This is a genomic window from Rhizobium sp. N731 (assembly GCF_001664145.1).
Classification (GTDB): domain Bacteria; phylum Pseudomonadota; class Alphaproteobacteria; order Rhizobiales; family Rhizobiaceae; genus Rhizobium; species Rhizobium esperanzae.
The window spans coordinates 2597611-2817683 of the sequence record NZ_CP013601.1 but is presented as its reverse complement, the minus strand read 5'-3'; the positions used below and the strand labels follow the sequence as shown (position 1 = coordinate 2817683).

Annotated in this window: 222 protein-coding genes, 1 tRNA gene, 10 pseudogenes and 1 riboswitch (2 of these 234 only partly in view); of the genes and pseudogenes, 116 read left to right on the top strand and 117 right to left on the bottom strand. The window is 61.8% G+C overall.

The genetic code is table 11. The features are described from left to right. Positions 1-110: the 3' portion of a Coenzyme F420 hydrogenase/dehydrogenase, beta subunit C-terminal domain gene (locus tag AMK02_RS13940; protein WP_064803641.1), read on the top strand. It extends 1192 nt beyond the left edge of the window; the window shows 110 of its 1302 coding nt (coding positions 1193-1302); its start codon lies beyond the left edge, outside the window; it ends in the stop codon at positions 108-110. On the opposite strand, the gene AMK02_RS13935 is transcribed toward AMK02_RS13940, so the two are convergent. Genes AMK02_RS13935 through AMK02_RS13925 form a run of 3 tightly spaced genes read right to left on the bottom strand, consistent with a single transcriptional unit; the run spans position 84 to position 2790 of the window. Continuing rightward, positions 84-1058, bottom strand: coding sequence for a hypothetical protein (locus tag AMK02_RS13935; RefSeq protein WP_064803639.1), 975 nt, complete (start codon positions 1056-1058; stop codon positions 84-86). The genes AMK02_RS13940 and AMK02_RS13935 overlap by 27 nt on opposite strands. Positions 1059-1090: 32 nt before the next feature. Further along, positions 1091-1690 carry a histidine phosphatase family protein gene (locus tag AMK02_RS13930; RefSeq protein WP_064803637.1) on the bottom strand — a complete coding sequence of 200 codons (600 nt, stop codon included), beginning with the start codon at positions 1688-1690 and terminating at the stop codon, positions 1091-1093. After that, on the bottom strand, positions 1687-2790 hold the full coding sequence (locus AMK02_RS13925) for an inositol-3-phosphate synthase (RefSeq protein WP_064803635.1): 1104 nt from the start codon (positions 2788-2790) through the stop codon (positions 1687-1689). The genes AMK02_RS13930 and AMK02_RS13925 overlap by 4 nt, the downstream gene beginning before the upstream one ends. 147 nt (positions 2791-2937) lie before the next feature. On the opposite strand from AMK02_RS13925, the gene AMK02_RS13920 reads away from it, so the two are divergent. Next, entirely contained in the window at positions 2938-4686 is a 1749-nt protein-coding gene (locus AMK02_RS13920; protein WP_064803633.1) for a hypothetical protein, read from the top strand. Positions 4687-4715: 29 nt separating this feature from the next. Here the strand turns inward: AMK02_RS13920 and AMK02_RS13915 are convergent, their stop codons facing one another. From AMK02_RS13915 to AMK02_RS13890, 7 genes and pseudogenes are all read right to left on the bottom strand, one after another. Next, positions 4716-5459 carry a TIGR04290 family methyltransferase gene (locus AMK02_RS13915; RefSeq protein WP_064803631.1) on the bottom strand — a complete coding sequence of 248 codons (744 nt, stop codon included), beginning with the start codon at positions 5457-5459 and terminating at the stop codon, positions 4716-4718. A gap of 426 nt (positions 5460-5885) precedes the next feature. After that, the gene (locus AMK02_RS13910; protein ID WP_064803629.1) at positions 5886-6209 is read right to left on the bottom strand and encodes a hypothetical protein; all 324 of its coding nucleotides are present in this window, start codon (positions 6207-6209) and stop codon (positions 5886-5888) included. Positions 6210-6282: 73 nt separating this feature from the next. Continuing rightward, the gene (locus AMK02_RS13905; protein ID WP_064803627.1) at positions 6283-7854 is read right to left on the bottom strand and encodes a PQQ-dependent sugar dehydrogenase; all 1572 of its coding nucleotides are present in this window, start codon (positions 7852-7854) and stop codon (positions 6283-6285) included. Beyond that, the gene (locus AMK02_RS13900; protein WP_064803625.1) at positions 7854-8291 is read right to left on the bottom strand and encodes a DUF2231 domain-containing protein; all 438 of its coding nucleotides are present in this window, start codon (positions 8289-8291) and stop codon (positions 7854-7856) included. The genes AMK02_RS13905 and AMK02_RS13900 overlap by 1 nt, the downstream gene beginning before the upstream one ends. Positions 8292-8567: 276 nt before the next feature. Beyond that, the gene (locus tag AMK02_RS13895) at positions 8568-9155 is read right to left on the bottom strand and encodes a class I SAM-dependent DNA methyltransferase (protein WP_064806230.1); all 588 of its coding nucleotides are present in this window, start codon (positions 9153-9155) and stop codon (positions 8568-8570) included. 120 nt (positions 9156-9275) lie between these two features. Further along, positions 9276-9482 (bottom strand): annotated as a pseudogene (locus tag AMK02_RS30150) (type II toxin-antitoxin system RelE/ParE family toxin); the annotation flags it as partial. Next, positions 9466-9717, bottom strand: a complete 252-nt coding sequence (locus tag AMK02_RS13890; RefSeq protein ID WP_064803623.1) for a ribbon-helix-helix domain-containing protein — start codon at positions 9715-9717, stop codon at positions 9466-9468. The gene AMK02_RS13890 and the pseudogene AMK02_RS30150, both read right to left, overlap by 17 nt. Before the next feature lie 111 nt (positions 9718-9828). Here AMK02_RS13890 and AMK02_RS31745 point away from each other — a divergent pair, with 111 nt between their 5' ends. After that, the gene (locus AMK02_RS31745) at positions 9829-10044 is read left to right on the top strand and encodes a hypothetical protein (protein WP_064816676.1); all 216 of its coding nucleotides are present in this window, start codon (positions 9829-9831) and stop codon (positions 10042-10044) included. A gap of 3 nt (positions 10045-10047) precedes the next feature. Here the strand turns inward: AMK02_RS31745 and AMK02_RS13880 are convergent, their stop codons facing one another. Further along, positions 10048-11148 (bottom strand): branched-chain amino acid aminotransferase, encoded by a 1101-nt coding sequence (locus tag AMK02_RS13880; RefSeq protein ID WP_064803619.1) that lies wholly within the window; start codon positions 11146-11148, stop codon positions 10048-10050. Between the two features lie 329 nt (positions 11149-11477). Between AMK02_RS13880 and AMK02_RS13875 the strand changes: the two genes are divergently transcribed. Further along, entirely contained in the window at positions 11478-12698 is a 1221-nt protein-coding gene (locus AMK02_RS13875) for an aminotransferase-like domain-containing protein (RefSeq protein WP_064803617.1), read from the top strand. A gap of 335 nt (positions 12699-13033) precedes the next feature. On the opposite strand, the gene AMK02_RS13870 is transcribed toward AMK02_RS13875, so the two are convergent. From AMK02_RS13870 to AMK02_RS13860, 3 genes are all read right to left on the bottom strand, one after another. Then, positions 13034-14077, bottom strand: a complete 1044-nt coding sequence (locus AMK02_RS13870; RefSeq protein ID WP_064803615.1) for a DUF2278 family protein — start codon at positions 14075-14077, stop codon at positions 13034-13036. Positions 14078-14169: 92 nt separating this feature from the next. Beyond that, positions 14170-15228: an aldo/keto reductase gene (locus AMK02_RS13865; RefSeq protein ID WP_064803614.1), complete on the bottom strand. Its 1059-nt coding sequence runs from the start codon at positions 15226-15228 to the stop codon at positions 14170-14172. Between the two features lie 370 nt (positions 15229-15598). Next, positions 15599-16069, bottom strand: a complete 471-nt coding sequence (locus AMK02_RS13860) for a MarR family winged helix-turn-helix transcriptional regulator (RefSeq protein ID WP_064803612.1) — start codon at positions 16067-16069, stop codon at positions 15599-15601. A 186-nt stretch (positions 16070-16255) separates the two neighbouring features. Between AMK02_RS13860 and AMK02_RS13855 the strand changes: the two genes are divergently transcribed. From AMK02_RS13855 to AMK02_RS13840, 4 genes and pseudogenes are all read left to right on the top strand, one after another. Beyond that, complete coding sequence (locus AMK02_RS13855) at positions 16256-17023, top strand: alpha/beta fold hydrolase (protein ID WP_064803611.1); 768 nt, start codon at positions 16256-16258, stop codon at positions 17021-17023. A 124-nt stretch (positions 17024-17147) separates the two neighbouring features. Beyond that, positions 17148-18125, top strand: a complete 978-nt coding sequence (locus AMK02_RS13850; RefSeq protein WP_064803609.1) for an ABC transporter substrate-binding protein — start codon at positions 17148-17150, stop codon at positions 18123-18125. 7 nt (positions 18126-18132) lie between these two features. After that, entirely contained in the window at positions 18133-19827 is a 1695-nt protein-coding gene (locus AMK02_RS13845; protein WP_064803607.1) for an ABC transporter permease, read from the top strand. Then, positions 19815-20827 (top strand): annotated as a pseudogene (locus tag AMK02_RS13840) (ABC transporter ATP-binding protein). Before AMK02_RS13845 ends, AMK02_RS13840 begins: the two are co-directional and overlap by 13 nt. An 850-nt stretch (positions 20828-21677) precedes the next feature. Here the strand turns inward: AMK02_RS13840 and AMK02_RS30140 are convergent. Continuing rightward, the gene (locus AMK02_RS30140) at positions 21678-21914 is read right to left on the bottom strand and encodes a DUF4189 domain-containing protein (RefSeq protein ID WP_237358354.1); all 237 of its coding nucleotides are present in this window, start codon (positions 21912-21914) and stop codon (positions 21678-21680) included. A 225-nt stretch (positions 21915-22139) separates the two neighbouring features. Between AMK02_RS30140 and AMK02_RS13835 the strand changes: the two genes are divergently transcribed. The 6 genes from AMK02_RS13835 (at position 22140) to AMK02_RS13810 (ending at position 26333) form a co-directional block, all read left to right on the top strand. Next, positions 22140-23249 carry an endonuclease/exonuclease/phosphatase family protein gene (locus AMK02_RS13835; protein WP_064803605.1) on the top strand — a complete coding sequence of 370 codons (1110 nt, stop codon included), beginning with the start codon at positions 22140-22142 and terminating at the stop codon, positions 23247-23249. A gap of 8 nt (positions 23250-23257) precedes the next feature. Beyond that, complete coding sequence (locus AMK02_RS13830; protein ID WP_064803603.1) at positions 23258-24028, top strand: hypothetical protein; 771 nt, start codon at positions 23258-23260, stop codon at positions 24026-24028. A 281-nt stretch (positions 24029-24309) separates the two neighbouring features. Then, positions 24310-25221, top strand: coding sequence for a PhzF family phenazine biosynthesis protein (locus AMK02_RS13825; RefSeq protein ID WP_064803601.1), 912 nt, complete (start codon positions 24310-24312; stop codon positions 25219-25221). 217 nt (positions 25222-25438) lie between these two features. Further along, positions 25439-25514, top strand: a tRNA-Lys gene (locus tag AMK02_RS13820). Positions 25515-25643: 129 nt separating this feature from the next. Then, the gene (locus AMK02_RS13815) at positions 25644-25940 is read left to right on the top strand and encodes a hypothetical protein (RefSeq protein ID WP_064803599.1); all 297 of its coding nucleotides are present in this window, start codon (positions 25644-25646) and stop codon (positions 25938-25940) included. 90 nt (positions 25941-26030) lie between these two features. Next, positions 26031-26333 carry a hypothetical protein gene (locus tag AMK02_RS13810; RefSeq protein ID WP_064803597.1) on the top strand — a complete coding sequence of 101 codons (303 nt, stop codon included), beginning with the start codon at positions 26031-26033 and terminating at the stop codon, positions 26331-26333. A 344-nt stretch (positions 26334-26677) separates the two neighbouring features. On the opposite strand, the gene AMK02_RS13805 is transcribed toward AMK02_RS13810, so the two are convergent. Next, entirely contained in the window at positions 26678-26992 is a 315-nt protein-coding gene (locus AMK02_RS13805; RefSeq protein ID WP_064803595.1) for a hypothetical protein, read from the bottom strand. A gap of 335 nt (positions 26993-27327) precedes the next feature. On the opposite strand from AMK02_RS13805, the gene AMK02_RS13800 reads away from it, so the two are divergent. Beyond that, positions 27328-28143, top strand: coding sequence for a chromate resistance protein ChrB domain-containing protein (locus AMK02_RS13800; RefSeq protein WP_064803593.1), 816 nt, complete (start codon positions 27328-27330; stop codon positions 28141-28143). Position 28144: 1 nt separating this feature from the next. Next, positions 28145-29566 (top strand): chromate efflux transporter, encoded by a 1422-nt coding sequence (gene chrA, locus AMK02_RS13795; RefSeq protein ID WP_064803592.1) that lies wholly within the window; start codon positions 28145-28147, stop codon positions 29564-29566. Here the strand turns inward: chrA and AMK02_RS13790 are convergent, their stop codons facing one another. Continuing rightward, on the bottom strand, positions 29567-30898 hold the full coding sequence (locus AMK02_RS13790; RefSeq protein WP_064803590.1) for a hemolysin family protein: 1332 nt from the start codon (positions 30896-30898) through the stop codon (positions 29567-29569). A 93-nt stretch (positions 30899-30991) separates the two neighbouring features. Beyond that, positions 30992-31375: a VOC family protein gene (locus tag AMK02_RS13785; RefSeq protein ID WP_064803589.1), complete on the bottom strand. Its 384-nt coding sequence runs from the start codon at positions 31373-31375 to the stop codon at positions 30992-30994. A gap of 323 nt (positions 31376-31698) precedes the next feature. On the opposite strand from AMK02_RS13785, the gene AMK02_RS13780 reads away from it, so the two are divergent. After that, complete coding sequence (locus AMK02_RS13780; protein ID WP_064803587.1) at positions 31699-32025, top strand: RcnB family protein; 327 nt, start codon at positions 31699-31701, stop codon at positions 32023-32025. Positions 32026-32212: 187 nt separating this feature from the next. On the opposite strand, the pseudogene AMK02_RS13775 reads toward AMK02_RS13780, so the two are convergent. Together AMK02_RS13775 and znuA are read right to left on the bottom strand one after the other, a co-directional pair. Further along, positions 32213-33417: pseudogene (locus AMK02_RS13775) on the bottom strand (GTP-binding protein). A gap of 113 nt (positions 33418-33530) precedes the next feature. Then, complete coding sequence (znuA, locus tag AMK02_RS13770) at positions 33531-34595, bottom strand: zinc ABC transporter substrate-binding protein ZnuA (protein ID WP_064803585.1); 1065 nt, start codon at positions 34593-34595, stop codon at positions 33531-33533. A 101-nt stretch (positions 34596-34696) separates the two neighbouring features. Between znuA and AMK02_RS13765 the strand changes: the two genes are divergently transcribed. From AMK02_RS13765 to AMK02_RS13755, 3 genes are read left to right on the top strand one after another with little or no spacing between them, the layout of a single operon-like run. Further along, on the top strand, positions 34697-35647 hold the full coding sequence (locus tag AMK02_RS13765; RefSeq protein WP_064803583.1) for an ATP-binding cassette domain-containing protein: 951 nt from the start codon (positions 34697-34699) through the stop codon (positions 35645-35647). Beyond that, the gene (znuB, locus tag AMK02_RS13760) at positions 35640-36452 is read left to right on the top strand and encodes a zinc ABC transporter permease subunit ZnuB (protein WP_020921701.1); all 813 of its coding nucleotides are present in this window, start codon (positions 35640-35642) and stop codon (positions 36450-36452) included. The genes AMK02_RS13765 and znuB overlap by 8 nt, the downstream gene beginning before the upstream one ends. Next, positions 36449-36847: a Fur family transcriptional regulator gene (locus AMK02_RS13755; RefSeq protein WP_064803581.1), complete on the top strand. Its 399-nt coding sequence runs from the start codon at positions 36449-36451 to the stop codon at positions 36845-36847. Before znuB ends, AMK02_RS13755 begins: the two co-directional genes overlap by 4 nt. 245 nt (positions 36848-37092) lie before the next feature. On the opposite strand, the gene AMK02_RS32150 is transcribed toward AMK02_RS13755, so the two are convergent. Beyond that, positions 37093-38352 carry a hypothetical protein gene (locus AMK02_RS32150; RefSeq protein ID WP_335726305.1) on the bottom strand — a complete coding sequence of 420 codons (1260 nt, stop codon included), beginning with the start codon at positions 38350-38352 and terminating at the stop codon, positions 37093-37095. A 323-nt stretch (positions 38353-38675) separates the two neighbouring features. On the opposite strand from AMK02_RS32150, the gene AMK02_RS13745 reads away from it, so the two are divergent. Continuing rightward, positions 38676-39251 carry a transglutaminase-like cysteine peptidase gene (locus AMK02_RS13745; protein WP_064803577.1) on the top strand — a complete coding sequence of 192 codons (576 nt, stop codon included), beginning with the start codon at positions 38676-38678 and terminating at the stop codon, positions 39249-39251. A 68-nt stretch (positions 39252-39319) separates the two neighbouring features. After that, on the top strand, positions 39320-39718 hold the full coding sequence (locus tag AMK02_RS13740; protein WP_064803575.1) for an ester cyclase: 399 nt from the start codon (positions 39320-39322) through the stop codon (positions 39716-39718). 20 nt (positions 39719-39738) lie between these two features. Here the strand turns inward: AMK02_RS13740 and AMK02_RS13735 are convergent, their stop codons facing one another. Continuing rightward, positions 39739-40107 (bottom strand): hypothetical protein, encoded by a 369-nt coding sequence (locus AMK02_RS13735; RefSeq protein ID WP_064803573.1) that lies wholly within the window; start codon positions 40105-40107, stop codon positions 39739-39741. A gap of 311 nt (positions 40108-40418) precedes the next feature. On the opposite strand from AMK02_RS13735, the gene AMK02_RS13730 reads away from it, so the two are divergent. Further along, on the top strand, positions 40419-40820 hold the full coding sequence (locus AMK02_RS13730) for a hypothetical protein (protein WP_064803571.1): 402 nt from the start codon (positions 40419-40421) through the stop codon (positions 40818-40820). 214 nt (positions 40821-41034) lie between these two features. Then, positions 41035-41742: a methyltransferase family protein gene (locus AMK02_RS13725; protein WP_064803569.1), complete on the top strand. Its 708-nt coding sequence runs from the start codon at positions 41035-41037 to the stop codon at positions 41740-41742. Positions 41743-41895: 153 nt separating this feature from the next. Here the strand turns inward: AMK02_RS13725 and AMK02_RS13720 are convergent, their stop codons facing one another. Further along, positions 41896-42426, bottom strand: coding sequence for a gamma carbonic anhydrase family protein (locus AMK02_RS13720; RefSeq protein WP_064803567.1), 531 nt, complete (start codon positions 42424-42426; stop codon positions 41896-41898). Between the two features lie 10 nt (positions 42427-42436). Beyond that, positions 42437-43132 (bottom strand): fumarylacetoacetate hydrolase family protein, encoded by a 696-nt coding sequence (locus tag AMK02_RS13715; RefSeq protein WP_064803565.1) that lies wholly within the window; start codon positions 43130-43132, stop codon positions 42437-42439. Positions 43133-43405: 273 nt separating this feature from the next. On the opposite strand from AMK02_RS13715, the gene AMK02_RS13710 reads away from it, so the two are divergent. After that, the gene (locus AMK02_RS13710) at positions 43406-44158 is read left to right on the top strand and encodes a nucleotidyltransferase domain-containing protein (RefSeq protein WP_064803563.1); all 753 of its coding nucleotides are present in this window, start codon (positions 43406-43408) and stop codon (positions 44156-44158) included. Between the two features lie 286 nt (positions 44159-44444). Here AMK02_RS13710 and AMK02_RS13705 read toward each other — a convergent pair whose 3' ends face one another. After that, positions 44445-45425 (bottom strand): SDR family oxidoreductase, encoded by a 981-nt coding sequence (locus AMK02_RS13705; RefSeq protein ID WP_064803561.1) that lies wholly within the window; start codon positions 45423-45425, stop codon positions 44445-44447. A gap of 161 nt (positions 45426-45586) precedes the next feature. Then, on the bottom strand, positions 45587-46144 hold the full coding sequence (locus AMK02_RS13700) for a DUF308 domain-containing protein (RefSeq protein WP_064803558.1): 558 nt from the start codon (positions 46142-46144) through the stop codon (positions 45587-45589). Positions 46145-46281: 137 nt separating this feature from the next. Between AMK02_RS13700 and AMK02_RS13695 the strand changes: the two genes are divergently transcribed. Beyond that, positions 46282-46866, top strand: a complete 585-nt coding sequence (locus AMK02_RS13695) for a TetR/AcrR family transcriptional regulator (RefSeq protein WP_064803556.1) — start codon at positions 46282-46284, stop codon at positions 46864-46866. A gap of 69 nt (positions 46867-46935) precedes the next feature. After that, positions 46936-47310: a SecDF P1 head subdomain-containing protein gene (locus AMK02_RS13690; protein ID WP_237358313.1), complete on the top strand. Its 375-nt coding sequence runs from the start codon at positions 46936-46938 to the stop codon at positions 47308-47310. A 135-nt stretch (positions 47311-47445) separates the two neighbouring features. On the opposite strand, the gene AMK02_RS13685 is transcribed toward AMK02_RS13690, so the two are convergent. Together AMK02_RS13685 and AMK02_RS13680 are read right to left on the bottom strand one after the other, a co-directional pair. Continuing rightward, a complete protein-coding gene (locus AMK02_RS13685; protein WP_064803552.1) occupies positions 47446-49416 on the bottom strand; it encodes an adenylate/guanylate cyclase domain-containing protein in 1971 nt (656 codons plus the stop codon). After that, positions 49416-53135 (bottom strand): FecR domain-containing protein, encoded by a 3720-nt coding sequence (locus AMK02_RS13680; RefSeq protein ID WP_064803550.1) that lies wholly within the window; start codon positions 53133-53135, stop codon positions 49416-49418. The genes AMK02_RS13685 and AMK02_RS13680 overlap by 1 nt, the downstream gene beginning before the upstream one ends. A gap of 130 nt (positions 53136-53265) precedes the next feature. On the opposite strand from AMK02_RS13680, the gene AMK02_RS13675 reads away from it, so the two are divergent. Beyond that, on the top strand, positions 53266-53805 hold the full coding sequence (locus AMK02_RS13675) for a Pycsar system effector family protein (protein ID WP_064803548.1): 540 nt from the start codon (positions 53266-53268) through the stop codon (positions 53803-53805). A 66-nt stretch (positions 53806-53871) separates the two neighbouring features. Here the strand turns inward: AMK02_RS13675 and AMK02_RS13670 are convergent, their stop codons facing one another. Both AMK02_RS13670 and AMK02_RS13665 read right to left on the bottom strand, forming a co-directional pair. After that, entirely contained in the window at positions 53872-54360 is a 489-nt protein-coding gene (locus tag AMK02_RS13670) for a RidA family protein (RefSeq protein WP_064803546.1), read from the bottom strand. Then, positions 54354-55079 (bottom strand): SDR family NAD(P)-dependent oxidoreductase, encoded by a 726-nt coding sequence (locus AMK02_RS13665; protein ID WP_064806228.1) that lies wholly within the window; start codon positions 55077-55079, stop codon positions 54354-54356. The genes AMK02_RS13670 and AMK02_RS13665 overlap by 7 nt, the downstream gene beginning before the upstream one ends. Positions 55080-55268: 189 nt before the next feature. Between AMK02_RS13665 and AMK02_RS13660 the strand changes: the two genes are divergently transcribed. Both AMK02_RS13660 and AMK02_RS13655 read left to right on the top strand, forming a co-directional pair. After that, complete coding sequence (locus tag AMK02_RS13660) at positions 55269-56171, top strand: LysR family transcriptional regulator (protein ID WP_064806226.1); 903 nt, start codon at positions 55269-55271, stop codon at positions 56169-56171. Between the two features lie 136 nt (positions 56172-56307). After that, positions 56308-57084 (top strand): DUF1194 domain-containing protein, encoded by a 777-nt coding sequence (locus AMK02_RS13655; protein ID WP_064803544.1) that lies wholly within the window; start codon positions 56308-56310, stop codon positions 57082-57084. Between the two features lie 302 nt (positions 57085-57386). Here the strand turns inward: AMK02_RS13655 and AMK02_RS13650 are convergent, their stop codons facing one another. Both AMK02_RS13650 and AMK02_RS13645 read right to left on the bottom strand, forming a co-directional pair. Continuing rightward, positions 57387-58076, bottom strand: a complete 690-nt coding sequence (locus AMK02_RS13650; protein WP_064803542.1) for a VOC family protein — start codon at positions 58074-58076, stop codon at positions 57387-57389. A gap of 249 nt (positions 58077-58325) precedes the next feature. After that, positions 58326-58760 (bottom strand): 6,7-dimethyl-8-ribityllumazine synthase, encoded by a 435-nt coding sequence (locus AMK02_RS13645; RefSeq protein WP_011425937.1) that lies wholly within the window; start codon positions 58758-58760, stop codon positions 58326-58328. Positions 58761-58839: 79 nt separating this feature from the next. Next, positions 58840-58982: riboswitch (FMN riboswitch) on the bottom strand. A 383-nt stretch (positions 58983-59365) separates the two neighbouring features. Between AMK02_RS13645 and AMK02_RS13640 the strand changes: the two genes are divergently transcribed. Then, on the top strand, positions 59366-59812 hold the full coding sequence (locus AMK02_RS13640; RefSeq protein WP_064803540.1) for an SRPBCC family protein: 447 nt from the start codon (positions 59366-59368) through the stop codon (positions 59810-59812). Positions 59813-59985: 173 nt separating this feature from the next. Beyond that, positions 59986-60294 carry a GCG_CRPN prefix-to-repeats domain-containing protein gene (locus AMK02_RS13635; RefSeq protein ID WP_011425935.1) on the top strand — a complete coding sequence of 103 codons (309 nt, stop codon included), beginning with the start codon at positions 59986-59988 and terminating at the stop codon, positions 60292-60294. Between the two features lie 79 nt (positions 60295-60373). Here AMK02_RS13635 and AMK02_RS13630 read toward each other — a convergent pair whose 3' ends face one another. Beyond that, a complete protein-coding gene (locus AMK02_RS13630; RefSeq protein WP_064803538.1) occupies positions 60374-60598 on the bottom strand; it encodes a hypothetical protein in 225 nt (74 codons plus the stop codon). A gap of 457 nt (positions 60599-61055) precedes the next feature. On the opposite strand from AMK02_RS13630, the gene AMK02_RS13625 reads away from it, so the two are divergent. The 3 genes from AMK02_RS13625 (at position 61056) to AMK02_RS13615 (ending at position 64230) form a co-directional block, all read left to right on the top strand. Next, positions 61056-62153, top strand: a complete 1098-nt coding sequence (locus AMK02_RS13625; RefSeq protein ID WP_064803537.1) for an adenylate/guanylate cyclase domain-containing protein — start codon at positions 61056-61058, stop codon at positions 62151-62153. A gap of 191 nt (positions 62154-62344) precedes the next feature. After that, entirely contained in the window at positions 62345-62995 is a 651-nt protein-coding gene (locus AMK02_RS13620; RefSeq protein WP_064803535.1) for an ArsR/SmtB family transcription factor, read from the top strand. Beyond that, complete coding sequence (locus tag AMK02_RS13615) at positions 62992-64230, top strand: MFS transporter (protein ID WP_064803533.1); 1239 nt, start codon at positions 62992-62994, stop codon at positions 64228-64230. The genes AMK02_RS13620 and AMK02_RS13615 overlap by 4 nt, the downstream gene beginning before the upstream one ends. A 22-nt stretch (positions 64231-64252) precedes the next feature. On the opposite strand, the gene AMK02_RS13610 is transcribed toward AMK02_RS13615, so the two are convergent. Both AMK02_RS13610 and AMK02_RS13605 read right to left on the bottom strand, forming a co-directional pair. Then, entirely contained in the window at positions 64253-65149 is an 897-nt protein-coding gene (locus tag AMK02_RS13610; RefSeq protein WP_064803531.1) for a LysR family transcriptional regulator, read from the bottom strand. 187 nt (positions 65150-65336) lie between these two features. Next, positions 65337-66359 (bottom strand): LLM class flavin-dependent oxidoreductase, encoded by a 1023-nt coding sequence (locus AMK02_RS13605; RefSeq protein WP_064803530.1) that lies wholly within the window; start codon positions 66357-66359, stop codon positions 65337-65339. A 148-nt stretch (positions 66360-66507) separates the two neighbouring features. Here AMK02_RS13605 and AMK02_RS13600 point away from each other — a divergent pair, with 148 nt between their 5' ends. Next, on the top strand, positions 66508-67095 hold the full coding sequence (locus tag AMK02_RS13600; protein ID WP_237358312.1) for an SDR family NAD(P)-dependent oxidoreductase: 588 nt from the start codon (positions 66508-66510) through the stop codon (positions 67093-67095). Between the two features lie 121 nt (positions 67096-67216). On the opposite strand, the pseudogene AMK02_RS32145 reads toward AMK02_RS13600, so the two are convergent. Together AMK02_RS32145 and AMK02_RS13590 are read right to left on the bottom strand one after the other, a co-directional pair. After that, a pseudogene (locus AMK02_RS32145) lies at positions 67217-67525 on the bottom strand (hypothetical protein); the annotation flags it as partial. A 5-nt stretch (positions 67526-67530) separates the two neighbouring features. After that, positions 67531-68328 carry a DUF899 domain-containing protein gene (locus tag AMK02_RS13590; RefSeq protein WP_064803526.1) on the bottom strand — a complete coding sequence of 266 codons (798 nt, stop codon included), beginning with the start codon at positions 68326-68328 and terminating at the stop codon, positions 67531-67533. Positions 68329-68443: 115 nt separating this feature from the next. On the opposite strand from AMK02_RS13590, the gene AMK02_RS13585 reads away from it, so the two are divergent. Together AMK02_RS13585 and AMK02_RS13580 are read left to right on the top strand one after the other, a co-directional pair. Continuing rightward, positions 68444-69664 (top strand): hypothetical protein, encoded by a 1221-nt coding sequence (locus tag AMK02_RS13585; protein WP_064803524.1) that lies wholly within the window; start codon positions 68444-68446, stop codon positions 69662-69664. Between the two features lie 27 nt (positions 69665-69691). After that, positions 69692-70321, top strand: coding sequence for a Vgb family protein (locus tag AMK02_RS13580; RefSeq protein WP_064803522.1), 630 nt, complete (start codon positions 69692-69694; stop codon positions 70319-70321). A gap of 226 nt (positions 70322-70547) precedes the next feature. On the opposite strand, the gene AMK02_RS13575 is transcribed toward AMK02_RS13580, so the two are convergent. Continuing rightward, complete coding sequence (locus tag AMK02_RS13575) at positions 70548-71084, bottom strand: GNAT family N-acetyltransferase (protein ID WP_064806224.1); 537 nt, start codon at positions 71082-71084, stop codon at positions 70548-70550. A 205-nt stretch (positions 71085-71289) separates the two neighbouring features. On the opposite strand from AMK02_RS13575, the pseudogene AMK02_RS13570 reads away from it, so the two are divergent. Next, positions 71290-71583: pseudogene (locus AMK02_RS13570) on the top strand (sensor histidine kinase); the annotation flags it as partial. An 11-nt stretch (positions 71584-71594) separates the two neighbouring features. Continuing rightward, positions 71595-71996, top strand: coding sequence for a response regulator (locus AMK02_RS13565; RefSeq protein ID WP_064803518.1), 402 nt, complete (start codon positions 71595-71597; stop codon positions 71994-71996). A 232-nt stretch (positions 71997-72228) separates the two neighbouring features. Here the strand turns inward: AMK02_RS13565 and AMK02_RS13560 are convergent, their stop codons facing one another. Continuing rightward, positions 72229-73641 (bottom strand): aminotransferase-like domain-containing protein, encoded by a 1413-nt coding sequence (locus AMK02_RS13560; protein WP_064803516.1) that lies wholly within the window; start codon positions 73639-73641, stop codon positions 72229-72231. Between the two features lie 178 nt (positions 73642-73819). Here AMK02_RS13560 and AMK02_RS13555 point away from each other — a divergent pair, with 178 nt between their 5' ends. Continuing rightward, positions 73820-74683 carry a DMT family transporter gene (locus AMK02_RS13555; RefSeq protein ID WP_064806222.1) on the top strand — a complete coding sequence of 288 codons (864 nt, stop codon included), beginning with the start codon at positions 73820-73822 and terminating at the stop codon, positions 74681-74683. Positions 74684-74856: 173 nt separating this feature from the next. Beyond that, positions 74857-75303 carry a DUF4168 domain-containing protein gene (locus tag AMK02_RS13550; protein WP_064806220.1) on the top strand — a complete coding sequence of 149 codons (447 nt, stop codon included), beginning with the start codon at positions 74857-74859 and terminating at the stop codon, positions 75301-75303. A gap of 101 nt (positions 75304-75404) precedes the next feature. Here AMK02_RS13550 and AMK02_RS13545 read toward each other — a convergent pair whose 3' ends face one another. From AMK02_RS13545 to AMK02_RS13535, 3 genes are all read right to left on the bottom strand, one after another. Then, positions 75405-75785: a cupin domain-containing protein gene (locus tag AMK02_RS13545; RefSeq protein WP_064806218.1), complete on the bottom strand. Its 381-nt coding sequence runs from the start codon at positions 75783-75785 to the stop codon at positions 75405-75407. Positions 75786-75929: 144 nt separating this feature from the next. Beyond that, positions 75930-76196, bottom strand: a complete 267-nt coding sequence (locus AMK02_RS13540; protein WP_064803514.1) for a DUF2277 domain-containing protein — start codon at positions 76194-76196, stop codon at positions 75930-75932. Between the two features lie 356 nt (positions 76197-76552). After that, on the bottom strand, positions 76553-77764 hold the full coding sequence (locus AMK02_RS13535; RefSeq protein WP_064803512.1) for an ROK family protein: 1212 nt from the start codon (positions 77762-77764) through the stop codon (positions 76553-76555). Between the two features lie 203 nt (positions 77765-77967). Here AMK02_RS13535 and AMK02_RS13530 point away from each other — a divergent pair, with 203 nt between their 5' ends. The 5 genes from AMK02_RS13530 (at position 77968) to AMK02_RS13510 (ending at position 84514) form a co-directional block, all read left to right on the top strand. Beyond that, the gene (locus AMK02_RS13530) at positions 77968-79242 is read left to right on the top strand and encodes an ABC transporter substrate-binding protein (RefSeq protein ID WP_064803510.1); all 1275 of its coding nucleotides are present in this window, start codon (positions 77968-77970) and stop codon (positions 79240-79242) included. Between the two features lie 203 nt (positions 79243-79445). After that, positions 79446-80330: a carbohydrate ABC transporter permease gene (locus tag AMK02_RS13525; protein WP_064803508.1), complete on the top strand. Its 885-nt coding sequence runs from the start codon at positions 79446-79448 to the stop codon at positions 80328-80330. Next, a complete protein-coding gene (locus tag AMK02_RS13520) occupies positions 80330-81181 on the top strand; it encodes a carbohydrate ABC transporter permease (protein ID WP_064803506.1) in 852 nt (283 codons plus the stop codon). Before AMK02_RS13525 ends, AMK02_RS13520 begins: the two co-directional genes overlap by 1 nt. A gap of 37 nt (positions 81182-81218) precedes the next feature. After that, the gene (locus AMK02_RS13515; protein ID WP_064803504.1) at positions 81219-82364 is read left to right on the top strand and encodes an ABC transporter ATP-binding protein; all 1146 of its coding nucleotides are present in this window, start codon (positions 81219-81221) and stop codon (positions 82362-82364) included. A gap of 17 nt (positions 82365-82381) precedes the next feature. Further along, positions 82382-84514, top strand: a complete 2133-nt coding sequence (locus AMK02_RS13510) for a beta-galactosidase (protein WP_064803502.1) — start codon at positions 82382-82384, stop codon at positions 84512-84514. Positions 84515-84848: 334 nt separating this feature from the next. Here AMK02_RS13510 and AMK02_RS13505 read toward each other — a convergent pair whose 3' ends face one another. From AMK02_RS13505 to AMK02_RS13495, 3 genes are all read right to left on the bottom strand, one after another. After that, a complete protein-coding gene (locus AMK02_RS13505; RefSeq protein ID WP_064803500.1) occupies positions 84849-85142 on the bottom strand; it encodes a 4Fe-4S binding protein in 294 nt (97 codons plus the stop codon). 42 nt (positions 85143-85184) lie between these two features. After that, positions 85185-86114: an NAD(P)-dependent alcohol dehydrogenase gene (locus tag AMK02_RS13500; RefSeq protein ID WP_064803498.1), complete on the bottom strand. Its 930-nt coding sequence runs from the start codon at positions 86112-86114 to the stop codon at positions 85185-85187. A 102-nt stretch (positions 86115-86216) separates the two neighbouring features. Continuing rightward, complete coding sequence (locus tag AMK02_RS13495) at positions 86217-86600, bottom strand: MBL fold metallo-hydrolase (RefSeq protein ID WP_064803496.1); 384 nt, start codon at positions 86598-86600, stop codon at positions 86217-86219. A gap of 44 nt (positions 86601-86644) precedes the next feature. Between AMK02_RS13495 and AMK02_RS13490 the strand changes: the two genes are divergently transcribed. Further along, positions 86645-87247 (top strand): TetR/AcrR family transcriptional regulator, encoded by a 603-nt coding sequence (locus tag AMK02_RS13490; RefSeq protein ID WP_064803494.1) that lies wholly within the window; start codon positions 86645-86647, stop codon positions 87245-87247. 141 nt (positions 87248-87388) lie between these two features. Here AMK02_RS13490 and AMK02_RS13485 read toward each other — a convergent pair whose 3' ends face one another. The 14 genes from AMK02_RS13485 to AMK02_RS13420 all read right to left on the bottom strand — a co-directional run bounded on the left by AMK02_RS13485 (position 87389) and on the right by AMK02_RS13420 (position 102170). Continuing rightward, positions 87389-88021, bottom strand: a complete 633-nt coding sequence (locus AMK02_RS13485) for a hypothetical protein (protein ID WP_064803492.1) — start codon at positions 88019-88021, stop codon at positions 87389-87391. Between the two features lie 201 nt (positions 88022-88222). Continuing rightward, positions 88223-89161, bottom strand: coding sequence for a sialate O-acetylesterase (locus AMK02_RS13480; RefSeq protein WP_064803490.1), 939 nt, complete (start codon positions 89159-89161; stop codon positions 88223-88225). A gap of 482 nt (positions 89162-89643) precedes the next feature. After that, positions 89644-89982 carry a slr1659 superfamily regulator gene (locus tag AMK02_RS13475; protein ID WP_064803488.1) on the bottom strand — a complete coding sequence of 113 codons (339 nt, stop codon included), beginning with the start codon at positions 89980-89982 and terminating at the stop codon, positions 89644-89646. A gap of 7 nt (positions 89983-89989) precedes the next feature. Beyond that, positions 89990-90550 carry a slr1658 superfamily regulator gene (locus tag AMK02_RS13470; protein ID WP_064803487.1) on the bottom strand — a complete coding sequence of 187 codons (561 nt, stop codon included), beginning with the start codon at positions 90548-90550 and terminating at the stop codon, positions 89990-89992. A 3-nt stretch (positions 90551-90553) separates the two neighbouring features. Next, positions 90554-92914 (bottom strand): SpoIIE family protein phosphatase, encoded by a 2361-nt coding sequence (locus AMK02_RS13465; RefSeq protein WP_064803485.1) that lies wholly within the window; start codon positions 92912-92914, stop codon positions 90554-90556. Continuing rightward, positions 92911-94083 (bottom strand): class I SAM-dependent methyltransferase, encoded by a 1173-nt coding sequence (locus AMK02_RS13460; protein ID WP_064803483.1) that lies wholly within the window; start codon positions 94081-94083, stop codon positions 92911-92913. The genes AMK02_RS13465 and AMK02_RS13460 overlap by 4 nt, the downstream gene beginning before the upstream one ends. Then, the gene (locus AMK02_RS13455; protein ID WP_064803481.1) at positions 94080-94586 is read right to left on the bottom strand and encodes a hypothetical protein; all 507 of its coding nucleotides are present in this window, start codon (positions 94584-94586) and stop codon (positions 94080-94082) included. The genes AMK02_RS13460 and AMK02_RS13455 overlap by 4 nt, the downstream gene beginning before the upstream one ends. Positions 94587-94659: 73 nt before the next feature. After that, positions 94660-96306, bottom strand: coding sequence for a putative bifunctional diguanylate cyclase/phosphodiesterase (locus AMK02_RS13450; RefSeq protein WP_064803479.1), 1647 nt, complete (start codon positions 96304-96306; stop codon positions 94660-94662). 240 nt (positions 96307-96546) lie between these two features. Continuing rightward, positions 96547-97380, bottom strand: a complete 834-nt coding sequence (locus AMK02_RS13445) for a sugar phosphate isomerase/epimerase family protein (protein ID WP_064803477.1) — start codon at positions 97378-97380, stop codon at positions 96547-96549. After that, the gene (locus tag AMK02_RS13440; protein WP_064803475.1) at positions 97377-98582 is read right to left on the bottom strand and encodes an NAD(P)/FAD-dependent oxidoreductase; all 1206 of its coding nucleotides are present in this window, start codon (positions 98580-98582) and stop codon (positions 97377-97379) included. The genes AMK02_RS13445 and AMK02_RS13440 overlap by 4 nt, the downstream gene beginning before the upstream one ends. A gap of 59 nt (positions 98583-98641) precedes the next feature. After that, positions 98642-99586, bottom strand: coding sequence for a substrate-binding domain-containing protein (locus AMK02_RS13435; protein WP_064803473.1), 945 nt, complete (start codon positions 99584-99586; stop codon positions 98642-98644). 72 nt (positions 99587-99658) lie between these two features. Beyond that, entirely contained in the window at positions 99659-99970 is a 312-nt protein-coding gene (locus tag AMK02_RS13430; protein WP_064803471.1) for a MocE family 2Fe-2S type ferredoxin, read from the bottom strand. Further along, complete coding sequence (locus AMK02_RS13425; RefSeq protein ID WP_064803469.1) at positions 99967-101001, bottom strand: sterol desaturase family protein; 1035 nt, start codon at positions 100999-101001, stop codon at positions 99967-99969. Before AMK02_RS13425 ends, AMK02_RS13430 begins: the two co-directional genes overlap by 4 nt. A gap of 167 nt (positions 101002-101168) precedes the next feature. Further along, entirely contained in the window at positions 101169-102170 is a 1002-nt protein-coding gene (locus tag AMK02_RS13420) for a LacI family DNA-binding transcriptional regulator (RefSeq protein WP_064803468.1), read from the bottom strand. Between the two features lie 252 nt (positions 102171-102422). On the opposite strand from AMK02_RS13420, the gene AMK02_RS13415 reads away from it, so the two are divergent. The 3 genes from AMK02_RS13415 to AMK02_RS13405 all read left to right on the top strand — a co-directional run bounded on the left by AMK02_RS13415 (position 102423) and on the right by AMK02_RS13405 (position 104137). Beyond that, positions 102423-103115, top strand: a complete 693-nt coding sequence (locus AMK02_RS13415; protein WP_064803466.1) for a type 1 glutamine amidotransferase domain-containing protein — start codon at positions 102423-102425, stop codon at positions 103113-103115. A 52-nt stretch (positions 103116-103167) separates the two neighbouring features. Further along, positions 103168-103581: a GFA family protein gene (locus AMK02_RS13410; RefSeq protein WP_064803464.1), complete on the top strand. Its 414-nt coding sequence runs from the start codon at positions 103168-103170 to the stop codon at positions 103579-103581. Between the two features lie 112 nt (positions 103582-103693). Then, positions 103694-104137: an SRPBCC family protein gene (locus AMK02_RS13405; RefSeq protein ID WP_064803462.1), complete on the top strand. Its 444-nt coding sequence runs from the start codon at positions 103694-103696 to the stop codon at positions 104135-104137. A gap of 145 nt (positions 104138-104282) precedes the next feature. On the opposite strand, the gene AMK02_RS13400 is transcribed toward AMK02_RS13405, so the two are convergent. Then, the gene (locus tag AMK02_RS13400; protein ID WP_064803460.1) at positions 104283-104606 is read right to left on the bottom strand and encodes a hypothetical protein; all 324 of its coding nucleotides are present in this window, start codon (positions 104604-104606) and stop codon (positions 104283-104285) included. 482 nt (positions 104607-105088) lie between these two features. Between AMK02_RS13400 and AMK02_RS32530 the strand changes: the two genes are divergently transcribed. Then, positions 105089-106837: a VCBS domain-containing protein gene (locus AMK02_RS32530; protein WP_064803458.1), complete on the top strand. Its 1749-nt coding sequence runs from the start codon at positions 105089-105091 to the stop codon at positions 106835-106837. A 123-nt stretch (positions 106838-106960) separates the two neighbouring features. Here AMK02_RS32530 and AMK02_RS13390 read toward each other — a convergent pair whose 3' ends face one another. The 3 genes from AMK02_RS13390 to AMK02_RS31740 form a co-directional block, all read right to left on the bottom strand. Beyond that, complete coding sequence (locus tag AMK02_RS13390) at positions 106961-107284, bottom strand: hypothetical protein (RefSeq protein WP_064803456.1); 324 nt, start codon at positions 107282-107284, stop codon at positions 106961-106963. 82 nt (positions 107285-107366) lie between these two features. Continuing rightward, on the bottom strand, positions 107367-108299 hold the full coding sequence (locus tag AMK02_RS13385) for a hypothetical protein (RefSeq protein ID WP_064803454.1): 933 nt from the start codon (positions 108297-108299) through the stop codon (positions 107367-107369). 260 nt (positions 108300-108559) lie between these two features. Beyond that, a complete protein-coding gene (locus AMK02_RS31740) occupies positions 108560-108733 on the bottom strand; it encodes a hypothetical protein (RefSeq protein ID WP_088395674.1) in 174 nt (57 codons plus the stop codon). A 105-nt stretch (positions 108734-108838) separates the two neighbouring features. Here AMK02_RS31740 and AMK02_RS13380 point away from each other — a divergent pair, with 105 nt between their 5' ends. The 3 genes from AMK02_RS13380 to AMK02_RS13370 are packed head-to-tail and all read left to right on the top strand — an operon-like array spanning position 108839 to position 109732. Beyond that, positions 108839-109264, top strand: coding sequence for a hypothetical protein (locus tag AMK02_RS13380; RefSeq protein ID WP_064803452.1), 426 nt, complete (start codon positions 108839-108841; stop codon positions 109262-109264). Positions 109265-109320: 56 nt separating this feature from the next. Beyond that, positions 109321-109521 (top strand): hypothetical protein, encoded by a 201-nt coding sequence (locus AMK02_RS13375; protein WP_064803441.1) that lies wholly within the window; start codon positions 109321-109323, stop codon positions 109519-109521. Between the two features lies 1 nt (position 109522). Next, positions 109523-109732 carry a hypothetical protein gene (locus tag AMK02_RS13370; RefSeq protein WP_064803439.1) on the top strand — a complete coding sequence of 70 codons (210 nt, stop codon included), beginning with the start codon at positions 109523-109525 and terminating at the stop codon, positions 109730-109732. 301 nt (positions 109733-110033) lie between these two features. Here the strand turns inward: AMK02_RS13370 and AMK02_RS13365 are convergent, their stop codons facing one another. Next, the gene (locus AMK02_RS13365; RefSeq protein WP_064803437.1) at positions 110034-110924 is read right to left on the bottom strand and encodes an SDR family oxidoreductase; all 891 of its coding nucleotides are present in this window, start codon (positions 110922-110924) and stop codon (positions 110034-110036) included. A gap of 90 nt (positions 110925-111014) precedes the next feature. On the opposite strand from AMK02_RS13365, the gene AMK02_RS13360 reads away from it, so the two are divergent. After that, positions 111015-111839 carry a helix-turn-helix transcriptional regulator gene (locus AMK02_RS13360; protein ID WP_064803435.1) on the top strand — a complete coding sequence of 275 codons (825 nt, stop codon included), beginning with the start codon at positions 111015-111017 and terminating at the stop codon, positions 111837-111839. 203 nt (positions 111840-112042) lie between these two features. Here AMK02_RS13360 and ftsZ read toward each other — a convergent pair whose 3' ends face one another. Then, the gene (ftsZ, locus tag AMK02_RS13355; RefSeq protein ID WP_011425876.1) at positions 112043-113065 is read right to left on the bottom strand and encodes a cell division protein FtsZ; all 1023 of its coding nucleotides are present in this window, start codon (positions 113063-113065) and stop codon (positions 112043-112045) included. Between the two features lie 305 nt (positions 113066-113370). Between ftsZ and AMK02_RS13350 the strand changes: the two genes are divergently transcribed. Continuing rightward, a complete protein-coding gene (locus AMK02_RS13350; protein WP_064803433.1) occupies positions 113371-113763 on the top strand; it encodes a hypothetical protein in 393 nt (130 codons plus the stop codon). Positions 113764-113861: 98 nt separating this feature from the next. Here the strand turns inward: AMK02_RS13350 and AMK02_RS13345 are convergent, their stop codons facing one another. Continuing rightward, positions 113862-114392: a 2'-5' RNA ligase family protein gene (locus tag AMK02_RS13345; protein ID WP_064803431.1), complete on the bottom strand. Its 531-nt coding sequence runs from the start codon at positions 114390-114392 to the stop codon at positions 113862-113864. A gap of 166 nt (positions 114393-114558) precedes the next feature. Between AMK02_RS13345 and AMK02_RS13340 the strand changes: the two genes are divergently transcribed. The 15 genes and pseudogenes from AMK02_RS13340 to AMK02_RS13275 all read left to right on the top strand — a co-directional run bounded on the left by AMK02_RS13340 (position 114559) and on the right by AMK02_RS13275 (position 127041). Continuing rightward, positions 114559-114933 carry a VOC family protein gene (locus AMK02_RS13340; protein WP_064803429.1) on the top strand — a complete coding sequence of 125 codons (375 nt, stop codon included), beginning with the start codon at positions 114559-114561 and terminating at the stop codon, positions 114931-114933. 40 nt (positions 114934-114973) lie between these two features. Continuing rightward, positions 114974-115118, top strand: a pseudogene (locus AMK02_RS32140) (cupin domain-containing protein); the annotation flags it as partial. Then, positions 115119-115217, top strand: a pseudogene (locus tag AMK02_RS30110) (DsrE family protein); the annotation flags it as partial. Positions 115218-115331: 114 nt separating this feature from the next. Continuing rightward, positions 115332-116612, top strand: coding sequence for a bifunctional sulfur transferase/dioxygenase Blh (gene blh / locus AMK02_RS13330; protein ID WP_064803425.1), 1281 nt, complete (start codon positions 115332-115334; stop codon positions 116610-116612). Positions 116613-116717: 105 nt separating this feature from the next. After that, positions 116718-117281 carry a hypothetical protein gene (locus AMK02_RS13325; RefSeq protein WP_064803423.1) on the top strand — a complete coding sequence of 188 codons (564 nt, stop codon included), beginning with the start codon at positions 116718-116720 and terminating at the stop codon, positions 117279-117281. Positions 117282-117437: 156 nt separating this feature from the next. After that, positions 117438-118361, top strand: a complete 924-nt coding sequence (locus AMK02_RS13320) for an MYG1 family protein (protein ID WP_064806216.1) — start codon at positions 117438-117440, stop codon at positions 118359-118361. 234 nt (positions 118362-118595) lie between these two features. Beyond that, positions 118596-118985: a c-type cytochrome gene (locus AMK02_RS13315; protein WP_189636968.1), complete on the top strand. Its 390-nt coding sequence runs from the start codon at positions 118596-118598 to the stop codon at positions 118983-118985. Between the two features lie 141 nt (positions 118986-119126). Then, positions 119127-119945 (top strand): cytochrome c oxidase subunit II, encoded by an 819-nt coding sequence (locus AMK02_RS13310; RefSeq protein ID WP_064803420.1) that lies wholly within the window; start codon positions 119127-119129, stop codon positions 119943-119945. A gap of 68 nt (positions 119946-120013) precedes the next feature. Then, complete coding sequence (gene ctaD, locus AMK02_RS13305) at positions 120014-121792, top strand: cytochrome c oxidase subunit I (protein ID WP_064803418.1); 1779 nt, start codon at positions 120014-120016, stop codon at positions 121790-121792. Beyond that, entirely contained in the window at positions 121789-122502 is a 714-nt protein-coding gene (locus AMK02_RS13300) for a cytochrome c oxidase subunit 3 (RefSeq protein ID WP_064803416.1), read from the top strand. The genes ctaD and AMK02_RS13300 overlap by 4 nt, the downstream gene beginning before the upstream one ends. A gap of 11 nt (positions 122503-122513) precedes the next feature. Next, the gene (locus AMK02_RS13295) at positions 122514-123233 is read left to right on the top strand and encodes a heme-copper oxidase subunit III family protein (protein ID WP_064803414.1); all 720 of its coding nucleotides are present in this window, start codon (positions 122514-122516) and stop codon (positions 123231-123233) included. A gap of 7 nt (positions 123234-123240) precedes the next feature. After that, on the top strand, positions 123241-123606 hold the full coding sequence (locus AMK02_RS13290; protein WP_064803412.1) for a cytochrome C oxidase subunit IV family protein: 366 nt from the start codon (positions 123241-123243) through the stop codon (positions 123604-123606). A gap of 112 nt (positions 123607-123718) precedes the next feature. Beyond that, on the top strand, positions 123719-124300 hold the full coding sequence (locus tag AMK02_RS13285; RefSeq protein ID WP_064803410.1) for a dienelactone hydrolase family protein: 582 nt from the start codon (positions 123719-123721) through the stop codon (positions 124298-124300). Between the two features lie 144 nt (positions 124301-124444). Next, positions 124445-125452, top strand: coding sequence for a helix-turn-helix domain-containing protein (locus tag AMK02_RS13280; protein WP_064803408.1), 1008 nt, complete (start codon positions 124445-124447; stop codon positions 125450-125452). A 413-nt stretch (positions 125453-125865) separates the two neighbouring features. Then, a complete protein-coding gene (locus AMK02_RS13275) occupies positions 125866-127041 on the top strand; it encodes an efflux RND transporter periplasmic adaptor subunit (protein WP_082929695.1) in 1176 nt (391 codons plus the stop codon). Between the two features lie 146 nt (positions 127042-127187). On the opposite strand, the gene AMK02_RS13270 is transcribed toward AMK02_RS13275, so the two are convergent. Then, positions 127188-128138, bottom strand: a complete 951-nt coding sequence (locus AMK02_RS13270; RefSeq protein WP_064800413.1) for an IS110 family transposase — start codon at positions 128136-128138, stop codon at positions 127188-127190. Positions 128139-128539: 401 nt separating this feature from the next. Between AMK02_RS13270 and AMK02_RS13265 the strand changes: the two genes are divergently transcribed. From AMK02_RS13265 to AMK02_RS13245, 5 genes are all read left to right on the top strand, one after another. After that, positions 128540-129244: an ABC transporter ATP-binding protein gene (locus AMK02_RS13265; protein ID WP_064803404.1), complete on the top strand. Its 705-nt coding sequence runs from the start codon at positions 128540-128542 to the stop codon at positions 129242-129244. Continuing rightward, positions 129241-130380, top strand: coding sequence for an ABC transporter permease (locus AMK02_RS13260; RefSeq protein ID WP_064803402.1), 1140 nt, complete (start codon positions 129241-129243; stop codon positions 130378-130380). The genes AMK02_RS13265 and AMK02_RS13260 overlap by 4 nt, the downstream gene beginning before the upstream one ends. A 4-nt stretch (positions 130381-130384) precedes the next feature. Beyond that, positions 130385-131605, top strand: coding sequence for an ABC transporter permease (locus tag AMK02_RS13255; protein ID WP_064803400.1), 1221 nt, complete (start codon positions 130385-130387; stop codon positions 131603-131605). A gap of 387 nt (positions 131606-131992) precedes the next feature. Further along, entirely contained in the window at positions 131993-133489 is a 1497-nt protein-coding gene (locus AMK02_RS13250; protein ID WP_064803398.1) for a right-handed parallel beta-helix repeat-containing protein, read from the top strand. A gap of 540 nt (positions 133490-134029) precedes the next feature. Then, entirely contained in the window at positions 134030-135502 is a 1473-nt protein-coding gene (locus AMK02_RS13245; RefSeq protein ID WP_064803396.1) for a right-handed parallel beta-helix repeat-containing protein, read from the top strand. Between the two features lie 104 nt (positions 135503-135606). Here AMK02_RS13245 and AMK02_RS13240 read toward each other — a convergent pair whose 3' ends face one another. Both AMK02_RS13240 and AMK02_RS13235 read right to left on the bottom strand, forming a co-directional pair. Further along, positions 135607-136383, bottom strand: a complete 777-nt coding sequence (locus AMK02_RS13240; protein WP_064803394.1) for a dioxygenase family protein — start codon at positions 136381-136383, stop codon at positions 135607-135609. Positions 136384-136505: 122 nt separating this feature from the next. Next, a complete protein-coding gene (locus AMK02_RS13235; protein WP_064803393.1) occupies positions 136506-138407 on the bottom strand; it encodes a potassium transporter Kup in 1902 nt (633 codons plus the stop codon). A gap of 213 nt (positions 138408-138620) precedes the next feature. On the opposite strand from AMK02_RS13235, the gene AMK02_RS13230 reads away from it, so the two are divergent. After that, complete coding sequence (locus tag AMK02_RS13230) at positions 138621-140204, top strand: Na+/H+ antiporter (RefSeq protein WP_064803391.1); 1584 nt, start codon at positions 138621-138623, stop codon at positions 140202-140204. 418 nt (positions 140205-140622) lie between these two features. Then, a complete protein-coding gene (locus AMK02_RS13225) occupies positions 140623-141045 on the top strand; it encodes a TIGR02594 family protein (RefSeq protein ID WP_064803389.1) in 423 nt (140 codons plus the stop codon). Between the two features lie 236 nt (positions 141046-141281). On the opposite strand, the gene AMK02_RS13220 is transcribed toward AMK02_RS13225, so the two are convergent. From AMK02_RS13220 to AMK02_RS13205, 4 genes and pseudogenes are all read right to left on the bottom strand, one after another. Then, on the bottom strand, positions 141282-141770 hold the full coding sequence (locus tag AMK02_RS13220; RefSeq protein WP_064803387.1) for a hypothetical protein: 489 nt from the start codon (positions 141768-141770) through the stop codon (positions 141282-141284). A 251-nt stretch (positions 141771-142021) separates the two neighbouring features. Continuing rightward, positions 142022-143434 (bottom strand): annotated as a pseudogene (locus AMK02_RS13215) (pyridoxal phosphate-dependent decarboxylase family protein). A gap of 138 nt (positions 143435-143572) precedes the next feature. Next, a complete protein-coding gene (locus tag AMK02_RS13210) occupies positions 143573-143890 on the bottom strand; it encodes a hypothetical protein (RefSeq protein ID WP_064803385.1) in 318 nt (105 codons plus the stop codon). Positions 143891-143926: 36 nt separating this feature from the next. Then, positions 143927-144897, bottom strand: a pseudogene (locus AMK02_RS13205) (phytanoyl-CoA dioxygenase family protein). A 94-nt stretch (positions 144898-144991) separates the two neighbouring features. Here AMK02_RS13205 and AMK02_RS13200 point away from each other — a divergent pair. The 4 genes and pseudogenes from AMK02_RS13200 (at position 144992) to AMK02_RS13185 (ending at position 148293) form a co-directional block, all read left to right on the top strand. Then, positions 144992-145809: pseudogene (locus tag AMK02_RS13200) on the top strand (AraC family transcriptional regulator). A gap of 140 nt (positions 145810-145949) precedes the next feature. Further along, positions 145950-146321: a hypothetical protein gene (locus AMK02_RS13195; protein WP_064803383.1), complete on the top strand. Its 372-nt coding sequence runs from the start codon at positions 145950-145952 to the stop codon at positions 146319-146321. A gap of 448 nt (positions 146322-146769) precedes the next feature. Then, entirely contained in the window at positions 146770-147276 is a 507-nt protein-coding gene (locus AMK02_RS13190) for a GNAT family N-acetyltransferase (protein WP_064803381.1), read from the top strand. An 84-nt stretch (positions 147277-147360) separates the two neighbouring features. Continuing rightward, entirely contained in the window at positions 147361-148293 is a 933-nt protein-coding gene (locus AMK02_RS13185; RefSeq protein WP_064806214.1) for an ornithine cyclodeaminase family protein, read from the top strand. A 33-nt stretch (positions 148294-148326) separates the two neighbouring features. Here AMK02_RS13185 and dapB read toward each other — a convergent pair whose 3' ends face one another. Then, entirely contained in the window at positions 148327-149118 is a 792-nt protein-coding gene (dapB, locus tag AMK02_RS13180; protein WP_064803379.1) for a 4-hydroxy-tetrahydrodipicolinate reductase, read from the bottom strand. Positions 149119-149262: 144 nt separating this feature from the next. Continuing rightward, positions 149263-149478 (bottom strand): hypothetical protein, encoded by a 216-nt coding sequence (locus AMK02_RS13175; protein WP_064803377.1) that lies wholly within the window; start codon positions 149476-149478, stop codon positions 149263-149265. 198 nt (positions 149479-149676) lie between these two features. Here AMK02_RS13175 and AMK02_RS13170 point away from each other — a divergent pair, with 198 nt between their 5' ends. Continuing rightward, positions 149677-150150 (top strand): VOC family protein, encoded by a 474-nt coding sequence (locus AMK02_RS13170; RefSeq protein WP_064803375.1) that lies wholly within the window; start codon positions 149677-149679, stop codon positions 150148-150150. Positions 150151-150188: 38 nt separating this feature from the next. Here the strand turns inward: AMK02_RS13170 and AMK02_RS13165 are convergent, their stop codons facing one another. From AMK02_RS13165 to AMK02_RS13155, 4 genes are all read right to left on the bottom strand, one after another. Next, positions 150189-150590: a GFA family protein gene (locus AMK02_RS13165; protein ID WP_064803373.1), complete on the bottom strand. Its 402-nt coding sequence runs from the start codon at positions 150588-150590 to the stop codon at positions 150189-150191. Positions 150591-150834: 244 nt separating this feature from the next. Beyond that, positions 150835-151611 (bottom strand): phosphodiester glycosidase family protein, encoded by a 777-nt coding sequence (locus AMK02_RS13160; protein WP_064806212.1) that lies wholly within the window; start codon positions 151609-151611, stop codon positions 150835-150837. Positions 151612-151931: 320 nt separating this feature from the next. Further along, the gene (locus AMK02_RS31735) at positions 151932-152105 is read right to left on the bottom strand and encodes a hypothetical protein (protein WP_189636967.1); all 174 of its coding nucleotides are present in this window, start codon (positions 152103-152105) and stop codon (positions 151932-151934) included. A gap of 293 nt (positions 152106-152398) precedes the next feature. Beyond that, the gene (locus tag AMK02_RS13155) at positions 152399-153613 is read right to left on the bottom strand and encodes an argininosuccinate synthase (RefSeq protein WP_082929665.1); all 1215 of its coding nucleotides are present in this window, start codon (positions 153611-153613) and stop codon (positions 152399-152401) included. A gap of 125 nt (positions 153614-153738) precedes the next feature. On the opposite strand from AMK02_RS13155, the gene AMK02_RS13150 reads away from it, so the two are divergent. Beyond that, the gene (locus tag AMK02_RS13150; protein WP_064806208.1) at positions 153739-154206 is read left to right on the top strand and encodes an Lrp/AsnC family transcriptional regulator; all 468 of its coding nucleotides are present in this window, start codon (positions 153739-153741) and stop codon (positions 154204-154206) included. 226 nt (positions 154207-154432) lie between these two features. Here AMK02_RS13150 and AMK02_RS13145 read toward each other — a convergent pair whose 3' ends face one another. Next, the gene (locus AMK02_RS13145) at positions 154433-155272 is read right to left on the bottom strand and encodes an SDR family oxidoreductase (protein ID WP_064803371.1); all 840 of its coding nucleotides are present in this window, start codon (positions 155270-155272) and stop codon (positions 154433-154435) included. 133 nt (positions 155273-155405) lie between these two features. On the opposite strand from AMK02_RS13145, the gene AMK02_RS13140 reads away from it, so the two are divergent. Further along, complete coding sequence (locus AMK02_RS13140) at positions 155406-155783, top strand: winged helix-turn-helix transcriptional regulator (protein WP_020921619.1); 378 nt, start codon at positions 155406-155408, stop codon at positions 155781-155783. 43 nt (positions 155784-155826) lie between these two features. On the opposite strand, the gene AMK02_RS13135 is transcribed toward AMK02_RS13140, so the two are convergent. The 3 genes from AMK02_RS13135 to AMK02_RS13125 all read right to left on the bottom strand — a co-directional run bounded on the left by AMK02_RS13135 (position 155827) and on the right by AMK02_RS13125 (position 158732). Beyond that, positions 155827-156825, bottom strand: a complete 999-nt coding sequence (locus AMK02_RS13135) for a DUF808 domain-containing protein (protein ID WP_064806206.1) — start codon at positions 156823-156825, stop codon at positions 155827-155829. A 117-nt stretch (positions 156826-156942) separates the two neighbouring features. Next, positions 156943-157755, bottom strand: coding sequence for a hypothetical protein (locus AMK02_RS13130; protein WP_064803369.1), 813 nt, complete (start codon positions 157753-157755; stop codon positions 156943-156945). A 323-nt stretch (positions 157756-158078) separates the two neighbouring features. Next, the gene (locus tag AMK02_RS13125) at positions 158079-158732 is read right to left on the bottom strand and encodes an O-methyltransferase (protein WP_064803367.1); all 654 of its coding nucleotides are present in this window, start codon (positions 158730-158732) and stop codon (positions 158079-158081) included. A 91-nt stretch (positions 158733-158823) separates the two neighbouring features. On the opposite strand from AMK02_RS13125, the gene AMK02_RS13120 reads away from it, so the two are divergent. Next, positions 158824-159474, top strand: a complete 651-nt coding sequence (locus tag AMK02_RS13120; RefSeq protein ID WP_064803365.1) for a TetR family transcriptional regulator — start codon at positions 158824-158826, stop codon at positions 159472-159474. A 107-nt stretch (positions 159475-159581) separates the two neighbouring features. On the opposite strand, the gene AMK02_RS13115 is transcribed toward AMK02_RS13120, so the two are convergent. After that, positions 159582-159785, bottom strand: coding sequence for a hypothetical protein (locus tag AMK02_RS13115; protein WP_064803363.1), 204 nt, complete (start codon positions 159783-159785; stop codon positions 159582-159584). Positions 159786-160165: 380 nt separating this feature from the next. On the opposite strand from AMK02_RS13115, the gene AMK02_RS13110 reads away from it, so the two are divergent. Beyond that, entirely contained in the window at positions 160166-161611 is a 1446-nt protein-coding gene (locus AMK02_RS13110) for an adenylate/guanylate cyclase domain-containing protein (RefSeq protein WP_064803361.1), read from the top strand. A gap of 110 nt (positions 161612-161721) precedes the next feature. Then, entirely contained in the window at positions 161722-161988 is a 267-nt protein-coding gene (locus AMK02_RS13105; protein WP_064803359.1) for a hypothetical protein, read from the top strand. Positions 161989-162100: 112 nt separating this feature from the next. On the opposite strand, the gene AMK02_RS13100 is transcribed toward AMK02_RS13105, so the two are convergent. After that, on the bottom strand, positions 162101-162742 hold the full coding sequence (locus tag AMK02_RS13100) for a dihydrofolate reductase family protein (RefSeq protein WP_064803357.1): 642 nt from the start codon (positions 162740-162742) through the stop codon (positions 162101-162103). Positions 162743-162831: 89 nt separating this feature from the next. Here AMK02_RS13100 and AMK02_RS13095 point away from each other — a divergent pair, with 89 nt between their 5' ends. From AMK02_RS13095 to AMK02_RS13075, 4 genes are all read left to right on the top strand, one after another. After that, a complete protein-coding gene (locus AMK02_RS13095; RefSeq protein ID WP_064803355.1) occupies positions 162832-163353 on the top strand; it encodes a winged helix-turn-helix transcriptional regulator in 522 nt (173 codons plus the stop codon). A gap of 498 nt (positions 163354-163851) precedes the next feature. Next, on the top strand, positions 163852-164523 hold the full coding sequence (locus tag AMK02_RS13085) for a response regulator transcription factor (protein WP_020921608.1): 672 nt from the start codon (positions 163852-163854) through the stop codon (positions 164521-164523). Then, entirely contained in the window at positions 164523-165869 is a 1347-nt protein-coding gene (locus AMK02_RS13080) for a sensor histidine kinase (RefSeq protein ID WP_064803353.1), read from the top strand. The genes AMK02_RS13085 and AMK02_RS13080 overlap by 1 nt, the downstream gene beginning before the upstream one ends. Positions 165870-165973: 104 nt before the next feature. Beyond that, on the top strand, positions 165974-166846 hold the full coding sequence (locus AMK02_RS13075; protein ID WP_064803352.1) for a DUF3313 domain-containing protein: 873 nt from the start codon (positions 165974-165976) through the stop codon (positions 166844-166846). Positions 166847-166939: 93 nt separating this feature from the next. On the opposite strand, the gene AMK02_RS13070 is transcribed toward AMK02_RS13075, so the two are convergent. After that, the gene (locus AMK02_RS13070; RefSeq protein ID WP_064803351.1) at positions 166940-167527 is read right to left on the bottom strand and encodes a GNAT family N-acetyltransferase; all 588 of its coding nucleotides are present in this window, start codon (positions 167525-167527) and stop codon (positions 166940-166942) included. A gap of 141 nt (positions 167528-167668) precedes the next feature. Beyond that, positions 167669-168181 carry a BA14K family protein gene (locus AMK02_RS13065; RefSeq protein ID WP_064803349.1) on the bottom strand — a complete coding sequence of 171 codons (513 nt, stop codon included), beginning with the start codon at positions 168179-168181 and terminating at the stop codon, positions 167669-167671. Positions 168182-168483: 302 nt separating this feature from the next. Here AMK02_RS13065 and AMK02_RS31730 point away from each other — a divergent pair, with 302 nt between their 5' ends. Beyond that, positions 168484-169437: a hypothetical protein gene (locus AMK02_RS31730; protein WP_064803347.1), complete on the top strand. Its 954-nt coding sequence runs from the start codon at positions 168484-168486 to the stop codon at positions 169435-169437. Between the two features lie 147 nt (positions 169438-169584). Here AMK02_RS31730 and AMK02_RS30105 read toward each other — a convergent pair whose 3' ends face one another. From AMK02_RS30105 to AMK02_RS13055, 3 genes are all read right to left on the bottom strand, one after another. After that, positions 169585-169800: a hypothetical protein gene (locus tag AMK02_RS30105; RefSeq protein ID WP_082240304.1), complete on the bottom strand. Its 216-nt coding sequence runs from the start codon at positions 169798-169800 to the stop codon at positions 169585-169587. A gap of 188 nt (positions 169801-169988) precedes the next feature. Then, entirely contained in the window at positions 169989-170219 is a 231-nt protein-coding gene (locus AMK02_RS30100; protein ID WP_082240303.1) for a hypothetical protein, read from the bottom strand. 50 nt (positions 170220-170269) lie between these two features. Further along, the gene (locus AMK02_RS13055; protein ID WP_064803345.1) at positions 170270-171106 is read right to left on the bottom strand and encodes an alpha/beta fold hydrolase; all 837 of its coding nucleotides are present in this window, start codon (positions 171104-171106) and stop codon (positions 170270-170272) included. A 546-nt stretch (positions 171107-171652) separates the two neighbouring features. Here AMK02_RS13055 and AMK02_RS13050 point away from each other — a divergent pair. Continuing rightward, positions 171653-172609 carry a S1C family serine protease gene (locus AMK02_RS13050; protein ID WP_064806204.1) on the top strand — a complete coding sequence of 319 codons (957 nt, stop codon included), beginning with the start codon at positions 171653-171655 and terminating at the stop codon, positions 172607-172609. 126 nt (positions 172610-172735) lie between these two features. On the opposite strand, the gene dusA is transcribed toward AMK02_RS13050, so the two are convergent. The 5 genes from dusA to AMK02_RS13025 form a co-directional block, all read right to left on the bottom strand. Further along, a complete protein-coding gene (dusA, locus tag AMK02_RS13045) occupies positions 172736-173737 on the bottom strand; it encodes a tRNA dihydrouridine(20/20a) synthase DusA (RefSeq protein ID WP_064803343.1) in 1002 nt (333 codons plus the stop codon). Between the two features lie 186 nt (positions 173738-173923). Continuing rightward, entirely contained in the window at positions 173924-174136 is a 213-nt protein-coding gene (locus AMK02_RS13040; RefSeq protein ID WP_064803342.1) for a cold-shock protein, read from the bottom strand. A gap of 680 nt (positions 174137-174816) precedes the next feature. Continuing rightward, complete coding sequence (locus AMK02_RS13035) at positions 174817-175284, bottom strand: DUF3828 domain-containing protein (protein WP_064803340.1); 468 nt, start codon at positions 175282-175284, stop codon at positions 174817-174819. 227 nt (positions 175285-175511) lie between these two features. After that, on the bottom strand, positions 175512-178310 hold the full coding sequence (locus AMK02_RS13030; protein WP_064803339.1) for a metal-binding protein: 2799 nt from the start codon (positions 178308-178310) through the stop codon (positions 175512-175514). A gap of 384 nt (positions 178311-178694) precedes the next feature. Beyond that, positions 178695-179081: a GNAT family N-acetyltransferase gene (locus AMK02_RS13025; RefSeq protein WP_064803337.1), complete on the bottom strand. Its 387-nt coding sequence runs from the start codon at positions 179079-179081 to the stop codon at positions 178695-178697. Between the two features lie 210 nt (positions 179082-179291). Between AMK02_RS13025 and AMK02_RS13020 the strand changes: the two genes are divergently transcribed. Continuing rightward, the gene (locus AMK02_RS13020; protein WP_064803335.1) at positions 179292-180014 is read left to right on the top strand and encodes an SOS response-associated peptidase; all 723 of its coding nucleotides are present in this window, start codon (positions 179292-179294) and stop codon (positions 180012-180014) included. A 118-nt stretch (positions 180015-180132) separates the two neighbouring features. Then, complete coding sequence (locus tag AMK02_RS13015) at positions 180133-180831, top strand: hypothetical protein (RefSeq protein ID WP_064803333.1); 699 nt, start codon at positions 180133-180135, stop codon at positions 180829-180831. Positions 180832-181231: 400 nt separating this feature from the next. Here AMK02_RS13015 and uvrB read toward each other — a convergent pair whose 3' ends face one another. Continuing rightward, positions 181232-184240 (bottom strand): excinuclease ABC subunit UvrB, encoded by a 3009-nt coding sequence (gene uvrB / locus AMK02_RS13010; RefSeq protein WP_064803331.1) that lies wholly within the window; start codon positions 184238-184240, stop codon positions 181232-181234. 314 nt (positions 184241-184554) lie between these two features. Here uvrB and AMK02_RS30095 point away from each other — a divergent pair, with 314 nt between their 5' ends. Next, positions 184555-184854 carry a DUF982 domain-containing protein gene (locus tag AMK02_RS30095; protein WP_335726448.1) on the top strand — a complete coding sequence of 100 codons (300 nt, stop codon included), beginning with the start codon at positions 184555-184557 and terminating at the stop codon, positions 184852-184854. 130 nt (positions 184855-184984) lie between these two features. Next, complete coding sequence (locus tag AMK02_RS13005) at positions 184985-185374, top strand: hypothetical protein (protein ID WP_064803329.1); 390 nt, start codon at positions 184985-184987, stop codon at positions 185372-185374. A gap of 261 nt (positions 185375-185635) precedes the next feature. On the opposite strand, the gene AMK02_RS13000 is transcribed toward AMK02_RS13005, so the two are convergent. Both AMK02_RS13000 and AMK02_RS12995 read right to left on the bottom strand, forming a co-directional pair. After that, positions 185636-186091 carry a DUF805 domain-containing protein gene (locus AMK02_RS13000; protein ID WP_064806202.1) on the bottom strand — a complete coding sequence of 152 codons (456 nt, stop codon included), beginning with the start codon at positions 186089-186091 and terminating at the stop codon, positions 185636-185638. Positions 186092-186237: 146 nt separating this feature from the next. After that, on the bottom strand, positions 186238-187008 hold the full coding sequence (locus AMK02_RS12995) for an adenylate/guanylate cyclase domain-containing protein (RefSeq protein WP_064803327.1): 771 nt from the start codon (positions 187006-187008) through the stop codon (positions 186238-186240). A gap of 261 nt (positions 187009-187269) precedes the next feature. Here AMK02_RS12995 and AMK02_RS12990 point away from each other — a divergent pair, with 261 nt between their 5' ends. The 5 genes from AMK02_RS12990 to AMK02_RS12970 all read left to right on the top strand — a co-directional run bounded on the left by AMK02_RS12990 (position 187270) and on the right by AMK02_RS12970 (position 190306). Continuing rightward, the gene (locus tag AMK02_RS12990) at positions 187270-188058 is read left to right on the top strand and encodes a DUF899 domain-containing protein (RefSeq protein ID WP_064803325.1); all 789 of its coding nucleotides are present in this window, start codon (positions 187270-187272) and stop codon (positions 188056-188058) included. A gap of 342 nt (positions 188059-188400) precedes the next feature. Further along, complete coding sequence (locus AMK02_RS12985) at positions 188401-188769, top strand: DUF4087 domain-containing protein (RefSeq protein ID WP_064803324.1); 369 nt, start codon at positions 188401-188403, stop codon at positions 188767-188769. A 140-nt stretch (positions 188770-188909) separates the two neighbouring features. Then, entirely contained in the window at positions 188910-189473 is a 564-nt protein-coding gene (locus AMK02_RS12980) for a NuoB/complex I 20 kDa subunit family protein (RefSeq protein ID WP_442966371.1), read from the top strand. A 139-nt stretch (positions 189474-189612) separates the two neighbouring features. Beyond that, positions 189613-189990 carry a response regulator gene (locus AMK02_RS12975; RefSeq protein ID WP_064803322.1) on the top strand — a complete coding sequence of 126 codons (378 nt, stop codon included), beginning with the start codon at positions 189613-189615 and terminating at the stop codon, positions 189988-189990. 61 nt (positions 189991-190051) lie between these two features. Next, on the top strand, positions 190052-190306 hold the full coding sequence (locus AMK02_RS12970) for a hypothetical protein (RefSeq protein WP_064803320.1): 255 nt from the start codon (positions 190052-190054) through the stop codon (positions 190304-190306). 16 nt (positions 190307-190322) lie between these two features. Here AMK02_RS12970 and AMK02_RS12965 read toward each other — a convergent pair whose 3' ends face one another. Continuing rightward, positions 190323-191246, bottom strand: coding sequence for a LysR family transcriptional regulator (locus AMK02_RS12965; RefSeq protein WP_064803318.1), 924 nt, complete (start codon positions 191244-191246; stop codon positions 190323-190325). Positions 191247-191347: 101 nt separating this feature from the next. On the opposite strand from AMK02_RS12965, the gene AMK02_RS12960 reads away from it, so the two are divergent. The 4 genes from AMK02_RS12960 to AMK02_RS12945 all read left to right on the top strand — a co-directional run bounded on the left by AMK02_RS12960 (position 191348) and on the right by AMK02_RS12945 (position 196019). Further along, positions 191348-192229, top strand: a complete 882-nt coding sequence (locus AMK02_RS12960; RefSeq protein WP_064803316.1) for an NmrA/HSCARG family protein — start codon at positions 191348-191350, stop codon at positions 192227-192229. A gap of 152 nt (positions 192230-192381) precedes the next feature. Further along, positions 192382-193209, top strand: a complete 828-nt coding sequence (locus tag AMK02_RS12955; protein WP_064806199.1) for a class I SAM-dependent methyltransferase — start codon at positions 192382-192384, stop codon at positions 193207-193209. Positions 193210-193324: 115 nt separating this feature from the next. Then, a complete protein-coding gene (locus AMK02_RS12950; protein WP_064803314.1) occupies positions 193325-194836 on the top strand; it encodes a DUF1800 domain-containing protein in 1512 nt (503 codons plus the stop codon). Between the two features lie 10 nt (positions 194837-194846). After that, complete coding sequence (locus AMK02_RS12945; protein ID WP_064803313.1) at positions 194847-196019, top strand: DUF1501 domain-containing protein; 1173 nt, start codon at positions 194847-194849, stop codon at positions 196017-196019. Between the two features lie 294 nt (positions 196020-196313). Here AMK02_RS12945 and AMK02_RS12940 read toward each other — a convergent pair whose 3' ends face one another. Next, positions 196314-196901 carry a hypothetical protein gene (locus AMK02_RS12940; RefSeq protein ID WP_064803311.1) on the bottom strand — a complete coding sequence of 196 codons (588 nt, stop codon included), beginning with the start codon at positions 196899-196901 and terminating at the stop codon, positions 196314-196316. A gap of 18 nt (positions 196902-196919) precedes the next feature. Continuing rightward, positions 196920-197306: an acyl-CoA thioesterase gene (locus tag AMK02_RS12935; protein ID WP_064803309.1), complete on the bottom strand. Its 387-nt coding sequence runs from the start codon at positions 197304-197306 to the stop codon at positions 196920-196922. Positions 197307-197577: 271 nt separating this feature from the next. Between AMK02_RS12935 and AMK02_RS12930 the strand changes: the two genes are divergently transcribed. The 5 genes from AMK02_RS12930 to AMK02_RS12910 all read left to right on the top strand — a co-directional run bounded on the left by AMK02_RS12930 (position 197578) and on the right by AMK02_RS12910 (position 203295). Continuing rightward, positions 197578-199398, top strand: a complete 1821-nt coding sequence (locus AMK02_RS12930) for a methyl-accepting chemotaxis protein (protein ID WP_064803307.1) — start codon at positions 197578-197580, stop codon at positions 199396-199398. Between the two features lie 152 nt (positions 199399-199550). Next, entirely contained in the window at positions 199551-200879 is a 1329-nt protein-coding gene (locus tag AMK02_RS12925) for an extensin-like domain-containing protein (RefSeq protein ID WP_064803305.1), read from the top strand. Between the two features lie 126 nt (positions 200880-201005). Beyond that, positions 201006-201353 (top strand): hypothetical protein, encoded by a 348-nt coding sequence (locus AMK02_RS12920; protein ID WP_039620463.1) that lies wholly within the window; start codon positions 201006-201008, stop codon positions 201351-201353. A 134-nt stretch (positions 201354-201487) separates the two neighbouring features. Beyond that, complete coding sequence (locus tag AMK02_RS12915) at positions 201488-202168, top strand: TetR/AcrR family transcriptional regulator (RefSeq protein ID WP_237358311.1); 681 nt, start codon at positions 201488-201490, stop codon at positions 202166-202168. Next, positions 202165-203295: an FAD-dependent oxidoreductase gene (locus AMK02_RS12910; RefSeq protein ID WP_064803303.1), complete on the top strand. Its 1131-nt coding sequence runs from the start codon at positions 202165-202167 to the stop codon at positions 203293-203295. Before AMK02_RS12915 ends, AMK02_RS12910 begins: the two co-directional genes overlap by 4 nt. Before the next feature lie 89 nt (positions 203296-203384). On the opposite strand, the gene AMK02_RS12905 is transcribed toward AMK02_RS12910, so the two are convergent. Then, positions 203385-204182 (bottom strand): class I SAM-dependent methyltransferase, encoded by a 798-nt coding sequence (locus tag AMK02_RS12905; RefSeq protein WP_064803301.1) that lies wholly within the window; start codon positions 204180-204182, stop codon positions 203385-203387. 246 nt (positions 204183-204428) lie between these two features. On the opposite strand from AMK02_RS12905, the gene AMK02_RS12900 reads away from it, so the two are divergent. Together AMK02_RS12900 and AMK02_RS12895 are read left to right on the top strand one after the other, a co-directional pair. Then, on the top strand, positions 204429-204824 hold the full coding sequence (locus AMK02_RS12900; protein ID WP_064803300.1) for an Ohr family peroxiredoxin: 396 nt from the start codon (positions 204429-204431) through the stop codon (positions 204822-204824). Positions 204825-204931: 107 nt separating this feature from the next. Next, complete coding sequence (locus AMK02_RS12895; RefSeq protein WP_064803298.1) at positions 204932-205969, top strand: DUF3095 family protein; 1038 nt, start codon at positions 204932-204934, stop codon at positions 205967-205969. 24 nt (positions 205970-205993) lie between these two features. On the opposite strand, the gene AMK02_RS12890 is transcribed toward AMK02_RS12895, so the two are convergent. From AMK02_RS12890 to AMK02_RS12820, 15 genes are all read right to left on the bottom strand, one after another. Continuing rightward, positions 205994-206410 carry an NUDIX hydrolase gene (locus AMK02_RS12890; RefSeq protein ID WP_064803296.1) on the bottom strand — a complete coding sequence of 139 codons (417 nt, stop codon included), beginning with the start codon at positions 206408-206410 and terminating at the stop codon, positions 205994-205996. 27 nt (positions 206411-206437) lie between these two features. Further along, positions 206438-206935: a MarR family winged helix-turn-helix transcriptional regulator gene (locus AMK02_RS12885; protein WP_064803294.1), complete on the bottom strand. Its 498-nt coding sequence runs from the start codon at positions 206933-206935 to the stop codon at positions 206438-206440. A 373-nt stretch (positions 206936-207308) separates the two neighbouring features. Then, positions 207309-208301, bottom strand: coding sequence for a dihydroxyacetone kinase subunit DhaK (locus AMK02_RS12880; protein ID WP_064803292.1), 993 nt, complete (start codon positions 208299-208301; stop codon positions 207309-207311). Positions 208302-208339: 38 nt separating this feature from the next. After that, complete coding sequence (locus AMK02_RS12875) at positions 208340-208753, bottom strand: hypothetical protein (protein WP_064803291.1); 414 nt, start codon at positions 208751-208753, stop codon at positions 208340-208342. A 1-nt stretch (position 208754) separates the two neighbouring features. Beyond that, positions 208755-210359, bottom strand: coding sequence for a putative PEP-binding protein (locus AMK02_RS12870; protein WP_064803289.1), 1605 nt, complete (start codon positions 210357-210359; stop codon positions 208755-208757). Beyond that, entirely contained in the window at positions 210343-210687 is a 345-nt protein-coding gene (locus AMK02_RS12865) for an HPr family phosphocarrier protein (RefSeq protein WP_064803287.1), read from the bottom strand. The genes AMK02_RS12870 and AMK02_RS12865 overlap by 17 nt, the downstream gene beginning before the upstream one ends. Continuing rightward, complete coding sequence (gene dhaM, locus AMK02_RS12860) at positions 210687-211085, bottom strand: dihydroxyacetone kinase phosphoryl donor subunit DhaM (RefSeq protein ID WP_064806193.1); 399 nt, start codon at positions 211083-211085, stop codon at positions 210687-210689. Before dhaM ends, AMK02_RS12865 begins: the two co-directional genes overlap by 1 nt. A 14-nt stretch (positions 211086-211099) precedes the next feature. Next, positions 211100-211699 carry a dihydroxyacetone kinase subunit DhaL gene (dhaL, locus tag AMK02_RS12855; protein ID WP_064806195.1) on the bottom strand — a complete coding sequence of 200 codons (600 nt, stop codon included), beginning with the start codon at positions 211697-211699 and terminating at the stop codon, positions 211100-211102. Between the two features lie 68 nt (positions 211700-211767). Further along, on the bottom strand, positions 211768-213408 hold the full coding sequence (locus AMK02_RS12850) for a dihydroxyacetone kinase subunit DhaK (RefSeq protein ID WP_064803286.1): 1641 nt from the start codon (positions 213406-213408) through the stop codon (positions 211768-211770). 53 nt (positions 213409-213461) lie between these two features. After that, a complete protein-coding gene (locus AMK02_RS12845) occupies positions 213462-214469 on the bottom strand; it encodes an ABC transporter ATP-binding protein (protein WP_064803284.1) in 1008 nt (335 codons plus the stop codon). After that, on the bottom strand, positions 214462-215559 hold the full coding sequence (locus AMK02_RS12840; protein ID WP_064803282.1) for an ABC transporter ATP-binding protein: 1098 nt from the start codon (positions 215557-215559) through the stop codon (positions 214462-214464). The genes AMK02_RS12845 and AMK02_RS12840 overlap by 8 nt, the downstream gene beginning before the upstream one ends. Positions 215560-215562: 3 nt before the next feature. Continuing rightward, positions 215563-215775: a hypothetical protein gene (locus tag AMK02_RS12835; protein ID WP_064803280.1), complete on the bottom strand. Its 213-nt coding sequence runs from the start codon at positions 215773-215775 to the stop codon at positions 215563-215565. Next, a complete protein-coding gene (locus AMK02_RS12830) occupies positions 215772-216725 on the bottom strand; it encodes a carbohydrate ABC transporter permease (RefSeq protein ID WP_064803278.1) in 954 nt (317 codons plus the stop codon). Before AMK02_RS12830 ends, AMK02_RS12835 begins: the two co-directional genes overlap by 4 nt. Next, positions 216722-217690, bottom strand: coding sequence for a carbohydrate ABC transporter permease (locus tag AMK02_RS12825; protein WP_064803276.1), 969 nt, complete (start codon positions 217688-217690; stop codon positions 216722-216724). Before AMK02_RS12825 ends, AMK02_RS12830 begins: the two co-directional genes overlap by 4 nt. Positions 217691-217809: 119 nt before the next feature. Further along, the gene (locus AMK02_RS12820) at positions 217810-219135 is read right to left on the bottom strand and encodes an ABC transporter substrate-binding protein (RefSeq protein WP_064803275.1); all 1326 of its coding nucleotides are present in this window, start codon (positions 219133-219135) and stop codon (positions 217810-217812) included. Positions 219136-219653: 518 nt separating this feature from the next. On the opposite strand from AMK02_RS12820, the gene AMK02_RS12815 reads away from it, so the two are divergent. Next, a protein-coding gene (locus tag AMK02_RS12815; RefSeq protein ID WP_064803273.1) for an MFS transporter crosses the window boundary here: on the top strand, positions 219654-220073 show its beginning. It continues 1026 nt past the right edge of the window; 420 of the gene's 1446 nt are visible here — the first part of the coding sequence; it begins with the start codon at positions 219654-219656; its stop codon lies off the right edge, out of view.

The window sequence follows — 220073 nt, the reverse complement described above, 5'->3', positions numbered from 1 at the left end:
TGTGGGCTCGTGCTGCCTTGGCATGCTATCAGGGAGTCGCTTATTCCCGGGGGCCGATCGGCAGGATAGCCCAGAGCCTGGGTTTAGCCGGCTCCGAGGGACGCACGTGATTCAAGCCCCAGCAATCGGGCAGCCGACTTGGCAACGCGTGACGCATATCCGCTATCCCCGCGCGGGGCGTAACGTTCGACCATCTCCTCGCAGAAGCCGGCGAATTCTTCAGGCACCAGGGGCGGACTGGTATGGTGGGGCGCAATACCTCTATGCTCCGGCGTGAAGCAGAATGTCACCGTTACGTCGAAATCTTCGAGGGCTTGCATCTGTCGGTCGAACCACTCGAGGGCATTGGGCCGGAATCGGTCCGCCCAGGAAAGTCCGGTGCGCACAGATTTCACGCCCAGCCGTCTCATCCAGGCAGCAGCCTCATCCAGCCGCGGGTCTTCGAAGTGGAACCATTGGACCAGTCCGAAATCCGGCGTGTGTTTGGCAAATTCCTCAAGCGCCGGTTTGGGCGTTCCGTCTTCGCGTAGAATGCCCATATAGTAGTGCCGATAGTAGGAGGAGCCTTCGGCTTCGCGATGACGCGTTGTTGCCTCCCATGATCGAGGGAGGTCGTAGAGGCTGTACCATTGGCAGCGCTCGACTTTGCCCTTGAGCAACTCGGCAGTTCTTTGCAGGCCCCACAACTGCACTTCCTCCGCGCCGAAGGTCGAGACGCCCACTTCGCTGACCCAGATCGGCAGATCAGTGACTGCGCGTATTTCGTTGATTTTCTCCGGCCAGTCATGAATCTGCCAGAGGTTCCAGTCGAGCGGGAAACCATGCAGCGCGACGGCATCGAGGTGATCGAGCACGCCGTAATTCTTCATGCGGCTGATGAAGAAAGGGTCGATTGGGGATATTCCGCCGAGCACCTTCGTCAGGTCCGGATTCTTGGCTGCGATGGCATCGGCCGCCAGGATTGCCATTTGCGCAAACAGGCTCCATTCGGGATCGATCTCAGGATCCCAGTGCGATTTGTTGTTCGGCTCGTTCCAGATCATTGCAGCTTCGATCATTTGACTTCCCCGGGCAGGATTTAACGAACGGGTTATAAGGTCACTTCGTTGAGCGTCATCACTTTTGCCCCCCAGTCGCCGATCACAACCGTCGTGACGGAGGCGGGCGCAATATCAAATCTCGGCCAAGCATCGATCGGCAGTCCCAAAACATGACTGACAGCCGCCTTGATGACATCGGCATGAGACACAAGAGCTATTCGCTTCTCATTCCCGCCGCTGGTCAGGCTCTCCATAAGGCCGAAAATTCGGGTCTGGACATCCAGCATGGTCTCGCCTCCTGGGGTGCGGGTGAGGCTGCGTGTGTTATTCCAGCGGCGCCACAGGGGATCGTCATTGAGAACGTCGAACGTCTTTCCGGACCAGTTGCCGAAATTCACCTCGTCCAAAGCTTCGTCGGTTCGCGGTAGAGACAGGCCACAGGCTGATGCGATACCTTCTGCCGTCTCCCGTGTTCGTTCGCGCGGGCTGGTGTAGATCTCATTGATGTCCTCGCGCCGCAGCCTCTGCCCGAGACGCTGAACTTGCGAGCGGCCGGCTTCGCCCAGCGAGATACCGGCTGTACGGCCCGCCAGGAAATTCCCGACATTGTCGTGCGCCGCGTGACGTACCAGGAAGAACGTTGCCGTCATTCCGCGGCTCCGCGCAGAACATCCTCCTGGTCATCAATGAAATTCTGCGTTCGGCGGCGGGCCTCGTAATCGGTGAATTGTTGCGGCGGCGATTTCATGAAATAGCTCGACGGCCCTGTCAGAGCTCCGCCCAGGCCCCGGTCGAGGGCCAGTTTCGCGCAGCGTATTGCGTCGATGACCACGCCGGCGGAATTGGGCGAGTCCCACACCTCAAGCTTGAGCTCTGCGTTGAGCGGCACGCCGCCGAAAGTGGTGCCCTCGAGCCTGATATAAGCCCATTTGCGATCGGTGAGCCACGGGACGTGGTCACTTGGTCCGACGTGTACATCGTCCGCTGGAAGCGGAATATCCAATTGGCTGGTGACCGACTGGGTCTTGGAAATCTTCTTCGATTCCAGCCGCTCGCGCTCCAGCATGTTAAGAAAATCGGTATTTCCGCCGAAATTGAGCTGGTAGGTCCGATCTACACGGACGCCCCGTTCGCGGAAGAGATTGACGAGCATTCGGTGGACGATCGTTGCCCCCACCTGGCTTTTGATATCGTCGCCGATGATCGGCAGCTTTCGGGCAGCGAACTTCTGCTGCCATTCCGGTTTGGAGGCTATGAATACCGGGATGCAGTTGATAAAGGCGCAACCCGCCGCCAGTGCCTGTTCGGCGTACCACTTCGTTGCTTCTTCCGAACCAACGGGAAGATAGGAAACTAGCACGTCCGTTCGGGTTCGCCTGAGGATTTCCACCACGTCCGCCGGCGGCTCCGTCGATTCCTCTATCCGATTCTTAAGATACCTCCCTATCCCGTCCATCGTCCTGCCGCGTTTCACCTCGACGCCAAGCGGAGCGACATCTGCGAAACGTTGCGTGTTGTTTGGATCGGCGTAGATCGCTTCCGCGACATCGCGCCCCACCTTTGAAGCCGCAACATCGAAGGCTGCGGATATCTCAATATCGTGCACGTGATATCCACCGAGATCAATGTGCATGAGGCCTGGAACCGGCTCGTTTTCCCGGGCGTTATCATAGTAGGTAAGTCCTTGAACCAATGACGAGGCGCAATTGCCAACTCCCACCAATCCAACGCGAATGGATTTCGAACGCATGGTTCCCTCCAAGGGCTGCTTGCTGAGGCATCTACAAAGCTAACAAGCGGGAGCCGCCACGGTTCCCAGCCCTCCCGATTATTTCAATCGCGTCTGACGATCATCTGACGAGTTCAGGCAGGCATTGCGGCAGAGAAGGAGGACCGGATGCTGGTCTATGGCGATGTCGAGCACATCGAGAACACGGCAGCAGTACGCGCATCGATTTCACGAATGATGATGGCGTGCTTCGAAATGCAGGCGAGCCGGCAGCGCCACGAAACTCTGGTTCGAGCGTTTATCCTGACTGGAGAACTGGTTCAGGGATTGGCCGATCAGGAATTCGGGAGAAAAAGCGCGGACGATATGTCCGAGCTTCAGGACGCAGGCGCGAAACTTCTGCGCATGCAGGCACGCGCGATCATGCAATCGTGGCGAAACGGATTTGCCGGCGTTTTGTCCTTTCCAGAGGATTGGAAAGCCAAACTCGAATCTCTCTCCAGTGCCGATCCGGTGCGGATGAAGCGCGCCGAGGGCTACGCCTTTTATGCTTTGTATCCCGAGAGCTATATCGAGGCGGCTTCGATCTCAAATTTGACGCCTAAAACAGTCGTCATCGGGATCCGAAGCATCGGGACCGGACTGGCGGCTCTGGTTTCCGCCGCCTTGGGTGCCGAGCCGGCCTATTCGCTGCGCCCGACTGGCCATCCCTTCGAGCGATGCTTGCGCGTCACACCGGCTCTTTCCAAGCGCATTCTCGCCGACCGTGACACCGATTTCGCCATCGTCGATGAGGGGCCGGGGCTGTCGGGGAGCTCGTTTGGCTGCGTTGCGGACTGGTTGCAGGCGAACGGCGTCGCGTCTGGTCGGCTTCATTTTTTCCCGAGCCACACGGGTGAACCGGGCCCGCATGCAAGCGGGCCGCATCGGACCCGTTGGCGAGGTCGGCCACGCCATGTCGTCAGCTTCGACGATCTGACCCTCAAAGCTCGAGATCCGAAACATCGTCTGCAGACATGGGCGGCCGATGCTGTCGGAGGCGTGCGTTCGTCGTGGCGGGACCTGTCGGGTGGCGCATGGCGCGCTGTTCGGTATCGCGATCCTTCATATTGGCCGCCGAGCTATATGCAGATGGAAAAACGCAAATTCCTGATGGAAGCCGCAGGAGGGGCATGGCTTGTCAAGTTTGCCGGGCTTTGCGGGAGCGACGTGGACAAGGCCCGAAGAGGCTCTTTGCTGAGCGAAGCCGGCTTTATTCCTAGGATTGTCGGCACCTGTTACGGATTTATTGTCGAGGAGTGGCTGGATGGAACGCCCCTCGACCATAGCCGTGTAAGCAGGCGCGACATCATCGATCACCTCGGACGTTATCTCGGTTTTCGTGCCCGTCACCTCCCGGCACGAAACGGCGGCGCGTCGATTCGGAAACTGTGTGAGATGGCTGTTTTCAATATTGCGGAAGCGGGGGGATCGGACATGGCGGAAAAATTGAGGTGCATGATAGGCACGCCCGAGCGGCTAGCCGGACGATTGCGACGGGTCGATACGGACAACCGGCTTCACCCATGGGAATGGCTGACGACCACCACCGGGCGCATCATGAAGACGGATGCGCTCGACCACAATGCGGCCCATGATCTGATCGGATGCCAGGACATTGCCTGGGACGTCGTGGGTGCCTGCGTGGAATTCGAATTCTCGAGCAAGGAGCGCGATCGTCTTGCCGATCTCATCGGTCGGGAAGCGGACTGCGATCTGCGCGACGATGTGCTCAAGTTTTTTGAGCCCTGCTATCTCGGTTTTCAGATAGGCCTGTGGTCGCAGGCGAGGGCCAGCGTCGATGGCGCCGAGGCGGAGCGCATTGAAAATACCATCAAACGTTACCTGGACCGCCTGCGGCAATTGATCGGACCCTGACTGCGAAGCAGTCTGGATCGGAAAATTTCTCAGCAAAGTGACGGAGGCGGTTCCGCCATTGGATGGCGGCCTCCATGTTCAACCAGATAAACTTCACGTTCCGGATTAGCACGAATGACAAACCCGGCGCTTCTCAGCATCGCTTCGACCGCCGCCTTGTTCGGAATGAACCAATTGGTCGGGTCGCCGGCATAACGTTCTTCCACGAAATACATTTTTGGAAAACCGCGCTGCTCAAATATCGTCGTGTTGAAGAAGTCGTAATTTTCGCTGAGTGCCGCGACTTCCTCTTCACCCCGCTGCATGCATTGAAACAGCATCTGGCCGCCGACGACATGCTCATGCAGAAGGTCGAGTGCCAGGAGCGGATGCCGCAGGTGATAAAGGACACCCATGAAAAGGACCAGGTCAAATCTCTCCTTCAGTTTTTCCACCTCATACACCGACATCAGCTTGAAATCGATATCCTCACCTATCTGTCTGGCTGCGAACTCGGCTTGCCTGAGATAATGCGGGTCGGAATCGATACCGACGACCCGTCCGGCATTTCTTCTCTTCATTTCAAGTGAATAGAATCCGGCGTTGCAGCCGATGTCGAGAACGCTGCATCCCTGGAGATCTTCAGGCACGACCTGCTGAAAGTGGGCCCATTTGAAGGATGGATAGTCACCCAGGAAATGATCCGGCGCGGTCTGAACGCCGTTAATTCGCAGATTGTGAAACCACGGCCTCAGGGCTGCGATGTCGCTTTCCAATCGAGCCTTCTCGTTCATTCCGTACTCCGATCCGCAGTGTCGATCATTGCTTCGACTGCGCCGCCGAGATGTGTGTTCGGTTACGTTTGAATTTTCTGATCGCCGACCGTATCTGCTCGACGGACCGAGGGCCGATCCCCGCGAGCTCGAGAAGTTCGGCGTTCTTCATATCTGCCAATTGGCTCATTCGGTGAACTCCACTTCTGGCCAGCGAACGGGCGATCCATCCAGGGAGACAGGTGGTCAATAAGGGATCTTCGGTATCTCCCCCTCCAATCTTCGTCCGCTTTTGAGATACCTGCGGCATGTTCAGCTTTAGCCGGCTTCGTCAGATTGTGGCCGAACCCTCTTGATGGTTTTCGGTTCCCGCTGAAGAAGAAAAACCCGCCAATTGTGTGCGAGATTGTCCTTCTCGGCCCACACAAAGATCTCTGGACGGTGAACTTAATCATGGGAATTGTTCGACGGATTGGTGTTGGGCGGCATATCTCCCGGACGGATGATGCGCGAATTACCGGTGTCGGGCGCCGGCTCCACCATCTCGGCGTCGCCGACGGGAGGGGGCCTGAGTTCGCCGTTGCATTCGTCCAGTTTCTTGGAGAGATCTTGATGGTCATCCGTTGAACCGCGGCCCTGGTTTGGCTGTGACGGGGCGACGCATTTGTCAGGCGGCGCCTGCGCGTTCGCTTGGAGCGGTAGGGGAAGGATCGCCACGGCGAGCGACAGCGCGCTGAGGAGTCGTTTGAACTTCCGGGATGTGGTCGGCATGCCTGAAATCTCCGTTTCGTGTTTATTCAGATGTCGTCTCGGTCCTTCTTCGAATTCGGCCTCCACCAAGTCTTTAGGGGCCGGTCGCAGGGGCAATCTGCATCTGCACAGGCTGAAACTTGTCCTGCACTCCGGAAAGTGGTTCCTGGCCGGTCAAGCGCTCGTCGGCCGAGGCCGGATGTTCCTGGGTTTGGGCGGTCGAATTCGTCGTTTCCGTTCCGACGCCGGGGTTCGAATCGAAAGTCCGCGCCGTTTTCGAATTCGTCGAGCCTTGCGGAGTCCCCGACAGCTGGTCCGTGCCAATTGGCTGCGGCGTGACTTTGCCGTCGGATGAAGCGACGCGCCAAACGGTATTGCCGGCATCATCGGCAACAAGCAGCGCTCCTGTCCCATCGATCCCCACTCCGACCGGCCGCCCTTTTGCCTGATCACCCTGAATAAAGCCTGTGACGACGTCCTGCGCCTTGCCTGATGGCCTGCCATTCTGGAACGGTACGAAGACAACTTTGTAGCCATTGAAGCTATTCCGGTTCCAGCTGCCGTGCTCGCCGATGAAGGCGCCGTTGGCGTATGCGGCTGGCAGCGCGGACTTCATCGAGAAGGTTAGTCCGAGCGCGGCAACATGGCTGGACAGGGCGTAGTCCGGCGGGATTGCCTTTTCGATCATATCGGTTCGGGGTGGATGAACGCGAGCGTCGACGTGATTGCCGTAGTAGCTCCACGGCCAGCCGTAGAAGCCGCCGTCCTCCACAGAGGTCATATAGTCGGGAACGAGGTTCGGGCCGAGTTCGTCACGCTCATTGACGACAGTCCAGAGCGCACCCGTTTCGGGGTTGAAGGCGAGACCGTTCGGATTGCGCAGACCGGAGGCGAAAACGCGGGCGGCGCCGGTCTTCCGGTCGACCTGCCAGACCGCTGCACGGCCTTTTTCTGCTTCGAGCCCGTTCTCGACGATGTTGGAATTCGATCCGACCGAGACATAGAGCGTCTGGCCGTCGGGGCTGAGGGCCAGATCCTTTGTCCAATGATGATTGATCGGGCCGCCGGGAAGCGGCGTCAGGATTTTCGGCTGCGCGGTAATCTCGTTCCGGCCAAGTTCGTAAGGGTAGGCAAGGATGGCGCTCGTCGTGGCGACGTAAAGCGTGTTGTCTATCCAGGCAAGGCCAAAGGGGGAATCGAGCTTCTTCAGCAGGTCATGGCGTTCGTCGACGGTGCCGTCGCGATTGGTGTCACGCAGCAGGGTAATGATATTGCTCTCTTTCTGTTCACCGCTGCCGCCGTGGGCGATCGACATGATCCAGCCGCGGATGAGATCCTTCGGCCGCGAGGTCGGTTCGCCGGTCGGGCCGCGGGACTGGACGACGAGGACGTCGCCGTTTGGCAGGGTATGGACCGTGCGTGGATTGGCGAGGCCATTCGCATAGGCACTGATCTTCAAGCCATCGGGAACGGCAGGCGTCTCTCTTTCCTTCCAGCCGACCACTTCCGCGACCTTGAGATCAGATATCAGGGAGGAAGATGGCTCAGGCAGAACCGGATTCGGGCCGATCTGCTGCGACAGATCGAATTCGGTCTCCTGCGCCGACGCGCCGAATCCGAGGAAGAGCGATAGAACCGAGGTGCCGAGAATGAGGGACCTCATCATCATATCCTCCAGGCCAATCTGGCATATTTGCGGGCGGAAACAGCGGCTGCCACCAGGCAAAGCGCTGATGTAACGGCCGAGAGCGTCAGTCCATAAGGAACCACGGCAGTCCATCCGTCGCCGGCATGGACAAGGCTGTTCAGGAAGGCAAGGGCGAGGATGATCAGGTAGAGAAGCACAGACGGGAAAGCCGCCCGCAGCGGACGGGTGCGGGGCCGCGCAAGGTCAATCAAACCAGCCAGGATCGCAATCACGCCGAACACCAGGCCGGCACATAACAGCCAGGCGGAGAAGTTCTGCCACATGAGGTTGTTGCTCTGCCAGAAGGCGATATCGGTCGCGAGCGCAAGCGTGAAGCAGACGAAAGGGAACGGGACGAAGAGCGACTGTATCGGATAGGCGGTCGCGTCTCGATCGGTGGGGGAAAGTACAGCCATGGCATGCTCCGAGCGGCAAGAGCGCAGATATGCGATTCAACCATGGAGGCAGCGGATGGTTCCGTTACAGCGGCACCGGTCTGTCGATCGCCTCTTCGGCGGAAGCGTGGAATTGCGGCCGCCTTTCGCCTTGCACAACCGGAATGACAATGTGGGGGCACTACCCTCTGTCGGTCATTCCTGCGACAGACAGAGGAATGACGAAGGGGGTGGCGTTTCACCTGAAAGTGCGACGGTGCCAGATCGCCGGCGAACACGGGGGCGAAGCGCCGACCTTTATCGTTGCGCACTCACGATGAGCCAGCGGGTCGGCTTGCCGTCATATCCGCCACCATCGCTTTCCTCGACGGCGAGATTGCGCCAGCCGCCTGCCGTCAGAAGGGCCGACAGCCAATCGGCGGATGGATAGTTGTAATAGCGCCCGAAGCCATCATGCCCTTCGGCTTCTCCCGACTTGAAGCTTGCGTGGAGGATGCCGCCGGTTCTGAGCGCGCGGTGGATACGGGCGAAGATGTCGGGCAGGGTCGATCTCGGGACATGAAGGAGGCTCGCTTCGGCCCAGACGCCGTCGAACGCGGCCTCAGCGTTGAGATCCTCAAACAGCATGACACTGACCTTCCTGCCGATTCGCGCCTCGGCCTGTGCCGCGAGTTCGGGTGAGCCGTCGGTTGGCGTCACGTCGAAACCTTGAGAGAGCATGTAGGCGCTGTCCTGGCCGCCGCCGCAGCCAAGTTCGAGGATCGCGGCCCCCGGCGCAAGTCGGGCAAGGAAAGTGTCGAGCTTCTGTTTCGGCAGGCTGCGTGCGCGGTTGGCGTATATCTCTGCGTTATTGTCGTAGAAGGCGGAGGTGCTGTCATGGGGCATGGGGGGTGCTGCCGGTCCGGGTCGTCGGTTGGATTGGAGATGTCTTTCGGCAAGCCGGTCGGCGCCGATGATGTCGATGACGAGGATGCCGTCGGGTATTTCCCGGTAGAAGGCGACATGGCGCATATGGAGGAGGAGGCGCAGGCCGGTGCCGAGCGCGTCGCACTCGTCGCCCATGGAGGGCACGCGCGAAAGAAGTATGAAAATCCTGTCCCAGTCGAGAAGGTAGGCATCCGCTTGCGCCTCGCCGAAATGCAGATTGGCATATTCGTCGATGCCTGACAGTACGGCGTCGGCCGTTCGGGTCAGCCTATAGGTTGATGTCACGCAGCTTCACCTTCGTTTCCAGCAGGATATCGGGAATGCGCCGGTCGCTGATACCGCTCTCCTCGGCCTGCCTCAGGACCTCGAGCAGTTCGTCGTCGTCGAGCTTACGATGGTCCTGGTCCTTCACGGTCAGCTCCGCCATGAATGCGTCGGCGCTGTCGCATCTGCCGCTTGCGATACGGCGCGCGATGTAATCCGCCAGATTATCCGGAAGCGAGATCGTCATTTTCGCCATTGAATTCGCTGCCGTCCGTGCGTGCCGGTTCAGCTGTCCCTGATGCCCGTTACCATTCCCCACCCTGTGATAGAAGCGTTGCCCCCCGCAGTCGAGCGCTTGGGTCACACGATGGTCGGTCTTCTTATCGATGTGGACGGCACGTTCGAGATTCTTGAAACGTGTCGCAAGTCAGGATGTCGGCGTCGTGGCGCTCGCGATCGCGTAAATGATCGCATCGGCGGCGGCGAGTTTGAGAACTGCGGCCAGCCCGATGGCTTTGCGGGCGAGACCGAGAGCGGCGCCACCATGTCGGTGTTGGCGCCGCCGTTCGCGTGGAAGGTCTGAAGTTCAGGCCGGGATGAGGCGCGTCCAGCCGTGCTCATCGTTCGTTACGCCCTTCTGTAGACTGACGAGCTGCTGGCGCAGTTCGCTGGTCAGCTTGCCGGTCTGTCCGTCTCCGACCAGAAACTCGCCGCCGGCATGTCGAACCAGGCCGATCCCCGCCAGGACTGCGGCAGTGCCGCAAGCGAAGGCTTCGACGAGCCTGCCGCTGGCGGCATCCTCTTGCCATTCCGCGAAGGAGTAGGGACGCTGCTCCACGCGCAAGCCCCTTTCTTCTGCGAGCACGATGACGGAAGCCCGGGTGATGCCCGGCAGGATCGTACCGCCAAGGGGCGGGGTCACCATCGATCCATCGTTCATCACAAAGAAGACGTTCATGCCGCCGAGTTCTTCGACCCAGCGATGCTCCGCGGCGTCGAGGAAGACGACCTGATCGCAACCCCTCTTCGACGCCTCGGCTTGCGCCACGAGACTGGCTGCGTAGTTTCCGCCGCATTTTGCAGCGCCGGTGCCGCCGTTGGCTGCACGGGTGTATTCGGTTTCGACCCAAAGAGAGACGGCCTTCGCGCCGCCCTTGAAGTAGGCGCCGACCGGTGAGGCGATGATGCAGAAGACATATTCCTGAGCCGGACGAACGCCGAGAAACGCCTCGTTGGCGAACATGAAGGGGCGAAGGTAGAGGCTGGCGTCGCCGGACGGAATCCAGGCCTTGTCGACGCGGACCAGTGCTTCGACCGCCTTCAGGAAGAGTTCTTCGGGCACAGGAGGCATGGCCATGCGGGTCGCCGACTGCGCGAAACGGCGTGCGTTCTCTTCAGGCCGAAAGAGCAGAATCCGGCCATCGTCTGCCTTGTAGGCTTTCATGCCCTCGAAGATTTCCTGAGCGTAGTGCAGCACGGCGCTTGCAGGATCGAGCTCCAAGGGCCGCCTGGGCGTAACCTTCGCATCGTGCCAGCCCTTGTCGGCCGTCCATCGTGCCAGGATCATGTGATCCGTGAAAATCTTGCCGAAGCCGGGTGCCTCCAGTGCCTGGATGCGGTCGGCGTCAGAGACGGGGGACTTGTGGAATTCGATTTTGATTTCAGGAGAGGCCGACGTTACGGTCATTGCTGGCACCTTGATAGTACATTGAATAGTGGGGCGACACTACCGCCGCCGAGCCGGTCTTGGAAAGGTCTGAAGCAGCCGGTTTCGGCTTGATCAGAGGAATAATCGCTCGATGTGGCCGACGTCGAGCAGCAAATTCGGAATCGAGCGCCGTCGATCGTCTATAGCGTTACCATCAAGTGAATCCGCGACATCAGCGCGAATTTTGCACCAAGGCCTTGGAAATAAGATCTCCGACTTGTCACCATCACAAGAAAATAGGTCAGCATTGTTGACATAATTTCCGCCGCATGGTTTGTCGGCGATATAGAAAATACGAGGAAACTTCCATGCTGAACTGGGACACCATGTTTGCGTCGCGCTCGTCGCGCATGCGCGCATCCGAAATCCGCGAGCTCCTGAAGCTTCTCGACCAGCCCGACATCATTTCCTTTGCCGGCGGCATTCCGGATCCGGCGCTGTTTCCAGCCGAGGAATTCCAGCGGGCCTATGCCGATATTTTCTCGGGTGCGGCCGTCAACTCGGCGCTGCAATATTCGGTCAGCGAAGGCTATAAGCCGCTGCGCGAATGGCTGGTCGAGCAGATGGATGCGCTCGGTGTTCCCTGCGGACTCGACAACGTCTTCATTGTCTCGGGCTCGCAGCAGGGGCTCGATTATCTCGGCAAGCTCTTCCTGTCGCCGAATGATACGGCGCTGGTGACATGGCCGACCTATCTCGGCGCGCTGCAGGCCTTCAACGCCTATGAACCGGCCTATGACCAGCTGACGCCGAGCGGCAACCGGACGCCCGAGTCCTATCGCGTTGCCGCGGCCGCTGCCGGCGGCAAGGTGAAATTCGCCTATCTCTCCGCAGATTTCTCCAATCCGACCGGCGAAACCGTCGATCTCGATGGCCGCAAGAAAGTGCTGGCGCTTGCCGAAGAACTCGATATCGCCGTCATCGAGGATGCGGCCTACCAGTCGCTGCGTTATGACGGCGAGCCGATCCCGCCGATCCTGGCGCTGGAGATCGCCGACAAGGGCCATATCAACGATACGCGCACGATCTATTGCGGCAGCTTCTCCAAGACGCTCGCGCCCGGCCTTCGCGTCGGCTTCATCGTTGCCAATGCGCCCGTCATTCGCAAGCTGGTGCTGATGAAGCAGGCGGCCGACCTGCATTCCTCGACGATCAACCAGATGGCGATATCGGATGTCGCCGTGCGCGGTTTCGACAAACAGGTCGCCAAGATCAAAGCGGTCTACAGCCATCGCCGCGACTGCATGCTGGCGGCGCTCGAGAAATACATGCCCAAGGGCACCAGCTGGACGAAGCCGGAAGGCGGCATGTTCATCTGGATCACGCTGCCGGAGGGCATGGACGGCGCCAAGCTGCTGGCGAAATCGCTCGAAACCGGCAAGGTCGCCTTCGTGCCCGGCAAAGCCTTCTTCGCCGACGGCTCCGGCGCCAACACATTCCGCGTCAGCTTCTCCTGCGCCAATGAGCAGATGATCGAGGATGGAATCGGCCGGTTGGGCAAGCTGATCTCGGATGAGATTGGCGGGTGACTGCTTGAGAGGCGCTCTGCCGTGCAGCCCCCTCATCCGACCCTTCAGGCCACCTTCTCCCCGCTGGGGAGAAGGGAGGGAGCAAGCCGCTCGCTCCTCTTTTCCATAGCGGGGATGAGCGCGAGACGGTGCCACAACCCCTTCTCCCCGGCGGGGAGAAGGTGGCGGCAGCCGGATGAGGGGGCTGCACGGCACGTCCTCTCATCCTCATTCCTGTGACGAGCACAGGAATGAGGGAGGCGAGAGAAGTACTTCCGCCATCCTCTCTCAGAGAGAGGGTAAGCGTTATCCTTCCATCACCACCGTCTTGGGAAATCAACCAAGCAGAACGCCAATCAAAAAATCGTGGTCCACCCCTCGTTCGCGGTCTCGCTCTTGCCGTAGCCGACGCGGTCGGCGACTGCTCCGTCGGTGTTGCGCAGGATGATGTCACCGCCGCGGTTGGCGAGCTGCGGGCCGCCGGCGGCAGCGTTGAGTGCTATGGTGCGCAGTTCGCCTGCGGCAAGCGTTCCCGACAGGGTCTGCATCCGGCCGTTTTCGTCCTCCAGCTTCCAGCCATCGAGCGAGACGGATATGTCGGAGCGGTTGATGATCGTCACCGTCTCATTCTCGATGCCGCCTTCGCCGTTCACCGGGTTGATCAGCGCCGCGATGATGCGCAGCGACGAGGCGACGACCGGCTGCGGCCGGCGGGTGCCTTGGCCACGGCCCTGGCCGCCGCGATCCTCGGCCACCGGATAGCCGGTCGCCGCATCAGTGTTCCAGTTCTGTGACTGGAAGCAAAGGAAGATCGCCGCCCATTCGTCGGTGTCGGTGAAATGGACGAGCAGCGCGCCGTCCTGGTTCGGCCCGTTGGTGGCCTTGAAGCCGCCATTGTCGCCCTGGTTCATGTGGATGTCATGGATGCCGTTGCCCGGCTCGAAGTGGAAATATTCGTCAGGCTTGTTGTTCTCAGGCCCCCAGGCCTCGCCGAAGGCATAGAAGTGGATATCGGGATCGGCAATGCCTTCCTCGACGATCGGCTCGATGAACTCGCGCAGATCGTTCTTCGGGCCGGAGAGCTGGAAGGGCGCGACATCCATATCCTCTCGCTCGACCAGCCCGCCGCGGACGTAATCGATCGCAAGCTCCGGGCGGTTCTTGCGAATGTCGGTCAGGCCCATCGGCAGGGCTTCGAGCGCCTCCGTCAGCGCCTGGTGCTTGAAATCGACGATATTGGCGTAGAGCAGGTCGTGCGGCGACGTCTTCGAGCGGACATTGAGCGCGATGCGGTAGCTGACGCCTGCCGCCTCGATGCGGATTTCGATATGGGGATCGTTGTCGTCATCGAGGGCAAGCGCGCTCGCCGTACCCTTCAGGACCTTGTAATTCTTCAGCATGAGAACCTCCCTGGCGGTGGCGGGATCTCATGCTAGCACTGATAAAGTGCATCTTTTGTGACGTGTATCCTCCGCCGTGCAATGCCTCGGGGCTATGGCTGGAGATGCGGGCCGAAAAGCTCGAGGTCGGCTTCGCCGAGCCTGTCGCTCGCCGTGTTCAACTGGTGCCAATAAGGGTAGAGCATCGCCGGCAGGCTGACGGCGTCGAGGCGCTTGCGTTCCTCCTCCGTCAGCTTCAGCTCGGCGGCGGCGATGTTGTCGCGGAACTGGGCTTCGGTGCGCCCACCGATGATGACCGAAGTGACCGCCTTGCGGCCGATCAGCCAGGCGAGGGCAATTTGCGCGGCTGAGACGCCCCGTTCCTCACCGATCGCGACCAGCGTCTCGACGATATTCCAGAGGCGGTTTTCATCGCGGATCGGCGGTTCGGTCCAGCCGGCGAACTGGCGTGTGCCCTCGGGCGCTGCCTGGTTGCGGCGATGCTTGCCGGAAAGCAGGCCGCCGGCAAGCGGGCTCCAGACCAGCACGCCGAGGCCCTGGTCGATTGCGATCGGCATCAGCTCGTATTCGGCGTCGCGCGCCTCCAGCGTATAGTGGATCTGCTGGCTGACGAAGCGCTGGTAGCGGTGCTCTTTGGCGATGCCCAGCGCCTTCATGATGTGCCAGCCAGAATAGTTCGAGCAGCCGACATAACGCACCTTGCCCTGCCGGATCAGCGTGTCGAGTGCTTCCATCGTCTCTTCGAGCGGTGTCTGGCCGTCCCATTCATGCACCTGGTAGAGATCGATGACATCGGTCTTCAGGCGCTTCAGGCTCGCCTCGCATTCGCGGATCAGGTGGTAGCGCGACAGGCCGCGGTCGTTCGGGCCGTCGCCCATGCCGAAGCGGGCCTTGGTGGCGAGCAGCACGCCCTGTGGCCGCTTGCCGGCGAGCGCCTCGCCGATGATGTTTTCGCATTCGCCTGAGGAATAGACGTTGGCGGTGTCGATCAGATTGATGCCGGCATCGATGCAGATGTCGATCATCTTCTTCGCCTCGGAGACGCCGAGATCGCCGACCATCTTCGCCCAGCCGACGCCGCCGAAGGTCATCGTGCCCATGGTCAAAGTCGAAATCTTCAGGCCGGAACGGCCGAGCAGACGATATTCCATTGAAACTCCTCCTCGTCATCGAAATGCGATTGACGTAACGCATAGCGGGGGAATGGCAAGAGCAGGTTTATGCTTGGGTGAAAACCGCTCATGCCTGATGCTGTCCGGTTAAAGACCCCGCCCCACCCACCCACAAGGGGGAGGGGCTTAAACTGCCGCACCCGCAAAATCTTTGGTCTTTCGGGAGGAGCGAGAGGGTGCCCCCAAGTTAGTCCCTCCCCCTTGTGGGGAGGGTCGCCGGACGCAGGGCCTCACGATGAAAGCCTTACGTTCCGTTGCTGCCGCGCGAGAATAATCAACCGGTTGGCTTCGACGAACGCCAGGAGATCCGATGTAGCAGGATTGACGACGCGGTGAGGGACGCCTCGCGTCAGCTCGCTTCCTTGTCCTTCTTGTGAATATTATCGCGGAGCGAAGCGATCGTATCGCGAATCCTGCCGACGGTCTCGACGTCGAGACCGACAGCTTTGCCGATGCAATCGAACACGTGGGTGGCGCGACTCTTGAGGGCCTGCCCCTTCTGCGTCAGGCGCAGAAGCACCTGGCGCTCGTCGGCGGGATTGCGGTTGCGGGTGACGAGACCGACATTTTCCAGCCGCTTCAAGAGCGGGGTGAGGGTGCTGGAATCAAGGAAAAGCGTCTCGCCGAGATCCTTCACCGTGCGGTCGTCACGCGCCCATAAGGCTGTCATGACGAGGAATTGCGGGTAGGTCAGATCCAATTCGTCGAGCAGTGGGCGGTAAAGTTGGTTGAAGGCGTGGCCTGCCGAATAGATTGAAAAGCAAAGCATTTCATCGACTTTCGGCACGTCGGCGAGATCATTCGTTGGGGTGTCTTTCATCACACTCTCCTCTCACCTCAATATAATTTGTGCGCGATCTATTTGCAAGCTATTGACGCTCGGCGTCTCGTCCTCTATTTAGATCTCGCACAAAGAAATCGCTTGCAAACAACATGTCGAAGGGAATGCAGCTTGTGGCTCCCGGTTCGGCTCCCATTGAAACTCAACGACGAAAGGAAATGCCCCATGTTCAAGTTTGCTGCTGTGGCCGCCCTGGCGGGCGCTCTTCTTTCCGGTGCTGCCGTCGCTCAGCCGGCCAAACCGACCGTCGTCCTCGTTCACGGCGCCTTTGCCGATTCCTCCAGCTGGAACGGCATCGTCGAGATCCTGCGTAAGGACGGTTTCTCGGTCGTTGCTGCCGCCAATCCGCTGCGCAGCGTATCGGGCGACGCCGCCTATGTGTCCGATGTCGTCGGCAGCATTGCCGGCCCCGTCGTCTTGGTCGGCCATTCCTATGGAGGGCAGGTGATCTCGACCGCCGCGAACGGCCATGACAACGTCAAGTCCCTGGTCTATGTCGCCGCCTTCGCGCCGGATGCCGGGGAATCGGTTGCCGATCTCGCCGGCAAGTTTCCCGGCGGCACGCTGAGCGGAGCGCTTGCGGCTCCGGTGAAACTCAGCGCAGGCGGCGTCGATCTCTCTATCGATCAAGCCAAGTTCCATGACCAGTTCGCCAGCGACGTGCCGGCCGAACAGGCTGCCCTGATGGCGGCGGCCCAGCGACCGGTCACGGAAGCAGCCCTGACCGAAAAATCCGGTGAGCCCGCCTGGAAGAAGCTGCCGTCATGGTTTGTCTATGGCACCGGCGACAAGAACATTCCGGCCGCAGCCCTTGGCTTCATGGCCGAGAGAGCAGGGTCGAAGCGGACCGTCGTGGTCGAGGGCGCGTCCCACGTCGTGATGGTTTCACAGCCCCAGAAGGTGGCGGAGCTCATCGAAGAGGCCGCGAAGTAACGTCTCTCGGAAAGGCGACGGCAATGCAGTGGTTTCAAGGCGTAGCGCAGCCGCTGCGCCTTGTCACATCTCTGTCAACGACCCCTAATAAGGGAGGGTGACGCAATTCCCGAGGACCCCTCCCATGAAGACGATCGTTTCCGCCGCAGCTCTTCTCGCCGCGAGCTTCCTTGCCATTCCGGCTTCGGCCGCAAACCTCGTTCTCTACACCAGCCAGCCGAACGAAGACGCGCAGGCGACGGTCGATGGCTTCATGGCCGCAAATCCCGATATTAAGGTCGACTGGGTGCGCGACGGCACGCCGAAGATCATCGCCAAGCTGCAGGCCGAGATCCAGGCCGGCAATCCGGTCGCCGACATCCTCCTCATCGCGGACATGGTGACGCTGGAGCGGCTCAAGGAAGACGGCAAGCTGCTGGCCTATAAGTCGCCGGAAGCCGCAGGGTACGATGCCAGCCTCTATGACGCTGACGGCTACTATTATTCGACCAAGCTGATCACCACCGGCATCATGTACAACACCTCAGCCACGATGAAGCCGACGAGCTGGAAGGACCTGACCAAGCCGGAAGCCAAGGGCCTCGTCACCATGCCGAGCCCGCTCACTTCGGGCGCCGCGCTCATCCACGCACAGACGCTGGCCGCCGTTCCCGGCCTCGGTTGGGACTTCTACAAGGCGCTTGCCGAAAACGGCGCGATCGCGGCCGGTGGCAACGGCGCCGTCCTGAAGTCGGTTGCTTCGGGCGAGAAGGCTTACGGCATGGTCGTCGATTACCTGCCGATCCGCGAGAAGACCAAGGGCGCGCCCGTCGAGTTCGTCTTCCCGAGCGAAGGCGTTTCGGCCGTGACCGAGCCGGTCGGCATTCTCGCCAGCACCAAGAATGCCGAGGCCGCTAAGAAGTTCGTCGATTACGTGCTCTCGGAAAAGGGCCAGGAAGGCTTCCTGAAGCTCGGGTACATCCCGGCCCGCAACGGCATGAAGCTGCCGGAAGGTTTCCCGGCGCGTGATGCCATCAAGGTCCTGCCGATCAAGGCTGCCGAAGCGCTCAAGAATACCGACCAGGATCTGAAGTCCTTCTCGGGCATTTACGGCTCGAACTGATCCTTTCATGCAGGGACATGCAAGACCAGGAAACAGCCAGCCCACCTGGCTGTTTCCTTTTATCGTCAGCATCGTTCTTATCCTCAGCGTGCTGCCGCTCGCCCGTCTCGCCATGGTCGGGATAACGGCCTTCGCCAGCGGCGGTGTCGTCGATGTGCTGAGCGAGCCGTCGCTCTGGCAGGCCACCTGTTACACCCTCGTCACCGCGGTTTTGGGCACGATCATCTCGCTTGCCATCGGCTGCCTCTTCGCCTTCCTGCTGACGCTGACCGATCTTCCCGGCAAGGGGCCGCTCAGCTTTTTCTTCGTGCTGCCGATGATGATCCCGCCGCAGGTGACCGCGCTCGCCTGGGTGCAGATGTCGGGACCGTCGAGCCCGCTGTTGAAGGCGCTCTCGCTTGCGCCGCCGCTGGGCTCGCCGCAGCCGCTTTATTCCGTGGGCGGCATCGTCCTGCTCTATGGCGTGCAGCATGCGCCGCTGGTCTATCTCGCGCTCAGGGCAGGGCTGATGACGCTGCCGCGTGACGGCGTGGAGGCAGCACGGCTTTCCGGCGCCTCAAGTCTCAGGGTATTCCGCGATATCATCCTGCCGCTTTCTCTGCCCGGCATTACCGCCGGGGCGGCGATCTCCTTCGTTTCCTGCACCGGCAATTTCGGCATCCCCGCCATTCTCGGCATCCCCGCCTCGATCTACACGCTGCCGACGCTCATCTTCACCAAATTCTCAGCTTTCACCAGCCGCACCTTCGGAGATGTCGCCGTGCTCTCGGGCGTCATTGCGATGATCTCGGTCGCAGGGCTGATGATCCAGGACCGCGCGCTCAGAGGCCGGGACTATCGTGTCATCGGCCTCTCAGGGGCAAGTGCCGCTTTCCAGCTCGGCGCCTGGCGCTTCCTTGCTACGCCGCTTCTCTGGGCCATCCTGTTCTTCATGCTCGCAGCACCCTTCTTCGCGCTCGTCGCCGGCGCGCTGGTGCCGGCCTATGGCGTGCCGCTCACCTTCAAGACCATGTCGCTGCATGCTTTTCAGGAGATCCTGTTCCGGCAGGCGGTGACGCGCACGGCCTTTATCAATTCACTGTCGCTTGCCGGCGCTACGGCGCTTGGTCTCCTTGTCGTGACGGTGCTTGCGGCCTATGCGCTGACGCGACGGAGAGATACCGTTTCCCGCATCGTCGCTAGCCTGATCGAGATACCCTATTCGCTGCCAGGCATCATCATGGCGGTGGCCTTCATCCTGGTTTTCGCCGCACCGATCCCGGTCCTCAACGTCTCGCTCTACGGCACGATCTGGATCATCCTGATCGCCTATTTCTCCTCCTTCTTCGCCGTTAGCCTGAAACCCCTCGTCAGCGCCTTCCACCAGCTCGATCCGACGCTGGAGGAGGCGGCACGGCTTTCCGGCGCCGGCTTCTTCCGCAGGCTTTGCGATATCGTCGTGCCGCTGATCTCGCCCGCCGCCGGCGCATCGGTCATCCTCGTCTTCCTCATCGCCTGTAACGAGCTGACGATCTCCGCACTGCTCTGGTCGGCCGGCACCCAGACGCTCGGGGTCGCCATCTACAATCTCGACGACAGCGGCAGTTCCGACCTTGCCTCGGCGCTCTCGGTGCTCGTCGTCCTCATGGTCGTCGTCCTGATGCTGCTCTTGGAATTCCTGGCGAAACGCCTGCCGAAAGGGGTGGTCCCATGGCGAAACTGATCCTCAATCGTGTCGCCAAGGATTTCGGCACCGGGCGCGCCGCTGTCAGCGGCTTTTCGCTCGATGTGCGCGAAGGCGGTTTCCTCGCCCTGCTCGGGCCTTCCGGCTGCGGCAAAACGACGGTGCTGCGGATGATCGCCGGTTTCGAGACGCCCTCGGACGGCTCGATCCACCTCGGCGAGCGGCTGCTGGCCGATGCCGCCCAGTCGCTGCCGCCCGAGAAGCGCAACATGGCGATGGTCTTCCAGTCCTATGCGCTCTGGCCGCATATGAGCGTTGCCGATAATGTCGGTTATCCCCTCAAGGTTCGCGGCATCTCGGGCGCGGCCTACCGGGCAAAGGTCAGCGAGGCGCTTTCCACCGTCCGGCTCGCCGACTATGCCGGGCGGCGGCCGGCCGATCTCTCCGGCGGCCAGCGCCAGCGCGTGGCGCTCGCCCGCTGCCTGGTGACTTCGCCCGACGTCGTGCTGCTCGACGAGCCGCTTGCCAATCTCGACCGGCACCTGAAGCAGGAGATGGAGGAAACCTTCCGCGAGTTCCATCAGCGCTCGGGTGCAACGATGATCTACGTCACCCACGACCAGAGCGAGGCGATGGCGCTCGCAACCGACGTCGCCGTCATGTCGGAAGGCCGCCTGCTGCAGGTGGCGCCGCCCGCCGAGATCTATGCCTGGCCGGAAGGGCGCATCGTCGGCGGGCTGATCGGGCGTGGGGCGATCCTGACGCTGCCTGTGATGGGCGGCGAACGCCATCTGGAGTGGGACGAGCTGCAGGATGCGCTGCAGGCGGCCAATACCGATGGCGCCTGGTGCGGCCGGAGGATGTGATCATCGGCGGCGAGGGCGCTCACGCGATCGTCAAAACCGTGCTTTTCGAGGGCGAGCGCTACGCCGTCAAACTCACGCTCGGCAACGGCCAGACGCTGCGCGCCTATAGCCGCGTCGCCGTCGAGACCGGCGAGACGGTGCGCATCGTCATCCGCGCCGGCTGGCGGCTGTGATGAAGGAAGGCTTTGCTTCTGCGGTGATACGGTCGAAGCTCGACAATATAGGGTTGAAAGTTCCTAGGATTTTCTTTCGAATCGCCAACTGGTTGAATATTTTCCAGCTTCGAACTAGAGCAGATCCTGCGATCGATGAATCGATTGCGAAGTAACGGCGCAGGTCGAAGCTGATTCAAGATCCACTTTGGAGCTGCGGATGATGGCACGGTCTTGAGCGATGGCCTTCGATGGCGGGTGTTGAAACATAGGCTCCAGTGGCAGCGAGGCAACGCTGAGATTCAATTTCAATGTGAGCGGGGGATAAGATTGCGATATACGGGCATTATTCTGAGTATTGTAACGGCTCTAGCGTCGTGTGCTACTTCACCCTATGACACCCCGGAGATACGTCGCGTCGGGTCAGCCGCGGGGGCATTGGGCAAGTGCTTGGAGCGGTCCACAAAATCGTATCTTGTTTCAAACAAAGATCCGGAAAAAGTCGCTTCAATGCTCGATAACTCATGCATGGCGGAACGAAAGGCCGAGGCGGATGCTAAGCTCGCGGCTGGTCTACCGGTGGATTATTTCGATTACGGAAAAGGGCGACACGAAGTCTCATTATGGTGGGTGCGATTTACAGTAGAGTCAGAACAAGCGGTTAAGAGCCCCCCGAAGCATGGGCCATATTAAAGACTGCTGCACATGACATTGCTGCTACCCGCCACGGTGCGCGGACCGATGGGGGTCGTTTTCAGGCCACGTCGGCTTATTCTCCGCCCGAGCACTGCCAGCGGATGATGCGGCAGCCGCCGGTCTGCCTGCTGCAGCTGCCGATCGCTTGGCGCTCGGCTTCGCGGCGGTCGTAACCCTAGCCGGAGCCCCAGCCGCCGCGATAGCCGACGGCGGCCACACCGCAGCCGTTGCGGAACCAGATGGTGATGCGGCAGTCATTTGCGCTGTCGTCGCAATTGCGCCTCGCGACGGTTTCGGCGGCGCCTCTGTTGCCATAGGCATGGGGCCAGCCGGTGGTGCCTGATGACGGCGAATAGGCGACGGCGCCATAGGTGTCGGCGAGCGCCGGGCCGGCGTCGGCAAGGAGCGCCAGAACTGCAAGCGATGCAGAATTCGTTTCATGAAATGCCCCGCGTGCGAATTGGCAATAGCCGTCCGCGGCAAACGATCAGAGGCCAGTGGGAGAATGTCAGCCATCCAAGTTGCAGTTGGCCGCTTTCGGCTCCAAAAGCCTCGGCTGTCCGCACTTTTCTTGGCCTCGCCATCTTTTCCTGCCGCTTCTGCTGGTTAAGGTAGCGCCTTCAACCGGACTCATTCCATGCCGCTTCGCCTCGCCACCTTCAACGTCGAAAACCTGCTGACCCGTTTCGATTTCACCGGCTTCCGCAACCAGCTGCGCCAGGACCGCGTCATCAAGCTTTTCGAGGTGAACAGCGAGGGCGTTTATCAGCAGCTCGAGCAGGCGCGGGTGATCGCCGCCACCGATGATACGAGGCAGATGACGGCGCTGGCGATCGCGGATGCCGACGCCGATATTCTCTGCCTGCAGGAAATCGACAACATGGCCGCTCTTCAGGCGTTCGAATACGGCTATCTCTTCCGCATGGTCGGAAACGGCTATCGGCAGAAATTCCTGGTTGAGGGCAATGACAGCCGCGGCATCGATGTCGCCGTCTTGATGCGCGAGGAAACGCGCGACGGCCAGAAGATTGAGCTCAAGGATATCAGAAGCCATGCGATGACGACCTATCGAGATTTCGATCTCTTCGACGAGGAACTGGCGCTTACCAACCGTATCGACGACAAGATCTTCAAGCGCGACTGCCTGGAGCTCGACCTCCTGATCGGCGGCAGGCCTTTCTCGCTCTATGTCGTGCATTTCAAGTCAATGGGCAATCCGCGCGATGGGCTGGACGGGCGGCAATCGACACTGCCGCTCCGTCGCGCCGAGGCGCGCGCCGTGCGTCGCATCATCGAGGACCGCTTCGGCGCCGGCCATACAGCTTCGAAGAGCTTTGCCATCAGCGGCGACATGAACGACTATCAGGAGCGCGTCGACGTCGTTGGGCGGCGTGGCGCCGGTTATCATTTCGAGCATCAGGTGGAGACCGAAAGCGCGCTCGACGTCTTCAGCCATGACAGCTTTGCTGAAAATGTCGTACGCCGTCGTCAGCCCCTCGACCGCTGGACGCTCTATCATGCGCGCGGGCCGCAGGAGCAGCACCTTTGCCAGCTCGATTATATCTGGCTTTCGCCCGCACTTGCCGCCCATAATGCCGGCCGCGTGCCTGAGATCATCCGCAGCGGCCAACCCTACCGCACCATCTTTCCGCCGGGGCAGGAGGTGGAGCGTTATCCCCGTACCGGCTGGGACCGGCCGAAGGCCTCCGACCATTGCCCCGTCGTCATGACACTGGATCTCCCCTGAAAGCGACCATGAAAACGAATTTGAGCAGAAGTTTTCCGAACACTGATTTTCCCGGTGATTTCGCCGGCTGGCCGCCGGAGAGCACGGTCTTCCCCATCGCCGGCGTTGATCTCCGCATCCTGCCCGGCACGCATCCTTTCGTCGCCGCAGAGGAAACGGCGATCCGCGAGAACTGGGTGAGGGAGATCGCCGCCAATCCGGCGCTCTTCGACGGGCGCCTGATCTTCCAGCAGCGGCTGTCGCTTGGCGAGGAGGGAATTTCAGGTGAGGGCTACGTCACGCCTTTTTCCGCCTTCATGTACTGGCGCCGTCAGCCGCAGCGCCAAGGCGGGCTGCACATCTTCGCCTATCCCGTGCTCGAAAGCTCCGACGGCGCGCTGGTGGCGATCCGCATGGGTGCGCACACCGCCAATCCCGGCCAGGTCTATTTCGCCGCCGGCTCGCTGGAACCGGAGGATATCTTCGACGGGCGCTGTGACATCGAGGCCAACATGCGCCGCGAGGTCCACGAGGAAACCGGCCTCGATCTTTCCGATTCGGTGGCGGGGCAGGGTCTCTTCGCCAGCCACGCCAGGCGTACGGTGACGTTGCTTAGGCTGTTCCGCTTCGACCTGACGGCCGACGAGATGGTCGAGCGGATCGAGGCCCACATGCTGGTTGCCGAAGACAAGGAGATCGCGGGTGCGGTGGCGATCCGTTCGGCTGACCGGAACGCGTATCCGTATAATATCGCCATGCTGCCGGTGATTGACTGGTATTTCGGGAAGAGGGGCGCATAGGGCGCGGCAATCGGGGGCCGACCTCGTCCTATTGTTTGGGGAAACCAGTGCGCCCAGCCAATCTCCCCACCTGTGGGGGAGATGCCCGGCAGGGCAGAGGGGGTACCACACCCGTCAAGCGCTTCCGAGAAAAAATCGATTTTCATTAACGATCCCGTGCAAATTGCCGAGTGCCGACGTCTCGTGCCTGAGACGGGTTGTTCTTACCCGAGTTAGCGCCTTGCACTCGGTCGCATGGTCGGGCAGGTTGGCGGCGGGACGATCGATTCAAGGAGGCCGATGTGGCGCGAAGCTACAGCGTCTATGACGTGTTCACCGATCGAAAGCTTGCGGGTAATCCGCTGGCGGTGGTTTTCGACGGCGACAATCTCAGCGACGAGGCGATGCAGGCGATCACCCGGGAGATCAATCTCTCCGAAACGGTTTTCGTGCAGCCTTCGACCAATCCTGCCTACGCGGCGAAGCTCAGAATCTTTACGCCGGGCCGCGAATTGCCCTTTGCCGGTCATCCCACTGTCGGCACGGCGGTGGCGCTGGCCGAGCGGGCTCACGGCGCAGCGGCGCTCGATCTCGTTACGGTGCTCGAGGAAAATGTCGGGCCGGTGCGGTGCGCGGTGCGGCTGCGAGAAGGTGAGGCGAGTTTTGCCGAATTTGACCTGCCGCGAAAATCGCAGCAGGCGGTCATGCCGCTCGACAAGCTCGGTATTGCCGATGCGCTGTCGTTGAAGGTCACCGAAATCGGCTTCGAAAATCACGTCCCCTCGGTCTGGAGCGCCGGTGTCCCGTTTCTGCTCATTCCGGTGCACGATGTCGGCACGGCGCAACGGGTGGAATTCGATCCGCAGCTTTGGGAAAAGATCGTGCCCTTCGCCGATGGCGCGCTTGCCTCGGCCTATGTCTATTGCCGCGGCGGCGTGAACCACGTGGCAAAGTTCCATGCGCGCATGTTTGCCAGCGGTATGGGCATAGTCGAGGATCCGGCCACCGGCGCGGCGGCGGCCGCGCTCTCCGGCGCAATCCGCCATTTTGACCGGCTGACGGACGGGCACCACCCGATCATGATCGAGCAGGGCGTCGAGATGGGCCGTCCATCCTTCATCCACCTGCATATCGATGTCGAAGGCGGAACGATTTCCAACGCACGGATCGGCGGCCAAGCGGTGCGGCTGGCGAGTGGCACACTCGATCTTTGAGTTACGCGAGCGCCGCGCTCCGGCAGGTGGGACGCTCTATCATCTTGAATTGGCGCGTCATCCCTCTCGAAGATCGATTCCGATTTCCAGGATTTGCGCCGCATTTCGGCGCTGCGGAAAAATCTTTGAGATTAATCAAAGAATTTTCGTTGATGCGCTAGACAAGCCTGCCGATCCTGTTTATACGCCCCGTCACACCGCGCAGCCAAGCGCGAACGGGTGATTAGCTCAGTTGGTAGAGCAGCTGACTCTTAATCAGCGGGTCGTAGGTTCGAGCCCTACATCACCCACCAAATCTCTTGATAAGATTGATTGAATTGCGTCAGCGCATGGTCTCGTTTCGAGGCCAGCGGGCAAGTCTCGGCATGACTGGCTGCGTCGACCTGCGCATCATATCTCACCCTCGTTAACGGGAGTGGTCCATGAGAACCGTCATATTCGTCGTGGCTTTATCCTTGCCGCTGCCGGCCTTTGCCGCCAGCGCAATCGAGGTCAGAGCGGGGGACCACAGCTGCAGCGAGCTTGCGCAGATCATCCGACAGAACGAGAAGGTCTTTGTCCGTGTCGGCCTCGGCGGCCGCAGCTTCCGCTACCTGCCGGCGCAATGCGGCATGGGCGACAAGCGCAGTACCGCAAGCGTTCGCGATGCCGAAGGGAGGGCTTGCGTTCTGGACTATGCCTGCGTGTTCGACCCGGCGTCGCCCTATAATTTTCCCTGAAATCAGAATTCGTTTTCAGTTGCGTAGGATATCATCCGAAACCGCTCTCGTTATTTTGCCGCCATCACGCTCTCGCATCCAGGAGTTCCCATGAAAAGCGTCCTTTTGGTCTTCGCCCTGTTGTTTCCGTCCGCAGCCCTTGCCGTCGAGGCGGTAGAGGTCAATGCCAGGGATCACAGCTGCAAGGAGCTTGCGCAAATCATCCGTAAGGACAAAGCCGTTTTCGTGCGTATGGGCATCGGCGGTCGCAGCTTCCGTTATCCGCCGGCCCGATGCAATCTGGGTGACAAGTACGACACTGCAACGGTGAGGGATGGGGACGGGAAGATGTGCGTTCTCGACTATGAGTGCGTGTACGATCCGCAGTCCTTCTACAACAGGATTCCCAATTAATATCGGGCTGCAGGTTACGCTTCACGCGGGGACCGTGAAATCGCTCGGTCTTCCCCAAGAAAAAAGGCCGGGCGAAACTCGCACCGACCTTCCTCGATCTGTCTCAATGACGGCTGCCAGTACATCCGTGGTCAGCCGTCAGAGACAAATTTCATAATCTCTAAATAAGTGCCGATTGCGGTTATTCAAGGGCTGGCCGTAGAAAAGAAGCTGGTGCCGGCCGCGTGACCCTGAGGTTGGGGTCGCCCCAGGATCATACGCTATTCGATGCATAGATCCTCCTTGGCGTGTCCTGCCGGATACGCCAAGGAGGCATCTAGCGCGGCTTCTTACGACCGGAGCGGTTACTGCTGGGCAGGAGCGGCCGGCGGGGTGGCCGGTGCAGGTGCGGGAGCAGGCGTTGCGCTGTTGTCGGTCGGAGCGATCGGTTTAGCCGGGGCCGGCTCGGACTGCGTCGTGGAGGCTGTCGTATCCGGCGAAGTGCCGGGAGATGTGCTGCTCCACTGCGAATAGGCGAATGCAGCAACAGCGATCACGGCCAATGCAGCAACCCAAACAACCCACGTATTGCTGCTGCGCGCCCTCGGCGTCGTGCGCAGGTCCAGGTTCGGGTTCAGCGGGCGGTTCGGATCGTTGGCATTATTGGGGTCGTACGTCATGGTACTTTCTCCTCTTTCGGTGAGGAAGAAATGGATGAGTGGGACTTTTGTTCCATTCTGGGGCCGAAGCGTTTGTATTGGCGGGGTTTTTGGGCTGGAGCGGCTTCTTGAGCGGCAGGCGAAAGGCAATTGCGGGGGGTGAAGCCTGAGGAGATCGCTGGCTGTCATACGCACGGCACAGCCGCCGTATAGACGGACATAACCGCAGCGTAAGTCTCGTCCTTGACAGGACGGGGTGTCTTTGCCAATGCTTTCGGTCTGGGGTTGCGATCACCCCACGAGGCGACATGCCGAAGAATCGCGTCCGGTAAAACCGATCAACGGAGGGACGCGTCATGCCGTCATTTCTCGAAATATCTCCCGATAAGCTCAGCCGCCTCATCGGAACTCCCGGGGCGCCCTGCATCATCGACGTCCGCACGGACGAGGATTTCGCGCTCGATCCACGCCTGGTGCCGGGCTCGATCCGGCGCGATCACGCCGAGGTTGCGTCCTGGGCCGATAGCATCGATGCCGATGCCGTCGTCGTGGTCTGCCACAGGGGAGCCAAGCTCAGCCATGGTGTCGCCGCCTATCTCAGGCATGCGGGAATTGAGGCGGAAAGCCTCCAAGGCGGCTTCGAAGCCTGGGCCGCGGCCGGACCAGCGGTGCCCGAGGCGAAGCTGCCGCGCCGTGACGCGCAGGGGCGCACCGTCTGGGTGACCAGGGCGCGGCCGAAAATCGACCGCATCGCCTGTCCCTGGCTGATCCGGCGCTTCATCGATCCGAATGCCGTCTTCCTGTTCGTGCCGGCCCCTGAGGTTGTTGCTGTCGGCGAGCGCTTCGGGGCTGCGCCCTTCGACATCGAGGACGTGTTCTGGAGCCATCGCGGCGAGCTCTGCACCTTCGACGTGATGGTCGAGGAGTTCGGGTTGGCATCCGAACCGCTCTTGCGCCTGGCGCAGATCGTCAGGGCGGCGGATACGGCCAGGCTCGATCTCGCGCCCGAGGCGTCCGGTCTGCTTGCCGTCTCGCTCGGCCTCTCCAGAATGTATTCCGACGATCTGGAGCAGCTCGAGGCCGGAATGCTTCTCTACGATGCCTTCTTCCGCTGGTGCCGCGATGCGACCGAAGAGACCCACAACTGGCCCGCACCGAAAAAGAGGGCATGAGATGGTCGACATGACGGAAAATGCGCCCGCCGGACAGGCGGGCAACAAGGACGCGGGCGAGGGGCATCATCACGGCGTTTCTTTTGGGGAGGCGTTCCGGGTGTGGCTGCGCGTCGCCGCCTTGAGCTTCGGCGGCCCGGCCGGCCAGATCGCGGTCATGCACCGGATTATCGTCGACGAGAAGCGATGGATCGGCGAGCACCGCTTTCTGCATGCCTTGAATTATTGCATGCTGCTCCCCGGGCCCGAGGCGCAGCAGCTCGCCGTCTATATCGGCTGGCTGATGCACCGCACATTCGGCGGTCTCGTCGCCGGCGTGCTCTTCGTGCTGCCGGGCTTCCTGTCGATCCTCGGCCTCAGCTATATCTACGCTGCTTACGGCAGCATCGGCATCGTCGCCGGCCTGTTTTTCGGCCTGAAGGCGGCCGTCCTTGCCGTCGTCGTGCAGGCCGTCATCCGCATCGGCAGCCGGGCGCTGAGAAACCGCGTCATGCTTGCCGTCGCGGCCGCCGCCTTTGTCGCCATCTTCTTCTTCCACGTTCCGTTCCCGCTGATTGTGCTGGCCGCGGGAATCATCGGCTTCTTCGGCGGCCGGCTCGGCCTCGACGCCTTCAAGGCGGGCGGCGGCCACAAGGCCGCAAGCGGCGCGGTGCTGTCGGATGCCGAATCCGCGCTGGGCGAGGGTATTCCGGCGCATGCGCGCGCCAACCTCGCCTGGTCGCTGCGCATATCGGCTATACTGCTTGCCCTTTGGTTGGTGCCGGTCGCCGTCCTTTACACGTTCTTCGGACCAGGTGACGTCTTCAGCCAGATCGGCCTCTTCTTCAGCAAGATGGCGGTCGTCACCTTCGGCGGCGCCTATGCCGCGCTCGCCTACGTCGCGCAGCAGGCCGTGCAGCATTTCGGCTGGCTGAAACCCGGCGAGATGCTGGACGGTCTCGGAATGGCCGAGACCACGCCGGGGCCGCTGATCATGGTGCTCCAGTTCGTCGGCTTCATGGCCGCCTTTCGCAATCCCGGCTCGCTCGATCCGATGCTTGCCGCCACCTTTGCCGCGATCCTGACGACATGGGTAACCTTCGTGCCCTGTTTCCTCTGGATATTCCTCGGTGCGCCCTTCATCGAAAAGCTGCGCGGCAATGTGGCGCTTGCCGGGGCAATGTCGGCGATCACGGCGGCGGTGGTCGGGGTCATTCTCAACCTCGCCATCTGGTTCGGGCTGCACACGCTGTTTGCCGAAGTCGCGCAGGTCAGTTTCGGAAACCTGCGGCTCGATATTCCCGAGCTGCAATCTGCCGTACCGGCGGCAATCGTGCTCTCCGCCACCGCCGCGATCGCACTCTTCCGCTTCAAGACCTCAGTTATCACGACGCTCTTCGGCTGTGCGATCGCAGGCATGCTCTGGACGCTGGCGATGAATTGATCAAGCCTCTGCTCCTCCGGCGGGAATGCGGGTCGCGAGCATCTTGTCGATGCGCATGCCGTCCATGTCGAGCACCTCGAAGCGCCAGTCTTCGAAGAGGAAGGTTTCGCCGGCTTCCGGGATATGCTGAAGCTGATGCAGTGCGAAGCCCGCCAGCGTATGGAAATCAGCGTCGGGGCGATCCTTGAGGCCCAGCCGTTCGAAGGCGTCGAAGGCCGGCATCATTGCGTCGATCAGCAGCGAACCGTCTTCCCGCACGACGATGTCGGGCTCCTCGTCGGCGCCCGGCAGATCGCCGGCGATGGCTTCGAGCAGGTCTGTCTGGGTGACGATGCCCTCGAGACTGCCATATTCGTCGACGACAATGGCAAGGCGCACGGGCGACGCCTTGAAGCTGTCGATCACGCGCACGACCTTGCTACCCTCGTGCAGCACCAGGGGCTGCTTGATCACCTCCAAGGGCCTGATCTTGCCGCCGTCGAGGACCTGATCGAGAAGATCCTTCTTCAGCACCATGCCGATCGGTTCGTCGATTGAGCCGCGGGCGACCAGCAACTGCTCATGGCTGCACTCTCGGATCGTTTTCAGAATCTCCGCCTCGCTGTCGTCGGCATCGAACCATTCGATGTCGAGACGCGGGGTCATGATGTCGGAGATCGGCCGGTCGCCGATGTTGAATACCCGCTCGACGAGCTGCTGCTGCACCTGGTTCAGAAGACCTGCCTCCTGGCTCTCGGCGACCAGCAACTTCAACTCCTGCGGCGAGTGGAACGAGGATTCTCCGGTTCCGGCGCGAAGGCCGACCGCCCGCAGCACGAGGTTGCCCATACCGTTCAAGGTGAAGATCGCCGGCTTGAACAATAGCAGGAAGAGGCCGAGGGGACGCACGACCGCAAGCGAGGTGGCCTCGCTGCGCTGCAGCGCCAGGCTTTTAGGCGCGAGCTCGCCGAGAACGATGTGCAGCGCCGTGATGATGACGAAAGCGATGACGATGGCGACGGTATGGGCGCCGGTCGTTACCCATGGCTCAGGCAGCCAGGAGAGCAGCGGTTCGATCAGATGGGCGAGTGCCGGCTCGCCAACCCAGCCCAGAGCCAGCGACGAGATGGTGATGCCGAGCTGGGTGGCGGCGAGATTGGCGTCGAGATTGTCGATGGCGCGCTGGAGAGCGGAGGCATTCATGTGACCGGTCGCGACAAGCTCGGCAACACGGCTGCGCCTCATCGAAACCAGTGCGAATTCGGCGGCGACGAAGAAGCCATTGGCAGCGACGAGAAAGAACACGGCTAGTATCCCGACAAAGTCGAAGAGCCCGCCCGCGGATTCGGACATATTTTGCTTACCCCTGAATTGATGCGAGTCCGAAACTACACGCTCGCACAGAGCTGGCAAGGCGCGGCCGCCATTCTTGCGATGCCGCGGCGCTTATCGCTTCGGCGCTTCGAAAAGCTCGACTGGGTTTCCGGCCGGGTCTTCCAGCAGGATCTGCTTGCCGCCGATGCCCTGGACTATGTCGTTGCGAAAATGCGCGCCCGCTTGGCGCAGCTTGGTGACTTCGGCTTCGAGGTCGGCGACTTCGATCTGGATGCGGTTCCATCCGCCGGGCTCCGGCTTTCGTCCGTCGGGCATTGCCTGGGAGGCGCCGCCCGGTCCGGTCGTGCCGCTGACGAGCAGACGAAAACCGTCCCTTGTCAGAATGGCGAAGCTCGGGGCCGGGTGAAGCGCGACCGAAAAGCCGAGATGCCGCGTGTAGAATTCCAATGCGGCGTCGACGTCGTCAACGATATAACGCATGCTGATGCCGGGCATGATTTCCTCCATCATCTCTTAAGTGGAGCGATCCCGTGCGGCGGTCCAACGGCGCCAGGCGCTCGATCGAAGGCGCGAAGCAACGCTCCGTTATTTGAATCTGCGCCCAATTCCGCAGAAAATCGAATCTGATCTTCCAGACTATGCGTCGATTGCGTCCTGTCGGGAACAACGGCTGTTCGCTGGGATATATAAGATTAAACTAAAATATTAGTTTCACCCCGCAGGCATCGGATTCCATTACTAAATTTTAATTTAAGTTTCAGTTTCGGTTCATCTTTTCGGGCCTAGTTTGCTCCTGTGCCCAACATGAGGAACCCCACATGAAAAAGCTCTTCGCAGCCCTTCTTTCCGCTTCCTTCCTTCTCTCGCCGATCATCGCCTCCCAAGCCAGCGCGGATGATTTGCGTCGCCCGCCTGTCGTCGTCCAGAAGAAGGTGATCGTCAAGAAGACCGTCGTGCGGCCGCATTGGAAGAAGGGGTATCGTGTCAACGCCCGCGAACGTCGCCAGTTTCGCGACGTCAACGACTACCGCCGCTACCGCCTGGCGCCCCCGCCCCGCGGCTATCGCTGGGTCCGCGCCGACAACGATTTCCTGCTGATCGGCGTTACCAGCGGGGTGATCTCCAGTATTGTCGTCGGGCGCTGATTGGCGCGGCTTCGGCCGCCTTTTCGGCGCAACGGCACTATCTGTTCCGCGATGACCCTGAGCAATCCCCTGGCTTTTCGCGGCGTCTCATCGACAACGTCATGCGTCAAAGGATGCAGCCCCTCGATCGGCGGCAATGGATCGCATTCCTCGCAGACGCAGCGATAGCGTTTGATCGCTGTCGCCTTCATGCCGCCTGCCGGCTCCAGCTGGTGAAGGGGTCGGGCAGGTTGCGCCAGTGTTCGGGTGTGAAGGCATCGCCTTGCACCAGACAGGCGTCGAGTTCGCTCCTGATCCAAGCCTCGTCATCGGGTCGGCGCCGATGAAGGCGATTTCCTGGCGGCGGTCGCCCCAGACGGGGTCGAGATAGGGGCCGATGGCACGGAGGAAGCCGGGTTCCTCGGGCCATTGTTCGCGCGGCACGGAAGCCCACCACAGGCCCATCATGGAGGTGCGGACGATCGCGCCCGCCTGGCTGACCTCGCCGACATGGTGCGGCCGCGTGGCCAGCCAGAAGAAACCCTTGGCGCGCACCACGCCCGGCCATGTCCTGTCGAGAAAGGCCTGCAATTTTGCCGGATGGAAGGGCCGCTTCTCGCGATAGACGAAGGAGCGAATGCCGTATTCTTCGGTCTCCGGCAGGTGACCCCTGAAGCCGTGCAGTTCCTTGTACCAGAGCGGATGGGTCTCGGCCCTCCCGATGTCGAAACGGCCGGTGCCGAGCACCTCATTCAGCGCAACCTTGCCGAAATCCGCCTCGATCAGTTTGGCATCCGGATTGAGGCCGACGATGATCTTGCGCGCGGCGTCGCGGGCTTCTTCGCTTGCCGTGCCGATCTTGTTCAGCACCACGACATCGGCAAATTCGATCTGTTCGACCAGCAGGTCGACTATGGTTCTGTTGTCGCCGTCGCCTGCGGATTCGCCGCGGTCGGCGAGAAAATCGGCCGAGGCGTAATTGGCGAGCAGATTGGCGGCGTCGACCACGGTCACCATCGTGTCCAGTCTTGCGACGTCGGAAAGGCTCCGACCATTCTCGTCGCGGAATTCGAAGGTGGTGGCGACGGGCAGGGGCTCGGCGATGCCTGTGGATTCGATCAGCAGGTAATCGAAGCGGCCCTGATCGGCGAGATCGCGCACCGCCTTCAACAGGTCGTCGCGCAGCGTGCAGCAGATGCAGCCATTGGTCATCTCGACCAACTCTTCCTCGGTGCGCGAGAGATTGGCGCCGCCATCGCGCACCAGTGCGGCGTCGATGTTGACCTCGCTCATGTCGTTGACGATGACGGCGACGCACAGGCCCTCGCGATTGGCGAGCACATGGTTGAGCAGCATCGTCTTGCCGGCGCCGAGAAAGCCGGAGAGCACCGTGACCGGAAGTCTGTTGTCCATGGGAATCTCACTAATATTAATGTTATATCATTACATAGTTGATGCCGAAAAAAGGCGGAACGGGGTCATCCGCCTCTTTCCGCCTCAGCTCTTTCCAGGGCGTCGCATGAAGATCATGCGCTGGAAAGGCAGCCCTTCATGCTATCGGCAATGCCGCGCATGAGGGTGAAGTAGAGATCGGGGCCGGCCTTGAGCGTCGCCGCTTCCGGGTCGAGCACGCCTGATTTGGCGCTCGTGCCCTCGATGACGACCTTGACGAGGCGCGGCTCGAATTGCGGCTCGGCAAAGACGCAGGTTGCGCCGAGTTCGCCGACCTTGCGGTGGATTTCCGAGACGCGCTCGGCGCCGGGAATGGTTTCCGGGCTGACGGTGATCGAACCGGCGACGCGGATGCCGTAGCGGTGCTCGAAATACTGGTAGGCGTCGTGGAAGACGACGAAGGGCTTGTCCTTGATGGGCGCGACGGTGTTAGCGATCTCCTTGTCCAGCGCCGTCAGCTTGTCATCAAGCGCCTTAGAATTGGCCTGATAGGTCAGCGCATTGGCGGGATCGGCGGCGACCAGCGTGGTGGTGATGACAGTGGCCATCGCCTTCGCATTCATGGGATCGAGCCAGAGATGCGTATCGAAGGCGCCATGGCTGTGCTCATGTTCTTCGTGATCCTCATCATGCGCGTGGCCATCGTCATGTCCGGGCTCAGCCCCATGATCGTGACCATGGTCATCTCCGGAGGCATTTTCATGGTCCCCGTCGTCATGTGGCTCGAAGGCGCCGCCTTCGCGGAAGGGCAGCTTGGTCATGCCTGGCGCATTGTCGAGTTCGACGACGCTGGCGTTCGAGCCCAAAGCTTCGAGCGGCTTTTCGAGAAAAGCCTCCAGGTTCGGGCCGACCCAAAAGATGACCTTGGCCTCCTGTAGCGACCGCGCGTTCGAAGGCTTCATGCTGTAGGTGTGCGGAGAGGAGGCGCCATCGACGATTAGCTCCGGCTCGCCCACGCCCTCCATAATTGCCGCAACCAGCGAATGGATCGGCTTGATCGAGGTGACGACGACGGGCGCATCGGCTGCCTGCATCGTGCCGGCAAAGAGCAAGGCGGGCATCGCAAGGGCCGGGATGGCGAGCGTAGCCGTAATTCTGAGGGCCAGGCTGTGCAGGGTAGGCCCCAAGGCGCGTTTCATCATATGCTCCGCTTGAATTGTAAGTGTTATGTTATTACATCAATTGCGTTATGCTATAACGTGTGCAATAGCAGGATGCAACAGCGCTTTCGGAAATTTTGATGCTCTCTCCCGCAAATACCAAGGGCGAACGGCTGGTTTCGCTCGAAGATGTCGGCGTTCTGCGCGGCGGCCGCTGGCTGGTGCGCGGCGTCGAATTTTCCGTTTCGCGCGGCGAGATCGTCACGCTGATCGGTCCGAACGGCTCGGGCAAATCGACGAGCGCCAAGGCGGCGATCGGCGTGCTGAAGCCCGACGAGGGAAGGGTCGAGCGTCTTTCCGGCCTCAAGGTCGGCTATGTCCCGCAGAAGCTTTCGATCGACTGGACACTGCCGCTGACGGTGCGCCGGCTGATGACGCTGACCGGGCCGCTGCCGGAGCGCGATATGCAGGCGGCGCTCGAAGCCGCCGGCATTGCCCATATGATCGGCGCCGAGGTGCAGCATCTTTCCGGCGGAGAGTTCCAGCGGGCGCTGATGGCGCGGGCGATCGCCCGCAAGCCTGACCTGCTGGTGCTTGACGAGCCGGTGCAGGGAGTGGATTTCTCGGGCGAGATCGCGCTTTACGATCTGATCAAATCGATCCGCAATGCCAGCGGTTGTGGCATCCTGCTCATCTCGCACGATCTCCATGTCGTCATGGCCGAGACCGATACGGTGATCTGCCTCAACGGCCATGTCTGCTGCCGCGGCACGCCCGAGGCCGTCAGCCGCAGCCCGGAATATGTACGCCTGTTCGGCAGCCGGGCGGCCCAGACGCTCGCCGTCTACAGTCACCACCACGATCATACGCACCTGCCGGATGGGCGCGTGCTGCATGCGGACGGCTCAGTGACGGATCATTGCCATCCCGAAGATGGACATCACCCGCATGAGCACGCTCATGATTCCCATGAGCATGCACATGGCCAAGATCATGGGCATGCGCATGCGCACGCTCATGACGATCATCATGGGCACGATCATGCTCATGAACACGCCCATTCCCGCAGCGGGGAGGGCCGCCATGCTTGACGATTTCTTCGTGCGCGCCATCCTTGCCGGCGTCGGGCTGGCGCTGACGACCGGGCCGCTCGGCTGCTTCATCATCTGGCGGCGCATGGCCTATTTCGGCGATACGATCGCCCATTCGGCGCTGCTCGGCGTCGCATTGTCGCTGCTGTTCGAACTCAACCTGACGCTGGCGGTCTTCGCCGTCGCCGCGCTCGTCTCGGTGCTGCTGCTCTTCCTGCAGAAGCGCCAGGCGCTGTCGGCCGATGCGCTGCTCGGCATCCTCTCGCATGCGACGCTCGCGATCGGCCTCGTCATGGTCGCCTTCATGAGCTGGGTCAGGATTGATCTCATCGCATTCCTGTTCGGCGATATCCTGGCCGTGTCCACCACCGATATTGCGCTGATCTGGGGCGGCGGGCTGTTCGTGCTGGCGGCGATCGCCTGGCTGTGGCGCCCGCTCTTGGCTGCCACCGTCAATGCCGAGCTTGCCGAGGCCGAGGGGCTGAGACCCGAGCGGGCGCGGCTGTTCTTCATGCTGCTGATGGCCGTCGTCATTGCCATTGCCATGAAGATCGTCGGCATCATGCTGATCACTTCGCTGCTGATCATTCCGGCGGCGGCCGCACGGCGCTTCTCGGTCACGCCGGAAATCATGGCTGTGCTCGCCTCGCTGATCGGAGCGGCCGCCGTCGTCGGCGGGCTGTTCGGCTCGCTGACCTACGACACGCCGTCCGGCCCCTCAATCGTCGTCGCGGCGCTGATCCTCTTCATTCTCAGCCTGCTTCCCGTCAGGCGCCGCGCGCTTGCGCAAGGACAAGGCTCATGACAACACCGCAACTCACCAAGAACCAGTCGCTGGTCTTCGAGGTGCTTGAGAAGGCCGAGGGGCCGCTCAGCGCCTATACCATCCTCGACAAGCTGCGCGACCATGGTTTTCGCGCGCCGCTGCAGGTCTACCGGGCGCTGGAGAAACTGCTCGAATATGGCGTCGTGCACCGGCTCGAAAGCATCAATTCCTTCGTCGCCTGCGCCCATCCGGGCGACAATTGCCACAGCCACGGCATCGTCGCCTTTGCCATCTGCGAAAGCTGCGGCCAGGTGATGGAATTCCATGACCACGAGGTCGACCACCGGCTGATGAGCTGGGTGCGTGGGCAGAAGTTCAAGCCGGAGAAGACCACGATCGAGATCCGCGGATTGTGCGAGGCCTGCGCGGCGTAAGACGGGAAACCGTTCCGTTGCCAACGATAGGGCGATCAAAAAGATAAGGCCGGCAAACCGGCCCTCCACTTGTTGACCACCTTTTTCCGTCCGAGTCATCCTCGCGCTAGCTTTCGCTAGCTTCGAGGATCTGCCCCGTGTCGACCGTACGGAGATGCTCGCGACAAGCGCGAGCATCAGGAAAAAAGGGTTCGCCCGCTCTGCCGGCCAGCCGAGTGGCGGGCAAACCGCCTTAATCGTTCCGATCAGTTTTTGCCGGAACCGCCCTTGCCGGCGCCGTCATTGCCGCTGCTGCCCGCGCCGTCGTTGCTGCCCTTGCCGGCACCATCATTGCCGCTGCTGCCCGCACCGTCGTTGCCGCCCTTGCCGGCGCCGTCATGGCCGCTGCTGCCCGCGCCGTCGTTGCTGCCCTTGCCGGCACCGTCATGGCCGCTGCTGCCCGCGCCGTCGTTGCTGCCCTTACCGGCACCATCATTGCCGCTGCTGCCCGCGCCGTCGTTGCCGCTCTTGCCGACACTGTCATTGCCGCTGCTGCCCGCGCCGTCGTTGCCGCTCTTGCCGGCATCGCCATTGCCGCTGCTGCTCGCGCCGTCGTTGCCGCTCTTGCCGGCATCGCCGTTGCCGCCGCTGCTCGCGCTGTCGTTGCCGCCCTTGCCGGCATCGCCATTGCCGCTGCTGCCCGTGCCGTCGTTGCCGCCCTTGCCATGGCCGTGATCTTCCTCGCCCTTGTCGCCCTTGTCGCCCTTGCCGCCCTTGTCGCCCTTGTCGCCCTTGTCGCCCTTGTCGCCCTTGTCGCCCTTGTCGCCCTTGTCGCCCTTGTCGCCCTTGTCGCCCTTGTCGCCCTTGTCGCCCTTGCCGCCCTTGTCGCCCTTGCCGCCCTTGTCGCCCTTGTCGCCCTTGTCGCCCTTGCCGCCCTTGCCGCCCTTGTCGCCCTTGTCGCCCTTGCCGCCCTTGTCGCCCTTGTCGCCCTTGCCGCCCTTGCCGCCCTTGTCGCCCTTGTCGCCCTTGTCGCCCTTGTCGTCCTTGCCGCCCTTGTCGCCCTTGTCGCCCTTGTCACCCTTGCCGCCGCTGCCGCCCTGGTCACCGCTGCCGCCCTGGTCACCGCTGCCGCCCTGGTCACCGCTGCCGCCCTGGTCACCGCTGCCGCCCTGGTCACCGCTGCCGCCTTGATCGCCGCTGCCGCCCTGGTCACCGCTGCCGCCTTGATCGCCGCTGCCGCCCTGGTCGCCGCTGCCGCCCTGGTCGCCGCTGCCGCCCTGGTCGCCGCTGCCGCCTTGATCGCCGCTGCCGCCCTGGTCACCGCTGCCGCCCTGGTCGCCGCTGCCGCCCTGATCACCGCTGCCGCCATTTTGGCCGACGTCTTTGCTGTCCCCGTCATCGCCACCGTTGCCATTGCTGGCGTGCGAGCTGGCGCTGGATGTCTTCTTGCCACCCGCGTCGTGACTGCTGCGATCCTTATCGTTCGGACCGAACTTGCTGTCGGTCTGTATTGCCCGCGTGGGCATGCACAGCCTGTATTCGAGGGTGCCGCGGACTGCGGCCTTGCAATTAACAACTGTGGGGGCTGCCGTTGCCAAGCTGCTGCTTGCCAGAAGGGACGCCACAGCGAGGCTGAATTTTGCTGCTCTGCCGATCATTTCACTCGTCTCCCAAGGTTAATTAACCGTTAATTGGAAGAACGTTTATACTAATAAGGGATTAATATGAAGAATAAACAATGGTTAATCTGTTCCAATCATCAAATACAGTTAAATTCACAAGTATAAAATTTTAATAAATTTTTATACTGGCTGTGTTATTCTCCCGTGACGAACAGAGGGAATCGGCCATGAAGCGTCTCCTTTCTCTTGCGGTATTTTTGGTGATTGTTCCGCATTTTCAGGCAGTTGCGGGATCGTCGCTGCCCGTGACGCGAAGCATCGGCGCACCGGTGGGATTCGCTGCGGCCTGCGCCAAGTACAAGTGGCTGTGCGGCAGGACGGTGGCGCAACAGTTGGACGAGCAGGCGGGAATAGCGCTTCTTCAAAAGGTCAATCGTGCCGTAAACGGACGTATCGTTTCGGCGGAAGATCGCTCGTCATCCGGAAATGGGGATGTCTGGTCACTGCCGGTTGCCGGCCGTGGCGACTGCGAGGATTATGCGCTGCAGAAGATGAAGGACTTGATCGAGGCGGGTTTTCCATCGAACAGGCTGGCGCTTTCCGTGGTGATCGGACCGCATGATCAGAACCACGTCGTTCTGATTGCCCGCACGGCCGGCGGCGATTATGTGCTCGACAATCTGACCAGCGCCGTGAAGCCCTGGCGCACGACGGGTTACACGTTTCTGGCCACCCAGGATTTCCAGTCGCGCACCGGCTGGCGCGTGACGCTTGCCGGTCCCCGCGCCGGCGAGTTCTCCTGAGCTGAAAGCCGCAGCGCGGCGCGCTCGCTGCCGCTGCCGAATGCTTCAGCCGCGCAAGGAATTCGTCTGTGGCCAAAACCGAACTTGCCGATCTCTACCGAGGCTACATCGCCTGCCTGAATCGGCAGGACTGGCCCGATCTCGGCCAGTTCGTCGACGAGGATGCGGTCCATAATGGCCGGCGGCTTGGGCTTGCGGGCTACGTCGCCATGCTGGTGCGGGATTTCGATCTGATTCCCGATCTTTCTTTCAATGTGCGGATGCTTCTTATCGATCCGCCTTACGTTGCCTGCCGGCTTGGCTTCGACTGTTCGCCGAAAGGAAAATTTCTCGGGCTCGATGTGAACGGCAGGCGCCTTTCCTTCACCGAAAACGTGATCTACGAATTTCGCGGCGGAAAAATCATCGAGGTCTGGTCGGTCATCGACAAGGCGGCGATCGAGGCTCAGCTTGTGGACGGGCTGTGACACGGCGGAGCGGGACTTCGTCAGAGGATGGCGACGCGCTCGCCGAAAGGCGTATCCTTGTCGAAATTGCGGGTGCCGATCCGCTCGCTTTCACCGGACAGGAGCGGCTGTTCCGCTGCTTCCCCGGCCTCTTCTCCTTCGCCCGATCGCGCATGCCCATGCCGCTTTCCATGCTGCTCCTCGTCGACGAGCAGATCCGGATGCGGAATGAGAGTGCCCGCACCATTCGTCTCCGCAGCTCCCTTCGATGCCTGCTGATCGGCCAAGATCTGCGACTGGCGGGCGGCAACCCAGGCATTGTCTGGTTCCGAGCCGATCGAGGTGCTGATGCCGACCTTGGTGGGCTCGGACGCAGCTGTGGAGGAGATGCTGTTGACGGCTTCGACCATGGGGCACTCCTGCTGGTGTGAACCGGCGGACCAGTTGAGCCGTCATCCGACGGCTGATTGCCGATCCAGGATTTCAAATATTGGGCGTCAGCGGGAAAACGCAAGGCGGCATGGCTGCCCTCTGGAAAAGGCGGAATCAGGTGCAAAGGCGGGAAATTCGACGATGGATTGCATGGCCGGCAAGCTGCCTGGCGCATGCAAGATGTAAGAATCAGAAACACTTTGTGACTAAGCTACTACAAAAGCTGCACTTTTCGACTTGCGAGGCAAGTAGAGATGACGGATATTGCTCTCATGTTGAGGACGCTCTCATGATCCGAATGATAGAAGACCCTGCCGAACTGGCTGGCGAAGACATCACTGGCAAATATATTCTCCGGAAGCTGAACTATCATTGGTTCGCTTACGGCAAGGCGGCCATCGTGACCGCCTGTAAAGGCACGATCCTCCATCTCGATCGGGAGGAAACGGTCTATTCCGAGCGCTGGGGCCGTCGCGCCTATACAGGGACCGGTAAGCGTTATCCCGGCGGCATCTGTCCCATTTCGGCGGTCGCCTGTGTTTGCGATACCCCCGATGACGTCAATGCCGTCATTCAGCTGGATGTCGAAGCGCAGGACGAGTTCTATCAGCTGATCGCCAAGACCGAAACCAGGGTTCGAGCGCTTGCCGCTTCGTCCGGAGAGAACCAGTTTCTGGAAGCGGCCGAATAGGCGTTTTTCAACAATATCCAACACTGCCGCAACGGCAGTCTCCGGCCACGCAACTGCGGAAACAATGACGTCTGTTATCGGAGGCGGTTTCATTTGCCGCCTTGCCACGGGTTGTCGCGCGCGTTTCACTTCCTAAATCAGGCGTAGGACTGTCGGATTTTTGCCGCCGCTGCAGACAGCAGAAGGCGCTTGCCCGGTGGAGCGGAAAACGGTCATGACGCAGGAACACAGCCAGCTGCGTCGCTCGTTTGCGGCGGCGCCGTCGCTCGGATCGCTCGCGATAACCGTCGCGGTGATGGTTGCCGCACTGTTCTGGCCCGCCGGCACGTTCGCCTGGCCGCGCGGCTGGATCTTTCTCGGCCTCTTCCTGGCGCTGACAGCAATCGCGCTCGTCTGGATCTCGCGGACGAATTCGGAGTTGTTCGCGGCGCGCAGCCGATATCAGAAGGGAACCAAGCGCTGGGATGCCGTGGTCGCGACGCTGACGATCATTCTCTTTGCTGCCATTCTTCCGGTCGGCGCGTTCGACGACGGCCGTTTCCACTGGGCGCCGCAACCCTGGTGGGTCGTTGTCCTCGGTTATCTCGTGATGGGCGCGGGCTATCTCGGCCTCACCTGGGCACAATCGGTCAACCGGCATTTCGAGCCGACGGTGCGCATCCAGACCGACCGCGACCACCAGGTGATCGACAGCGGGCCCTACGCCGTGATCCGCCACCCCGGCTATGCAACCGCCATTTTGCTTGCCGCCGGAACGGCGCTGTCACTCGGGTCGCTCTATGCGTTGATCCCCGTGGGGCTGCTCGTCGTCGTGCTCTTTGGCCGGACGCTCGGAGAGGAGGCGGAGTTGCGCAAAGGGCTTAAAGGATATGCGGAGTATATGGAACGGGTGCGCTGGCGCTGGATTCCGGGTGTTTGGTAAGCGATTGGAAGCGCCTGTCACCCGCCTCGGCCTTCGAAGCTCCGGCCCTTAGTCTGCGCATCCTAGGATGAGGGTTGATCAGTATGCCGTGTGGCTGGGCCGAGGTTGCCAGCCGGCCGCTTCGAAGGACGAGGGCGCCACGGCCACCGCCAATCACCCAATCGCCCTGAGATCTCGCGCAAACCGCTGCCAATTCGCTACATAATTTTCCGCCGAACGGCGGATACCCTCGACAGCCTTCTCATCCAACACCCGCACCACACGGGCCGGCGTGCCGACGATCAGGGAATTGTCGGGGAATTCCTTGCCCTCCGTCACCAGCGCACTGGCGCCGACGAGGCAGTTGTTGCCGATCCTGGCGCCGTTAAGAATGGTCGCGCCCATGCCGATCAGCACGTTATCGCCGAGCGTGCAGCCGTGAAGGATGGCGTGGTGGCCGATGGTGCAGCCCTTGCCCGTCGTCAGCGGAAAGCCCATGTCGGTATGGGCCATGACGCCTTCCTGGATGTTGGTGCCGGCGCCGATCGTGATCCTCTCATTGTCGCCGCGCAGCACCGATCCGAACCAGATGCCGACATTCTCGCCGAGCTCGACATCGCCGATCACATGCGCATCCGGCGCGATCCAGTGAAGGCCGGCGGGCGGCAGTTTCGGCGTCAGGCCGCCAAGCGCGTAGACGGGCATGGACCTCTCCTCAGACGATGTCGACCGACAGCTTTGCGACGCCGTCGATGCCGCAGGTGATCCGGTCCCCTCTGGCAACCGCGCCGACGCCGGCCGGCGTGCCGGTCATGATCACGTCTCCGGCCGCCAGCACGAAGAGCTTCGACAGTTCGGCGATGATCTCCGGCACCTTCCAGATCATCTGGTTGAGGTCGCCGTCCTGCACGCGCCTGCCGTTCTGCTCCAGCCAGATCCGGCCGTCGGCGGGATGGCCGAGACGGCTTGCCGGAACGATCGCCGAGACAGGGGCGGAATGTTCGAAGGCTTTGGCGAGCTCCCAGGGGCGGCCGAGCTTCTTGGCCTCGCCCTGCAGGTCGCGGCGGGTGAAATCGATGCCGACGGCATAGCCGTAGACGCAGTCAAGTGCATTCTCGGCCTGGATGTTCGCGCCGCCCGATTTCAGCGCCAGCACGCATTCCACCTCGTAATGCACGTCGTTCGACAGCGGCGGATAGGGAAAGGCATTGCCGGGCGGCAGCAGATTATCAGCGTTCTTCTGGAAGAAGAAGGGCGGTTCGCGGCTGGGATCATGACCCATCTCGATCGCATGGTCGGCATAATTGCGCCCGACGCAATAGACGCGGCGCACCGGGAAACGCTCGTCGCTGCCTTCGACCGGCAGCAAAACCGATGCGGGACGCGGAATGACGGTGGCGGGATGGGGCATGGCGGGCCTTCCTGTTCAACGAGTCTTTGGGCGCATCTTAGACGGAAAACAGTGCGGCGGGGAAGCGTGCTTGGCGGATTGACGCTGTTGCCGGCGGGCGATAACTTGCGTCCATGAGCAGGATTTTCGCAGTCTCCACGATGTCTACGACCACCGTTTGGCGGTGGGTGGCAGACGCGTGAACTGAATTCCGTTCATTGCAGAAGACACCAACCCGCCGGAAACGAGCGGGTTTTTTGTTGCCGCTCGTCTCCCGCATTCGAGGACGAGAACGTGGACGATATCCAGAAACAGATTCTTGCCGAGCGGGCGCGCGCCGCCGCCTGCCGCTCTCTCGCCAGCCGCTATGCCGGGGCCGCCTTCGCCTATGTTTCCGGATCCATCATGCGCGGCGAGGGGGCTGCCTTTTCGGACATTGATCTCGTCGTCGTGTTTTCGTCGCTCGGCAGAGCCTGGCGGGAATCCTTCACTGAAGACGGTTTTCCGGTCGAAGCCTTCGTCCATGATCCGCAGACGCTGGCGCATTATCTCCATCAAGACGCGGAGAGCGGCTGTCCTGTCATGGTCAATATGGTTGCGACAGGCAGCATTATCGGACCCGATGTCGAGCGTGGGCGCCTCATCCAGGCGAAGGCGGCGGGCGTTCTTGCCGCGGGGCCGAAGCCTCTCGATGGCCCGAGCTACGATATGCTGCGCTATCAAGTCACTGATCTCGCCGACGACCTGCGCGGCGACCGACCGCCTGAAGAAATCGCTGCCATCGCGGCGGCTCTCTACCAGAAGCTCGCCGATATGATGTTGCTTGGGCGCGGCGCATGGACCGGCCGCGGCAAGTGGGCGCCGCGGCTCATGATGAAGCTCGATGCGGAACTGGCCGCGGAATTCGATGCCGCGTTCAGGCTGGCGGTGCAGGGTGACGGCGCCTGGCTCCTGGCTCTCGCCGATCGGGAACTTGCCCTGCATGGCGGGCGCTTCTTCGACGGCTTCAAGCAGGAGGCTCCGGTGGAGGCGCGGCGGCTGGAATAGGTGCGAGTGGTCGATAGAGCCTCACCCTGATGTGCCCCGTGAGGGGCCTCGAAGGGCAAGGCGGGTGCGCCGGCATCGGATGTAGGCAAGGAGCAGCGGTGGAGCGCGTCCTTCGAGGCTCCGGCCTTTGGCCTGCGGGCCCAGGATGAGGGATGTTGGAGGATGCCGCGTTCCAACGAGAGGGGAGGAGCATGGGCGAGAACGTCGCTCCAAACTCCCTGTGCCTGTCACAGGAATCCAGCCGCGGGCGAGTGCGCTGTCGCCACCACTCGCTGCCTGCCGTATCCTAACCAAGCCCACCTTGCTCCGCGCAAATCCTGTCAATCAGCCCATCGAGTTCATCCCTCGGCGGCCGGCCCTTAGCAAGGCGCTGCCTGAGGTGCATGATCGAGTCTGCCAGGATTTCATCCAGGCTCTCGGCGCAGGCGAAATCGCCCGCCACGCGCTTGACCTTGGAATTATCGAAAATGGCCGTCCAGGCCTTGTCGCCGAGGAGCGGGCCGATCCATTCCGGATTGTACTTGATCAGCGTGTCCGTCGGCACGTGGACGATCTTGGCTTCCACGCCCAGCAATCTTGCGATGGTCTTCTGGATATCGTTCCAGAGGTGCGCACGATCGGAGGTGATGTGAAAAATCTCTTTTAGCGCCGCCTCTTTGCCGAAAAGGCCGACGAAAGGCACGGCGAAATCGACCGAGCGGGTGAGCGTCCAGGGCGTGTGGCCGTCGCCTGCCACGATGATGGGGTCGCCGTCCAGCATGCGTCTTGCCATGATATCGCTGTCGCCCATCATGATCGGCAGGCCGGTGCGGACGGTGTGGCTGGGGCGGACGATCGTCCAGGCGAGGTTATCGGACTTCTTGAGCAGTTCCTCGCAGGCGATCTTGGCCTGGCTGTATGGCCAGTAGGGATTGATCGCCGGCGTCTCCTCGGTGATCACGTAGTGGCGCGGCGGTTTTTCGTAGACCGAAGCCGAGGAGATGAAGATGTATTGGCTGCAATTGCCCGAGAAGACCTCGATATCGCGCGCCACCTGATCCGGCGTGAAGGCGATGAACTGGCAGACGACATCATAATTGGTCCTGGCGAGATCGGCGTAAGCGCTCGACCCCAATTCGTCGACGATCGAGGTGACACCGGCGGGCAGGGCGGCGTCTCTCAAGCCGCGATTGTAGACGCTGACATCGTGGCCTGCGGCAACGGCGCGTTCGACGCAAGGATAGGAAATCTGGCCGGTGCCGCCAATGAAGAGAACTTTCAAAGCCATGGGAGTGACCTCGGAGGCTGGGCGCGGGGACTGTGATTGCCCTTCATAGCGCGAAAGAATGTCATCGTCTTCCGCAAATCTCTTGCATCGCCGAGATCATGAGTGCGTCGTGCCCGGCTTCCAGCGGCGGCAAGCCTACCGCCGCAAGAGCCGGATAGTGCCTATGCGTGCGCCCTGCGATAGGCCGCGACGGCAAGCCAGATCGAGGAGAGCAGGAAGTAGAACGCGCCGAAACCCGCATAAGGCACGATATCGAGGATCGTTGGCGGGGCCGTGCCGAGCGATTGGCCGATCATGAAGCCGCCGGCAAGGGAGGATTGCGCGCCACTCAGGATCATCACCCATTGGGCGCCTTCAGTGTGCCAGCGCCTCACACCGGTATAGAGCTGCAATAGGCCTGAGAGGATCGCCCAGGCCCCGAAAACGGCGAGGACGACATGGGTGCTCTTACCAAGCGCAATACTGACGGCGAGCGCGGTGACCGTGCTGACCACGACATTCAGCGTCTGCGACGAATTGGTCCGCAGGCCGCCATTGACCCGGGCGTCGAGCAGATTGGCGAGCGCATCCCACAGTGGATAGATCACCAGCAGAAAGGCCGCCACGCCAGGCTGGCCGGCAAAGACAATGGCGGCGGCAATCCAGAGGACCGAGAATGCGGCGCGGAAGAAATAGTAGGATCGCAACCAGTCGGACTGGTTCGAAGATTCGGTTTGCATGAGCAGGCTCCGTTTTTGTCTACCTACTAGTAGGGAGGCTGCAAAGTGGAGTCAATGCGGTTTCCGTACACCTTGTTGTGAAGGGAAACGGAGCACTAGGTGCTTGACAATCTCCCTACCAGAAGGTAGGCGACCGCATGAAATCAATGGTTTCGACATCGGATAAGATCCTCGATATTGCCCAGTCGCTCATCGTGGCGGGCGGCTATAACGGCTTCAGCTATGCTGACATTGCGGATGCGATCGGCATTCGTAAGGCGAGCATCCACCATCATTTTCCGACAAAGGCCGAGCTGGTCTCTGTGCTGGTGGATCGTTACACCAGGCAGGCGGCGGCGGGCTTGCAGTCGCTGCGCGAGCAGGCGGCAAGCCCTGCCGATCAGCTGCAGTTCTACATCGACTATTGGCGTTCCTGCATCGAGAACGCCGCGCAGCCCTTCTGCGTCTGCGCCATGCTTGCCGGCGAAATGCAGATGCTGCCTGATGAGGTGGCATCACGCGTGCGCGCCCACTTCCGAAATCTGGCGGCATGGCTGACCTCGGTGCTGGAGGCCGGCGTCGAGCAGGGGCTGTTCCGGCTGGACAGGCCGGAACAGCAGGCCCAGATGCTGATGGCTTCCGTTCATGGGGCGATGCTATCGGCGCGGGCTCTCGGCGACCCCGGATTGTTCATCGCGGTGGTTGGACCTGAGGTCGCGAAGTTGCGGGTCGTTACTCCTTAAGGCACCGCCGTCAACGAGGCATGCGACTAGAACGAGGCCGGGGATCGGAGTGATCGAATGAGAACAAAAATGGCTGCGTTTGTCTTTTCTTGCTCAGTCTCATGGGCGGTTCCCGCAATAGCAGAAACTGTTCAATTGCAGGTCGCGAGCGGAGAAGTGATTGCGCGGTCAAGCCAAGAGAATCGAATCCGGCTGACCCTTACTTCCGACGGCTCCCGAAATTTGTCCGAATTTACCGCGCGTCATGTCAGCAAGAACATAGATGTGTTGATTGACCATAATGTTGTTTCATCGCCGCACCTAAATGACCCGCTTCTGTTTTCTGGACGGCAGCTTCAGATCGAAATCCCAGCAAAAACATCGGGTGCCGAAAACACGCTGGCCATCAAAAAGCTGGTTTCCGGAAAGGCGATCCTTGAGCTCCGGTCTGGCGGCTCCGAATAGATAGCCGTCCCCCGCGACCTGCCAATGCTAACGAGGACGGGATTTGAAGCGATTTGTAGGACGCCATCATTACCGTTAGATCGAATAAGTGCTGCTCATCCATCTAGCCGCCCGCCGGTAGAATTAGTCCCCGACTTACTCCCCGCCATCGCTAACCAGCGCATCCTGCACGATCGCGTAATAGGCGGCAAGCTCGGGGATATCGCCGGCCAGTTTTTCGAAGATGACATCCGATGGTGCAAGCGTCCCGGCATATTTTGCGTCGATGAAGGCCTGATGAGCCGCCAGCGCTTTGGCGTCCGCTTTGTGCACGACGGTGAAGATGGGCGAGGGGACCGTGCGGCCCTTGACGATGATGCGGTCGAGTTCCACGATGATGTAAGTATCGGCGACCAGCCTTGCGGTTTCCTCGCCGAGTAGCAGCGCCACGCCGTAATTCTTCGAGGCGCCTTCGAGGCGGGAGGCGAGGTTGACGCTGTCGCCGAGGCAGGAATAGTCGAAGCGGCGGGTCGAGCCCATGTTGCCGACGATGCATTCGCCGGTGTTGATGCCGACGCCCATCTTCAGGACGTGCGGCTTGTTGCCGAGTGCGGCCGCTTCCCGCTCCAGCTGGCCATTCAGCCTCGATATGGCCGCCTGCATGGCGAGCGAGGCCCGCACGGCGTGAAGCGCATGGTCGGGATCGTCGAGCGGCGCGTTCCAGAAGGCCATGATGCAGTCGCCCATATATTTGTCGATCGTGCCGCCGTGATCCATCACCACATCGGAGAGCGGTGTCAGCAGCCGGTTGATCAGGCCGGTCAGCTGTTCCGGATCGTCCTTCAGCGTCTCGGCGATGGTGGTGAAGCCGCGTACGTCTGAGAACAGCACCGAGAGCGTGCGCCGCTCGCCCCCCAGCTTCAGCTGCGTGGGATCGCTCGACAGGCGCTTGACCAGATCGGGCGAGATATATTGGGCGAAGGCGCGGGTGATCTGGCGCTTGTTGCGGCGCTCCTCGGCAAAATCGAAAGCGGCCTGGCCGAAGACGACGGAGATATAGGCGACCGTAGGCCCAAGCGGCGAGACGAAGACATGGGCCAGCCGGATACAGGCGGCACTGACGGCCGCGAAGGCGAGGAGGGCGGCCGCACTGTTCACGACCGTCAACCATCCCGTCCAGCGCCAGACGGTGGCGGCGGCAAGCAGCACCGATATCAGAATGCAGGCGGCAACCGTCGGCAGCCGGGCCTCGGCGATCGACAGGCCACGCCGGATATTGTCGTAGATCGTCGCCTGGATCTCGACGCCGGAGACGAGCTTGCCGGTGTGAACGGTATAGGGGGTCGCGAAGGCGTCGACGCCGCCCTTATCGATAGCAGGCGCATTCTGCAGGCTGAGGCCGACGAGCACGACCCGATCCTTGAAATAATCGGGAGGCAGCAGGTTCTTCGGGTCGAGCGCCTGATAATAGGAGACGGTGGGATAGCTGCGGGCCGGGCCGAAGGATTGGATAAGCCGACCAGCCGGCAGGGCTTCGGGCGCCACTCCCGAGGCCTTTGCAAGCATGGCGGCAAAGCCATCCTCGTAGCCCGGAATGCGGCGGAAGATGCCGTCGCCGCTGAGATCGATCGAGGCGATGCCGGTGACGGCGCCTGCGTCGGTCAGCTGCGGCAGGGGTGTGGCGCGGATCAGTTGCGAGGCCTGTGGCGTCTCGATCAGCGTCTCGTCGCCAGCCAGCACGACATCGGGTCCGACGGCCCTGGTGATCGCGGCGTCATTATCCGGGTTCGAGGGCTCGGCCATGATGATGTCGAGGCCGATGACGCGGGCGCCCGCGGCGCGCAACTGGCTGATGAGATCGGCATGCAGGCCGCGCGGCCAGGGCCATTGCGCATTGATATCGGCAAGCGAGGGTTCGTCGATCGCGACGATGACGGGTCCGCCAGGTGGCGGACGGGGATCGTCGACGGTCGAGAGATAATCGAAACTTCTGAGCTCCAGCAGCGACCAGGCGGGCAGGCGCGACAGCAGCGAGATGGCGATCAGCGTGGTGAGCGACAGCACCAGCAGCCTCAGATGACGGCCTCTGATCTGCCTGGCCTGCCGATGCTTGTCCCGCACCCGCATCAGAAGCGGACTTTGAGCGTGCCCTTGAAGGCGCGGCCCCAGCCGGGCACGCCGGGCGTGACCTCGAAATCCTCGTCGAGCAGGTTATAGGCGGCCGCTTCCAGCTCGATGCGCTTGTCGAACGGTTCCCAGACCAGGTGGGCGTCGAGGCTCCAGTAATCGTCGAGCTTGGTGCCGAACCGATCGCCGTCGCGCTCGCCGATATAGTTCGCGGCAACCGTCGCCTTGACCTTGGCCTCGTTCACCCAGGTCAGGGCAATCTGCCCGGAATTCTGCGGTATGAAGGGAAGAGGGCCGCCATAGATCGGTTCGAGCGGATCCCTGTTCTCCGAATCCATATAGGCATAGGTGGCTGAAAGACCGAAACCGTTGCCGAGCGCGACGTTGGCAGTGACGGAAGCGCGATCGATGCTGCCGCGCGAAATCGGCAGGCTGGTATCGGAGGGAAGCGAGATCAGCGGAAAATCGACCGAGAAATCGTGCAGTTCCTGATGCTGGTATTCGACCGACGTGAAGAAGCGGTCGGTCCATTCGGCATCCCATTGCAGGGCGACCGTATCCGTATAGCCCTGCGGATCGGCGGAAAACTGATTGGCCTGCAGGCCGAGGATGCCGATCGGGGCAAGCGTCGGAATTCCAGTATCAAAGCTTTGACGCATGAAGGCGGCCCGCAGCCAGTGGTTTTGAACCGGCGCCCAGGCGAGGCCGAAGCGCGGCTCCAGCCGGGTGATATCGGTGCCGTCGCCCTCGAGGTGCGTGGCGAACAAAGCGTATTCGCCCTTGAGATCCGGCGTGATCTCGTGCAGCACATCGACGTAGGCGCGGCCGATATCGATGGTGCTCTCGGTGTGATCGGGAGGCGCTGTCAAGCCCAGGAGCGTCTTATCGACCGTGCTGTTGATATCCATCCAGCCGCCCTCGATGCCGTAGCGGAATGTCAAAGGTCCGGCGCCTATGGAATGGCTCAGAGCGCCGATATAGGTTTTGGATTCGGTCTCCTGAGTGACATCGGTGAAGGGAATGATGAAGGGAACCCCTGCACGGATAAACAGCGGATCCAGGTCGACATCAAGCGCGTCGCTCGTCTTCGACTTGCTTCCGGAATAAAGCAGCGCTCCATTCACCACGTTTTCATATGCAAACGTGTGGCTCCAGCCGAGGCCGGCATATGTGCCTTCGCGTGCGGTTTCCTCTGTTGTGTAGAGAGGCAGCGGCAAAGGAACACCGAACAGGAGTTCCATGAACCCGGTATTTGAGGATAGTGCGCTCAGCGCTCCATCATTCTTGGCATGGTTGACGAAGGCTACCACGCGATCATCAGGCGTGACCGTCGCGGTTAGATAACCGTCGGCGCTCAGCAACTTGTTATCGGTTTGAACGTTGCCGAAATCCCGATAGTCGCGATCGAGCGCCAACTCTTGCCAAGTCATATCGGCGCGGAAGCTTATTGGAATGGTTTCGTTCGAATAGCCTTGGATCTCGGCTTCGCCGATGCGGCGGGTGTGGCCGTCGACACTGTTGATGCCGCCGCCGAGCGAGCCTTCGATGAAGGGCACATCGAAAAGCGTTACCGAACGCGAACGGCCGGACAGCATGTGCGGAGAGAGCAGCAGGCCCTGAATGAAGGATGAATAGGTCGACGTGTTGATGCTATATTGGCTGACGCTGTCGTCGCTGAAGCTCGTCGCGTTGACGAAAGGAAAGATGCTGCCCTTGATCGACTGGTCGATATAACCGGTGCCTTTGAAAGGATCGAAGACGGCATCGCCATAAAAGCGGCCCCAAGCATCCAGTCCCTGCAGGCGGAAGGCGTCGTTCAGGGTCGAGCCGGCGCTCGCATTGGCGCCGAGGGCACTATAATCGCCGCCGCGGGCGCGCGAGCGGCGCAGATATTCCTGCGCATTCCGGATCGCGCCATCGGCATCGTAGTCGTCGATATCGACGGCCGTGCGGAAGGCGGAGATATCGGGGTCGTTCTTGTCGATCCGGTCGGCATTGTCGACCGCTTGGTTGAAGGGAATGCGATCGCCCTTTTCCAGATGGGCGATGGCGAGTCCCAGCTGAGCGGATGAAAGGCCGGGATTTGCGGTCGCGGCGGCCAGCAGATCGTCGAGCGCTTTGTCGGTCTCGCCGTTCTGGATGTAGTAGCGGCCGCGCGCAAGCAGGGCGAGGTCGAAGGAGGGGTCGACGGCAAGGGCGGTGTCGATCTCGCGCTTGGCTTCCTTCATCCTGGATTGGTCGAGATAGAGGATGGCGAGATTGGCGTGTGCGACCGGATCCTCGGGATCGAGCTCGATCGCCTTCTTGTAGGCTGCCTCGGCTTCGCGATCGGCGCCGCGGTCAGACTGGAGCAAACCGAGATCGTTCCAATTCATCGACGAGCCCGGCATGTCGGCAAGCGATTGGTTGAGATCGGCAAGCGCCCCTTGGATGTCGCTTTCATAACCTTGGCGATAGCGCGCCCGCGCCTGCAGGCCGTCGGGATCATGAGGATCGATCGAAAGCGATCGATCGACCGCTTCCTTCATCTGAACGCGGTCGTCGATGAGCTGGGCCAACAGCGCGCGCCGCGCCGGCAATGTCGGATCATTGGGATATTGCTTCTCGGCCTGTTTCAGCACCTCGATGGCGGCGGGGATATCTTGCAGGAAACCGGCAGTATAGGCCTTGGCGATAGCGCCGTTCGGGCCGATGGCTGCATCGGTCGGCGGATTTTCCACCCGTTGCGGATCGGCGAGCGAGCGCGAATAATAGCCGCCATAGGCTGCAACGGCGCGGCGTTGCGGATCGAGATGCGGCAGCGCTTTCTCGAAAAGCTTGGCGGCCTCGGCATAACGCATCTGCTCACCCGCGATCAGGGCTTCGAGCAGCTCGCCGCGGGCGCGCTGGGCGGCCGAAAGCGGCAGGGCGCGGGCGCGGGCGAGGGAAGCCAGCGCATCCTTGGCGCTGTCGAACGTCAGCTGTACTTCGGCAAGCGTCAGCCAGTCTGCAGCGCTGCGGTTTTGCGCCGGCACGGCGGCGATGCGCCCACGCTCGCTGCGCATGGTCGCCGTCGGCAGCGGCGAGGCAGGCATCATGGTAAAGCCGCTGCGGAGGGTGAGATAGAAGAGCATCTGTTCGCGATCGTCGGGATTGACGCTGACGATCTTGCGCGGCGCCTGACCGATGGTGGCGACCGCCCCTTCGCCCTGGTTCACCTCGACGCTGCCCTGCGGGTTGGAGAGCGCCACCCGGCCTTCGAGCACGATCATCGAGGTCTGGTCGCCCTTGACGGTCATCGTCCAGTCGGTGCCGCGGATGGCGGCTGCGGCGGCCGGTGTTTCCACAGTCAGGGCCTGGCCGCCGCGCTGGGCGCGGGCCCAGATCGTGCCGGCCTGAAGCTCGAGCACGGTGTCGCCGCTCGCGGCCATCTTCTTGACCTGCAGCGACGAATTGCGGCCGAGGCGAACCTGGGTGTGATCGGAAAAGACGATGGCGAGCTGGCCGTTGGCGTTAGTGCGCAGTACGTCTCCAGTCAGGAGATCCTGGTTGATGTCGACGACGCGCCAGTCCGACACGTCGATGAATCGCACTTCCTCGCCGGTCTTTCGGGCAATGACCGAGCCGGCGACCGGCGTGGCGCGCGGCACGGGATCGGCCATCGCCGGCAGCCCGAAACCGGGTACGACAAACGCAAGCGCCAGCCCGATGCGACAGATGTTATTGGAGTAACCCCGCATGATCTCGACCCCATCCCCGCTTTCCCCTTTGTCGGTGTAGAGTGAAAAAGTCAAGCGTGTTGCACACGTGTTCTTGCTTTCGTTTCAAAGTGTAATATCAGGGGAACACTTTAGGGGATGGAGTATTCAGGTGAGCGAATTCGAGAGTGCTACGGAGGTTATGCTGAGCAGGCCGTCGAGCGGGGACGTCAGTGCCGAGTATTTCGACCACATCAAGAAAATCAACGACATATTCTATGATCAGGTCAAGATATCCGACCAAAAGGCTGCCTACATCTTTACTTTCATGCTCGCCTTTTTAGTGAGTTCCAGCGAGGTGAGGGCGGTTTTCAGCCTGGCACGTTATACGGGCGGTACGCCGGGAAGTATGCTTTTCTCCGGCCTGCTTGCCGCAGCCTCGGTCTTCTCCATTCTCTCAGCTATTCTGGTTGTGCTGCCGCGTCATTTAGGCACCTCGACCTCGCTCTTCTGGGGCGCCTGGCCGAAGCACCGCGACCTGTTTTTCGATGCCGCCGTGCGGCGAGACGAGCGCTATCTTTTCGACCAATATCTAGAAAATGCCAACACCCTCTCGACGATCGCGCGCAGCAAATATCGCTGTGTAACTTTCGCCTTTCGCGGGTTGATGGTCAGCGTCGTTGCCTATGTGCTGTTGTTGGCGGCAGGGTGAGGTTGCGCTGCCACTCTCCGACGTAGCCATGGGGACGGGGGCGCGCTGAGGCGCCCCCGTCCCTCGTCAATCCACAACCTCGAGAACGAGCTCGATCTCGATCGGCATGCCGAGTGGCAGGCTGGCAACGCCAAGGACCACCCGGCCGGACAGTTTGTCTACACCGAAGACCTGGAGCAGCAGTTCGGATGCGCCGTCGGCGACCTTGGGGTGGTCGCGGAAGTCGCCTTCCGTCGCGATGTAGACGCCGAGCTTGACGACCTTCGCCACCCTGTCCAACGAACCGAGATAGTCCCTGACGGCTGCAAGCCCGCTGAGGGTCGCCGTCTCGGCAGCCTTGCGGCCCTCATCCACCGTCAGCGCCCCGCCGACGCGGCCGATATAGCGGGGCTCATGGCCGACAACCGGCAACATCCCGCTGAAGAAGACGAGGTTGCCGGAATTCGTCGCCTCAACATAGGCGCCGAAGGGTGTGGGCGGCGGCGGCAGGACGATGCCGAGCTTCTGCAGCCGCTGTTCCGCGCCGGCTGCCGGCGCTTTCGTTCCGGTCACCATTTGCCCAGATGTGCGCCGCCGTCGACGTGCAGCACCTCCCCGGTGACACGCGGAGCCTCCGTCAGGAAGACCACCGCATCGACGATTTCGGCGACGTCGGAAATGCCTGACATCGGCGAGAGCGTCTTCAGGAACTCCTTCGGATTATCCTTATGCAAGGGCGTGTCGACGACGCCCGGAGCGACCGTGTTGACGCGGATTCCATCGCTCGCATATTCCATCGCCAGGTTCTTGGAGATCGCATCGATGCCGCCCTTGGTCATCATCGAAACCGAGGCGGAGAAGCCGGCGATCGGATGGTCGATCAGCGGTGTGGTAATGCTGACGATGCTGCCGCCTGTCTTCTGGGCCAGCATCTGCCTGATGACAAGCTGAGTGAGGTGGATGAAGCCTTCGAGATTGGTAGAGGAGAGCTTACGGAAATCCGTCATCGTGTAATCGATGAAGGGCTTGGTGAGGAAAATGCCGGCATTGTTGACGAGGGCGTCAATCGAGCCAAAGCGGTCAATCGCCGCTTTGGCCACACGCGCCGCGGTCTCGGGATCGCCGATGTCGCCGTCGACCACTGCCAGCCTGTCGGAAGCGTTGAGAGCATCCGAAGCGCTGACTTGGCGCGAGGTGGCGACAACGTTGTAGCCGCGCTCGACGAAGGCGTTGACGAGGCCTGCTCCGATACCTTGGGAGGCGCCCGTAACGATGACAGTTTTATGCGTAGTCATGTTGAACTCCATTGATCTGGTTCGGGCAACGCGGGCCTTGCGAAGGCGAGGTCGCTCGAGATGGGGCCGCCGCGATCGCGACGCCATCAGCTGTTGCTTGTTTTTCGCAGAGTGAATATGGCGAAAACCCGATTGCGCGATTAGATGGAAATATCTGGATTCTCTTTTGCATTGATGCAAAAGTGGGGCGTGGCGGACCTTAATGACATTGCAGTCTTCGTGAAGGTGGCGCAGTACGGCAGCTTCAGCCGTGCGGCCCATTCGCTCGGCATGCCTGTTTCAACCGTCAGCCGTAAAGTGACCTCGCTCGAGGAACAGCTCGGCGTTACGCTGATACAGCGTACGACCCGCAAACTCAGCCTTACCGCACAGGGGCGGGCTTATTACGACAGGTGCAGCGAGCCGCTGTCCCACCTCCTCGATGCTGAGCAGGCGGTGAGCGAAACGCAGAGAAAGCCGGCAGGCTTCTTGAAGATCTCGGTGCCAGTCATCTTCGGGCAGGAGGTCTTCTATGAGTTCATATCCGCCTTCCTGAAGACCTATCCCGATATCCAGGTTGATCTCTTCGTCACCAATCTATTCCTCGACCTGGTTGCGGAGAATATCGATGTCGGAATCCGTTTCGGCGACCTGAAGGATTCGTCCATGGTCGCGCAGCGGCTCGGCAAGAGCGTGCGCTATCTGGTCGCGGCCCCGGAATATCTGAAGGGCAGGGCGCTTCCCGCCAAACCGGAAGACCTGAAGGAGCATCGCTGCGTACTCCTGAACGGCCGCAACGGCGAAGCGGAATGGCATCTCGTCAGCGGCCGCAAATCGCTGGACCTGCGTGTGTCGGGGCCGGTCTCGAGCCGGGACTTCGATGCGGTCAGCGCCTTCACTTATCGCGGCCACGGTATCGGTCTCCTGCCTTCGACCTATTGCGACGAGCAGATTCGAAGAGGCGAACTCATCCGCCTTCTTCCGGAGTGGTCGTCCCCGGAAATTTTCGTGCATGCCGTCTATCCTACCCGCCGCTTCCTGCCCTTGCGCCTGCAGGTCTTCCTCGAAGCGCTTAAGGCATGGAACACCCCGCTGTGGCTGCCATTGCATTGAGAGTTTCGGAATCGGTGCCGTTGAGACGCGACGCATTTTCATCACCGAAAATTGAAGCCCAGCGCCTCACCGTGCATCCTGCCCCGGCCAAGCTGTGGTAAAGTCTGTCGGCTTGGGGTGGCGCGGGGATTTGCCGATGCTGACAACGCTTGCGGTGCTCATGGGTGTTTCAGGAGTCGTGCCGGCCGCTGAAACCATGCCAGCTGAGGTGGATGTGACGCTGGTGCTTGCCGTCGACACCTCGCGGTCAATGGATTTCGAAGAGATTGGCATTCAGCGCGATGGATACGTCGAGGCGCTCAAGCACAAGGAATTCATCGATGCGGTCAAGGGCGGGCTCACCGGCCGCATCGCCATCAGCTACTTCGAATGGGCGGGCTATGTCGTCCAGGACTCGATGATCGACTGGCAGGTCATCGAGACGGAGGCGGATGCGATCGCCTTTGCAGGCAAGCTCGACGCCCGGCCGATTGCCACGCAACGGCGCACCTCGATCTCCACCGCCATCGATCAGGGCGCCAGTATGATCGCCACCGGTCCCTTTCGCGGCAGGCGCGAGGTGATCGACGTTTCCGGCGACGGCCCTAACAATTCCGGCGATCCCGTCATACCCGCGCGCGACAAGGCGGTGGCGTCAGGCATGATCATCAACGGCCTGACCATCATGCTGCGTCCTTCCGATGCCCCCGGCGGGCTCGACAAATATTACGCCGATTGCGTGATCGGCGGCCCCGGCAGCTTCGTGCTGCCGGTCCACAAGATCGAGGATTTCGCCATCGCGGTGCGCCGCAAGCTGGTGCTCGAGATCAGCGGCATTTCTCCGTCGCCTGGGGTGGAGAGGATCGCTGCGGACGCGCCGACGACGGATTGTCTGATCGGCGAGAAGCAGTGGCGGGATATATTCGATCGGTGAGGCGTGGCTGCGGCGCGACTTGGGATGAGAGGACACCGTGTCGCACCCCCTCTGTCCTGCCGGACATCTCCCCCACAAGGAGGGAGATCGGCTGGGCGTAACGGCTTCCCCAAACAACTAAAGCATCGTGATTGTCGCTGCCGGCTGGGAGGGAGCGACGGTCAGGCCACTTGCCAATCTCCACCCTTGTGGGGGAGATGTCCGGCAGGACAGAGGGGGCACACGGCACGCTTAAAAGGAAAGAAGCCCGCCATGAGGGGTTTGAAGGCGAGCCGGGTGCTCCCAACGTCTGCCGCCGCCACCTACAACGGCAATTGCCTGCCGGCCTGCTCGCTGACCATGTATTCGGCGTACCAGTCCGGCCAGTTCTCATCATACTTGCCGCCGTTGCGTTTCTCGTGTTCGCCGTGGGCCTGGGCGGCGCGGCGGAGTGCCGCCGCAAGGTCGCTCGATGTCGAGAAGGCCGTCTCATCGGCGTCGATGCGGCCGGGGAGGCGGGTGGTGACTTCCTGGAACAGCCAGCCATTGCCGTCGGGATCCTTGAACGAGGCAAAGGAACGGTAGCTGCGGTGCTCGGGGTCGTGGCCTGCGATGCGCAGGCGCCCGAAGAGATAGGGCTCGTCCTTGCCGGCATAGACGCCCGATGCGTCGTGGAAGACCTCGCTCACCTCGACGCTGCGGGCGATGAGATCGCGCCGCGCGGCCTCGATGTCGGAGACGATGAGGTAGAGCCCTTGCGCGGAGCCGGGGGCGGCGGCCGTGACGTTCCTGCCGAAGATGATGGCGCAGCCGGAGCCCGGCGGGGTGAACTGGATCACCCGAAAATCGGCATCATTGGCAAAGTCGGCGTCGAGCCTCCAGCCCAGGCCGTCATAGAAACGTTTGGCGCGGTCGACGTCGGAAACGGGGATAACGACCACCTCGAGCTTGGTGTCGACCGGTCGTGTTCTCGCGGATTCGGTGGGGGGTTCACTGCGCACTGCATTGCTCATCTTCAGCTCCTCAGGGTTTGGACGCATTAAGAATGGCGATACATGTCGGGGTCGAGTGGACCACAGCGCGTTAGGGGCGTCGAATCAATTATTCTATCGGTGCAGAAGAGACGGCGGGCCGATCCCGCCGCCTGTCGCGCGGCTGCTAAAGCGCGTCGCGATCTTTCAGATTCGCTTTTTGCGCTTTAGGTTCTTGTTTTCACGCATGTCGTTGGCGCAAAACCGCTGCACACTTTTGCGCGACCTGCTTCACGCAGCAAGAGCGGCGCGTGTCTTGCCGATCATCAGGGCGGCGCGTGCCGCCTCGCGGCCCTTCTCGACGAAATGGGCGCGGTAGATCTGCGTATGATGCTCGGTTTCCTGATAGTGGTGCGGCGTCAGCGAAACGGATAGCACCGGCACGCCCGTATCCATGCCTGCACGCATCAGGCCATCGACGACGGCCTGGGCGACGAATTCGTGGCGGTAGATCCCGCCGTCGACGACGAAGGCGGCGGCGATGACGGCGGCATAACGTCCGGTCGCGGCAAGATCGCGCGACAGCAGCGGCATTTCGAAAGCGCCGGGGACGTCGAATACGTCGATCTGTTCGGCGGGAACAAGCTGTTGGAAGCCTTCAAGCGCACGGTCGACGATATCGGCGTGCCAGCCGGCTTTGACGAAGGCATAACGGGTGGGTGTCATGGTAATCTCCTTTGGCGTACAGACACGTCACCCAAGGCGATCACGAGCATCCGCCGCCAGCCTGGAGGGCAGCAGCAGCGCACGTTCTCTTTCATCCGGACTATGACCGTCGGCTCAGGCATCTCACCTGATCTGCTGACCCTTCCGAGGAAGGCGCTCGCGGGCTCGCAATTGAAACTGCATACCGCCGGTAGGGACTTTCACCCCGCCCTGAGAACGGCGCGGACAATAGGGGCAAGGCGGCGAGCTGGCAATAGGGAAGATATTTTCGGGTGGGTGCGGTTTTCAACCTCAAGAGAGCCTCATCCTGTGAGGTGCCCGTAGGGGCCTCGAAGGACGACGCGGGCGCGCTGACATTGGATGGAAGCAAGGAGCGGCGTTGGAGCGCGTCCTTTGAGGCTCCGCCCTGCGGGCTGCGCGCCTCAGGCTGAGGAGCTCGGAGGTTGCCGCGCCGAGGCCGGTGAGGGTCTCACCTAAGGGGGCTGCAGGATGCCCGCCCTTGCTCAGCGCACGCTTCCGCCTACATGCTCCCATTGAGGACACCCACGTCAATACAGCATGATACGTCGTTCCCCGAGACCGAGCGGCAACCATGGGAGAGAGACATGCCAGAATCTTTCGTCGTGCGCCGCGAGGCGCATCTTGCGGCGCCGCCGGCGGCGGTGTTTGCGCTGATGACCGATCCGGAGAAGATCCTGCGCTGGATGGGGACGGAGGCCGAGGTCGAGCCGGAGCCCGGTGGGCTCTATCTCGTCAACGTCACCGGCGCCCGCTTTGCGCGCGGCTCGTTTCGCGAGGTGGTGCCGGTGCATCGGCTTGCCTACAGCTTCGGCTGGGACGGCAGCGAGGTGGTGCCGCCGGGATCGAGCCTGGTCGAGATCGACCTGATCGAGCAGGGAGGCGGGACGCTTTTGCGGCTCACCCATAGCGGCCTGCCGAGTGCGGAGCAATGCGCTGGCCATGAGGAAGGCTGGGCGCATTACCTCGGACGGCTCACCGAGGTCGCCGCCGGGCGGAACCCTGGTCCAGATCCATTTTACGGCAGGAGATGAACGGTTTTCGGCAGGCGGCGGGATGTTCCTCAAGCGCTTGACGCTGCGGGAAGAACGATCCGCCGCGGTCAAAAAAGTGCTGCTTTTTCGTCGGTAAACATGAACGTGCAGTTCATCTCCAGTTCAATTTGGCGGTCCTAAGGTGATTGCGGCTGGATGAAATGGAGTTTTCGATGAAGGCACTTTCTATCGCGGCTGCCTTGCTCGCTGGCAGCCTCTCGATCGGCACAGCTCAGGCGATGCCGATCGGGGCAATCAAGGTTGAGAGCACTGTCACAAAGGTCGACTACGCCTGTGGTCGCGGCTGGCACCTGACCCGCTGGGGCGAATGCCGGCGCAACTGGCGCCGCCCGCCGCCTGTAGCTTTCTATGGCGGTCCGCCCCGCTGGGGCTGGGAGCGGCGTCATCGCGATTGGGATGGCCCGCGTTGGCGCTATGAGCGGCGCTGGGACCGCGAACGCCGCTGGCGGGATGACTACTAAAAGCCTTTGACAGAGGCAGACGAACGAGGGCCGGTGCGATGTTTCGCCCGGCCTTTATCTGTTGAAATAACGACCGCGCTCAGATGCGGCTGACGAGCCAGTGCTTTCCGTCGATCAGCTCTTCGAGCTCGGCCGGATCTTTGACGCCGAATTCGAACCATTCGACGAGTTCCTTCGCCTTCCGCTTGCTTTCCTCGGCCGTGAACTCGATCCCATAGCGCGCGCACCACCGCCGAAGGATCGACGTCAGCAGCGTCATGTCATTCCCGTCAAGCGGGTCTTTCGGCCAGTATGTCGTGCCCATCGCAACCCCTCAATCGCTGACGACAAGCTGGCACATAATCGAATCGATGTCGCGCAATTTAAAAGTGTTTATTCGGTTGTTTTCCACCGTGGTGAATGGTTTTCCACAGAGTTGTCGGGCGGTGGGGTTGACAGGGTTGCGGAGGGACTCGGCGGGAGCAAGTGCCGATAGGAAATCCTCCGGACACCAGAGGTGTCCTCAGTTTGCCGACAAAATCTCCTCCGTCATGCTCGGCCTTGTGCCGAGTATCTGACCAGGGCAATTGTTTGGACGACAACCGTTTATTTTCATACGCATAATTGGATCGTCTCAGATCCTCTGCACAAGGCCGAGGATGACCTCGGGGGTTTTGGTTGCCAACAGGCGGAGACCGGAGACCTCCTCAAAGGCCGCAGGAGTGTCCGTGGGCTGATGTCCCGGGGTTGCCCACGTCCTGTTGCAATGCCAATGTTAACCCATGGATCTGCCTTCCTCTCTTGCCTGGCTGATTGATGAGGCTGCGGCTTCGCCCGGTCCCGAACGGTTTCTGGCCGAGCTCGGGCGCCGGCTGCTGGCCGATGGTCTGGCGCTTTCCGGCGGCGCGCTGACACTTTCGGTGCCGCATCCGATCATCGCGCGGCGTACCTGGCTGTGGCGGGCCGAAACCGGAGCCGTCATCGAGGCGCTGGGTTTTGCCGCCGCACCTCAAAGCGATGCCGGGCGCGAATGGCTGGCCGGGCTCGGGCCGGTTTGGGAGGAGAGGATTGGAGCTTCACGGGACGGCGCCATGCTCGGCTGGGCGGGTGTCGGCAGGGGGACGGGGGCGGACGAATTTCCTCCTGATGAAGCCGCGCGGCTGCAGGAGGTCGCGCGTTTTGCCGCCGCGCCGCTCGCAGCCCTTGCGGCGCGGGAGGCGCTGGCAGCACTGCTGGAAGCCTATCTCGGTCGGCGCAGTGCGGCCCGGGTTCAGTCGGGTGCGCTTGCCCGTGGCACCGGTGAGACCATTCGCGCCGCTCTTCTCTGCGCCGATTTGCGGGATTTCACCGCACTTTCCCAGGTGACGGAGCCGCAGGCGATGATATCAGCGCTCGATGCTTATTTCGACCGCGTTGCCGGCGCCGTGCACGCCTTCGGTGGCGAGGTGCTGAAATTCATCGGCGACGGCGTGTTGGCGATTTTTCCCGTCACCGCCGCTTCCGGTGACGAGGCCCGGGCTGATCGAGAGGCTTGCGAGGCGGCGCTTCGGGCTGTCGCTGCCAGCCGCGCCGGCATGGTCCATCTCGATGGGATGCGTGTGGCTGAGGGGCTGGCGCCGCTGCCCTTCGGTGCGGCGCTGCATTTCGGCGAAATCCTCTGGGGCAATATTGGTGCCGCCGACCGGCTTGACTTCACCGCCATTGGTCCGGCGGTCAATCTGGTCAGCCGGCTGGAAGGGCTCTGCAAGCCGCTCGGCCACAGCGTGCTGATCTCAGGCGCGGTGGCTGCGAATACCGAGGCCGCGCTGACGCGGCTCGGCGAGCACACCCTGCGCGGCATCGCCGAGCCCTGTGCCGTCTTCACTTTGGCCGAGGATTGAGCCCCGAGATGGCGCTGCCCGAATGCGCCCGCCATGCCATGTTTGGCGCTCACAAGAATCATGATTGTTAATCACTCGTATGGCGCGTGATCATTCCAGCCACTGCCGGAGATCGTTTTCAAATATTCCTTAGGAAGAGAGTTTGCAAAGAAACTTTTGCAAAGATATGTTTGCGATTATATGATGGGACCATGAAAGAGCATAACTCCGAACCTGCCGCAGATGCTGTTGCCTCGCGCATAGTCAGCCGTGTCGTGCCCGAACCGACCGCACTGAAGGCGCTGGCCCACCCCGTCCGGCTGCGCATGCTCGGCATGCTGAGGATCGACGGCCCCGCCACGGCGACGCAGCTCGCCGTCCGGCTCGGCCTGAACAGCGGCGCGACGAGCTATCATCTGCGCCAGCTCGCCCAATATGGTTTCATCGAGGAAGCGCCGCATGCCTCGCGACGCGACCGCTGGTGGCGCGCCAGCCACGAGCTGACCTCGGTCCCCCCGAGCGAAGCCGAAGGCGAGGCGCTCGATCTCGACATGGCCTTCAACCAGGCGGCCCTCTCGCTGCAGGTCGGCCAGATGCAGCAGGCGCTGGAGGAATATGCCGAGCTGCCGGCGGAATGGCGCAAGGCGACGGCGGCCGACGACATCATCATCCCGCTGACGGCGGACCAGGCCGAGGCCCTCACGAAACGGCTGAGCGATATCATCCTGGAAGCCATGCGGGCCGCCCCACCACTGGGGGAGGCGGCGTCCCGGAATCCTGACATGGTTCCTTTCTATGTCATGCTGCACGCTTTCCCCTATCCGGGCCGCCTGCCGCACCGCGAGCGGGAGGACGAGCCGTGAGAAAAGGCAAGCCTTTCCTAGCACTTGCCGCCGCAGAGACGCTTTCGCTTTCCGGCAGCCGGCTATCGACCATCGCCATTCCCTGGCTGGTGCTGAGCGCTACAGGCAGCCCCGTGCTGACCGGTCTGACGGCGATGATGGAGATGCTGCCTTATGTGCTCGCCAAGGCGCTCGGCGGGCCGCTGATCGACCGCATCGGCGCCAAGCGCATCGCCATCATCTGCGACACTGCTTCCGTTATTGTGGTCGGGCTGGTGCCGATTGTCGATCTCTTCGGCATGCTGACCGTGCCGGTGCTGCTGCCCGTTGTTTTTGTCATGGGGGTGCTGCGAGGCCCCTCCGATGCCGCCAAGCAAGCGATGGTTCCCGATATCGCTGCGCTGGCGGCCGTGCCGCTCGAACGGGTGACCGGCGTCTCCAGCGCCATCGAACGGCTAGCCTCGACGGTGGGCGCTGCCGGCGCCGGCGCATTGATCGGGCTGATAGGCCCGGGGCAGGCGCTCCTCGTCAACGCCGCCACCTTCGCCGCCGCAGCGCTGGTCGTCGCGACCGGCATACCCGGCAGGCGGCGCGCTCCGGAGTTGCCCGCCGCGCTGGACGCTCGGCGGGGCAGGGTGCCTTCCTATGTCGACGATCTCCGGGAAGGCTGGCGCTTTCTGCGCAGCGACGCCGTGCTCGTCAGCATTGTCACCATGGTGGCGATCACCAATCTGCTCGATCAGGCCTATCACGCCGTGCTGCTGCCCGTCTGGACGAAGAACGCCGGTCATGGGCCGGAGCTGCTCGGAGCGATGTTCGCCGCCTTCTCCGGCTCGTCCATCGCGGGCGCGGCGATCGCCGCTGTCATCGGCGAGCGCATGCCGCGTCTGATCGTCTATACCGTGGCCTTCCTCCTGACCGGATTTCCGCGCTTTCTGGTGCTCGCGGTCGATGCGGCGCTCGGCTCCGTCTTTGCGACGCTCGCAATCGCGGGCTTTGCCTCGGGTTTCCTCAACCCCATTTTGTCGGCGGTGATCTTCGAGCGTATCCCCAAGCCGCTAACCGGGCGCGTCACCGCGATGAATACCGCCCTCTGTTTTGCCCTCATCCCCTTCGGGGGCCTCGTCGGCGGCGCGCTGATCAGCACGATCGGGCTTGGTTCAACGGTGCTCCTCTGCGGGCTCGCTTATCTCGCCGCGACTCTCGCTCCGCTGGCGCTCAAGAGCTTCCGTGGTTTTGACAAGGCCATGGCATGAGTCCCCCGCGCAGGCTCTAGCCTTATCCGATTTCCTCGATCATCAGATCGATAAAGCAGCGCACCCGCGGCTCCAATACGCCTTTGTCGGGATAGAGCGCCACGATCTTCGTGTCGTCGGTTTCGAGGTCGGGCAGGACCTGCCGGAGACGGCCGGCGGTCAAATCGGCGGCGGCAACGAAGTCCGGAAGAAGGGCGATTCCGAGGCCGGCCAGGGCGGCGTCGCGAACGGCTTCACCGCTGTCGAGCCTCAGGCGGCTGCGCCCCTGGGCCTTGATCCAGCCGCCGCCGCTGCGAAAGCGCCAACCCTGCCTTTGGCCGCGGCTGGTGAAGAACAGGCAGTCATGGGCGGCGAGATCCGCTATATCGCGGGGCATGCCGCGTTCGGTGAGGTAGGAGGGCGAGGCGCAGAGTAGCGCCTTGTCACTGGCGATCACGCGCGTGATCAACCGGCTGTCGGCCGCCGACGGCGTCGCGCCAATCGCGATCGCCAGATCGAAGCCATCCTCGAGGTTGTCGGCCGGGCGATCGGTCAAGCTCACTTCGACCTGCACGTCAGGCCAGGTGCGAAGATATTTTTCGAGCAAAGGGAGCACGACAAGCGATCCGAAGACATCGGGAGCGGCGAGCCTGAGCACGCCTCGCGGCACACCGCTTTGCCCCCCAATGCTCGCTTCCGCCTCGTCGACCGATGCCAGGATCTGCAGCCCGTGGTCATAGAACACTCGTCCTTCATCGGTCAGGCTCAGTGTCCTCGTGGTCCGGTTGAGCAGGCGCGCGCCGAGCCGCTCTTCCAGACGGGTGACGGCCTTTCCCGCTGCCGAACGGGAGAGGCCCATCGCCTGGCCGCCGGCGATAAAGCTTCCGGCATCGACGACGGCCATGAAGATCAGGATCTCGTTCAGGTTCGTGCGCGTCATGAAGGCAACTCGAGCGATTCAACTGCAGCCTTAACTCGGTCGCGATTTGACCGATTCAAGGCTCGCACCATCAACGTCGGCCGCGCCAGTTAGGTCCCGGGCGCATCGAAATGATGGTCGTCGGCGACAGCTGCCGTTTCGCGTCACCACTGCCCAAATCGAAGGCTCGCGCCAACAAGCCTCGCCGTCAGCGCCAGCCGAGCGCCGGAGCGACGTGAGTGAGGATCGCTTCGATGACGTGGGCGTTGTAGGCGACGCCGAGCTGGTTGGGCACGGTGAGCAGCAGCGTGTCGGCCTCGGCAATCGCCTCGTCTTCCGCAAGCTGCTTGATGAGCACGTCAGGTTCGGCGGCGTAGCTGCGGCCGAAGATCGCCCGGGTCTTCTCGTCGATGAAGCCGATCTTGTCGCCCTCGTCGTTGCCGTAGCCGAAATAGGCGCGGTCACGTTCGTCGACCAGCGCGAAGATGCTGCGGCTGACCGAGACGCGCGGCTGACGCGTGTGGCCGGCTTCCTTCCAGGCGTCGCGATAGGCGCGGATCTGGTCGGCCTGCTGGACGTGGAACGCCTCGCCGGTCTCGTCGTCCTTAAGCGTCGAGCTCTGCAGGTTCATGCCGAGCTTGGCTGCCCAGACGGCGGTGGCGTTGGAGCTCGCCCCCCACCAGATGCGCTCGCGCAGGCCCTCCGAATGCGGCTCGAGACGCAGCAGACCGGGCGGATTCGGAAACATCGGCCGCGGGTTCGGTTTGGCGAAGCCTTCGCCGCGCAGCACTTCGAGGAAAACTTCGGCATGATGCCTCGCCATTTCGGCCTCGCTCTGACCTTCCGGCGGCGCATAGCCGAAATGACGCCAGCCGTCGATCACCTGTTCAGGCGAGCCGCGGCTGATGCCGAGTTGCAGCCGCCCTCCGGCGATGAGATCGGCAGCACCGGCATCCTCGGCCATATAGAGCGGGTTCTCGTAACGCATGTCGATGACCGCGGTGCCGATCTCGATCCGGCTGGTCTTGGCGCCGACGGCGGCAAGCAGTGGAAAGGGCGCGGCGAGCTGCCGGGCGAAATGGTGCACGCGGAAATAAGCGCCATCGGCGCCGAGCTCCTCGGCCGCCACGGCAAGGTCGATCGACTGCAGCAGCGCATCGCCCGCCGAACGCGTCTGCGATTGAGGCGAGGGCGTCCAGTGCCCGAACGAGAGAAAACCGATCTTCTTCATGCCGCGCCTTCATCCATTGCATCTCATGATGGATCGGTCATCGCATAGTTTTGGTGCGCAAGACAATCACAACCGGAATGGAATGGCGCGCTTGGCAGGCGACGCTTGCTGAAGCGGCACGCGAGGCAACGCTCGTAAATGGCGGGAAATGAGTCGCCTTTCCCGGGCCGGCGCGCCGATACGCAAGGAGCGATCGTCATTCGGGAACTCCGCTTTCACGGAAGCGGCGGCCTATAGCGCCAGCAAGTTCGGCCTGCGCGGCTTCTCCGAAGCACTGCGGGCGGAGGTGGCCGACAAGCCGCGCATTCACGTATGCGACGTCTATCCCGCCTTTGTCGATACGCCGGGCCTCAGGCATGGCGCCAATTATGTCGGCCGCCAGGTCACCGCGCCGCCGCCGGTTCTCGATGCGTGCCGCGTCGCCGAGGCGATCGTCGGCGTCGCCAGGTCGCCGCGCGCCACCACCACGGTCGGCGTGGTCACCACTGCGACGCGGCTTGCCCATCTGCTGGCGCCCCATCTTGCCGCGCCGCGCGCCGCCGAAAGCGACGGCAATCTCTACTGGCCCTCCACCGACGCCGCCCGGATCGATGGCGGGCTCCGATCGCGGCACAGGTATTCGGCGCCGCTCCTCCTCGGTCTCATCGCGGTTGCTGTGCTGGCGATCGGCGCCGCTGCGCCGAGGACGTACCCGCGCCGGCGGCTGGCGCTGGGCAGCCGGCACCGGTTTTGGTAGGCGGGTTGGATGGTGCAGATGCTGGAGGTTTGTATGGCATGCCGTGTGGCACGCCCTCTCCTCCGTTCGTGTGACGAGCACAGGCGAGCGGGTGAACTATCACCATCGCTTCATGCCCCCTACTAACAAGGCGCAGCCACGGAGCCAGGTGGAAGCCGGTCATCAGCAGGTACATCGGCACCATTCCGGTCAGCGGGAAGTTATCGGGCGTGGTGGTGCAGATCACGTCGGCGCTGCCGGTTGCGGCCGTCAGCAGCGCCATGATCGCGAAGGTCGGGGCGGCGGCGAGAGACAGAAAATCAGCGGCGAGAGCGGGTTTGGCCGGCTCGCCGGCGGGTTCGTCAGCGGCGGCGGCGAGCGACAGCCAGTTGTCTGTGTCGAGAGAGGGGTTGGCGTCAGCCCGTTTCGGGACGTGAGCGAAGAGTGCCATGACGGTCACTCCTTGCCGTAGCGGTCGTGGTGGCGCCACCAGATGCCGGTTTCGTTGCGGCCCTTCGGCGCGCGGTCGAGCCATTGATACATGCCCCAGAGCCCGTCGAGCCCGCGCGCATAGCTGGAATAGCTGTGGGAGACGTCGCCATCGATGAGTTCGAAGGCGCTGACGCCGGGGCGGTCGCGGGTGTAGGTGGGAACGTCGGTGCCGGTCATCGAAGCGATCTGGACGATGGGTTCGTCGCTGCCGCGCGACTGCCATTCCGGCACGGCCTTGCCCGCCGGCGGTTCCGAGGCGGGCGGTTCGCGACGGTAGTTGTATTCGATCTCGCCGAGACGCTGCTGCTCCGGGCTGAACCAGACGCTGAAATCGGCGTTGAAATCGCTGCCGGCTGAGGAAGCCCAGGGAAAGCTCCAGTCCATGCGCCGCTTGAAGGCCTCAAGCTTTGCGAGCGGCGCGCGCGAGACGGCCCAGAAGGCGACGTCGTGATTTTCCAGGTGGACGAAGAAGCCGTTGAAGCCGTCGGCGATCGAGGAGCAGGAGGGGCATCCGGCGCTGTAATCCGGCCCGAACATGAAATGATAGATCAGGAGCTGCGAACGCCCGCCGAACAGATCCTTCAACGAAGCACCGCCGCCTTCGGTATCGAAGCGGTAGTCCTTGTCGATCCTCACACGCGGCAACTGCTGGCGTTTGGCCGCCAGCGCATCGCTTTGCCGCGTCAGTTCCTTTTCCTCCTCGAGCAGATCGAGTCTCGCCGCCAGCCATTGCTCGCGGGTTGCGTTCAGCATTGCCGTCATGGGTCTTCTCCTTTGCCTGTCTCTCGTCGTAGCATCCGGCTCGGTTGCCTGCCGTTGAGCGAAGATTACGGCCGGAGGGACAAATGCCGGGAGTGACAAGTGTGACGGGATTTGAATGGACTCGCTGATTACGGCTGCTGCGCAGGCGCTGGCATCGGGCGACACGCTCGGCGCGCTGAAACGGGTGGCGTTGCGCGACGATGCGCCGGCGTTGGCGCTGCGCGGCATCGCCATGGCACAGCTCGGTGACCTCATTCGCGCCAAGGCGCTGCTGAAGAGTGCCGTGCGTGCTTTCGGACTGCGGGAGGCGGTGGCTCGCGCCCGCTGTGTCGTCGCCGAGGCAGAGATCGCGCTCGTCTCGCGCGATCTCACCTGGCCGCCGAAGACGCTGGAGGCGGCGCGCAAGGTTCTGGAAGCGCATGGCGACCGGGTCAACGCCGCCCATGCCGGCAATATCGCCATTCGTCGGCTGGTGCTGATCGGCCGCCTTGACGAAGCCGAGCAGGCGCTGGCCGCGCTCGACCCGACGCCGCTGCCGCCGGCCTTGCGGGCCGCCCATGAGCTTGTTGCGGCCGGCATCGCCGTTCGGCGCCTGCGCACGCATGCGGCCCGCGCAGCACTCGAACGGGCACAGCTTGCGGCCGAGCGGGCGAATATGCCCGTGTTGACGGCGGAGGTCGAAGCCGCTGGACATGTGCTCGATCTGCCGGCGGCGCGGTTGGTTTCTCGTGGGCATGACCAGCCGCTGCTGCTTGCCGAGGTGGAGGCGCTCTTTTCCGGCGGCACGCTCGTCGTCGACGCCTGCCGCCATGTCGTGCGCGCCGCCGGCGCGATGGTGCCGCTCGCGAGCCGGCCGGTGCTTTTCGCGCTCGCTCGTGCGCTTGCCGAAGCCTGGCCGGCGGATGTGTCGCGGGGCGCGCTGATCGTACGCGCCTTCCGCGGCAAGCATGCCGATGAATCGCATCGCGCCCGGCTGCGCGTCGAGATCGGCCGGCTGCGCGCGGAATTAGCCGGGCTGGCGGAAGTCTCGGCTACCAAGCGCGGTTTCGCCCTTTTCCCTGCCGGCGCTGCTGAGGTTGCAGTGCTTGCCCCGCTCGTCGAAGGGCCGCATGCGGCGGTGCTCGCCTTCCTCGCCGATGGCGAAGCGTGGTCGAGTTCGGCGCTGGCGATCGCGCTCGGCACCAGTCCGCGCACCGTGCAGCGGGCGCTGGATGCGCTCGCCGGCGAGCAGAGGGTGCAAGCGATCGGACGCGGCCGGGCGCGCCGCTGGATGAGCCCGCCGCTCTCCTCTTTCCCGACGATCTTGTTACTCCCGGGACCGCTGCCGAGCGACTAGTATGGGTCAACCGACAAGGAGGAAGACATGAAGACATCGGCTGCGACCATTCTGCGTGAATATGGACCCTTTCCCGGCGCGGAGCGCGTTCATGGCGTCACCTTCGACGGCCGGCATGTCTGGTTCGCCTCAGGCGACAGGCTGAATGCGCTCGACCCCGACAGCGGCGAGGTGGTGCGGTCGATCGAGGTCGCCTCCCACGCCGGGACGGCTTTCGACGGCGAATTCCTCTATCAGATCGCCGAGGACGTCATTCACAAGATCGACCCGAAGACCGGCCAGATTCTTTCCACCATCCCGGCCCCAGGCAATGGCGGCGATTCCGGCCTTGCCTGGGCCGAGGGCACGCTCTGGGTCGGCCAGCATCGCGGCCGCAGGATCCATCAGATCGATCCCGAAACCGGCAAGATCCTGCGCACCATCGAATCCAACCGCGTCGTGACAGGCGTCACCTGGGTCGACGGCCAGCTCTGGCACGGCACCTGGGAGGGCGACGACAGCGACGTCAGACGCATCGATCCGAAGACGGGCGAGGTGCTTGAACGGCTCGACATGCCGGACGGCGCCGGCGTCTCCGGGCTCGAATCCGACGGCGCCGGCTGCTTCTTCTGTGGCGGAGGCAACAGCGGCAAGATCCGCGCGGTGCGCCGGCCGTGAGCGCTGCGCCGCCGGGGCGGGGCTGCTCCGTACAAGAAGCCGGCGTCAGCGCACCCGCCTCGCCCTTCGCGGAGCCTCGAAGCACGCGCCCCAACGCTGCTCCTTGCCGCCCCAACCGCCGGCACGTCCACCTCGCCGTTGCGGCCCCCGAGGGATGAGGCCCTCTTAAGTGCCGGCGCCGATCCAATCGATGGCGCGGGAACAAAATCGCGGACAATACGCCAAATTATGCCGACCCATCCTCGTCGAATAAAAGAGACATGCCGATCGCATCGATGAACCGACCATCGATGCGCGCGGCGCGCCGGATTATGCCTTCGCGCACGAAGCCCAGTTTTTCATAGAGTGCGATCGCACGGCTATTGTCCTCATACACATCGAGTTCGATCCTCATAAAACCAGCTTCCCGCGCGGCTCTCAATGTCGTTTCGATGAGCTTCCGCCCGAGACCCTGGCCGCGATAGGCGGGAAGAATCCCCATACCGAGGTTTCCGCGATGAGCGTGGGACGGGAAGAAATGCCGGCTGATATCACACCAGCCGACGACCTCTTCGCCAATCACGGCAACGAATTGTGGATTGCCCTTTGCGATCATGCCCATCACGAATTTACGCGTCTGAGGCAGGGGTGTGGCTTCGAGCATGGACAGGTATTTTTTCTCCCGCGCGACCACGTCGAGGGCGCGATGAAAACTGTCGATATGCGCTGCGGCGATGGGTTCGACGTTGATACCTGACGTTTTGGGTGTTGTTGCGGTGGCCACAAGGTCTCCTTCGCAGACAGCGAGATATCCAAGGCAGACATGTCGCAGACCCGCAACGAAGCGCATAATTCACCGTCCGTCAACTTTTGCGTGTCAATTTCGAGGGAGGGGGCGCCATCAAAAGGTTGCGAATATTGAAGGTCAGGCTCACATCGCATATCACGCTGGTCCTGGTGGAGCCAGGGCACGCACGATCATGATCGGCAACAGACCGGCGATAACTCGCGCCAAGGTTTGTGGGAAATTGGTGGAAATCGCCATTGCCGATAGCGGCATCGGCATGGATACGGATGATCTGCCGAAACTGTTTCAACCTTATTATCGCGCCCGCAGCGCGACGGGGATTGCCGGAACCGGCCTTGGCCTGAACGTCGTCAAGCAGGTCGTCGAACTGCACGGCGGCACCGTCGAGGTGACGAGTGAGCTTGGCAAGGGCACAACATTTACCATCTTTCTGCCAATAGAGTTTCTATTGTCGGATCAACAAGTCGCAGCTTAAGGAAAGAGCGTATGGTTACAGTCCTGTGCGTAGAAGACGAAGTCGATATCCGAAATCTCCTCGTCGAAGAGTTGAACGAAGCCGGCTACAGGACGCTCGAGGCCTCGAACGGCGCAGAGGGCCTGGAAATGATCCTGTCGAAATGGCCTGATATCGTCATCAGCGATATTTCCATGCCTGTTATGGATGGGCACCAGCTTCTGGCGGAAATCCAGATCAATCACCCGGAGCTCTCCAACATTCCCTTCATCATGCTGACGGCGCTGACAGACCGGGAAAACACGCTCGCCGGTCTGCGGGCCGGTGCTGCGGATTATCTCACGAAACCGCTCGACTTCGACCTGCTGCTCGCCAAGCTGGAGGGCTGCGTGACGCGGCTGGAGAACGATAAGGCGCTTAATCGGTCGTTTTGATTGGGGTGGTAGAAGACCCCGCCCCAAACTCCTCCCCACAAGGGCGAGGGGCTTAACTTGCCGCACCGGCGCTTCCCACTTCGTCGTTCATCCGCGAAAAGGCTGATATTTGCTGCGCGGGCGCCGCAAATTATTCCCTCCCTCTGGTGGGGAGGGGTTGGGGAGGGTCTTCCGGCTTCGGAGCGTAAGCGACGTGCATGATTGGGTGTGCGATGAGGCCTTCGATCTAATCCTACCTCCCCAACACATCCCCCAACACCGCAAACACTCTCGCATCCAACGTCTGCGACACATTGAACCGCATGAAATTCGTCGCCGATTGCGACAGGCTGAACGCATTGCCCGGCGCCAGCACGATCCGCTTTTCCAACGCCGCCCGCGCCACATCAGCCGCGTCGATACCATCAGGCAGGCGGCACCAGAGGAACATGCCGGCCTGGGGCTCCAGCCATGGTTTTATCCCGAAGCCCTTCAGGCGGGCCGAGACCTCGGTCATGGCGCGCGCCAGCCGCTGCCTGAGTATTTCCATGTGTTTGCGATAGCCGCCGTCGCTCAAGACGTTGAGCACCAGCTCGGCCGTCATCCGGCCGCCGCCGAAGGAGGTGGCGATCTTGAGGTCGGTGAGGCCCTCGATCCATTCGGGCCTGGCGGCGACGAAGCCACAGCGGGCGGAGGCCGAAAGCGTCTTGGAAAAACTGCCGATATGGATGACGCGCTCGAGCCCGTCGAAGGCGGCAAGGCGAGGTGCGGCCGTATATTCGAAATCAGCGAAGATATCGTCCTCGATGATGGTAAGATCGAATTGGTCGGCGAGCTTCAGCACCCGGTGGGCCGTCACGGGAGAAAGCGTCGCGCCCGTCGGATTATGGATGGCGGAGTTGGTGATGTAGAGCCGCGGCCGATGTTCGGCGAGCGTCTGCGCGAAGAGTTCGAGATCGGGGCCGGAGTATGTGTAGGGCACGCTGACGATCTTCGCCCGGTGGGCGCGCAACAATGCATGAAAGTTGAAGTAGCAGGGGTCATCGACCAACACCCTATCGCCGGGTTCGAGCAGGAAACGGCAGAGCAGGTCGATCGCCTGCGTGCCGGACTCGGCGAGCAGGACCTGATCCGGCGAGGCCTCGATGCCGCGCTCGCCCATGCGTCGCGAAATCAGCTGGCGCAGCGGCGCCAGGCCAAGCGGCGAGCCATAATCGGCAAGGGCCGGCCCCTCGGCGCGGGCAAGCGTTCGGAGCGCCCGGCGCATGCCCTCGCCGGGCAGCCAGGAGGGTGGCAGCCAGCCGCAACCGGGCTTCAGATCGGCTTCATCCGCCTCCAGCGATTGCCGCGAAATCCAGAAAGGATCGACGGCGCGGTCGAGCTTCGGCCCGGCCTCGGCCAGTGCGAAGGGGGCCGCTTGGTTGGCGACATAGAAGCCGGAGCCCGGCCGTGAAAGGATCGCACCCTCGGCGACCAGGCGCTCATAGGCGTCGACGACGGTCGAGGTCGAGAGCTTCATGCTGGCCGCGAGCCCGCGCACCGAGGGCAGCCTTGCCCCCGGTGTCAGGCTGCGCCCGGCGATGCGCTGCCGGATCGTCGCCATCACCATCTCGACGCGGGTGCGCCCCGCTATCCCATCGTTCATCCGTACTGCCTTTTGAACCATAACAGTTTTGCGAAACCGTATCAGACCGTCACTGTCCTGGCCATTGGTATTGGCGGATAAGGCTGGACGGCTCGTTCCTGCGAATTCGATTCAGCTAACGCGCCTCAGGTATTGTTATGCATGCCGTTTTCTCAAGGCCGCAGCGCTTCGACGGCATACATCTCGGAAGGAATGCATGATGGAGCGAATGACGACAGCGTGGGTCAATGGTTTGATCGGTGTGGTGATCTTCAGCGGTTCGCTGCCGGCGACGCGCGTGGCGGTGGCGCAGTTCGATCCGGTCTTCCTGACCGTTGCGCGGGCGGCGATCGCCGGGCTGCTGGCTCTCGGCCTGCTGATCGTCTTTCGTGAAAAGCGGCCGGCCGGGCGCGATATCCTCTCGCTCGCCGTTGTCGCGCTCGGCGTCGTGGTCGGCTTTCCGCTGCTCACCGCGCTGGCGCTGCAGCATGTCACATCAGCCCATTCGATCGTCTTCGTCGGTTTGCTGCCGCTTGCAACGGCCACCTTCGGCGTCATCCGCGGCGGCGAGCGGCCGAAGCCGGCCTTCTGGTTGTTCTCGGTTCTCGGCAGTACGCTGGTGGCGGGCTTTGCCTTGATGCAAGGCCTGACGGCCTCGCCGGTCGGCGACCTGCTGATGCTTGGGGCAATCCTCGCCTGCGGTCTCGGTTATGCCGAGGGCGGCCGATTGTCGCGCACGCTCGGCGGCTGGCAGGTGATATCCTGGGCGCTGGTCTTGTCGCTGCCGATCATGATCGCGGTCGCGTACGTTTACCGGCCGGCGAGTTTCGCCGGCATCGAAACGCCGGCGCTCATCGGCCTTGCCTATGTCTCGCTGTTCTCGATGCTGATCGGCTTTATCTTCTGGTATCGCGGTCTCTCGCAGGGCGGGATCGCCGCCGTCGGCCAGTTGCAGTTGCTGCAGCCATTCTTCGGCCTGGCGCTCGCCGCCACGCTGCTGCACGAACCGGTCACCTGGGCGATGCTCGGCGTGACGGTTGCGATCATTCTCTGCGTGATGGGCGCTCGGAAGTTTGCGAGGTAGTGGCTGGCTTCAGGCCACAAAGCTGCCCCTCAATCGTCAGCAAATGGCCCTGTTATCGCCGCACCGAGCCCTTTTCAGCCTTCATCGTTGCGACCTCGCCAGCCTTTCGAGCGGCTGAGCGATCGACCGAGGCGGTCTTGCTGCCGTCCAAAATCACCGGAAAAGGAATGAAAATGATCACTCGTTACACATCCCTCGCAACGATGACCGCCGCGGTGTTCAGCCTGCTTGCTCTCAGCCCGGCATCCGCGACCGAGCTTGCCCAGGCGCAACAGCAGCCGCCGGCACAGGGCCAGGCGCCGATGCAAGGACAGGGTGGTACCGGTGCGGCTGCCCCTGTCAGTGATCAGAAACTCGAGGCCTTTGCCGTCGCCTATGTGCAGGTCGATAAGGTCAGGCAGGAATATTCGGCCAAGATCGACGCGACCAAGGACGAAGCCGCCAAGCAAAAGTTGCAGGAGGAGGCCAAGAAGCAGATGGTCGATACCGTCAAAGCCTCCAACGCTATCTCTGTCGAGGAGTACTCGTCTATCCTGACGGCGGCGCAGAGCGACCCGGCTCTGGCCAAGAAGGTCCTGGACAAGATCGGCACACCGCCGCCGGCGCAGTCGCAGCAATAGACAGCGCACTCCTGCATCATCCTCAAGTCGGACGAGGGGCGGGCGGGCTAGAAATCCCCGCGGCGAGCGCTGCCTGCGCCCGCCCCAATCCTGACGCGGCCTCATTTGGCGGGCACGACCAGTGCCTCGCCCTTGCGCACGATATAGGTCGCCAACTCCGAAGCCTTGCCGCTGCCGACGTTCTTTGCCGAGTGCACCACGCCGGAGGGGATGAATAGGGACTGGCCGGCCTTGAGCGTCACCGGCTCCCTGCCGTCGAGCCGATATTCAAGAGTCCCCTCGAGAACGTAAGCGATCTCTTCGCCCGGATGCGCGTGTCTCGACGCAAGAACGCCAGGGGCGAAATCGACCCGCACCTGGACGGCCTCGTGGCCGGGTACGTCGATATCGCTCCTGACGAGATCGGTGCGCTGCAGCGGTTGCTCCGCATGCGCTGCAGTGCCGAGAGCAAGGGCGAGCGCCATGGCCTGGATCATTTTCATCGTGTCATCCTTCCTGAATTGGCGGCCAATTAGCCGCATCGCCATTTCAGTCGATGATTGAACCAGGTATGTGTCGGGAAACCCTCATTTTTGTAAGCGCGTGTATCTGCCCGCCTGAGATTGCCTGCGAGAACGAGGCTTGGCTTACGCGAACCGCATCGCTGATCTCGCACGCGCCTTCGCTGCGACCTCCTCGCGATCGCGAGGCGGTTGAGACGTCTCCAGTGAGTCGAGCAGTTCGCGGGCGCAAGCAGCAATCGAACTGACCGCGCGTTCGAAGGCGGCCTCATTGCGCTTCGACGGCTTGGTCGTTCCGCTGAGCTTGCGCACGAACTGGAGCGCGGCATCATGAATCTCTTCGTCCGTTGCAGGCGGATCGAAGTTGAACAGTGGTTTTATGTTTCGGCACATGGCTTGCTCGCGTGATGTTCTCTTTGGGAAAGTGGCCTCGCATGAAAGGTAGTCGCGTGAGCGCGAATTGCAACGAGGCCTGGGAGATGGCCGGGAGAGAGGTGGTCAGGGGCTAGTCTTTTTCGTCGTGCCGTGTGCCCCCCCTCTGCCCTGCCGGGCATCTCCCCCACAGGTGGGGAGATCGGCTGGGCGCAATGGCTTCCCAAGCAAAGACCGTATAGCTGCTGCGCTGCGGCGGTGAGGGAACGATGGTCCAACCTCTTGCCGGTCTTCCTCCTTGTGGGGGAGATGCCCGGCAGGGCAGAGGGGGTATGCCGCACCGCTCCCCGGCAAGAGAGATCCCGTCGCTCTCGCCCTCAAGCCGCCGACGTCGAACCTCTCACGCCGAGTGTCGCAATATCCGTCACCCCGCCCGACGATTCAAAGTCGAAGATCTTCTGGGTCACCAGCGCCGCCGCGCCGCGGGCCCAGGAATTGTCCTCCCAATCGGGCAGCAGCGGCGGGGCGGTGCGGAAGGTGCGGGCGGAGAGTGCTTCGCGCAGCGGCGTGAGGAAGGGGTCGCCGAGGGAGACTGCTTCGCCGCCAGCGACAATGACTTCGGGGTCGGTGATGTTGACGAGATTGGCGAGTGCGGTGCCGATGCCGCGGCCGGACCCGGCGACGAGGGAGAGGGCAGTGGCATCGCCGCAGGCGAGGGCTTTGCGGAGTTCGGGGAGGCCGAGTTCGTCACCGCGGCCGGTCGCCTCACGCCAGCGGCGTAGCATCGAGAGTTCGGAGTGATAGGCCATCAGGCAGCCGCGCTTGCCGCATTCGCAGAGGCGGCCGTTCTCTTCGAACAGCGTGTGGCCGAATTTGCCGGCGGCACCGTTTGCGCCGCGATAGAGCTTGCCGTCGATGACCAGCGCACAGCTGATGCCGACGCCGACGGCGAGTACGGCCATGTTACGGTGCTGGCGGCCGAGGCCGAAGAGCTGCTGGGCGATGGCATAGGCGTTGGTATCGTCCTCCAGCCAGACCGGCACGTGGACGCGGCTTGCCACCAGCGCGGCCAGCGGAACGTTGTCCCATTGGAAGCGATGGCTGCGTACGCAGGCGGTCTGTTCGTGGTTGATGACGCCGGGCATGGAGATGCCGATGCCGGCGAGTTTCGCTTTCGGCCGACCGGAGAGCTTTACCAGTTCGGGGAGCGTGTCCGCCAAAAGGTCTGCAACATAATCCGGATCATGGCCCTCGAGGCCCACACGCATGGCGGCGACGGGATTGGTGGCGAGATCGGTCGCCACGCATTCCACCGAATCCACCATCAGCTTGAAGCCGAGGGCGAGCGAATGCTCGTAATTGATCTCGACTGGGATCGGCCGGCGGCCGGCGGGGCCGGGCACTGCCTTGCCCTCGATGACGATGCCTTCTTCCAAGAGATCCGCGACGACGAAGGTAACCGCGGCGGGGCTCAGGCCGATCACGGTCGCGATATCGGCGCGGCTCCTCGGTCCTTCGCGGCGGAGAAGGTTGAGGATGAGGCGTCGGTTCATGGCTCTCGCCGTGGTCTGGTCGCCTTTCAGCTTCACGATGCATTCCTTAATTTTGTAAATTAATTATTGCGGGGTCGCACAATCTATGCATAAGTTCGGCCGCCGATCAACAGAGCCAGCGGGATTGTACGTTGGAGGTCAGGACACCGGATCGGCGCGTTGAATGCCTGATCGAGCGCGTTCCAGGGAGGAGGCGGCTCGGGCCAGGCGGTGTTGATCGATCAACCGGGAGGAATTCAATGGTACTCTTAAAGCATTTTCCCTCAACCACCCGCAGAAGCTTCCTGAAAGGGGCGGGGGTGGTTTCGGCGGCGGCGGTCACGGGCAACTTTCCGATGCCTGCGATCGCGCAGGCGCAGGAAGTCACCGTCATCTCGTCCGAGAATAACGGCGCCGCACTCGATGCGCTGAAGTCGATCGCGGCGGGCTTCGGCAAGGAAGCCGGCGTCAATGTCGTCATCAACAATATGGACCACGAGGCGCACAAGACGGCGATCCGCAATTATCTCGTCGCCGGCGCGCCCGACATCTGCTTCTGGTTTTCGGGAAACCGCATGCGCGCCTTCGTCAAGCGCGGCCTGTTCGACGATATTTCCGATCTCTTCGAGAAGGAGAAATACAAGGACGTGCTGGGCGCGACCGCCGGCGCCGTCACCGATGACGGCAAACAATATGGGCTGCCCACGGGCGGCACGCTCTGGGGCATGTTCTATCGCAAGGATGTGTTCGATCAATACGGCCTGACGGTGCCGAAGACCGCCGAGGACTTCATGGCCTATGGCGACAAGTGCAGGGCGGCCGGCATCACCCCGGTTGCGATCGGCACCAAGGAATTGTGGCCGGCGGCCGGCTGGTTCGATCAGATGAATCTGCGCATCAACGGGCTGGACAGGCACATGGCGCTGATGAACGGCGAGATGAGCTATCTCGATCCGGCGCTGACGCCGGTCTTCGACCAGTGGGAAGCGATGATATCGAAAGGCTTTTTCACGCCGAACCATACCTCTTTCGGCTGGCAGGAGGCCGCAGCACTTCTGGCCCAGAAGAAGGCCGGCATGATGAACCTCGGCGCCTTCCTGCGCTCTGCCTTCACCGAGGCGGATCTGCCGCAGCTCGCCTACGCGACCTTTCCCGTGCTCGATCCCAAGATCGGCCATTTCGAGGAGTTCTCGGTCAATTCGGTTCATATCCCCGCCAAGGCGAAGAACAAGCAGGGCGCGCGCGATTTCCTCGCCTATTTCTACAAGCCGGAGAACCTGGCGGCCTATCTAGAACCGGGCGGCAATGTGCCGCCGCGCCACGACCTGCCGCCGAGTAAGGATCCGCTTGTCAATATCGCTGTCGAGACGATGAAGACGGTGCAGGGCACCTCGCAATATTACGACCGCGATAGCGACCCGGACATGGCCCAGGCCGGCCTGGTCGGCTTCCAGGAGTTCATGGCTAAACCCGACCGGCGTAAGGCCATCCTTACGCGGCTCGAGGGGACGCGGAAGCGGATTTATAAGATCTGAAAGGTGGCGGATCGCTCCCGGTATGTTGCAAGCCGCGCTCTTCACTCGGCGTCATCCTCGGCCTTGTGCCGAGGATCTGCTGCCCCATCGAACGGGGGCAGATGCTCGGGACATGCCCGAGCATGACGGCAGGAGAGCGGGAACGGCTTTATCAACAGCTTTGGGGCATCAGCCCGCTCCCAAGGTAATTTGAGGCTCCAGAGATGCAGACATTATGGCGCCGCCAGCGTTGGTGGCTTACCCCGACTTTGCTCATCGCGCCTGCGATCGCGCTGTTCTTCACTGTCATCCTGTTGTCGGCGGTGCGCAGCGTCTGGATCAGCTTTCACGAGTGGGATGGTTTCGGGCCGATGGTGTGGATCGGGCTCGGCAATTACATCGAGCTCTATAACGATCCGCAATTCTACGTGTCGTTGAAGAACAATCTGATCTGGCTCGTCATGTTCATGGCGGCACCGCCGATCGGGCTCGCCATCGCGCTCTTGGTCAACCAGAAAATCGCAGGCATGCGCATCCTGAAATCACTGTTCTTCATTCCGCTGGTGCTGGCCTCGGTGACGGTGGGCGTCGTCTTCACCTGGGTCTATACGCCGGAGTTCGGCCTCCTGGCGCTAATCTTCAGGGCCTTCGGGGCAGTGGCGCCGGCCGTGTTATCCGACGAGCATTTCGTCACCTTCGCGATCGTTATCGCAGCGCTCTGGCCGCAGATCACCTTCTGCATGGTGCTCTATCTCGCCGGCCTCAACAATTTGAGCGAAGAGCTGATCGGGGCCGGCCGCGTCGATGGGGCGAGGGGCTGGAACATGCTGCGCCATATCGTGCTGCCGCAGCTGACGCAAGTCACCTTCATCGCCATTGCGGTGACGGTCGTGGGCGCGCTGCGCTCCTTCGACATGATCTCCGTCATGACCGCGGGCGGGCCGTTCGGCTCCTCCTCGGTGCTCGCCTACCAGATGTACGAGCAGTCGATCTTTTCCTACCGCTTCGGCTACGGCGCGGCGATCGCCTCGGTGCTCTTCGTGATCATGGCCGTGTTCATCGCCTGGTATCTCACCCACATCATCCGCAGCGAAGAGAGGGGAGGCTGATGTATCCTCGTCCGATACCCGAAACCGCGACCTGGCAGCGCCGCTTCTATGTGTTCGCCGTCGTCGTCGTGCTCATCCTCTGGCTCTGCCCGCTCTTTGCGATCGTCCTCACCTCCTTCCGCTCGACGGCCGACGTGATGGGCGGCAATCTCTGGGGCTGGCCGACCGAGATCGGCGTCATCGACAATTACCGGGCCGTCTTCACCGACACGCCGATGGCGCGCTATTTCCTCAACAGCCTGATTATCACCATTCCCTCGGTCATCGGCGTGCTCGTCATGTCGACGCTCGCCGGCTTCGTGCTGTCGCGTTACCGCTTTCGCGGCAATATGCTGATCTTCGCGCTCTTCGTCGGCGGCAATTTCCTGCCGCACCAGATCATGATGATCCCGGTGCGCGACCTGATGGTGCAACTCGACCTGATCGATACCACGGTGGCGCTGATCATCTTCCACGTCGCCTTCCAGACGGGGTTCGCGACGCTCTTCATGCGCAATTTCATCGCCGCATTGCCGGACGAGCTTTTCCAGGCGGCCCGCGCCGAGGGCGCGTCGCCGTTCCAGACGCTCATCCATGTGGTGATCCCGCTGGTCAGGCCGGCGCTTGCAGCGCTGGCCATCCTGATCTTCACCTTCGTCTGGAACGATTATTTCTGGGCCGTGGTGCTGACCGTCAGCGACAGCGTCAAGCCTGTCACCGCGGGCCTTGCCAATCTGCGCGGCGAGTGGGTCTCGGCCTGGAACCTGGTTTCGGCCGGCACGATCGTGGTCGCCGTGCCGCCCGTCGTGATGTTCTTTCTGATGCAGCGGCATTTCATCGCCGGCCTCACCATGGGCGCGGTGAAGGGATGAGCCGGCGTCTTCCGTTTCAACAAGAGAGGGCCAGGGTATGACCAGTCTCGAACTTCGTCAGATCAACAAGAATTACGGCGCTTATCATGCGCTGCGCGGCATCGATCTTTCCGTGGCGCAGGGCGAGTTCATCGTCATGGTCGGGCCATCGGGCTGCGGCAAGTCCACGCTCTTGAAGAGCATCGCCGGGCTGGAGGCGATCTCGTCGGGCCAGATCCTGATCAATGGCCGTGATGTCACCCGGCAGGAGCCGGGCGACCGCGGCATCGCCATGGTCTTCCAGTCCTATGCGCTCTATCCGCATATGACGGTGGCGGAGAATATGGGTTTCGGCCTGCGGATGGCAAAGCGCCCGAAGGCCGAGATCGATGCGGGGGTGGCGCGCGCCGCCAAGATCCTCCGGATCAGCGATCAGCTCGACAAACGGCCGAAGCAGCTTTCCGGCGGCCAGCGGCAGCGCGTGGCAATCGGCCGGGCGATCACCCGCTCGCCCGAGGTCTTCCTGTTCGACGAGCCGCTGTCGAACCTCGATGCGGCGCTCAGAACCCAGATGCGCGTCGAACTCAGCAGCCTGCATGCCGAGCTCGGCGCCACCATGGTCTATGTCACGCACGACCAGGTGGAGGCGATGACTATGGCAAGCCGCATCGTCGTGTTGAACAAGGGCATCATCGAGCAGGTCGGCTCGCCACTGGAGCTTTATCGCAACCCCGACAATCTCTTCGTCGCCGGCTTTCTCGGCGCGCCCAGAATGAATTTCCTCGGCGTCACCATCGACGCCGTCTCCGGCCGCAGCGTGATGGTTTCCGCGCCCGGCCTTGCACCGCTGACGGTGGAGCTCTCGCAGCCGACGTCGCTTGTGCAGGGCTCCAGCCTGACGCTCGGCGTGCGGCCGGAGGCGATCTCGGTGGTGGCCGAGGGCAGCGAGGAAGGGGCCATCCATGGCGAGGTCCGCCTCGTCGAGCATCTCGGCCGCGAGACCATTCTCTATGTCGATGCCGGCAATCTCCGCACCATCGCATCGGAAAGCGGCACCGGCAACATCACCGCGCAGCTCTCTTACGTCGCGCCCTTCGCCGCCGGGCAGAAGGTGGCGCTGAAGCTCGATGCGAACGAGCTCTATCTCTTCTCCCCCGATGGCGGCCGCACGCTCAGCGCCCGCAAGCCCATCCTCGACAAATAATCAGGAAAGAACCGCCCGTGTCCGACAAGACCCTCTCCGCATGGAACACCGTCCAGACCGACCGCTTCCTCGTCGGTGTGCCGCATTATCCCGAGCATGTCGACGAAAGCTATTGGGAGCGAGATGCCGAGCGCATGGCGAAAGCCGGCTTCAATGTCGTGCGCATGGCCGAATTCGCCTGGCACATTCTGGAGCCGAAGCTCGGCACCTATGATTTCGATCTCTTCGACCGCGCCATATCAATCCTCGGGCGCCACGGCATCGATACGATCATGTGCACGCCGACGGCCACGCCGCCGCGCTGGCTGACGGCGGCACACCCTGAAATTTTAAGGGTCGACGGCAAGGGCCGGCCGATGAGCCACGGCTCGCGCCAGCACTGCGATACGGCAAGCCCCGTCTTCCGCGAGCACAGCAAGCGCATCACCCGGGCGATGGCCGAGCATTATCGCGGCAACCCTCATGTCGTGGGCTGGCAGACCGACAATGAGCTGAACACCAGCATGCCGGAAAGCTTTTCCCAGGCGACGCTCAGTGAGTTCCAGGCCTTCCTCGCCGATAAATACCGCGAGATATCAAAGCTCAACGCCGCCTGGGGCGGCGATTTCTGGGCGACGGCCTATGACAGTTTCGATCAGGTGGTGCTGCCGATCGAATTCGGGCCGACCTTCCCGAGCCCCGGCCATCTGCAGGATTACCACCGCTTCCTCGCCTTCTCGACGGCGCGCTTCCAGCACGACCAAGTGGAGATCCTCAGGGAGGTGAAATCCTCGTGGTTCGTCTTCCACAATCTCGGGGGCTTGAGGGATATCGATTTCCGCGGCCAGTTCAGCAAGGATCTCGATTTCGTCGGCTACGACATCTATCCCATGCTCTATGACGAGTTCATGCGGCTCGGCAACCACGCCAAGGTGCAGGCGCTGCACCTCGATATCTGCCGCGGCTTTTCCGGCAATTACATCGTGCCCGAGCAGCAATCGGGCTTCGGCAGCCAGCCGGGCTTCTGCACGCTGACGCCGGAGCCGGGCGAACTGCGCCGCATGGCGCTCTCCTCGGTCGCCCGCGGCGCCGACGGCCTGATGTTCTTCCGCTGGCGGCCCGCCCATTTCGGCGCCGAGATCTATTGGATGGGCATCATCGACCATGACGATATCGGCCGCCACCGCTATGAGGAGGCCACGCGCTTCGCGACCGAGATGACGGCGCTGCAGCCGAAGATCCTCGGCACCTATGTGCGCATGGATGTCGGCATCGCCGGCTCCGATTTCGACAATCAGGAAGCCCACAAGACCTATCCGATCGGCCTGCCGAGCCCGCAGGACGATGCGATCCTGCTGCATCAGCATTGCTACGATCGCGGTATTGCCTGCGGCTTCATCCACCCCGAGGACGATCTTTCCAAGCTGAAGCTCTTCTATGTGCCGCATTGGGTGATGTGGAAGGACGAATGGACGGCGAGGCTCGAAGCCTTCGCCGCATCAGGCGGCACTGTCGTCATCGGCGCGCGCACCGGCACCCGCACGCAAGACAACCACGTCATCCGCGAGACGGCTCCCGGCACCGCGCTTTCCAAGCTGACCGGCGTGCGTGTCGAAGATTTCGGCCGCCTCGCCGCCCCCGGCGCCAACGGCCTCTTCGACGTGATGGAGCGCTCCGGCGGCCTCGTCATCCCGCCGAACAAACCGGCCGAAAGCAATCGCCGCGTCCGCCGCTTCAAGATCGGCAACCGCGAAATGGCCGCTGGCCATTTCTATGAAAACCTCACCATCGCCCCCGACGTCGAAGTCATCGCCGCCTGGTCCAACCGCTACGCTGAAGGCCAGCCCATGGCGACCTCCCGCAAGGTCGGCAGGGGGCAGGTGGTCTATCTCGGCACCTATCTCACGCCGGAGCTGACCGAGGCGCTGACGGAACGGCTGTTTGCGCCAGCCGGCATCGAGCCGCTGGTCGGCGGGTTGCCGGAGGGTGTGGAGGTGACGACGCGGATGAACGAAGAGCGGCGGCTGCTGTTCATGCAGAATTATATGGATCAGGCTGTGACGGTGGGTGGTGTGCCGGCCGGGCGGGATTTGCTGGATGGGGAAAAGAGGGTGATGGGGAGGCTGGAGCTTGGGGGGTATGGATGTGCGATTGTTGAGTTGGAGGGGTGAGAGCCGGCACATAGAACGTTGACGATGTGGTAGCCCTTCCCGCCGTCGTTGCACCCGCCTCGTCCGTGAGGCACTGCGGGGCGTCACTTCTCCTCCCTTCTTCTGTCCTCAGGGCTGATGTGACAGGAATCCAGCCACCGCGCGTCTGCACCACTCACCTGGGGTGGAAGCGAGTCTCCCGCGCCCAAGGACTTGCGCGCTGGATCCCTGTGACGAGCACAGGGATGAGCGTCCTCGCCCGGGCCTGGCATCCTCCGACATCCCTCATGCTGAGGTGCGCAGCCCAGAGGGCGGAGCCTCGAAGGACGCGCCGCAGCGCTGCTGCTTGCGTCCATCAGCCAGCGCGCTGCAGGCGAATGGCGTGCTCGGGACAGGCCGAAACGCAGAGCCCGCAGCCCTCGCAGGCGGCGGCGTTAGGGGTGGCCGCCGTCTTCATGCCATGCGCCCAGATCTTGAATTTGGCAAGAAGGGGCAGGTCCCTATACGTCTCATCGGGGATGCGCACGATTTCGAACACGTCCACGGGGCAGACGGCGACACAGGCCGCCTTGCCCTCGCATCGGGCAGGATCGACCATCGGGCGGACGATGTCCGGAGCCCGGCGGCTGATGTTTGGTTGCTTTTCCATGGGAAATCCTTTGGATCCGATGACGTTGGCCCGACGCGCGTTTCAGAACGCGAGCACTGTCTTGCCGGAGCTGCGCCGACCGGTTTCCGCATCGGCGATGACCGCCAAGGCGTCGGTGAAGGGCGCTTCCAGGCCGATCGCCGGCCGCAGCGTGCCGCTGCCGGCGAGTGCGGCGATCTCGTGCAGATGCCTGATGCCCATGGTGGCGAAGGCGAGTTTGTAGCGGCGCGACAGCATTCCGCGCAGGAGCCTTGTCGGCGTCGGATTGATATCGACGAAGACGCCCCTCGGATTGAGCATCGAAAAGCCGTGGCCGACGTCGAGCGTGCCGAGCGTGTCGAAGACGGCGTCGTAGGTTCCTTGCCGTGTATAGGCCTGGGCGTCGGAATAGCCGAAGACCGGCGCGACGCCGGCGGTTCTGGCGCTCTCCCTCGATGCCGATCCGCAGGCGCCGGCGACTTGCGCGCCACGGGCAAGCGCGAGTTGCACGGCAAAAGCGCCGACGGCGCCGCAGCAGCCGTTGATGAAGATACGTGCGCCCGGGCGCGCCTGCGCCCTGTCGATGATCGCCACCCACGCCGTCATCGCGGCAATGGGGAGGGAGGCCGCTTCGGCGAAGGAAAGCTGCGGCGGCTTCTTCGCCGTGTGACTCGCCTCCACCACCACCGCTTCGCCAAAGGCGCCGGATTTCTTGAAGTCCACAGTGCCGAAGACTTCGTCGCCGATGCTGACGCTTCCGACATTGCTGCCGGTCGCCTCGACGATGCCGGCGAAATCCGTGCCCATGCCTTTCGGAAAGCGTCTCCCGGTAATGAGCTTCATGGCGCCGCGGCGCAGCTTCCAATCGAAGGGATTGATTGCCGCTGTCTTCACCGACACGCGCACCTCGTTGTCGCCCACCTCAGGCATGTCGCATTCGCCGAAATACATTTTTTCCGGCCCGCCATAGCGGTCATATTGCACCCTTTTCATATCCGTCCTCACTCTGATCTGGTGTTGGAGACAGATATTACACGCAGTGTAATTTTGCAAGTAATGCGATTTTCGGCGCGAGATCGAAAGGGAATGCGCTCCTCAAGGCGTGTTGACGAGCGCCGGCCCCGCTCCTGATTTCAGAGTGGCCTCCTCACTGCGTTCCATGTCATAAACACGGGTCTCTCCCTCCTGCAGGGTGACGAAACTGTCCTTATCTACCCCCTCTTTCTCCAGGGCTTCCCGCAGGCTCGCCCGAGGCTGCTCAAAGGGTTCGGCCGCGAGCTGAAAAGTACCGAAATGCATGCCGATGTTCAGTTTTGCGCCCAAGTCCTTGTGCGCGACGACTGCTTCGGCAGGGTCTATATGGACCGGTTTCATGAACCAGCGCGGCGCATAAGCGCCGATTCCGAGAAGCGCGATGTCCGGAGCGCCAAGGCGATTTCCGTCGGCAAAGTGCGTCGAATAGCCTCCATCGCTGCACAAAGTGCGATTTTACAAGGAATGCGATTCCTGATATCGCAGCCGACATGGAACAGGATCGACCGAAACAGGAAGGCTGGCGCGAAAAGAAGCGACGCGAGACGCTCCAGCGCATCACCGACTCAGCTCTCAGTCTGTTTGCCGCCAATGGCTACGAGGCGACCACGCTGGATGCGATCGCCGAGGCGGCCGGCATTTCGCGGCGTACCTTCTTCTATTATTTCGCCTCCAAAGAGGAGATCCTCGCCGCATGGCAAAAGGGCCTGCCGGAGGCCTTTCGCGCCGCTGTTCTGGCAGAACCGAAGGATCGGTTTCCGCTCGATGTCGTCTGCAGCGCCCATCTCAAATTGCTGGCGAATTTCGATACCGAACAGGCCGCCGTCATCGACAGGATCCTCCGCTCGAACGAACAGCTGCGCGCGAGCAACCAGACCAAATATCTGCAGATGGAGCAGGCGACATTCGAGGTGCTGTGCGAAATCTGGCCGCAGGCGGAGCGACGCCGGGCGCTGCGCGTGGTGGCGATGGTGTCTGTCGGCGCGTTGCGCCTTGCGATCGACCGCTGGGCGGAAGAGCAGGGACAAAAGTCCCTTTCTGACTATGTGAGAGAGGCCTTTGCCGATCTGAAAGCTGAGTTGGCCAATGCATAATGGCCGATAAGAAGGCTTGGACCGCTGGAAAATTGGCAAAAAAATAGAGCATTTCCGGACGCAGACAGAAACGGAAATGCTCTCAATTCGGTGCGAAGCTTACCAGAGTCGGCTTCGCACCTCTCACATCTCGCCATGTGGCTATTCGTCTGGCGCCGCCGACGCGGCGTTTTCCAGCGAGGTGCGGATCTGATCAATCTTGCCGTCGGCATCGCCAACCCCGAGAATGGTCTTGGCTTCATCCAGGACCGTCGGGCTGACCTGACCGGTTTTCGTTGCGGAAGCCAACGCGTCCTCCAGCGCCTGATCGCCCAGCAGGGGATCGTCGGCCGCAGGCTCGATACCGTTGTCGATTTCATACTGGGCATAAGCCACGGCGTAAGCCGAGATGGCAGTCATGCGTGGATCCGATGTATTCATCAGCGCCCGATAGTTCCGCTTCAAGGAATTCAGGCCCGCAAGCTGCGCCGACAGGTTCTTCTCCTTCGTGCTGGTGGCTGCGGTGTCTGACTTGCCCGATTTGGACTTGCCCGATGCCTCTGACGATTTGCCTCTCACGGCCGACGAGTTGGAGTTGCCATGGGTTGAACCACTGTTCTGGCCGCCACCATTTCCATGGCCGCCGCCGTTACCACCGCCGTTGCCGCCGCCATTGCCGCCACCGTTTCCACCGTCCTTTGCCAGGGCGTTCATGTCGAGCCCGGCAAGCGTTGCCGGGCTCGCTGCGAACGCCAGCGAAAGAACGGCCAGGGACGCTAAGGTTGAAATCCGCATCGTATTCCTCCGAATCAGAGCATCAGGTGCCGTGCAGTTGCACGACTGAGCAGATGTGAAGAATAGATTGCGATCGAGCGTTGCACATCGGACTGAGGTCCGGCGAAAGGCCCCGGCTATGGTCCTAAGGAGACATCCGAGGCGCGGCGTGCGGGCGGCCTTGGTCGAAGCTGGCGAAGGCGCGCAAACGGTTCGGGAAGACTATCGCGAGCTTTCCAGGTGGCTCTCACCACGCAAAAGGTTCAGCCAGGCCTGTGACACTTTCTCCGCGCCTGAGCCCCCGATATGGCAATCGTCGTAGCGGTCGTCTCCATCGAGTGCCGCGTCAGAATTGACGCCCTCTCGGATACCGTGGCCGCTTTTTGACAGTGCCAGCTGCGCCCGTACAATCGCATTGTCCGGAATATGCTCCTTGAAGCCGCCGTTGCTCGGTTCGAGGCATTTCGATGCGATCGAAATGTAAACGGGTGCTTCGACGCCGTGCTGACGCAATGTGTCAACCATCGACATGAAATGTTTCTGATAGGCCTCCGCAGTGGTGCCCATAACGAGGTCCGCCTCTCCCTGCACCCAGAGGACGCTCGTTATCCGATAACCGGAATCCTGAAGCTGTTTCACCGTATCGACCAGCACAGGATTGAGGTCACCGCCCGTCGCCCATCGTGCGACATCAGATCCGGAATATGCGAGAGGTGCGAGGACGACGCTGTCATTTTGTCCCGATGCGATCAATTTGTTCCCAAGAAGCGTCCAGTACTCTCCCTTGGTATCGGTCGATCCAAGAAGCGGCGATGCCGCGATGAAGCACCGTTTGTCAAAGGCGTTTACAACGCGAGCGCCATAATTCGACCGGTGCCGTTGTCCACCGTCGTTGGCCGCGTTCGATTGGCCAAGAACGAGTAAGACAGCAGTTCGCTCAGTTTGAGTTGGGCAGGTCACAGTGGTTTTTGTTTCGTCCCCGATGAGTCGTTCCTTGTCGTCGAAAGTATAACGGCTTGGAGCCGCCCCCTTCTCTCCGCCAATCATTTTCTTCAGCGCGGAAAGTTGTGGCCAGGGAAAGATCTCATGTCGCGCGCTCATGCCGCCGAGAAAGTATACGGCGATCAAGGCGGCCAGGCCGACTGCTATTGTTTTACGCATGTCGTTCCCTTTGAAACATCATCCGACCACATGGAGCCTGCGGACCGATCAAGGCTGCTCCAGCCACGAAGGTTTCTTTACACCTGCTACATCTGCTTGCTCGGGCATGCCCTTTGCAAAAAAAGAGTTCGTCGAAGATCGAGCCCCAGTCGACGACTTGTCGCGTGGCTTCGCCGAAAACCTGCTCTAAACTATAGATCGGACCAGTGATTACAATCATCCGGATGGGTGAGAGATCGTGCTATGCGGAATGAGTTCCATGGAGCAAATTCCTCTTTGCTCGTCCATGGAAAAGCGATCACAGATCGGCGCGGCGAGGTCAAATGTGGGAGCGGAGCACCGGTCCCCATCCGAGGTGCGGCATGCGGGCGTGCCGAGTTTGGCGAGACGCCAACCCCAATCTCCGTCGTCCTCGGGCTTGGCCCGAGGACCCATGCTGCGGCTGCTGGTGGGTGCCGCGTGGATGCTCGGCTCAAGGCCGGTCACGCCAGGCGCAAATCGAGCAGCGGGTGCAGCTTCTTCAGATTCGGGAGGGATTTTGCCTGCCACGGATGTTGATTGGTCCCTTTGACGATGAGCAGGAGGTCGCCCATCTTTCTGGCTTCGATCGTCAGCTTCGCCAGGAGGTTGATGCCCGAGGAATTCAGGAATTCGAGGCCCGTCAGGTCGAACGTCACCTGCTTGTGCCCTTCATGGAGAAGGCCTGTTATCAATGAATAGATCGGCGCATAGGCGTCCGGGCCTGCCAGGCGGAAGACGCCATCAAAATACACCTCGTTTTTTTCCGCCCATACGCGGAAGTTTTCGTCGCTGATTTCCATTCTTTGCTCATCGATTGGAGGAGGGGGGCATAGCCACAGCTGCAGTCGTCGTCAGTATGATATGCTCGTCATTATTCTCTTCGAATGTCCATGCCATTCTCGCATCGTAATCGCTCAAAAGGGTGAGCAGGCCTAAACCGGAGCCGCTTTCTGGCGATATGGCGTTGATTTCGATTTGCTCAAGAAGAAGTACACCGGGCTCCTTCGATTGAAGGCGGTGCAGGAGCTGCTGGAAGCGAGACGCTGTCGCGCTGTCGACGGCATTCTTGACCCTGAACAGAAAGCTTCCATCGATTATACCGGCTTCGATGAGGATTTCGCCAGGCTGTCGGAATTTGACGGCATTTTCGATCAGCTCGTTGCTGAGATATCCAATATCATGATGCGCCTGCAGGTAATCTTTCCTCGACCGGGAATAAGGCAGCGCCATGATCTCCGCTATGAAGTCCGACGTCATTCCTGAATGCTTCCATCCAAGCTGAAGCGGCCCATCCCTCAATGTCAGGCGAGCACCGGAATCCAAGCTGATCTCCGCCAAAGATTCGATGCCGTATATTGTGGGCGCCATGTCTCACCTATGCCGTACTGCGAGAAGCGTGATGTCGTCATAGATCTTCTGCGATCCGATGAAGTGCATTAGGGTCGCGACAATTCCGGAAACGACCTTCTCTGCGCTCTGACCCTTCAAGCGAAGCGCTTCGCTGCAGAGACGTTCGATGCCGAACAGCTCTCCCGCATCGTTTGCTGCTTCTGTTACCCCGTCGGTGTGCAGGAGGATGAGGTCGCCTTTCTCGAACGCAATTTCTCGAGTTTTGATGAATGCAGAAATATCGGCGTCCAAGCCGATTGGTATGCCGAGATCCATGGTGTCGACGCGTTGGATCTCACCGTTCGCCCGCACGATGACAACTTCCTCGTGCTGCCCCGACAAGATCATCTCCCGGCCGTCATAGTCGAGAAAGGCCAAGGTCAGATGTTTGTCTATTTTCGTCCTCACTATGTTCTTGAACAGGGCGCTGTTTAGATCCGCCAGAAATTTGACGGCGTCGGTGTTTCCCGCCTCCTGAAGGGCGCGGGCGACAGACTGGACCATCAGCATCAATACGCCGCTTTCGAGCCCGTGGCCGGTGACGTCGCCGATGCCGATCTTCAGCCGCCTTCCGTTTTTCAAGACGTCGTAATAATCACCGCCGACTTCTTCCGCCGGTCGCATATAGGCTGCGATCTCGATGTCCTGAAATTCCTCCAGCTCCTGTTGCAACGGAAGAACCATGAGCTGGATTCTTTCAGCGACGGCCACCTCTGTTCCGAGACGGCGATTTTCTCGCTGGAGCTGTGCGTTCAGCGCCGAAATTTCTTCCTTCTGATCTTCGATCTGGGCCGTTCGTTCTTCGACGAGTTGCTCGAGATTTTCGGTGTGATAGCTGATCTGTTCAGCCATCCGATTGAATGCTTCACCGGCAGCGCCGACCTCATCCTTGCTTGTTATCGCCACTCTGACCGAATAGTCCTGCGCCTGAATGCGCTTGGCGGCCCCCGCAAGTGCGCTGATCCCGCTCGTTATGCGTTTCGAAGCCGCAAACACAGCGATCGTCACGATCAGCAGCGACATCAAGATCGCCAGGATCTGATAGATCACGATCCGGTTGGTGGCCTCGGATATTTTCGCCTGGGCGGCGTAGAGGGAGGCATCGATTTCCCGTTCCGGCACAACCACTCCCAGCAACATCGCCTCTTGCCGAACCGGGCCGCTGGACCAGAGATTGGTCGCAGGCAGTTTCTTGACGATGACGATATAGGGGACCTCATTGCCGTCCCGCTGCAGCAGCAGATGTTGAATGCCCTGCTCCCGGTCGAGCGCCAGTTTCGCGATCGCAGGCTGGGAGCTTCCTTTCAAGGAACGCTCCAGCCCGGTCACGCCGGTTCCGCTCGCACCACTCGCGGAACGCAGGCCGAGCGTCTGTTCGCCGGTGCCGTTGATCGCGACCACGTTTCCGTCGGACATGGCCAGGAAGCCGAAGCCGGACTGGGCCACCTTGACGTTTTCAACCGTCTGGGCGAGCTGGTCGAGCGTGATATCGGCGCCGGCCGTCCCGGCGACGTCCTTCCGGTCGGCGGTCCAGAGCGGATGAAAGAAACTGACGATCAGCTTGCCGGTAATGGCATCGGTATAAGGAGCCGTCTGCGTGATATCGTCTGCGACGGGTCGCGTTTTCGTGTCCTGGGCCCAGCTCTGCCAGGACTCATACAGGCCCGGAAAAAAGAAGCTCCAGAAATCAGCTTCGTTGTGCCCGGGATAAAGGCGGTCAAAGGTCTGAGCCTGGTCGGTGTAGGGTGCCGTTCTGAAAATCGGTCGTTCCCTCGGTCCGATGTAATACATCTGCAGCTTTGAAGCGCCGTGCTGCAACAGGCTTGGCGCAACGAGATCGAGAACCGCGCTTGTCTCTATATCGCGCCGGATTTCCGGTTTCGGCTGATGGTCCTCACCGAGCAGGTAACCCCAGACGCTGACGACCGAAGCGGAGCCGGGCGCGTTCTGAGACCACTTCCCCTTCTCGTCGTAAGATAGACTGACGCTGCCGGGCGACGTGCGGGCGATCGCCGCTCCGACATCGGAATTGCGGGCGGGATTGTCGATCTGCCCCTGGAGCACTCCCGCCAAAGTGTCGACGTCGTTGTGAACCTGGCGCAGGAGCAGCGTCACTTGGGCTGCGGTTGAATCGGCATAGGTGCGGATATATTCCTGGCTGGCGGCTTCGAGGCCCTGGCCGACTTCCAGCGTTGCGTCACGCGACAGCCTCTGAACATTCCAAAGTGCCAGGCCGCCGCTGACCAACAAGTCGAAGAGAACGGCTCCACCGACGACCAGGATGAATTTCGCCCGAAACGAGCTCAGTCCGACCGGTCTTTTCGATGACCATCCATCCATCACAGCGGCTTTCGACCAGAGGCTGCCCAGATCGGCCAGCCTGCGTAACCCTTGGGGTGAAGAGCGGCAAAGACGTGATCCTTGAATCCTTGCCGGAATCTGCGAATGAAATCCGGCGAGTCGCCGCGGCGCACCGCCATCTCGCCTGCATAGACATTCTCCCAAGCTTCGATGATGTCTGCGAAGTCCTGGGGATCGCCGTCAAGGTTCGTGACCATGAAGCACTCGACCTGGATGTTTTCAAATCCGGCATTGAGCAGGAGGTGGCGGCTTTTCGGCCCCATCTCGACATCCATGTCGAAGTGCCTGAACAATTTCGCCACTTCCTCGTAGGTCCATCTTATCGATTCAGCGTGCGGCTCACCCAGACAATGCGAATTCTTTTCGTTGGTGATGTAGACACGGCCGCCGGGCTTGCAGATGCGATAAAGCTCACGCAGGAGCATTTCGGGGCGGTCGAAAATCTGCAGCGAGTGCCGGCAGGTCACGAAGTCGAACTGATTGTCTCGAAGCAGCATCTGAGACGCATCGCCATAAGTGTACTCGATGCCTTCCAGGCCGAACTCGGCGGCGACCTTGCGGGCATAATCGAGACTGCGCACGGAGTGGTCCAGTGCGACAAGGCGCGTCGGGTTGAATTCCCGTTGAACGAGAGCCGCGAAATCGCCGATGCCGCAACAGATATCGGCCATGACTTGACCGTTGCGCAGACCATGGCGTGGCAAGAGTTCGCGTTCGTGCCTCCATGTCATTTTCGTCTGCGTGCGCAGAATGGGAATGAAGCTCTCGTCCTCGACAAAGCTTTGCCCGGGATAAAAGGCCGAATCATAGACTTCCACCGACAGGTTTGGTTGCGATGCCGTTAACGTCTCGAACAGCGAGGCAGACCACGCCATCACGCTCGACGTAATGATCTTAATCTGCCGTTCCGGCCTGGTTCGGCAGCCTGCCGCCACGACATCGGAGAGGGCGGCGAAGGCCGTCATATTGATGTGCGTCAGGCGTTTGACGTTGAGGTAAACGATGCCGCTATATCTTTCCAAACTTTGCCGCATCAGTTCGAGGGCATCGGCAATCTCCGCGGTGCTTTCGGGCCGCATCTTGCCGGACAGCACGAGCTCTTGGTTTGTCGGATCAAACCGCACGGTGTAGGGCAGGGGAAGCAGGCTCATTGGAAATCCTCGGCGGAGGGGAAATCGGCAATGATTTCGATCCCGTCCTCGCCGTCTCTCTCGATGCGGATAGCGGCGCCTAATATCGTCGCCAGATTACTGAGCAAGGCCTCATCGGGCTTGGTAACCAGGTGACCGGAGCCGTTATCGAGGCCATGCTCTATTTCGCTTGATCCTACCTTGATATGTTTGCGGCGGAATTCCTCATCGCAAGGAAAGGCAATTCTCAGCCGGTTGAACGTCGCGTTGCGTGAGAGGCTGAAATGTATCTTTCCCCGTTCGTTTGTCGCGCGGAAGGCGAGCTCTACGAGCTCGTTTGCCGCGACCGAAAGAAAGTTGGAGTAGCGAGCGGGATCACTGTGACCCTGACCGAGGATGTCGGAGAGATATTCGGTAATCTCGTCGCAAAACTGCCATTGAGATTTGAACATCGCAACGTTCATTTCCAGCGATACCATCGGTGCAAATGCGTGGTCGTCGAAGCGGGATGCTTCCTCTTCCAATATGCCCTCCGTTCGTGTGTCAGGAGCGTTGGATCTGCATGCAATGTAGACGCACGGCGAAAAGTTTCGAGCGCTATTGTCGGGCGCGGCTTTTGGATGCTTCCGCCCCTTTGATGAATTCGTCAATGGCCTCCACGGGAAGCGGCCTGCTCAGCAGATAGCCCTGAAGCCTGTCGCAGCCCACACTGTGCAGCCATTCCGCCTGCCCCGGGGTTTCAACTCCCTCGGCTGTCACCTGCATGTCGAGGTCATGTGCAAGGTTCACGATGCAGCGGACGATTGCTTGGCTTTTCAGATCGGTTTCGAGATCGGTGATAAAATATTTGTCGATCTTAATCGTGTCGAAAGGGAATGTCTTCAGATAGCTCAGGGACGAATATTCGGTGCCGAAGTCATCAAGCGAAATTCGTAAGCCCAGTAAGTTGAGCGTGTTGAGCGTATCAATGTTGTTGACGGTGCGCTCGAGCAGCACGCTCTCGGTTATTTCGAGTTCCAGACGCTCGGGCGGCAGTCCGACCAGGTCCAACGTGTGGGAAATCCGGTCGGTCAGGCCGCTTGTCAAGAATTCAGCCGCTGACAGATTGACGGCGACGAGGTAGTTCTCCGGCCATTTCATCGCCTCACGACATGCCTGCTCCAAAACCCACGCGCCAATGTCTGGCATCATTCCGTCCGCCTCGGCCATCGGAATGAATGCCGCCGGTGGAATTTTTCCAAGCAGGGGGTGGTGCCATCTTAGTAACGCCTCGAAGCCGACAATGCAGCCGCCCTCGGCAATCGGCTGGTATTCGACATAGAATTGCTGTTGGTCGAGCGCCATACGCAGACTGCGGCGCAGCAGTTCCCGCTGCTCCAGCAATTCTAGCATCGTTGGGTCATAGGCTTTTGCCCGACCACGCCCCTCTTTCTTGGCGTCGTAGAGTGCGAGGTCGGAAGCTTTCATCAGTTGTTCTGGACTCGTGCCATCCGGCGGAGCGGTGGACATGCCGATGCTTGTGCCGACAAAGAGCTCGATGCCGTCTATCGTGAAGGGTTTTTTGAAGGCGGCAACCAGGTCTTCCGCCAAGCGGTGCGCTTTGGCCGGATGTCCTCCGCCCACGGAGATCACTGTGAATTCGTCGCCGGCCAATCGATAGGCCCGGTCATCGCTGGAGAGGCAGGCTTGGATACGCCTTGCAGCCGATTGAAGAAGCTTGTCGCCCGCAGCATGCCCGAGCGTGTCGTTGACAGGTTTGAAGTCGTCAAGGTCGAGTTGCATTAATGAAAGGGTCTCGCTCGAGCCTGCAGTTTCCTGCAACAGCGCGCTCAGGTCCTCGCTGAATTGGCGCCGGTTCGGCAGTCCAGTCAGCGGATCATGGGTGGCGAGATGTAAAAGGGTTGCGCGCTCGTCGTCAATGTGTTCCTCGGACCGAACCACGGCAAACAGATCACCGATCCGATAGATCGTCAAATCATGTGATCCGCCGAGTGCGCCTGTTATTCGCAAAGGCTGAGCGCTGTCACCCAGTGAACGGAAAGCGAGCATGACGGCCGATTTGTCCAGCTCCGGAAAAAGCTCCCAGAAGGAGGCGGCTGGTTTGACGGAAGCGGGCAGCGCATTGCCAAGCAAATTTTCAACCGGATTGAAATCGCGATCAAAGAATAAAAGCCGGTCGATCAAGCCCCAGGTTATTGCCTCCGTTTTTTCGAGGGCCAAGCGGGTAGCAGGAATTTTCCGCATGTCGGAGGCTCTCCCTGATTGAATGTCTTACCAGATACTATAGCAACTCAACTCCCGCACAACTTGTGCACGTTAAGAAATACATTAGGCATTTCTGATTAACAATCCCTAACGTCTGCCCAATGTGCTTGCGGCTGTGGATGCGCGCGCACTGGTCCGACGAAGTGGTTGCCGCCATCGGAAGGCGGCTGCAGGGGCTGACGAGAGAACGGATTGCCGCGATTGTTCATGCGCTGCGGCTCAGGCAATGGCAGCCCACAGTTCGCGCACCATCTGGCGCAGCGCCAGCGCCTCGGCCCATCGGTCCGTCGAGTCGTTGCCGTCTCTCCCGGTGATCGCATAGGGTTTGGGGCCTAATTCGCAGGTAAAGACCAGCTCGGAGTCATCGGCTGCGCGTGATCGCCAATGGCGAAAGCCGTAATCCCACCACTGCAGGAAGAGATCGACCCAGGGCCGGTGGTGCGCAAAGGAGATTTCGATTTGCACCTGCTCTCGGGAAGCGACACGGCCGTGAAATGCATGGGCATTCCGTAGGATGCGCCGGATGTATGCGTGACTTTCCTCATTGACCGGAAAGGCGAATTCGCGACCGACCAGGAAATGCGACAGATCGGCCAGCAACGGCAGATCGGGACGTCGATCGAGCAGATCGAGCGTGAAGAACAGGTCCGTCGTCATCCTGTCGCGATGGGTTTCGATGAATACCGGAATACCCGCATCTTCGGCGAGCCGCATCCAGCCATCGAGAATCGGCAGGCAATCCTCGATCCGGCGGGGGCGGATATCGGGCTGCAGGTTGATGTGGCTGACCGGAAAGGCCTCAGCAAGTTCCAGCGGCAGACGCAAATCCTCGACGCAGCGGGGGAAGCAGACCGCCTCGATCTTCAAGCCCATGCCCCGGATGGCTTCGTTCAGCCGAATGACATTCGCACGGTTGGTGTAGTGCGCGCTGATGCCATCAAAGCCCGCATCGGAAATCATCGCGACGTTTTCATCGAGTGTGGGCTCGAACCCGTCCGTGTGCCGGCGCTCCATGGCCCAGAGCGACTGAAAGACCAGCAGCTTCTGCGTCATGCGGCCCGCGCGCTTTTCAGAAGGGTCTTGAGGTTTAATCCCGGGTCGGAGAGTTCCGCAGCCGCGGGGCTGATGCCTGCTGCGATCAGGATCTCAGCAAGCTTGATATCCTTGGCCAGGCCGTTGCCGATGCCGAGGCCGGCGGCGGCCACGAGGCGGCCTTCGTCGAAATAGAATTCAAGCTCGCCCGCCACCGTCGCACGTGGGACCGTCTGATGCCCGGGCTGCGGCAGCCCCGCCACCTGAAGGCCAAGATCATACTGGTCCGACCAGAACCAGGGAATGGCGGTAAAAGTCTCGGCGGCGCCGGCCATGTTCCGCGCTGCCGTTTCGGCCTGCGCCCTGGCGTTGCGCCAGCTTTCATAGCGGACATGCCCTCCGCCGGGTTGGGCGACCGCCGCGCAATCGCCTGCCGCGTAAATCTTCGGCGCGCTAGTGCGAAGACGCCGGTCCGTCAGAATTCCATTGCCTGTTGCCAGCCCCGCCGCTTCCGCCAGGGCAGTCTCGGGCAGGACCCCGATGGCGCTGACGATGAGATCGGCGGGGACCACGCTGCCGTCGCTGAGGGTAACGCCGTCATTGCCGATTGCCGCAACGCCGCGATCGAGGTGGAAACGCACACCTTCGGCAGCGTGTCGGGCATGCAACTTTTCGGCAAAGCGGGCGGGAACGGCGCGGCCTAAAGGTTTCGGCGCGGCTTCGATGACGCTGACCGCTACATCCATTCCGCGAAGCACTGCTGCGAGCTCCATCCCGATCAGTCCCGCCCCGATGATCGCGACGCTGTGGCCCGGAATGACATTGGAAAAGATCGCTTCGGCATCGGCATGGGTGCGGAAGTCGAGCGCGCGCTTTGCGCCGGGGCAGGCAAGCCGCCTTGGCCACGCACCAGTCGCCAGAAGCAGCTTTTCATAACGCAATAGCCGACCGTCGCTTAACGTCACGGTCGCGGTGGCCGCATCCAGCTTGGCGGCGGACAACCCCTTGAGATAGGTGATGCCCGCTGCATCAAGCGCATCTGCCGCGCAGATCAGCTTCATCTGCACCGCACCGTCGACGGCTTTCGACAGAGGCGGCCTTTCGTAGGGCAAATGCGGTTCGGCTCCGACCAGCGTAACGGGCCTGGAATAACCGGCCTCGCGCAGGGCGAAGGCCGCCCGGGTGCCGGATTCGCCTGCACCGATGATGACGATACCGTCCATTGTGTTCTCCAGAGAAGAGCGGCCGGCGCTCGTGAGGAGGAGACACCGGCCGGGGAGGATCAGTTCTTTTTCGCGTATTCGGCCATGTTCTTGGGTGTGACCAGTTCGAACGGCACCCAGACTTCCTTGTCGACGGCATTGCCGTGCGCCAGCGCGACGGCTGCATCCACCGCACTTGCGGCCTGCTGTTTGGCGTTCTGGAAGACCGTCACGTCAAGATCACCCGCCGCCATCGCCGCTAGCGCGTCTTGCGTGGCATCAATGCCGACGACGATGACGTCGTCCATCGACACGCCGGATGCCTTGAGCGCCTGAATGGCGCCCAGCGCCATCTCATCATTGTTGGCGAAGATCACGTCGATCGGACGACCTGCCGTGAGCCAGTTCGTAGTCAGATCCATTGCGTTGGTGCGCGTCCAGGCGGCGGTTTGTTCATCGGCGATGGTCACGCCCTTGCAATCGCCTGCCGAAAGCGTCGCCTTGACAGACGAGGTCCGGTCGCGCGAGGCCTGATGCGCGAGATCGCCCATCAGAATGTAAGCCTGGGCGTCGTTGGCCTTGCCCTCTTTCTTCAGCAGATCGCAGGCGGCTTCGGCGCCGAGCCTTCCGGAATCCGTTTCTTTCGAACCGACATAGGCCTGCTTTTCGGGCAGTCTGTCGATATTTTCCGGTTCGAGATTGAGGTAGACGAGCGGAATGCCCGCCTTTCGGGCGGCCTCGCTGATGCCGGTGGCGGCCGATGTATCGGTCAGCGTCATGATGATCGCGTCCACTCCCGATGCGATGAAGTTATCGACCTGGCTGCGCTGTTTGGAGACGTCGGTCTGCGCATCCTCGATCTGAAGGCTGACGCCGTTCAGCTTGGAGGCTCGTGCCTGCAGCCCTTCGCGCAGCAGCGTCTGGAAATTGTTATCGAAACTCTGCATCGAAACGCCGATCGTCTCGGCCGAGGCAGTAGTCGTCGTCAGGGCGGCCAGGACGGCCGCCACACAGATTGATTTCATGTTTTCCTCCCAAAGGGCGCCGGGCCACCCGATCTATTCCGGAGGCTGTTCAAGCCTGCCTGTGTTGCGGGCTCAGATCAGAGCCACGCGAACCTCTCCGTCGATCACCTCCGCCGGATAGGTTTTCAGATTCTCGCAGGCGGGCAGCCTCAAGGCTTCGCCGGTGCGATAGTCGAAGGCGCCGGAATGCTTCGGACATTCGACCTCGAAATCCATCACCAGCCCATCGGCGAGATGGATCGCCTCGTGGGTGCAGAGGCCGGCGGTGCAATAGACACTGTCATCAGGGCCGCGATAGATGGCGTAGGTGCGCCCGCCATGGTCGAAGCGGATGGCGCCTTCCTGTTCGATGTCCTCGAGTTTGACGGCTGTGATCCAGGTCATTCGGCGGCTTCTCCGACTTCCAGGCGGGCCTTGCGGGCCGCGAGTTTTTCCTTGCGCCTGCGGTAGCGCTCCTGCATCTGCGCCTCGCCTTCGGCAGAGCCGTCGTGCCAGGTGCCGAACCACTTATCGAGCGGGATCAGGGCGTCGCCGTAGTTCACCTCGAAATATTTGTGGTGGAGGTAATGCGCATAGGCGTGGCTATCGATGAGCTTGTCCCCGCCGATTTCGACCTTGTCGAAGCCCACATGGCCGGGAATGGCGCCGAAGCCGGCATAATGCAGCTGGTAGAGCATGATGATCGGATTGGACGGCAGGATCAGGTGGTAGAACGCCGTGCCGAGATAGAGCAGGTGCTCGACCGGATGCATCGACAGCGACGACCAGGGCGAGGGATTGACCGAGTTGTGGTGGACCGAGTGCACCCACTTATAGAGGAAGGGCGTATGGATGAGCCTGTGGATGCAGAAGAAGTGGAACTCGTGAATGATCGGCACGACGAGCGCAACGAGGGCAAGTGTCCAGGGGTGCTCCGTGAAGCTCAACCAGGGGGCGTAACCGTTGGCGTAGGCCCAGAGCATCGCAGCTTCGATCGCCGTCCAGATCGTCACGCCCGACAGGAAAGTGCGCAGTATGTTGTCGACGTTCTGGCGCTCGAACCAGAAGGCTTTGTTCTTCTGCTCGGACGGAAACTTTCCATTGTATTTGAAGCGGTTTTCCTGCCGCTTCAGCACATAGAGATGCACCTCGAAGGCGCCGTAAAAGAGCAAAACGCAGATCGCGTTCACGGCGTAGAGCCAGGCGATCCAGCCAATGCCGAGCGTTTGCATCGTCTCCACCGGCGGAATGACCCAGGCCCAGTAAGCGATCGCGGAGGCGGCGAAAATCGCATTCCAAGGAAAGAAGTAATGCGGCAGCCATTTCAGGATCGCCATCAGCCGCGGCGGAAACGCAAACAGCGGCGCGGTTTCCGCCGGCTGGTTCGGCGCCCAGTCGCCGCGCTTGTTGCGCGTGCCGAATTTCAGATCGTCCATTGCTCTCTCCTTCGGCCGGACGGATTCGTCTGCCCGCATATGCATCTTGATCGCGGGAGAGCGCCTTTCGTGCCCGGATGTCGCGGCTGTCGACGCGTCGGCTCTCTCCTGTCTTGAAAGTAGCAGGAGACCGCCACGGCGCCGAAAGCATTCTTGATCAAATCAGATCAAAGGCTTTCCTTGGTAATGGTGATGAAGCGGATGGGCGCCCGATCCGGTTCGATGTCGGTCAGGCCGATCCGGCGCAGGATCAGATCGAGCGATCGCCTGGCTTGCGCCTCGGGCGCCTGGTCGAGGACCACATCCATGGTGCCGTCCTGCAAGGCGCTGCGCGTATAGTCGGTGAGCTCGTGGCCGACGAAGAAGATGCCGCGTTCGCGCGCATGCCGCCGCAGCACATTGATCAGCGCGGAATTGCCGCCGCCGGCATTGTAGAGGCCGGCAAGATCAGGATACATCCGCAATGCCGAGGACAGGAGTTCCGCGCCGAGATGCTCTTCGTCGAGACCGAACCCCAGGCATTGGAAGCTGGTGGCACCGGGGTGCTCAAGAAAATAGTCCGAAAAGCCGCGGATTCGATCGCGGTGCACCTGATAGATCGGATGGCAGATCGCAAAGACGGGACCAGTCCGGCGTCCCATTCGGCCGATGAAGAGCGCTGCCGTCCGGCCGGCGGCATAATTGTCGATGCCGACGAATTCGCCTGTACGTTCCGAGGCGCGAGTGACGACGTGGACTACCGGCAAGCCTTGGGCGCTGACCTTCTCGACGGCCGCGCCGATCACCGGGTTGCTGGGCACTGCCAGGATCAGGCCTGCGCGCCGCAGGCCGGCCGACAAGATTCGGCGCGCAATTTCTTCCGGCTTCATCTCTTCGGTAAAGCTGCGATGCACGATCACCAGCGGGTCGAGAGTCGCCGCAATCCTCTCGAATGCCGCGGAGAGCCGCTGATAGAAGGTGGTTTCGGGACGTACCATCAACACCTCTATGCGCAGCAGGCCGCGATGGGTGTCCGGGAGCTTGCGGGGATAATCCAGCGCGCGCGCGGCAATGATCACCTTCTCGACCAGCTCCGGCCGAACGCCGCCGCGCCCGTTCAGGACGCGCTCGACCGTTGCAGTGCCGACGCCGGCATGGCGGGCGATATCCCGATAATTCGGCTTGCTCACTTTCCAACTTCCCCGAAGGCTTCGCTGAACCGATGCGCAACAGCGTTACCGATCTTCTATGCGTCTCCAATAAGAATTTGAAGGGCGGGAGGATCAGGCGCGTCCTCATCATTCCGAATGGAACTGGAGGCTTGTGTCGCACCGGTGGCCGATCTATGATTTTGCCAGTTCAGCATGAGATTGCAGGCAGTATTTCACCGTTAAACCGGGCGCGGGAGATTTTGTCCTCCGGCCGGCCGAAGGAGCTGGGCAATGAAAATTCTCATGGTTCTCACATCGCATGACCAGCTGGGAAACACCGGCAGGAAAACGGGATTCTGGCTCGAGGAGCTCGCCGCCCCTTATTTCGTCTTCCGTGACGCCGGCGCCGAGATCGTGCTCGCTTCGCCGAAAGGAGGTCAGCCTCCGCTCGATCCGAAGAGCAACGAGCCGGCGTTTCAGACGGAAGACACGCGCCGATTCGAACGCGACCCGGCGGCCACGGCTGCGCTCGCGAACACGTTGAGGCTGTCTGACGTCGACCAGGCCGATTACGACACCGTGTTCTTTCCCGGCGGGCATGGTCCGCTCTGGGACCTGACGAACGACCACAACGCCCACACCTTAATCGAGGAGACGCTTGCCGCGGGAAAACCGCTGGCGCTCGTCTGCCACGCGCCGGGGATTCTGACCAAGGTCAAGGCGCCGGACGGCGGGCCGATCGCGAAGGGTCGGACGGTGACCGGATTCACCAACTCCGAAGAGGCCGCCGTGCAGCTCGTCGAGGTCGTGCCCTATCTGCTCGAAGACGTGCTGAGAGAGCAGGGGGCGAAGTTTTCGGCGACGGAAGACTGGGCCGTACACGTCGTCCAGGACGATCAGCTGATCACCGGGCAGAACCCGGCCTCGTCGAAGCAGGCCGCCCGCCTGCTGCTCAACGCGTTGGGCGAGCAGACCGCAGCCTGAGTCCGATGGCAACGCCTGCCGACATTCCTACACCAGATGAAAGGCGCCAGGCATGAGCAGGAAATATACCGGGAAATGCGCCTGCGGTGCGGTGCAGTTCGCCTTCGATACCGATCCGACCTTTGTCGCCGACTGCCATTGTCTGGATTGCAAGAAGGCCTCGGGCGGTGAGGCCGCCACCTTCTTCGCCGTGCCGCAGTATGATTTCACGCTGACGGCCGGCACGCCGAAAGCGTTTCATTACATTGCCGATTCCGGCAAGGGGCTTGACCGCAACTTCTGCCCCGATTGCGGCGCAAGGCTGTTCAGCAGCAACCTCGAAAGTTTCCCTGGCCTTGTCTTTGTTACACTCGGCAGCCTCGACCGGCCCGAGTTGATACAGCCGGGGATCGAGATGTTCACCAAACGGCGGTTGGCCTGGGCAACGCCGCTCCATCTTCCGCAGTTCGAGGGCATGCCGAGCTAACACACGCATACCCCGAGTGATTTTTCTTGAAGAAAAGATCGATGCCGTGTCGGATCGGTGAGGATTTGTCCGTCCTTAGCTCGTTCATTCCGTCCATTAAAGGATCACGACCATGCCAAGCACCATACGACTGCACCGCGTTTTCGCCACCAGCCCGGAGAAGGTCTATCGCGCCTTCATCGAGGCCGATGCGCTCGCCAAATGGCTTCCGCCGAACGGCTTCCTCTGCACCGTGCATCACCTGGAGCCGGCCGTCGGCGGCACCTTCAGAATGTCCTTCCGCAACTTCACCACGGGCAACAGCCACGCCTTTGGCGGCGAATTTCGTGAACTCGTCCCGGGCGAACGCGTTCGTTACACGGACAAGTTCGACGACCCGAACCTGCCGGGCGAAATGGAAGTCACAGTGACGCTGAAGAAGGTCTCGGTCGGCACTGAGGTGGATATCACCCAGGCCGGCGTGCCCGATCTCATCCCGCCCGAAGCCTGCTATCTCGGCTGGCAGGAGTCGCTGCGCAATCTGGCTCGGGTCGTCGAGCCTGACATCAACGAATGATGCAATTGCGCCAGCCTTGACGAGCGCCGCCGCACAGCCGCTCGTCACCTCTCCGCCCGTCATTCCACAAATATTCGATGGAACGGGGGGCGGAGGCGGGACTTGCAGGAGCTGGGGGGCGTGATCGGCCGCAATCGGCCCAATTCTAAGCGTAAGCCGCGCTTTGCCTGATCGAGCCGATCGTCTCGCGTGCGGGAAGCAGCGAAGACAGCCAAAGGGAATAGGTCAGGGTCATGCCCGTCGACCACAGGACTATCGGCAGTGTCATCACCTCGGAGATCAGTTTGGCGAGTTCCGGCGGATCGAGCTCCCAGGAGAACAACACGGCCGCCGGCTCCGGCTGACCGGCCTCCAAGCTTGTTTTCTGCATGTCCTCGAGCACGGACGCGGTGACGGCTTGTTCGGCTGCTGACGGGTTCTGAACTGGAAGGATGGCGGTTTTAGCATTATTTTCGGCTTCGCCGGACATTTGGAGCTCCTTGTTTGGCTTCGTTGTAGAAAGCCGATCCGGGACAAGAAGTTTCATGACATGTCGATGAAATGATCGGCATGGATTCAGCCGGTGCTGACCTGATCGAGGAAAAGCGGAAACGCTCTGACGTTTGAGCCTGCGCTTCGCCAACGCGCTCGCGCGCCGTCGCACCCATTGCCCGTCAGGAGGAGGTCTACGACTTCAGCCTCGGCGATCGCCGTCACGCGTGCCGCGCTGACAAGAGGCCTCTCTCGCAGTGAACTCGGGGAGAAATTAACCGTCGCAAGAAAATCGCCTTTCATTTCACAGTATATATGTTAACACTTCATTAGGAGTGGGGAGTATTCCGGTTCTTGTTTAAGAAAAATGGTGTTTGCCTCGACAATATCGGGGTGACCGCGTGTTCATGCGTGCCGTGTTGGCCTGAATAGTCTTGAATCAGTTCCTGGTTACTTGTTTTGTGTTATGGGGGTATTTTAATGGCTACGCAAAGCACCGGTGGCAGCACGACTTCTTTCACCAATACGCCACAGGCGAAGGATGACTCTTACATCTGGACGGAAGATCAGCTGCTCAGTCTCCAGCTCTACAATGCGGCCACCAAAACCATAACCCTTGACGTGATGTCGAATGATCTTGGTGGGAATGCCAAATCCCTCTTCTCGGTCGAAGACGGAGATGGCAATCCAATTACCACTGACTATGAGCTTCTTGCGAAAGACGTCGGAGCGAATGGGGCATCTGCCTGGGAGACGACTCTGCTCGGCAATTGGGTCAGGATCAACAATGGAAAGATTGAATACCGTATTAGCGATGGAAGCGGCATCGCGGGCTCGGGCGCGGATATCAACACGCTGTCTGCCGGTGAGATCCTCAAAGATAGTTTCGTCTACGCGATACGGCTCGGCAATGGCACGTTGAGCGAGGCAAATGTCTCGATCTCGCTCACCGGCGCCAACGATGCGGCTTCGATCGTCGTTGATGCGACGGTGACCGACGACCGGGCGACGGTCGAGGCGGGGGCGGCCGGCAGCGGCGATCCGAGTGCCTCCGGCAAGCTGACGGTCAGCGATGTCGACGACGGCGAGGCGGTGTTTGCCGCCCCGGCCTCACTCAACGGCATCTATGGCAGCTTCAGCTTCGATGCCGCCAGCGGCAGCTGGACCTATACGCTCGACAACAGCCGGGCGGCGACGCAGGCGCTCAACCAGGGCGACGCCGTCAGCGACACGCTGAGCGTCAGCTCGCTCGACGGCACCGCCAGCCACAATATCGTCGTCGCCATCTCCGGCGCAGATGATGGACCAGCTCGGGAGGCACCGACTGACATCAAGCTGACGCCTGTCGTCCCGGCGGACAGCGTCAACTTCAATAGTTTTGAGTTCAGTGGTCTGCTGACGGCGACTGATCCCGACACGGGTGGATTCAGCTTCAGCATTGCTTCGCAGTCGAACCCTGGCTTGTTTTCAATAACCGGCAATACGCTTAGTTCGGATGCGCTATCGACGAACGGTACATTTTCAGTGACGGTAACGGCAACGCAGACCGGAGATCCTATAGGGCCGGCCTTCGAAAAGACCGAGACGTTCACGATTATCACCGGTGGCAATGGCAACTCAGTGGACAATCCGACCGGTGGAACGGGCGACGATGTGCTCTACGGCGGTGGCGGTAACGATATGATGTTCGGGCTGGGAGGTGACGACACTCTTTTCGGCCAAGACGGCAACGACACCCTAAACGGCGGTGTTGGCAACAACACCCTGACCGGGGGCGTGGGAAATGACACCTTCTTTTTCCAAAAGTTTGCCACCACCACGAACCATATGACTGACTTCAATGCTGGGACGAATAGCACAAGCGTGGATAAGTTCCAGTTAGACGTCGGAGGCGGCACGTTCGAGTTCGCCGTCGGCAACAACAATACAAGCGTGGACAATGTGAAGGTAGGAAACAACGGCACGATCAATGTTGCCGGAACGGAGATTGGCGTCAAAACGGACGTGAGCGTCACGAACGCAACCGTCCAGAGCACCATCAATGGTTACAGCAACATAACCACAGGGGCATTGTTCGTATTCCACAATACGGATCTCGGCCATGTGGCGGTCTACTACGATCAGAACCCAAGTTCAGCCGGCGGCGCGGTGCTGGTCGCTGAATTCGACAACATCACGACCCTCGGCGGGCTTGCAAATTTCAACTCGGGCGACTTCTTGTTTGGCTGAGGCGGTCTGTGCTCACGACCAGCATTCTCTACCCGCCCTTCATTCCGCAAATATTCCGTGGAACGGGGGCGGAGAGGCGGAGCTTGCAGGGGCTAGGGGCGTGGCCGTAGTCGGCCGACGTTGCTAAGCGTAATCCGCGCTTTGCTTGATCGAGCCGATCGTCTCGCGTGCGGGAAGCAGCGAAGACAGCCAGAGGGAATAGGTCAGGGATATGCCCGTCGACCACAGGATCATCGGCAGTGTCATCATCTCGGAGATCAGTTTGATCAGGTCCGGCGGATCGATCTCCCAGGAGAACAACGCGACCGCCGGCTCCGGCTGACGGGTCTCAAGGCTTGCTTTCTGCATGTCTTCGAGCACGGACGCAGTGGCGGCTTGTTCGCCTGCTGACGGGTTCAGAACTGGAACGATGGCGGTTTTACCATTATTTTCGGCTTCGCCGGACATTTGGAGCTCCTTGTTTGGCTTCGTAGTAGAAAGCCGATCCGGAGCTAGAAGTTTCATGACATGTCGATGAAATGATCAGGCTCTAAAGCCTGATCCCTCGCTTCGCCAGCGCTTGGCGCGCCGCCGTCGCACCCCAGTCCTCGTCAGGGTCGCAGCCTTCGATCTCTGCTTCGGCGACCGGTGTCGCACGGATCAGCGGCACAGAGCCGAAGGGCAAGCCGTCGATGCGGCTGGGGTCGCAGCTCAGGATGATGCGGGTCAGCGGCGCATAATCCTCCGTCAGCCGGCAGAAGAGGATGGCGCCGTGTTTTTCAACGTCACGGGCAACGCGGTGGCCGTCAGCGACGAGATCGCCGAGATTGATCAGGAGATTTGCCCAGTTTGCCGTTCCGGTCGAATCCAGCGTCGCAGGATCGAATTCCATGAAGAGCTCGCATTCGACGCCATTTTCAGGCTCGGAAATGCCTGCCCAGGCAGTGGAGAGGCCGTCGGTAGCGAGGATGAGCTTTTCCGGCGCATCGACGGCAAGGATGCGGCGGTGCGGGCCGAACCATTTCGTCTGGTTATGGACGTTGGCCGTTTCGCGCTTGGCAGCGAAGCCCTCCCGCACGCCGCCGCGGGTCTGCCAGAAGGCGCGCCGCGTGGCCGCGGCCGCCTCATAGACCGGGTCGTCGGGCCCGCGCGGAACGATCGATTGATCATAGGTAGTGTCGATGGTGATCTCGCCGCGCATGAAGGGAAGCTTCGCCTTCTTCCAGCGGATCACCACCTTGTTGAAGCGGTGCGATGCGGCCGCATCGAGCTTCTCGATCACATCCTCGATGATATCAAGCGGCTTGGTCGATTCCTCGCTGACAAGGGTTCCTCCGGCATCGCGATAGCCGCCCGTGCGTGAGGAATGCCCGGCCTGCATGGTGGTGGCAATCCACTCGCCGCTGACGGCGCCCGCCGGCGCCGCCTTGCCGAGAACCGGAGTGAGCTCCCGGATCGCTTCGTCAATCGAATAGGATGCCACGTCGCCCCTCCGCTTTAGTCCCGCTATGGTCCGCTAGCCGTCCGCAAAAGTTAGGGCAGGGACCTTTCCGTTCAAGGTAGCCCGGCAAGGTGCTCTCCGCCCTTCGGGCTGGGCGTCTCTTCACGGTCGTTACGATGAGCTGTTACTTTTGGCGAAGGTCAAACAGGGACGGAGGAAGGGGCGAGCCGCGGAGGTGCCCCACAGCGCGCCCTTTCGCAATTATCCCATCACCGCAAACGCGATAGGAAAGGCGTCCCGCCTCAATTACGCCCATCGTTCGGCCTTGCCTTGGCGCTGTCGTTGGTGGTGTCAGACGCTGTTTTTCCGTCTGGTTGCTGGCCGAAATAGGTGCCGCCGAGGTGGCCGCCGGCGCTGGTGTTCCTGACCTGCTGTTCGGCGCGTTTTTGAAGTTCACGAACGTTGGTCTTGCTCATGTTCGGCTCCTTTTTTTAAGGTTTACGACCTTTCACCAACCGATGGGAGCCGACACGGTTCCATATTTTCGGGGAACCCTTCGTCCGGCTGTCGGTTCCTCAGACATGAGATTCCTTGCCGTCATCATCACGGGCTTAGCGGTCTTGGCGCCTGCCGCCCACCTTCTCTCGCTCCCAAACAAGATCGGCATGGGGAAGGCGGATTATTTTATCGCTCAGCGGGCCTATGCCGGATGGTGGATCGTCGGCCTCATGCTGCCGCTCGCTTTTCTCGCGAATATCGGCAACGCCGCGGCCCTCAGAGCCGATGGAGCGGCCATGGTGCTGTCGATCGCTGCCGCCGTGCTGATCGTGGTCAACCTCCTCATCTTTATGATCTTCACCCGGCCGGCCAATGCGGCGACGAAGAACTGGACCGTGCAGCCGGAACATTGGGAGAGCCTGCGCCGCCAGTGGGAGTATTCGCATGCCGCCAATGCCGCGGTCACCTTCCTCGCGTTCTGTTGCGCCACGCTCGCCTCGATCCGGTAATACCGGAACACTTCGCCATCTTTCCGGTTTTCCCTACTCAACAAGGAGAAACGAAGATGGGCATGACGACACCCAAGGACGGAGCCCCCGGCACGACCGACCAGTCCCCCCGCTGGGAAGGACCGAAGGGCAATAGGCCGCGCGGTTATCTCAAAGCCAAGGACGATCCAGACAAAAACCGCGACGCCAATGGCGAAAACAATCGCGATCCCGAAATGAACGACATTTCCGACGCGATGAAGCAGAAAGGCGAATGACATGGCCAATCCCGAAAAAGACGCGGCCGGCCAGTTCGCCAAATCCCGGGCCGACCGCAAAGCCAGCGGTGTGGCGAGCGCCAAGCCGACCGTGATCACCGGCTCCGAGGACGCCACGGTGAACAAGCACCCGCCCGGCAAGAAGAAGCCCGAGAAGGACTGGGACATCAACTACGATCCCGCCGATATGAATGAGGGGCGGATGCGCTGAGGCGCCCGCCGCGTCCTTCGAGGCCCCTGCGGGGTACCTCAGGCTGAGGCTCACTTGGATGGCGCGGCGCCCGCCAATGCCGCCTCATTTGACGTGGTGTCCCCAGCGCCTCCTACCGGTGCGGCGTTCTCCACGGCTCCCTATCCTGAGGTGCGTAGGCGGAAGGAGGACGCGCTTCAACATTGCTTCTTGCATCCATCCACCGCCAGCCCACCCGCCCGTCCATCGGGGCCTCTTCGGGTCACTTCAGGATGAAGCTCTCGTGAGCGTTGGCGCGATATCTCTCCCCCTCAGGCTTAAGCTACCCACCGAAATAGGCCGGGTGGTCGATATCGGCAAGCAGACCGGCCTCCGTCGGCTGCCAGCCGAGAAGGGCGCGGGTGTGAGCGCTGGAGGTCGGCACGTCGAAGCCGGCAAACATGGCGAACCATCCGAAATGCTCCGCCGCCTCTTCCCGCGACAGCGAGACGGCCGGCACGTTGAGCCGCCGGCCGATGAGTTCGGCAATCTCCCGGAACCGTACGCCCTCTTCTGCGACCGCCAGGAAGGGACCGCCCACGGCGCCGCGCTCCAGCGCCAGGCGGTAGACGCGGGCCGCATCGCGCCGGTGCACGGCCGGCCAGCGGTTGCCCCCGTCGCCTATAAAGGCGGAGACGCCTTTCTGCCGGGCCGTCTCGATGAGGATCGGCACGAAGCCGTGATCGCCATGGCCGTGCACGGATGGCGGCAGCCGGACGGTGGAGGCGCGCACGCCGCGGGCCACAAGCGACACCGCAGTGATTTCGGAGGCGCGGGGATAGGTGTGCGTCGTCGGCATCGGCGGGTCCTTCTCCGTGCCGATGCGGCCCGGCGCATGGCCGAGTCCCGCAGTGACCAGTAGCGGTCGGTTGGAGCCGCGGAGGGCTTCGCCGAGCGCCTCGATGGCGCGCCGGTCGGCGGCGCAATTCTCGGCGAAATTCGAGAAATCATGGTTGAATGCCGTGTGGATGACGCCGTCAGCCTCGGCTGCACCGCGCTTCAAACCCTCCAGGTCGTCGAGCGTGCCGCGCTGAACCTCGGCGCCGGCGGCCGCCAATTCGGCCGCTCCCTTGTCCGAACGAGCGAGGCCGAGAACCTGATGGCCGGCGGCGATCAACTCCTTGACGACGGCCGAGCCGACCCAGCCGGTAGCTCCGGTGACGAATACGCGCATGTCGATCTCTCCTGATTTGACGGGACAGATATCGGGCAGGCTGCTATCATGGTAAAGTAGTGACCTTATCATGGTATAATGCCTAACAGGATGAGCGAATTCGTCACCTCCGAGAACCGGCTGGGCGCTTACCTCAAGGACCGACGCGCCAGGCTTGATCCCGCCGCCCTTGGGTTTGCCGGCGAGCGCCGCCGCACGCCGGGGCTGCGTCGCGAGGAGGTGGCGAGCCGCGCCAATATCAGCCCGACCTGGTACACCTGGCTGGAGCAGGGCCGCGGCGGCGCGCCGTCCGCTGATGTGCTCGACCGGATCTCGCGGGCGCTGATCCTGACCGATATCGAACGCGAACACCTCTTCCTCATCGGTCTCGGCCGCCCGCCGGAGGTGCGCTATCGCAAGGACGAAGGCGTCACGCCGCGGCTGCAGGGCGTGCTCGACGCGCTCGATCCATGCCCGGCGCTGATCCGCACCGCGATCTGGGATGTCGTCGCCTGGAACCGGGCGGCGACCGTGCTGCTCACCGATTACGGCGCGCTGCCGCCCGAAGAGCGCAACGTACTGCGCTTCATTTTCCTCGATCCGCGTGTGCGCGCCGCCCAATATGACTGGGAAAGCGTAGCCCGCTTCGTCGTCGCCGCCTTCCGGGTGGATGCGGCGCGCGCCGGTGCCGCCGCCGAGGTGGAGCCGCTGGTCAACGAACTCTGCCGCAAGAGCCCGGAATTCCTGGCCATGTGGCGCGACAACGACGTGCGGACCCACGGCGAGGGCGCCAAGCACATCAAGCACCCAGTGCTCGGGCTGCTCTCTTTCGAATATTCGGCCTTTCAGGTAGACGGCCGGCCGGATCTCAGCATGGTGGTGTATAATCCGGCGACGGCGGAGGATGCGGCGAGGATCAGGAGTTTGCTGGGGTGACGGGTTATCCGCGTTATTTACCAGCCAGCTAAATTGGTTCACCGCTATCGGGAATTTTTCACCTATTAGCCGCCTTGGGCATGCTCTTCGTGCCATTGGCCTTCACAGGCCGAGTACCGACGTTGCCCCGCCCATTCCCCACTGGCAGGGCAACGTTTATCCGGCAGCCCCGCCATGAGCGAGCCGTGGTAACAGCGACCGTATTACTGCAGCGTGCGCGTCTGAATCGGTTCGGCGGGCGCGTGAGAAGGGGACGCGGATAGAGCGTTTCCTTCCAGGCCGGTTGCCACCACCGAGACGCGGAATTTGCCGTCGAGGCTGCGGTCGAAAATCGCGCCGACGACGATATCGGCGTCGTCCTGCACTTCGTCGCGAATGCGGCTTGCCGCTTCGTCCACTTCGAACAGGGTCATATCCGAGCCGCCGGAGATCGAGATCAGCACGCCTTTGGCGCCCTTCATCGAGATATCGTCCAGAAGCGGGTTTGCGATTGCCGCTTCCGCCGCCTTCATCGCCCGGCTTTCGCCGGCGGCTTCACCGGTGCCCATCATGGCGCGGCCCATGCCCTGCATGACCGACTTCACGTCGGCGAAATCAAGATTGATCAGACCTTCCTTCACGATGAGATCGGTGATGCAGCCGACGCCGGCAAAGAGCACGCGGTCGGCCGTCATGAAGGCATCGGCGAAGGTGGTTTTCGCATCGGCGATGCGGAAGAGATTCTGATTGGGAATGACGATAACGGTATCGGCAGCCTGACGAAGCGCCTCGATGCCAGCCTCCGCCGTCCGCATGCGGCGATTTCCTTCGAACGTAAACGGCTTGGTGACGACGCCAACGGTCAGGATGCCGGCCGACCGTGCGGCGCGTGCGATAACAGGGGCTGCGCCCGTGCCCGTTCCTCCGCCCATGCCGGCGGTGACGAAACACATGTGTGATCCTGCTAGGTGATCCATGATCTCGTCGAGCGATTCTTCTGCCGCCGCATGTCCGATTTCCGGCAGGGAACCGGCGCCGAGGCCCTCCGTCACATTCGCGCCGAGCTGGATGCGGCGCGATGCCTTGGAGGTGGCAAGAACCTGGGCATCGGTGTTGGCGGCGACGAATTCGACGCCTGCCAGTTTCTCCGCGATCATATTGTTGATCGCATTGCCGCCGCCGCCGCCGACGCCCACCACGGTGATTTGCGGCCGCAGCCCGGTAATGCCGCTCTTGGCGTCCGTCATCGTCTTCTCCTTCGATATCTCGTTTCCGCACGCCCTCGTCAGCGGACAGCGAATCGGCGTTGAGCATAGTCGCGCAACAAGGCAGAGGCGAGGCGAAAGAAGCGCTGGCGCCCTGAGCGGCACGAAGTTCTGGTCAGCTCTGCGTCGGCAAATTCGAAGCGGTGGGCAAGCGCATGGCGCTTCCTCTCGCAGCACGGCGTCAAACGTAGCCGCGCTGCTGATTTCGATCACAAGCGCCTACGGGGCGTGAACTAAAGCCGCGCCGCGGTGTTTAAGGCATGCGTCTTCTCTGAAAGGAACATCCCATGCAAAGACTCTTGCTATCCGGTCTTGCCCTTGCAGCATCGGCCACCACCGTCTGCGCCCAACAACCGCCCGCCCCACCCGCCGGCGAGCCACCCGCAGCGAACGAGCCTGCATCGCCACCCCCGCCTGCGCCTGATGATGAGAGGATGATGCGTCACGGGCCGGATGAGCAGTCCCGAGACCGCCCCGACTACCGGTGGCACGGCTCGAGAGGCGACATGGGCTTCCGTGGTTACCGCGATCATCGCCTGCCGCCGCTGTCCAAGGCGGCCCGTTTTCAGATCGAGGATGGAAATACCCGGATCGACCTGAAATGCGCTGAGGACGAACCGACGAAGGTTTGCGCCGATCTGTTGCTCCAGGTGATGGATCGCCTGCAGGGCCGGGATTGACTTCACGCAGCCGCGCTCGGCAAACGCGTTATGACCCATCCCTGCCCGCGTTCTTTTGAGAGGCGCGGGCTTCGCCAAAGCGCCGGCACTGTCCACGATCATTGCGACGCCAGTCCGATTTCGCTCAGGACCTCGACGGGCGGAAATCTCACGCAGTCTGCGGCATCGAGAGTCACCCGGAATTTCATCCGGTTCCGATTCGCCCAGTTGATCGCCGCCTGCGATTTTGCCTTCGGGATTTTGGTGGCGATCGTGCAATGCGGCACCCAATTGCGCGGCCGATAGTGCTCGTGACAGTGGACGGGATCGATTTCCCAGTGAAGCGCCGCATGCAGCTGGAAGAGGCGCTCGTCGTGGTTCGGCCGCGCCCATAAGACCAGGAATTCGTTCTCAAAGTAACCGATCCCTGAAAAACTTAACGTTACGGCAGGGGGGATGCGGAAAACACGCTCGGCTGCCTCTGCCAACCGGTCGACCGCAATCTCCTGATAAACGGCGAGGGTGATATGAGGCGGGTAGTTCAAAGCCCGCATCGAGGCCGTCTCTTCGAATGTTGCGGCTTCATCCCAGAGCTTGAAAACCGGCGAGGCGGTGTCGTTCAGACATTTGAGGCTGATCGCGTAAGGCATTAGCGCATATCCGGTCCCTTCTTGCAGACCATAAACCGACGGAACATTCGATGTCGAGCGGCAGCAAGGACTGATTGCGGCCGGTTCGCATTGCCATCGGGAGATGCGCGTGAGAGGCTCGAAGGGAGAGCATCAATCATGACAGGAACGGAATGGGAGAGATGAGATGATCGATCACATCACCATCGCTGTGAGTGACCTCGAGAAGAGCAAGGCATTCTACGAAAGCGCTCTTGAACCCCTTGGCTATCGCCGCGCCTTCGGCAAGGAGGGCGTGTTCTGGGCCTTCGACGTCGGTGGCAGCCTCTTCGAGATCCAGCGCACCGACGACCAGCCGCCGCTCACGCGTCTGCACGTCGCTTTCCGGGTGCGAGACAGGACGGAGGTCGCGGCCTTTTATCAGGCGGCCCTTCTGGCCGGAGCGCGGGATAACGGCGCGCCCAGTCCGAAACCGGAATACGCCGGAAACTATTATGCCTGCTTCGTCCTCGATCCCGATGGATACAATATCGAGGCAATGATCAACGAACCACGGGCGTAAGGACGTCAGCCTCATCAGATGTCGCCGTAGGGGTAGGTAGATAATCGAGTTCAAAAATGCCGTCGTTTCTTGGCTGGCGGGGAGCGGATTGCGAAGACGCCGTTCGGCGCGAGAATCGTCATCCATGCCACGGCCGTCGAGACCGGTGGCGCATTCGGCCTGTGGAAACCTTCACGCCGCCGGGAGGTTACGCGCATGACGATCTTCTCGACGGCGTCGTCATCGTCGGCGCCAGTGCCATGCATGCGGAGATCAAGCAAGGGGCGGCGACGCTGTCGTTTTGAAGGGCCGGGCGAGCGCGAGAGCAGGCGCCTCTATTCTTGCGCTCGGCAATATACTTGTGAGATTGTACCGCTATACGTGCGATACTGCGTGATCAGGGCGGCGCGGAGGCTTCGATGATGCCCGTGAGGGTCAATGAGCGGCTATCGGTGGCGGGGCAGCCCGATCCAGCCGATTTTGCCGATTTCGCCAAGGAGGGCTTCGCCGCCGTCATCAACGCCAGGCCCGACGGCGAGGAGGCGGGCCAGCCAGGCAATGCTGCAGAAAAGATTTCCGCTGCCGCCGCCGGACTTTCCTACAGTTTCGTGCCGGTGAACGGCAATGAGATTACCGAGGCCGATATCCGCGCCTTTCAGGCGGCCATGGCTGAGGCGAAGGGACCGGTCTTCGCCCATTGCAAGAGCGGCACGCGGGCATTGACGCTCTATGCGCTGGGCGAGGTGCTCGACGGGCGGATGAAGCCGGCGGATGTCCAGACCTTCGGCGAAGGCCTCGGCTTCGATCTTGCCGGCGCACGCCGCTGGCTCGAAAAAGCGGCAAGCCGGCGGCTTCAGGTGAGGGCCTTTTTCGAGCCCCGCACCTGCAGCGTGCAATATGTGGTTTCAGATCCGGTGACGAAACGCTGTGCCATCATCGATCCGGTGCTCGATTTCGACGAGATGTCGGGCGCGACGGGAACGGTGAACGCCGATGCCATCCTTGCCTACATCGAGAGCGAGCGGATGATGGTCGAGTGGATCCTCGACACGCATCCGCATGCCGATCACTTCTCCGCCGCCCATTATCTCAACGAAAGGACTGGCGCGCCGACGGCGATCGGCGTCCATGTCACCGATGTGCAGAGGCTTTGGAAAGAGATCTATAACTGGCCGGCACTCGCGACCGACGGCTCGCAGTGGGACCGGCTGTTTGCCGACGGCGACACGTTTGAAATCGGCGGTCTTACCGCCCGTGTGATGTTTTCGCCCGGCCATACGCTGGCATCGGTGACCTATGTGGTCGGCGACGCCGCCTTCGTGCACGATACGATGTTCACGCCGGATTCGGGGACTGCGCGCGCGGATTTTCCGGGCGGCAGTGCGGCCGCCCTCTGGCACTCGATCCAGGCGATCCTGTCGCTGCCCGAGGAGACCCGCCTCTTTTCCGGCCACGATTACCAGCCCGGCGGTCGTCACCCGCGCTGGGAAAGCACGGTCGCAGCTCAAAAGCGCGCCAATCCGCATATTGCAGGCATGGACGAGGCCGGCTTCGTGGCGTTGCGTCAAGCGCGCGACCGTACGCTGCCCAAGCCGAAGCTGATGCTGCATGCGCTGCAGGTCAACATCCGCGGCGGCCGGCTGCCGGAACCAGAGGAGAACGGCCGCCGGTATCTGAAGATCCCGCTGGATGCCTTGTGACGGAGGCGGCGAGGTGGCGACGGCCGTCATGAACTCGTTGGCCTTTTTCCCGGACTGGCCTATGATTTCCCGGAATGTATGCGTCCGGTCGAACGGAGTTTAGACATGCTCGAACGAAAGCAGCTTCCTTTGCGGCCGGCATCTCCCGGTTTCGCCGTCGCCTGGGTCACGGTCATTGCTGGCGCCAGCGTCGCTCTCAGCCTGTTTTTTGCCTGCGTCACGCCTTTCGTTGCCCTGGCGGCAGTCTCGGCGGTCGTTCTTCCCCGGAAGATGGCGATAATGGCGGTGCTGCTCGCCTGGCTTGCCAACCAGACGGTCGGATATCTCATACTCGACTATCCCCAGACCTTCGACAGCTTTGCCTGGGGGCTGACGATCGGTATCGCCGCATTTGCATCGCTTGTGGCATCTCTCGGCGCGGTTCGCCGTAAGGCCAGCCTTGCCGCCACCATGGCCGGCGCCTTTATTACCGGGTTCGTTGCGTATGAAGCCGTGCTCTTTGCAGCGACGGTAGTGCTTCCGTCCGGCGATGGCGCGTTCTCGGCAGCCGTCGTCGCCGAGGTTCTTTTGATCAATTCTCTCGCCGTGATCGGGCTGATCTGCCTGCACATCGGCGCAGCGGCGGGCCGCGCGCTCGTTGCAGCACAGCCGGGACCGGCGCTGCCTTAGGCCTTTGCCTCCACACATATCGTTTCAAAGCTGCCCGGTCACCTTCCGACACTATGCAGAATGCGCCGAAGGCGGGTTGAGATAGCGGCCGGCAACGGCTATCTCGTTCAGACCCGCAAGCGGATTCTCCGCCAAACCACAAGGCGCATAGCTTCGATGAGCCCCGATTTCCTCGTTACCCATTCCGGTGGTTTCCATGCCGACGAGCTGCTGTCGAGCGTCATTCTGACGCGGCTTTTCCCGCAGGCGCGTCTGATCCGCAGCCGGGCGCCGGAATGGATCACACCAGCCCCGGACCGGATCATCTATGATGTCGGAGGAGCCTATGATCCTGCCGCCGGCATATTCGATCATCATCAGCGCGGCGCGCCGCTGCGCGACGATGGCCAGCCCTACAGCTCGTTCGGCCTGATCTGGAAACATTATGGCCGCGAATACCTCGCAGCTGCCGGTCTTCTCGATCATCATGTCGAGGCCCTGCACACGGCTTTCGACACCGGTTTCGTGCTGCCGATCGACCTGACCGACAATGGCGCGCTCAGCCCCTCGGGGCCTTTGGCTGGCCTGACGCTGCCGGCGCTGCTCGAGACCCTGAAACCGGTATTCGATGCGGAGGAACCCGAGGCTGACGATCGTGCCTTCCATGCGGCGCTGGCCATTGCCCGCAGTTTCATCGATGCCGGGATCGCCCAGAGGGCCGCAAAACTGCGGGCCGAGGCGATCGTGTATCGGGCGATCGAGGCTGCTGGGCAGGGGCGCATTCTGGAATTGCCGCGAGGGATGCCCTTCCGTCCCGCCATCGTCAAGGCCGGCGCCGATCACCTGCTGTTCGTCGTTCACCCGCGCGAAAAGGATTGGTGCGTGACCGGCATTCGTCGTGGCGACGACGGGTTCGAGCTCCGGGCCGATCTGCCGGCAGCCTGGGCCGGCCTTACCAATAGTGAGTTGGAGGCGGTCTGCGGCGTCGAGGGCGCGAGCTTCTGCCATAACGGCCGCTTCATCGCTGCCGCCAAAACCCGCGACGCGGCGCTTGCCATGGCCGAATTGGCGGTGCAAGAGGCGCTTTCGATCGGAGTATAAGTTGGATGGCGCGGCGCCATTCTCCAGCAGATCACCGTATGCCGGCCGGGTTTCGGATCCGGTATTGGTGTCGGGGCCGCAGGCTATCGGTTTGCGCCCAGGTGGCAGCAATCGTGGAAGCGATTGACTTGCATCCGCAAAGGACTAACTTTAATCCATGGCAACCACCACCACCGCGCGAATGATGGCCGAGGGTGAGAGTGGCTGGCGACCTTGAGGAGGATGGGGTTTGCCGTGGATTACCGTGTTATTCTGCTGATCGCCGCATCCGTCATTGCCCTTTTCCCTTTCGACGCTGGAGCGCAGGAGGGGGATGCGACGGCCGGCGCCACCGTTTTCAAGAAATGTGCCACCTGTCATGTCGCCGAGTCCGATACGAACAAGGTGGGGCCGTCACTGAACAAGCTGTTCGGCCGGACGGCCGGAACGCATCCTGATTTTGCTTATTCTGCGGCGATGAAGGCGGCCGGCGAGGGTGGTCTCGTCTGGGACGAGGCGACGTTGCGCGACTATCTGCACAATCCGAAAGCCAAGGTGAAGGGCACCAAGATGGCCTTCGCAGGAGTGAAGGATGACCAGGAGATCACCAATCTCATCGCCTATCTCAAACAATATTCCCAATGAAGGCAATACTCCAAATGACCGGTTGCCGGCGGCGGCGCATGCCTAAATCGCCGTAATTGCCGACATTTTCTATTTGTGCGATAATAAACCCGACGCGTTTGGAGTGCGGTTTCACGGTCGGTCGGTCCAGGAGGGGCGGAAATGGCTGTTGTGCTGGTTCTCGTCTTGGTTGTCGTTGGCTCCGTGCTGTTCCATGTGCTGAGCCCATGGTGGTGGACGCCGATCGCGTCCAACTGGAGCTATATCGACAACACGCTCGTCATCACCTTCTGGATCACCGGCATCGTCTTCGTGGCGGTGGTTTCCTTCATGGCCTATTGCGTCTTCCGCTTCCGCCACAGACCGGGCAATCGAGCGCATTATGAACCTGAAAATCGCAGGCTGGAATTGCTTCTGGCCTCGGGAACGGCGGTTGGCGTCGCGGCGATGCTGGCGCCCGGCCTGATCGTCTGGAACCAGTTCATCACAGTACCCGCCGATGCCGCATCCGTCGAAGTAGTCAGTCAGCAGTGGCTGTGGAGCTTCCGCCTGCCGGGTGCGGACGGAAAGCTCGGCCGTGCCGAGACGCGTGACGTCACTTCCGACAATCCGCTGGGCCTCGACAAAAATGATGCAAACGGCCTCGATGACATCATCGTCGAAGGCGGCGAGCTTCATCTGCCGATCGGCAAGCCCGTGCACATATTGCTGCGCTCCGTCGATGTGCTCCATGATTTCTACGTGCCGGAGTTCCGCGCCAAGATGGATATGATCCCAGGCATGGTCACCTATTTCTGGCTGACACCGACGCGCACGGGCACGTTCGAGATCCTCTGTGCGGAACTTTGCGGCGTCGGTCATCCGCAGATGCGCGGCACCGTCATTGTCGACAGCGACGCGGACTATCAGACCTGGCTCGGGCAGCAGCAGACATTCACCCAGCTGACGGCGTCATCGGGAGAGCCGCCGCCGGCGAACTGAACTGGCCGGAAGACGGCCGGAGGCCGCAGGGCCGGTTTAACCAACCGGCGGGTATAGGAGGAGATATCATGGTCGAGATTCCGTCCGGCAGCGCAGGTGTCATCCCGACCGCCGAAGTCGAGGATGTCGAGCTTTATCATCCGCACAGCTGGTGGACTAAATATGTGTTCAGCCAGGACGCCAAGATCATTGCCGTCCAATATTCGCTGACCGCCATCTCGATCGGCCTGGTGGCGCTGGTGCTCTCCTGGCTAATGCGCATTCAGCTCGCCTTTCCCGGCTATTTCGCCTTCATCGATGCCGATCACTATTATCAGTTTATCACCATGCACGGCATGATCATGGTGATCTATCTGCTCACCGCGCTCTTCCTCGGCGGCTTCGGCAATTACCTCATTCCGCTGATGGTCGGCGCCCGCGACATGGTGTTTCCCTATGCAAACATGCTGAGCTACTGGATCTATCTGCTTGCGGTGCTGATCCTCGTCGCCGGCTTTTTCGCGCCCGGCGGCCCGACAGGGGCCGGCTGGACGCTTTATCCGCCGCAATCCGTTTTGTCAGGCACACCAGGGGGCAAGGACTGGGGTATCCTGCTGATGCTCACCTCGCTTATCGTCTTCATCATCGGCTTCACCATGGGCGGCCTGAACTATGTGGTGACAGTGCTGCAGGGCCGCGCCCGCGGCATGACGCTGATGCGGATGCCGCTCACCGTCTGGGGCATCTTCACCGCGACCGTCATGGCACTCTTGGCCTTTCCGGCCCTCTTCGTCGCCTGTGTCATGATGCTGTTCGACCGCGTGCTCGGCACCAGCTTTTTCATGCCCGCGATCGTCGAGATGGGCACGCAGCTGCAGCATGGTGGCGGCAGCCCGATCCTGTTCCAGCATCTGTTCTGGTTCTTCGGGCATCCGGAGGTCTATATCGTCGCGCTGCCGGCCTTCGGCATCGTCTCGGATCTGATCAGCACGCACGCGCGTAAGAACATCTTCGGCTACCGGATGATGGTCTGGGCGATCGTCATCATCGGGGGCTTGAGTTTCGTCGTCTGGGCGCACCACATGTATGTCAGCGGCATGCACCCGGCCTTCGGCTTCTTCTTCGCCACCACGACGCTGATCATCGCCATCCCGACGGCGATCAAAGTCTACAACTGGGTGCTGACGCTGTGGCGCGGCGATATCCATCTGACGCTGCCGATGCTCTTTGCGCTCGCCTTCATCGTCACCTTCGTCAACGGCGGCCTGACCGGCCTCTTCCTCGGCAATGTCGTCGTCGACGTGCCGCTGTCGGATACGATGTTCGTCGTCGCGCATTTTCACATGGTCATGGGGGTTGCGCCGATCCTTGTTATCTTCGGGGCGATCTATCACTGGTATCCGAAGGTGACGGGACGCCTGCTGGACGAGACACTCGGCCATATCCACTTCTGGATCACCTTCCTCGGCACCTATGCGATCTTCTTTCCGATGCATTATCTCGGCCTGCTCGGTGTGCCGCGCCGGTACTTCGAGATGGGAGAAACGGCCTTCGTGCCACCGTCGGCCCACACGCTGAATATCTTCATCACCGTCATGGCGCTCGTGGTCGGGGCCGGGCAGATGGTCTTCCTGTTCAATCTGGTCTGGAGCCTTTTCCGGGGCAGGGAGGCAGGCGGCAATCCTTGGCGGGCGACGACGCTCGAATGGCAGACGCCGCAGACGCCGCCCCCACACGGTAACTGGGGCAGGGATCTGCCCGTCGTCTACCGCTGGGCCTATGATTATAGCGTGCCCGGGGCGGCCGAAGATTTCATTCCGCAGAATGTGCCGGCAAGCGACGGCGTGACGCGAGAGGTCCCGGCATGAGCGTCGTGCTGATCTTCCTCGCCGCCATCGCCGCCATCATGATCTGGTGGCTGGCCGGGCAGCGGCTGACCTCGAAGCCCTGGCTGGAAACCGGCTCGGTGCAGCTGCCGGACCATCATGGTGTAGACCGGCCGCCCGTGCCTGCGGTGAAAATTGGCCTCTTCGTGTTTCTCGGCGTCGTCGGCGCCGTCTTCAGCCTTGCCGTCAGCGCCTATTTCATGCGCGCGGCATCGGCGGACTGGTGGGGGATGCCGGTTCCGCGGCTGCTCTGGGTGAACACCGCGGCACTGGCCTTGAGCAGCGCCGCGCTGCAATGGGCCAAACGTGAAGCACAGCATGGCCGTATAGAAAGCCTGCGGCCGGCGCTTGCGACAGGACTTGCGCTTGCCGTCTTCTTTCTCGCCGGGCAGATCCAGGCATGGCGGGAACTGACGGTGGCCGGCTACGTACTGGCCGACAATCCCGCCAACAGCTTCTTCTATATGCTCACCGGCCTGCACGGGCTGCATATTTTGGGCGGGCTTGCCGTCCTCGCGCATACGACGGTCAAGGCGTTCGCAGCCGATGTCGCGCCGGAGAGACTGCGGCTCAGCGTCGACCTTTCGGCCATCTATTCGCATTTCATGCTCGCCGTCTGGCTTTTGCTCTTCGCGCTCTTTGCCGGCTGGGCGAATGATTTCGTCGATCTCTGCCGCACGTTGATAAGCTAGGGGATTTGCAGATGGCACACTCTGTCCAGACACACGGCGAGGCAGACCTCAGGCCCGCGGGCCTTCGCGGGGTCGCGGCCGATTTCAGCTCGGATCAGCGCGCCTTCAAGACCGCCTCCTGGGGCAAGGCGATGATGTGGATTTTTCTGCTCAGCGACACCTTCGTCTTCGGCTGTTTCCTGATCGCCTATATGACTGCCCGCATGTCGACGCCCGTCGCCTGGCCCAATCCGAGCGAGGTCTTCGCGCTGCATATCGGCGGCCAGGATGTGCCGCTGATCCTGATCGCGATCATGACCTTTGTGCTGATCTCCAGCAGCGGCACCATGGCGATGGCGGTCAATTTCGGCTATCGGCGCGACCGCCGGGTGACCGCGATGCTGATGCTGCTGACGGCACTTCTTGGCGCAACCTTCGTCAGCATGCAGGCTTTCGAATGGACGAAGCTGATCACCGAAGGCGTGCGCCCCTGGGAGAACCCGTGGGGGGCAGCCCAGTTCGGATCGACCTTCTTCATGATCACCGGCTTCCACGGCACCCACGTCACGATCGGCGTCATCTTCCTGCTCATCATCGCCCGAAAGGTCTGGCGGGGCGATTTCGACGTGGAACGGCGCGGTTTTTTTACCAGCCGGAAAGGCCGCTACGAAGCCGTCGAGATCATGGGCCTCTACTGGCACTTCGTCGACCTGGTCTGGGTCTTCATCTTCGCGTTTTTCTATCTGTGGTGAGGTCGTCATGAGCGAGACAACGGCGCATGCCCAAACCCAAACGGTGCATGCACAAGCACACACTGGACAGCAGCATCCGATCCGGCTCTATCTCTTCGTCTGGGGCTTGCTCTTCGTGCTCAGCGCCTTTTCCTACCTTGTCGATTATTTCGGCATTCAGGGTTATCTCAGATGGACGCTGATCCTTCTGTTCATGATGCTGAAGGCCGGGCTGATCGTCGCGGTCTTCATGCATATGGCCTGGGAGCGGCTGGCACTCGTCTACGCCATCCTGATGCCGCCGGTGCTGGTGCTGGTCTTCGTGGCACTGATGGTATCGGAATCGCAATATACGATCGTTACGCGGCTCGCCTTTTTCGGAGCGGCCCCTTAAATATTGTCATCGGGGGGCCGAGCGCGACGCCTGAGATGACTGCCGCAGGCCCAGTCTGAACTCCTCTGAACTTTCTTATCGAGCGGGCCAACACCTCGACGGGAGACATCTTATGGCTGAGATCTTGCTGTTTCATCACGCACAAGGGTTGACCCCTGGAGTGCGTGCCTTCGCAGACGACATCAGGGCGGCGGGCCACATCGTCCACACGCCCGATCTGTTCGACGGACGCACGTTCGATCGCATCGAGGAGGGTCTCGCTTATATCGGCGAGATCGGATTCGACGCCATCAGGGAACATGGCGTCCGGCTCGCCGACGAACTGCCTCCCGAACTGGTCTATGCCGGCTTCTCATTTGGGGTGCTGCCAGCGCAGAAGCTGGCACAAACGCGGCCTGGAGCCTGCGGGGCTCTGCTTTTCCATTCCTGCCTGCCGATCAGCGGCGAGTGGGCCTTCGGACCCTGGCCGGAGGGCGTTCCGGTCCAGATCCATGGCATGGACAACGATCCGATCTTCGTCGGCGAGGGTGACATCGATGCCGCTCGCGAGATTGTAGCGAAGGTCGCGGACGCGGAGCTTTTCCTCTATCCCGGCGACCAGCACTACTTCGCCGACAGCTCGCTTCCGACATATGACGCGGATGCGACCGCTCTGCTCACTGCCCGCGTGCTTGCGTTTCTGGAGCGCGTCTGATCCGGCGTTCATGGCTCGCTCGAACCCCGCGGCCGCCAATCCAAAAATTCCCACATAAGATATGTCCTAAAACATGATGGAGGTCGCGCCGGGCGGTGGACTCGGTGATGATGGCGCCGTTCGTCATTCCGATCTTGGAGTCCCATGATCTTCATTCCGCTTCCCTTCGTCGTTGCTCTCCTGCTGCTCATCCTCTTTGCCACTGTTCTCAGGCGCGATGAGGAGGTGGCGCCGAACCTGCCTTTTCTGGCACTGATCCTGGTCTCGGCGCTGCAATCCGCGCTTTCCGGCCTGCGTTGGGGCTATGGCGTGCAGGGGGTGGGGCTGGTTGCGCCCGTGATTGCAGCAGTGGTGCCGCCGCTTGCCTATGCCGGGGTTTCCAGGCTGGTGAGGACGAGCCGGCGGTCGCTTGCTGCGCGGATCGGGCTGCATGCCGTGCCCGCTATTCTCATCCTGCTGCTGGTAACCTTCTGGCGGGACGCGATCGACGTGGCGCTGGTGCTCGTCTTTGTCGGCTACGCCGTGGCGATCCTGCTATTGATGCGCCCGGGGGCGGACGCGTTGCGGCTCGCGCCCTTCGAAGGCGCCGTGCCGGCCTATCGGGCAATCATCTTCACGGCAGCCGCGCTTTGTCTCTCGGCCGCTGTCGATACTTTCGTCTTCCTCGATTTCATCTCGGCGCATAGCGAGCGGGCGCTGGCGCTGATCAGCGTGGGAAATCTCGCCGCCCTCGTTATCCTCGGCATTGCTGCGGCAGCCGCCAGCCGCAGCCGGGTGCCGCCGGAAATAACAGAGGTAGCGCCGAGGTCAGATACCAGCGAGGACAAGGAGACGATCGCGATGGTCGACGCGCTGATGGAGGCAAAAAAGCTCTATCGCGACGCCAATCTCAATCTCGAACGGCTCGCCCGCAAGGCCGGAATCCCCGCCCGCCAGATCTCGGCGGCGATCAACCGGACGATGGACAAGAACGTCTCGCAATATGTCAACGACTACAGAATCGGCGAGGCCTGCCGCCTGCTTTCCGCCACCGAAAAATCGGTAACCGAGGTGATGTTCGAGGTCGGCTTCCAGACGAAGTCGAACTTCAATCGGGAGTTCCGGCGCGTGACCGATATGACGCCGGTGACTTGGCGGCAGAGGAAGAGGTGAGGTGCGGGGCCCCCCGGGCTTGCTCTTCTGTAGGACTCGCCATCGATTGTTGTGGCGGGCGTGCCGTGGGACACCCCCCTCTGCCCTACCGGGCATCTCCCCCACAAGGGGGGAGATTGGCTGGGCGAGATAGCTTCCTCAAACAACTAAAGCCCCAAAAATAACGAAAGCATTGTAATTGTCGATGCCGTTTGAGAGGGACCGATGGTCAAGCTCTTGCCGATCTCCACCCTTGTGGGGGAGATGCCCGGCAGGGCAGAGGGGGTGCCACACGGCAATACAGTTGTTGGGTGAGGCGCGCATGCGCAGTCACGGCCGCCAATAGTGCAGCCACCACGTATACAATCGCGATCGAGGCATGCCTGAAAGATGTTCCAGGTCGCGGTTTTTTCGCCGGCGGCCATTCTGTCGGCATGAACACGACATCGGAACATGAACGACACCTTGCCGCCAGGCTCAGATCGCTGTCGGTCGAGCCCACGGTCTTCGAGATTGAGCCGCCGGAGCGGAGAGCCCGGCGGCGGGGAGTATCGGCGATGCTGGCCCTTGCGGGGGTGGTGTCGCTGGCGGTGGCTCTTCTTTATCGGCCGGATGCGCTGGAGCGGATCGCTACCCTTACAAAGTTTATGGGCGGTGAGGCAGTTCTATCGGCTGGTGGAGCGGCGTTGCCAATCACGGCTTTGCCTGAGAACGCGGCGATTGACGACGCCACGCCAACTCCGGGCATCGTCGCACCGAACCGGGGTACGCCAAGCCGCGAGATCACGGGCTCCGGTTATGTCGTGGCGCCCGACATCGCCACCGCTTTTTCCAAATATGAGGGGCGGATCGTCGCCATCGAGGTCGAGGCGGGCGATCCGGTCATTGCTGGCCAAGTGCTCGTTCGGCTTGATGATGCCGGTGCACGCTTCGCGCTCCGAGGCGCTTATATAGCGGGGCGGGCGGCGGAGCTGGCGCTGGAGGCTGGGAATATTGCGCTCGTCCAGGCGCGGTCTTCGCTGGATCGTGCAGAGCGGCTGGCTGGGCGCGACGCTATGTCGGCCGAGGCGCTGGAGGCGGCGCGCACCGCCTTCGATACGGCCGGGAATGCCGCGGCACAGGCAAGGCAGGATCTCGAAAAAGCGAAGCTCGATATCGACAGGGCGCGCGAGCAGATGGAGGCGCTGACCGTGCGGGCGCCGATTTCCGGCACCGTGACGCGGCTTGATGCGCATGTCGGCGACACCGTGCTATCCCGCGAGGATAGCGTGCGGGAGAACGAAAGCCTGCTTGCCATCACCGATACCGCAAGTCTGGTCATCGATGCCGATGTGGCCGAAGTCAATATGGCGCTGCTGCGTCCGGGTCTCAAAGGAGAGGCGTTGCTCGACGGCTTTCCCGATAAACCGTTCGCGGTCGAAGTGGCGAAAATTGCGCCGGTTATTTCCAAGGAGAAGGGCACGGTGACGTTGCGTCTGTCGCTCTTTTCGCCGCCACTGGGCATGCGGCCTGCAATGGCGGCGCGCATTCGGCTGGTGGTGGGCGAGGAGGCTCATCACCCGGCCTCGTCCCTAAAGGCTCCGGCCGCTGGCCTGCGTATCTCAGGATGAGGGCTGATCGGATCGCGATGGCTGCCCCTCACCCTAACCCTCTCCCCGTTCTGACGGGAGAGGGGACGTGCCTCGCGTAGTGTGAATGGGCACGGAGAGGTCACGGCATGTCCCCTTCTCCCCGCTCGCGGGGGAGCAACCATGTTTCATTTTTGCTGGTATTGTGGCGTCCATTCGGTCTTTCGAGAGAGGATTGTGTTGGCGAGAACGATGAGTTTGCGTGCGACGGCTATGACGGCGCACAGGTGATCCTTTCCGTTCTGACGCAAGCGGGCGTAGAAAGAGGCGAGATCCGGATTGTGCCGGGTTGCCGTAAACGCGCACATGAACAGGCTCTTTCGCAGGCGTTCGCGACCACCCTGGATGCGGCGTCTGCCATGATATTTTCCGCTATCATCGTCATAGGGTGCGACGCCGGCAAGGGCGGCGATCTCGGCGCGGCTGGCATGGCCGAGCTCGGGCAGCCGAATGATCAGGCACAGGGCGCTGCGCAGCCCGATGCCCTTAATAGAGGTCAGCAGATCGAGCCGTTGCGAAAGGTCACAATCGTCGCGAACCATCTTTTCGAGCCGCAGCAGATGGGCCTTTCGGCAGGTTTCGAGGCGGGCGACCTCGCGCGCATGACGGCGCTTGATCGCCTCCGACAAGGCGGTCTCGGCAAAGGTTTTGATCAGGGCGATCTGCTGCTCGATCTGTTCCAGATAGGTCAGTTCGGCCGCCAGTTTGTCGAGGCGTGCATCCGGCAGCGCCGGCAACTGCTCGAGACTTGCCGTGAAGAGCGCAATCAGCACGGCATCGAGGCGATCGTTCTTGGCTCGCTTGAGCCGGCTCTTGGCAAAGAAGCGCAATTGCGCCGGCTGCAGACGCGCCGCCGGCCGCTTGCCGGCCCGCAGATGCGCCAGCAACCGCCATTCATAGCCGCCGGAGGCTTCGAAGCCGATGCGGCTGACGTCATGCTCTTGAAGAAAGGCGTCAAGCGCCTTCAGGCCAGCAGCGTCATAAGTGACCCTCAGCCTTGCGCGGCCGGGATGGAGGGCAATGTCGAGATGGCTTTTGCCGACATCGATTCCGGCACAAATCATGCTATTATCGGTCATCTTCGTCGTCCCTGTCTTGGATACGAACCCCAAGGTTCCTGCAACCACACGGGCCAGATGAAGAGCCGGTTGCGATCCTGCTCCCCACAGCCCCTAACGGCTAAGAAGGTGACGATCCGACAACCAGCTGCCGGGCGGGCGGCCACCCGCCCGGCAGGCATCAGTATCCTACATTTTGCTCATCCAAGAAGGGGGCGGCAGCCGGATGAGGGGCGCTGCGGGCCGCACCTTTCTCCAGCCTCATCCCGAGTTGCTCGCGGGCCTCGAAGGACGGGGCTGGTCACGGGGTTCGGCGGATGCAGATGCCTACGTGGGTGAAAAGAAGTGTGCCGGGCGCGGCAGGTCTCTTCTCCGTTTTTCGCGCCGCGACTCCGATGAATAAACAACCAAGGAGCAGAACCATGACCGACACCGCAGAACCCTATATCGCCCTTGCTGGCGTCAGGAAGTCCTTCAGGATCGGAGCGGAGACAATTCCGATCTTTTCCGGGCTCGATCTCTCCATTCCGCGCGGCGATTTCGTTGCTGTCATGGGACCCTCTGGCTCCGGGAAATCGACATTTCTCAACATGCTCGGTGGTATCGACAGCCCGGATGCCGGTGAAATCAGGGTCGGCCGCAGCCGTCTCGAGCAGATGGGCGAAGGAGCAAGGGCGGTCTGGCGGGCACATGCCATGGGCATCGTCTTCCAGTTTTACAATCTGTTGCCGCCGCTGAATGCGGCGGAGAATATCGAGTTGCCGCTGCTGTTGAAGCCGCTCGGCCGCAAGGAGCGGCGGGCTCGCGTCGATACGGTCATGGATCTCGTCGGACTTGCGGGCCGCCAGCGGCAGTTTCCGTCGAGCATGTCGGGCGGGCAGCAGCAGCGCGTCGGCATTGCCCGCGCCATCGTCACCGATCCCGATCTTATTCTTTGCGACGAGCCGACCGGCGATCTCGATCGCAAATCGGCCGATGATATCCTGGAGATACTGAGCTTTCTCAATCGCGAGCTTCAGAAGACCATCATCATGGTCACGCATGATCCCGAGGCCGCTTCCTTTGCCCGGCGCACGCTGCGTCTCAACAAGGGTGAATTCGTCAGCGAGGAAAGGGCGGGCCGATGACCTTCTTCCAGCTCATGCGGCGCAATATCTGGCGCAAGCGGCTGCGCGCCATTTTGCTGATGTTTTCAGTCGGCATCGCCTTCCTGATCTACGGGCTTGCGGCGAGCTTCGTCAGCGGCAGCCAAGGCGCGGCCGGCGCCAGGGACAATCTGCTCGGCGTCTTCAACAAATCGAGCCGCGGGCTGCCGCTGCCGCTTGCTTATCTCAACCGGATCGCGGCCGACGGCGATGTCGCCGCAGTCGCCTATACCGCACGTATGCGGGGCTTCGTCGAGGTCCAAAAGAATGTGGTTGCCGTCAGTGCCGTCGATCCACAGGCGATAGCCGCGGCCAACGGCGACGAGCTCAAACTGACGCCGAAGTTGATCGCGGCATTGGAAGAGGCCGGTGATCGGGTGCTGGTCGGCAGGGCACTGGCGGAAGCCGAGGGCTGGTCGATCGGCCAGCGCATCGGTTTTACCGGGCAGCTTGCCAGGGCTGACGGCAGCCGCAATTGGAACTTCACGATCGCGGGTATTTTTGAGGGGGCGGATGCCAGCACCGATACGTATTTCATGCTCACCCGCTACGACGCCCTCAATGCGGCTCGTGCGCGCGACAAGGATACGGTTGACGCTTTCGTGGTACGTCCGCGCCCGGGCGTGTCACCAAGTGTGCTGGCAGCGCGGATCGATGCTCTATTCGCCAATTCGGCGGCGCAGACGAGGACGCAGTCGGAAAAGCAGTTCCTTGAAGCGTTTCTCCGGCAATTCGCTGATATCAGCCTGATCGTGAGCCTCGTCGTGGGGGCGGCCTTCGTCACCATCCTCATGATCGCGGTCAACACTATGCTCTTTGCGGTGAGGGAGCGGCGTTTCGAGATCGGCGTCTTGAAGGTACTCGGCTTTTCCAGTCCGCGGATTCTCGCGCTCATTCTTGGCGAGACACTGTTTATCTTTCTTGTCGGCGGCGCAGGCGGACTTGTTCTCGCCAAGCTTGCGACTTTTTCCATCGGACCGGAGTTCGGCCTCGTCTTCGGCACGAGCGTGCTTGCGAAATCTCTCGCCATTATAGCGGGGCTCGGCCTGCTGACCGGGCTGCTGCCTGCGGTGATCGCCGTGCGCCTGCCCATCGTCGACGCCTTCAAAACGAGATAGCCCAATGTCATCAACGCTCAAGCAGACCTTTCTCATGATCAGAGTCAACCTTGGCAGCCTGCCGCGACGGCTCTGGATCTCGTTGTCGATGGTACTGTCGGTCGCCCTCGTCGTGGCGGTGCTCTCAGGTTTCCTGGCGATGGCGCGCGGCTTCGAGGCCGCGCTCGCCGGCGCCGGCTCGCCTGCTATTGCCGTTATTCTCGGCGGCGGCACCAACCAGGAGACTGGTTCGGAGGTGCCGGCCGAGGCAATCCGCAGCCTTGCGGCCATGAGCGGCGAGACCGGGATCGCGCGCGATGGCGCGGGCAAGCCCGCATTGTCGCGCGAGACCGTCGTTCCCGTCGATGTCAGACAAGGCGAGGGCGTCGAGCAGACGCTGTCGCTCAGAGGCATGGATCCGGCAGGCCCCGGCTTGCGTGAACGCGCGCGGCTTTCGCGTGGGCGGCTGTTTTCGCGAGGCGAGCGCGAGATCGTCGTCGGCGCCCGCATCGCCGACACCTTTCCCGGCTTTGCGGTCGGCGAGACGATCCGGTTCGGCGCACTCGACTGGAGGATCGTCGGGCATTTCACTTCGGGCGGCAGCGCCTTTGAATCCGAGATCTGGGCGGATCTGGAGGTGGTGCAATCGGCTTTCGACCGACAGGGGCAAGTGCAGAGCCTGCGTGTGCGGCTCGACGGCGGAGGCAATCCCGCAGGAGCACTGGCGGCATTGCGTGATCGCCTTTCGGGCTTGCCCGGCGCGCCGCTCGTAATCGTTTCCGAGGCTGATCTCTACGCCGGCCAGGCCGAGCGCACCGAAAGCCTGATCCGCCTGTTCGGCTGGCCGATCGCGCTGCTGATGGCGATTGGTGCGGCGGCGGGCGCCTTGAATACGATGATGAGTTCGGTTTCCGACCGCAGCGTCGAAATCGCGACGCTGCGCCTCCTCGGCTTTGCCCGCCTGCCGGCCTTCGCCGCTACCTGGGTGGAGGCGGTGCTCCTGTCGGTGGCCGGCACCGGCCTCGGTGTCTTCGCCTCCAAGCTCGCTTTCGACGGTTGGCAGGCAAGCACCATGGGCGCCAACAATACCAGGATGGCCTTTCAGCTCGACGTCACTCCGGACGTGGTCTTCACCGCCGGCCTGCTGGGCCTTGCCATTGGCATACTCGGCGGCGCCCTGCCGGCGATTGCCGCCGCGCGGCTGCCGCTGACTTCGGCTTTGCAGGCGAGGGGGAAATGGCGCTGAGATGATCACCCGCCCCATGATTCGAGACGGCCCCTCGGGTCTTCTCACCATATGGCTGATCGGCATGCGTGGCGCTGTAGCTTGAGCGCAAGCGAGAGCAGAATCACTGCGGTGCAGCCTGAAGGAGAGATATCTGCCGCCCGCCGTTCTCCGATTTATTCGCCTTCAAGTCGCTGGTTTTTCGATTCTAGTTGCAGCTTTTCAGCGCGTTATCGGACCCGGCGCCATTGCCTGTGGAGTAAAGCCCGTAAACCGGTCCGCTGCCGCATTGATAACATCTTCTCGCCTTCTTGCCGTGGACGGTTGCCCCCGCCGCAGGCGATCGGCCGATCCCGGCCGGTCTCAGTGGTGACATAGCGATCCGACGAACAGGGCAACATTGGCGATATGACAATCTACTATGTGAACTCAGCGACTGGCTCCGACCGCAACGATGGGACGAACCAGAACTCGGCTTTTGCGACTTTGTCCAAAGTGGAATCCCTAGCACTGAAACCAGGCGACAGTGTGCTGCTCGCCAAGGGGAGCGTGTTCAACGAACAATTCGATATCAAATATTCCGGCAGCGAGAGCGCGCCGATCAAGATCGGCAGTTACGGGACGGGGGCGGCACCCGTCATCCATAGTGGCGGTGATGGCATTCATAGCCTTTATGCGTCGAACATTGTTATCGAGAACCTCAAGATAACAAATAGCGGTGGTTCTGCCATCTCTGGCGGCAGTGTTTCGAACTGGACGGTTCGCCATGTGGAAGTCGACAAGGCGGGATTGTCGGGTGAAACAGGCGCCATGAATTTCCGCAACAGCAAGAACATCACGATCGAAAGCAGCAAGATTTCGGACGCTAAGGGCGACGGCATCTGGATCGACAAGGTCGAGGGCCTCAAACTTCTCAACAATACGGTGACGAACAGCCACGGCGCCAAGGCCGATGCCGTCCAGGTGAACGACAGCAGCAACATCCTGATCCAAGGCAATCATCTCGACCAGACGCAAGCCGATAGCCCCAAGGGCGTCCTCGTGCTCATCAGGCCGGTGAACGCGGTGGTCGAGGATAATACGCTGAGCGGCGGCGGCTTCGGCATCAGCGCACAAGCGGGCAAGAACGTCGCCATCCGCGACAACGATATATCGGGATTTCACGGTTACAACTGGTCCTTCGCCGTCGGTCTCGGTGATGACGGGAATGCGAGAGACTACGATATTGCGGGCAACCACATCCACGATGGCGCCTGGGGCGTCGTCATTACCGCCCCCGCCGACGCTCCGAGCTATACCCGCACGAATATCAAGGTCCACGACAATGTCTTCGACGACCTCTCGCAGTCGGCGCTGAAGGTCGACAGACCGGCCTCCGGCTCCTTCTCCAACAATACAATCGAGAGCGGCACCAACGCCACCAGCATATCGCCTTCGATCGTCGACGCGCACACCTTCACTGTCAGCAACAACCATACGGTCGCCAATGTCGAGACGGCGCTGGCGAGCCCGGTTGTCACGACTGCCGCAGTCACGGAGGCGTCGGCGGATCCGGCGGTTGTCGCCGTCCACGACAATTTGAAGATTCTCACGGATACGGGCGACGCCCACCGCGGCAATCTCCTCGAAAACGACAGCTCCGATAACGGGACCCTGGTGCTGCGCCGCTTCGGTAACGAAAGCGTCGGCAAGGACGGCCTGACGCTGACCGGCGACTACGGCGTCATCCACGTGGACCGGGAGGGCAACTATGCCTACACGCTCGATGAAACGAAGCTCCCCGACCATGACCATGACGGACATGTGAGCGAGACCTTCAGCTACGGGATCGACGATGGAAACTCGTACCACAGCGACGGCGATACGCTGACCGTCTACCTCCATATGGATAGCTTGCTGAGCTGAGGGCGCGCAGCTGAAACTGAACCAAAGAGAAATCCCGGATAATTTCCGGGGTTTCATGAGCGGCAGCCGGCCGCTTTGCTGCTGCGGGACTGGATTGACGACCAGCCGCGGCCGAATGAACGCAACATTCACCAGAATTGCGCCCTGATCGTGCATCGAGCGGGTACACGGGTCTGGCGTTCTCACCCCGCCTTTGCCTTCGGAACATTGTGGTGTCTCACGATGAACCACAATCGCATTCAAAGTGCACCGGGAACCGGCAAGACTGCGGTCAGCATCATTTCAACAGCCCTTGCCCGCAGGCAGTCCGATACCGTTCATTCACCATTTGGTCGTTGTTCGATGGATTATTTTCGTTGAGGTTGTAGCCTTGAGGGTGCCGCCACCGCCAGGCGCTTCTCGGGAACAAGGCAGGCCGATGGGCCTTCGATCGCTGTAGCCGCAGCATTGGGGGCGTTTTCGGCCTTAGTCCCGATCGCATCCGATCCACTCGTTGCAGTCGAGCCAGTCGACTGCGCGACAATGTGAGAACAAGGCGATATGACAGTCTATTATGTGAATTCAGCGACCGGCTCCAACTCGAACACCGGAACAAGCGAGGATTCCCCCTTCGCATCGTTCTGGGCGGTGGAAAACCTGAAACTCCAGCCGGGCGACAGCGTGCTTCTCGCCGCCGGAAGCGTGTTCAACGACCAGCTCGATCTCAAATATTCCGGCACTGTCGACGCCCCGATCACCATCGGCAGCTACGGGATCGGCGACGCTCCGGTCATTCATAGCCCGGGCGACGGCATTCACAGCCTTTACACCTCGAACATCGTCATCGAGAACATCAAGATCACCGACACCGGTGGCGCGGCTATCTATGGCGGTTATGTTTCGAACTGGACGATCAACAATGTCGAGGTCGACCACACCGGTTTGGCGGGCAAGGCCGGTTCCATCAGCATCAGGACCGGCTCGAACATCACCATCGAAAACAGCACGATCAACGATGTCAACGGCGACGGCATGTGGATTGAGAAGATCAACGGCGTCACTCTCCTCAACAACACCGTCACTAACGCCCACGGCACCACGGCGGATGCCGTCCAGATAAACGACAGCAGCAACATCGTCATCAGCGGCAATTATCTCGATCAGACTGGTGCGGTGACGCCGAAGGGCGTACTGACGCTCATCCGGCCTGTGGACGCGGTGATCGAGGGGAACACCATCCTCGGCGGCGGCTTCGGGATCAGCGCGCAGGCCGGCACGGATATTGCCATCCATGACAACGATATATCCGGCTATGGCGGCTACAGCTGGTCTTACGCCATCGGTCTCGGCGACACGGGCGATACACGCAACTACGATATATCAGGCAACTATATCCATGACGGCGTCTGGGGCGTAGCGGTCAGCTCCGCCGGCACGACGACCTATGTTCGCGAGGGCATCGATATCTACGGCAACCTCTTCGATGACCTGACCCAGGCTGCATTGAAGGTCGACCGGCCGGCATCCGGATCCTTCCATGACAATTTCATCGCGAGCGATGTCACGCCATACAGCATCTCCCCCTCGATCATCGCTGCAGGCACCTTTCCCGTCAGCGATAACACGATCATCGAAGAAGGTCCTACCACGCTTGCAAGCGCCGACAGTCTCGCCGCCGCCGATGCGAGCATCAGCCTCGTATCGGACACCGGGCTCACATCCCACAACGACCTGAAACTTGCTGCCGACAAGATTGCAGCGGATAAGGTCGGCGCCCGCCACGACAATCCCATCTGGGAAAACGGTGTATCGGATGAAACCCTGCTGCTTCGTCACTTCGGCAAGGCGGCTGTCGAAAAGCATGGGTCGACACTTGGCAACGGCGATCACGGCGTCACCATCGAAGCCGCCGATCTTGCTGGCCCGGAAAACGGCAGCGAAATTTCACACCATGAGATCACGCCTCAGCCGTTGCATCATTCAGAAGCTGACCCGCTGATCGTCTCTATGCTTCAACACGGCGTGCTGCACTGAGGATAGCCGGGCGCATCGCCGCTACGGCGAGAAGCCGTGGCGGCATCAGAGGTCGCCGAGCAGCGTTCGGGGAAAGGGCTCTCCTGTCGCTCGCCGCCATCGGCTCAGGAAGAGAGGCCGATCGTAATCGTGGCGGAAAGCACGCCGCCATCAAGTTTTTCAAGATCGAAGATGTGATCGGTGGCGTCCTGCGGAATGAGGCCGTCGTCGTCGTTGCGCGTATCGCGGCGGGGGCGTCCACGATAGTCGGGATGCTCACCATAGATGATGTCGCTCAGGGCATCATCGAAATAGACCTGGCTGACGAGAAGCTCCTTGCCGTCCACGAGGATGCGGCAATGAACATGCGGCGTGCGGCCACTATACCATCCGGGATAGGCGGTCAGAAACCTTGCCTGCCCGGCCTTGTCAGTCAGCTGGCGGCCGCGAAAGGCGAGCCCGCTTATCGCCTTGGCATCACCAAGTGTACACATCTTCGCAGCCTCTCGGCCGGAATAGATGCCACGGTGATCGGTATGCCAGATTTCGATGTCGGCATTTTCAACCGGCCGGCAATCGGCTGCATGGACGATACGCAGGGCCAGCCGCAACGGCAGTCCGGCTTCTCCTTCCGAGATGTCCTGGCGGGCCGGGACGTCGTTGACATGGCAGGGACCAAGGGTCTGGGCGATGGTCACGACGCAATTCGGGCGAGTGCGGAAGAGCGGCGCGGGCAGCTTTTCCAAGGCGACAGACTTGGTGCCGCCGCTCAGGAAATCAGTGCCCTTCCAGTCGAATGTCCTGGCTGCCGCCATGACATGCCGCCGCGGCCAGATTGCCGTCGCAACAACCGACGATGCGGCAATCGCGGCGCCGCCAAGTACAAGAGTCCGCCTCTTCATATGTCCTCCTTTGTCTCAAGATCTGGCGTGTAAGGGGGATAGGCCGGGACTGCCAGTTAAATCCCGGCAATGATCGACGGTGACGAGGCTGTCGGCGCGAAGCAGGGCGAGGCCATCAGACTTTATATGGCAACCTGTTCGCCAAGCTCGACGACGCGGTTTGACGGCAGGTTGAAGTAATCGGAGGGATCGATGGCAAAGCCCTCCAGCGCCATGAATATGCGTTCCTGCCAGCCGGGCAGGCCGGTGTTCGGCGTCCTGACGAGGTTGCGGCGACCGAGATAGAAGGACGTTCTCATGATCTCGAACTTGAAGCCTCCCTCCCGGCAGAGAGCCAGCGCCCTGGTGACGTCGGGATCGTCCATGAAGCCGAAAGTGATGTCGAGACGCACGAAACGCGGCGAGAGCTGGCTTATCTTGATGCGCCTGTTGTCGGGAACATAGGGTTCGTCCTCGGTCCAGACCGTCAGGATGACGTTCTGTTCGTGGAGCACGTGATTGTGCTTGAGATTGTGGAGCAGAACGTTCGGCGTCCGGTCCGGCACGCTGGTTAGAAAAACCGCCATTCCCGGAACGGTAACCGGTGAATGGTCCGACTTCCGCTCGATCGAGCGAATGAAGGAATCGAGCGGAATCTCGTTGTTGGCCCGCAGTCTCTTGAGGTAGGTCTGCCCGCGGGTCCATGTCCACATCAAAATCATGATCGCCAGCGCCAGGGCGACCGGAACCCAGCCGCCGTCTTGGATTTTCAGCAGGTTGGCTGCGAGGAAGACAACTTCGATGACGAAGAGCGGCAAAAGCACTGCAGATGCGAGCATGAAGGAGTATCCCCAAGCGGCGCGAAGGAACTGGAAGGCCAGCATGGTTGTGATCACCATGGCTCCAGTCACCGAGATGCCGTAAGCCGTTGCCAGTGACTCGGAGTCGCCAAAGGAAAAGATCAGCACCAGCACGCCGGTCAGCAGGAGGAGATTGACACTCGGCACGTAAAACTGGCCGGTATTGGTCTCCGAGGTGAACTTGATCCGTAGCCGTGGCAGAAAGCCGAGGTGAACCGCCTGGCGGGCCAAGGAAAACGCGCCAGTGATCACGGCTTGGCTGGCGATGATGGTTGCGAGCGTCGCCAGAAGAACCACTGGCAGCAAGGCCCAATCGGGATACATCAGAAAGAACGGATCGGCGATCGCTGCGGGTTGGCTGAGAACGAGCGCGCCTTGCCCGAGGTAATTCAGCAGCAATGCCGGAAAGACGAGCACGAACCATGCCGTCTGGATCGGGCGTCGCCCGAAATGGCCGAGATCGGCATAAAGCGCTTCGGCGCCCGTGACTGTCAGAAAGACCGCGCCCAGGACGATGAGCCCAACGGTGCCGGCATGAGCGAGGAACGAGAGCGCGTTGATAGGATTGATTGCGGCCAGAATCCTCCAATCGTCGCCGATATGGATCACGCCACCTGCCGCCATGGCAAGGAACCACAAGACCGTTATCGGCCCAAAAAACATTGAAACAGCGGCGGTCCCCCGCGACTGGGCGGCAAACAGAACGATCATGATCGCCGCCGACAGGGGCGGAACGTATTCGGCAAAAGCTGGGGTAATCAGTTTCAAGCCTTCGAGAGCGGACATCACCGACAAGGCAGGCGTGATCATCGCGTCGCCGATGAAAAGTGCCGATCCGATCAGGCCGGCGAAGAACAGCACGGGCACGTTTCGCCCCATCTTTTTCATCAGGAGAGCGAGAAGCGAGAGTGTACCGCCTTCGCCGTCATTGTCCGCCCTGAGAAGGAACAGCACATATTTGAAGGTCACGATGATCGTCAGCGTCCAGATCATCAGCGAAATAAGGCCAATTACCTCGAATTCGTGGACGCCATCGGCCGTGAACGGTCTGAGCGCCTCGCGAAAGGCGTAAAGCGGGCTGGTGCCGATATCACCATAGACGACGCCGACGGCGCCGACGACCAATCCGACAAAGCCGGCCCGGCTGGCGACATCACCGGTCTTATCTGCACGTGCTGAAGTCATGTTTCCCCGCTCACGTCGCTTGCTTACAGACGGAAACATATGCCGCATTGAAGAAGGGCAAGTAAATTTGTACGGGTGCAAACTTTTCGCGACGAAGCGAGCATGGAGGCCGGCCCGGCATGGCTGCCGCAAGACGTTCAGAATGAATCGATTTCGGTCCTGAAAATTATGTAGTAGGCATCCGAAATCAGTATCAGGCCGGGGCCAAGCGAGATGGAACCCACTCAATTGTTCGAGCTGGTCATTGCGATGTTGCTCGCAATCATCGCGCTGCACTACGCTGCCCACAGGCTGGGATTGCCGCCGTCCGTGGCGCTGCTGGCCGGCGGCGCTCTGCTGGCCTTCGTGCCGGGGCTGCCGGCGATTACTGTCGATCCCGGGCTGGTGCTCGTTATCTTCTTGCCGCCGCTCTTGATGGACGGAGCCTGGGCCATTGCTCTCGTGCGGCTGCGGCGCCATATGATCGGCATCGCCTCGCTGGCCGTCGGAGCGGTGTTCTTCACCTGTGCCGTCGTGGCCGTCGTGACCCATCTTCTCTTTCCGTCACTTCCCTGGGCCGCCTGTGCAGCACTTGGCGCGATCGTTTCACCGCCTGATGCGGTGTCGGCTCGTGCCGTGCTGGAGCGCGTCAAGCTGCCGCGACGGCTGCAGATACTGCTGGAAGGCGAGAGTTTGCTGAACGATGCGAGCGGGCTGGTTCTCTTTCGCTTTGCCGTCGCCGCCGCCGCAACGGGAAGTTTCAGCGCGGTGGAGGCGGCTGCCAGCTTCCTTGTGCTGGCGCTCGGCGGCGCGGTCGTCGGCGTCGTTGTCGGAACGGCGTGGGTGAAATTCGTCCGGCGCCTGGGCGACGAATATCTCATCATCGCCGCCACCGTGCTGCTCGCCTGGATTTCCTATCTGCTCGGCGAACTGCTGCACGTTTCCGGCGTCATCGCCACCGTTACTACGGGTCTGATCGCCTCCTGGCACCAGCACACCGTATTCTCGGCCGCAACGCGCATGCGAGGCACGTCGTTCTGGACTGTGATGATCTTCCTGATGGAAGCTTCTGTATTCACATTGATTGGGCTGTCGCTGCGCGATGTCGTTGAGCGCGGCGGCGGTTTCGCCACAGTGATCGCCACCATGGGACTGCCGATGCTGGCAATCCTCGTGACGCTCGTGATCGCCCGTTTTGCGTGGGTCTTCGCCTCAGATGTCGTCATCCGGCTCTGCGCGCCGCTGGGGTTCAAACGCGCCAAGCCGCTGGGCGCCGGCGGCGCCACCGTCCTCAGCTGGGCCGGCGTGCGCGGTGTGGTGACGCTCGCCCTGGCGCTCAGCCTGCCGGAAGAATTCCCCGGCCGCGACTTCATCCTCGCAACATCATTTTCCGTCATTGTCGGAACCGTGCTCGTCCAAGGAACGAGTTTGGGGCGGATTATTGCCTGGGCACGACTGGTGGAGCCGGAGACGGAGAGAGCGCGTCTCACAATGAGTCAGGCCGAAGCCGCCATGGCGCAGGCGCAGCTTGGAACCATTCAAAACCTGGCATACGACCTCGAGGGAAATCTTATCCATCCACAATTGCTCGAACGGTACCAGCGCCGTGCCACGGCGATCGTGGATTACGCCGCCAGAACGGAACATTATATCCCGGTGCTCCATGCTCATTTCGATGTCGTTCTCGAGGCGGTCGCAACCGGACGCCGGGAACTCATTCGGCTCCATCGCGCCGGTGATATAGATGACGAGACGCTGCAGGAGCTGGAACGGGATCTCGATCTCGAGGAGCTGAGTGCAATTTCAGCCAAGGCCTGAGTTTCGCGGCCTTGCAGATTGAAGGCAGTCGGTCTGCAATAGTTTTTGCGCAGATGGAAGTATTCCACGCGGTCCTGAAATATAAATCGCCTCGCGGCTAATAGCCTTGCCTCTGCCTCTTTGTGAGGTGTCGGTGGGTGGCTCGCCGTGAGTATTCTCATTGCGCCGGTATCTCGTTGCCTCCAGGACCGAGCTTCCCATCGTCCGGCTTCGCCAACGGAGCGTTTGGATGCTGCCAGATTACCTGTTTTCATCGCGATGCTGCAGGCTACGTAAAGTTTTGTTTCTGTAAATTCTGAAAAAATACGCGGTCAAATTGCTTCTAATTGCTGCCATGATTTAAATATACGTTCCGGCCGCGATTTTTTCTTCGCCACATTTCGGATGTTCCAAATTATTCAAACAATGGTGAGAAACAATGAAAATTATTCTCGTCATAGCCCTCACGGTTTTTGCCGTGCCGTGTGAGGCCGACATGCTCGTTACGGCTTCGAAATATAATCGCATGCACGAACGCTCCATTTCGTTTCTCGGCATCAATCCCCGCAGAACGTCGTGGTGCGGAGCCTTCCTCGCCTTCGTCGCCAAACGATCGTCCCGCCAGCCGCCGCCCAATCCCAATATGGCAGTTTCCTGGAAAAGCTTTGGCAAGCCCGTCTTCTTCCGCTCGGCAAGGCGGGGAGATGTCGTTGTCATTCGAAGCGGCAGGCGCTTCCACGTCAGCCTGTTCGACCACTTCGACCAACGACGCCAGTACGTTTATCTCTTCGGCGGCAACCAATCCAACCGCGTCCAGCTGTCACGTTACCGCACCAGCTCGGTCGTTGCCGTTCGACGATGAAGCCGGAAATTTCACCTTTCCGCTGGTTCCAGTAAATCCAATAGCTCATGGTAGCCGGCCTCGTCCTTCGAGGCCGCTGCGGGGCGCCTCGGGAAGAGGGCGGAGAGAGGGCGGCGCTTGGTTTGTCGTCAGCCTCGGCGGCACTTGGCACAACGGTTGGCCTTTGTGCCGAGGTGCGGAGGCTGAAGCCTTGAAGGACGTGAGGTGGCTTATCATCGGAATCGCCGCACAGACCGTCAATCACCCCCGTCCAACGCGCATATCACGCCGTCGGCGGGAATGGCTGCCAGCCTTTCGCGCTTGATGTCGAACCGCCAGGCTTTGACCACATCCTCGGATCGATAGGAGCCATCCGGTTGCTCCACCATCCTGCCGAGCGCAAAGACGGCGACGTCGGGAAACCGGCTGGATGAGCAATAGGCCGGCTGCAGAAGCTCGTGGCGGGGCGACGGCTTTGAGATCGTCACCTGGTCGACGGCGGTCCAGACGGGAAGGGCTCCATTCCTGCCGGTCTGGCGCCGGAGCACCAGCGACAGCTTTGCGCCGCATTTGAGCTCGGCTGCCGCATAGGCCGGGCCTTCGGCTATTGCTGACAGAGCAGTTCCGCTGACCTCCACGCAGTCCTTCTCCAGAGGAGGCGTGGATTTGCCACGTGCCTCGCTGGCATGGGAGGCGGCCGGGATCAGAGCGAGAAGAGCGGCGATCACAGGGAGAGATAGAGACATGGGAAACCGTGGGACGTGAAGCGGGACAAAGGAGAGCGCTGGGCCGAAGCCCTCAACCCAGAGGAGAACGGTAGCTTTGCTCGAAGATGAGTCAATAGCCGATCAGCACGTGCGAGGAACTGCGGCGGTGCCGGGCGGCGGCCGACCTCGTCCTGAGGCGCGCAGGCCAGAGGCCGGAGCCTCGAGGACGGGGGCGGGTGGCTGGGCACCTGGCAGCATCGCTGTGAATTGGCGGCGCTTCACAAAGCCAATCAGTGCGGGCGAGAGTCGTTGCTGACACTCCGGAAGGCAGCGATGATGCTTTCCGCCGCCCGCCGGGCTTCGTCTGCGGTCGTCTGGAAATTGGTGACGGACAGGCGCAGGACGTCGCGGCCGCGCCATTTGGCGCCGCCGGCGAAGAGGGTGGCGTCGTCGCGGATCTTTGCGATGGTCTCGCGGGTGATCGCGTCGCTTTCATCGTCCGGGCGGTCGGCAGCGAAGCGGAGGATGAGCTGGTTCAGCGTGATCTCGTTCAAGATAGTGATCCCCGGTTCGCGTCGGAGATGCTCGGCCAGCAGGCGAGCCGACGCGCAACATTGGTCGATGAGGGCGGCGATGCCGTCGCGGCCGAGATGTTTCAGCATCGCCCAGGTGGCGAAGCCGCGGGCGCGCCGGGAAAGCTCCGGCACGTAATGGGAGGGATCACGCTCGCCCTCGGCAGCGAATGGCAGATAGCTGGCGGCAATCGTCATGGCGCGGCGGTGGGCAAGCTCGTTGCGCACGATCGCATAGCCGCAGTCATAGGGCGTCTGCAGCCATTTGTGGCCGTCCGTCGCCCAGCTATCGGCCGCCTCGATGCCGCGGGTGAGGTGGCTGAATTTTTCCGATGCCTGCGCTCAGAGGCCGAAGGCGCCGTCGACATGCACCCAGGCGCCTTTTCCCTTCAGCGCCGGGATCAGGCGGATGAACTCGTCGAAGCCGCCGGTATTGATCTGCCCGGCCTGGAGAATGCCGATGCAGGGACCGCTGACGGGGGCAAGCGCGTCGCTGAGTGCAGCCGGATCGATCCGGCCCATCGGATCGGTCGGCAGGCGCAACACGCGGTCACCGAGGCCGAGGAATTGCAGGGCTGAGAAGACGGTCGTGTGGGCGTCGTCGCCGATCAGAACGGTAATTTCAGGCGCGCCGAACAGGCCCTTAGCATCGGCATCCCAGCCGGCTTTGCGCAGCACCTCGCCGCGGGCAGCAGCAAGGCAGGTGAAATTGGCGACCGTGGCGCCGGTGACGAAGCCGACGGAGCTTTCGGCCGGCAGCTTCAGGATGTCGAGAAGCCATCTCGCCGAGACGGTTTCGACGGCGGCCGCGGCCGGGGCGGCGACGTGGTTTCCGGCATTCTGGCCCCAGGCGCTGGTCAGGAAGTCGGCTGCGACGCCGACCGGATGAGAGCCGCCGATGACCCAGCCAAAGAAGCGTGGGCCCGTAGTGAAATGCAGGCCGGGCTCCGCGTTCGCGGCGAGCTGCTTGATGACATCGGCCATATCGGCGCCGGCCGCCGGCAGCGGCTCGTCGAAGGTGGCGAGCGAAGCGGCATAATCGTGCCGGGGCACATGGCGGGCCGGCGCGCGCTCACGAAACCCGGCTGCAAGCCGCGAGGCTTCCTCAAACAGTGATGCGATTGCCGACATGCGGGATCCCCCTCAGCCGAGCGCCCGCCAATCCCTGGGGACCGCCTCCAAGCGAGCTGACCGGCGTGAGCAGTCTAGAATCTTTTCTCGCCGGGTTGAAGGGCTCAAACGGAGGCGGAAGCGCCGGGCACTTCCAGATCACGGCTGCTGGCCCAACAGTGCTTTCAATTTTTCTTCGACAACGCGCTGAAGCTCCCGGGCATAAGCTTCGAATTCAGCCTTATCCGCGCCCATCTCGACGCATCGGTCCCGCCACCACAAGGCCATGACCGGAAGATTCCAGATCAGAAGCGCCACGTCTTTTTTCTCGTCTTCGCTGTAAGTGCTGAAGTCAAGACGACGAATTTTCTCGATGGCTCTCACAGCTTCTGTCTTTATGAATTTCATCTTGCGAATGTTGTAAAAGAAGCCGTCGGAACTAAATTCCTTGTTCAATTCTTCCGCAAAATCCGTCATTTACTCGCGCCGTTCGCCGTCCCTTGAGCGTTCCCTTTATACCTGAGTGTCTTGGCGAGGGTCCGCTGCTCGAAGCACCTTTCTATTACAACATATCCCCAGGCTCCAGTGGTTGCTCCAGCGGGCGTCGATCTCGTCGTCGACGTTCTGGTAGCGGATGTCGGTGGAGAGGCGCAGCCGGCGGGTGCGGTCTTCGTTGTTGGTGGCGGCGTGGATCATGTCGGGGGAGTGAAGCACGACGTCGCCAGCCTCGTAATCGGCGGCGAGCCAGCGGGCGTTGAAGCGCTCGGCTATATCGGGCAGGTCCTTGGAGAGCCAGCCGCCTTCGGCCATGTGACTGTTATAGGCGCTGATCCGCTCTTCCGGCGAGAGAGCGCCGCTGTTCGCGTGGAATTCCGCCTCCATCCTGCGGCCGAGCGCATGCGAGCCTTCGAGATAGACGAGGCCGCCCATTTCGGCGGGGGTGTCGCCGATCGGGATCCAGGCGGTGACGAGCCGGCTGGTGCCGCCGCGGAGATAGACGAGGTCGTAATGGGCGGGGGTCGCCACCGCCGTGCCGGGTTGGACATAGCGCATCAGCTTGCGTTTATGGAGATAGGAGATGCCCTGGAGAAAGGCGTCCATGAAGCTGACGAGTTTCGGTTGGGCGCAGAAGCCTTCATAGGCGGCGGAGCGGACGATCGACATCAGCCGGCGGCTGGCGAAGTTCCAGTCGAAGCCTTCGGCGGCCGCGATGCCGAGTGCGAAATCATGGCCGGGCGCCAGCAGGGCGGTTTCGGCGAGGTGGGTGAAGACCCAACGGCGGAACTCGATCACTTCGGCGCGCGGCAGAGGCCTTTCAGCCAGATATAACCATCCTCCTCATAGCGGCGGCGGATAGCCTCAATGCCGATACCGGGATCGGTCGGTGCGAGCGGGCCGAGCCGTTCAGCGGGGATTGTTTTGCCATGGGCGGCGAGGGGCGTTTGCGCCACTCCCATCCCGGCCGCATTCGCGACAATTGACATTTCATTCATTCTTGCTTTGACTTTGCCTGCCTGCAGCTTGCTCGTTACGTGAACCAATCGCCATGGAGGAAAGTTGCAGCTGGATTTTTCGCTCATGAGAGAAGCCGAGGCTATCTATCGATCTCCCCTCGCCGCGGCCGGTGGGCTTGCCGTGACCGGCAGCGGCAGACAGCATGCGCGCCATGCCGTCAACGACAGGAAGCTGCCGAGTTTTGCGGCCGTGCTGGTGGAGCGCGGGCAGGGGTTTCTCGAAACCGCCGAGGGCGGGCGCCAGCCCGTGGAGGGGCCGGCGCTCTTCTGGCTGTTTCCGAACCGCCCGCATTCCTATGGGCCTGATGAAGCTGGATGGGACGAGCGCTGGGCGCTGTTTGAGGGTTCGTTCACGCGGGATTTCATTCGGATGCGGCTGATTGGCGAGCGCCATCCCCTCGTGGCTCTGCGCCATCTCGAGGAGGTGGTGCGGCTCTTCGCGCGGCTGCATGCCGATCTCGTCGACGACAGCCATCTCGGGCAGGCCTCGGCGGCATTGGCGCTCCATGGCATTGTCATCGCCACCGCGCGGGCGAGCGCTGCTGCAGGTCGCGAAGGCGAGGGCGCGACCGGCGATCTCGTCGAGACGCTGCGGGCAGGGCGCTGCAGCCTCTCGACCTTGCCTCGTTGGCCGCCGAGCACCGCATGTCGCCAGCCACGTTGCGGCGGAAATTCATCGCCGAAACGGGCATGCCGCCCAAGGACTTCCAGCTTCGGGCGCGTATGGACCATGCCAAGCAGCTGCTCGCCACGTCAGACGAGAAGATCGAAACCGTCGCAGCCATGGTCGGCATAGAAGACCCGTTCTAATTTTCTCGCGTCTTTCGTGAGCGCGTGGGCTGCAGCCCCCGTGAATTCCGGATGCGATATAAGCGAGGTTGAGCTGTTGGTTTATCGCTCGCCGTCTTTGTCGCGACATTGAATAAATCAAGCACTGCGGGAGGAATTAAGCGATTTTCTCCAGTAGATGTTGATTTTATGCAGCCTGCTCTCGAAATTGTCCAAAGATCGGCTAAAATCTATTGCCTTCCTTTGAAGTATCTATCAATAATGTCGGCAATATCATTCGCGCTGCTATCAAGGCAGCTCTGTCGATCAGCGAGGGATATGCACTGAAATATTTCATTCTCTATGCGCTCGTGTGCTCGGTAGTCGGGATAATTCTTCTCGTCGTCTTCTATCAGATTGCACCGGTTCAGATGGAGAGGCCTGGCGATCAGACGGCCTTCGAACCGGATGATCTGATTGTGCGGTCGACCCGCGAACCGAGGACAGATCAGCCCGTTATGCGGCCTCCCAGCCAATGGGATCTGCGGCTTGGCAATCAGCCGGAGGCGCAGCCCGATCAATCAGGCGTGCGCAAAGGCGGCCGGGTGGGAACGCCGGCGCAGTAGGTGGAGTTGGCACTGCCCTTTGTTTGACAGCGTACCGCGCGCCTCTTCCTTGAGGCTGCTGCGGGTACTACTTCTGCTCCCTCACCAATTCCATGTCTTCAGGAGCAGTGTTCGCGCCCAGGCCTCCCAACTTGTCGGGCGCGATATCCTCCAACGCCTGCCACTATAAGGGAGCGGCATCCTCCAACCTCCCTCATGCTGAGGCGCGCAGCCCGGAGGGCAGAGCCTCGAAGCACGCGGCCCAACGCCGCTTCTTGCATTCATCAACCGCCGACAGACCCGCCTCGTCCTTCGAGGCGATCCTGCGGATCGCACCTCAGAATGAGGCTCTCTTGAGTCTTGGCGGGGCCGCGGTGGGGCCAGGCGGCGCCAATCGAACTCACGCTTCCGGGTTGCATCCACTGCAGCCGGCTGCGATGACATATCTCCGATAGTCCGGGAGGTGGAGATGGATGCAGACGGCGTGACGATCAAGCTCATAGGCACAGACGAGGTGGAGGCTTTCCGGCATATCCGTCTGGAAGCGCTTCGTGCCGAGCCGTCCTCCTTTGCCAGCCGCTACGAAGACTGGGAAATTCTCTCTCTGCAGGAGTGGCGCGATCGGCTGAACGAGCCGGTTTTCATCGCCTTCCAGAAGGGCGAACCCGTCGGCATCATGGGCCTATTTCGGCAGCGGTCGAGCAAGATGGCCCACCGCGCCACGGTCGTCATGGTCTATATCAGAGCCAAGCTGCGCGGAACCGGCCTTGCCGTCAAACTGCTGGAGGCGATTTCCGATCACGCGCGCGATATCGGCATCCGTCAATTGGAACTCTTCGTCAGCGCCGAAAATTCGGTGGCGATACGGTTCTACCAGCGGCAAGGTTTTGCCGAGATCGGCCGTATCCCCGGCGGCGTGCTGGAGGATGGCCGGGAGATCGACGATGTCATGATGGCGCGGCGGCTGGTGGGGTAGGCCGTCGCGGCGCGGCGGGCCATCCGGCCTCTTGACCTCAAGCGGGATTGGGGTTGCAGGATGCCGCCTGAATCGGAGGTTGCCGTGATGAAAATCCTGATGGACAAGCATATTGACGATAGCGGGTTGATGGCGGTCGCGATCGATGCGCTGGAGACCGCCTTCCATGCCAGGGCCGCCAACCGGTTGATCTCGCCGCCGAGGCATCATGTGTCGTTTGCTGACCGAGGCGATCTCGTTTTTACCGTTGGCGGTATCCTGGGCGAGAAACCGCTTGCGGGCTTTCGCGTCTACGACACATTCGATGGGGCCGAGCATGCGCAGATCGTCGCCGTATGGTCGGCCGACGACGCCAAACTCAAAGGCATCGTTCTCGGATCGCGCCTCGGGAGCCTCAGGACCGGTGCGATCGGAGGTCTCGCGATCCGGCATCTCGGTGCGCCGGACGCCAAGATCGTCGGCATCGTCGGCAGCGGCGCGCAGGCGCGAACCCAGCTCGCCGCGGCTGCCGCCGTTCGCGACCTCGATCGCGCCTGCGTTTACAGCCGTGACGAGAAAAATCGTGTTGCCTTTGCAAGCGAGATGCAACTCGCGCTGGGGCTTGAGGTGGAGCCCGTCGACAGCGTCTCGAAAGCCGTTGAAGACGCCGACATCGTCATCTGCGCAACGACTAGCCAAACGCCCGTCCTCCACGCCGGCGATTTAAAGGCCGGCGCGCACGTCAACACTGTCGGCCCGAAAACGCTTCACGGTTACGAACTCGGCCTGGATGTCGCCGACGCCGCGGCCGTGATCGCGACGGATTCTCCCGAACAGGCGCGCGCATACCCATCGCCCTTTTTCTTGGCGGGCTCCGGCAGCGACGGCCGTCTGGTTGACCTCGCCGAGATCATTGCCGGGAAAGTGGCGGGGCGAGGATCGCCCGAAGAGTTAACACTGTTCTGTTCCGTGGGCCTCGCCGGAACCGAAGTTGCCGTCGCGGCGGCGATCCTCGATAGGCTGGATGCGTCGGTGTAGACCCTGATTCAAGGAGGTGGTTCAAGCCTCCGTTCATTCTCTATTCGCGCTTTCAGCCGTCAGACCCAGCATATCCCGCATGCTGTATTCGCCGGGTGCGCGCCCTGCGATCCAGCGGGCGGCGGCAAGCGCACCGCGGGCGAACATGCCGCGATCGAGAGCCGAATGCGACAGCGTCACGACTTCGTCGGCGGCGGCGAACAGGACGCTGTGTTCTCCGATGAGCCCGCCGGCGCGCAGGACGGCGAAGCCGATCTCGCCGGTCGGCCGCTCGCCGGTGACGCCGTCACGCCCGCGCCGCTCGACAGATGCCAGGGAAACGCCGCGCCCCTCGGCGGCCGCTTCGCCGAGCATCAGCGCCGTACCGGACGGGGCATCGATCTTTCTGTTGTGGTGGGCTTCGAGGATTTCGATATCCCAGCCATGCGCGGGAAGAGCGCGCGCCGCCTGGGCGACGAGGCCGACCAGGATGTTGACGCCAATGGAGAAGTTGCCGGAGCGCAGGATCGGAATCGTTCGGGCGGCGGCGGCGATCCTTTGGATCTCATCCGGCTCGAAACCGGTCGCTCCGATCACCAGGGCCGGCCCGCCTGCAGAGGCGCAGAGGCCGGCGAGTTCGGCAGCGGCATTTCCCGTCGTGAAATCCAGGATCACGTCGGCGGCTGCGATTGCTGCCCCACGGTCGATCAGCCCGTCACCGGCGGAGCCGGGACGGCCGATGCCGCCGATGACCGCAAAAGCCGGATCGGCCGCGAGCAGCGGCAGTATGGTGCGACCCATGCGGCCGTTCGCGCCGGCGACGGCTATTTTGACAGGTGAGGTCACGTGTTTTCCTTGGCTGGCATATTTCCGATAGAGCGGCCGCTTGCATCCGGGGTTCGCGCCGGAACGGCATTCTGCACCTACCGCACTTGCGCTCCCGGCGTAAAGCAGGGGATTTGTTGCGACCGTCCCTGTGAACGCCTGGCCTTACCAGTTGCCGGGATCGGCGGTGTGATCGATGCTGGCGAATTCATCAGCCTTGTTCCGGTCGAGGTTTATCTCCGTGGTCACCTTCGTCTTGTCGGTGACCGAGTAGCGGTCAGGGACGGGTCCCTTCGAAAGTTCCTGGTACAGGAGCAAGGCTGCCTCCTCGGCGGTATCGGCCTCGATTTCGCGGGTGAGGGTAACGGTGAACTTGTGCATGGCTTCGGCCCTTTTAATCGGCGCGCGGACGATGCGCAGCTTGCACAGTCTGACACGCTTTTTGCGATGCGAAAACCGCAGCGTGCCGGGTGTGCATGGATCAAACCGAGGAGCCTTTGCCGAAATAACCTACATGGGCTGGAGAAAGGCGATTTCCCTCTTATTTGAGTGGGAATTGCAAACTAAGAGGACCGCGCAATGGCAAAAAACACGATCTGCCTATGGTACAACAAAGACGCTGAGGATGCCGCCCGCTTTTATGCCGCGACCTTTCCCGACAGCGCTGTGGGTGCTGTCACGCGTGCGCCGGGAGATTATCCTGAAGGCAAACAGGGAGACGTTCTGGTTGTTGAATTCACCGTCGCGGGTATCCCTTGCATCGGTCTGAACGGCGGCCCTGCAATCAAACACAGTGAAGCCTTCTCGTTTCAGATCGCCACGGAGGATCAGGAAGAAACCGATCGCTACTGGAACGCCATCGTCGGTAATGGCGGCCAGGAAAGCGAGTGTGGCTGGTGCAAGGACAAATGGGGTTTGTCCTGGCAGATCACTCCGCGCGTCCTCTCAGAAGCACTCTCGGCGGGTGGTGATCAGGCAAAGCGTGCTTTTGACGCGATGATGACGATGAAAAAGATCGATGTCGCGGCGATCGAGGCGGCTCGGCGCGGTTGAGGCGCCATTGCCGCCCGAGGCCGACACATGACGGCCTGTCAGAACCAGAGATCGCGTACGCAGCGCCCGTCGGAGGGAAGGTCTTTGAATGTGTCCAGCCCGTCGAAGTGATCGATGGGGAGATCGGCGACGAGTTCCGGAGGTGCAAGCCGCATGTTGACCGCCATGCGGCGGCGGCCATCCTTTTGCAGGCGCAGACCGCGCCAGCTCAAGACGCAAGCGCAGGATGGGCAGAACAAAATTTCGAGGGATGACGTCTCCCTGCCGGAGCGGGTGTAGGAGGCGGTCTGGCCGGTGAGCGCAATACGCTCTCCTTCGTAATCATAGGCCCAGAGCGTGCCGTAGCGTCGGCAGAGGGTACAGTTGCACGCGGTGATCGATCCAGGATCGCCTTGGAGCGTCCAGCTCGCCTTGCCGCAATGACATGAGCCTGTCAGCATGAGCGTGAGTTCACTTGCTGCTCTCCTTCAAGCACCGCATCGTGCCTTAATCGCGCGGTGACCGCAATTGCCGCTTGCCTATTGATCCGGTCGGCCCGTGACGATGTCAGATGCAATCCTTTCGAAATCCGGATCATGCTGCCTGCAGGCCGCCGCCGTCCAAGGGGCCTGTGGCCATGCTTCTTCATTTCAAAGGCCGTGTGACGGGGTCGCGGAGAGCGATGAACGCGGGATGCCTCGCGTCCTATTCCACAAGGCCGAAGATCGGGCCATAGCCGCCGTGCCAGGAGCGGTCGTTGCGGCCCATTACCGGATAGAAGAGTCCGACACCGCGTCCACCATCGAGAAACAACGCGTCGGGACATTTCAGCCGGTCGCGGAAGAGTCGTGCGAAGTCGTGGAAATTGACGCTGTCTTCGCTGATCGCGAAGCGAACTGCGCCGCTTGTGCAGATGCCGACACCGCTTCGGCGGGTTCGGTCTGTCGAGCCGAAGATGAAGATTGGATTCAGCTTTCCAGCAATGACGAGCATTGGGCCGGACTGCGTGGCGAACCGCACCTTAGTGGCGCGCTTCAGAAATTCGTCGGTCGGAAGTATGCCGGCGCCTGCTTCATCAAGAAAGAACACGCCGTTCGGCTTCTTATAAAAATTCGGGACCTGACCGGCAGAGCCTCCGGCCCCTGCCGTATTGAGAGGTTTCAATTCCCCGCCGTTCTCGACATACAGTCCCATCGGCGAAAAGTCGGCCCGGTACATTCCGGCGTTGACGGCAAAGGCCAGCGTTTTCCCCTCGGAGCGAAGGGCTTCGGCGAGGTTTGAAAAAGCGCGGTATGGTTCGCCATCGGCATCTTTCCAGAACAGGCGCAGATCGGCTTTTCCTGCTTCCAGCGTGCAAACGACGTATGTCGCCTGTTCGAAAGTTTCTTGTTCGCATGGCTCTGCATGCGCCTGAGGCAGGAATGTCATCATTGCCGCCAGCATCATGGCCGCAGCGAGCACGCCTTGTTTGAGATAGGTCAGTGGTGTCAGAATAGTCATGACGAGATCTAATTTCCTATCGTGCGGCCGCAGCGCCGGTTTTTCATCGCCATCGGCGGCGCCAAGAATAGGAATTTTTACCGGCACAGCAATGACTGTCAGCCGCGATTGGTATTCCAAGATTTTTCGTGAGACGTCGACGCCTGCCTCCTTCTTCTACAGGAAGGAAACGATAGCATCTGGCTCCGCTTCTTCCGCTGGCAGAAGAGGTGGATCAGGCAGATGAGGGGGAAGGAGCCTCAGCGGCAAACGCCGCCGCCATCAAAACCCAGACACCCCGGCAAAGCTGGGAACATTCAACCCTACCAGGCGGTACGGGCGGTGCCGAGTGCCGTTGTATGAGAGGATGAGACGTGGGCGACATGTGCCTTGAGCGATACGACGCAGTTTCCCGGACAGCTAAGTTTGTGCATCGTCAAGTGCTTCAGCAACGCCTCGGCGTCGCGCTTCTCGGTCAGCGGAAATGTCACAGTCATGCGGGTTCCTCCAACGAACATACTGAGCATCTGCGGAAATTAATGGTTAAATTCTCTCGCGCCGCAACAAGAAAATTTGAATGATAAAATTAAAATCGATTAGCTTTTCGTAGCTTTTTTAAAATCGTTTGAAATTAGCTTCCTCGGTTTTCTCATGGATTGGGCAGTGGTTCGGCCGCGAGCGAGATCCGCATAGTGCGCTCCAACAAGCACTTGAAGCGTTGGGAGCAATGCCCTCGATGAAGGCATTGGCAGATGCTGAGAGATGGCGCTGCTGAGTTAAGATCAGCCGCTCACCGTCTATTGCGGACCGCCGAACTTTTGAGCCGCAATCCATTGAGCCTGATGAAGCCTTCGGCATCATGATGATCATAGGCGATGGAGCTTTCCTCGAAGCTGACGAGGTCTGAGGAATAGAGTGAGGAGGGCGACATGCGAGAGATGACCGAGGCGCTTCCCTTATAGAGCCTCATCGCCACTTCGCCGCTGACGAAGACCTGGCTTCGGTCGATCAGGGCCTGCAGCATCTCCCGCTCGGGCGCGAACCAGAAGCCGTTGTAGATCATCTCGGCGTAGCGTGGCATGATCTCGTCCTTCAGGTGCGCGGCGGCGCGATCGAGCGTGATCGATTCAATTCCGCGATGCGCGGCAAGCAGGATCGCTCCTCCCGGTGTCTCGTATACGCCCCTCGACTTCATGCCGATAAATCGGTTTTCAACCAGATCGAGCCGCCCGATGCCATGCCGGCCGCCCAATTCATTGAGTTCGGTCAGCAAGGCTGCCGGTGTCATTGCCTTGCCGTTGACGGCAACAGGGTCCCCGCTCTCGAAGCCGACGGTGACGATCTCAGGGGCATCGGGAGCGTCGACAGGATCGATCGTGCGCCGATAGATATGATCGGGTGCGACCTCCGCTGGATTTTCAAGAATTTTGCCTTCCGTCGAAGTGTGCAGCAGGTTGGCGTCGATCGAGAACGGTGCCTCGCCACGCTTGTCGCTCGGGACAGGGATCCGATGCTTCTCGGCATATTCCAGCAGCTGCGTGCGGGAGCGGATGTTCCATTGACGCCACGGAGCAATGATCTTGATTGACGGATCGAGCGCATTGACGGCCAATTCGAAGCGGACCTGATCATTGCCCTTGCCTGTCGCGCCGTGGGCAACGGCGTCCGCGCCGATCTCCTTGGCTATGGCGACCAGATGCTTGGCAATCAGCGGCCGGGCGATGGAGCTGCCGAGGAGATACTGCCCCTCGTAGAGTGTGTTAGCCCGCAGCATCGGAAAGATAAAGTCGCGGACGAATTCCTCACGTAGATCAACGATGCGGACATCCTTGACCCCGAACATTGCCGCCTTCGCCCGCGCCGGCTCGAGTTCTTCGCCCTGACCGAGATCGGCGGTGAAGGTCACGACCTCGCATTCGTAAGCCTCCTGCAACCATTTGAGGATGATTGAGGTATCCAGCCCGCCCGAATAAGCGAGCACGATTTTTTCTATTTTTCTTGCCATCAGCTTCTCCATATCGATTGGGTGGAACGATAGGCCAAGTTGTGCGCAATGAGCTTGCGAAACATTCCGGAAACTGTGAAAGATTGGCATATTGTGGCGCAGTGGCGCATCAGATGGGATATAAAATGCCAGTTCTTCTGGACGCGATCGACCGCCATATTCTCCGCGTCCTTCAGCGCGACGGGCGCATTTCGAATGTCGAGCTGGCACGGGAGGTGGGGCTTTCGCCCTCGCCCTGCCTGCGCCGTCTTCGGTTGCTGGAAGAGGCAGGGATCATCGATCGCTACGTCGCTGTGCTGGATCCGGCAAAGGTCGGGGCGGGGCTGACGGTTTTTGCCCGTGTGTGGTTCAAGACCCAGGATGCCGAGGTCACGCTGCGGTTTGCCGAAGCCGTGAGGCGGTTTCCGGAGGTGATGGAATGCTACCTGACGGCGGGGGAGTGCGATGCCGTGCTTCGGATCGTCACTGCCGATCTGCACAGCTACTGGCGTTTTCAGGCCGACCACCTGACGCGCATTCCGAGCGTCCTCAACGTCAAGACCGATGTGCCGATGGAAACGCTGAAACGGAGCTTCGAGCTGCCGTTGCGATAAGTGTCGCTGTCGCTGGCGGCTGATGTCGAGCACCTGAGTTGCTGAGGTGGGGTGGCCGCCCTCGTCCGGCGATGACATGATCGGAGCTGCGGCTGCCGCTTTCCATCCCGATAGAAGAAGTGCCGCAGCGCCACTCTCGATGCTATCCTCGGCCTGCGTGGAGGATCTGCTGCACCGGTTGCAGATGCTCGGCACAAGGCCGAGCATGACGACGACAGGGTGGCGATTACGCCTTCAGCGCCGCGGCGTAATCAGCGGCGTAGGTCTTCAGCGAGCGCGGGGCCTTGCCGGTCAGCGTCTCGACGTCGCCGGTCACGATGGCTGTCCAGTTCTGGCGGACGGGATAGAAGATTGAAGCGAGAAAGCTCGCATAGCCGGCCGGCACGCCGACCCCCGTCAGCATTTCGATGAAGGCCTCGTCGGAGACGGCGTTATAGGTGACGGGCTTGCCGATCGCTTCGGAGAGGATGGCGGCGGCTTCGGCATAGGAGAGCGCTTCCGGGCCGGTCAGGTTGAAGGCCTTGCCGTCGAAAGACGAGGAGGTGAGCACCGCCACGCCGCTTGCCGCGATGTCTCGGGCGTCGATGAAGCTCGATTTGCCTTCGGCGGCGGGAAGCGCAATCTGGCCGTGGTCGATGCCTGGTTTCCAGAAGGTGTGGAAATTGTCGGAAAACCAGTTCGGGCGAAGGATGACATAGGGCGTGCCGGATTTTTCCAGCGCAATCTCGACCTGGCGATAGGGAATGGAGTCGTCGGCATCGACGCCGATGACACTTTGGAGCACGACCTTCACCTTCCGGGCTGCGGCCGCTTCGATCACCGGCAGCAGCAGGCCCTTGGAGTCGACATAGCCGGAGGCGAGCAACACATAGGCACGGTCGACGCCCTCGAGGGCCGGGCCGAAAGTTTCAGGCCTGGCATAGTCGAAGGCGACGCCCTCGGCGGCGGCTACCGGCTTGCCGGCGCGAGAGGCGGCCTTGACGGCTTCGCCCTTCGCCAAAAGCCCATCGACCACATGTCGGCCGACGGTGCCCGTCGCGCCGAGAACCAGAATTTTCCTGCTCATATCACTCTCCGTGGTTTCTGTTGGAAACTATCTTTCCATAGGATACATACAGAGAAAACGGGATCGGAAAAGAGAGCACTTTTTTCTCACCTGGTTTCCTGCGGGAAACCCGGGGCGGGAAGGGGAGGATGGAATGACGACGACAGAGCAGAGCTACAATGTTTATGAGGATCGCTGCCCGACGCGGCTGGTGCTGGACTGCCTGGCGGACAAATGGGCGCTGCTGATCCTCGACCGGCTGCAAGGCGGGCCGGTGCGTTTCAATCACATCCGGCGCGATATCAAGGGCATATCGCAGAAGGTTCTGTCGCAGACACTGAGAAGGCTCGAGCGCAACGGCCTGATCTCGCGCACGATCTTTCCGACCGTGCCGGTAACCGTTGAATATGCGCTGACGCCGCTCGGGCGCACGCTGACGGATACGGTTTCGGCACTCAGCCATTGGGCAGAGCAGAACATGGACGCAATTTTTGCGGCGCAGCGTGCGTATGATGAAAGGGACGCCGGTTGATGATGGCGGCGCTTCGACGTAAGCAACATCTGCTGTCCCGCGCTTACGCAGTCCTCATCCTGCGCAGGCGTGCTGCGCACCACCGCCATGCGGGCGCAACGGCGTAGCCGACGGCCGGGATGGCCGCAAGCCCGAGGAGGATGCCGACGAGACCTGAGCCGGCAGCTTGGACCAGCCAGGAAACCACGCCGCCGACGGCCGGCATTGCATGCGCGGCGCCTTCTCCGGCATCGTGGAGCAGATGGCTCAGCCAGGCAAAGCCAAAGCTTTCGGCGCCGTGCACAATGATGCCGCCGCCGACCCAGATCATCGCCGCCGTCCCGATCAGACCCAGCACCTGGAGAAGATAGGGCATGCCCTGCACAAGGCCGCGTCCGAGCATGCGCGGGAACGCCCCTGTCCGCGAGCGGGAAGAGCGCTGGGCAAGCCAGAGGCCGAAGTCGTCCGCCTTCACGATCAAGGCGACGACGCCGTAAACGGCGGCGGTGATCATCGTGCCGACCAGGGCGAGAACCAGCGCCTGCACCGCCAGCCCCGACTCGGACAGGGAGCCCAGCGTGATCGCCATGATCTCGGCCGACAGAATGAAGTCGGTCCTGACGGCGCTCGCGACCTTTTCGTCCTCAAAGGTTTTGGGATCGATGCTGATCGTCTCGAGCTCCGCCTCGTGGGCATGGGCGGCATGCGGCACGACCAGCTCGTAGACCTTTTCGGCGCCTTCGTAGCAAAGGTAGAGCCCACCGAGCATTAGCAGCGGCGTCACTGCCTGCGGCAGGAGAAGGCTGAGGGCGAGTGCTGCCGGCAGGAGGAACAGAAGTTTGTTCTTGAGGGAGCCGACGGCGATCTTCCCGATGATCGGCAGTTCGCGCGCCGCCGACAGGCCGGTCACATAACGCGGCGTGACGGCAGCGTCGTCGATCACGACGCCGGCGGCTTTGGCGCCGGCTCTGCCCGCCTGAGCGACGACATCGTCCAGGGAAGCAGCGGCCGCCTTTGCAAGCGCTGCGACATCATCAAGGAGGGCAATCAGGCCGACACTCACAAGCAAACCTCTCATTCAGGGATATGGACAGCGAAAATAGTCAATCGGCCGGCAGCTGGAAAGAGGCGCTGCCACGGATGGTTGCGGCGCCCGATCCGGGCTGGCGCTCGAATGCGCTCACTCGATCTGAATATGGATGTGGTCGTCGTGGCGGGCAGCCCGGCAACCCTGGAAGCGGACATGGGCGTCGGTGATGCCGACTGCGTTCTTCAGATGCGGTTCGATGAAGATCTTCTGCAGGCCAAAGCGCGCGATCCCTTCTGTCGTCAGCCAGGCGACCGCCGCCGCCGCGCGCTGCTCATCGATCCGGTAGGCCGGGAATAACGGCTGCAGCGCATCGAAATTCCAGCGGGTGGTGAGCCAGTCATGGCGACCCGCGCAAGGCAGTTCGTCACCCGGGCCAGGCTGCTCGAAAGCGAAATAACCGATCGGTGAGCGGGTGTCGCCGTTCAGGAAGGCACCGCCGGCATCCTTATAATAATAAGCGAGATCAAGCTTCTTGCCGTCGGCATGCGAGAGATGCGGCAGCAGCGGGAAACCGTTAACGAAGGCGAAGTTCGCATCCAGCGCGACGGTGACGGTACCGGGGAATTGCGCGTCCATATGGGCGGCGAGCGCCTCTGCGAGATCGCGAAGCTTGGGCGTGACGTAGTTGCGGTTCAGCGCGCAGTAGATCGGCGAGCGGACCACGAGCCTGTCTTCGGCGCTTGTCAGGCAGGAGAGCGGAACGCGGCCGAATGCCGGTGCGGCAAATTGTGTGGCGACGGTCGCGGCGGCGTAGCACAAAAGGAAGAGCGTGAGCTTTGCGGGAAATCGCCTGAGGCCGAAGGCGTGCGCAGCGGCAAGGGCGATGAGATAGACGATGCCACCGATCTGAGTGAGCAGCGTCAGGATGAGAGCGGCGAGGGCGTGGAGGATGAAGCGGAGCACCGGGCGGCCTTGCGGAAGGGAGGTTGCATTGCCTTAGGTGAGGGAGTGGGGATGTGCAAGATGGGTTGTGCGTGAGGGCGGTGGGTTGTTCCATATCTGCCCTTCGCTTTGTGTAGCAAGGCCAAGGCAGTGAAGGATGTGCCGTGTGGCCCCCTCATCTGCCTGCCGGCATCTTCTCCCCGCTGGGGAGAAGAGAGGCAAGCCGCACGGCGTCGTTCCCACAGTTGAGGTAGCAATGGGAGGGCGAGCGACGGTAGGATCGAGTGCCTGAGCGCAAGTGAAGTGCAGACTTCGCTGTGAAGCGCCTGCTCAGGCTCCCGATATCAAACCCGCATCGACAGCTCGATGTCCTCTTCGAACGGGACGGAGAGATAGCCAGCGGCGGCTGAGCGAACGCGGGCGAGATATTCGGGGCTGACGTCGGCATTGTCGGCGACGATGAGGGCGCCGGGTCTCAGGCGGTCTTCAACCAGCTCCAGGACATCACGATAGAGCCCCTTGGCGCCGTCGAGAAACAGGAGGTCAATCGTATCAGGAAGATCGGTGCCAAGGGTGTGGAGGGCATCTCCCTCACGAATTTCGATAAGGTCGATGAGGCCTCCAGCCGTCAAGTTTTCGCGCGCCCGATTGAGCTTCGACGGCTCGAACTCGCTGGTGATCAGCCGGCCGCCGCCATTGTCGCGCAGTGCTGCAGCAAGGTGGAGGGTCGAGATGCCGAAGGATGTGCCGAACTCAATGATCGTTTGAGCACGGCAGCTGCGCGCCAGCATGTAGAGCAGCGTGCCGGCCTCGCGCGAGACAGGAAGCCAGAGATCCTTCAGTCGCCCGTAAAGGTCGAGATATTCCGTCTTGCTGCTGATCAGGCGCATTCTCTCGTCGCTGGAAAGCTCGGATATGGCGGGGCTCGTCGCCGCGGCGGCTTCTTCGAACAGGCGGAGGAGGAGAGGCGCGAGCGGCGCGGTGGTCAGTGTCGTCATTGGAGGGCTCCTTGGAATGATGAGGTTCTTGCGCTGCCTCAAAAATACGAATAATCCCTCGCATTTTCTAATCGCATTGCGGAGCACTGCTATGAGCGACCGGCCAAGTACGCGGATTTCTTCACGAAAGCAGCCGAAGCAGGCCCGCTCGACGGAGCTCGTGGGGGCGATCCTCGATGCTGCTGCTCAGGTTTTGGCACGGGAGGGAGCCCATCGCTTCACCACGGCGAGGGTAGCGGAGAGGGCGGGCGTCAGTATCGGTTCGCTCTACCAATATTTCCCCAACAAGGCGGCAATCCTCTTCCGGCTGCAGAGCGACGAATGGCGGCAGACGAACGACATGCTCGCCGACATTCTTGCCGATGCACAAAGACCGCCGTTCGAACGGCTGCGCAGCCTTGTTCACGCCTTTCTTCGCTCCGAGTGTGAGGAAGCGGCGATGCGAGTGGCGCTTCACGACGCCGCGCCGTTCTATCGGGATGCGCCGGAGGCGCAGGCGGCGAGGGCGTCGGGAGACCGCATCATCGGGCTGTTCATGCAGGAGGTGCTGCCATCGGTCCCGGAGGCAAGCCGGGCGCTTGCCGGTGACCTGATCGTCACGACGCTCGCCACGGTGGGGAAGCAGTTCTCTGAGGCTCCCCGAAGCTTGGGCGAGATCGAAACCTACGCCGAAGCCATGGCCGAGATGTTCGCAGCCTACCTTGAAAAGCTCGAATCCGGCCGGGACACGGTGAATTCCTAACAAAGGACCTCAACACGGCAAATGAGTGGCTTTTTGCGAACCGGCCACGGATTATCGCAACCTTGTCACGGCGCCGGGGGCAGCCCTGATGGACCGATTTCTGTTTCCTACTGGTGGTCCAACTGCTTCGACAATTCGGCAAAAAGCCGGTTTTGGGCGATGTCCAGCTGAACGAGATCGACGGCAACGGTGACGGCGCGGCGTCCTTCGATGCTGTCGATGTCGAGCTTTTTCTCGCAGCACCATTGCCGAACGGCATCGGTGACGATGGTTATCTGGCTGTCGTCGAGTGAAATAAGCGACAAGAGCATCTTCGTACCCTCTATGAAGCGGCAAGAGCACGATGGTCTCTCAAGCGGTCGTGCCGGTATCCTATGGGCCGATGATGCGTACTCTACGCTCATTCTGCAGCAATGCCACAGCTACTTGGACACGCTTAATTGACGACAGGTCGAGAACAAGACTGCTGAGCGTCATGGTCCGCTGACACAGTCCGGATGTCGCAGATGGCGAATGCCGACATAAGCGATGTCGAGCGGGAAAAGCTTCTGAAAACCCCAGCGTCGCCTTTCCGGGCTAATCCGTAAGACTTCTGCTCGGCCAGGCTCCGATTGATCCGCCCGGACGAGCGTCTGCTATAATCGCGGCGATTCCCGGTCGCATGGCCCGGCCGAACTTTGTGAGGCGTCAGATGACTGACGTTCAGGAACGGCTCCTTGAGAGCAAGATGACCGAGATCCGGCAGGCCCGGTCCTGGAGCCCGGGGGGCATCGCCAAATTCGAAAACCTGATCCGCAGCGGTGACGATCTGTCCCTCTACCGCATCAACCCGCTGGCTTTCGCGCACGACGGCGCCATTTCGGAGGCGGAAAGCATCGATCTCTTTCTCCATGCAACGCGCAGCGGTTTGTTCGAGATGCGCTGGGACGTCGTGTGTCCCCAATCCGGAATGGTGCTCGACAGTTTCGGCGCCTTGAGGACGCTGAAGACGCACTATGTCTGCGGCCTGTGCGACGTCTCCGGCGAAACCGATCTCGACGATTTCATCGAGGTCACCTTCACAGTGTCGCCGCAGCTGCGCCGGCTGTCTTTTCATGATCCCGGCTCGCTCTCGATCGAGGATTTTCACTGGAAGGCACGGTTTCTCAGCGATGCGCGACTGCCCGGTCAGCAGGTCCGCTTTCTCGACGTCCTGAAAGGGCTGGTGCGCGGCCTTTCCTTCCTGGCACCGGGTTCGGTCACGACGATCAGGGCTGAACTCGGCCCAGGTGCGCTCGCCGGCATCAATGTCGAGACCCAGGCGAGCTTTGCGCTGCCGGTGGCAGGCGAGCCCGCTACGGCGCCGGCACTCCTCAGGATCGGGTATGACGGTCGGCATTTTTGCCCTTCGTCATCAGCCGTTCGGCCCGGCCCGGTCATCCTCGAAGTCGAGAACTCGGCTGCCGTGCGTGGCTCGCTGCTTCTCATCAACTGGCCGCCCGAGATTCTGGCGCAGGCCATCAAGCCCGTTCTCGATTTCGATCCTTACATGTCGGGCGGAATGCTGCTTGCGCGCCAGACATTTCGGCGGCTGTTCCGCTCCGAATGCGTTGATGAAAGGGAGGGCCTCGGCATTCGCCAGGTGACGCTTCTGTTCACCGATCTCAAGGGGTCGACCGCGATGTACCAGCGGCTCGGCGATCTCAATGCCTATGCACTGGTGCGTGAACACTTCGCCTTGCTCGGCGCCACTGTACAGGAGCATTCGGGCGCAATCGTCAAGACGATCGGCGACGCGGTGATGGCTGCCTTCTCCCGCCCGAGCGACGCCGTCTCGGCTGCTCTGCACATGCTCGAGGAAATCGAACGCTTCAACGGGGAGCATGGCGACCCCAGCATTATTCTGAAGATCGGCGCCCATTGCGGTCCGTCGATCGCCGTGACCTTGAACGACAACCTCGATTATTTCGGGCAGACCGTCAATGTCGCGGCACGGGTGCAATCATTGGCCGAGGCCGGCGAGATCTGTCTATCCGAAGCCCTGTTTTCGGCGCCTGACGTCAGCCGGCTGCTCTCCGGCCACAGGCTAGTCGCCTTCGAGGCTCCGCTTCGGGGCGTGGAGGGGATGGCATGCGTCTACCGGGTGATGCCGGGATAATCTCACGTCCTTGATTTACACATGTCTTCATCCCGCGCCGCGGCACGTTCTTGGGAACTTGCATTCCACCATTTGCAACGGGCAACGCTGCCCAAAAGGAGGAGAATACAATGTTGAAACGCACAGCTGCAGCCATCGTTGTCGCCGCCGCATCCGCACTGCCTGTCCTTGCACAGGATGCGATGATGAAATGCGACGAGGCGTCGATGATGAAAATGCAGTCCGACATGGACGCCATGACCGATCCGGCCATGAAGGAAAAGAAGGAAATGGCGTCCAAGGAAATGATGATGGCTAAGGATTCCATGACGGCCAACAAGATGGACGACTGCAAGATGCACATGCAGAACGCGATGAAAAGCATGGGCAAAATGTGACGCTGCTGAAGCCGGGCGAGATGGCCTTGGACAGCCGCCTCGTCCAGCGGGATGAATGTGTTTCCGGCGCCGCTCACGCCGGAGAGATCGCCGGACTGAACCGGCGGCTCGGTTATTTCGCCAGCACGAGATGCGTGGTTTTTTCGCTGGCGACATGCTCGGTGACGCGGAAGCCCAGCGCGGGAAGGTCGATGCCTGCAAACATCGCTTCGCCCTTGCCGAGCACGACGGGCGAAACGGCGAAATGCAGCTCGTCGATCAGACCCGCCTGCAGATATTGGCGGACGGTCGCCACTCCGCCGCCGATCTTCACATCCTTATCGCCGGCCGCCGCCTTCGCCTGGTCGAGCGCCTGATGAATGCCGCCGGTGACGAAGTGGAAGGTGGTGCCGCCCTCCATGACGAGCGGTTCGCGTGGATAATGGGTGAGGATATAGGTCGGCGCGTGGTAAGGCGGGTTCGGACCCCACCAGCCTTTCCAGGCATCGTCGGGCCATTCGCCGCGGATCGGGCCGAACATGTTGCGCCCGAGAATGAAGGCGCCGAAATTGGCCATGGCGCGGGACGCATAATCCTCGTCGATGCCTGTGGAACCGTCGTCCTTACCCATCATCGCGCGGAAGGTGCGCGTGTGGAAGAACCACTGAAACATTTCCGGCGCGCGCTTTCCGAGCGGATCATTCAAGCTTTGCTCCGGCCCGGCGCCGAAACCATCCACGGAAACGGAAAACCCTGCGACGCGCACCTTGGACATGCTTTCCTCCATCTGGTTGCTAATTGAAACTAGTTGTAATCTCGCACGAGTGATCCTATAATGCAACTGGTTTCCGAAGGAGATACTTCGTGGATATAGAATTGCGGTCCGGCTGTCCGATCAACCTGACGATGGAGGTGCTGGGCGACCGATGGAGTCTGATTATCATCCGCGACATCATGTTCGGCAACCGCCGGCATTTCCGCGATCTGCTCACTCATTCGGAGGAGGGGATCGCCTCCAATATCCTGGCGGCCCGGCTGAAGCGGCTGCTCTCGCTTGGCTTCATCAGCAAGCGTGACGATCCGAGCCATAGCCAGAAAGCAATCTACAGTCTGACGGAACCGGCAATCCAGCTCGTTCCCCTCTTCGCCATGATCGGCGCCTGGGGCAGGCGTCACCTGCCGGTGGGCGAGGATCTCAGCATTCGCGCCGAGTTGCTGGAAGAGGGCGGACAGCCGCTCTGGGACGAATTCATGGAGGATCTCCGGCAGATCCACATCGTCGATCCGATCGGCGGGGCGAACGGGACTGTTACCTCGCCGGTGCTGGCGCGGCTGACGGCGGCGTTTCTGGAGGTGCGGGGAAGAATGGCGGCGGCCGGGGCGTGATGTAAGAAAAGGATAATTGAAAGATCTACCGTGTGGCCCCCCATCCGACCCTCGGGCCGCCTTCTCCCCGCGGGGAGAAGGGGAATCGTGGCAGCGCCTCGCCCCTCCGACATTTCGGTTGAAAGGGGAGTCGTGCGGCTTGGTCCCTTCTCCCCAGCGGGGAGAAGATGCCGGCAGGCAGATGAGGGGGCCACACGGTGGGACGCTTTTTTCACTTTCTACGAAAAATATCCGGTCGTGCTCATTGGTCACCAGCGGATCTACCTCACGAACAATATAACCAGCGGCCCCGCCAGCAGGCTGGCGAGGATGAAGGCGGAGAGGAAGTAAGCCTCGAGGACACGGAGGATGGATTTGAAGCGGGTCATGCTGACGTCCTGAATTGTGATGCCCGATCCTCGGCGGCAACAATTGCGGCAGCATGACCGGCTGCCTTTCAAGTTCCGCAATGTTGCTGCAACCCTGCGGCCGAAACTTGGGCGCAAGGAATGGTGGGCGATGCGGATTCTGTTGATCGAGGACGAGAGGGAGCTGGCCGGGGCGCTGTCGGCGGCGCTCGGCAAGCATGGGATCGTGACGGATCACACAATGCATCTCGGCGATGCCGTCGAGCTGACGCGGCAGAACCACTATGATGCGATCCTGCTCGACCGGCGCCTGCCTGATGGCGAGGGGCTGCGGTTCATTCCGGAGCTCAGGCGAACGGGGAGGGATACGCCGATCATCGTGCTGACGGCGCTGAACGAGCCGAAGCAGCGGGTGGAAGGGCTCGATCTCGGTGCCGACGACTATCTCGGCAAGCCGTTTCTGGTCGAAGAGCTGATGGCGCGGCTCAGGGCCGTGCTGCGCCGGCAGCCGAACCTTTCCGAACTCAAGATCACGGCCGGGCGGATGGTGATCGATCCCTTACATCTCAGCGTTACCGTCGGCGATACGCCGCTCGATCTGCCCCGGCGCGAGCTTCTGGTGCTCGCCGCCCTCGCCAAGCGCAAGGAGAAGACCGTGCTGCGCTCGACGCTGGAGGCGGCGGTCTACAATTATGAGGAAGAAATCCAGTCGAATGCGCTCGATGCGCATATATCGCGGCTGCGAAAGCGGCTAACCGATGCCGGGGCCGAGGTTTCGATCCACAATATCCGCGGCGTCGGCTATCTCATGAGGGAAGAGTGATGGGAAGGGGGAGCAAGGCCAACCCTTCGCTCTGGTGGCGGCTCAGCTGGCAGCTCAGCCTCGTCTTCGCGGGCGTGGTGACGGCCGTCACCATCGGGCTCTGCTTCTATGGTGCGACGATCCTCTCGCCGAATGTCGCGCTGGAGGACCATATCACATCAGTGCTGGCGCCGGCCGTTTCACTCGATGCCGAAGGGCGACTCGAAGTCAAAGATACGCCGGAGCTCGACGCGCTGAAACGAGAATATGACGGGCTCTGGTATGTTGCAGCCACGACGAACGGCTCCTTCGTATCCTATGGGACAATTCCCGCAGCCTATAGCGAACTTGCGCGTCTGACCTATCTGTTCGAAGGGGCCGACATCAGAGGGGCGGCCGGCACGGACGAGATCGCCTCGGTCGAGAGCGCGGAGACCCCGGTCGGCGAACTCCGGGTGCTGTTCGGCGGCGTCGCCGACAAAGGCTGGCCGGTTCTTACCCTGATGGGCGCGGTTTATCCGATCTACGTGCCGCTGTTTGCCGTCGCCTTGCCCGCGGTTTTTCTGGCGGTTCCCAGGATCATCAGGCGCGGGCTTGCCAGCGTCAGCGAAGTTGCCCGCAAGGCATCGGAAATCGAACCGCGCCGCTACGATGCGCGCCTGCCGCTGGAAGGCATTCCGAGGGAGGTCGCGCCGCTGGTGATCGCCTTCAACGAGGCGCTCGACCGGTTGGAAAACGAGCACCGCAAGCGGCAGCACTTCCTGATCGATGCGGCGCATGAACTGAGGACGCCGATTGCCATCATGCAGACGCGGATCGATGGAACGGCCGAGGGGCAGGAGCGCCGGCGATTGCTCGACGACGTCGCGCGTCTGGCCGAGACGGCCGAACAGCTGCTCGATTTCGAACGCAACGACCAGGCGACCGATCTCCATGAGACCGTCGATCTGGTCGAAATCGCCCGGACCGTGGTGGCCGATCTTGCGCCGCTCGCGATCTGCGCCGGTTACCAGATCACGTTTCAGAGCGAGGTCGAAAGCTTGAAACGCAAGGGCAGTCCTTCGGCCCTGCCGCGGGCGGTGAGCAACCTCCTGCGCAACGCTATCGATCATGGCGGCGGCGGCGGCATGATCACTGTCTCTGTGTCGGCAGCCGGCGGCGGGCGGATCAGCGTCGCAGACGAGGGGCCGGGCATTGCGGCCGAGCACCGGGAGCTGGTGTTCGAGCCCTTCTACCGCGTCACCCCGAAAAGTAAGGGGGCAGGGCTCGGCCTCAGCCTCGTTAAGCAGATCGTCCTGAACCACGGCGGCGAGGTCCGCATCGAGCGCAGAGCTGCCGGGGCCGAGGTGGCGATCCAACTGGGATAAGTCGAATTGTTCCGGCAGTCTGCGTTGCCGCGAGTAATGTAATGCTGCGGCAATTCTTCGCCACCACTTTCGCCTGATATCAACGGCGACGGAGGCCAAGCGGAGTGCGCAGCAATCGATTTACTTCATTTCTTTCAAAACGGGTGTCGAGGGCCTTTTCGCTAGTCCTGCCGCTCGCGCTTGCCGTGGCTGCTGCCGGCTGCAGCTCGGTTCCGCTCAAGGAGGGCGGGACGCTGACGTCCTACTCTCATCTCGGGCCGGCCAAGGGCAAACTCTCGAAATCGCGCGTCTATGTCGATGGTCTCAGCCTCGCTCCGATAAAGACGGTCGCGATCGAACCGACGAGCTTCGCCTTCAGCGCCGCGACTCGCATCAAGTCGCCTGAAGACCGGGCGATGGTCTCCAATGCGCTCGACCGGGCACTCTGCATTTCCCTCAGCGACCGGTATCAGATGGTGGCGTCAGGCGAGCCCGCGGATCTGACGATCCGCTCCGTCGTCACCGACATCGTGCCAACCAACAAGACAATGGCAGGTGTTTCCACCGTCGTAACCGTCGGCACCGGCTTGGCGCTGCCGGTCGGCGTGCCGCGCCTGCCGGTCGGGCTCGGCGGGCTGGCTGTGGAGGCCGAGGCGGTCGACAAGTCGGGCGCGCAGCGCGCGGCGATGGTCTGGGCGCGGGGCGCGAATTCGCTGCAGAACAACCCGCGCGTTTCCGAGGTGGGCGATGCCTACACCCTTGCCGGGAAATTCAGCAGCGAATTTTCCCGTATGCTGATTGCAGGCAGGGAGCCGAAGGGATTGGACCTCCGGCTTCCCTCGCGCCAGCGGATGAAATCCTGGCTCGGGGGAAAACCGAAATACGTCGCCTGCGACGCCTTCGGCCGCGAACCTGGGCTGGTCGGGATGGTGGCCGCCAAATATGGCGCGCCGCCGCAATGGACCGAGAAGAAGCCGAAGCCGGCGACTGCCTTTTGATCGAGTGCTCAGCCCACCCCGAGCTGGGCTGATCGGACGGACGGAGAAGGGCGACGGCCTTGCTCCGTCCGTCTCTAGCGCTCGGATGTGTTATCAGGCAGCGGGTGCGGGATGTAGCCAGAAATAGAGTTTGGTTCGCTCGGGCCTGTCGGAAGGGTGCGGACCGCGCATGAAGAATTGCCCGCCGTTGCGCTCGATCACACGCCGCGAGGCGTCGTTGTCCTCGTCACAGAGAACGACGAGGCGGGTGAGGCCTTGTTTTGCCGCCACATCGAGCAGGAGGCCGAGCGCTGCGGTGGCGCGGCCGCTGCGCTGCTTCCACGGCACGACCGAATATCCGACATGGCCCGAGACTTCGGGCGGTAGCTGCTCTGTGCCCTGAAGAAAGCGGAGGTTGATGCTGCCGCAGAATTCACCATCCCAGATCCAGAAGAGAAGAACCGTCAGCGGCGACCCGGACACGGTGCGCTGCCTGTCGCCCGGACTAAGATCGTCGAGAAATTTCAATTTGTCCTGGCGCAGCCGCTGGAGTTCTCCGCCGATATAGGCCTGGTCGCCGGCACGGCGCGGGTCGGGAGACCAACCGGCCGCAAGCGCTGCTTCGAAGCTTGACAGATTTTCAACATCCGGCGCAAGCAGGGCCACGCAGCCGGAGGGCGTTGCGGTGTCTCCTGATGTCATAGGTCCCCTTGCAAATGCAGCCGCTCGGATGGTTCGATCCTCGCTAGACAAGCACGACTGAGAGCTGCTGGGAAGCGCTTACGCGACAGCAAAAAGCCCCGCATCTTCATGCGAGGCTGGCCGTGCGTTCGGCGATTCGGATTACCGGCACTGACGGCGCGGGCCGTAGTTCGGCTGATAGGTATTGTCCCAGGCGCGGTACGACCGATAGCGGGCGTAGCAATACTCGGCGTGCGAGCTGTATCCGCGCGAGCTGTAGGCGGCGCGAGGCTGCGAGGCGATGATGCCGCCGATGATGGCACCGGCCGCCAAGCCGCCGATAATGGCGCCGGTATTGTCGTGGTGACGCCGCCATCTGCGATCGTAGCGGCGGTCCCAGCCATAGCGGTCGTCCCGATAGTAGTCGCGATCGCGGTAGTAGTGGCGATCGCGGTAGTAGTGGCGCCTCGGGTACCACCTCCGACCATTATCGAACTGGCCCGGGCAGTTCGTGAAGTTGTTGCAGCCGACCGCGATGATCCGAGCATCGCTGCCGTCAGGCGTCGGCTGCACCGCCTGTTGTACCGGACTGGGCACGAAGGCTGGGCCTGCCGTAGCCGGCGTCCCGGAGAATGCCGTCGCTATTGATAGGGCAATGATGGCGAATCTGTTCATGTCACTCACCTTGAGTCACGGAAGTATGGAGGGATAACGCGGACCGAGAAAATAAGTTTCTCTTAGGGTCAGGACCCGACTATGTGCGCATTCGCTAACGCAATGGACTGCGCGGCCGAATCATTGCGATCGGATCGGCGGTTCTCCTGCGCTACACCTCTCTGAAAGCGCGCAAGGGACGCTATCGACGACCGGAATCTGGAGGAAGTTCAAATTGCAAGTAGATCTTAAACTGGTTCTTATGGAGCTGCTGCTTCAATGCCTGACATGTAACGCGTCACCTTAATGTCAGAAAGACGACCATGCAGCTCTCCAGAATCATCGGCCTTCTCTGTCTATCCACCAGCCTTGCGCTTGCGCCCCTCAACATCGTCTTTACCGATACATCGCCCGCCTTCGCAAAAGGTGGTGGCGGTGGCGGCAACGGCGGTGGCGGTGGTGGTCACGGGGGTGGCGGTGGTGATCACGGCGGTGGCGGGGGCGGCAACGGCGGTGGCAGTGGCGGCGGCAACGGCGGCGGCAGCCATAGCAGCGGCGGCGGAAAGGGAAGCTCCAGCTCAGGCGGGAAGACGGAGAACGGCCATGGCTCGAACAAGTCCAGCGGCAAGACAGGCCAGGCGAATACGACCAAGCAGAGCGTGACCACGAAGGGCGGCGCCAAGAAGACGACCTCCGTCAAGGCGCCCGCGGAAAAGTCGGCCAAGAAACCCGCAGCACAGCTTGCCGGTCTCAATTCCTTGAAACGCAATTTCCATGCCCTCATGAAGACGGCGGATCCGCGTATGGCTGCAATTGCGGCGTATGCTACCGCTTACGCTCAATATGAGCTGGCCAACGGGGTTGCCCCGCCGGCGGACGATCCTGTTCTCGGCGACGCCGCTCTGACGGCAGCACTGGCTTCGGCGACCAAGACGGGCACGCTCACCCCCGAAGCTTTGGCCTGGGCCAAGGACACGCTCGGCATCGGCACGGCTGTCGGCACGATCGACCAGATGAGAGACGCGTTGGCGGCTGCGGCGCCGGTCGCGGAAGAACCGGTGGCGGAGACCCCGACGACGGAGACTCCGGCAACCGAGACTCCGGCTGGCGAAACCGCCGAGGGCAGCGAGACGACAGATCCTAGCGCGACCGCGGAAACGCCGGAAGCCGAGACGGGCAGCACGGAAGAAGTATCGGGAACGACCGAGTCGGCGCCGGCTGTCGATTCAACAGAAACCTCGGCCACAGCAACGAGTCCCGAGGCGACCGGCCTCTAAACCACCGAAAGTGGCTGGCGTATCGGCTCGAAATCGGAATAGATTTTCGAGCCGATACATAATTAGATTCAGAGCGTTAGCGCACCCTTTGTGCGTCTGAAACGAGGATCACGGGCAGAGGTGTCGCGGGGAAACTGACACGCGCCGTCAGACTCGCTTCCCGCCGGCAAGCAGTCGAAGCTGGTCTTCATCATGCACCCCCTGCCGATAAAGCTCGATGATCAGGGCTCCGAGACGATCGGCTTCCCAGCCTGCTCTATCAATATTAAGCCCGCTACACAGGGCTTCATGTACACGCCTGCAAATATCGAGATCTGCGGAGGCGAGTGGTTCGTCACGCGTGCTGAAAAGCTTGTCTGACATCGCAATCAGCCCTTTTGGGATGCCGTGAATCGCTATTGTGCAAAAAGATAATTTCGCAGCCTTGGCTTCGCAAGATGGGCGAACGTCCGAAATCAGAACAATATGGGAGCCGCGGCAAGACGCGGCGCCGGGGTGGAGCTGAAATCAACCGGCGCCTCGGCCGGACAGAATAGGCGGGGAGAATATCTCTATTTGGCCGCGGGATCCTTACCGCCCTGCTGCGACAGGCGCAGCTCTTTCAGGCGTTTGGTCTTTTCCCGGCGAGCCCGCTGCTCCGCCTCGATGGTTTCCTTTGCGGCTCGCTCGGTATTTTCGAAACGATCCTGCCGGTAAGCCTTTGATGAGGGTTCACGTTCTCTTTTCATGGCCGCTAAACGCAAATCGACGAAAACGGTTTCATGATAAAACCGTTTTGCCAAAAAGCGGCGCGGCCGCCGGGCGCCTCGCCAGCGCCCGACGACACGTCGGATCAGCCTTTGATAAAGGCGAGGATGTCGGGATTTATGATATCGGCATGGGTCGTGCACATGCCGTGCGGGAATTTCTCATAGACCTTCAGCGTCGCATTCTGCAGGAGCTTGGACGAAAGCAGCGCGGAGTCGGCGATCGGCACGATCTGGTCGTCGTCGCCATGCATGACGAGGGTCGGCACGGTAATGATCTTCAGGTCTTCGGTGAAGTCGGTTTCCGAGAAGGCCTTGATACCGTCGTAATGCGCCTTGGCGCCGCCGATCATGCCCTGGCGCCACCAATTGTTGATGACCGGTTCCGACACTTTCGCCCCCGGCCGGTTGAAGCTGTAGAACGGGCCGGCGGGAAGGTCATGATAGAATTGGGAGCGGTTGGCAGCGAGCTGCCTGCGCAGGTCGTCGAAGACTGCGATCGGCAGGCCGCCGGGATTGGCATCGGTTTTCACCATGATCGGCGGTACGGCGCCTATTATGACGAGCTTGGCGACTCGGCCCTGCGGCTGGCCGTGCCGGGCGACATAGTGGGTCGCTTCGCCGCCGCCGGTGGAATGGCCGACATGGACGGTATTCCTGAGATCGAGATGCTCGACGACGGCTGCGGCATCGGCCGCGTAATGATTCATGTCGTGGCCGTCGGCCACCTGGGTGGAGCGGCCGTGGCCACGCCGATCATGGGCGACGACGCGGTAACCATTGTCGAGGAAGAACAGCATCTGGGCGTCCCAGTCGTCGGAGCACAGCGGCCAGCCGTGATGGAACATGATCGGCTGGGCGCTCTTCGGTCCCCAGTCCTTGTAGAAAATCTCGACGCCGTCCTTCGTTGTGACTGTGCTCATCTCATGGCTCCTTGTGGTTGGATTTGACTAAACAGGCTGCGGCAGGCGGGATCGGCAGCGCCACGAGCGCCGTGACGCCAATGACGGGATAAGAAAGTCGCGCCTGGGGATGGAATCGACAATATGATGATGTGCTTATTGAATGCCTCGTTCTACTCTATTGATATGACAGAAGTTTGCATGGTCAGTTGCCAGGACGCTCAGTGCCCTGTTAACCGGTGACGGCGACGCAATAGGGCGGTCCTTGCCCGACTGCTTCGCGCTGCGACATTCCTTGATCACGGTAGCTGGGCAGCGCAGTGAAGGCGGCCGAACTAACGGGCAATATCCGCAATGAGCCACTTTATTCCCTTTCGTGCAATCTATACGTTCGGGTAGGTGTGTTTCGCCTTCGATTATGTTGCGCCGGATGCAGTCCGCTGGCGCTCACTTGAACGGGGATCGACGCCCAACCATCTAATCCCTCACAACAACGTCATGGCGACGATCGCATCCGCGATTGCTTTGCCGGCGCGGGACGGCCGTCTGCCGCCTGAGGATCAGAACATGGGTTACATGGATAAGGATATAGCGCCCCAGAATGACGGGGCGCTGGTCGATGCCTATTCGCAATCGATCGCAGCAGCAGTCGACACGGTCGGCCCGGCCGTCAGCCGGATCGAGCGGTTGGGTGGGCGGCAGGGGCACGGGTCGGGATTCGCTGTCTCGCCTGACGGCCTGATCATCACCAACAGCCATGTCGTCGACGACGCCAAGGTCGTTCGCATCACCACGCCTGATGGATTCGTCACCGAAGGTCGGGTGCTCGGCCGGGATGTCGATACCGATATCGCCCTCATTCGCGCCAACACCAGCACCGGCGCCTGGGCGAGGCTCGGGGATTCCCAGCGCCTGCGCAGGGGCCATATCGCGATCGCGATCGGAAATCCGCTGGGCTTCGAATGGACCGTCACTGCCGGTATCGTCTCGGCGCTGGGCCGGTCGATGCGGGCGGCCAGCGGCCGGCTGATGGAGGATGTCATCCAGACCGATGCCGCGCTCAATCCGGGTAATTCCGGCGGGCCGCTGGTGTCTTCCGGCGGCGAGGTCATCGGCGTCAACACCGCCGTCATCCAGGGCGCACAGAGCATCGCCTTTGCCGTTGCATCGAACACCGCCAATTTCGTGGTGTCGGAGATTCTTCGCTATGGTCAGGTCAGGCGCGCCTTCATCGGCATAGCAGGCGACACGATCGTGCTGCCGCGACGGGTCGCACTTGCTGCTGGTACGGTTCAAACGACATCCGTCCGCGTCCGCAGGGTCGAACCGGAGGGGCCGGCGGCAAAGGGCGGGCTGCAGGAGGGCGATTACATCCTCGCCATCGACGGCAGCCCGGTCGGCGGCGTCGACGATATCGTCAGACTGATGGATGGCAGCAGGATCGGCAAAGAGACGGAGATTCTGGTGTTTTCGGTGGCCGGCCGGATCGAGAAGAAGATATTGCTGCCGATGCCGCGGTCATGATGACTGTTGCCACCGACAGCCGCGACTTACCGAATGAGCGCGCGACCGCGACCGGCTCGTTGAGAAGGCCCGCTCCAGGCGCCGGCCATCACTTGCCGGTGGAAACACAGACAACGTTCCGTTCCGTCAGGCGCTGACCGCCGCCGGCTCCGTCCCGGAGAAATCCACTGCCGCGAAGGCTGCCGCCAGCACCTCCGGTCCGGCACCGTTTTTTACCGCGTCGGTGGAGAGGATTTGACGATAGCGACGCGCCCCGGGCAGGCCGGTGAAGAGGCCGACCATGTGCCGGGCAACCTGTTGCAGCCGGCCGCCGCCGGCGATATGGCGCTCGGCATAGGCCATCATCCGGTCGCACAGCGCCTGCCAATCGGGCTCGGCCGCCGGCGCGCCGAAGAAGCGCCGGTCGATGTCGGCGAGGATCGCCGCGTTCTGGTAGGCGGCCCGGCCGAGCATGACGCCGTCGACGTGGGTGAGATGCTGGGCGGCCTCGTCGAGCGTGCGGATGCCGCCGTTGATGCCGATGAACACATCGGGCCAGCGCTGTTTCATCCGGTAGACGATCTCGTAATCAAGCGGCGGAATCTCGCGATTCTCCTTCGGGCTCAAGCCCTTCAGCCAGGCCTTGCGGGCATGGATCCAGATCGCATCGGCGCCGGCATCGAGAACGCGGGTGATGAGTTCCGGCAACGCCTCTTCCGGCTCCTGCTCGTCGACGCCGATCCGGCATTTCACCGTCACGGGCGCGGTCGCGACCGCCTTCATCGCCGCGACGCATTCGGCCACCGTCTCCGGCGTCAGCATCAGGCAGGCGCCGAAGGTGCCCGATTGCACACGGTCGGAGGGGCAGCCGACATTGAGGTTGATCTCGTCATAGCCATAGGGTTCGGCGATTTTCACCGCCTCGGCGAGTTTGACCGGATCCGATCCGCCAAGCTGCAGCGCCAGCGGATGTTCCGCGGCGTCGTGGCCGAGCAGCCTCTCGCGCGGGCCATGGATGATGGCGTCGGCCACCACCATCTCTGTATAGAGCAGCGCCTGCCGGCTGATCTGGCGGTGGAAATAACGGCAATGCCGATCCGTCCAGTCGATCATCGGGGCCACCGCAAATATCGGCCTCTTCTCAGTCATCGACGGTCCATTGTTCCTTGTAGCCACGGCGCGCCTCAATGTTGGTGCCCTGCATCGCCGCTCCGGCGAGATCATCATTAAGGGCGCATATAACACCTGGCCTTGCGATCGACAAATCCAGGCGTGGCAAACAAAAACGGCGCCCCTTTCAGAGCGCCGTTCCTGCCGCCGAAGCGATAATTTAGCTTACGAAGCCGAGATGTTGACAGCCTTCGGGCCCTTGCCCATGCGGTCCGGCTCGGTGTCGAAGGTGACCTGCTGGCCTTCGCGCAGCGACTGGATGCCAGAAGCCTGCAGCGCCGAGATGTGGACGAAAACGTCCTTTGCGCCGCCGTCCGGCGTGATGAAACCAAAACCCTTGTCCTGGTTGAAGAATTTTACGATGCCTTTGGTGGCCATTGGGATAGTCCTTTTCCCTTAGTCTGTGTTTATCCGCGCCCCCGAGAGGAAGCGGACGGCTTTAGCTTTCGTCCCGATTGGGGTTGGGGACGAAGGGTCAGTCGGAGAAGTCACGTACGGGGAAAGAACGTCTACGCAGGCGGGGATTCCCGCGCCCCCTTCCGTGAGGGAAGGGATTACCACATCAGTCCAGTCACCGGCATGCAAATGCCCGAGTGAGTGAATTCGTGCCAGCATTTCGGGCAAAAAGCAAGCGGCATTATTGTGGCATGACCTTCATAATGACAGGAAATGCCGAAGATTCAGATACTTGACAAAAAGTTAGCGGATCCTTGCATGCCTGTGCCATTGCGGGATTCCGTGCCGAAACGGGATGAGGGGTGCTTCGGTGGCCGGGCATGGATTTTGCGGAGCGGCAGGCCACATCGATCAGCCCTCATGGTGAGGATCGCAGAGCCTGCCTCCGGTGTTCCTGGCGCCGTCTTTGTTCCGCCCTCATCCCGAGGTGCGTAGCCCGCAGGGCGAAGCCGCGAAGGACGGGGGCGGCCACCGGCGCCATTGCCTTCGATTCTGCATAGGGTTTGTGGAATGCAGGTAAGGCGTTTGCGCGCCCGCCCTCGTGGTTCGAGGCGGCCTCTTGGGCCTCCTCACCATGAGGGCGCTCTTTGGTGCCTGCGGTTTTACTGCGCATCCCCCAGCAGTGCACTGAGGCTCCAGGGATTATCGCCCTGCTGATCGGCGATGTCGTCGACCTTCCAGCCGCCATGCTCGCGCACGAGGGTGTAGAAAAGCGTCACCTCCTTGCCGTTGTCGAACTGCACTTCCACCTCGGCCTTGTCGTCCAACAGGATCGGCTGCCCGATCCTGACGTTGCTTGCCTCGCCGTCCTGGCCTGCAATGACGGGATCGAAATCGACCGCGCCGACATCACCCTCGGGCGTGTTGTCGAGATCGGCCTGGAGAAGTTTGTTCAGATGGTCGGAAAAGAAGATCGAATAGGGCGAGGGCGCCTCGGCATCGCTCCTGTCGGTGTCGTAGCTGTAAAGCGCCTTGAGCAGCGCCTTCGGCGTCTTGTAGGTCTCCGCCAAGGCGGGCAGGGCCGCGAAAGCCGAAATGGCGAGGGCGAGGATGACGGTGGGTAGACGCATGCTGGCTCTCCTCCGATGGGCAGAGAATCATAGCCGAAACGACCGTTGAGGTGGAGCGGCATTTTCGGAGGTGCCCCGGCCGGGTCGCCTGCCTTGCCGCGTCCGGCTGGTGCCAGCAGGCAAGCGCCTGAAAATCGCAGCCGGTGGGGCTTGCAGATTGCAAGTCCCACCGGTGCTGAAGGCCCGGACAGCGCACATCTTGGCGTCTGGCAACTATCCTGCCGCGATTAGATCAAAGTGTCATGCAGCAGGCTGGATGACGACGGCTCAAAAATGTCCTTCACGGCGAGGGTGAAGTCGTGGCTGGTGATGTTGCCGGCCGCGTCATAGGCTTCGGCGGTGAAGGTCAGGCTGTGGGTGCTTTCGAAGTCGATCGCAGCCTTCGTCTGGATCTTGTTGCCGACGAGCTTGAAAATGCCGTCGGCATCATCCGTCAGTCGCCATTTCACCGTGCCGCCCTCCGGATCGACGGCTGTGAGAAGGCCGACCGAGGTGCCGATTGCGACATTCTCGGAGATCGAACTGCGCGAGAACGAGAGCTTGATCGGCGCCTGATTGACCGGGGCTTCGTTGACATCGAGCACGTTGATCGTGATGTCCTTTTCGACCGTGACCTTACCGTCGGAGACGGCGACCTTGATCGTGTGCGACTTGGCCGTCTCGTAGTCCAGCGCCTTCGAGGTGACGATTCGATTGCCCTTCAGCCGGAAGTGATCGTCGGCGCCGTCGAGCAACGTGTAGGTGAGGGTGTCGCCGTCGGCATCCTTGGCGCTGAGCAGACCAACCGTTGTCCAGATCGGTGTGTCCTCGGAGAGGGCGGTTTTCGAGAGCTGAATATTGGTCGGCGCGGCGTTGCTTTTGGGCGTGAAGCTTTCCGTGGCGAAATCGTAGATGCCATCGGCAAAGCGGGCGAATTCGACGTCTGTCAGCGTATCCGTCCCTTCGGCGGCGCTCGTCAGGATGTGATCGCCATTGTTCACCGCGAAGGAATAATTGGCGAAATTGCCTGAGAAGAGCGCGGTGTCGATACCGGCGCCGCCATCGATGGCGTCGTTGCCGGCGCCGCCGGTCAATTTGTCGTTGCCAGCATTGCCGTTGAGGATGTCGTTGCCGCCGCTGCCGTCGAAAATGTCGTTGCCGTCGGTGCCTGTAAATTCATCGTCACCGCCGCCAGTCTTGACGTCGATGCCGAACGCATTGCCGGCTACGAAAGATCCGAGATCTCCCAGTTCGTCGGAAAGATCGAGGTGGGCGCTGTCCGTCAGGGCCACTGAGGCTCGAAAATCGCCGAACGGATCGGTCGACCAGACGATTTTGTCGAGGCTTTCGAACTGCGCGCTCGAACCGGCGACGGTATATCCTGCCGTTTCAAGGACTTCGATGTTTTTGATCGTCAGGCCCAGAAGCGAGCCGGTTCGTAGCGTATCGATCCCGGCGCCGCCATCGATCGTTCCGAAATTCATGGGAGCGAATGTCTCTACGGCTATGAAATCGTCGCCGTCTCCCGCATCGATGTCAACGACCTCAGGGTTCAGGCCGAAAAGCTTACCATCGTCGATCGTATCGTTGCCCGCGCCACCCCTGATGACATCGTTTCCAATGTCGCCGGAGATGTGGTCATTGCCGTCACCGCCATTCAGCGTGTCATTGCCAACTCCGCCATTGATCCAATCGTTTCCGGCACCGCCGTTCAGTGTGTCTGAACCGTCGCCGCCTGCGATGGTGTCGTTGCCTGCGCCTGTCGTGATCACGTTGTCCCCGCCTGAGCCCGTGACATCTGCGGAGCCCGAGCCCAGTTCGTCCGAAAGGTCTACCGTCCCGGAATCCGAGATGACCAGGTGAGCTGCCACGAGAGGATTGATTTCGGAGTCGCGGATGAGATCGTAGGCTTCGAACTCTGCCCCGGTCTTGGTAATCGTTGCGCCGTTAGTGTCCAGGATATTCAGCGGGGTGCCCGGCTCGGTGCTGTTAACCGTGAAGCTTTCAGTCGCGAAGTCGTAGACGCCATCGGCAAAGCGCGCGAATTCGACGTCTGTCAGTGTATCCGTGCCTTCCAGCGCGCTCGTCACGACGCGGCTGCCATTGTCGACCGTGAAGGAATAATCGACGAAATTGCCGGCGAAGGCCGCCGTGTCGATGCCCGCGCCGCCATCGATAGTGTCGTCGCCGGCGCCGCCGGTCAGTTTATCGTCGCCGTCGTGGCCATTGATGACGTCGTTGCCGCCGCTGCCGTCGAAAATGTCGTTGACATCGCTTCCCGCGAACTCATCGTTGCCGTCGCCGGTCTTGATGTCGATACCGGAGAAACCGTGGACACGACTTCCGAGATCTCCTAATTCGTCGGAAAGATCGAGATGGGCGCTGTCCGTCACCACTAGCGAGGGGTCATAACTGAAGAAGGGGTCGGTCGACCTGACGATCCTATCAAAGCTCTCGAACTGCGCGCTCGAGCCGCTTACCTGGAAATCGGCCAGTTCAAGCACTTCGACGTTCTCGATCGTCAGGCCGCGGAGCGCCGAGCCTTGCAAGGTGTCGATTCCCGCACCGCCATCGATCGTTCCCGATATCAATGGAGCGAATCGCTCAACGGTTATCAGATCGTCGCCGGCGCCGCCGTCAATGTTGACGATTTCTGGCTGCAGGCCGCCATCAGGTCCGAGCACAAAGCCAAAACCGCCATCGCTGATCCGATCATTGCCGTCGCCGCCGATCAATATGTCGTTGCCCGCATTGCCGTAGATCGTGTCGTCGCCAGCGCCACCGTTCAGCGTGTCCGCGCCGTCGCCGCCTGAGATGGTGTCGTTGCCGGCACCTGTTGTGATCGTGTTGTCACCGCTCGAGCCGGTCACGTTCGCCGATACCGAACCCAACTCATCGGCCAGATTTGCCGCGGAGGAATCGGAGACGGTGAGAGAGACAGGTACGGAAGGATTGGCTTCAGAGTCGCGAATAACGTCGTAGGCTTCGAATTCAGCGCCAGTGTTGGTAATTGTAGCGCCGTTTGTATCCAGAATATTCAAGGCCATATTTTAAACTTCCCCAAAGATGCGTTTTACTCTGAAAAATGAGAAATCCCCGAAAGAACTGTTGGTTTCAACGGACGACAACCTCTCGGGGATCTATGCCAATCATAAATGAAGTTTTCAATGAAAAATTGTGATTTTTTCTTGATTTTTTAACGAAAAAGTAAGGCTGAAATACTGCGGAAGGACTTCGAATTTGCAAACCAAAAGTCGTATTTTAGTCTTTTAATTCATAAGCGTCCTGTGCGGAGATAAGCTCGCGGTGCAAGCGTGAAAAGTTGTCTTCGCCTGACGCGCTAGGGCATTGCGCGTCGGCGCCTGACTATCGGCGTCGCTTTCCCGCCTGACGACGGGCTTGCGCCTGCGGACGGCTTCCGGTGAAATCTCTCATGCGAGCTTGATGAGGCCCGCCGCAGTCGGGATAAATCCGCAGGCGCGGTAGAAGCCGGTCAGCTGCGGTTCGAAATCGACATGCAGCCATTGAGCGCCGCGCTCGCGGGCGATGCTCGTAGCCTGCCTGACCATACGCGTCGCGAGGCCCTGTCGCCGCATATCGGGATGGACCGACGTATCGAGGAGGAAGGCATGAATGCCGCCATCCCAGGCGACATTGACGAAGCCGACGAGCTTGCCGTCGTTATAGGCGCCGATATGGGCGAGACTGCGGGAGAGGATTTCGGCGAAATCCCGCCTGTGCGGGCTGCCCCAGGCGGCAGAAAAGAGGGCGTTCAGTTCGTCGGCGGCGGGGAAGGGGTCGGTGCGCAGTTCCAGCATGGGTGGTTTTCTCCGTTCGAGCCGGCCGAGAGCAGAAGCTAGGGCCGGGAGGTTGCGGATCAATCACGGTGGATTGGTTCGAAGCTGCAGCACATGTTACACATATGAGGCGCGGGCATTCCCGCAGGGGCGCAACTGAGGCGTCGTTGACACCCTGTCGCCACGGAACATAATGAGAACATCTGACATTCCACCGGCAGAGAGGGTTCCATGTGCGGACGCATATTCGTCAAGACCTCGCTTGAGGAGCTGATCAGCAATTTCCCATTTGCTGTCAGGGGCGGGGATATTGACGGGCTGGGAAATCGCTTTCCCCGATGGAACGGCGCGCCGTCGCTGGATTACCCCATCATCATCAGGGACGTCGTGCGCGAGCCTGATGTAACGGGCCCCATCTTCGCGTCGGCACGCTGGGGTCTGCTGCCCTCCTGGGCCAAATCAGGCGGCCGGCCGCCGCCGGTCAATGTCCGCTGCGAGAGCATCGCTTCCAATGGCATGTTTCGCGCGGCATATGGTTCGCGCCGGTGCCTGGTGCCGATCAACGGCTTCTTTGAGTGGAAGGACATTCATGGCACGGGCAAGAACAAGCAGCCCTATGCGATCGCGATGAAGGACGGCTCCGCCTTCGCGCTCGCCGGCATCTGGGAAAGCTGGAAAGATGAGAACGGCATTTCGATCCGCAACTTCGCCATCGTCACCTGCGAGCCGAACGAAATGATGGCTGAGATCCATGACCGCATGCCTGTTATCCTGCATCGCGAGGATTATGAACGCTGGCTGTCGCCGGAGCCGGATCCGAACGATTTGATGAGACCTTTCCCGGCCGAGTTGATGACGATGTGGAAGATCGGGCGGGGCGTCGGCTCGCCCAGGAATGACGGGCCTGAGATCATCGAGGAAGTCGAGGACGATCCGGAGCCGACGCTGCTCTAGGGCAAGTCAGGCAAAGCGGTGGCGGTCTTACCTCTGGAAACGCTCTGATTCACCGGCTCGGGCGGAGCCATTCACGAAACCATGCGGCAAACACATCCTCACGAGGAGAGGACAACGCATGCAGGACGACGCCGGAACGCTGTTACGGTCGTTCCTCAACAATGCCCTTCGCAGACAGACACAGCGCCGGATCCGGGACTTCGGCGGCTATGAGATCGGCAAGCGCCGAAAGCCTGATGTCATCGCTACGATGGCGGACGAGGTAGCCGAGTTCCTCTGCACCTATCTCGACATCACGGCGAACGGCCGACCGGCGACCAGGGAAGGCGTGGTCTTCGCCATCGCCCAGGCACTGGGCAATGTGCCCGATGAGCTCGCCTACAGGCTGACATCCCGCGATGACGATGCGTGGAGAACCGTCTGCGAGTCCGTCGCTGTTTTCCTGGAAGCCTGCATGGAATTCGACCAGAAGCCCTATGACGGGTCGCTGACGGCGCGATCGAACTATAACGGCTGGAAAGACTGGGAGGTGATCGTCAGCGGCGAGAGGCCCAGGGGCAAATGGCGCCACGCCTGGAAGGAGAAACCAGGCGACGATTTCATCGGTTTTGACGGCGAAACCTGCATGGGGCGGATCTTCAAGATCGATCTCACCGGCTCCGACGAGCGCTGGTACTGGCTGATATCAGCCGACGGCAGCCCGCGCCGCGGCTGGCCGGCGGCGGGGTATGAGGCGAGCGCGAGAAGCGCGGCCTGTCGGGTGGAGCGGATTTATTTTGCGCTGGTGAAGGGAGAGGCGAGGGCTGGGTATGGGTGAGGGAGGGCGGAGGGCGTGGTGTAAGGCTCAGGTAGGGCCGACTTTAGGGCCTGGCCGCCTATGAAATGCGATCCATCTTTGGTCTCAGCGAAGTAGCAGGAAGGAAGTGGAATCCGCATCAGGCATGATTCGATAAATTTGGACGCGCGCGCCCATCCCTCCTTGTCCCATTTATAGTTTCGCTGAAAATCTGGATCGAGGATCAGTTTTGGAGGATTTGCTTTACCCTGCTGAACCAACGTTTCGAAGGGATAATCTACGGTATTTAGGTTTAAGGTCGCATTACACAGCACAATCTACGAGAATTTAACGTCACCTTACTGCAGCTGAAGCCGTCAAATTCTGCAAAAGACATCCTGCAAGATGGCAACGGCATTACAGACGATGGAGCTAAGATCGCTTACCGCCCCGGCCGGCCCGTCTTCCCCTTCGTCCGCCCCTTGCGCTTCTGCTCGCCCGGCTCCTCATAGCTCCCGGCGCCAACCCGGCCGCGCACCACCGGCCGAACATCGTCGTCGCGTTCTGGCTGGCCTTCCAGCAGTGGTGAGAACCGCTTCGTGCCCCTGGCGGCGTCCGGCTTGTCAGGCACATGGCCGGTCACCGGCTTTTCCGTGCGGCCGACTGTCATTTCGTCGAGGGTATTACGGCGGAAGAGGCTCTTGTTGTCGGCGGGGGTGGCGACGTGGCGGCCCATTTCGTCAAGTTCCGGCTTGCGGAAGAGCGGGGTGGCCGTGTCGGTGCCTGGGCCCATGTCGTCGAGGGTGGGTTTGGAGAAGTAGGAGGGTGTGGTACCCCCCTCTGTCCTGCCGGACATCTCCCCCACAAGGGGGGAGATCGACTCGCGGTTGGCTTTTCCGTTCCTTTTGCCGCCTTCCTGGTTGCGGGCTTCCTCCCGCGCCATCGGATCGTCCATCGCCGCAAGTTCCACGGCCTTGAGGCGTTTGATTTCGTCGCGGAGGCGGGCGGCTTTTTCGAAGTCGAGGTCGGCGGCGGCGTCGCGCATGCTTTTTTCGAGCGCGTTGAGGTGGGCCTGCAGGTTGTTGCCGACGAGGTTGCCGCCGTCGGCGAAGCCTTTACCGGAGACGCCCGAGATGTCGGCGCGGACGTGGTCGCGCTCGTAGACGGAGTCGAGGATGTCGGAGATCTTGGCCTTGACCGATTCCGGGGTGATGCCGTTTTCGAGGTTATAGGCCATCTGCTTTTCGCGGCGGCGGGCGGTCTCGTCCATGGCACGTTGCATGGAGCCGGTGACGTTGTCGGCATAGAGGATGACCTTGCCGTCGACGTTACGGGCGGCTCGGCCGATCGTCTGGATCAGCGAGGTTTCCGAGCGCAGGAAGCCCTCCTTGTCGGCGTCGAGGATGGCGACGAAGCCGCATTCGGGAATGTCGAGGCCCTCGCGCAGCAGGTTGATGCCGACGAGCACGTCGAAAGCGCCGAGGCGCAGGTCGCGGATGATTTCGATACGCTCCAGCGTGTCGATGTCGGAATGCATGTAGCGCACGCGCACGCCCTGCTCATGCAGATATTCGGTCAGGTCCTCGGCCATGCGCTTGGTCAGCACGGTGCAGAGGGTGCGGTAGCCCTTGGCCGCAGTCTCGCGGATCTCGCCGAGCACGTCGTCGACCTGGGTGCGGGCGGAGCGGACTTCGACCGGCGGGTCGATCAGGCCGGTGGGGCGGATCACCTGTTCGGCGAAGACGCCGCCCGACTGTTCCATCTCCCAGCTGCCTGGTGTGGCCGAGACGGCGATCGTGTCGGGGCGCATGGCGTCCCATTCCTCGAAGCGCAGCGGCCGGTTGTCCATGCAGGAGGGCAGGCGGAAGCCGTATTCGGCCAGCGTCGCCTTGCGGCGGAAGTCGCCGCGATACATGCCGCCGATCTGCGGCACGGTGACATGGCTTTCGTCGATGAAGACGATGGCGTTGTCGGGGATATATTCGAACAGCGTCGGCGGCGGATCGCCGGGGTCGCGGCCGGTGAGGTAGCGCGAATAGTTCTCGATGCCCTGGCAGGAGCCGGTGGCTTCCAGCATCTCGATATCGTAGCGGGTGCGCTGCTCCAGGCGCTGAGCCTCCAGGAGGCGGCCGGCCTTCTCCAGTTCGGCGAGGCGCAGCCGCAGCTCCTCCTTGATCGCCTTGATGGCGCCGTTCAGCGTCGGGCGCGGGGTGACATAGTGCGAATTGGCGTAGATCTTCACCGATTTCAGATCGCCGGTCTTCTGGCCGGTCAGCGGATCGAACTCGGTGATGGCGTCGATCTCGTCGCCGAACATGCTTATGCGCCAGGCCGCGTCTTCCAAGTGGGCGGGGAAGATCTCAATGGTGTCACCGCGAACGCGGAAGGAGCCGCGGGTGAAATCCATGTCGCGGCGCTTATATTGCTGGGCGACGAGATCGGCCAGCAGCTGGCGCTGGTCCAGACGGTCGCCGACATTCATCTGGAAGGTCATGGCCGTATAGGTCTCGACCGAGCCGATACCATAGATACAGGAGACCGAGGCGACGATGATGCAATCGTCGCGTTCGAGCAGCGAGCGCGTCGCCGAGTGGCGCATGCGGTCGATCTGCTCGTTGATCGAACTTTCCTTCTCGATATAGGTGTCGGAGCGCGGCACATAGGCTTCCGGCTGGTAGTAATCGTAGTAGGAAACGAAATATTCCACCGCATTGTCGGGGAAGAAATTCTTGAACTCGGAATAGAGCTGGGCGGCCAGGGTCTTGTTCGGCGCCAGGATGACGGCCGGGCGCTGCGTTTCCTCGATCACCTTGGCCATGGTGAAGGTCTTGCCGGAGCCGGTGACGCCGAGCAGCACCTGGCTGCGGTCGCCATTCTGCAGGCCCTCGACGAGATCGCGGATCGCCGTCGGCTGGTCGCCGGCCGGCTTGTACTCCGAGTCCATGCGGATGGTGATGCCGCCTTCGGATTTGTCCGGGCGGGCAGGGCGGTGCGGCGTCCAGATCTTGCCGTTCTTGTGCAGCGGGTTGCCGCTCTCGATCAGCTTCGACAGCGCCTCCACGGTGGCGGTGACACCGCCGGGCGAGATGCTGCCGGCATCCTCGAGCGAAATGTCGAGACCCGCCACCGGGTTCAGGCCGGCGGCGGCGCGCGTCTTCGGGTCGGAGGAACCGCCGATCGAGACGCCGCGCGCGGTCTTGCTCACCGTCGCCTTCTTGTTGACGCTGACGGCTTCCGAATGCTTGCGTGCTTCGTTCTCCACCTTCTTGCGGTGCTTGCCCGCTTTCGAGGCAATCTCGCGCTGGCTCTCGACGCCGGAGGCTTCTGCATCGGCTTCAAGCTGCTTCACCCAATCAGCGACGGAGCCGGAGAGGGGGGCGCCTTCAAAGGACGATTGCGGGGCTTCCTCGAAACCATTCGAGGTCGGAGATTTTTTCGGAGCTTTGGCCATGGCGCGAATATGGAGAGAGTCAGCGCGAAAGGGAAGAGGCAAAGAGTACAAAAGGGAAACGAATGAATCGTTCGGATTGGCTCAATAATTGCCCGGCTTGTGGCCGGCGGGCGGAGCCTCGAAGGACACGCTCCAGCGCTGCTCATTGCAGCATGAACGTCAGCGCACCCGCCTTCTCTTTCGGGCCCCGGCGGGGCGCTCCAGGATGAAGCTCTCTTGGGCGGGGCACCGGTGCCATCCTCTCGCCCGCACTGGAACCGGGATCGGCCCTCGGCAGTTAATCCTATGTCAATTCAGCTGCAGGTGCGACTGCCATTAGCGACCATTCCGCCTTCTGGAAAAAATCGATCTCGATCGAACTTGATACCGGCGAGCGGCTGGTTCTCCGCTCACCGCAGGATGCGCTTTACGCACTCGTCTCCGACTGGCCGATCAATGGCGGCGTCCATCAGCAGAGGGCGATCGATTTCTGCCGCGCCTGGCTTGCCGGCCGCATGCCGGCGGAAACGGTGCGGCAGGCTTTTATCCTTGCGGCGCTGGAGGCTGGCGTGGCGATCAATGATGATGATGGGAATGGGACCACAAGTTCGGTTTCAAACCCCGGGCATAAATAGAGCTATTCAGCCGGACCCGCGTCTAATGCGCGGCGTCGAACAATTTTTATGTATTGCAAATATTATTCGCGCTGTATTTGTAGAAATGCGCAGCGTTTATCACGCTCCGATTCTTTGGAGAAACAACCGAATGAGAATAAAAATTCTCGCTTGCGCTGCCCTGCTGATGCTGGTCGGCTGCAATGCCCCAGTGTCGCAATCCGTTGCGGATTCCCAACGTGCGCCCTCTAGTGACGTCCGACAGAACTTCATCAACATCGTATTCAAGAGAAGTTACAGACACGAAGCGGGAGAAGTGGTTTGGGCGCGGATTTCCAGCGTGGTGCTGCTTGAGCCTGAGAAAAAGATCTATGCTTACTGTGTGCGTGTGGTGCCCAAGCACAGCTGGGGCGACTGGGCCTATCTCGGCGTCTCCTTCACGGATGGCCAAATCCTCGGCGCAACGGCGAATGACTACCGTTGCCAGGACAAGCGGCTGCGCTACTACCCGTTTCCTGAGCTGACCGGCATGAAGACCTGACGCGGCTGCGAGGGCTCGCCCGCGTCGGTTTTGCTGCTTATAGCCACCGACCGCCGGCGCGCCCGCCTCGCCGTTCGAGGCACCTTGGTGAGGCTCTCGTGGGCCTTGCCGACATAGCCGCGGCGCGCGGGTAGGGGCTGCGGCATCGTCCAACCTCCGGCTGCTGGAAGCGGACTGCGCATCCGGCAGTCCGCGCAACGGATAGGCCGCACCAGCAAAGGCAACACCTAACCCGCGGGGAGAACCATCCTCACACTGTCCCTAGGCAAAGACCGCCTCTCTGGAATGATCCGCCGTCGGCGCTCTGCAGTACCATACTAGGACGGCAATCGTTCCAACGGGAAACAAAAATCCGAGAAGCTGCTGCCATCCGCTTCGGTTGACGTCGTGAAGGCGTCGGGCGGCGACGGCGATCCACGGAAGAAACGTGGCCAGCGACCAGATCCGGTTCAAGGTTTCGCTCCGATCCACGGCAAGCAAAGCGATGGCGACGAGAGAGAGGAAGAGTGCCGAATACCAGAATTCCGATCGGCTCGCTCTGCCGCGGAAGTTCACGTAGTTCTTGAAATAGCTGCCGATCGCCTGGCCGAAACCCATCGGCTCAGCCGGGCCGCCGAAGCGGTTCGGGCCGGCCGGCGGTTTTCTGAAGATGAAGATTGACGGCACGGCTATGAGGATCAAGACGATCAGCCAGTGCCACAGAGAAAAACTGCCCAAGTAATACCCCAACGGCTAAATGGTTTAATGAACGCGCTTTTGCAGATTAATCGATTGCAAGGCGATTCGTCATCAATCGCAGCGCGAGAAATTTCTCCGCGACTTTGAGGGTGGGATGATGCCTGGGTGGCGCGCGGCCTGATCGGTCAGTGCTTGACCAGCACCCGCGCTAATACGGGCTGTTCTATGCCCTTCAGCGTCAGCGTGCGCTCTTCCGCTCCGGCAACGAGAGCGGCGGCCCCGGCCGCCGTCTCGGCGGAAACCAGGATCTCGCCGGCGGCGGCCTGGGATTCCAGCCTGGCGGCCTGGTTGACGACGCCGCCGATGGCGGTGAAGTCGCTGCGGAAGCTGGAGAATTCGCCGATCTGCACCTCGCCGGAATGGATGCCGACGCCGACACCGATGGAGCGGCCGGGCAGGGCGCCGGGCGCCAGGCTATTCAGCGCCGCGGCGCAGTTGCGCTGGATCTCCTGGGCGGCGCTGATCGCCGCGCCGGCGTGATCCTTGCGGATGATCGGGAAATTGAAGATCGCCATGAGGCCGTCGCCCATCTGCTTGTTGACGATGCCGTCATGCGCCCAGATCGCCTGGGCGCAGCGATCCTGGAACAGGCTGACGATTTCGCTCAAGCGCACCGCCTCGATACGCTCGGAAAGATCGGTAAAGCCCCTGATGTCGGCGAACAGGATGGTGGCATCGACGGTGATCTGGCGCTGCTTCTTCACATATTGGAACGAGCGCTCGCAGATGGTGCAGATATCGGGATTCATCTTGCTACGGGTGATGCCGAAGGCGCGGAAGGGAAGCGCGAGCGGGCCGCCGATCGGGATCGGCATATGCATCTGATCCCAGCAGCCGCGGCAGATCCTGGCGCTGCCATGCCTTGCCTGCTCCGTGAAGGTGGATTCTGTCGTCATGTCACGCGATCCAATGGCCGTGGTGAAGCTTCCGTCAACATGTGGCTTTTGGCAACTGTTGTGTTGGTTGAGGAGGTTTCATCGACCGCGGGCGGAGCCGTTGCGTTGGCCTGCGGACCAACTGCGTTGGCCGTGGGATAACAGACACAGTTGTTACTCCCACTGTTCGATGCCCGATGCGAAACTATCTCCGACCAATCGCGATGCACCGGCTTTCGGACAGGAGGCGCGGGAACTCGCCCTAAAGAGGAGATTGAAGCGATGACTGCAACAGCCGGGAATGGAAAGGGCGGGCAGGCCATGCAGGGGCCGCCCGTCGTGTCGCAGGCGGCCTGGGAGGCGGCTCACAGGCAACTTCTCGTGAAGGAAAAGGCGCATACGCGTGCCCGTGACGCGCTTGCCGCCGAGCGGCGGCGCATGCCATGGATGGCCGTCGAAAAGCAATATGCTTTCAAAGCGCCGAAAGGCAGGATCAGCCTGCTCGACCTGTTCGAAGGCCGGCACCAGCTCATCGTCTACCGCGCTTTTTACGAGCCCGGCGTCTTCGGCTGGCCCGAGCATGCCTGCCGCGGCTGCTCGATGGTTGCCGATCAGGTCGCCCATGTCGCCCATCTCAACGCCCGCGACACGACGCTGGTCTTCGCCTCGCGCGCGCCGCAGGCCGACATAGTGCGGCTGAAGGAACGGATGGGCTGGACGATGCCGTGGGTGACGATCACCGACGACTTCGACAAGGATTTCGGCGTCGACGAATGGCACGGCACCAATGTCTTCTACCGCGACGGCGAGCGCATCTTCCGCACCTATTTCGTCAATAACCGCGGCGACGAGCAGATGGGCGGCACCTGGAATTATCTCGACATCACGCCGCTCGGACGCCAGGAAGTCTGGGAGGATTCGCCTGCGGGCTATCCGCAGACCCCGACCTACAAATGGTGGAACTGGCACGACAGTTACGTTGCCGACGCCGAGCCCGACAAGAAATGGGTCGAGGTCTCCGATGCCGGTGAAGCGGCGTTCCGGGAGGAAAGCGCCAAGGGGAAATCCTGAGCCGGCCATCTCCCCCACAAGGTGGAGATCGGCTGGGCGCGATGGCTTCCCCAAAACAACTACCTTATAGCTGCTGCGCTACGGTCACGAGGGAACGATGGTCCAACCTCTGCCGATCTCCCTTGTGGGGGAGATGCCCATCAGGGCAGAGGGGGGTGCCACACAGCACGCCCGCAAAGGAAAGACGAAAGTATCTCGTGCTCAAGGCCGGAGCCTCGAAGGACGAGGGCGAGCGGCTGGAAGAGTTGGCGCGATGATGGAGAGAAGTCGCGCGGTCTGAATTACCCGAGTTGCCTTGCCGGCCACTGACCATGCATAGTGGCCGGCGAGGCGGAGGGGTCGATGATGAGATTGCATGCGCTTGTTCTGATGGTGCTTCTCGCGCCCGCCGCGGCGCATGCCGAACGCCGCTGCGGCTGGCTGGAAAATCCCTCGATGGCCAAATGGTCGCTCATGGATGCCGGCGGCGGCTGGACCATCATGGACAATGGCAGCGGCTACAAGGCCGCCGAGGGAATGGACAAGATCCCCGACCTGACGGCCGGCGAATTTGTCTACACCTATGCCTCGCATGGTTATGCCTGCGCCTGCATGGACGTTGACACGGATGGTGAGGAGGGAATCACCCGTATTCACTCCGTGCGGCAATTGCCGCTTTCCCGATGCCGGAACGATGCTGCCATCGGCTGGTTCCTCGACAAGGGCCAGTGATAGGGCGGGCGATCGCTTTGGCGTTGAGCGCCGCATCTTGGAAAACTTATGAAAAAAACTCCCGTCCATTATCGTACCGGGACGGGCGCGGCTGGAACTTTGTCGTGCGCGCTGTGTTTGAGGTCGGCTCACAGGAGAAGATGATGCCGTCCTTCACGCAACCGTACTCGGCCCCGCGCAATTTGCAGTTCCCCGGTGAACAGCGGCAGGGCGACCCGACGATGGGGACGATCAATGCCGAGCTTGCCGACAAAGGCTTTCTAGTCACCAGCACCGACGAACTCATCACCTGGGCGCGCACCGGCTCGCTGATGTGGATGACCTTCGGTCTTGCCTGCTGCGCCATCGAGATGATGCAGATGTCCATGCCGCGCTACGATGTCGAGCGCTTCGGCGTCGCCCCGCGCGGAAGCCCGAGGCAGTCGGACCTGATGATCGTGGCAGGTACGCTGTGCAACAAGATGGCGCCTGCGCTGCGCAAGGTTTATGACCAGATGCCGGAACCGCGCTACGTCATCTCCATGGGCTCCTGCGCCAATGGCGGCGGCTATTACCATTATTCTTATTCCGTCGTGCGCGGCTGCGACCGGGTGGTGCCGGTCGACATCTATGTTCCCGGCTGCCCGCCGACGGCCGAAGCGTTGCTCTACGGCATTCTGCTCCTGCAGCGGAAGATCCGGCGCAACGGCAGCATCGAGCGGTAGCTGCCGATGCCCTTACCGAATTGCTTACCATTTTTCGCACGCCCCTCCTTTGCGGCGGAAACTTTCGAGCGGGAGTTGCGTTAGGACGGTGACCGGGGATGTGTCCACCGGCGAGCCTGCGATGGGAGGAGGAGGATCCATGAAAGTCATGATCGTTGAAGACGAGGGCCTCATTGCCCTGGAGCTCGAACGTATCGCGCAGGATGCCGGACACCAGACCGTCGGACCGGTTTCGACCGTTGAGCAGGCCCTCGCCTATGCTCCGAAAAGCGACGTCGCGCTCGTCGATCTTAGTCTCGCGGACGGGGTCAGCGGCGCGCAGCTTGCCCGCCGGCTGATCGACCGCTACGGCATCGATGTCATCTTCGTCACCGGCAGTCCGGAGAATGTCGGAAATGGCATGGAAGGTGCACTCGACATCATCCCCAAACCCTTCACCGACGACAGGATCGCCAGCGCGCTCTCGCGGGCACAGGCTTTGCGCAGGGACTTCGAGGGCAGCAATGCCGTCCTCTGACCGCCCGGCTGTCGAAGGGATCGAGGCGTCTGGCCGACAATGTCAACCTCGAGGTCGTCTGATGAAGCACGCGCTCATTGCCGTTCTATCGGCGCTGACAGCCTGTGCCAGCGCGGCCGGCGAACCGCAGGCGCTTCCCGGTAGTCTCACCTATGGCGGAAAGGTCATTCATTCGCCGTATCGCGCGGGAACGGTTGTCAAGAACACCTTTCTCGGCCAGTTCGGCTACCGCGTCTTCGAGACCTATGTCGTTCAGCCGGACGGCACTCTCAAGCTGACGTCGCAGAGCACCGGACCGGATTTTCTTTGGCAGTGACGGGGGGCATACGGATCTATGGCAATATGACCGCCAGGTCATCGTTCGCGCCATTCCCCGCGTTCAGCCGCGTGGCGGCGAGGTTGATGAAGGCCTTGACCAAAGGCGACAGGTGCTGACTGTTGGGGTAGACGACATGCAAGCCGCCGGTCGGCGTCGTGTAATCATCAAGGACGCGGCGCAGTCGGCCATCCGCGATGCAGGCCTCGGCGAGGCCGTGCGGCAATTGCGCGATGCCGTAGCCGGCAATTGCAGCGGCCATGACCGCCTGCATCTCGTTGGCGGCGAACCGTCCCGATACCGTGACTATTTCCCGGATGTCCGCGCTCTCCAGCACCCAGGGCACATTGGCCGCCGACGGACCGGCGATGACGCAGTCGTGGCCGGTGAGGTCCGCCGGCCGACCGGGCGTGCCGCAGCGGGCGAGATAGTCCGGGCTGGCGCAGAGAATCCTGTAGGCCGAGCCGAGCTTGCGGGCGATCAGCGTCGAATCCTCCAAAATGCCGGTGCGGAAGGCGAGGTCTATGCCGTTCTCGATAAGATTGAGCCTGTCGTCGGTCAGGCGCAGTTCGACCTTGGTCTTCGGGTAGGCCGCGAGGAAGTCGACGATAGCAGCGGCGAGGAAATGGTCGCCGAAGCCGACGGGCGCGGAGATGCGGATCGTGCCGGCTGGCTCGGCCCGCGCCTCGGCCAGCCGAAGGTTCGCCTGCTCGAGGGTGCGAAGCGCCTCACTGCTCTCCTCGTAATAGAGGCGTCCCGCATGCGTCAGCCTGAGGCTGCGGGTGGTCCGCTGCAGGAGCCGCACGCCGACCTCGCGCTCAAGCGCGGCGATACGGCGGCTGACCGTCGTCTTCGGCATGGCGAGCAGGCGGGCGGCGGCGGTGAAGCTGCCGGCCTCGACGACACGGGCGAAGACGACGATGTCGTTGAGATCGAGCATTGTATTCACCAGTGGCACGATGTTTCTCAATCTTAGGCCATTATGGTTCAATGCGGCAAGTCTTACCTCTGGCTCATCGCCAAACGACAAGGAGCAGAGACATGAGCAAGCCAAGAAGCGTGCTGGTAACGGGCGCGACCGGACAGCAGGGCGGCGCGGTCGCCCGCGCATTGCTGGCGCGGGGCCACCGCGTCAGGGCGATCTGCCGTAGACCGGAGAGCGACAGCGCCAGGCGCCTGGCCGCGGCGGGAGTCGAAGTCGTCGCCGGTGATCTCGACGATGCCGGGTCGGTGACGCAGGCTGCGAGCGGTGTCGACACGATGTTCCTGATGGGCAATAGCTACGAGGCCGGGACGGATGCGGAAACCCGCCAGGGCATCACCGCCGCGAATGCGGCGAAGGCTGCCGGTATCGGGCACCTGATTTATTCCTCCGTCGCCGACGCCGACAGAAGGACCGGCATTCCGCATTTCGACAGCAAGTTTCTGGTCGAGCAGCATATTGCCGGGCTCGGCATTCCCTATACGATCAGCGCGCCCGTCGCCTTCATGGAAAACACCGTGGCGGCGTGGGCTATCGACGGGCTGCGCCAGGGCGTCTACGCCGCAGCCCTGCCGCCCGGGCGCGTGTTGCAGCAGATCTGCCTTGCCGATATCGGCGCTTTCGTTGCGGTCCTGACCGAACGGCGCGAACAGGTATTCGGCAGGCGTTTCGACATTGCCGGTGACGAATTGTCCGGCGAGGAGCAGGTGAAAGTCCTGTCGGAAGTGCTCGGCCGTCCGATCGGCTATCAGGAATTGCCGATTGCCGCGATGCGGCAGCAGAGCGAGGATGCGGCGCTGATGTATGAATGGTTCGACCGCACCGGCTACGACGCCGACATTCTCTCCCTTCGCCGCGATTTTCCTGACGTTGGCTGGCACCGTTACGCCGATTGGGCAGGCGGGTTTGATTGGAGCGTTCTGGACAAGGCTGGCGGCTGACGCGTTCCGCGGCGGTTGACGGGCGGCAGATCCTTGGCGCAGGGCCGAGGATGAGGGACAAGGAGATCCGGCGGACCGACAGCGATTATCCGCTTGCGGCCGTCGGCGGCGCGTTCATAATCAGCCACGGTCCTTTGGGGGAGGAGGCTTCAATGCCGTCGAGTTTTCATGTCGAAAGTGCGGATGGTTATGAGCGGCTGATGGGCCGGTGGAGCCGGAAGCTGGCGCCGATGCTCATCGATTTTGCCGGGCTGGCGGATGGCGATCGCGTGCTCGACGTCGGCTGCGGCACCGGCAGCCTGGCGTTCACGCTTGCGCAAACGCCCGGCCTGCGGGAGATCGCCGCCATCGATTATTCTCCTGTCTTCGTCGAGGCGGCGAAACGGGCCAATACCGATCCACGCATATCGTTCCAACAGGCGGATGCCTGCTCCTTGCCTTTCGAGGACGGCCGTTTCGACAGGGCGATTTCGCTGCTGATGCTGCATTTCGTGCCGGAGGCGGGCAAGGCGGTGGCCGAGATGGCTCGCGTCGTCCGCCCCGGCGGCGTGGTCGCCGCCGCCGTCTGGGACCATTACGGCGGTATGTCGAACATGCGGATGCTGTGGGATACTGCCGTCATGCTCGACGAGGACGCGCTGCCGCTGCGCCGCCGATATTGTTTTCAGCCGATGATGCGGCCGGGGGAAATGAAACAGACCTTCATCGCGCAGGGCCTTTCCGATGTCGAGGAAACCTCGCTCCTGGTGCGGATGGACTATCTTTCCTTCGACGATTATTGGCAGCCGATCGCAGCCGGCGAAGGGCCGCTCGGCAGGTATGTTGCGGGACTCGAGCCGGACAAGAAAAAGGCCGTCGACGCCGCCATTCGGGCCGCCTATGAGGCTGGCGAGCCGGATGGGCCGCGATCGTTCGCTTCAGTGGCGTGGGCGTGCCGGGGCAGGGCGGAGCATCCTTCATCTTCCGCGCATGAAACCTGAGCCTTTTCAGTAGATTACAAATTGTCCATGTCGTGATATCGCCGCATTTCCTACAGATTCCCGTCGCAATCGGCTGTCAGCCTGTCACCATCAAGTGATCAGGAGGTGATCGGGCATGAGCCTCTCTTTCCCGACGATGGCGGCGATCCGGTTCGGTTATGGTTTCCGGCCGGGCGAGGTGGCGCCGCAAAGCAAGGATGAGCTGATCGGGCAGTTGTCCAAAGGCGCGGCGGCGACGCCGGATTTTCCGCTCGGCGGCGCCGACATGCGCCATCGGGCGATCCTCAGTTTGCAGGACCAGCTGAAGCAGATCCGGGAAGATGCCAAGACGGTCACTGACGATCCGACGCGGCGCGAGATGCGTAAGGCTGTGCAGCGCCAGGCGCAGCAGCAGTTTCAGCACGATGCGAACCTGCGGCTGATGCAGGCGGTGCTGTCGCCCCACGGCTTTTACGAGCGGCTTTCGACCTTCTGGACCGATCATTTCTCCACCAGCGCCAATAAGAGCCTGCCGATGCGCCTCATCGTGCCCCTCTACGAGGCCGAGGCAATCCGGCCGTTCATTTCGGGCAGGTTCGGCGATCTTCTGCGCAGCGCCACCGCTCATCCCGCCATGCTGATCTACCTCGACCAGGCGGATTCGCTCGGGCCGGATTCGGCCGGCGGCGTCAAGCGCAACAAGGGGCTGAACGAAAATCTCGGACGCGAGCTCCTGGAACTGCACACGCTCGGGGCCGGCAGCGGCTATACCCAGGCGGATGTTACCGCCGCGGCCATGGTGCTGACGGGACTCACCATCGACCGCAAGGAGATGGATATCGCCTTTCGGCCGAACATTTCGGAGCCCGGCGAGCATCAGGTGCTCGGCGTCAGTTATGGCGGGCGCCGGCGCTCGCGCGAGGATTATCTCGACATGCTCGATGACCTCTCGATCCATCCGAAGACGGCGGCGCATATCAGCCGCAAGCTCGCGGTGCATTTCGTCTCCGACCAGCCAGACGAGGGGATGGTCTCCGACATGGCGGCGGCTTGGAGAAAGACGGATGGCGACCTCACCGCCGTCTATACCGCCATGCTCGACCATCCGGCCGCCTGGCAGAACGAGGGCGCCAAGGCGCGCCAGCCGTTCGATTTTGTTGTTGCCGGTCTGAGGGCGCTGAATGCGGGGCCGGTCAACGGCGTCGTCGGCAGCTTCCTGGCAGCCAATCAGCAGGGAACGGACGAGGGCGATATGGCTGCCAATACGCCTGGCATGGCGGGAGCGCCAGTGACGACGGATCCCGCCGGAGAGGCGAGGGACAAGCGGCTCAAGGCCTTTCGGGCGGCGCGGGCATTGGGGCAGGGGGCGCTGAAGCGCATGGGCCAGCCGACCTGGCTGCCGCCGAGCCCTGCCGGTTTCGAGGAAGGCTTTTCCGCCTGGATCACCGGCAGTCAGCTCGCCGAGCGCCTGGCCTGGGCAAGGCGGGCTGCGACGCAGTTCGGCCGCGACGAGGATCCGCGCGCGTTCCTGAGATCGACGCTTGCCGATGCCGCGCGCGATGAAACGATCCGCGTGGTATCGCAGGCGCCGAACAGGATCAGCGGTTTGACGCTGGTGCTGGCATCGCCGGAATTCAACCGCCGATAGGAGGCTCCCAATGAACCGGATCTTGCTTTCCCGCCGCGGTTTTCTGACATCGGCCTGCTGTCTTGCCGCCGCCCCCGTTTTCACGCCGGTCACCTTCGCAGCGATGCCGGGCGATAATCGTTTCGTCACCATTGTGCTGCGCGGCGCGATGGACGGGCTCGACCTGGTGCAGCCTTTCGGCGACGCCGGTTTTGCCGCGCTCAGGCCGACCTTGGCATTGACGCCGGACAGCGGACTTCTCGATCTCGACGGGCATTTCGGCCTCAATCCCGCCGCCGCCGACCTGATGCCGCTCTGGAAGAGCCGAGAGCTCGCCTTCGTCCATGCTGTGTCGACGCCCTATCGCGACCAGCGCAGCCATTTCGACGGGCAGGACATGCTTGAATCCGGCGGCGAACATGTCGCCGAGGAAAAGACCGGCTGGCTGAACCGGGCGCTCGCTGTCATCCCCCGCTCGGATGCGCGCAAGGCGATCGACGTCAACACGTCGACGGAGCTGATCCTCTCCGGGCCGAACGATGTCGACGTCTGGGCATCGGATTCCAATCTGGCGCCGGCGCGTGACGAGATGCAGTTCCTGGCGCGGCTCTATGCCGGTGATCCGCCCTTCGCCCAGGCACTTGCCGAGGCGACGCGCGCCGACGGCGCTGCGATGATGATCGAGCCGGACGGGGAGCGCGGCGAGAAGATCGGCGACGTCGCGGCGCTCGCGGCCAACATGCTGAAGGGCGATTACCGCATCGCCAGCTTCTCGATCACCGGGTGGGACACCCATATCGGCCAGGCCGGCCAATTCAAGCGACCGGCAGGGGATCTCGCCCAGGCGATCAACACGCTGAAGACGACGCTCGGGCCCGAGATCTGGGCAAAGACGGTGGTGCTTGCCATGACGGAATTCGGCCGCACCGTCCGCCAGAACGGCTCCGCCGGCACCGACCACGGCACCGGCGGCTGCGCTGTCCTTGCCGGCGGCGCGATCAACGGCGGCCGCATCCTCGGCCGCTGGCCGGGGATCGGCGATGGCCAGCTGCTCGACGACCGCGACCTGATGCCGACGGCCGACGTGCGCGAGGTGGCGGCGGCGATGCTCTACCGGCAGTTCGATGTCGGTGTGGACGATCTGACGGGGAAGATATTTCCCGGGCTGGGCTTTGATAAGGGATCACCGTTTTTGAAGGTGTGAGAGGGGCGGGACGGCACAACGACCAGCCCTCATGGTGAGGAGCCCGAAGGGCCGTCTCGAACCACGGGGGCGGGTGGCTTGGCATCACGCCAGCATCCGCACTCGGCGAAGCGGAGGCCAGCCCGTCCTTCGAGGCCCCTGCGGGGGCACCTCCAGGATGAGGCTGGAGAGAGGGCGCGACCTTCCAACAAGGTTTGAGAATTTGCCGCTGCCCGGTCCCTCGCTTTCGCTCAGGGCGTTCGGCCCCGCGGTCGATTCACTGGATCGATCGCTCCCGCTTCGCGGGACCGGGCCTCACTCCAACACATCATAAAGCCTGAAGATGAAGCTCACCTGGTAGAGCAGGTTGCCGATGACGAAGATTGTGTGGAAGCGGCGGTTCGCGGTCCAGGCGGCGAGGGCGCAGAGCAGGATGTAGACGATGTTACGGGCGGGATATTCCCAGCCGAGCGAGAGGATGCGCTCCGGACCTTTGATCGCCGTGTCGAGGATATCGACGGCGTAGATCAGGCCGAGGATGCCGAAGAACCATTTGCGCCGTGAAATGAAATATTCCTCGTAGCCGCCATATTCATCGAGGCTCGCCGGGAAGAGCAGGGCGCAGAGCAGGAAGAACAGGCTGCAGAAGCAGACGAGGAAGAGATAGATGCCGAAGCCGATGACGGGCACGGCCTGCAGGCGGTATTCCCACCACCAGATATGGATGATGAAGAGGAACAGGGACAGCGCCCAGCCGAGATGGACGACATAGACCCGCGCCTTGGCCGGGTGTTGGACGATACCGGCAACGCCGGTCAACAGCCTCGCGAGCGAAAGGCTGATGACCATGCCCATCACCACCTTGATATGAAGGAAGACCTCCGGCGAGCTGACCGTTTCCATGGTGTCGATCCCGGCCTGTCACTCCTCGGGGACTTGCTTGGGCTTGCCCTCTTCGTCGAGCGCCACCATGATGAAGGTGGCGGCGGTGACCTTTTCCATCTTGGCATAACGCGAGCGGTGCGCCCAGGCTTCGACGATCAGCGTAATCGATGTGCGCCCGACGCGGTCGATATCGGTATAGACCGAAAGCGTATCGCCGATCTTGACCGGCAGTTCGAAGGCCATCTCCTTGACGGCGGCGGTGACGACGCGGCCCTTGGCGCGCTCGGCGGCGCGGATACCGGAGGCAAGGTCCATCTGCGCCATGACCCAGCCGCCGAAAATATCGCCGGCCGGATTGGCATCGCCCGGCATGGCGAGCGTGCGCAGCGTCAGTTCGCCTCGCGGCTTGGCGGCATCGGTCATGGAAGTTTCCTTCAGGCTGGGTGTTACGATTCTGCAGCCACGTTAGGCGAACTCGTTGCGTGGACCAATCCCTTTCGGTGCCAGCGAAGGCGGCGGTGCAAATATCGCGGCCGTCATCGGCTGAAATCTCATTCGATTTCAGCGGGTTGAATTTTACAACCGCCACTTCACCTTACGTTATTTAACCGCCTTCTAATAAAACTTTACGCTCCAGTAATTCCGGTGGTTCACAATGAAAGCGGTCTCTATCCAAGAATCGCCGGGAACCCTCATGCGTAACGTCAAGATTTCCACCCGTCTTTACTGCCTCGTCGGCTTCACGCTTGCCGTGCTCGCGGCGACGATGGTCTTCTTTCTGAACTATTCCTATTCCGAGCTGGAAGCGGAGCGGAAGGCCGGGCTGGAGAAGATGGAGGCGACAGCTCTCGGCATCTTCGACAAATATTACAAGATGGAACAGGCGGGTACGATGACCCGTGAGCAGGCGCAGGCGGCCGCCAAGGACGTGATCGGCGCCATGCGCTACGGCGCCGACGGCTATTTCTGGATCAATGACATGCGCCCCGCTATGGTGATGCATCCGATCAAGCCGCAACTGAACGGCACCGATATCTCCCAGATGAAGGACCCGACCGGCAAGTTCCTGTTCGTCGAGTTCGTCAACAAGGTGAAGAAGGACGGCAAGGGCTTCGTTGATTATTACTGGCCGAAGCCGGGCGCCGATGAGCCCGTGCTGAAATATTCCTATGTCGCCGGTTTCGAGCCCTGGGGCTGGATCGTCGGCACCGGCGTCTATGCCGATGACCTGGCGGCTCTCTATCGCCAGAATGCGATCTGGGCTGCAGCGCTCTGCCTGCTTGGCGCGGCCGCCACCATCGCGATCGCTTATGCTATCGTCCGCAGTGTGACGGCGCCGATTGCCCGACTGAAGACGGCGATGAATGCGATTGCCGCCGAGGAAGCATCGGTCGAGATCGCCGGCGCTGACCGTCGCGACGAGATCGGCCAGATGGCCAAGGCGCTGCTGGTTCTGCGCGACTCTGTCGACGAGCGTAGCGCATTGCGCGGGCGCGAAGACGAAAGGCAGCGCCAGATCGAGGACGAGCGCCGTGGCAACGAGGCGAGCTTGCGCTCGGCTTCCGAGCGGCAGAGCCGCGCGATGCAGGCGCTCGGTGTCGGCCTGGAGAAGCTTGCAAGCGGCGATCTGACCGTTTCGATCGGCGATATCGGTGACGACTACGCGAAACTGCGCAGCGACTTCAACGCCGCCGTCGATGCGCTGAACGGCGTCATCCATGCGATCGCCGAATCGAGCCGCGTCGTCAACGACAGCGCGTCCGACATCAGCGAGGCGACCGGTAATCTGTCGAAGCGCACGGAGCAGCAGGCGGCCGCACTCGAAGAAACGGCCGCAGCGCTCGACGAAATCACCGCGACGGTCAAGACCGCGTCCGAGCGGGCGAACGAGGCGCGCGAGATGGTGGCCGAAACCAAGGCGAGCGCCGGCCGCTCCGGCGACATCGTCCGCAACGCCGTGACCGCGATGGGCCGGATCGAGGAATCCTCGAGCCGCATCAACCAGATCATCTCTGTTATCGATGAGATTGCCTTCCAGACGAATCTGCTGGCGCTGAACGCCGGCGTCGAGGCTGCGCGGGCCGGCGAGGCGGGCCGCGGCTTCGCCGTCGTCGCCCAGGAAGTGCGCGAACTTGCGCAGCGTTCCGCCAATGCGGCCAAGGAGATCAAGGAACTGATCAGCCGGTCGGCTGCGGAAGTCGAGGGCGGGGTTGCGCTGGTGCGCTCGACAGGTGACGCGCTGCTGGAGATCGAGGCGCTGGTCAACCAGGTGAACGACCATGTCGCCTCGATCGCGACGGCGGCGCGCGAGCAGTCGACGGGGCTCAACGAGATCAACAGCTCCGTCAATCACATGGACCAGATGACGCAGCAGAACGCTGCGATGGTCGAGGAGACGACGGCGGCCAGCCGCACGCTTGCCGACGAAAGTACGCAGCTGAAGACGCTGCTTGCGAATTTCCGCCTGCGCGAGGCGGGGCGTCCGACCGAAACCCGATACACACGGGCAGCGTGAAAAACGGCAAAGATCAAAGGCCGGGCGACCGGCCTTTTTCAATTCCCACCGCCTTCAGATTGTGCCGGTAAGTTTTCATTCACCGTTTTTAATTAAAATTGGACCGAGTTTTTTCGGTCACTCTGCGGCCGGCCCATGGAAGCGATAAGAGTATGGCGTTTGTTTCCTTTCCGCGGCGAGCCTTCCTGCCCGTGCTGCTCTCGGCGGCGCTGACCACCTGTTCGATCAGCGATGGGCTGGTGCCGCCGGCCAATGTCGACAATGGCACCCGGGTCAGTTCGATTTCACCGTCTCGCGGTGCCGCGCGTATGGCGCGTGCGGAGCGCCTTGCGCCGGCGGAAACTCAGGCCTCTTATCCTGTTTCCGGCGGGCCTGTCGGCAGCAGTCAGGGCTCGGTCGATTATCTCGATACGCCGAACCTTGCCGGCGCCGGGCACACGGCACAGGCGCCGCAGACGCTGGCCGCGCCGGAATCCCATGGCCGCAAGCTGCCGATGATCGACAGCGACGAGGCGCTGGCGGCGGGCCAGCCGAACGGCAACTGGGGCGGCACGCAGAACCTTGCTGTCCCGTCCGGCGGTGTCAACATGGATGAAGAGCTCGGGGCCGAACCGGTCGTCGGGCTGGCGCAGGAACAGCAGCAGCAGATCGCCGAGGGCAACGCCAGCGAACCTGTCGTCGACGGCATCGGCACCGACAGTCCGGCTCAGATCAATCAGCCAGTGCGCCAGTCCGCACCCCGGGCAATGCCGCAGCCGGCAGCCCAGGCCGAGATGAGCCGAGCTCCCGCCTGGAATGACGGCCGCCCTGTCTTGGAGCCGACCCGCGTTCCCGAAGAGGACGAGAGCGAAGAAGTCGCGATGCTCCGGCCCAACAATCCGATGATGAGCCAGCCCGCCGCACCGGTCGACCCGAGCGTCATGCCGGCTTCCGAGCTCGCCTGCCGGCGCGAACTGAAGCGTATGGGCGTGCTCTTCGACGAGAAGCCGCCGATATCGCAAGGGCCGGCCTGCCAGGTCCCTTATCCGGTCTCGCTAAAGGGCCTTTCCGGCAATATCGGCGTGCAGCCGGCGGTGACGCTGAATTGCCAGGTGACGCTCGCCTTCGCCAAGTGGGTGAAGAACGAGTTGGCGCCGTCGGCCCGCTTTCGCTACTGGAGCGGCATCAAGACGATCCAGCCGCTCGGCGGCTATTCCTGCCGGCGCATGAACAACAGCCGGCAGAGATATAATCCGATGTCGGAACACGCCCGCGGGAATGCTATCGACGTCGGCAAGTTCGTGCTGAAAAACGGCCACGCGATCGATGTGCGCAAGAAGGGCCTGTTCTCCTATCGCGAGGGCCGGCTCTTGAAGGCGGTACGCACCGATAGCTGCCGCTATTTCAACACGGTGCTCGGGCCGGGCAGCAACCCGGAACACTGGAACCACTTCCATTTCGATATGCGCTCCCGCAAGAGCGGCAAGGTCTATTGCGACTGAGCTTGTGGCATTGTCGGAGAGAGGCGCAGTCACGCTGCATGACGTCCGCCGGCAGAAAAGGGTTCATCCCCGCCGCCGGGCGCGCTATAGAAGGGCGAGGCGGATTGCCGTTTGAGAGTTTGATCCATGAGCTATGAATTTCATGTCGGCCAGAAGGTGGTCTGCATCAACGACACCTTCAAGCATGTCAGCATCGACCAGCTGATCCGCAAGGGCGAGATCTATACGATCCGCTGGGTGGGCGAATATACCCACTATGTCGACGGCACGTTCATCGGGGTGAAGCTCGCGGAAATCCATCGCGGTAATGATGACGGGCCGGAAGGCTACGGCGCCGCCGACATGCCCTATCGCGCGACGCGCTTCCGGCCGCTGGTAAAGGACAAAATCGCATCGTTGCGCAAGCTTCTGGCGCCGACGCCCGATGCGCCGGCCGAGCCGAAGGAAAAGACCAGGAAAAAAGAGAAGGTCTGAGTGCCGCTCCGGCGCTGCAGCGGCCGACAGCCCACAAATCCGTCAGGTTTCGAACGGTGATCTCCGGTTCTGCTCGTTGACATCCATTAACGAACATGTTTGTTACGAACATGTTCGTTAATGGAGATAGGTCAATGGCGCGACAGCCCAGGAGCCGGCGCGAGAGGCCGAGCAAGCCGGCTTTGAGCCGCGAGGGGATCGTTGAAGCAGCGTTGCACCTGTTCCATCAGGAAGGACTGGCGAAGGTCACGATGCGGCGTGTGGCCGCCGTGCTCGATACCGGGCCTGCGTCGCTTTACGTTTATATCAGCGACACCGAGGATCTTCACGCCGAGATCCTCGATGCGCTGCTTGCGGGCGTTGCCGTGCCTTCTTCATCAGCGGATTGGCGCGGCCGGCTGAAAGGCACGCTTCGCAGCTATATGGCGGTGCTTTTCGAGCATCAGGAACTGGCGCGGATGGCAATGTCGACCATGCCGAGCGGAGCGAACTACCTCGCACTTGTCGAGACGATTCTGGCACTCCTGAACGAGGGTGGCGTGCCGGACGCCGATGCGGCATGGGCGGTCGATCTGCTGCTGCTCTACGCCACGGCGCAGGCCGCCGAAAAGGCCGCCTGGAAGGCATCGTCACGCTCGCCATCGGAGTTCTCCTCGCTGACGGTGGCGATCGAAGTGGCCGATGCCGAGGCGCTGCCGAATATCACGCGGCTCAGCGGCGATCTGCTTTCAGGCGGCGGCGAACGGCTGGATTGGGGATTCGATGTGCTGATCAATGGCGTTCTCGCGACACGACGTGCGGAGACGAAAGCATGATCAACATTCTCGGCGCCGGCCTCGGCGGCCTTGTACTCGCCCGCATCCTGCATATCCACGGAATGGATGTGCGCATCTTCGAAAGCGACGCCTCCCCCTCCGCGCGGCATCAGGGCGGCATGCTCGATATGCATGTGGAGACCGGCCAGAAAGCGCTCGGGGCTGCCGGCCTCTACGAGAAGTTTCGCAAGATCGTCCTGGAGGAAGGCGATGCCTTTCGCGTTCTCGACAAGGCGGGCAGGGTGCATCTCGCGGAAGCCGGCAACGATCTGCGTCCCGAAGTCGAGCGCGGCCAATTGCGGACCATGTTGATCGCATCAATGCCGGAAGGGATCATCCGATGGGGGCATCGCGCTACTGCTGTCGCTGCCGCGGCGGATGGCGCCTATATCGTCAGCTTCGCGAACGGGCTATCGGTCCGGACGGACGTGCTGATCGGCGCCGACGGCGCCTGGTCGAAGGTGCGGCCGCTGCTGACCGATAGCGAGCCGGTCTATACCGGCCTGTCTTTTGCGGAAGCGCGTTTGACGGAGGTCTCCGCCCGGTTTCCGAAGCAGGCCGAGATCGTCGGGAAGGGGACAATGATGGCGCTTTCCGAACGCAAGGCCATTCTGGCTCATCGCGAGCCGGGCGATATGATCTGCAGCTACGCTGCCTTCGAGGCGCCGGCCGAGTGGTCGGCCGAAGTCGTGTCGAAGGCCGGAGGCCTGCTCGAAGACGTGCTGGCGCGGTTCGACGGCTGGGACCGGTCGCTCGTCGATCTCATCGCCGGGAGCGAGGCGCCTTTGGTTGCAAGGCCGCTCTTTGCCTTGCCCGTCGGCCTTCGCTGGGGTCGCAGGGCCGGTGTCACCCTGATCGGCGATGCCGCGCATCTGATGTCTCCCTTCGCCGGTGAGGGAGCCAATCTCGCCATGCGCGACGGCGCGGACCTGGCCCAGGCGATCCTCGCTCACGACGATATCGAGGCGGCGCTCGCCAGCTACGAAACCGCCATGTTTCCCCGCAGCGAAAGCGCTGCTCAGGAATCAACCGCGGGTCTTGCTCTCTGCTTCAACGACCAGGCGCCGCATCCTCTCGTCGATTTCTTCCTCGGTATGCGTCCGGGGGTGGAGGCGGTTGCTACGTGATAGGCAATCTCCGGGAATTCTTCACGCTCACCGCCGGCACTGTTCTCGGCGATCTCGGCCGGACGCGTTCTTGAAAGACGGCGATCCGATCAGGCCGTTTTCCTGCTGAGGAACAGCCCGGTCTCCTTGCTGACATCGAGCGCGCCGCTACCTTGCCTGAAGGCATCGGCGATCGCCCTGCGAAAACCGCTGAGCTGAGGCTCGCCGGCGCCTTCGCCGGGCGGATAAGAGGTCAGGGCCAGGAAGACATCCTCGGGTTCGGTGATCCGCATGCTTGCCGGATACTGCGACATGGCGACGTTTCCGAATTGTGTCCGCATCATTTGCTCGGCGGCGTCATATCCAAAGGCTACGGCGGCAGGATCGGTCGGCGCGCTGCCGAAGACGGTCGTCAGGCGATAGATCTCGCGCATATTGCCGATTCCGTTGGTGGTGACCGCGAGAAAGCCGCCCGGTTTCAGCACCCTCGCCATCTCCGCGATACCGGCGGCGGGGTTGGGTAGGTGATAGAGCATATGCATGGCGATCACGAGGTCGAAGGCGCCGTCTTCGAAGGGAAGTGTGGCGGCATCGGCTCGGCAGCCTCGAACGGAACCGAAGGGCAATGCGCCGCAGCGCGCCACTACCTCGTCGACCATGCCTGGCGAAAGGTCGGCGAGCGTCAGCTGCAGATTCTCCGGCAGCAGACCCGCCGTTGCCGCCCAGAACCATGCCGGCCCGCAGCCGATGTCGAGGACGCGATCTGCCGGTTTCAAAGGCAGCTGCGCGGCGACCCACGGAAACAAGCCCGTTTCGGCGATGGTATATTCGGTATGGAGCCTGGCGCGGGCGGCGAGCTTGCGGCTGTCGCCATATTGACTCGCATTGCCTTCGGTTATGGAGGACATCTCAACTCTCCGTCTTCCTCGTGAAGCCCCGAGCCTCGAGGCAAGCCTATGGGCGGCCTCCTTCCCGGACAAGACGTGAATGCGCAACCGATCCAGCCTGCCTGCGCGGCTGGCTCAATCTTCCGGCAAGATAAATCGCATCCGATTAAATCGGAATGGTGTTGACATCGGATTCGGTTCGGCGTATTAACACGCATCCGATTTAATCGTGTACGTTAAAAATCATCAAACCGAAAGGATACGACAATGACTGAGAAGCTTCTTTTCGCCGGCAAGACCCACATCGCCGGTGGTCGCAACGGCTATGCACGCAGCAGCGACGGTACGCTCGACATCAAGCTGCCGCAGCCGCATCCGGCGGCCGAAAACCTGTTCGGGGCCGCCTGGTCGGCCTGCTATATCGGTGCCATCGAGCTCGCCGCCGCGCAGCGGAAGATCACTTTGCCAGCCGGTCCCGAGGTCGATGCCGAAATTACGCTCAACGGTGATAACGGCTCCTACTTCCTGCGTGCACGGCTCAATGTCAGCCTTGCAAACATCGACCGCGAGATCGCGCAGGAACTGATCGAGGCGGCCCACGGCATCTGCCCTTACTCCAAGGCGGTCCACGGCAATATCGACGTCGAAACCAAGCTTATCTGAACAGGAAGGGCCGGCCTCGCGCCGTCACTTTCAAGCGGGGGTCTGCCGATCGGCGGCAGACCCGCTTCTGAGCCAGCAGCCAGACCCGCCGATCCGGAGAACATGCCATGAGCAACAGCCACGCGGAGCCGCGCCGGGCCTATGACGAGTTTTCGCTTGTCCTCGATCCCGATGTCTACGAGCCTTTGCCTGACGATTGGCTGATCGGCATCACCGATGTTGTCAGCTCAACCGCGGCGATCCGATCGGGACGCTATGAAGACGTCAATTATGCCGGCGCATCGATCATCGCCGCCCTCGGCAACGCCTGGGGTTCGTTCAATTTTCCCTTTGTGTTTCGCGGAGACGGAGCAGCCTTCGCCTTGCCGGCGAACGGCATCTTGGCGGGGACCTCGGCATTGCGTGACGTCGCGGGCTTCGCCAAAGCCGAGCTTCGTCTCGACCTGCGTGTCGGGCTCGTCACCGTCGGCGAAATCCGTGCCAACGGGCGCGACGTCAGGATCGCGCGCTACGCCGCTTCCGAGAGCGCGACCTATGCGATGTTTGCCGGAGGCGGGCTCAAATGGGCGGAGCGGCAGATCAAGAATGGCCGCTTTCTGGTGAAGCCCGGCCGTTATGCGATGCGGCCTGACCTGACGGGCTTGAGCTGCGACTGGGCGCCATTTCCGAGCCAGCGCGGCGAGATCCTGTCGTTGTTGGTCGAGCCGCGCGACCACACGCGCCCGGAGATCTTTGCGGCGCTGGCAAGACGTGTGCTCGCGGTTTTCGATGCCGCGCCGCGCCGGTCCCATCCGCTTTCCGGAAGGACGGCTATGGCAAGAGAGAAGCAAGTCAGCGCGAAACGCTGGTCGGAGGTCGCCTCCAATTCGGATTTCCGCAAGTTCGACGACGGCCTGCGCCTGACGCTGGACTGCGCGCCGGACCAGATCGACAGCGTCGAAGCCATGCTCGTTGCAGCGCGGGCGCGCGGCGAGATCGATTTCGGGCTGCACCGCCAATCGCATGCGCTGATGACCTGCCTCGTGCCGTCGGGCCAGCCGGATTCGCACCTGCATTTCCTCGACGGAATGGGTGGCGGGTATGCCAAGGCGGCCGAGATGATGGAGGAAGACGCGCTTGCGGAGGGAAGGCAGCGCGCTCTGTAGGGGCGCGCCACTTCTTTTCCGTCATCATGCCTGCCGGTTCGTTTTCGGTCTGAGCAGGTTTAAGAGCATTTCACCAAGCTGAGGCGGCGCCAGTTCGGTTTCGCGTTCTATCTCCGCGGCGGTAAACCATCTGATCGCCGTGTGTTCATCGCCGATAAGTCGCGGAGAGTCCTGCCATCGGTCGACGCGATAGATATGGAAGGTGGCGGATGCCCCGGGCGGGCTTTCCGATACGAACTCTCCGGCCAACAGCCAGTGCTGCGGCGTCACGCCGATTTCTTCCAGCAATTCCCGGCGCAGTGCCGTCTCGGCATCTTCGCCTTGTTCGACGTGACCGCCCGGCAGGCTCCACCGATCCGGGTGTGTCCTGCGCTCCGAACTTCGCCTGGCGAGAAGAGCGCTGCCATTTTCGATCAATACGCCGATTGCGATCTCGGGCATGTCACCAGGTGCCGACATGTGCTGCGATCATGATTTTTGCGGCTCCGCCTGTGCCCGTAGCAGATTGTCGCGCAGCCGCGTCACCGATTTCTGCACGACGGGGAAATCGTCGCCGAGGCCGACGGCGTCGATCAGGGCGGAGCCGGGATCGGTCTTGAGAATTTCGCGTCCCGCTGACGTCAGGCTGACACGCACCTGCCGTTCGTCGGCCGGATCGCGGTGGCGGGTGATAAAGCCGACTGACTCCAGCTTCTTGAGAATGGGCGTCAGCGTGTTGGATTCGAGGAACAGTTTTTCTCCCAGCGTGCTGACCGTCTGATCGTCCTCCTCGGAGAGGGCCACCATGGCGATATACTGGGTGTAGGTCAGGCCGAGCGCGTCCAGGATCGGCTTGTAGGCGCGGCCGAAGGCGAGATTGGCCGAATAGACCGCGAAGCACAGGAAGGTCGACAGCTTCCTGCTGCCGGCCTCCTTGAAGGCGGGCGCAGCCGTGTCGGCCTTTTCTGCGGTTTTAGACGTGATCATAGCTCTATCCTGTCCGGGGTTTCAATAACTATATATATCGCATCCGATTAAATCGCAACGGTGCAAGTGGTGTTTCGAAAAGGCCGGTGCCGTCGGCCCAGGCTTAGGCGAATTTCTCCGTCGCAGCGGTGAAGCCGCCGGAGGAGCCGGATGGTTCGACGCATTCTGGGATGAGCGGTATTGAAGGGCGCTGACGGTCGATCCGCAGCCGGTGCTTTCCCGCAGCGAGCTCAGCCATGCCGACTGGCACGTGCTCGACCTCGTCTATCTCTCGACCGGCGCGTTTCGCATCGGCGGCTGGCTGCCGCTGCCGCGGAGGGCAGGTGCGGTGCGGCCTCGGCGCCGCTTTCCATCTGATATTTCTGGATTGCGGTTACGGCCAACGCAGTGCCGCCGTCGCCACCGGCGCGTCCCAGAGAGCGATTTCCTCGTCGGTCAGCAAAGCAAGGGTGACAGACAGCCCCTGCATGTCGAGCGAGGTGACGTAGGTTCCAACAAGCGAGCGCTCGATCGGAATGCCTCTTTCCTCGATGAAACGGCGGGCGCTGTTATAGGCGAGGTAGAGTTCGGCGGGCGGCGTGCCGCCGAGGCCGTTGACGAACAGCAGGGCTCGCATGCCCGGCGCTGCCGCGATGTCATCGGCGATGGTTTCGCAGAGATGTCCGATGATGGCGTCGGCGGCGGCGAAGGGCTGCCTGACATGGCCGGGCTCGCCGTGGATGCCGACGCCCATTTCCATTTCGCCGGGTCCGAGCGCAAATGTCTTGCGTTCGGTCTGCGGCACTGTCACGCCGTTCAGGGCCACACCCATCGAGCGGTAGCGTCTGTTCAATCCCTCGCCAAGCTGCTTCAATTCGGCAAGCGACATTCCGCGTTCGGCCGCGGCACCTATGAGCTTTTCGACGATCAGCGTTCCGGCGACGCCGCGCCGGCCGCGGCCTTCGCCTGTTCTCGACGTCTCGATATCGTCGCTGACGACGACCATGTCGAGGCTGTGGCGGTCGCCGGCCATCTCGATCGCCATTTCGAAATTCATCAGGTCGCCATCGTAATTCTTGACCACGAGCAGGCAGCCGGCGCCGGTGTCCGCCTCCTCAATGGCGGCAATGATCTGGCTCGGTGTCGGCGAGGTGAAGATATGGCCGACACAGGCGGCATCCAGCATTCCCTGGCCGATGAAGCCGATATGCATCGGTTCATGGCCGGCGCCGCCGCCTGAGATGAGCGCCACCTTGCCCAACGTGAGGTGGCGGCGGCGGATGCATTTGCGCTCGGCCCCGAACACCACGAAGGCCTCATGGGCGCGCACGAAGCCTTCGACGCTTTCGGCGACCATGGTTTCCGCAGTGTTCATGAACTTCTTCATCAAGCCCCTCCCAGAGCCAAGCATTACGCCACGTCAGTTCACTGCTCACTCGCTTCTGAAATCGCGACGATCTTCTGCACAAGATCGGAGATCGCCTCTTCGAGCAGGCGGTTTTTGCGATCGTCACCGAAGTCAGGCACCATCAGCGACAGGTGCCGCAATTTCTCAGAATGGCCGAGATCCGGCAGCTTGCCGGGATGGGCAGCCTGATAGGCTTCGAGAAAGCGCTCCTCTTCAGCGGCGCTGAAATGGCAGACACGGACGATGGTTGCCAGATGGCGCGCCGGCAGCGGGGTCGCATATGTCGGACTGGTGATCTGGGTAACGAAGCTGCGATGTTTGCCAAGCGCCGTCGCCAGGCGCTGGCGCGTGCCCGATGGTCTGTTGTCGATGATCTGCGCCAGAATGGACTTGTAGACGATAATGGCGTCTTCGGTGTCTTCGCGCGCCATTCTATTCTCCGGCTGCCTTTGTGCCATCGGCATTGAGACCGATGATTGCCGAGCTTATCGCGGGACGCCGGGCCGGCGCCACGGAAAAATGCCGGAGGCCAGCGGCGAGCAGCCCGGAGAGATAGCGGGGATCGCCGGCCATATCGCCGCAGATGCTAACGGGCTTGCCGGCGGCAAGCTTCACCGCCTGGGCAATAAGCCGGAGCACGGCGGGTGCGGCCTTGCCGGCATCGACGTTGATGTCGTCGCGGGCGGATGCGGCAAGATACTGTGTGAGATCGTTGGTTCCGAACGAGAAGAACGCCGCCGACCCGAAGGTGTCGAGCATCAATGCGGCCGATGGTACCTCAACCATCATGCCGATCGGCGGCATCCGGTGTGGCAGCGAACGGCGGCCGAGCCTTTCGGCTTCTTCCCGGAATATCTCGCGCATCCTGTCGATTTCCTCGGGAAAAGTCACCATCGGCAGCATCACCGAGAGCTTGCCGTAGACGGCGGCGCGCAGCAGGGCGCGGGCCTGCACACGGGCAATTTCCGGCCGGGCAAGCAGCAGCCGGATGCCGCGCAGGCCCGGTTCGAGAATCAGCATGTCTTCGAGGCCGGTGAGCGGCTTATCGCCGCCGATGTCGAGCATTCTTATGATCACTGGCTTTTCCCCCGCCTGTTCCAGCACACGGCGATAGATCGCCACTTGCCTTTCCTCGTTGGCGGCATCGGCGAGCGAAGTGACCGAAAATTCCGAGCGCATCAGGCCGACGCCCGCCGTTGCCGGATCGAGCGCGTCGATCTCGGCGGGATCGTTGATGTTGATGGAGATGAGGATCGGCACGCTGTCCGCCGTGCGGAGCTCGCCGCTTACGGTTTGCGTGTCGACGGCAGGCACTTGAGTGGGTGCCGGCGGCGGGATCAGCATGCCGCCCGCCTCCAGAATGACCGCACCGGCGTCGCCATCCACACTGACAGGATCGCCGTCTGCGGCTGAAAAGCGCCCGGTGGCGACAACCATCGGCACGGATTTCGCCCGTGCGAGCAGGGCGACATGGCCGGCGGTGCTGCCCGCAAACAGCGCGATGCCGCCGCCTTTCGACCAGTCGTGGGCGAGAAAGCGACTTGGCTCCATGTCCTTGCCGACGAAGACCGAGCCGGCCGGGAAATCGGCAACCGGGGTGCCGGCGAGCGCGCCGAGCACACGGTTCTTGATGTCGAGAATATCGACGGCACGCGCCCGCATCTGTTCCTCGTCGGCCGCTTCGAGTTCGCTGATATAGGCGTCGAGCGTGGCGACCCAGGCGAAGACCACGTTCTGGTCCTTTTCCATACGCGCGCCGGTCGCTTCCGCGATCGTTGGATCTCGCAGCACCTCGATCTGAAAATCGATGATATCGCGGCTTTCGGCATCGGCGCCCTCGGCAAGGCGCTCGAGTTCGCCGATCGAGATATCGATCGCCTTTTCCAGCGCGCCGAATCCGCCGGCGATTTGAGGCGGGAGATCGGCGTCCGGCCGCTCGGCGGCGGAAGGAGCTTTCGGCTCCTCCGCGAGAAAGGCCGGGCCGGATGCGACGCCCGGGGATGCGCTCTTTGCTTTCAGCCTAAGCGGTTCGGCCATGTTTCTTTTCCTCATCGAAATTGCGCTCGATGAGTTCCTTCAGCGCACGGATCGCCTCTTCGGCGAGAATGCCGTCGGCGCGGATCCGGAGGACAGACCCTTTGCGGATTCTCGCATTCATGATCTTGATGATGCTCTTGCCGTTCAGCCAAACGTCGCTGCCGTTGACTGCGACCTCGATCGAACAAGGGAAGGACTTGGCAAGCCGCGTGAAGGTGACGGAGGGGCGGGCATGCAGCCCGACGCCGTGCTTGACTTCCACCTCCGTCTGGCAGTTCACATGCAATGGACCAGGCTCCTGTTTTTCAATACGCAATCCGTTCGTCATCAGGGGGACAGTTCCTCGGCTGTAGCGACGACCTTGGCCAGTGACGCGCCCCCCGACGCTTCGGCAGCAGCGATGACGGCGCCTTCGACCAAAGGCGCGTTGCAAATGGAGACGAGCGCCGAACGGGGAAGCCCCAGCATTTCGATCGCCATCTCGCTGTTGGTTTCGGCGCCGCCGAGATCGACGAAGACGGCGACGCCGGCATCGGACCAGGCGGCTTCGATCGCCCTCAGGATGCCGCCAGCATCGGTACCGAGTTCGCCGTGGACATTGCCGCCCGACCAAGCGAGCGGCACGCAGTCGCCGACCATCTGGCGCACCATGTCGGCTATGCCGCGTGCCACCAGCGGCGAGTGGGAAACGATCACGATACCCACGTTTGCGGTCTTAGCAGTCATGTCGGTCCTTGCATTCATTGGGGCCGCTGCTCCCCGAGATAGCGGCAGATCGCAGTGGTCAGCAACGCGCAGCTCCACGCGCCGGGATCGACGTGGCCGATCGAACGGTCGCCGAGATAAGCCGCACGCCCGCGCATTGCCTTCATCGCGGCGGTCCTATTGGCGGAACGTTCGGCCTTGCGGGCGATGTCACCGAGTGGTGATCGCTTCGCCAGTGCCGCATGTACGGGATAGAGTACGTCGAGTAGGGTCTTGTCGCCCGTATGGGCGCGTCCGCGCCTTGCCACCGCGTCGATCGCCTGTTTCAGCACCTGCGGAAAATCGGCCGCTTCCTCACTTTTGCGAAGCTCGCGGCCGATCTCCATCAGCAACGTGCCGTAAAGCGGGCCGGCCGCACCGCCGACATTCATCACCAGCGCCAGGCCGATCTTTTCCACCGCGTCGGGGAAGGGCAGGTTGGACAGGCTCTCGCCCTCGGCGCTCACCGCCTCGCAGCCGCGCCGCATATTGGTTCCGTGATCGCCATCGCCGATGGCGCGATCGAGCGCGCAAAGGTGATCGGTATTCTCCGCGATCGTCGCGCGGCACACCTCGATCAATCCTGCCACCAGCATCGGTTCCGCCTGCACTGCCGTCCTCCCTGTCGCCACATCTCCCGCGCGGCTCTCAAACTTTACGCCGCTCAGGCCAGGCTTGCCACCACGCCGAACGCGCCAGCAACGGCGACCGCACCGGGATCGGCAACCCCCGCCAGATCCCTTTCTCCGACATAGGAGGCGCGTCCGGCTCTCGCCTTCGTCATCGTCTTCGTCGACTCCGCACCCGCTGCGGCTGCCTTTGCGGCTGCGCCGACATCGCCGGATGCGAGCGCCTGCAGGGCAGGCGAGAGCGCATCGACCATCGTCCGGTCGCCAACTGAGGCTCCACCATAGAACGTCATCCTGTCGAGCCCGGCAAGAAGGGCTGCCGATATATCGGCCTTGTCGGCCATCGCCTTTGCCGCCGCTGTGAAGAAGATCGACAGCAGCACGCCGCTCGATCCGCCCATGCTGGTACGGAGAATATCGCCAAGCGAGGCGAGCGTTGCCGCCGGCCGGTCGAGCGGCAGCATGTCCAGGCGCGCAAGCACGCTGCGGGCGCCCGTCGCCACCGTCGAGCCGGTATCGCCGTCGCCGACGCGGCCGTCCAGCCTATTGAGTTCGCTTTCCTGCGAAATCAGATGCTCACAGAGCGCCGTGATCAGGCGACGGTTGCGGCTGTTCTCCCCGGCCACTGCCGCGCCGTTCAATCCGGCTGATGTTTTCGGCGCGGCGATGATCTGGATCTCGTGGAGCTCGACGGCCGGCACCCAGGCATGCGGTTCGACCGTAGCCGTCAGCGCCGCTTCACGCGCGGCATCCAGCCGGATCAGCGACAGCGAGAAACCGTTCATGTTGAGCGCAGTCATCATCGGCGCTGGGCCGATGATCAGCCGGATGCGGCGGCCAAGCGATGAGGACAGCACGGCATTGGCGATGACGGTCATTTCGAGCGGCGGCACGGCGCCGAGATTGTTGATGAGGAGGGCGTGACTTGCCCCCTCGCGCAGCGCAGGCGACAGGCGCGCCACCATGGTGGCGACGATATCGGCGACTGGCTGCATGGCGATACGCTCAAGGCCGGGCTCGCCATGGATGCCGAGGCCGAGTTCGCCTTCATCAGCGCCGAGACGGTCCTCATGCGCCTGGCCGGGCACGCTGCAGGTGGAGAGAGACATGCCGAGCGAGACGATATCGCCAGCCGCACTTCTGGCCTGGGCTGTGACCGTTGTCAGGTCCTCGCCCCTTTCGGCGTGATAGCCAACGATCTTATGGACGAACAGCGTGCCGGCGACGCCGCGCGGCTGGTTGATGCCGGGGATGGCGATGTCGTCGGCGACGATGACCATCTCGACGTCAAAGCCTTCGGCGCGCGCCTTTTCGGCGGCGAGGCCGAAATTCAGGCGGTCGCCGGTGTAGTTCTTGACGATCAGCAGGGCGCCCTTAGGGCCCGTCACGGCGCGAATCGCCGTCAGCACGGCATCGACACTCGGGGACGCAAAGATTTCGCCGGAGACGGCTGCCGTCAGCATGCCCTTGCCGACGAAGCCAGCATGCGAAGGCTCATGGCCGGCGCCGCCGCCGGAGATGATCGCCACCTTCGACTTGTCCCAGTCCGCGCGCAGGATCACCTTGATTTCGGGAAAGCTGTCGAGGCGGGCGAGACGACCGTTGCCGCTCGTCAAAAGCAGACCGTCCAGAGCTTCGGTAACGATAGTTTCCCTGCGGTTGAAAAAGTGTTTCATCGATTGAGACCCGTCTGTTTGTTTTTCATGCCGTCGTCATGTGTGTTTGCCGGTCAGGATAGGCGCTGTCCAGCCGCATCGAAATAAAGCGGATCGCGCAGCGTCAGGCTGATCCGGTCGCCCGGCGCGATCGCCAGATATGGATCTGCAAGTGTGACGAGCTTGTGATTGCCAGCTCTAATATGGAGATGGTTTTGGTCGCCGAGATGCTCGATCCAGTCGATCTCGGCATTGGCGTCCTTGCCGACAATGATATCGAGATGTTCGGTGCGGGCGCCGACTGTTTTTGTACCAGCCGGCGGCTGACCGCCGGGAAGCAGGTCCGCCGGCAGAAGGTTGATATGCGGCTGGCCGAGGCGGGCGGCGACATGCAGGTTGGCGGGATTGCTGTAGATTTCGCGCGGCGTTCCGACCTGCATCAGCCGGCCCTCGGCAACGATGCCGATACGGTCGGCCATGGTCATGGCTTCCACCTGGTCGTGGGTGACATAGAGCAGCGTCGAGCCCAACTCCTTCTGGATGCGCTTCAGCTCCAGGCGGAGTTCGGCGCGCAGCTTGGCGTCGAGCGAAGACAGGGGCTCGTCCATCAGATAGATCGCCGGCCGGCGCACCAGTGCCCGGCCGATCGCGACACGCTGCATCTCGCCGCCGGAAAGCCTGGTCGAGCGGTTGGCGAGTTTATGGTCGATCCGGACCATGCGCGCGACCTCGCGCACGCGGCGGTCGATCATCTCGGCGCTCAGCTTGCGCACAGGCGCCTTCAGCGGGAAGGCGAGGTTGTCGTAGACCGTCATGTGCGGATAGAGCGAATATTGCTGGAAGACGAAGGCGACATCGCGTTCGGCGGGCGCCTCAGTGGCGACATTGCGGCCACCGATTTCGATGCGGCCGCTGTCCGGCTTTTCCAAGCCGGCGATCAGCCGCAGCGTCGTGGTCTTGCCGGCGCCTGTGGGACCGAGCAGCACGACGAATTCGCCGTCGCGGATCGACAGATCGAGATCGGCCAAAGCCTGAGTATCGCCGAAGCGCTTGGCGAGGTTCCTAAGGACGATGTCAGCCATGCCGGGTCTCCTGATAAAGCTGCGATGGCACCGCGCGGCCCGACGTGCAGTCGAAGAGCGTGAGTTTTACCGGGTTGAATTCCAAGCCGACGGTCTCGCCGATCCGGAAGGTGCGATTGGCGGGAACGCGGGCCTTTATAAGGCTGCCCCGAGTTTCGACAGCCACGACCTGATTGGTGCCGAGATATTCGCTGCCGTAGACGGCGCCGCGAAGGGGCGACGCATCGCTGAAGCGGATATGCTCCGGCCGCACGCCGAGCGCCAGCTCGCTCTCGGCCATGTCCTGATGGATCTCGGGAACAGCGACATCGACTCCATCGATCACGATGGACGTGTCGCCGCTTTTCAGGCCCGAGGTGAAGCGCATGAAGTTCATCGGCGGCGAGCCGATGAAATCGGCGACATACATGGTCGCGGGCTTGGCATAGATCTCCTGCGGCGTGCCGAACTGCTCGATGACGCCATGGTTCATGACGGCGATCTTGTCGGCCATCGCCATTGCCTCGTGCTGGTCATGAGTGACGTAGACGGTGGTGGCATGGATGCGGTTGTGCAGTTCGCGCAGCTCGTGGACCATGACCTCGCGGAACTCGGCGTCGAGCGTGCCGAGCGGCTCGTCCATCAGGAAGCATTTCGGGCGCCGGACGATGGCGCGGCCGAGCGCCACACGCTGCCGGTCGCCGCCGGCAAGGCCGGAGACTGAGCGGTTGAGAATACGATCGATCTGTAGGAGCCGCGCGGTCTCTTCGACGCGCTGACGGATTTCGGCCTTGGGCATGCCCTGTGACAGCAAGGGGAAGCCGATATTCTTGCGCACATTCATATGCGGGTAGAGCGCAAAGAGCTGGAAGACGAAGGCTATGTCGCGGGCGCTGGCGCGGTTGAAGGTGACGTCCTCCCCGTCGAGATAGATCTTGCCGCTCGAGGGCAGCTCGAGGCCGGCGATCATGCGAAGCGTCGTCGTCTTGCCGCAGCCTGATGGACCGAGCAGCGCCAGGAACTCGCCGTCATGGACGGTGAAGCTCGAATCCTGAACGGCAACGAAGCTGCCGAATTCCTTGCGGAGATTTTCAATCCGGATGTCCGCCATGGTTCACTCCGCGAATTTCGAAACGATGATGAACATGACGGTGCCTGCAAGCAGGGTGACCAGCGAATAGGTGTAGAGCACCAGCAGGAAGGGCTGGAACAGCATCAGGAAGCCGAGGCCGATCAGCACGGTGGCGATGGCCTCCATCGGGCCGCGCCGCAGGAAGAACGGCCGTTTCGGACGGGCAGGGGTGCGTGTTTGGATCAGATGGTTCATTTGCGGACGGCTCCGAAGGTGATGCCGCGCAGCAGCTGCTTGCGCAGAAGGATGGTGAAGACGAGGATCGGGATCAGGAAGATCGTCGTACCGGCGGCAACGGCCGGCCAGTCCTGCCCGCCCTCACCGATGATCGTCGGGATGAAGGGCGGTGCGGTCTGGGCGTCGCCTGAGGTCAGCAGGGCGGCAAACGCATATTCGTTCCAGGCGAAAATCAGGCAAAAGATCGCGGTGGCGGCGATGCCGGTCGTTGCCTGCGGCAGCACGACCTTGCGGAAGGCCTGCAGCCGCGTATAGCCGTCGATCATCGCCGCTTCCTCATATTCGCGCGGGATCTCGTCGATGAAGCCCTTGAGCAGCCAGACGGCGAGCGAGACGTTGACCGCGGTGTAGAGCAGGATCATGCCGAGCGCCGTGTCCGACAGGCCGAGCTCGCGATACATGAGGTAGATCGGGATGGCGACGGCGATCGGGGGCATCATGCGCGTCGACAGGATGAAGAACAGCAGGTCGTCGGCGAGTGGCACCTTGAAGCGGGAAAAGCCATAGGCGGCGAGCGTGCCGAGGAAGACCGCGAGGAAGGTGGAGCCGAAGGCGATGACAAGCGAATTGACGAAGCGCGGCACGAAATTCGACGGGCCTGCTATCACCATGTTCCGCTTGCGCGTCACCTCATCGCAAGTGCCGACCGGCGCCGGCAGCGAGGCGATATAATCCGGCGTCTGCCGGGTGCGCGTCGTGAACAGGTTGCAATAGCCCTCGAGCGACGGGGTAAAGACGATCTTGGGTGGATAGCTGATCGAATCCGGCGGCGACTTGATGCTGGTCAGGAAGATCCAGACGAGCGGGATGAGGGTGATCAGCGCGTACAGTACGACGATGGTGCCGGCGATGCGCTTGTTGGACAGGCTCGGTTCAACGACCGAATGGGCGGAGTTAGCGGCACTCATCGTTGCTTCACCTTGTTCAATGCCTTGACGTAAATGTTGGCGAGGCCGAACACCGCGACGAAGAGGATGATGGCGAAGGCCGAGGCCCGGCCGGTCGCCCAGCTTTCGAACGCGGCGCGCTTAAGCGTGATCGAGGCGACTTCGGTGACCGAGCCTGGCCCGCCGCCGGTGAGCAGTGTCACCATGTCGAACATCTTGAAATTCTCGATGCCGCGGAAGAGCACGGCGAGCATGATGAAGGGCAGGGCCATCGGGACGGTGATCGACCAGAACTGGCGCCCCGGCGAAGCGCGGTCGACCTCGGCCGCCTCGTAGATATAGTCAGGGATCGAGCGCAGGCCGGCGAGGCAGATCAGCATCACATAGGGCGTCCACATCCAGGTGTCGACGATGATGATCGCCCAGGGCGCCAAAGAGACATTGCCGAGCATCTGGATATCGGAAGTCGGAATGCCTGAGACCAGCGACACGGCATAGGCGAAGAGCCCGATCTGTGGCTCGTAGAGAAAGCGCCAGAAATTGCCGACCACAGCGGGCGACAGCATCATCGGGATTAGGATGATTGTCGTCCAGAAGGCATGGCCGCGAAACTTGCGGTCGATCAGGTAGGCGAGCGTGAAGCCGATCACCGTCTGCAGCAGGATCGTCCAGAAGACGAAATGTGCGGTGGTCTGCATCGCCTGCCAGATGTCGGGATCGTTGAGGACGCGCTTGTAATTCCCGAGGCCGACGCCCTGCACCGGCGCATTCGGCCGATTGGCGCGGTAATTGGTGAAGGAGAGATAGAGCGCCCATAGCAGCGGGAAGATGTTGATCGCCAGCAGCAATGTGATGGCCGGCGCAATGAACAGCCAGGCGATTGCCCTGTCGGAGAGGCCGCGGACGCGCCGGGCGACCGAGACCGGCGTTGCCCTTGCTGTCGCATCGGCCGCCTTCTCGACAATGGAGGAATGGGAAATTGTCAATTCTTCACCCAGTCTATTGCGATTTGGAAGATCTGGCGGCCCGGCTCGTCTGCCGATCCGGGCCGCCATCCTGGTGAGGATGGCGCGCGGAGGGATTCCGCCTGTCCCGTCGTCCGACACTAGATCTTGCCGTCGTCCTTGAACACGTCGCTCCAGTCCTTCACCAGGCCGTCGAGCGCTTCCTTGGCGGCACCGTTGCCCGCGACCACGTAGTTGTGGACGCGCTTCTGCATGGCCTGCAGCAGCGAAGCATAGCTCGGCTCGGCCCAGAAATCCTTGACGATCGCCATCGAGTCCAGGAAGGCCTGGGCATAGGGCTGGCTCTTGGCAAAATCCGGCGCGTTAACGACGGAGTTCAGGCAGGAAAACCCGCCGAGCTCCCACCATTTGGCCTGCACATCGGGCTGTGCGAACCACTTGATGTATTGCAGGGCGGCGTCGCGCTTCTCGGAGTAGGAAACCACCGAGATGCCCTGGCCGCCGAGCTGGGCGAAATGCGCCTTTTCAGCCGGATTGGGGAAGAAGCCGATCCTGTCGCCGCCAACCTTCTCGTCCTTGTAGAGGCCGGGCCAGGTGAAGGCGAAGTTCATCTGCATGGCGACCTGTCCGGATTTGAAGGCGTCGGCGGATTCGACCATGTAGACGTTGGAGCTGCCGGGCGGGGTGCAGCAATCATAGAGCGACTTGTAGAATTCGAGGCCCTTGACCGCGTCGGCCGAGTTGACGAAGCCCTCCATGTCATAAGGCTTCTTCGGATTGTCGTACTGGAAGCCCCAGTCGTAGAGGACGTTGGTCACGCCCATGGTGATGCCTTCGGAGCCGCGCTCGGTATAGATCGAGGCGCCATAGACGGTCTTGCCGTCGATCTGGCGCTTCTGGAAGAACTCGGCGATATGCTTCAGCTCGTCATAGGTCTTCGGGGCCGCGAGATCGTGGCCGTATTTCGCCTTGAATTCCTTCTGCAGTTCCGGCTTCTCGAACCAGTCCTTGCGATAGGTCCAGCCGACGACATCGCCCATGGCCGGCAGCGCCCAGTAGTTCGGCGTGTTCTTCGGCCATTCCGAGTAGCCGACGACCGTCGCCGGCACGAAGTCATCCATCTTGATGCCTTCCTTGTCGAAGAAGTCGTTGAGCTTGACGTAGTGGCCGTTCTCGGCCGAGCCGCCGATCCACTGGCTGTCGCCAATAATGAGGTCGCAGAGCTTGCCATGGGAATTCAGCTCGTTGAGGAAGCGGTCGGCATAACTCGTCCAGGGAACGAATTCGAACTTCATCTGCGTGCCAGTCTTGGCGGTGAAGTCCTTCGATAGCTCGACCAGCGCATTCGCGGGGTCCCAGGCGGCCCAACACAGCGTCAGTTCATCGGCTTTGGCGAGATTGGGCAATGCCGACGACGTGACAAGCGCCGTGGCCAGCCCCAAAAGGGCTTTCGATGTTTTCTGCATAAGTTCCTCCCAGAACCAAGGCCGGCTCCCGCCAGCGTCGCACGTTCACCCATTTCAGAGAATGCTCACATGAACTCCTCACTCATCATGTTTAGCAATATGTTTAGTGATATCTATTTTTATAAACATTGCAAGTGACAATCGTTGCTGCAGTGCACAGGTAGTTCACCTATCTCCAGGAGCGGTCTTTCGGGTGATCTGGGGAAATTTCATTCGCAAGCGTACCGATACGGCGAAATCTGGCCTCGCTGCGGGAGAGCTCGCGGGATATGGACCTCAACGCCGCTCCTGTTTTCCCGGAACGGTTCAAACTTGGCCTCGCTTCGGTGGGGCCTTTTTCTTGAGTGGACGGGCCGCATCGGGAATATTCCGTCGCAGTGCGAGATTTAGCCTTTCCGGACTGACGCAACGGGCGTATTCAGCCAGTGCGCGGTTTGTACGCGCCTCCCGCGGCGGACCTCCGATCAGCTTCCTTTCCGTTCCCTGTCGCGACACCCGGAATTTCCATTGGCAGATCGATGACCACGGCAGAGACGAGCGAGCAGGGGCAAGAGGTGGCGGGCGGCCGCCAGGCGAAGATCGTGGCGCTGGTCGTTGCCGTTTCCTTCTTCATGCAGATCCTCGACGGCACGATCGTCGCCACCTCGCTGCCGCAGATGGCGGCGAGCTTCAGCGTGCAGCCGGTGTCGATGAGCATTGGCATCACCGTTTATATGCTGACGATGGCCGCCTTCATTCCGCTGTCGGGCTGGCTCGGCGACCGGTTCGGGGCGCGGCGTGTCTTCCTGACGTCGATCGGCGTCTTCACGGTCGCGTCGTTGTTCTGCGGGCTCTCCGGCAGCCTCACGGAATTCGTGCTGTGGCGTGCGCTGCAGGGGGCGGGCAGCGCATTGATGACTCCGGTCGGGCGCATCATCGTGCTGAAGAACGCGCGCAAG

What these genes read in the sequence shown, in the direction of transcription:
- AMK02_RS12955 (WP_064806199.1), top strand. Translation starts at nt 192,382, where the DNA reads ATGCCGTCGAGTTTTCATGTCGAAAGTGCGGATGGTTATGAGCGGCTG.
- AMK02_RS13245 (WP_064803396.1), top strand. Translation starts at nt 134,030, where the DNA reads ATGACAGTCTATTATGTGAATTCAGCGACCGGCTCCAACTCGAACACC.
- AMK02_RS13320 (WP_064806216.1), top strand. Translation starts at nt 117,438, where the DNA reads ATGAGCCCCGATTTCCTCGTTACCCATTCCGGTGGTTTCCATGCCGAC.
- AMK02_RS13440 (WP_064803475.1), bottom strand. Translation starts at nt 98,582, where the DNA reads ATGGACGGTATCGTCATCATCGGTGCAGGCGAATCCGGCACCCGGGCG.
- AMK02_RS13175 (WP_064803377.1), bottom strand. Translation starts at nt 149,478, where the DNA reads ATGCACAAGTTCACCGTTACCCTCACCCGCGAAATCGAGGCCGATACC.
- AMK02_RS12985 (WP_064803324.1), top strand. Translation starts at nt 188,401, where the DNA reads ATGATGAGATTGCATGCGCTTGTTCTGATGGTGCTTCTCGCGCCCGCC.
- AMK02_RS13260 (WP_064803402.1), top strand. Translation starts at nt 129,241, where the DNA reads ATGACCTTCTTCCAGCTCATGCGGCGCAATATCTGGCGCAAGCGGCTG.
- AMK02_RS13590 (WP_064803526.1), bottom strand. Translation starts at nt 68,328, where the DNA reads ATGACGGCAATGCTGAACGCAACCCGCGAGCAATGGCTGGCGGCGAGA.
- AMK02_RS13610 (WP_064803531.1), bottom strand. Translation starts at nt 65,149, where the DNA reads ATGACGCGCACGAACCTGAACGAGATCCTGATCTTCATGGCCGTCGTC.
- AMK02_RS12970 (WP_064803320.1), top strand. Translation starts at nt 190,052, where the DNA reads ATGAAGCACGCGCTCATTGCCGTTCTATCGGCGCTGACAGCCTGTGCC.
- AMK02_RS13650 (WP_064803542.1), bottom strand. Translation starts at nt 58,076, where the DNA reads ATGAGCAATGCAGTGCGCAGTGAACCCCCCACCGAATCCGCGAGAACA.
- AMK02_RS12875 (WP_064803291.1), bottom strand. Translation starts at nt 208,753, where the DNA reads ATGGCGCGCGAAGACACCGAAGACGCCATTATCGTCTACAAGTCCATT.
- AMK02_RS13920 (WP_064803633.1), top strand. Translation starts at nt 2,938, where the DNA reads ATGCTGGTCTATGGCGATGTCGAGCACATCGAGAACACGGCAGCAGTA.
- AMK02_RS13165 (WP_064803373.1), bottom strand. Translation starts at nt 150,590, where the DNA reads ATGCTGACAGGCTCATGTCATTGCGGCAAGGCGAGCTGGACGCTCCAA.
- AMK02_RS13400 (WP_064803460.1), bottom strand. Translation starts at nt 104,606, where the DNA reads ATGTCCGGCGAAGCCGAAAATAATGCTAAAACCGCCATCCTTCCAGTT.
- AMK02_RS13605 (WP_064803530.1), bottom strand. Translation starts at nt 66,359, where the DNA reads ATGAAGAAGATCGGTTTTCTCTCGTTCGGGCACTGGACGCCCTCGCCT.
- AMK02_RS13630 (WP_064803538.1), bottom strand. Translation starts at nt 60,598, where the DNA reads ATGGGCACGACATACTGGCCGAAAGACCCGCTTGACGGGAATGACATG.
- AMK02_RS12905 (WP_064803301.1), bottom strand. Translation starts at nt 204,182, where the DNA reads ATGTCCTCCATAACCGAAGGCAATGCGAGTCAATATGGCGACAGCCGC.
- AMK02_RS13255 (WP_064803400.1), top strand. Translation starts at nt 130,385, where the DNA reads ATGTCATCAACGCTCAAGCAGACCTTTCTCATGATCAGAGTCAACCTT.
- AMK02_RS13700 (WP_064803558.1), bottom strand. Translation starts at nt 46,144, where the DNA reads ATGCAAACCGAATCTTCGAACCAGTCCGACTGGTTGCGATCCTACTAT.
- AMK02_RS13380 (WP_064803452.1), top strand. Translation starts at nt 108,839, where the DNA reads ATGAGATTCCTTGCCGTCATCATCACGGGCTTAGCGGTCTTGGCGCCT.
- AMK02_RS13085 (WP_020921608.1), top strand. Translation starts at nt 163,852, where the DNA reads ATGCGGATTCTGTTGATCGAGGACGAGAGGGAGCTGGCCGGGGCGCTG.
- AMK02_RS13555 (WP_064806222.1), top strand. Translation starts at nt 73,820, where the DNA reads ATGGAGCGAATGACGACAGCGTGGGTCAATGGTTTGATCGGTGTGGTG.
- AMK02_RS13025 (WP_064803337.1), bottom strand. Translation starts at nt 179,081, where the DNA reads ATGCTGGAACTGCGCACCGACCCCTTCCCCGCCGCCGACGAACTGAAC.
- AMK02_RS13525 (WP_064803508.1), top strand. Translation starts at nt 79,446, where the DNA reads ATGCAGACATTATGGCGCCGCCAGCGTTGGTGGCTTACCCCGACTTTG.
- AMK02_RS13540 (WP_064803514.1), bottom strand. Translation starts at nt 76,196, where the DNA reads ATGTGCCGAAACATAAAACCACTGTTCAACTTCGATCCGCCTGCAACG.
- AMK02_RS13635 (WP_011425935.1), top strand. Translation starts at nt 59,986, where the DNA reads ATGAAGGCACTTTCTATCGCGGCTGCCTTGCTCGCTGGCAGCCTCTCG.
- AMK02_RS13765 (WP_064803583.1), top strand. Translation starts at nt 34,697, where the DNA reads ATGCTCTCTCCCGCAAATACCAAGGGCGAACGGCTGGTTTCGCTCGAA.
- AMK02_RS12880 (WP_064803292.1), bottom strand. Translation starts at nt 208,301, where the DNA reads ATGAAGAAGTTCATGAACACTGCGGAAACCATGGTCGCCGAAAGCGTC.
- AMK02_RS13235 (WP_064803393.1), bottom strand. Translation starts at nt 138,407, where the DNA reads ATGACTTCAGCACGTGCAGATAAGACCGGTGATGTCGCCAGCCGGGCC.
- AMK02_RS13410 (WP_064803464.1), top strand. Translation starts at nt 103,168, where the DNA reads ATGAGCAGGAAATATACCGGGAAATGCGCCTGCGGTGCGGTGCAGTTC.
- AMK02_RS13035 (WP_064803340.1), bottom strand. Translation starts at nt 175,284, where the DNA reads ATGCGTCTACCCACCGTCATCCTCGCCCTCGCCATTTCGGCTTTCGCG.
- AMK02_RS13865 (WP_064803614.1), bottom strand. Translation starts at nt 15,228, where the DNA reads ATGGAATATCGTCTGCTCGGCCGTTCCGGCCTGAAGATTTCGACTTTG.
- AMK02_RS13695 (WP_064803556.1), top strand. Translation starts at nt 46,282, where the DNA reads ATGAAATCAATGGTTTCGACATCGGATAAGATCCTCGATATTGCCCAG.
- AMK02_RS13930 (WP_064803637.1), bottom strand. Translation starts at nt 1,690, where the DNA reads ATGACGGCAACGTTCTTCCTGGTACGTCACGCGGCGCACGACAATGTC.
- AMK02_RS13935 (WP_064803639.1), bottom strand. Translation starts at nt 1,058, where the DNA reads ATGATCGAAGCTGCAATGATCTGGAACGAGCCGAACAACAAATCGCAC.
- AMK02_RS12960 (WP_064803316.1), top strand. Translation starts at nt 191,348, where the DNA reads ATGAGCAAGCCAAGAAGCGTGCTGGTAACGGGCGCGACCGGACAGCAG.
- AMK02_RS13470 (WP_064803487.1), bottom strand. Translation starts at nt 90,550, where the DNA reads ATGGCGCCCACAATATACGGCATCGAATCTTTGGCGGAGATCAGCTTG.
- AMK02_RS12965 (WP_064803318.1), bottom strand. Translation starts at nt 191,246, where the DNA reads ATGCTCGATCTCAACGACATCGTCGTCTTCGCCCGTGTCGTCGAGGCC.
- AMK02_RS13145 (WP_064803371.1), bottom strand. Translation starts at nt 155,272, where the DNA reads ATGAGCAGGAAAATTCTGGTTCTCGGCGCGACGGGCACCGTCGGCCGA.
- AMK02_RS13020 (WP_064803335.1), top strand. Translation starts at nt 179,292, where the DNA reads ATGTGCGGACGCATATTCGTCAAGACCTCGCTTGAGGAGCTGATCAGC.
- AMK02_RS12990 (WP_064803325.1), top strand. Translation starts at nt 187,270, where the DNA reads ATGACTGCAACAGCCGGGAATGGAAAGGGCGGGCAGGCCATGCAGGGG.
- AMK02_RS12845 (WP_064803284.1), bottom strand. Translation starts at nt 214,469, where the DNA reads ATGGCTGACATCGTCCTTAGGAACCTCGCCAAGCGCTTCGGCGATACT.
- AMK02_RS13780 (WP_064803587.1), top strand. Translation starts at nt 31,699, where the DNA reads ATGAAAAAGCTCTTCGCAGCCCTTCTTTCCGCTTCCTTCCTTCTCTCG.
- AMK02_RS13785 (WP_064803589.1), bottom strand. Translation starts at nt 31,375, where the DNA reads ATGCCCGGCATCAGCATGCGTTATATCGTTGACGACGTCGACGCCGCA.
- AMK02_RS13295 (WP_064803414.1), top strand. Translation starts at nt 122,514, where the DNA reads ATGGCACACTCTGTCCAGACACACGGCGAGGCAGACCTCAGGCCCGCG.
- AMK02_RS30105 (WP_082240304.1), bottom strand. Translation starts at nt 169,800, where the DNA reads ATGTCAGACAAGCTTTTCAGCACGCGTGACGAACCACTCGCCTCCGCA.
- AMK02_RS13120 (WP_064803365.1), top strand. Translation starts at nt 158,824, where the DNA reads ATGAGCGACCGGCCAAGTACGCGGATTTCTTCACGAAAGCAGCCGAAG.
- AMK02_RS13435 (WP_064803473.1), bottom strand. Translation starts at nt 99,586, where the DNA reads ATGAAATCAATCTGTGTGGCGGCCGTCCTGGCCGCCCTGACGACGACT.
- AMK02_RS31740 (WP_088395674.1), bottom strand. Translation starts at nt 108,733, where the DNA reads ATGAGCAAGACCAACGTTCGTGAACTTCAAAAACGCGCCGAACAGCAG.
- znuB (WP_020921701.1), top strand. Translation starts at nt 35,640, where the DNA reads ATGCTTGACGATTTCTTCGTGCGCGCCATCCTTGCCGGCGTCGGGCTG.
- AMK02_RS13715 (WP_064803565.1), bottom strand. Translation starts at nt 43,132, where the DNA reads ATGCCCCATCCCGCCACCGTCATTCCGCGTCCCGCATCGGTTTTGCTG.
- AMK02_RS13620 (WP_064803535.1), top strand. Translation starts at nt 62,345, where the DNA reads ATGAAAGAGCATAACTCCGAACCTGCCGCAGATGCTGTTGCCTCGCGC.
- AMK02_RS13640 (WP_064803540.1), top strand. Translation starts at nt 59,366, where the DNA reads ATGCCAGAATCTTTCGTCGTGCGCCGCGAGGCGCATCTTGCGGCGCCG.
- AMK02_RS13070 (WP_064803351.1), bottom strand. Translation starts at nt 167,527, where the DNA reads ATGACATCAGGAGACACCGCAACGCCCTCCGGCTGCGTGGCCCTGCTT.
- AMK02_RS12840 (WP_064803282.1), bottom strand. Translation starts at nt 215,559, where the DNA reads ATGGCGGACATCCGGATTGAAAATCTCCGCAAGGAATTCGGCAGCTTC.
- AMK02_RS12895 (WP_064803298.1), top strand. Translation starts at nt 204,932, where the DNA reads ATGAGCAACAGCCACGCGGAGCCGCGCCGGGCCTATGACGAGTTTTCG.
- AMK02_RS13490 (WP_064803494.1), top strand. Translation starts at nt 86,645, where the DNA reads ATGGAACAGGATCGACCGAAACAGGAAGGCTGGCGCGAAAAGAAGCGA.
- AMK02_RS13110 (WP_064803361.1), top strand. Translation starts at nt 160,166, where the DNA reads ATGACTGACGTTCAGGAACGGCTCCTTGAGAGCAAGATGACCGAGATC.
- AMK02_RS12850 (WP_064803286.1), bottom strand. Translation starts at nt 213,408, where the DNA reads ATGAAACACTTTTTCAACCGCAGGGAAACTATCGTTACCGAAGCTCTG.
- AMK02_RS13690 (WP_237358313.1), top strand. Translation starts at nt 46,936, where the DNA reads ATGGCTGCGTTTGTCTTTTCTTGCTCAGTCTCATGGGCGGTTCCCGCA.
- AMK02_RS12830 (WP_064803278.1), bottom strand. Translation starts at nt 216,725, where the DNA reads ATGAGTGCCGCTAACTCCGCCCATTCGGTCGTTGAACCGAGCCTGTCC.
- AMK02_RS13360 (WP_064803435.1), top strand. Translation starts at nt 111,015, where the DNA reads ATGAGCGAATTCGTCACCTCCGAGAACCGGCTGGGCGCTTACCTCAAG.
- AMK02_RS13800 (WP_064803593.1), top strand. Translation starts at nt 27,328, where the DNA reads ATGCCGTCATTTCTCGAAATATCTCCCGATAAGCTCAGCCGCCTCATC.
- AMK02_RS12820 (WP_064803275.1), bottom strand. Translation starts at nt 219,135, where the DNA reads ATGCAGAAAACATCGAAAGCCCTTTTGGGGCTGGCCACGGCGCTTGTC.
- AMK02_RS13655 (WP_064803544.1), top strand. Translation starts at nt 56,308, where the DNA reads ATGCTGACAACGCTTGCGGTGCTCATGGGTGTTTCAGGAGTCGTGCCG.
- AMK02_RS12935 (WP_064803309.1), bottom strand. Translation starts at nt 197,306, where the DNA reads ATGACCGATGCCGCCAAGCCGCGAGGCGAACTGACGCTGCGCACGCTC.
- AMK02_RS13170 (WP_064803375.1), top strand. Translation starts at nt 149,677, where the DNA reads ATGGCAAAAAACACGATCTGCCTATGGTACAACAAAGACGCTGAGGAT.
- AMK02_RS31730 (WP_064803347.1), top strand. Translation starts at nt 168,484, where the DNA reads ATGCAGCTCTCCAGAATCATCGGCCTTCTCTGTCTATCCACCAGCCTT.
- AMK02_RS13240 (WP_064803394.1), bottom strand. Translation starts at nt 136,383, where the DNA reads ATGAAGAGGCGGACTCTTGTACTTGGCGGCGCCGCGATTGCCGCATCG.
- AMK02_RS13925 (WP_064803635.1), bottom strand. Translation starts at nt 2,790, where the DNA reads ATGCGTTCGAAATCCATTCGCGTTGGATTGGTGGGAGTTGGCAATTGC.
- AMK02_RS13445 (WP_064803477.1), bottom strand. Translation starts at nt 97,380, where the DNA reads ATGACGCAGAAGCTGCTGGTCTTTCAGTCGCTCTGGGCCATGGAGCGC.
- AMK02_RS12870 (WP_064803289.1), bottom strand. Translation starts at nt 210,359, where the DNA reads ATGGCCGAACCGCTTAGGCTGAAAGCAAAGAGCGCATCCCCGGGCGTC.
- AMK02_RS13560 (WP_064803516.1), bottom strand. Translation starts at nt 73,641, where the DNA reads ATGGTTCAAAAGGCAGTACGGATGAACGATGGGATAGCGGGGCGCACC.
- chrA (WP_064803592.1), top strand. Translation starts at nt 28,145, where the DNA reads ATGGTCGACATGACGGAAAATGCGCCCGCCGGACAGGCGGGCAACAAG.
- AMK02_RS13275 (WP_082929695.1), top strand. Translation starts at nt 125,866, where the DNA reads ATGAACACGACATCGGAACATGAACGACACCTTGCCGCCAGGCTCAGA.
- AMK02_RS13915 (WP_064803631.1), bottom strand. Translation starts at nt 5,459, where the DNA reads ATGAACGAGAAGGCTCGATTGGAAAGCGACATCGCAGCCCTGAGGCCG.
- AMK02_RS13190 (WP_064803381.1), top strand. Translation starts at nt 146,770, where the DNA reads ATGGATGCAGACGGCGTGACGATCAAGCTCATAGGCACAGACGAGGTG.
- AMK02_RS12930 (WP_064803307.1), top strand. Translation starts at nt 197,578, where the DNA reads ATGCGTAACGTCAAGATTTCCACCCGTCTTTACTGCCTCGTCGGCTTC.
- AMK02_RS13105 (WP_064803359.1), top strand. Translation starts at nt 161,722, where the DNA reads ATGTTGAAACGCACAGCTGCAGCCATCGTTGTCGCCGCCGCATCCGCA.
- AMK02_RS13285 (WP_064803410.1), top strand. Translation starts at nt 123,719, where the DNA reads ATGGCTGAGATCTTGCTGTTTCATCACGCACAAGGGTTGACCCCTGGA.
- AMK02_RS31745 (WP_064816676.1), top strand. Translation starts at nt 9,829, where the DNA reads ATGGTCGGTCTTCTTATCGATGTGGACGGCACGTTCGAGATTCTTGAA.
- AMK02_RS31735 (WP_189636967.1), bottom strand. Translation starts at nt 152,105, where the DNA reads ATGACTGTGACATTTCCGCTGACCGAGAAGCGCGACGCCGAGGCGTTG.
- AMK02_RS13545 (WP_064806218.1), bottom strand. Translation starts at nt 75,785, where the DNA reads ATGAAAATGATCCAGGCCATGGCGCTCGCCCTTGCTCTCGGCACTGCA.
- AMK02_RS13475 (WP_064803488.1), bottom strand. Translation starts at nt 89,982, where the DNA reads ATGGAAATCAGCGACGAAAACTTCCGCGTATGGGCGGAAAAAAACGAG.
- AMK02_RS13645 (WP_011425937.1), bottom strand. Translation starts at nt 58,760, where the DNA reads ATGACACCCACCCGTTATGCCTTCGTCAAAGCCGGCTGGCACGCCGAT.
- AMK02_RS12975 (WP_064803322.1), top strand. Translation starts at nt 189,613, where the DNA reads ATGAAAGTCATGATCGTTGAAGACGAGGGCCTCATTGCCCTGGAGCTC.
- AMK02_RS13485 (WP_064803492.1), bottom strand. Translation starts at nt 88,021, where the DNA reads ATGCGGATTTCAACCTTAGCGTCCCTGGCCGTTCTTTCGCTGGCGTTC.
- AMK02_RS12950 (WP_064803314.1), top strand. Translation starts at nt 193,325, where the DNA reads ATGAGCCTCTCTTTCCCGACGATGGCGGCGATCCGGTTCGGTTATGGT.
- AMK02_RS13665 (WP_064806228.1), bottom strand. Translation starts at nt 55,079, where the DNA reads ATGACTACGCATAAAACTGTCATCGTTACGGGCGCCTCCCAAGGTATC.
- AMK02_RS32150 (WP_335726305.1), bottom strand. Translation starts at nt 38,352, where the DNA reads ATGCCCACGCGGGCAATACAGACCGACAGCAAGTTCGGTCCGAACGAT.
- AMK02_RS13080 (WP_064803353.1), top strand. Translation starts at nt 164,523, where the DNA reads ATGGGAAGGGGGAGCAAGGCCAACCCTTCGCTCTGGTGGCGGCTCAGC.
- AMK02_RS13480 (WP_064803490.1), bottom strand. Translation starts at nt 89,161, where the DNA reads ATGCGTAAAACAATAGCAGTCGGCCTGGCCGCCTTGATCGCCGTATAC.
- AMK02_RS12925 (WP_064803305.1), top strand. Translation starts at nt 199,551, where the DNA reads ATGGCGTTTGTTTCCTTTCCGCGGCGAGCCTTCCTGCCCGTGCTGCTC.
- AMK02_RS13345 (WP_064803431.1), bottom strand. Translation starts at nt 114,392, where the DNA reads ATGCCTTACGCGATCAGCCTCAAATGTCTGAACGACACCGCCTCGCCG.
- AMK02_RS13365 (WP_064803437.1), bottom strand. Translation starts at nt 110,924, where the DNA reads ATGCGCGTATTCGTCACCGGAGCTACCGGCTGGGTCGGCTCGGCCGTC.
- AMK02_RS13895 (WP_064806230.1), bottom strand. Translation starts at nt 9,155, where the DNA reads ATGCCCCATGACAGCACCTCCGCCTTCTACGACAATAACGCAGAGATA.
- AMK02_RS13210 (WP_064803385.1), bottom strand. Translation starts at nt 143,890, where the DNA reads ATGACGGATTTTGCGGAAGAATTGAACAAGGAATTTAGTTCCGACGGC.
- AMK02_RS13155 (WP_082929665.1), bottom strand. Translation starts at nt 153,613, where the DNA reads ATGGCAAGAAAAATAGAAAAAATCGTGCTCGCTTATTCGGGCGGGCTG.
- AMK02_RS13725 (WP_064803569.1), top strand. Translation starts at nt 41,035, where the DNA reads ATGACGCAGGAACACAGCCAGCTGCGTCGCTCGTTTGCGGCGGCGCCG.
- AMK02_RS13280 (WP_064803408.1), top strand. Translation starts at nt 124,445, where the DNA reads ATGATCTTCATTCCGCTTCCCTTCGTCGTTGCTCTCCTGCTGCTCATC.
- AMK02_RS13625 (WP_064803537.1), top strand. Translation starts at nt 61,056, where the DNA reads ATGGATCTGCCTTCCTCTCTTGCCTGGCTGATTGATGAGGCTGCGGCT.
- AMK02_RS13755 (WP_064803581.1), top strand. Translation starts at nt 36,449, where the DNA reads ATGACAACACCGCAACTCACCAAGAACCAGTCGCTGGTCTTCGAGGTG.
- AMK02_RS13370 (WP_064803439.1), top strand. Translation starts at nt 109,523, where the DNA reads ATGGCCAATCCCGAAAAAGACGCGGCCGGCCAGTTCGCCAAATCCCGG.
- AMK02_RS13805 (WP_064803595.1), bottom strand. Translation starts at nt 26,992, where the DNA reads ATGACGTACGACCCCAATAATGCCAACGATCCGAACCGCCCGCTGAAC.
- AMK02_RS13845 (WP_064803607.1), top strand. Translation starts at nt 18,133, where the DNA reads ATGCAGGGACATGCAAGACCAGGAAACAGCCAGCCCACCTGGCTGTTT.
- AMK02_RS12920 (WP_039620463.1), top strand. Translation starts at nt 201,006, where the DNA reads ATGAGCTATGAATTTCATGTCGGCCAGAAGGTGGTCTGCATCAACGAC.
- AMK02_RS13290 (WP_064803412.1), top strand. Translation starts at nt 123,241, where the DNA reads ATGAGCGAGACAACGGCGCATGCCCAAACCCAAACGGTGCATGCACAA.
- AMK02_RS13450 (WP_064803479.1), bottom strand. Translation starts at nt 96,306, where the DNA reads ATGCGGAAAATTCCTGCTACCCGCTTGGCCCTCGAAAAAACGGAGGCA.
- AMK02_RS13065 (WP_064803349.1), bottom strand. Translation starts at nt 168,181, where the DNA reads ATGAACAGATTCGCCATCATTGCCCTATCAATAGCGACGGCATTCTCC.
- AMK02_RS12885 (WP_064803294.1), bottom strand. Translation starts at nt 206,935, where the DNA reads ATGATCACGTCTAAAACCGCAGAAAAGGCCGACACGGCTGCGCCCGCC.
- AMK02_RS13325 (WP_064803423.1), top strand. Translation starts at nt 116,718, where the DNA reads ATGCTCGAACGAAAGCAGCTTCCTTTGCGGCCGGCATCTCCCGGTTTC.
- AMK02_RS13900 (WP_064803625.1), bottom strand. Translation starts at nt 8,291, where the DNA reads ATGGCTGTACTTTCCCCCACCGATCGAGACGCGACCGCCTATCCGATA.
- AMK02_RS13520 (WP_064803506.1), top strand. Translation starts at nt 80,330, where the DNA reads ATGTATCCTCGTCCGATACCCGAAACCGCGACCTGGCAGCGCCGCTTC.
- AMK02_RS12910 (WP_064803303.1), top strand. Translation starts at nt 202,165, where the DNA reads ATGATCAACATTCTCGGCGCCGGCCTCGGCGGCCTTGTACTCGCCCGC.
- AMK02_RS13300 (WP_064803416.1), top strand. Translation starts at nt 121,789, where the DNA reads ATGAGCGTCGTGCTGATCTTCCTCGCCGCCATCGCCGCCATCATGATC.
- AMK02_RS13115 (WP_064803363.1), bottom strand. Translation starts at nt 159,785, where the DNA reads ATGCTCTTGTCGCTTATTTCACTCGACGACAGCCAGATAACCATCGTC.
- AMK02_RS13265 (WP_064803404.1), top strand. Translation starts at nt 128,540, where the DNA reads ATGACCGACACCGCAGAACCCTATATCGCCCTTGCTGGCGTCAGGAAG.
- AMK02_RS13905 (WP_064803627.1), bottom strand. Translation starts at nt 7,854, where the DNA reads ATGATGAGGTCCCTCATTCTCGGCACCTCGGTTCTATCGCTCTTCCTC.
- AMK02_RS13225 (WP_064803389.1), top strand. Translation starts at nt 140,623, where the DNA reads ATGAAAATTATTCTCGTCATAGCCCTCACGGTTTTTGCCGTGCCGTGT.
- AMK02_RS13425 (WP_064803469.1), bottom strand. Translation starts at nt 101,001, where the DNA reads ATGGACGATCTGAAATTCGGCACGCGCAACAAGCGCGGCGACTGGGCG.
- AMK02_RS13230 (WP_064803391.1), top strand. Translation starts at nt 138,621, where the DNA reads ATGGAACCCACTCAATTGTTCGAGCTGGTCATTGCGATGTTGCTCGCA.
- AMK02_RS13040 (WP_064803342.1), bottom strand. Translation starts at nt 174,136, where the DNA reads ATGGCCACCAAAGGCATCGTAAAATTCTTCAACCAGGACAAGGGTTTT.
- AMK02_RS13910 (WP_064803629.1), bottom strand. Translation starts at nt 6,209, where the DNA reads ATGCCGACCACATCCCGGAAGTTCAAACGACTCCTCAGCGCGCTGTCG.
- AMK02_RS13375 (WP_064803441.1), top strand. Translation starts at nt 109,321, where the DNA reads ATGGGCATGACGACACCCAAGGACGGAGCCCCCGGCACGACCGACCAG.
- AMK02_RS13050 (WP_064806204.1), top strand. Translation starts at nt 171,653, where the DNA reads ATGGGTTACATGGATAAGGATATAGCGCCCCAGAATGACGGGGCGCTG.
- AMK02_RS12865 (WP_064803287.1), bottom strand. Translation starts at nt 210,687, where the DNA reads ATGACGAACGGATTGCGTATTGAAAAACAGGAGCCTGGTCCATTGCAT.
- AMK02_RS12900 (WP_064803300.1), top strand. Translation starts at nt 204,429, where the DNA reads ATGACTGAGAAGCTTCTTTTCGCCGGCAAGACCCACATCGCCGGTGGT.
- AMK02_RS13730 (WP_064803571.1), top strand. Translation starts at nt 40,419, where the DNA reads ATGATCCGAATGATAGAAGACCCTGCCGAACTGGCTGGCGAAGACATC.
- AMK02_RS13680 (WP_064803550.1), bottom strand. Translation starts at nt 53,135, where the DNA reads ATGCGGGGTTACTCCAATAACATCTGTCGCATCGGGCTGGCGCTTGCG.
- AMK02_RS13705 (WP_064803561.1), bottom strand. Translation starts at nt 45,425, where the DNA reads ATGGCTTTGAAAGTTCTCTTCATTGGCGGCACCGGCCAGATTTCCTAT.
- AMK02_RS13565 (WP_064803518.1), top strand. Translation starts at nt 71,595, where the DNA reads ATGGTTACAGTCCTGTGCGTAGAAGACGAAGTCGATATCCGAAATCTC.
- AMK02_RS13835 (WP_064803605.1), top strand. Translation starts at nt 22,140, where the DNA reads ATGCCGCTTCGCCTCGCCACCTTCAACGTCGAAAACCTGCTGACCCGT.
- AMK02_RS13220 (WP_064803387.1), bottom strand. Translation starts at nt 141,770, where the DNA reads ATGTCTCTATCTCTCCCTGTGATCGCCGCTCTTCTCGCTCTGATCCCG.
- AMK02_RS13745 (WP_064803577.1), top strand. Translation starts at nt 38,676, where the DNA reads ATGAAGCGTCTCCTTTCTCTTGCGGTATTTTTGGTGATTGTTCCGCAT.
- dusA (WP_064803343.1), bottom strand. Translation starts at nt 173,737, where the DNA reads ATGACTGAGAAGAGGCCGATATTTGCGGTGGCCCCGATGATCGACTGG.
- AMK02_RS13150 (WP_064806208.1), top strand. Translation starts at nt 153,739, where the DNA reads ATGCCAGTTCTTCTGGACGCGATCGACCGCCATATTCTCCGCGTCCTT.
- AMK02_RS13815 (WP_064803599.1), top strand. Translation starts at nt 25,644, where the DNA reads ATGAGAACCGTCATATTCGTCGTGGCTTTATCCTTGCCGCTGCCGGCC.
- dhaM (WP_064806193.1), bottom strand. Translation starts at nt 211,085, where the DNA reads ATGACTGCTAAGACCGCAAACGTGGGTATCGTGATCGTTTCCCACTCG.
- AMK02_RS13875 (WP_064803617.1), top strand. Translation starts at nt 11,478, where the DNA reads ATGCTGAACTGGGACACCATGTTTGCGTCGCGCTCGTCGCGCATGCGC.
- ftsZ (WP_011425876.1), bottom strand. Translation starts at nt 113,065, where the DNA reads ATGACGGACGCCAAGAGCGGCATTACCGGGCTGCGGCCGCAAATCACC.
- uvrB (WP_064803331.1), bottom strand. Translation starts at nt 184,240, where the DNA reads ATGGCCAAAGCTCCGAAAAAATCTCCGACCTCGAATGGTTTCGAGGAA.
- AMK02_RS13100 (WP_064803357.1), bottom strand. Translation starts at nt 162,742, where the DNA reads ATGTCCAAGGTGCGCGTCGCAGGGTTTTCCGTTTCCGTGGATGGTTTC.
- AMK02_RS13500 (WP_064803498.1), bottom strand. Translation starts at nt 86,114, where the DNA reads ATGAAAAGGGTGCAATATGACCGCTATGGCGGGCCGGAAAAAATGTAT.
- znuA (WP_064803585.1), bottom strand. Translation starts at nt 34,595, where the DNA reads ATGAAACGCGCCTTGGGGCCTACCCTGCACAGCCTGGCCCTCAGAATT.
- AMK02_RS13505 (WP_064803500.1), bottom strand. Translation starts at nt 85,142, where the DNA reads ATGGAAAAGCAACCAAACATCAGCCGCCGGGCTCCGGACATCGTCCGC.
- AMK02_RS13140 (WP_020921619.1), top strand. Translation starts at nt 155,406, where the DNA reads ATGACGACGACAGAGCAGAGCTACAATGTTTATGAGGATCGCTGCCCG.
- blh (WP_064803425.1), top strand. Translation starts at nt 115,332, where the DNA reads ATGATGCCCGTGAGGGTCAATGAGCGGCTATCGGTGGCGGGGCAGCCC.
- AMK02_RS13580 (WP_064803522.1), top strand. Translation starts at nt 69,692, where the DNA reads ATGAAGACATCGGCTGCGACCATTCTGCGTGAATATGGACCCTTTCCC.
- AMK02_RS12945 (WP_064803313.1), top strand. Translation starts at nt 194,847, where the DNA reads ATGAACCGGATCTTGCTTTCCCGCCGCGGTTTTCTGACATCGGCCTGC.
- AMK02_RS13430 (WP_064803471.1), bottom strand. Translation starts at nt 99,970, where the DNA reads ATGACCTGGATCACAGCCGTCAAACTCGAGGACATCGAACAGGAAGGC.
- AMK02_RS13890 (WP_064803623.1), bottom strand. Translation starts at nt 9,717, where the DNA reads ATGGCGAAAATGACGATCTCGCTTCCGGATAATCTGGCGGATTACATC.
- AMK02_RS13030 (WP_064803339.1), bottom strand. Translation starts at nt 178,310, where the DNA reads ATGGCCTTGAATATTCTGGATACAAACGGCGCTACAATTACCAACACT.
- AMK02_RS13015 (WP_064803333.1), top strand. Translation starts at nt 180,133, where the DNA reads ATGCAGGACGACGCCGGAACGCTGTTACGGTCGTTCCTCAACAATGCC.
- AMK02_RS12980 (WP_442966371.1), top strand. Translation starts at nt 188,910, where the DNA reads ATGATGCCGTCCTTCACGCAACCGTACTCGGCCCCGCGCAATTTGCAG.
- AMK02_RS32530 (WP_064803458.1), top strand. Translation starts at nt 105,089, where the DNA reads ATGGCTACGCAAAGCACCGGTGGCAGCACGACTTCTTTCACCAATACG.
- AMK02_RS13390 (WP_064803456.1), bottom strand. Translation starts at nt 107,284, where the DNA reads ATGTCCGGCGAAGCCGAAAATAATGGTAAAACCGCCATCGTTCCAGTT.
- AMK02_RS13600 (WP_237358312.1), top strand. Translation starts at nt 66,508, where the DNA reads ATGAGTCGCCTTTCCCGGGCCGGCGCGCCGATACGCAAGGAGCGATCG.
- AMK02_RS13735 (WP_064803573.1), bottom strand. Translation starts at nt 40,107, where the DNA reads ATGGTCGAAGCCGTCAACAGCATCTCCTCCACAGCTGCGTCCGAGCCC.
- ctaD (WP_064803418.1), top strand. Translation starts at nt 120,014, where the DNA reads ATGGTCGAGATTCCGTCCGGCAGCGCAGGTGTCATCCCGACCGCCGAA.
- AMK02_RS13250 (WP_064803398.1), top strand. Translation starts at nt 131,993, where the DNA reads ATGACAATCTACTATGTGAACTCAGCGACTGGCTCCGACCGCAACGAT.
- AMK02_RS12995 (WP_064803327.1), bottom strand. Translation starts at nt 187,008, where the DNA reads ATGACGACAGAATCCACCTTCACGGAGCAGGCAAGGCATGGCAGCGCC.
- AMK02_RS13405 (WP_064803462.1), top strand. Translation starts at nt 103,694, where the DNA reads ATGCCAAGCACCATACGACTGCACCGCGTTTTCGCCACCAGCCCGGAG.
- AMK02_RS13685 (WP_064803552.1), bottom strand. Translation starts at nt 49,416, where the DNA reads ATGCGGGTGCGGGACAAGCATCGGCAGGCCAGGCAGATCAGAGGCCGT.
- AMK02_RS13790 (WP_064803590.1), bottom strand. Translation starts at nt 30,898, where the DNA reads ATGTCCGAATCCGCGGGCGGGCTCTTCGACTTTGTCGGGATACTAGCC.
- AMK02_RS13340 (WP_064803429.1), top strand. Translation starts at nt 114,559, where the DNA reads ATGATCGATCACATCACCATCGCTGTGAGTGACCTCGAGAAGAGCAAG.
- AMK02_RS13055 (WP_064803345.1), bottom strand. Translation starts at nt 171,106, where the DNA reads ATGAGCACAGTCACAACGAAGGACGGCGTCGAGATTTTCTACAAGGAC.
- AMK02_RS13350 (WP_064803433.1), top strand. Translation starts at nt 113,371, where the DNA reads ATGCAAAGACTCTTGCTATCCGGTCTTGCCCTTGCAGCATCGGCCACC.
- AMK02_RS13310 (WP_064803420.1), top strand. Translation starts at nt 119,127, where the DNA reads ATGGCTGTTGTGCTGGTTCTCGTCTTGGTTGTCGTTGGCTCCGTGCTG.
- AMK02_RS13530 (WP_064803510.1), top strand. Translation starts at nt 77,968, where the DNA reads ATGGTACTCTTAAAGCATTTTCCCTCAACCACCCGCAGAAGCTTCCTG.
- AMK02_RS13515 (WP_064803504.1), top strand. Translation starts at nt 81,219, where the DNA reads ATGACCAGTCTCGAACTTCGTCAGATCAACAAGAATTACGGCGCTTAT.
- AMK02_RS13670 (WP_064803546.1), bottom strand. Translation starts at nt 54,360, where the DNA reads ATGGTGACCGGAACGAAAGCGCCGGCAGCCGGCGCGGAACAGCGGCTG.
- AMK02_RS13810 (WP_064803597.1), top strand. Translation starts at nt 26,031, where the DNA reads ATGAAAAGCGTCCTTTTGGTCTTCGCCCTGTTGTTTCCGTCCGCAGCC.
- AMK02_RS13270 (WP_064800413.1), bottom strand. Translation starts at nt 128,138, where the DNA reads ATGACCGATAATAGCATGATTTGTGCCGGAATCGATGTCGGCAAAAGC.
- dhaL (WP_064806195.1), bottom strand. Translation starts at nt 211,699, where the DNA reads ATGCTGGTGGCAGGATTGATCGAGGTGTGCCGCGCGACGATCGCGGAG.
- AMK02_RS13870 (WP_064803615.1), bottom strand. Translation starts at nt 14,077, where the DNA reads ATGCTGAAGAATTACAAGGTCCTGAAGGGTACGGCGAGCGCGCTTGCC.
- AMK02_RS13860 (WP_064803612.1), bottom strand. Translation starts at nt 16,069, where the DNA reads ATGAAAGACACCCCAACGAATGATCTCGCCGACGTGCCGAAAGTCGAT.
- AMK02_RS12940 (WP_064803311.1), bottom strand. Translation starts at nt 196,901, where the DNA reads ATGGAAACGGTCAGCTCGCCGGAGGTCTTCCTTCATATCAAGGTGGTG.
- AMK02_RS13415 (WP_064803466.1), top strand. Translation starts at nt 102,423, where the DNA reads ATGAAAATTCTCATGGTTCTCACATCGCATGACCAGCTGGGAAACACC.
- AMK02_RS13005 (WP_064803329.1), top strand. Translation starts at nt 184,985, where the DNA reads ATGAGAATAAAAATTCTCGCTTGCGCTGCCCTGCTGATGCTGGTCGGC.
- AMK02_RS13720 (WP_064803567.1), bottom strand. Translation starts at nt 42,426, where the DNA reads ATGCCCGTCTACGCGCTTGGCGGCCTGACGCCGAAACTGCCGCCCGCC.
- AMK02_RS12915 (WP_237358311.1), top strand. Translation starts at nt 201,488, where the DNA reads ATGGCGCGACAGCCCAGGAGCCGGCGCGAGAGGCCGAGCAAGCCGGCT.
- AMK02_RS13550 (WP_064806220.1), top strand. Translation starts at nt 74,857, where the DNA reads ATGATCACTCGTTACACATCCCTCGCAACGATGACCGCCGCGGTGTTC.
- AMK02_RS13125 (WP_064803367.1), bottom strand. Translation starts at nt 158,732, where the DNA reads ATGACGACACTGACCACCGCGCCGCTCGCGCCTCTCCTCCTCCGCCTG.
- AMK02_RS13850 (WP_064803609.1), top strand. Translation starts at nt 17,148, where the DNA reads ATGAAGACGATCGTTTCCGCCGCAGCTCTTCTCGCCGCGAGCTTCCTT.
- AMK02_RS13460 (WP_064803483.1), bottom strand. Translation starts at nt 94,083, where the DNA reads ATGAGCCTGCTTCCCCTGCCCTACACCGTGCGGTTTGATCCGACAAAC.
- AMK02_RS13585 (WP_064803524.1), top strand. Translation starts at nt 68,444, where the DNA reads ATGGACTCGCTGATTACGGCTGCTGCGCAGGCGCTGGCATCGGGCGAC.
- AMK02_RS13880 (WP_064803619.1), bottom strand. Translation starts at nt 11,148, where the DNA reads ATGACCGTAACGTCGGCCTCTCCTGAAATCAAAATCGAATTCCACAAG.
- AMK02_RS12890 (WP_064803296.1), bottom strand. Translation starts at nt 206,410, where the DNA reads ATGCCCGAGATCGCAATCGGCGTATTGATCGAAAATGGCAGCGCTCTT.
- AMK02_RS13855 (WP_064803611.1), top strand. Translation starts at nt 16,256, where the DNA reads ATGTTCAAGTTTGCTGCTGTGGCCGCCCTGGCGGGCGCTCTTCTTTCC.
- AMK02_RS12835 (WP_064803280.1), bottom strand. Translation starts at nt 215,775, where the DNA reads ATGAACCATCTGATCCAAACACGCACCCCTGCCCGTCCGAAACGGCCG.
- AMK02_RS13830 (WP_064803603.1), top strand. Translation starts at nt 23,258, where the DNA reads ATGAAAACGAATTTGAGCAGAAGTTTTCCGAACACTGATTTTCCCGGT.